This window comes from Paenibacillus sp. FSL L8-0340, assembly GCF_038593145.1.
Taxonomy (GTDB): domain Bacteria; phylum Bacillota; class Bacilli; order Paenibacillales; family Paenibacillaceae; genus Paenibacillus_AQ.
The window spans coordinates 2,132,980-2,363,665 of record NZ_CP151967.1; the positions used below are offsets into that span (position 1 = coordinate 2,132,980).

Sequence of the window (230,686 nt, forward strand, 5' to 3'; positions counted from 1 at the left end):
TCCAAAGGGGTCACCGGCGATTCAGCTGGAACACGGAAATCATTCCTGCTGAACAAAGAGCTTTCTGACCGGATCAGGGAAAAACTTGATGAGAACCGGGTTTCACTAAACGCCTGGTTTGTCTCGTTAATGCTCGCCTATGTGAATCGGACGACAGGGCAAAGCGACTTAGTCATTGGGACTCCGGTCTTAAACCGTTCCGGAGCGAAAGAAAAATCTGTAATTGGTATGTTTGCCAGTACAATGCCGCTTCGGGTTCAAGTCAACGCTATGCAGAGCTTTGACTCGTTTAGCAGGGAAGTACAGCAGGAATTGATGTCATGTTACTTTCATCAAAAATATCCATACGATAATCTGGTGCAAGAATTAGAACTGCGTAAAAGGGGAATAGATCAGCTGTTTTCTGTTGTTGTAAATAATCTTGGCACCAGACTTGTGACGAATTTGGCAAACCTGACTGTAAAAGCGAACGAGGTTTACAATGGGCATCAATTTTATCCATTTCAGCTTATGATTAAAGACTGGTCTCTGACGGGTGAACTCGAATTGGCTTTTGATTATAAAGCTGACCATTCGGATGGAATTGTAGAACAGATATTTAGCTCTTTTACTGTCATGCTTCAGGATATCCTTGGGGAGCCTAGTCGTATGATTCAAGATATCCGTCTATTGGATGAAGTGGGGACCCGTCAGCTTACAGTTGGATTCAACGATACGGCTGCGGAGTATCCGCGGGAAGCAACGATTCACGGTCTGTTCGAGGAGCAGGTGGAGAAGACGCCGGATGCGGTAGCGGTAGTGTACGGGGATCAGCAGCTGACCTACGCGGAGCTGAACGCACGGGCCAACCAGCTGGCGTGGACACTTCGCGGGCAAGGTGTAGGGCCGGAGCGTATTGTGGCGATTATGGCGGAACGCTCGCTGGAACTGATTGTAGGGATCTATGGCATCCTGAAGGCCGGCGGGGCGTACTTGCCGATTGATCCGGCTTACCCGAAAGAGCGCATCCAATACATGCTCGGGGACAGCGGCGCGGAAGCGCTGCTGATTGACGCTGGCCTTGATCCATGCGGATTTGAAGGCGCGGTCATCGAGTTGACTTCCAGAAGACAGGCACAATCCGAGGCCAACCCGCCGCTAGAGCTGGATTCCCGGCATTTGGCGTATGTGATGTATACCTCGGGGACCACAGGCAACCCGAAAGGGGTCATGATGGAGCATCGCGCGGTCATTAACCGCCTGCAGTGGATGCAGAATTGGTACCGCATCGGAGAAGAGGATGTCATTCTGCAGAAGACGCCGATAACATTCGACGTTTCGGTGTCGGAGCTGTTCTGGTGGGGTATGACCGGGTCCAAGGTCTGCATGCTTTCGCCTCAGGGAGAGAAAGATCCGGCGGTGCTGGCCGAAACCATAGAGCGTCACGGGGTCACGGTGATGCATTTTGTGCCGTCGATGCTGAGCGTCTTCCTGGAGCAAGCCGGGCAAACGTTTAGCCCGGAGAAGCTCGGCAGCTTGCGCCGGGTATTTGCCAGCGGAGAAGCGTTGAAGCCGCAGCATGTGGCCGGGTTCTACAAGTTAATGGAAGGGAGCGGAGCCACGCTTCACAACCTGTACGGGCCGACGGAAGCAGCTGAGGTTTCCTATTTTGATTGCATGCCACTCGTCGCGGAAGCGACGGTGCCGATCGGCAAGCCGCTTGCCAATACGCAGCTGTACATTGTAGGTGACGACTTGCAGCTGAAGCCGATGGGCATTGCTGGTGAGCTGTACATCGCGGGGGACGGTCTGGCGCGGGGTTACTTCAACCGGCCGGACCTGACGGCGGAAAAATTCGTGGACAACCCGTTCGAGCCGGGGACGCGGATGTACCGGACCGGGGATTTAGCAAGATGGCTGCCGGACGGCAACGTGGAGTACCTGGGCCGGATCGACCACCAAGTGAAGATCCGCGGCTACCGGATCGAATGCGGGGAGATCGAAGCACAGCTTATGGCGCATGCGCAGATCCGCGAAGCGGTGGTCATGGCCCGTGAGGATGAGCAAGGACAGGCGTACTTGTGCGCGTACCTCGTAAGTGATGAAGCGGTTCCGGTATCGGAGCTGCGGGCGCAACTGGCAACACAGCTGCCGGATTACATGATCCCGTCCTACTTTGTGGAGCTGGAGAAGCTGCCGCTGACCCCTAACGGCAAAGTCGACCGGAAGGCGCTGCCAGCGCCGGACCGGGAGGCGAACAGCGAAGGCTATGAAGCACCGCGGGATGCGCTGGAGACGCAATTGGCGGAGTTGTTCGCAGAGGTGCTGGGGGTAAACGAAGTCGGCATCGGGGACTCGTTCTTCGAGCGCGGTGGTCACTCGCTGAAAGCGATGACGCTGGTGTCGCGCATACATCAGCAGCTGGCGGTGGAGCTGCCGCTGCGGGAGCTGTTCGCGCGTCCGACGGTGAGGGCGTTGGCGGACTATGTGCGCAGCACGGAGGAAAGCGATTACGGCCGGATCGAGCCGGCGGTAGCGCAGGTTTCGTACCCGCTGTCTTCGGCGCAGCGGCGGCTATACGTGCTGCATGAGGTGGAGCCGGAGAGCACGCGCTACAACATGCCGGGGGTCATGGAGCTAACAGGGCAGGTGGATGCGGATCGGCTGGAGGAAGCGATTCGCTCGGTCATCGCCCGTCACGAATCGCTGCGCACGTCGTTCACGTGGATCGACGGCGAACCGAGACAACAGGTACATGAAGACGTGGTGTTTGAATGGGTATGCCGGGAGGCAGATGAAGCGCAGGCGCGGGAACTCACCCGGAATTTTGTGCGGCCGTTCGAGCTGGATCAGGCGCCGCTGCTGCGGGCTGGGCTGCTGCGGCTGGCAGAGGAGCACCATTGGCTGGTGTGGGACATGCACCATATCGTCTCGGACGGCGTTTCGCTGAACCTTCTGGTGTCGGACCTTATGGCGGCGTATGCCGGTGAGGAGCTGACGCCGCTGCGGATCCAGTACAAAGACTACGCGGTCTGGCAGCAGGACACGCTCGGGGTAGAGCGGATGCAAGGGCATGAGGTGTACTGGCTGTCGGCCTATGCGGAGGAAGTGCCGGTGCTGGAGCTGCCGGCCGACCGGATGCGTCCGGCGGTGCTAAGCAGCGAAGGCGGACAGGTTCATGCGCAGATCAGCGCGGACGTAGCTGAGGCCCTAAAACGAATTGCCGCAGAGACCGGAGCCACGCTGTACATGGTGCTGCTGGCGGCCTATAACGTGTGGCTGCACAAGTACACGGGGCAGAGCGACATTGTGGTCGGGACGCCGGTGTCGGGACGGACGCATGGGGATACGGAGCCGATGATCGGGATGTTCGTGAACACGCTGGCACTGCGCAACGCCCCGTCCGGGGACAAGCGGTTTATGGACTTCGTGCGCGAGGTGAAGGAGCGGACGCTGGCGGCATTCGAGCATCAGGATTACCCGTTCGAGGAACTGGTCGAGAAGCTGAACGTACGGCGCGATAGGAGCCGCAATCCCTTGTTTGACACGATGCTGGTGCTGCAGAACATGGAGCAGGCGCGCTTTGGCTTGGCAGATGTTGACGTTCGTCCGGTCGAGCTGGACCACCGGGCGACGAAGTTTGACCTGACGCTGAACGTTGCGGAGAGTGAGCAAGGACTTCAGTTGTTGCTGGAATACAGCTGCGCGCTGTTCAATGAGGAGACAGCCGGGCGGTACCTGATGCACTTCGTGCAGCTCTTGTCGCAAATGGCCGGTCAGCCGGAAGCAAGCATTGGCTCGTATGAGCTTGTGACGACGGAAGAGAGGCAACAACTGCTGCATGCGTTCAATGACACAGCGGCGGCGTATCCGCGGGAAGCGACGATCCATGAGCTGTTTGAAGCGCAGGTGGAGAAGACGCCGGATGCGGTGGCGGCCGTGTACGGGGATCAGCAGCTGACCTACGCGGAGTTGAACGGGCAGGCGAATCAGCTGGCGTGGACGCTGCGCGGGCAAGGTGTGGGGCCGGAAACGATTGTAGCAATTATGGCGGAACGCTCGCTGGAGCTGATGGTAGGGCTTTATGGCATCCTGAAGGCCGGCGGGGCGTACTTGCCGATTGATTCGGCGCTGCCGGCCGAACGCATCCGGTATATGCTCGGGGACAGCGGCGCGGCGGTACTGCTGATTCAGCCCGGCCAGGATTCATGCGGATTTGAGGGGACGGTCATCGAGCTGACGCCTGGAGGGCGGGTGGAATCCGAGGCCAATCCGGAGCTTACGCCGGATTCCCGGCGGTTGGCGTATGTGATCTATACCTCGGGGACCACAGGCAACCCGAAAGGGGTCATGATTGAGCATCGCGCGGTCATCAACCGCCTGCAATGGATGCAGAACCGCTACCCGGTGGGAGAAGGGGACGTCATTCTGCAGAAGACGCCGATAACGTTCGACGTTTCGGTGTGGGAGCTGTTCTGGTGGGGGATGACCGGGTCGAAGGTCTGCCTGCTTCCGCCGCAGGGAGAGAAAGATCCGGCGGTGCTGGCCGAAACGATGGAGCGTTACGGGGTCACGGTGATGCATTTTGTGCCGTCGATGCTGAGCGTCTTCCTGGAGCAGGCCGGGCAAGCGTTTAGCCCGGAGAAGCTCGTGAGCTTGCGCCGGGTATTTGCCAGCGGGGAAGCGCTGAAGCCGCAGCATGTGAGCGGGTTCTACAAGTTAATGGAAGTTAGCGGAGCCACGCTTCACAACCTGTATGGGCCGACGGAGGCCACGGTCGATGTCGCGTATTACGACAGCGCTCCGACCTTCGCGGAAGCGGCGGTGCCGATCGGGGGGCCGATTGCCAATACGCAGCTGTACATTGTGAGTGACAACCGGCAGCTGCAGCCGATCGGGGTCGCGGGTGAACTGTGTATCGCGGGCGACGGTCTGGCCCGGGGCTATCTGAACCGGCCGGAGCTGACGGCGGAAAAATTCGTCGACAACCCGTTCGAGCCGGGTGAGCGGATGTACCGGAGCGGGGATTTGGCGCGATGGCTGCCGGACGGCAACCTGGAGTACCTGGGCCGGATCGACCAGCAAGTGAAGATCCGCGGGTACCGGATCGAGTGCGGGGAGATTGAGGCGCGGCTCATGGCGCATGCGCAGATCCGCGAAGCGGTGGTCTTGGCCCATGAGGACGAGCAAGGGCAGGCGTACTTGTGTGCGTATCTCGTAAGTGACGCGGCTGTTCCAGTACCGGAGCTGCGTACACACCTGGCGGCACAGCTGCCGGATTACATGATTCCGTCCTACTTTGTGGAGCTGGAGAAGCTGCCGCTAACCCCTAACGGCAAGGTGGACCGTAAGGCGCTGCCGGCACCGGACCGGGAGACGTACAGCAAAGGCTATGAAGCACCGCGGACAGCCCAGGAAGCCTTGATGGTATCGGTTTGCCAGGAGGTTCTGGGCATCAAGCGGATGGGCGTCAAGGATTCCTTCTTCGAGCTGGGCGGGGATTCGATCAAAGCCGTTCAGATCGCCGCGCGGCTGCGGGGGCATGGGCTGCACTTGGGGATCCGCGATCTGTTCCGGTATCCAACGATCCTGGAGCTGTGCCCTTATGTGCAAACGTTGGCGCACAAGATCGATCAGCGTCCGGTCGAAGGCGAAGTACGATTAACTCCGATCCAGCAAGGGTTGTTTGAGCGGTCGCCGCAGTTGCCGCACCATTATAATCAGGCGGTCATGCTGCATCGCCGGGACGGATTCGACGAAGGTGTCCTGCGCCGTGTGTTTGAACGGATCGCCCAGCATCATGATGCGCTGCGGATGAGGTACCGGGAAGAAGCGGGGGGCATCGTGCAGTGGAGCTGCGGGCCTCAAGAGGCGAGTTTCGGGCTGGACGTGATCGACTTGCGCGCGGAAACCGCGGTGGATACACGGATTGCGGCGGAAGCCGAGCGGCTGCAGCGGGGGCTGCATCTGGAGCAAGGGCCGCTGCTGCGCCTAGGGCTGATGAAGACCGGCGAGGGCGACCATCTGCTGATCGTCATCCACCATCTGGTGGTGGACGGGGTGTCCTGGCGGATCCTGTTCGAAGATGTGCAGACCGGTTATGAGCAGGCGGAGCGGGGCGAGGAGATCCGCTTTCCGGAGAAAACGGACGCGTTCCAGGCGTGGTCGGAGGCCCTGGCGCGCTATGCGGACGGCGGGGAACAGCTGCGGGAAATCGCTTATTGGAAGCGAATCGAGGAGACGCCGGCTGCGGCACTGCCGGCGGACGAAGGACCCCTGGAAGCGGAGGAGACCGGCGGAGCGGTGAGCATCCGGCTGTCGCAGGAAGAGACGGCGCAGTTATTGAACCAGGCGAATCGGGCGTACTACACGGAAATCAACGACATCCTGCTGACGGGGCTGGGCCTGGCGCTGCGGGAATGGACCGGTGAGGATCGGTTTGTCGTGGACCTGGAAGGGCATGGCCGTGAAGAGATCGGGGAAGCGGTGGATGTGAGCCGAACGGTGGGGTGGTTTACGACGATCGTGCCGACACTGCTTGACCTGGGGTCATGCGAGACGTTGCCGGGCTGCATCAAGCGGGTAAAAGAGGGGCTGCACAGCGTGCCGAACAGAGGGCTGGGATATGGCGTGCTGAAGTATATGACAGCCGCGGAGCACAAACAGGAGCTGAAGTTCGACCTTCGCCCGGAGATCTGCTTCAACTACTTGGGCCAGTTCGACCGGGACGTGACGACAGATCTATTCGAATCGTCGGCGTACGGGACAGGCAGCAGCATCGACCCGAACCTCCCGGGAGAGTACAAGCTGAACCTGAACGGGATGGTGATCGGCGGGGAGCTCGTGTTTACATGCGACTATGCGGCAGACACATACCGGAAGGAAACGGTGGAGGACTGGATGGCGTGCTACGCGGAACAGCTTCGCAGACTGATCACCCACTGCACCCGGCAGGCGCACAGCGAGAAGACCGCGAGCGATTTCAGTTTGGCGGATTTGGAGCCGCAGGAAGCGAGCGGCTTGCAGCAAGCCTACGGCTATAAGGTGCAAGACATCTATCCGCTGTCTCCGATGCAGGAAGGCATGTTGTTTCACGCTGAGCTGGACCCGGAGGCTGCGACGTATTTCGAGCAGTTTACGTTCCGGGTTGAAGGAACGCTGGATATCGCGGTATTCGAGGAAAGCTTGGGCCGTTTAACGGAAAGGCACGACATGCTGCGGACGGTGATCGTGAGCGAGCAGGTAGGGCGGCCGGTGCAGCTGGTGCTGCAGGAACGGGAAGTTGATCTGCGGGTGAGGGAAGGGTCAGGTGATCTGGAGACGATCCAGCAGGAAGACCGGCAAAGGGGCTTTGACCTGAGCCGGGATGCGCTAATGCGCGCCACGATTGTGATCGGGGAGAAGGGGTGTCAGCATGTCATCTGGAGCTTTCATCACATCATCATGGACGGCTGGTGCACGAGTATTCTGATGCAGGAGCTCATGGCGATTTATCGCGGGTTGCAGACGAAGCAGCCGATAGAGCTGGGGCCCGTGGAGCCGTATAGCCGATACATGCAGTGGCTGAACATGCAGGACAGGGAGGCGGCGCGGCAGTACTGGAGCCGGTACCTGAGGGACTATGAGCAACAGGCGAGTGTGCCGCGAGTGACAGGGGCAACAGGGCGAACAGAAGCTGAGCGGCAGGAGCATGCCTTCCGTCTGGATGTGGGGATGACCCGGGAGCTGGAGCGGTTGGCCCGCCAGGCCCAGGTGACGCTGAACACAGTGATGCAGACGATCTGGGGACTGCTACTACAGAAATACAACCAGAGCGATGATGTGGTATTCGGGGCGGTCGTATCGGGGAGACCGGCGGAGGTGCCGGGGATCGAGCGGATGATCGGCCTGTTTATCAATACAACGCCGGTACGGGTCAGCAGTTCCCCCGAGCAGAGTGTAACGGCACTGCTGCAGCAGGTGCAGGAAGCAGCGCTGGTCTCGGAATCACATAGCCATTATCCGCTGTATGAGATTCAGGGAATGAGCGCGCTGAAGCAAGGGCTAATCGACCATATTTTGGTGTTCGAGAACTATCCGATCGCCGAAGCGCTTGGCCAAGCAGGCGGGACGGCCGAGGCTGCGTTTGGAATCCGTGACGTTGAAGTATATGAGCAGACGAATTATGACCTAACCGTCGTGTTATTCCCGGGCGAAGCGATGTCGATTAATTTATGCTACAACGCCAAGGTATACGAGGGGATATTCATCCGGCGAATGGAAGGGCACATCCGGGAGATCGCGCAGCAAATGCTGGCGGATGCGCAGCGGCCGGTGGCCTCGATATCGCTTGTGACGGCGGAGGAGAAACAACAGCTACTGCACGGATTCAACGACACGGCGGCAGAGTATCCGCAGGAAGCGACGATCCACGGTCTGTTCGAGGAGCAGGTGGAGAAGACGCCGGATGCGGTGGCGATCATGTACGGGGATCAGCAGCTGACCTATGCGGAGCTGAATGCGCGGGCGAATCAGCTGGCGTGGACGCTGCGCGGGCAAGGTGTGGAGCCGGAAACGATTGTAGCAATTATGGCGGAACGCTCGCTGGAACTGATGGTAGGGCTTTATGGCATCCTGAAGGCCGGCGGGGCGTACTTGCCGATTGATTCGGCGCTGCCGGCCGAACGCATCCGGTATATGCTCGGGGACAGCGGCGCGGCGGTACTGCTGATTCAGCCCGGCCAGGATTCATGCGGATTTGAGGGGATGGTCATCGAGCTGACGCCTGGAGAGCGGGTGCAATCCGAGGCCAATCCGGAGCTTACGCCGGATTCCCGGCGTTTGGCGTATGTGATCTATACCTCGGGGACCACAGGCAACCCGAAAGGGGTCATGATTGAGCATCGCGCGGTCATCAACCGCCTGCAATGGATGCAGAACCGCTACCCGGTCGGAGAAGGGGACGTCATTCTGCAGAAGACGCCGATAACGTTCGACGTTTCGGTGTGGGAGCTGTTCTGGTGGGGGATGACCGGGTCGAAGGTCTGCCTGCTTCCGCCGCAGGGAGAGAAAGATCCGGCGGTGCTGGCCGAAACGATGGAGCGTTACGGGGTCACGGTGATGCATTTTGTGCCGTCGATGCTGAGCGTCTTCCTGGAGCAGGCCGGGCAAGCGTTTAGCCCGGAGAAGCTCGTGAGCTTGCGCCGGGTATTTGCGAGCGGGGAAGCGCTGAAGCCGCAGCATGTGAGCGGGTTCTACAAGTTCATGGAAGTTAGCGGAGCCACGCTTCACAACCTGTATGGGCCGACGGAGGCCACGGTCGATGTCGCGTATTACGACAGCGCTCCGACCTTCGCGGAAGCGGCGGTGCCGATCGGGGGGCCGATTGCCAATACGCAGCTGTACATTGTGAGTGACAACCGGCAGCTGCAGCCGATCGGGGTCGCGGGTGAACTGTGTATCGCGGGCGACGGTCTGGCCCGGGGCTATCTGAACCGGCCGGAGCTGACGGCGGAAAAATTCGTCGACAACCCGTTCGAGCCGGGTGAGCGGATGTACCGGAGCGGGGATTTGGCGCGATGGCTGCCGGACGGCAACCTGGAGTACCTGGGCCGGATCGACCAGCAAGTGAAGATCCGCGGCTACCGGATCGAGTGCGGGGAGATTGAGGCGCGGCTCATGGCGCATGCGCAGATCCGCGAAGCGGTGGTCTTGGCCCATGAGGACGAGCAAGGGCAGGCGTACTTGTGCGCGTATCTTGTAAACAACGAAGCTGTTCCGGTAACGGAGCTGCGTGCGCACCTGACGGCACAGCTGCCGGATTACATGATCCCGTCCTATTTTGTGGAGCTGGAGAAGCTGCCGCTCAGCCCTAACGGCAAGGTCGACCGCAAGGCGCTGCCGGAGCCGCAAGGACAGATTCAGGCGGGAAGCGAATATGTGGCGCCGCGCAGCAAGATGGAGGCGAAGCTGGCAACGATTTGGCAGAACGTGCTCCAAGTCGGACAAGTCGGGATCCAAGACAACTTCTTCGAGCTGGGCGGGGATTCGATCAAAGCCGTTCAGATCGCCGCGCGGCTGCGGGGGCACGGGCTGCACTTGGGGATCCGTGAGCTGTTCCGGTATCCGACAATTCTGGAGCTGTGTCCGCATGTGCAGAAGTTGGCGCGGCAGATCGATCAGCGTCCGGTCGAAGGCGAAGTACGATTAACTCCGATCCAGCAAGGGTTGTTTGAGCGGTCGCCGCAGCTGCCGCACCATTATAACCAGGCGGTCATGCTGCATCGCCGGGACGGATTCAACGAAGTCATTCTGCGCCGTGTGTTTGAACGGATCGCCCAGCATCATGATGCGCTGCGGATGAGGTACCGGGAAGAAGCGGGGGGCATCGTGCAGTGGAGCTGCGGGCCTCAAGAGGCGAGTTTCGGGCTGGACGTGATCGACTTGCGCGGGGAAACCGCGGTGGATACACGGATTGCGGCGGAAGCCGAGCGGCTGCAGCGGGGGCTGCATCTGGAGCAAGGGCCGCTGCTGCGCCTAGGGCTGATGAAGACCGGCGAGGGCGACCATCTGCTGATCGTCATCCACCATCTGGTGGTGGACGGGGTGTCCTGGCGGATCCTGTTCGAAGATGTGCAGACCGGTTATGAGCAGGCGGAGAGGGGCGAGGAGATCCGCTTTCCGGAGAAAACGGACGCGTTCCAGACGTGGTCGGAGGCCCTGGCGCGCTATGCGGACAGTGAGGAACTGCTGCGTGAAATCGCTTATTGGAAGCGAGTAGAAGAGATGCCGGCTGCGGCACTGCCGGCGGACGAAGGACCCCTGGAAGCGGAGGAGACCGGCGGAGCGGTGAGCATCCGGCTGTCGCAGGAAGAGACGGCGCAGTTATTGAACCAGGCGAATCGGGCGTACTACACGGAAATTAACGACATCCTGCTGACGGGGCTGGGCCTGGCGCTGCGGGAATGGACTGGTAAGGATCGGTTTGTCGTGGACCTGGAAGGGCATGGCCGGGAAGAGATCGGGGAAGCGGTGGATGTGAGCCGAACGGTCGGCTGGTTTACGACGGTCGTGCCGACACTGCTTGACCTGGGGGCGTCGGAAACGTTGCCGGGCTGCATCAAGCGGGTGAAAGAGGGGCTGCGCAGCGTGCCGAACAAAGGGCTGGGATATGGCGTGCTGAAGTATATGACAGCTGCGGAGCACAAACAGGAGCTGACATTCGACCTTCGCCCGGAGATCTGCTTCAACTACTTGGGCCAGTTCGACCGGGACGTGACGACAGATCTATTCGAATCGTCGGCGTACGGGACAGGCAGCAGCATCGACCCGAACCTCCCGGGAGAGTACAAGCTGAGCCTGAACGGGATGGTGATCGGCGGAGAGCTCGTGTTTACATGCGACTATGCGGCAGACACATACCGGAAGGAAACGGTGGAGGGCTGGATGGCGTGCTACGCGGAACAGCTTCGCAGACTGATCACCCACTGCACCCGGCAGGCGCACAGCGAGAAGACCGCGAGCGATTTTAGTTCTAGTGGATTAGATATTGATGAAGTAGAGAACATTTACTCATTGCTTGAACAAGTAGACTAGAGCATGTCTTCAAACTGGAAGAGCTCTGGGGAAGCAAGGATTTAGAATTGAAAGTAGGGCCCAAAAGCCCGCAGCGGGTTCATTTACCCGTAACGCACAGGAGGTGCTATGGAGAGTAAAATCCCTGTTTATTCTCTTTTGCGGACCCAGGCGACCTTATCTGCTCTGCATTCTATCTAAAAACGGCCATCAGGGAGAAATAACTGCGCTGGAGTCCTTGTCCTCCTGTAACAGGCTAAAAGCCCCAAATCAAGTACAGCTCGGTCCGTTTGTACTCAGAGCCAGGAATACACTTTCCAGTCACACACACACCTTCGGAAGAAGAGCGAAGTCTTTGAAACACCGAGACGTAAGCCTCCACCGAAAAACTACCTAGTGGCGAAACGCCTTTCTCCGCATGTGATCAGAAAATGGTACTGTACCCAAGATTCCTTAGGGCATACAGCGGCAGGTTTTGGCGGAGAAGCGGTTTGAAGACACACCTTAGAAAAAAAGGGTTAACAGAAGGTGGAGAGGTAAAAACATCTTCCCTAACGTTGTTATTGAAGAGAACGAGGCACCAAGTATCTAAACTAAATGATCGGAGAAATAGCCCAGGTTTTATAATAGCGTCTCTAAACAACTTGCCGGGAGGTAAACATGAGTAGAAGAAGAGACTCGATAAAAGACATCTATTATCTTACGCCGATGCAAGAAGGTATGTTATTTCATTCTTTGCTTCACAAATCAAATGAGTATTTTGAACAATATACTTTGGAGCTTGCAGGTGATTTAAATGTAACCCTAGTTAATCAATCATTTGCGAAGCTCATTGAGCGATACGATATACTTCGAACCATCTTCGTCTGGAAAAAGGTGAAGAAATCTGTTCAAGTCGTAGTAAAAAATCAAAAGACGGACTTGATTTTCAAAGATATTTCTCAGTTGAGTGAAAATGAAAAGTCTAGGTATGTGAACGAGTACATGCAAAATGATCGAGATGAGGGCTTTGACCTATTGAGGGGGCCTTTAATTCGATTAGCTGTTCTAAAAAAGGATTCTGATTCACACATAATGATTTGGAGCTTCCACCATATTTTGATGGATGGTTGGTGTGTAAGCATTCTTATGCAGGAATTTATGCATATATATCAATGCTTGAAGACTAAACAGCCCATTCGACTTGACACGCCAATACAATTTAACAGTTACATGCAATGGCTTGAAAAGCAGGACGGGGAATCGGCGCGACAGTACTGGAGCCAGTACTTGGCAAACTATGAGCAACAGGCGAGTGTACCGCGAGCGCCTTGGACAGCAGGGCCTGCGGGAGCCAAGCCGCAGGAGCATGCCTTCCGTCTGGATGTGGGGATGACCCGGGAGCTGGAGCGGTTGGCCCGCCAGGCACAAGTGACGCTGAACACAGTGATGCAGACGATCTGGGGACTGCTTTTGCAGAAGTACAACCAGAGCGGTGATGTGGTATTCGGGACTGTCGTATCGGGGAGACCGGCGGAAGTTCCGGGAATCGAGCGGATGATCGGCCTGTTTATCAATACGACGCCGGTACGGGTCAGCAGTTCCCCCGACCAGAGCGTAATGGAGCTGCTGCAGCAGGTGCAGGAAGCGGCGCTGGCGTCGGAATCACACAGCCATTATCCGCTGTATGAGATTCAGGGACTGAGCGCGCTGAAGGAAGGATTGATCGATCATATTTTGGTGTTCGAGAACTATCCGATTGCTGAAGCGATTGGCCAAGCAGGCGGAACGGACGAGGCTGCGTTCGGGATCCGTGACGTTGAAGTATTTGAGCAGACGAATTATGACCTAACCGTCGTGCTATTCCCGGGTGAAGCGTTGTCGATTGAATTCCGGTACAACGCCAAGGTATACGATGGAACATTCATCCGGCGAATGGAGGGGCATATCCGGGAGATCGCGCAGCAAATGCTGGCGGATGCGCAGAGGCCGGTGGCCTCGATATCGCTTGTCACGGCGGAGGAGAAGCAAGAGCTGCTGCATGGGTTCAACAACACGGCGGCGGAGTATCCGCGGGAAGCGACGATCCACGGGCTGTTTGAAGCCCAGGTGGAGAAGACGCCGGATGTGGTGGCGGCCGTGTACGGGGATCAGCAGCTGACCTATGCAGAGCTGAACGCGCGGGCGAATCAGCTGGCGTGGACGCTGCGCGGGCAGGGTGTAGGGCCGGAGCGTATCGTGGCTATCCTGATGGAACGCTCTTTGGACATGATCGCCGGGATGCTCGGCATCCTGAAGGCCGGCGGGGCGTACTTGCCGATTGATCCGGCGCTGCCGGCCGAACGCATCCGGTATATGCTCGGAGACAGCGGCGCGGCGGTGCTGCTGACCCAGCCTGGCCTGGATTCCTGCGGATTTGAGGGCACGGTTATCGGGTTGACGCCTGGAGGGCCAGCAGAGTCCGAGGCCAACCTGCCGCTTGCGCCGGATTCCCGGCGGTTGGCGTATGTGATCTATACCTCGGGGACGACCGGGAACCCCAAAGGGGTGATGATTGAGCACCGCGCGGTGGTTAACTTCATCACAGGGATGACGAGAGTGATTCCCTTCGGCCCGGCGAAGTCGGTTTTATTTGCGACCACGCTGTCCTTCGACATCTCGGTGGTGGAGACGCTGCTGGCGTTGACGCAAGGCATGCGGATCGTGGCGGCGAGCGAAGAACAGCAGAAGGACCCTCAGCAGCTGGCGGCGCTGATCGAACGCCAGCGCATTGGGATGGTGCAGATGACACCGTCGCGGCTGAAGATGCTGCTGTCGGCGGGCTGCGTGGCGTGGTTTGAAGGCGTAACGGAAATACTGGTCGGCGGGGAGGCATGGACGGACGATCTGCTGGCTGAACTGCAAAGCAAATCGAAGGCTGCGCTATTCAATATGTACGGTCCGACGGAGACCACGATTTGGTCCGCGGTGCGGGAAGCGACCTCCGACCAGACAGTGAGCGTCGGGGGACCGATCGCTAATACGCGGCTGTACATTGTGGGTGACAACCGGCAGCTGCAGCCGATAGGCGTCGCGGGCGAGCTGTGTATCGCGGGTGACGGTCTGGCCCGTGGCTACCACAACCGGCCGGAGCTGACGGCGGAGAAGTTCGTAGACAACCCGTTCGAGCCGGGGATGCGGATGTACCGGACCGGAGATTTAGCAAGATGGCTGCCGGACGGCAACGTGGAGTACCTGGGCCGGATCGACCACCAAGTGAAGATCCGCGGCTACCGGATCGAATGCGGGGAGATCGAAGCACAGCTTATGGCGCATGCGCAGATCCGCGAAGCGGTGGTCATGGCCCGTGAGGATGAGCAAGGACAGGCGTACTTGTGCGCGTACCTCGTAAGTGATGAAGCGGTTCCGGTATCGGAGCTGCGGGCGCAACTGGCAACACAGCTGCCGGATTACATGATCCCGTCCTACTTTGTGGAGCTGGAGAAGCTGCCGCTGACCCCTAACGGCAAAGTCGACCGGAAGGCGCTGCCGGCGCCGGACCGGGAGGCGAACAGCGAAGGCTATGAAGCGCCGCGGGATGCGCTGGAGACGCAATTGGCGGAGTTGTTCGCAGAGGTGCTGGGGGTAAACGAAGTCGGCATCGGCGACTCGTTCTTCGAGCGCGGTGGTCACTCGCTGAAAGCGATGACGCTGGTGTCGCGCATACATCAGCAGCTGGCGGTGGAGCTGCCGCTGCGGGAGCTGTTCGCGCGTCCGACGGTGAAGGCGTTGGCGGAATATGTGCGCAGCACGGAGGAAAGCGATTACGGCCGAATCGAGCCGGCAGCGGCGCAGGCATCGTACCCGCTGTCTTCGGCGCAGCGGAGGCTATACGTGCTGCATGAGGTGGAGCCGGAGAGCACGCGCTACAACATGCCGGGGGTCATGGAGTTAACAGGGAAAATCGATGCGGATCAACTGGAACAAGCGGTTCGTACAGTTATCGCCCGTCACGAATCGCTGCGCACGTCGTTCACGTGGATCGACGGCGAACCGAGACAACAGGTACATGAAGACGTGGTGTTTGAATGGGTATGCCGGGAGGCAGATGAAGCGCAGGCGCGGGAACTCACCCGGAATTTTGTGCGGCCGTTCGAGCTGGATCAGGCGCCGCTGCTGCGGGCTGGGCTGCTGCGGCTGGCAGAGGAGCACCATTGGCTGGTGTGGGACATGCACCATATCGTCTCGGACGGCGTTTCGCTGAACCTTCTGGTGTCGGACCTTATGGCGGCGTATGCCGGTGAGGAGCTGACGCCGCTGCGGATCCAGTACAAAGACTACGCGGTCTGGCAGCAGGACACGCTCGGGGTAGAGCGGATGCAAGGGCATGAGGTGTACTGGCTGTCGGCCTATGCGGAGGAAGTGCCGGTGCTGGAGCTGCCGGCCGACCGGATGCGTCCGGCGGTGCTAAGCAGCGAAGGCGGACAGGTTCATGCGCAGATCAGCGCGGACGTAGCTGAGGCCCTAAAACGAATTGCCGCAGAGACCGGAGCCACGCTGTACATGGTGCTGCTGGCGGGCTATAACGTGTGGCTGCACAAGTACACGGGGCAGAGCGACATTGTGGTCGGGACGCCGGTGTCGGGGCGGACGCATGGGGATACGGAGCCGATGATCGGGATGTTCGTGAACACGCTCGCACTGCGCAACGCCCCGTCCGGGGACACGCGGTTTATGGACTTCGTGCGCGAGGTGAAGGAGCGGACGCTGACGGCATTCGAGCATCAGGATTACCCGTTCGAGGAACTGGTCGAGAAGCTGAACGTACGGCGCGATATGAGCCGCAATCCCTTGTTTGACACGATGCTGGTGCTGCAGAACATGGAGCAGGCGCGCTTTGGGCTGGCGGATGTTGACGTTCGGCCGGTCGAGCTGAAGCATTCGACGACGAAGTTCGATCTGACTCTAAATGTATGGGAAGCCGAGATAGATCTTCTCCTGACACTGGAATACAGCTGCGCGCTGTTCAATGAGGAGACAGCCGGGCGGTACCTGATGCACTTCGTGCAGCTCTTGTCGCAAATCGCCGGTCAGCCGGAAGCAAGCATCGGCTCGTATGAGCTTGTCACGCCGGAAGAGAAGCAACAGCTACTGCACGGATTCAACGATACGGTGGCGGCGTATCCGCGGGAAGCGACGATCCACGGTCTGTTCGAGGAGCAGGTGGAGAAGACGCCGGATGCGGTGGCGGTCGTGTACGGGGATCAGCAGCTGACCTACGCGGAGCTGAACGGGCAGGCGAACCAGCTGGCGTGGACGCTGCGCGGGCAAGGTGTGGGGCCGGAAACGATTGTAGCAATTATGGCGGAACGCTCGCTGGAACTGATGGTAGGGCTTTATGGCATCCTGAAGGCCGGCGGGGCGTACTTGCCGATTGATCCGGCGCTGCCGGCCGAACGCATCCGGTATATGCTCGGGGACAGCGGCGCGGCAGTACTGCTGATTCAGCCCGGCCAGGATTCATGCGGATTTGAGGGGATGGTCATCGAGCTGACGCCTGGAGGGCGGGTGCAATCCGAGGCCAATCCGGAGCTTGCGCCGGATTCCCGGCGTTTGGCGTATGTGATCTATACCTCGGGGACCACAGGCAACCCGAAAGGGGTCATGATTGAGCATCGCGCGGTCATCAACCGCCTGCAATGGATGCAGAACCGCTACCCGGTCGGAGAAGGGGACGTCATTCTGCAGAAGACGCCGATAACGTTCGACGTTTCGGTGTGGGAGCTGTTCTGGTGGGGGATGACCGGGTCGAAGGTCTGCCTGCTTCCGCCGCAGGGAGAGAAAGATCCGGCGGTGCTGGCCGAAACGATGGAGCGTTACGGGGTCACGGTGATGCATTTTGTGCCGTCGATGCTGAGCGTCTTCCTGGAGCAGGCCGGGCAAGCGTTTAGCCCGGAGAAGCTCGTGAGCTTGCGCCGGGTATTTGCGAGCGGGGAAGCGCTGAAGCCGCAGCATGTGAGCGGGTTCTACAAGTTCATGGAAGTTAGCGGAGCCACGCTTCACAACCTGTATGGGCCGACGGAGGCCACGGTCGATGTCGCGTATTACGACAGCGCTCCGACCTTCGCGGAAGCGGCGGTGCCGATCGGGGGGCCGATTGCCAATACGCAGCTGTACATTGTGAGTGACAACCGGCAGCTGCAGCCGATCGGGGTCGCGGGTGAACTGTGTATCGCGGGCGACGGTCTGGCCCGGGGCTATCTGAACCGGCCGGAGCTGACGGCGGAAAAATTCGTCGACAACCCGTTCGAGCCGGGTGAGCGGATGTACCGGAGCGGGGATTTGGCGCGATGGCTGCCGGACGGCAACCTGGAGTACCTGGGCCGGATCGACCAGCAAGTGAAGATCCGCGGGTACCGGATCGAGTGCGGGGAGATTGAGGCGCGGCTCATGGCGCATGCGCAGATCCGCGAAGCGGTGGTCTTGGCCCATGAGGACGAGCAAGGGCAGGCGTACTTGTGTGCGTATCTCGTAAGTGACGCGGCTGTTCCGATTACAGAACTACGGGCGCACCTGGCGGCACAGCTGCCGGATTACATGATTCCGTCCTACTTTGTGAGCATGGATGGAATCCCGTTGACTGCCAACGGCAAGGTGGACCGCAAGGCGTTGCCGGCGCCGGAAGCGGCTCATACCGGCAGCGTATACGAAGCGCCAAGCACGCCGACGCAACGGCAACTGGCAGAGATTTGGCAGGAAGTGCTGGGGGCGGAGCAGGTCGGCGTCCACGATAACTTCTTTGTGCTGGGCGGCGACTCGATCAAGGCGATCCGTCTGGTCAGCCGGATGAACCGTGACATGGAGGAGGATCTCCCGCTAAAAGAGCTCTACCTGCATCAGACCATCGGAGAGCTGGCCGGGCTTTTGGCGCAGGAGTATGAGCCGAACCGGCAGCTGGAATCGGGGCGGGAGATGCTGGAGCAGATGAAGCGGCGCATCATGGTGGACCCCGAGCAGTTGAAGCACCTGCCAGAAGATTGCGAGGATGTGTATCCGCTTAGCAAAATTCAGCAGAGCATGGTGTTCTACTCCAGATTGCGGCCGGAGGAGCCGATCTACCACGACCAGTTTGTGTATCATTTCAAAATCGTGTCAGTGGAACAGTTTGCCGAAGCACTGCAGCGGTTATCTGACAAGCATCCGATTCTGCGCACCACCTTCGATCTTAAGCATTTCGAGGAAGAGGTCCAGATCGTGCACGCCCGGATCGTGCCAGCCCTTTCGGCGGAGGATGTCTCTTCACTTGGCCGGGAAGAGCAGGAGCGCGTTATCCGCACGTATATTGAGCAGGACCAGCGCCACTTGTTCCGCTTCGACGGCGAGGTGCTGTGGCGAGTTCGGTTGTTCCGGCTGAATAGCCAGCATGATTATTGCATGGTGTTTACGTTCCACCATGCAATTCTGGACGGCTGGAGCGTGGCTTCCTTCCAGCAGGAGTTTGAAGACATTTATCATCAGCTGCTGCAGGGAAACCCTGCGGAGGTTAAGCCGCTGCAAAGCAGCTATAAGGATTATGTGGCCATCAACCGGTTCCGGGAGAGCGACGAGGAGAGCCGGCAATATTGGATCAGCGAATTGGCGGGGTATACCCGTAATAAGCTGCCGTTTAACTACGCAGGCAAGAAGAGGGAACGCGGGGCAGTCAGCAAAATTTATCGCAGGCCATTGAGCAGCACACTGCTGGGAGCCTTGAAGCGGCACGCGAAGCGGTACGGTTGTACCGTCAAGGAACTGTGCTTGAGCGCGCACGTATATTTGCTGGGTATCCTGACGACGGAGGAAGAGATTGTCACGGGCGTGGTCAGCCACGACCGGCCGCCAATCGAGGATGCAGATAAAGTGCTGGGCTGCTTCCTGAATACGGTGCCGATCCGCATGGGGATAGCACATGAAGTGTCCAAGTCGGAACTGGTGAACCGTACCAAGCAGCAGCTTGCACACATGAAGGCGCATGAACTGTTTTTGGTCGATATCGCCCATGCGATCGGCGATGTATCGAGCCCGTCGGTCAACCCGATCTTCGATACGCTGTTTAACTATACGGATTTCCATGTGCTGGAGGAGATGGGGCCGAGACAAGAGTTGGTATCGGAGACGGCGGCGCTGAGCTTGGAAGCAAACGAAATGACAAATACGTGGTTTGATCTGGAAGTATCGCAGTACTTTGACAGGCTGAACATGCAGATCAAATATACGCCGGCTTATTTTGAGGACCGGGAGATCGAAACGGCGTTTGCCTGGTACGAACGAATCCTTGAGGCCTTGTGTGACGAGGAGAACGATCTCTTGTCGATGGAGCATCTGATGACGGCTGCGGAGCGTCAAGAGATCGTATACGAATGGAACCGAACGGATACGCCGTACGCAGTAGAGAAGACGCTGCATCAACTGTTCGGGGAACAAGCAGCGAGGACGCCGGAGCGACCGGCTGTAAGCTGGAACGGCCAGCAGCTGACCTACCGGGAGCTGGACAAGCGGTCGAACCGGTTGGCGCGGCGGCTGCAGGCCCAGGGGGTGAACGTCAATGATCATGTCGGGCTGATGACTGGCCGGGGCTTTGAGATGATCATTGGCATGCTGGCGATTCTGAAAGCTGGCGCGGCGTATGTACCGATGGATCCGGACTATCCGCAAAGCCGGATCGTGCATATGATCAGCCATGCGGGAATAAGCGTCGTTGTCGCCGATCAGGCGTATGCAGAAATACCTGCGCAAATCATCGACAGCCGGGACCCTTCGCTGATCGGGCATTCCGGTGAGGCGCTTCACCTGGCCAAAGATTCGCACGAGCTGGCTTACATTATTTACACCTCGGGTTCCACCGGAGAGCCGAAGGGCGTCATGATAGAGCATCATTCGGCCGTGAACTTGGTCAGCTGGGTCAATCAGGAATTTGGCGTTCATGAGGAAGATCGGCTGCTGTTCATCACGTCGATGTGCTTTGACTTGTCGGTGTATGACATTTTCGGACCGCTGGCGGCAGGCGCCCGGATTGTGATTGCAGACCGGGAGCAGGTGCAGGATCCTAAGCAGATGCAGCAGCTGCTGGAACAGGAAGCCATTACGATTTGGGACTCGGTGCCGACGACACTGAACCATGTGCTGCATGGTCTGGAGGAACAGGAGAAGGGCATCCGTCAGCAGGCATTGCGTCTGGCGCTGGTAAGCGGGGACTGGATTCCGGTGAATTTGGCGGAGCGAGCGAAGGCAGCCTTCCCGAACGTCCAGGTGATTGGACTTGGGGGTGCGACGGAAGCCACCGTATGGTCCAACTACTATCCGATCCGGGAAGTAACGGCGGATCAAACAAGCATTCCGTACGGCAAGCCGCTGGATAACAACACCTTCTACATACTGGACGCCAATCGGCATCCGGTGCCGTACGGGGTGGCCGGCGAGCTGTATATCGGGGGAGTAGGCGTAGCCAAAGGATATATGAACGATACGGCGAAGACCAGCGCATCGTTTATGACGAATCCGTTTGTGCCGCAGGGACGGATGTACAAGACGGGAGATATGGGTCGGATGCTGCCGGACGGCAATATGGAATTTCTGGGGCGCCGGGATCATCAGGTGAAGATCCGCGGCTACCGTGTGGAGCTGGGCGAAATCGAGAGCCAGCTGCTGAAGCATGAGGCGGTCCGCGAAGCGGTGGTGATCGACCGGGAGGATGCCGCGGGCGGGAAATACTTGTGCGCTTACGTGGTGCTGCAGGAGGAGACGGCATCGGCGGACATTCGGGAGCATCTCGGGCGGACGTTGCCGTCCTATATGATACCGGGGTACATGATCCGGATGGAGCGCTTGCCGCTGACGCCTAACGGGAAGCTGGACCGCAAGGCGTTGCCGGAGCCTGAGGCAAGAATGGATTCGGAAGAACGGTATGAGGCAGCGAGTAATGAGACGCAGCGGAAGCTGCTCAGGATTTGGCAAGACGTGCTTGGCATAGAGAACATTGGGGTGAGCGACGACTTTTTTGCAATCGGAGGACACTCCTTGCGGGCGACCGCGCTGGTGACCAAGATCCAGAAGACGATGAACGCAGAACTGACGCTGCAGGATGTATTCCGCCTGCCGACAGTCAAGGAGCAGGCGCAGAAGATCGAAGGGATGTCGAAGACGGCCTACAGCGCCATCGAACCGGCGGCACCACAGGCGTCGTACCCTCTGTCTTCGTCGCAGCGGCGGCTGTACGTGCTGCATGAGATGGAGCCGGAGAGCACGCGCTATAACATGCCGGGCGTGGTGGAACTGGCCGGGAGGGTGGACCCGGACCGGCTGGAGCAATCGATTCGCTCGGTCATCGCCCGTCACGAATCGCTGCGCACGTCGTTCACGTGGATCGACGGCGAACCGAGACAACGGATACATGAAGACGTGACGCTGGAATGGGTATGCCGGGATGCGGATGAAGCGCAAGCGAGAGAACTTACCCGGAACTTCGTGCGGCCGTTCGCGCTGGACCAGGCACCGCTGCTGCGGGCCGGACTGCTGCGGCTTTCGGAGGAGCGCCATTGGCTGATGTGGGACATACACCATATCGTGTCGGACGGCGTGTCGATGAACCTACTGGTGTCGGACTTCATGGCGGCGTATGGCGGCGTGGAACTGGCGCCGCTCCGGATTCAGTACAAAGACTACGCGGTATGGCAGCAAGGTACGCTCGAGGTGGAGCAGATGAGAGCGCATGAGGCGTACTGGCTGTCGGCTTATGCGGAAGAAACGCCGGTGCTGGAACTGCCGACCGACCGGAGGCGTCCAGCGGTGCCCAGCAGTGAAGGCAGGCAGGTTCATGCGCAGATCAGCGCGGACGTAGCCGAGGGGCTGAAGCAGATTGCCGCAGAGACCGGAGCGACGCTGTACATGGTGCTGCTGGCTGCCTATAACGTGTGGCTGCACAAGTACACGAGGCAGAGCGACATTGTGGTCGGGACGCCGGTGTCGGGGCGGACGCATGGGGATACGGAGCCGATGATCGGGATGTTCGTGAACACGCTGGCGCTGCGGAATGCCCCGTCCGGAGACAAGCGGTTTATGGATTTCCTGCGTGAGGTGAAGGAGCGGACGCTGGCGGCATTCGAGCACCAGGACTATCCTTTCGAGGAACTGGTCGAGAAGCTGAACGTACGGCGCGATAGGAGCCGTAACCCCTTGTTTGACACGATGCTGGTGCTGCAGAACATGGAGCAATCGATTCTTTATTTAACTGATATTGAGGTTCGCTCCGTTGAACAAGATATTTTGACAACGAAGATGGATCTGACGATGATTGTTGCCGAAGTCGAACAAGGCCTTCAATTATCTTTGGAGTACAGAAGGGATTTATTTGAGCATGGGACGGCAGCGAGACTGCTTCAAGGATTCTGTGAACTTATCAAAGCCACGGTAACCGATCCTTCCGTTTGCATTAAAGAATTAAAGATGGAACTTTTTCCACAGGAAAAAGAAGAAGAGGAAGACGAATTATTCGATATTATTTATTTTGAATAACAGGGTCTGTTGTCTGTTGTATTACTAGGGTTAATCTTCGGTAACATCTCAATTGGTTACAGAATTCTAGTTCCAGCCACGGAAAGCTTCAGACCACTGGTTTGGCAGTTGATCTGGAAAGAAGCTGGAACTAGAATTCACAAAAATCAATTTCTAATTTTGCCATATGTATAACTTTAATAAGTGAAAAAGTAAATATATAAACTTTATTGATATTATTGGACTTCAATATAATGAGGTGTTGCATTTGTATAAAATGGCATTTATATTTCCGGGCCAAGGCTCGCAATATGTTGGGATGGGTCAAGCTTGGCATTCAGCATATCCAATTGCACGGGAATTGTTCGAAATGGCCAACGATGCTCTTGGTTTCGATCTTAAAAAAATTTGTTTCGAGGGAAATCCGCAAGAACTTAAAAAGACGGAAATTGCCCAACCCGCAATTTTAACCGTAAGTTTGATTGCTTATCGAATCATACTTCAAGAGGTTGAAATTCAGCAGCCCGTCCTTGCGGGTCATAGTCTTGGAGAGATATCGGCATTATGCGCAGCGGAAACTATATCGTTTGCCGACGCAGTCAAGCTAGTGCATGCCAGAGGGAAATATATGCAGGAAGCGGTGCCGGAAGGCCGGGGCTTGATGTATGCCGTGGTTGGACTTTCATCAGAGCAAGTGAAAGAGATATGCAGGAAGATTTCACTAAATACAGGGGCCGTCGTGCCATCTAACTATAATGCCAGCAATCAAACGGTAATATCCGGGGTAAAAGGCGCGGTGGAAGAAGCGGTGATTTCCATGAAACATGCAGGCGCGCAAGTTATACCGTTAAAAGTCAGTGCTCCCTTTCACAGTCCGCTCATGGAACCGGCCGTTGCTCCGTTTCGCGCATTTTTGAACGGACTTACATTTCAGCCTTTGCGGCACACAGTTGTGTCGAATGTTACGGGGGACTTTTACAGCAGTGAACAGGATATTATTCCATTGCTCTCTGACCAATTAATAAAACCGGTTTTGTGGACGGCTTGCATGAACAGGATGGCTGCTCTGCCCGTTCATGCATTTATCGATACGGGGCCTCGTGAAACACTTGGGCCGCTTCTGAAGGAAGCTTTTCCGGAAGCGAAGGTGTATGCAATAGACTCCGTCCATTCGGCTATGCAGGATTGTCTTGACAACCTGAGGTCAGATCGGGAAAGAAGCCGTCTAAGAGGCAGGAGGAAGGTAATAGATAAATGCTTATCTATTGCCGTATGCACCCAAAATCACAATTCAAATGCGGATGAATATCAAAAAAATGTGCTCGAGCCTTATAAGATGATTCAGAGAATGAAGGAAGAAGTAACGGTTGCCGGAAAGGAACTGACATTAAAGCAAACGGAGAACGTTCTACAGCTGCTTGAGACTATTCTTAGAGGTAAGAAGCTGCCTGCCGATGAACTGAATCTGCGTATGGAGCAGGCGATTAACGAAACAGGTATGCCCGGTTTATTTCATGGAATTGCTGAGGTTACCCAATGATTGGAGGTTCAACAATGGATTCTTTAACCGTTAGGCTTATGGCTTCCAGCGGTAAATACTCGGAGGCCGTTGATTATTGGCTGGAGCAGCTTGCGGAATCCTCCGCACCGACAACCCTCTCCCTAGGCAGAGAGAACGGTATAGCCGGCCCGTCGTTCCGGCAGGTGGAGCAGCAGCTTTCGAAGGAGACCTTACATCAAGTTGAGTTGCTATCTAAAAACTCGGAACAGGCAATGTTCATGGTCTTAATGTCCGGAACGCTGTTGTTTCTTTCCCGGTATCTGAATCTTGCAGATTTATTAGTAGGTATGCCTCCACTGAAAAAAAAAGGAAGCGAAGAAGTAGCTTCGGCTGTATTGCCGATTCGAATTCAAGTGGACTCTGAGAGTACTTTCAGGGACGTACTGCTCCAGGTGCGTAACGGCTTAACGGAAGCCGCCAAACATCAGAAATTCCCCCATCCTTACATAGCCGAGAAATTCGGGCTGCCTATGAACGGTAACGATTTATTGCGTTTCGGTACGATTGTTTCACTTAACAGCATTCACCAAACGATAGACCCTCTTCTCTCTGAATGTCTCATACACATATTTTTTCAAAAGAAGGACGACGCCCTTTCCTTTGTACTGCATTATGATGCAAGCCGCTATGCCCATGAGAGTCTGATCAGGTTAAAGCAGCAGCTTGCTTACTTCCTTGAATTAATAATGGAACAGAAGAACACGCCGCTTGCCCAGATTGATATGGTTTCGGATCAGGAGAGGAAAGAGCTCCTGCACGGGTTCAACGACACAGCGGCGGCGTATCCGCGGGAAGCGACGATCCGCGGGCTGTTCGAGGACCAGGTGAAGAAGACGCCGGATGCTGTGGCAGTTGTATACGGGGAACAGCAGCTGACCTATGCAGAGCTGAATGCGCAGGCGAATCAGCTGGCGTGGACGCTGCGCGGGCAAGGTGTGGGGCCGGAGTGTATCGTGGCCATCCTGATGGAGCGCTCTTTGGAGATGATCGTCGGGATGCTCGGCATTCTGAAGGCCGGCGGTGCGTATTTGCCGATCGATCCGACCTATCCAGCCGAGCGCATCGCCTATACACTGGCGGACAGCGGGACGCAGTGGCTGGTGACGACCCGTGCCGCCGAGCTTCGGACCCCGGAGTTACCGTTCGCGGGATGCCGGGTATATGCCGGAGAAACTTCCTTAGAAACAGAGGCGGTGCAGGCGGAGAACCCGCCGCAGGCGACGAAACCGAACGATCTGGCGTACGTGATTTACACCTCAGGAACGACGGGAAAGCCGAAAGGGACGATGATCACACACCGGAACGTAGTGCGGCTGTTGTTCAATGACCGCATGGCTTTTGATTTCAACGAACGGGACGTGTGGACGTTGTTCCACTCGTATTGCTTCGATTTCTCGGTATGGGAAATGTACGGAGCGCTGCTTTATGGGGGCAAGCTGGTTGTTGTGCCGCTGATGACGGCGAGGGACCCGGAGCAGATGGTGCGGCTGCTGCGGCAGGAGCGGGTGACGGTGCTAAACCAGACGCCGAGCGCATTCTGTGCGTTGTCAGAGCGGGAAATGGAAGAGGCGGACGCGGAGCTCTGCGTGCGGGCCGTGATCTTTGGCGGAGAAGCGCTGGCGCCGGGCCAATTGCGGGAATGGCGACGGAAGTATCCCCATACGGAATTGATCAACATGTACGGGATCACGGAAACGACCGTGCATGTGACTTACAAGAAGCTGACAGAAGCGGAAATCACAAGCGGCGGCATCAGCAACATCGGCAAGCCGCTTCCAACGCTGCGGGCCTATATTCTCGGCGAAGGGCAGCAGCTGCAGCCGATCGGGGTCGCGGGTGAATTGTGTATCGCGGGGGACGGTCTGGCCCGGGGGTATCTGAACCGGCCGGAGCTGACGGCAGAGAAATTCGTCGACAACCCGTTCGAGCCGGGTGAGCGGATGTACCGGAGCGGGGATTTGGTGCGATGGCTGCCGGACGGCAACCTGGAGTACCTGGGCCGGATCGACCAGCAAGTGAAAATCCGCGGCTACCGGATTGAGTGCGGGGAGATCGAGGGGCGGCTTCTGGCGCATACGCAGATCCGCGAAGCGGTGGTCATGGCCCGCGGGGACGAGCAAGGGCAGGCGTACTTGTGTGCGTATCTCGTAAGTAACGGGGCTGTTCCAGTACCGGAGCTGCGTACACACCTGGCGGCACAGCTGCCGGATTACATGATTCCGTCCTACTTTGTGGAGCTGGAGAAGCTGCCGCTAACGCCTAACGGCAAGGTGGACCGTAAGGCGCTGCCGGCACCGGACCGGGAGACGTACAGCAAAGGCTATGAAGCACCGCGGACAGCCCAGGAAGCCTTGATGGTATCGGTTTGGCAGGAGGTTCTGGGCATCAAGCGGATGGGCGTCAAGGATTCCTTCTTCGAGCTGGGCGGGGATTCGATCAAAGCCGTTCAGATCGCCGCGCGGCTGCGGGGGCATGGGCTGCACTTGGGGATCCGCGATCTGTTCCGGTATCCAACGATCCTGGAGCTGTGCCCTTATGTGCAAACGTTGGCGCACAAGATCGATCAGCGTCCGGTCGAAGGCGAAGTACGATTAACTCCGATCCAGCAAGGGTTGTTTGAGCGGTCGCCGCAGCTGCCGCACCATTATAATCAGGCGGTCATGCTGCATCGCCGGGACGGATTCGACGAAGGTGTCCTGCGCCGTGTGTTTGAACGGATCGCCCAGCATCATGATGCGCTGCGGATGAGGTACCGGGAAGAAGCGGGGGGCATCGTGCAGTGGAGCTGCGGGCCTCAAGAGGCGAGTTTCGGGCTGGACGTGATCGACTTGCGCGCGGAAACCGCGGTGGATACACGGATTGCGGCGGAAGCCGAGCGGCTGCAGCGGGGGCTGCATCTGGAGCAAGGGCCGCTGCTGCGCCTAGGGCTGATGAAGACCGGCGAGGGCGACCATCTGCTGATCGTCATCCACCATCTGGTGGTGGACGGGGTGTCCTGGCGGATCCTGTTCGAAGATGTGCAGACCGGTTATGAGCAGGCGGAGCGGGGCGAGGAGATCCGCTTTCCGGAGAAAACGGACGCGTTCCAGACGTGGTCGGAGGCCCTGGCGCGCTATGCGGACAGTGAGGAACAGCTGCGTGAAATCGCTTATTGGAAGCGAGTAGAAGAGATGCCGGCTGCGGCACTGCCGGCAGACGAAGGACCCCTGGAAGCGGAGGAGACCGGCGGAGCGGTGAGCATCCGGCTGTCGCAGGAAGAGACGGCGCAGTTATTGAACCAGGCAGGCCGGGCGTACTACACGGAAATCAACGACATCCTGCTGACGGGGCTGGGCCTGGCGCTGCGGGAATGGACCGGTGAGGATCGGTTTGTCGTGGACCTGGAAGGGCATGGCCGGGAAGAGATCGGGGAAGCGGTGGATGTGAGCCGAACGGTGGGGTGGTTTACGACGATCGTGCCGACACTGCTTGACCTGGGGGCGTCGGAAACGTTGCCGGGCTGCATCAAGCGGGTAAAAGAGGGGCTGCGCAGCGTGCCGAACAAAGGGCTGGGATATGGCGTGCTGAAGTATATGACAGCCGCGGAGCACAAACAGGAGATGAAGTTCGACCTTCGCCCGGAGATCTGCTTCAACTACTTGGGCCAGTTCGACCGGGACGTGACGACAGATCTATTCGAATCGTCGGCGTACGGGACAGGCAGCAGCATCGACCCGAACCTCCCGGGAGAGTACAAGCTGAGCCTGAACGGGATGGTGATCGGCGGGGAGCTCGTGTTTACATGCGACTATGCGGCAGACACATACCGGAAGGAAACGGTGGAGGACTGGATGGCGTGCTACGCGGAACAGCTTCGCAGACTGATCACCCACTGCACCCGGCAGGCGCACAGCGAGAAGACCGCGAGCGATTTCAGTTTGGCGGATTTGGAGCCGCAGGAAGCGAGCGGCTTGCAGCAAGCCTACGGCTATAAGGTGCAAGACATCTATCCGCTGTCTCCGATGCAGGAAGGCATGTTGTTTCACGCTGAGCTGGACCCGGAGGCTGCGACGTATTTCGAGCAGTTTACGTTCCGGGTTGAAGGAACGCTGGATATCGCGGTATTCGAGGAAAGCTTGGGCCGTTTAACGGAAAGGCACGACATGCTGCGGACGGTGATCGTGAGCGAGCAGGTAGGGCGGCCGGTGCAGCTGGTGCTGCAGGAACGGGAAGTCGATCTGCGGGTGAGGGAAGGGTCAGGTGATCTGGAGACGATCCAGCAGGAAGACCGGCAAAGGGGCTTTGACCTGAGCCGGGATGCGCTAATGCGCGCCACGATTGTGATCGGGGAGAAGGGGTGTCAGCATGTCATCTGGAGCTTTCATCACATCATCATGGACGGCTGGTGCACGAGTATTCTGATGCAGGAGCTCATGGCGATTTATCGCGGGTTGCAGACGAAGCAGCCGATAGAGCTGGGGCCCGTGGAGCCGTATAGCCGATACATGCAGTGGCTGAACATGCAGGACAGGGAGGCGGCGCGGCAGTACTGGAGCCGGTACCTGAGGGACTATGAGCAACAGGCGAGTGTGCCGCGAGTGACAGGGGCAACAGGGCGAACAGAAGCTGAGCGGCAGGAGCATGCCTTCCGTCTGGATGTGGGGATGACCCGGGAGCTGGAGCGGTTGGCCCGCCAGGCCCAGGTGACGCTGAACACAGTGATGCAGACGATCTGGGGACTGCTACTACAGAAATACAACCAGAGCGATGATGTGGTATTCGGGGCGGTCGTATCGGGGAGACCGGCGGAGGTGCCGGGGATCGAGCGGATGATCGGCCTGTTTATCAATACAACGCCGGTACGGGTCAGCAGTTCCCCCGAGCAGAGTGTAACGGCACTGCTGCAGCAGGTGCAGGAAGCAGCGCTGGTCTCGGAATCACATAGCCATTATCCGCTGTATGAGATTCAGGGAATGAGCGCGCTGAAGCAAGGGCTAATCGACCATATTTTGGTGTTCGAGAACTATCCGATCGCCGAAGCGCTTGGCCAAGCAGGCGGGACGGCCGAGGCTGCGTTTGGAATCCGTGACGTTGAAGTATATGAGCAGACGAATTATGACCTAACCGTCGTGTTATTCCCGGGCGAAGCGATGTCGATTAATTTATGCTACAACGCCAAGGTATACGAGGGGATATTCATCCGGCGAATGGAAGGGCACATCCGGGAGATCGCGCAGCAAATGCTGGCGGATGCGCAGCGGCCGGTGGCCTCGATATCGCTTGTGACGGCGGAGGAGAAACAACAGCTACTGCACGGATTCAACGACACGGCGGCGGAGTATCCGCGGGAAGCGACGATCCACGGGCTGTTCGAGGAGCAGGCGGAGAAGACGCCGTATGCGGTGGCGGTCATGTACGGGGATCAGCAGCTGACCTATGCGGAGCTGAACGCGCGGGCGAATCAGCTGGCGTGGACGCTACGCGGGCAGGGTGTAGGGCCGGATCAAATCGTGGCGATCCTGATGCATCGCTCAGCAGAGATGATCATCGGAGTGCTCGGCATCCTGAAGGCCGGCGGGGCGTACTTGCCGATCGATCCGGCGCTGCCGGCCGAACGCATCCAATACATGCTGGCGGACAGCGGCAGTCAGTGGTTGATAGGCGATGAGACGCTACTGGCGGAAACGGCCTTTGATGGAGTTAAGCTGGGACTGATGACAGCAATGGCCGAAACCGCTGCGGCCGGTACAATGCATGTCGGGGAGAGCAGCATTATATATGGCTGCAATTTAGGGGCAATCAGCGGACCGGAGAGCCTGGCATACGTCATCTACACTTCGGGCTCTACGGGGCGGCCAAAAGGAGTGATGGCTGAGCACCGGAGTGTGGCCAACTTGACGTCTATGTTTAAACATTATCTACAGGTTACCGGGGGTGACCGGATTCTCCAATTTGCGTCCCTCTCGTTCGATGCATCTGTCTGGGAAATCGTGATCAGCCTGTGCAGCGGGGCGCAATTGCATATAGTGCCGGTGGAAGTGATCCATCACCTTGGGGAGTTCGAGCAGTACATCCGGACAAACGGCATTACAATAATGAGCTTGCCGCCGGCGTACTTATTGCGGATGCATCCGGAGCAAGTCCGTTCGCTGAGAACGGTCGTCACGGCAGGCTCGGCATGTCCGCAGGAGGTTGTGCGGAAGTGGAGTCCTTACGTCAACTTGGTCAATGGGTACGGGCCGACGGAAACGACAGTGGGCGCCACGATGTGGCCTGCAGACGGAACAAAAGAAGAGATGATGATCGTTCCGATTGGCAAACCGATGTCCAATACTCGGGTGTATATACTGGATCAGGAAGGCCGATTACTGCCTATGGGTGTGCCGGGTGAAATCTGTATCGCGGGAGCCGGCGTGGCCCGGGGCTATCTGAACCGGCCGGAGCTGACGGCGGAGAAATTCGTCGACAACCCGTTCGAGCCGGGTGCGCGGATGTACCGGAGCGGAGACTTAGCGAGATGGCTGCCGGACGGCAACCTGGAGTACCTGGGCCGGATCGACCAGCAAGTGAAGATCCGCGGCTACCGGATCGAGTGCGGAGAGATCGAGACGCAGCTCATGGCGCATCCACAGATTCGCGAAGCCGTCGTCGTCGACCGGAAGGATGAGCAAGGGCTGGCGTACTTGTGCGCATATCTCGTAAGCGGCGAAGCCGTTCCGGCAGCTGAGCTGCGTGCGCACCTGGTGGCACAACTGCCGGATTATATGATTCCGTCCTACTTTGTAGCTATGGATGGAATCCCGTTGACTGCCAACGGCAAGGTGGACCGCAAGGCGCTGCCGGCACCGGACCGGGAGGCGCACAGCGGAAGCCATGAAGCGCCTCGGGATGCGCTGGAGACACAATTGGCGGAATTGTTCGCAGAGGTGCTGGGGATAAAGGCGTTCGGCATCGGTGATTCGTTCTTCGAGCGCGGTGGTCACTCGCTGAAAGCGATGACGCTGATGTCGCGCATACATCAGCGGCTGGCGGTGGAGCTGCCGCTGCGGGAGCTGTTCGCGCGGCCGACGGTGAAGGCGCTGGCGGACTATGTGCGCAGCACGAAAGAAAGCGGCTACGGCAAGATCGAGCCGGCGGCGGCGCAGGCGTCGTACCCGCTGTCTTCGGCGCAGCGGCGGCTATACGTGCTTCATGAGATGGAGCCGGAGAGCATGCGCTACAACATGCCGGGCGTCCTGGAACTGGCCGGGAAGGTGGATGCGGATCGGCTGGAGCAAGCGATCCGCTCGGTCATCGCCCGTCATGAATCGCTGCGCACATCGTTCACGTGGATCGGCGGCGAACCAAGACAACAGGTACACGAAGACATGGCATTTGAATGGGGGTGCCGGGAGGCGGAGGAAGCGCAGGCCCGGGAACTCATCCGGAACTTCGTGCGCCCGTTCGCGTTGGATCAGGCGCCGCTGCTGCGGGCCGGGCTGCTGCGGCTGGCGGCAGAGCGCTACTGGCTGGTCTGGGACATGCACCATATCGTGTCGGATGGCGTGTCGGTGAACCTACTGGTGTCGGACTTCATGACGGCGTATGCCGGCGGGGAGCTGGCGCCGCTGCGGATCCAGTACAAGGACTACGCGGTCTGGCAGCAGGGTACGCTTGGGGTGGAGCGGATGGAGATGCATGAGGCGTACTGGCTGTCGGCTTATGCGGAGGAAGTGCCGGTGCTGGAGCTGCCGGCCGACCGGATGCGTCCGGCGGTGCCCGGCAGTGAAGGAGGACAGGTATCCACTCAAGTGAATACCAAGACGGCAGACGCCCTGAAACGAATCGCAGCCGAAAGCGGAGCGACGCTGTACATGGTGCTGCTGGCTGCCTATAACGTGTGGCTGCACAAGTACACGGGGCAGAGCGACATTGTGGTCGGGACGCCGGTGTCGGGGCGGACACATGGGGATACGGAGCCGATAATCGGGATGTTCGTGAACACGCTGGCACTGCGCAACGCCCCGTCCGGGGACACGCGGTTTATGGACTTCGTGCGCGAGGTGAAGGAGCGGACGCTGGCGGCATTCGAGCATCAGGATTACCCGTTCGAGGAACTGGTCGAGAAGCTGAACGTACGGCGCGATAGGAGCCGTAACCCCTTGTTTGACACGATGCTGGTGCTGCAGAACATGGAACAAGCGCGTTTTGGGCTGGCAGATATTGACGTTCGTCCGGTCAAGCTTGACCAACGGACGGCGAAGTTTGACCTGACGTTAAACGTCGCGGAGAACGATCAAGGACTTCAGCTGCTGCTGGAATACAGCTGCGCGCTGTTCAATGAGGAGACAGCCGGGCGGTACCTGATGCACTTCGTGCAGCTCTTGTCGCAAATGGCCGGTCAGCCGGAAGCAAGCATTGGCTCGTATGAGCTTGTGACGATGGAAGAGAGGCAACAACTGCTGCATGCGTTCAATGACACAGCGGCGGCGTATCCGCGGGAAGCGACGATCCATGAGCTGTTTGAAGCCCAGGTGGAGAAGACGCCGGATGTGGTGGCGGCCGTGTACGGGGATCAGCAGCTGACCTATGCAGAGCTGAACGCGCGGGCGAATCAGCTGGCGTGGACGCTGCGCGGGCAGGGTGTAGGGCCGGAGCGTATCGTGGCTATCCTGATGGAACGCTCTTTGGACATGATCGCCGGGATGCTCGGCATCCTGAAGGCCGGCGGGGCGTACTTGCCGATTGATCCGGCGCTGCCGGCCGAACGCATCCGGTATATGCTCGGAGACAGCGGCGCGGCGGTGCTGCTGACCCAGCCTGGCCTGGATTCCTGCGGATTTGAGGGCACGGTTATCGGGTTGACGCCTGGAGGGCCAGCAGAGTCCGAGGCCAACCTGCCGCTTGCGCCGGATTCCCGGCGGTTGGCGTATGTGATCTATACCTCGGGGACGACCGGGAACCCCAAAGGGGTGATGATTGAGCACCGCGCGGTGGTTAACTTCATCACAGGGATGACGAGAGTGATTCCCTTCGGCCCGGCGAAGTCGGTTTTATTTGCGACCACGCTGTCCTTCGACATCTCGGTGGTGGAGACGCTGCTGGCGTTGACGCAAGGCATGCGGATCGTGGCGGCGAGCGAAGAACAGCAGAAGGACCCTCAGCAGCTGGCGGCGCTGATCGAACGCCAGCGCATTGGGATGGTGCAGATGACACCGTCGCGGCTGAAGATGCTGCTGTCGGCGGGCTGCGTGGCGTGGTTTGAAGGCGTAACGGAAATACTGGTCGGCGGGGAGGCATGGACGGACGATCTGCTGGCTGAACTGCAAAGCAAATCGAAGGCTGCGCTATTCAATATGTACGGTCCGACGGAGACCACGATTTGGTCCGCGGTGCGGGAAGCGACCTCCGACCAGACAGTGAGCGTCGGGGGACCGATCGCTAATACGCGGCTGTACATTGTGGGTGACAACCGGCAGCTGCAGCCGATAGGCGTCGCGGGCGAGCTGTGTATCGCGGGTGACGGTCTGGCCCGTGGCTACCACAACCGGCCGGAGCTGACGGCGGAGAAGTTCGTAGACAACCCGTTCGAGCCGGGGATGCGGATGTACCGGACCGGAGATTTAGCAAGATGGCTGCCGGACGGCAACGTGGAGTACCTGGGCCGGATCGACCACCAAGTGAAGATCCGCGGCTACCGGATCGAATGCGGAGAGATCGAGGCGCGCCTTCTGGCGCATGGGCATATCCGTGAAGCTGTCGTAGTCGACCGGAAGGACGAGCAAGGGCAGGCATATCTATGCGCTTATCTGGTATGCAGCATGCCGCTGACTGTAGCCCAAATACATGCTCACCTGTCCAGACATCTGCCGGACTATATGATCCCGTCCTATTTTGTGGAATTGGACTATATTCCGCTCAATAATAACGGCAAAGTGAACCGGACACTTCTGCCTGTTCCAGATGTGGTCTTGGATGATCAAGAAGAAAAACTGCCGCCTGCTACTGAGATTGAGTCTGAAATTTTGAAAGTATGGCAAGAGGTTCTTCACAAAGACGACATTGGGGTTATGGATAACTTCTTCCATGTGGGTGGAAACTCATTGCGGATTGTAGATATATATGCCAAGTTACAGCAAAAGTATCCGGGCGTACTTGTTGTAGCGGATTTGTTCGGAAACCCGAATGTGCGTCAATTGGCTCAGTATATCGAAACGGTTCATGCGCAAAAACAAGCATCTACATGGAAGCACCTCCCCCTCGCATTCCCAACGTCAGGTATGGCCGGGCAAGGAGTCTACATTCCGGGCGATGTATTGCGCTTTGAGCTCTCGGAGCATACGAGTCAAAGCTTGGAACGCATTTCGAGTCACTACAGCATTCAAAAGATGTCTGTGCTGTTGACCGCTTTTGCCTATTTAATGTCGGAATACGCACAGACAGAAACGGTTACTTTGCCTTGCTTGATAGAAGGCGGCGATGTATGCCGGGTTGAGGTTTCGTTCCGGGAAGCTGAAGAGCTGGAGGAAGTTTTTGCAATAGTAGACGGATACCTGAAAACGGAAGGGCGATTTCATTGGGAACAGGTGAAGTATGCTGCTTATGAGCCGCAAGAAGGCCAAATCCTTTGTGCATTTACAGGCGCTGACCTATTGCCGTCAGGCTTTGCAAAGCAGTTTGATCTCGTGCTCAATTGTGGAGAGGCTGGCATTGTCCAGTCCATGACATGTGAGTACAACCAGGGCAGGATTTTACAAGCGTCTGTAGAGAGGCTGCTTCGCCAGTTCGTAAGCTTATTGGCTAAAATGCTGGAACAATGCGAAAAAAAGGCCAGTCTGTAAGAGACGTGAAATGAACAGGAGAAGAGAGGAGAAGACAAGCGAATGTCCTTCTCTTCTGTTCTACGGATTGTTATACATCAGAGCAGGTTTCAAATTGGAGGGCGCAATGTGAAAAAAAAACTAGTCGACTTCGATACTTCCGAAGTGTTATTAACGAATGAGAATATCAAGTTTGAACAAATCTCAAGTAAGGATATTGCAGTAATTGGTGTGTCCTGCCAAATTGGGAGCGCCAAAAATACAAATGAGTTTTGGGATAGTATGGTTGAAGGAAAGTGTCTGGTTGAAGAAATTCCGCAAGCACGCCAAAAAGATATTACAGATGCACTGAAGCAAAGCGGCATCACTCATCAGGAATTTAAGAAAGCTTCTTACCTTGGCAGCATCGACACGTTCGATTATAAGTTTTTTTCTCTGCCGGCTATCGAGGCTCAGTTAATGGATCCGCACCAAAGGCTCTTTCTGGAGACTGTCTATGCCACCATGGAGGATGCGGGGTACGGAGGAAGGGAGCTAGCTGGCAGCGAAACCGGAGTATTTGTCGGATTATCGAGCGACGGGCCCAATGAATACAAAGCATTTGCGCAAATGTCCGCACCAGAGCTTGTGGGTCTGACAACTTCAGGTAACCTGAAATCGATTATCGCCGGCAGGGTTTCCTATATATTTGATTTTAAAGGCCCCAGCAGTGTGGTGGATACTGCATGCTCTTCCTCTTTGTCTGCACTTCACCTGGCATGCCGCTCTATCCGCGCAGGCGAATGCAATACTGCGATAGCGGGAAGCGTCAAAATTGTCATGTTACCGGCCAGTCAGTCGAATGACTACAGTATGGGAATTGAATCCTCAGTCGGGTACACCCGAACCTTCGATGCAGAATCGGATGGAACGAATGGTGCAGAGGGAGTCGCGGCTGTTCTGCTGAAGCCTCTGCATCAAGCGATGGCCGATCATGATCATATTTATGCGGTCGTGAAGGGCAGTGCATGGAATCAGGATGGCAGCTCGGTAGGACTCACAGCACCGAATCCGGCCGCTCAGGAGCGGGTTATTCTGCGGGCATGGCAGGATGCGGGAATCGATCCTGAATCCATCTCCTATCTGGAAGCCCATGGTACGGGAACAAAGCTGGGAGATCCTATCGAAATCCGAGGAATAAATAATGCTTTCCGCAAGCATACCTCCAAGATGCAATTTTGCGCCGTCGGTTCCGTCAAGACGAATATCGGCCATTTGGATCATGCAGCGGGAATCGCCGGATTTATTAAGGCGGTTCTCGCCTTAGAGCATCAAAAAATTCCGCCGATGCTGCATTTTAAAGTGCCTAATCCTAATATATCGTTTATTGATTCGCCCGTTTATGTGGCAGACCAGTTAATCCGGTGGGAGCGTTCACCAGGTGCAAAAAGAAGATGCGGGGTAAGTTCGTTCGGTTTAAGCGGAACGAATTGCCATGTGGTATTAGAGGAGGCACCTGAACGAACAGAGACTTCCCCTGACCATTTACATCATATTTTTACCTTATCTGCTATGGAACAAACGAACCTGTTAGATATGGTGAGAAGATATATAGATTTCCTATCGGGTTCTGTCAGCAAATATAGAATCGGGGATATTTGCTATACCGTTAACACGGGGAGAGGCCACTACGCTCACCGCTTGGTGCTGAGGGCTTGCAGCATAGAAGAACTACTTCAGCAATTGGAGCGATTTCTTAAAACCCCATTCGTTACGATGGAAGAGCATCATATTTATTACGGCAGCCATAACGTCAGTACTAACAAAGCCACCTGGCCGGATTCTGAAACTGCGACGGGTTCCGCTGCCGAGCAGGTCAAAGAACTTTTGACCAATATTAGCAGGGATTTGTCCGATGCGGGAAGAACGTTTCATGATTTCGCTCAGGCTTATATACAAGGAGCTGAGATGAACTGGAAACTGTTATATCCGGCCCGTTCTTATTATAAAGTCAGTTTGCCGACCTACAGCTATACGAAAAGCAGATGCTGGATCAGCATTCCGGAGAAGCACATAGAACTGGTTGAGAGACGCGAAGCTTTACCATCTTTGCAGGAAGCGGGGCACTATTATCAGCCGGAATGGGTACGCCGGGACATGGATGACAAGCGAACGGAACCCATTGACGGGAAAACGGTGTTCTTCCGGACAACAGCTCCGCTGTCCAGCCAGATCCGTACATGTCTGGAAAGACAAGACCGGGATTATATTGAAGTTTATTATGGTTCCCGGTACAGCAAAGTAACGGATCGTGAATATGTGATTTCGGGCAATGATGCTGACTATCTCCTGTTACTTGAGCAAGTAGGCAAGGTTGGGCATATCATCCATGCCTTTGAGCCCGAGGAACGGCTGCCGCACCATACCTTGGAGCTGCAGGAGCGTCTCGCTCGCAGCGTCTACAGCTTGGTTTCTTTATCGAAAGCATTATTCAAGAAGCAGCGGAGGCAAGAAGCGGTGATTACCGTGCTTACCCGATGGGCCAATGCCGTGACAGGAGAAGAGCAACAGATTCATCCGGTCGGCGCCGCAGTGCTCGGGATGGCGAAGGTGATTCACCAAGAGCATCCATACCTGTACACCCGCAGCTTTGATCTGGACGAAACGATTGAACCTCCTGTACTTGAGGTGATTTTATCCCCAATCCGAGAAGCGGCAGAATGTGCATTCCGAAACGGTGTCAGATACATCGAAAGCATTCAGGCAGCGGAGCTTAGAACAACCGAAGCCGTTGGCGTTCGGGGCAATGGCGTCTATGTTATTACAGGAGGACACGGGGGAATTGGTTTAGAGGTGGCCAAACATTGGGCGGGACAACAGCAAATCTCCATGGTCCTCATAAACCGGACGCCATTGCCAAGCCGTGAAGAATGGAGCTCCATTAAAGCGGGGAATAATCCTGAACGTAAACGCATCGTTGAGAGCATAGAGGAAATGGAGAGCCTGGGTTCTTCCATACATTCTTACAGTGCGGATGTTTCCGATTTCGCTCAAATGGACATGCTGTTCCGGCAGATTAGAGCCAGCCTCGGAAATATTAATGGCATTTTCCATGCGGCAGGCATCGCAGGAGACGGTATGCTGTTCAGAAGAACCCATGAGCAAATGGATGCGGTCCTGTCTCCTAAAATAACGGGCACATGGAACTTACACCTGCTTACGAAGGACGATGACCTGGACTTTTTTGTGCTGTGCTCGTCGCTTGCTTCACTTACCGGGGGAACGGGTCAAGGGGACTACACGGCTGCCAACCGGTTTATGGATTCCTTCGCCGCCTACCGAGCCGGCTTAGGGTTGACGGCTTGTTCTATCAATTGGCCGGCCTGGAAGGAAGTCGGCATGGCTGCTAATTACGGCGTCAAAGAAAGCGACAATCTGGTTAGCCATATCTCACCTCGTGCCGCGCTGGCTGCGCTTGACCAAATCCTGGATTCGAATCGGTCCAGAGTGATTCTGGGGGAGATGAACTCTGCACATGCAAGTCAAGTGCCTGTAAACGGACAGCTACAGGAACAACAGCCCTTCAAGACTGTACAGCTGGCAGGAAGAGAATCCGGTGAATACACCGAACTTGAGAAATTATTGGCAAGCATTTGGGGAGAACTGTTCGAACGTGATGTGATGAGGGTGGATGACAATTTTTACGACTTGGGGGGACACTCCTTATTGCTTATCCGGGTGGAGGTTGAGCTGGAAAAGCATGGTGTGGCGGTAGACCAATTAAATATTGAACGGGACCGGACGCTTGAGAAAATAGCGGAAACTCTGGAATACTCGAATTCTAAGGTTGAGGACTGAGTGCGTGCTTGAAGTGAAAGCGGGGAAAAAGGGATGCCAAAAATCATTGAACCGATAGAACCTTTTAACGAAATCTATTATCAAAGCTGCTTGTATAATTCGTTGTTTCCGGTTATACGGCATTTTCAGCTTAGTATATTGCCGTTACTGATTAACGATTGGGTTGTGTATGAAACGGCCCGGGCAGGGGAAGGCACTCTTTGCGGAATCTCTTACAGAAGCAATAAGGGTCTTATTGAAGCTCTTGCAGCGCTTGGAATCGCAGTCGAGAAGGAACAGTTTGCCGGAACGGTCGTTGACAAAATTAAGAGTGCAGTAGACATGGGGAGACCTGTCGTACTATGGGTTGATTGTTACGAATTGCCGGTTCGCAAAGACACTTTTCTGAAGAAGCATTTGCCACACACTATCTTAGTTCATGGATATAATGATTGTACCGGCCATTTTCATATTATTGAACATTTGCAGATGGAGAACCTGTCCTATGATAAAAAAACAATTCGGATGGAAGATTTGGAGCGGGCTTATATTGAATTTGATCATGAATTCAATCAAGGACAAATGAAGCTGGATTCCTACTATGAATTTTATAAGCTGAATCAAGCTGCTTCCATGATTTCCGGCGAAGCGGAACAATACCAGGAACTCATTCAGGCAAATATGAATGTAATTACAGAAGGTCTAGACCAGCTGCTGGAAGTGTCGGAGCTGTTGTATGGGAGATTGATGCAGCAAGCGCACATATCTTTAGATCATGCTGCACAGCAACTCGATAAGCTGAATTCAATCATATTGGCGAAACAAGCGGAGAGCTACAAGCTGAAGCTTTTGCAGATGGAGCAGGAGCCTTTAAGTGCCATCCTGCAGAGTATTACTAATGAGTGGAGCATGATTAGAGCGATCGTGGGCAAATATGTATACTCCAACCAGTTTAAAGTTGAACAATTCGCCGAATTGCCGGATCGAATCAGCAATATTTACGATGCCGAGTTAAAGTTTTACGAAACCTTTTTAACGAAGTGATGAAGAGTACACAGATGAACGGGATTATACAGATCGATGATAGTGTTAACACATACTAGGTCCATACAAAGGAGCGTCTACTATGCATTCTATGGATACAATTACTCAGGAATTACTTGAAATCATTAATGCTCATCTCTTGCAAAGAGCTGAAGAAGCAGGAAAACCGGGTGAAACTGGATTGCTGACCAGCTTGGAAGGTGATCTGGAGTTGTCCAATTATATTAATTCCCTTGATTTCATCATGATTCTCGTTAATATTGAAAAAAAGTTTAACGTGGTGCTGCAAGGAGACCTGAATATACTAACAGATCGGAGTTTTATCCAAATTGCTGAATTTATTGCAAAAAAACAGGAATGATTAATGGTAGCCCTGAAAAAGCTTGTATTTAGGGAAGGGATCTTCAGTTAGGGACTAGGTGCAGTATAAAAATGCAGCGCGTATCCGCTTAGGCTACGCGCTGCATTTTTAGCATCTAAATCCGGCTCCTCACGATTTGGCCAAATCTCTTTTGCCGAAGAAGGTCTTGAGCGCCTGGTATACTTCCTTCTTATCCTTAATGACATAATGCATGAACTGCTCCTGCTTCAGATGCCGGTAGGCGGACATCAGCGTGCTGCTGCGGTTGTACTGGTTCACCTCGCCGTATCCGAACATATTGCTGCGCTTCAACAGCTCCCCGATCAGCTTGACGCAACGTTCGTTATCCGAGGTGAGATTGTCGCCATCCGAGAAATGAAAAGGATAGATGTTGTATTTGGCCGGCGGATACCGGCTGTCGATAATCTCCAGCGCCTTCTGGTAGGCTGACGAGCAGATCGTGCCCCCGCTTTCACCCCGGGTGAAGAAATCATGCTCACTGACCTCTTTGGCTTCCGTATGATGAGCCAGGAACACAATCTCGACCTTTTCGTATTGCCGGCGCAGGAAGCGGGTCATCCAGAAAAAGAAGCTGCGCGCGCAGTATTTTTCGAAGGTCCCCATAGATCCGGAGGTATCCATCATAGCAATGATGACTGCATTGGAATGAGGGACGGTAATATCATCCCATGTTTTGTAACGCAGATCATCGGGACTGATGCTGTGGATGCCGGGATTTCCGTTGCTGGCGTTGCGCCGCAGATTCTCCAGTAAGGTGCGCTTCTTGTCGATGTTCGACATCATGCCTTTTTTGCGGATATCGTTGAAGACGATGGACTTGACCTCGATCTCTTCTTTATCCTTCGGGGCTAGGTGGGGCAGCTCCAGGTCCTGGAACAGAATGTCCTCCAAATCCTCGAGGTTCACTTCAGCCTCAACCGTATCCTGGCCCGGCTGATCTCCAGCTTTGTCACCTTTGCCCGGTTGGGCAGATTGCGAATCTCGGCCGAGCACATCGCCAACCTGGCTTTCCCCGTCTCCTTGGCCGACATGCTTTTGCTTCCGGAAGTTATAGATAATCCGGTACTCATCCAGACTGCGGATCGGCACCTTTACAATCTGTTTTCCGTCCGACATGATAATGTTCTCTTCGGTAACGAGGTCGGGCAGATTATCCTTAATGGCTTCCCTGACCTTCTGCTGATGACGTTCCTGATCCTGATGGCCTTTGCGGTGAAGGGACCAGTCTTCTTTTGACACGACAAACGCATATGGACCTGGTGATTGCGACAGGATGACCACCTCCCATGGAATATAAATCGGTACGGGCGCAAGCACATGCTTCCTTAAGAAAGTAACTCTGAGGCATGCTGTAACTAAAGTATATTCAGGGGTAGGGAGGATATGTGAAGATATCAATGGGTATAAACTGCGGAGCCTGGACCTTTGATCCTTTATTCACTGATCTCTTCAATAATAAGCCTATAGCTGTTGGACCGGGATTCCCCGGAATATCTCCGGCCGTCAATCGTGTTATATTAGCCTATGACGGGTAATTCCTGCTCATGGTTTCGAGCTCCTCGGGGGTGATTTCTTTCTTAATGACAGCAGAGTGATACATGATTTCATGAACTACATTAGACTGAAGCGTCTTGAGACTGCATGCTTCCGGCTCATGCCTATAAATTGAAAGAAACATGCTTTTAATATAAAAGATGTTATAACAAAGGAGCAGAAGTACATGACCGCAACCTTATTTAAAAATGGCGTTCTGCCATTTCGCAGCCAACCCGGCGATGACGCTGTATATGTGGAGGATGGCAGGATCACGGCTGTTGGAGAGGGCAGGGATTTAATTCTGCAGCTTAGCGGCAGAGAATATAACGTTGTCGATTGGGACGGAGCCCATGTGCTGCCCGGTCTGACCGATGCGCATGTGCATCTCGGCATGCACGGCATGAAGCTGGACATGCTGGATTTCACAGGTATGACCTCCAAAGAAGAGATGCTGCATGCAATTGCCAGACGTGCAGAGCTTACGCCTCCCGGGGAATGGATCCTCGGGCTGAACTGGAACGAGAATGAGTTCCGGCCTGCTGCAGCGCCGCATATATCCGAGCTGGATGCGGTGACAGAGCGGCATCCCGTATTCCTTACGCGCACTTGCTTTCATGCCTTTCTCGGCAACAGCGAGGCTTTCAGGCGGGCGGGCGTGACCGAATCCACTCCAGACTTCGCTTCCGGAGCCTACGGCCGTGATGCTGAAGGGAAGCTGAACGGCTGGATTTATGAGGATGCCTCACAGCCGTTTAATGCCGTGCAGCCGGCGCCCGATTATGCCGCCAAGAAGAATGCGGTCCGCAGGGGAATTGCTGACGCGCTCTCCCTGGGGCTTACAGCCGTGCATACCGAGGATCTGCGGCTGCTGGACAGTGTGGAGACGATGCTGCAGATTCACCGTGAGCTGCGCGAAGAAGGCCTGTTCTTCCGCACACACCAGCTGCTGTACTATGGCTATCTGCAGGAGGTGGAGGAGCTGCGGCTGCAGGCGGGCATCGGTGATGAGTGGCTGCGGCTTGGTGCGGTCAAGCTGTTCGCCGACGGTGCCATCGGCGGACGGACTGCACTGTTGGAGCAGCCTTACAGCGATGCCCCGGATACATGCGGCATCGCGATCCATACACAGGAAAAGCTGAATGAAATTGTCGGTGCGGCGAGACGGCTGTCATTCCCGGTAGCTGTGCATGCGATCGGAGATGCGGCTGCCCGGATGACGCTGGCTGCGATGGACCATCACCGGCTGTCTCCGGAAGCCGACCTGCCGGACCGCTTCATACATGCCCAGGTGCTGAATGGCGCGCTGGTGGAGCAAATGCGCGGACTTCGGCTCATTGCCGATATCCAGCCGCGTTTTGTGGCCAGTGACTTTCCCTGGGTGCTGGAACGGGTAGGCCCGGCAAGAACAGGGCATCTGTATGCCTGGAATAAGCTGATGAAGGCCGGAATTACCTGTGCCGGTGGCAGTGACGCGCCGATTGAGCCGCTGAATCCATTTCTTGGCCTGCACGCTGCCGTTACCCGGCGCAAGCCGGGGGAATCCCATGAGGGCTACTTGCCGGGTGAGAAGCTGAGCATCCCGGAGGCGGTAGGTCTGTTCACAACGGGCAGTGCGGCTGCCGCGGGAGAAGCGCGTGAACGCGGACGTATCGCACTGGGCTTGCAGGGGGACTTCACGGTAATTGACCGTGACGTGCTGAGCGATCCCGAAGAACTGCTGCAGGTGAAAGTACAGATGACTGTGGTTAATGGGGAAATTGCCTACTGTGCGCAATGAAAAAGCTGTCCGGGTACCGGATGATGAACTGAAGAAATGCCGCCGCATATACTTCTAGTGCGCTCCCCATCAATTTCGGCAAAGTTTATGCAACCCCGACTATGGGTTAAACGTTAATAAGGGTAGCAAGCAGATATTGACCATACCGCACGTCTATGAGGAGGCAGTCAACATGAAATCACAACGTTCATTACCGGCTATTGCGGCAGTCGCTGTATTGATGCTGACATTAACCGCTTGCGGAGGCAACACTCCTGCTGAGGCTCCGGGTGAGCCTTCGGCAACGGTTTCTCCTTCACCTGCGGCAAACACAGCAGCGCCTGTACCTAGTCCTACCGCTACTGCTGAAGCACAGGTCATCCAAGGAACCGGCAGCTATGTCGGTCAAATTGACAGTCATTCGATTGAAATAGAAACGGAAGAGGGCCCTACCGCTTTCGAACTGGGTGCTGGCACCGAGAGTGTGCTTGAAGGTCTTGAGATGGAGGACCCTGTAGTTTTTGAATATGTAGAAAAGCCGGTGGAGGGTGATCCTTCTGTCGTCCAGCGGATTCTTTCCAAGCTGTCTAAGGCGGAAGAAGGGGCAGCTCCGGTGACCACACTGCCGGAGACCCGAACCATGAAGCTTACGCTGGAAGGCATGGCGGAAGAGAAGACTGCCACGCTTGCGGAAGGAGAAGGTTATTCGCTTTATGTATTTGATATCTTTACCTTTGATTCGGCAAGCAACCGGTTATCTATGAAGGTGGATCCTGATTATTACGCCCAAATTGAGAAATTACCTTCTGATTTTAATCTCGATATTTTGGAGCAGAAAGCCCAAAAGGAATTGTCTGCCACTGGAAAGGTGACAGCACTCAGCAAGGAAGAGCGTGACCTCAGAATGTCTGGCCTGCGTTTATATTTGACCGCAACAGGTTCCGGCCTGACCCGGCAAACGACCGTCAAGGAAATTGATGGCCAGGGCTACATGATCAAGCTCAATATTCCACAGAGAGAGGCCTCGGAAGGCTTCGGTCCACATGTTTACGCGTCGCTGGATTCCATCGTAAGCCGTTAGCAGTGTCTGCATTTCAGCTTAAGTTGCAATATTAAATAAAAGAAGAGCCACTCCACGAACAGCTCCGGGAGTGGCTCTTCTCTATTATTGAAAGTAAATAGCGGGATAATCAGTAGGAGCCGGCATTGACCAGAATGGTAGAAATGAGCAGCATGAACAACAGAAGGATGATAGCATTGATAATGGTGCCGATGACGGCGAACACTTTGCGGCGGTTGCGGAGAGTCAGCCCGATAATTCCGACAACTGCTCCGATTACATTAACAGCTGCAAGTATCAAAACGGTCACTCCCAGAAACATGAAGGTTCCTGCAGACTCATTGATGCCGCTGTTGCTTTCACTAAGAATGGAAGAAGCCTGCTTCCCTACCACCACAAAAGTAATGGCATAACCGATAAACGTGACCAGCGCGATCACGAAAGAGGCGATACCGGGGCCGGAATGTTGGAAATCACGTTTATTCGCTTGGTAGGTGTAAGGTACTTCTGGTTTTAACAGATCATTTTGCCCTGGAAATAGGCTGTTCTGCCCGGTTTCCTGTGCGTCGGATTTTGGTGGAGAATTATAGTCCATAATAAAAATGCGCTCCTTGTAAAAGAATGGTTTCTTGATACTATCCACTTTTTCATAAGAACGCTTCAAATGCAAGTCCCACATTGAAATAATCCCGGAACTCCGCTGGAATTGCCCCCTGCCGATAAGGTAAGATAGGGGAAGTCCAATAATAAGGAGTTGTGTTCTGATTATGCAACGGAGATTTATCGCCTGGGGAGCTTTGCTGGCTATGCTGGCAGTGGGGATCGGCGCATTCGGAGCGCATATGCTGAAGGCTTCGATCAGCGAGGATTACATGAAGGTGTATGAAACCGGTGTGCATTATCATATGATTCATGCACTGGGACTGATATTGGTCGCGATTATTGCAGGACAATGGGGAGAGAGTGTCCGCCTGCGCTGGAGCGGCAGGCTGCTGATCGCAGGAATTGTTCTCTTCTCCGGCAGCTTGTACGTACTGAGTATTACCGGGATCAAAATCCTTGGAGCGGTTACCCCGCTCGGCGGCGTTTGTTTTATTGCCGGCTGGATATGTCTGGCCTGGGAAGCCCTTTCCCGCAAGAACTGACTGAAGTCAACCGGATGCATAAGCAAATAAAACAAGCACCTTTCACGGAATGCCATTCCGGTAGGGTGCTTGTTTGTGCTTCACAGGTTCGTGCTAATGAAATTCGTCAATTTCATTGAGGTTAAAGGTATAGACCTGTTTCTCATCCACGTGGTAGATGCTTATCGAGTTGGCCGCTTCATCAAAATTAAGGATACGGCAGGGCATGGACATCTGCTTGCCATGACGGTTCGTCCGGATACGGACCAGTTGATTGTTCTGAATGTACTGTCTGATCTTACCATAAGCATCCGCACGGCTTTCCACTGAGGGCTTATCCTCTGCGGTTTTTTCCGGTTGTTTGTCCGCCGGCTTCACTGGCAATTTAAATGGAACTGGAGGGGCTGACTCTTGTTGCAGAGCTATCTTCGCAGAACGTAGAAGGTTGTCAATGGTTCTTCCCAGCTCAAGACCTGAGTTAATGTTGAAATCTGTGATTTTGTCGCTGTTGTTCAACATTTCAAGTAAATATTGCAGTGCAAGCGGGTTGGTACGGGCATTAATCAGGATGTCGACGTTAAATAAATAATTTCCGTCCGTGTGTTGTAGTTTTTTGTCCATAAATCCCCCAGCTTTTTACTAAATCGATTCCTAAAGTAAATAAACTATACCATTAAATAAACAATAATCATATACTTCTTTGCTTGGAAATAAGGCTTAAAGTCTCTGTATTTTATTGGGATATAGGACCATCGTCCACACACAGCAAAAGGGCTCCGCATACACATAGAGCGTGGATGACGAAAAAAGGAGGCGCTGCTATTGGTTACCATAGAACCTATTCAGATCGGAGATCACACCTTTGTTGGAGTCGAGGTGAAACTTCCCAAAACAACGCTGCTCACCATCAGCACAAGCCGAGGGTATATTATGTGCGGAGCGCTGGATGTGGGACTGCTGAATAAGATGCTTAGTGACCGGCAGATTATTGCCGCACGGGCCGTAGGCGTACGCACATTGGCGCAGCTCCTGGCAGCTCCGCTGGAGTCTGTTACTATAGAAGCGGAAAATCTTGGGATTGTGCCGGGGATGGCAGGCAGTGAGGCATTGCTCCGCATGCTCTGAGCGGTAATGAACGTAATGATTAGGCGTGTTGCACGGGGCCCTCTGGGGGCCCTTTTGTTGAAATATAAGCATTTATATGCTTTACGCTATAAATTATCCTTCTATTTCTAGCTGAAACGGATACCGTCTTTTTGAGGACGGCGAAGCCGTTTCCACTTATGCGGGCAGTTAAAGGGCATAAGGCGGGCAATCTTGGTCATCCTACGGATAAGGAGTTGGTTAAAGCCCTCGGAGAGAGCTCGTTTTCACTGCAGGTGTGGCCACCATTTTGTTTCGGCTAACCGCTGGAAGGGTAAAGTAAGTATAGACAATTGCAAGGCCGGACCTTGGACAAGCAGCCGGCTAAACTATGGATAAGGATGGGATCATATCATGGCTAAAGCATCTAATAAAGTAAACACTGCATCATTGGAACAAGTCCTCAACCGTCAAGTTGCGAACCTGAACGTATTGTATGTTAAAGTTCATAACTTTCACTGGTATGTCAAAGGCGAACAATTTTTCGCCCTGCATGTGAAATTTGAAGAGCTTTATAATGATATTACGCTGAAAATGGACGAAGTTGCTGAACGCCTGCTGAGTATCAAAGGCAGCCCTGCAGCTACAATGAAAGAATATCTGGAGATTGCCACCATTCAGGAAGCAACGGGCAAAGAAGATGCCCGGGGCATGGTCCAATCCCTCATTGAAGATTTTGCTACGGTATCCGAAGAACTTACGGAAGGCATTGAGCTTGCGGAGAACGCCAGCGATCAGCCGACAGCCGATTTGTTCATCAAGATCCGCTCCGACCTGGAGAAGCAGCAATGGATGCTGCGCTCGTTCCTGGGCTGATTTCAGCCTGACCCGAAATTACATTTGAAATTCTGCAAAGCCTCCTGTGCGGGGGCTTTGTTTTTGTGTTACTGCGGCATGAGCGTTGGCAGTCTGCGAAATTTGTAGACTCCTGCGGCAATGGATATAATTTATAGTGAAGATAATGATTTTGAACAGGATAACTGGAAGGAAGGAGTGAATGTCCTTGAACGCCAACCCCGTAGCTTTAAAAGAATGGGCCTCAGCCATACAAGCGCTGACAGAAGGACGGATGATTATGCTGATGCGTAAAGGGGGGATAGAGGAAGAAACACGGCGTTTTGAACTTAAAAGCCCTTCGTTCTATCTCTATCCCACTTATGAACACCAGCGAGCCGAACTGCTGAAGGAGTCATACCGCCCGCTCGTCGGCCAGACACTGGAAGCAGGCGGCGCTGACTCCGCTGTGATTTCATTGAATGCATACGCTGAAGTGGCTGCTGATCTGGAGGTTCGTGATTTGAATCAGCTGGAACGGCTGTACCCCTATCACATCTGGAGCGAAGGACTTGCGTCCGAAAGATTGCGCTGGAAAGCGAAGGAACCGCTTCATGTCCTGCTGCTACGTGTATACGTGCCAGAGGCTCCTGTCATTATTCAAGTGCGGCCGGAGTATTCAGGCTGCCGCTCCTGGATTGAACTGGAGTCCCCGCCTGAAGCCGGAAACATGCGCCCGGTTCTGGGCGACGAAGAGTTCCGGATCAGGAAAGAGGAAATCATCTCTGCCCTTGGACAGTAACAGGCTGAGAAAGCGCTAAACGTGGATGACGGGGATGAAAATTGAAAATAGATATTTGTAAAAAAACTTCCTTTGTAATAAAATTAGTGAGAATCATTGATAATCATTGTGATTCACTTTATAATAATTATAATGTGATATAAAATCTAATTGTGCTGGTAAACAGGGACCCCCTGTTTTAATACAGCTTTCTGATTTTGCAAATTGATGAGTGGAGGGAATAATTATTATGGCAGCAGATTTTGTCATTGAAGGACTAAAAGCGACAATCGAAGGAAAAGAAATTCTGAAGGGCATCAATCTTCAGATGAAGGGCGGCGAAATTCACGCTATCATGGGTCCGAACGGTACAGGTAAAAGTACACTGGCTTCCGCGCTCATGGGTCATCCAAAGTATATAGTAACTGAAGGCACAGCTGTGCTGGAAGGTGAAGACCTGCTGGAGATGGCAGTAGATGAACGCGCGCGCGCCGGTTTGTTCCTGGCTATGCAATATCCAAGTGAGATCAGCGGAGTAACCAACTCCGACTTTCTGCGCAGCGCCATTAATTCGCGCCGTGAAGAAGGCAGTGAAATCTCCCTCATCCGTTTCATCCGTCAGATGGAAGCTAAGATGAAGGAACTGGATATGAATCCGGAATTCCTGCACCGTTATCTGAACGAAGGCTTCTCCGGCGGCGAGAAGAAACGCAACGAAATTCTCCAAATGATGATGCTGGATCCGAAGATCGTCATTCTTGACGAAATTGACTCCGGCCTTGATATTGATGCACTCAAAATTGTCGCTGAAGGTGTAAACTCGATGCGCAGCCCGGAACGCGGTTTCCTGGTTATTACCCACTATCAGCGTCTGCTGAACTACATCACGCCTGATTACGTGCATGTTATGATGCAGGGCCGCATTGTGAAATCCGGCGGACCTGAGCTCGCGCAGCGTCTGGAAGCAGAAGGTTATGAATGGGTTAAAGAAGAACTAGGCATTGAAGATGAAACTGTAGGACAGGAAGCTTAAAGAGACGCCAGGAAGGAGGAAACCACTTATGACGACGCAAACCATTCTTCCGGTGGATGCCGGACGTCTCAGCGAATTATCGCAGAGCAGCGGCGAGCCAAGCTGGCTGAAGGACAGCCGGCTAAAGGCGCTGGAACTGGCAGCAGGCTTGGAGCTGCCGAAACTGGAAAAGACACGGATTGAACGCTGGAACGTGAACAACTATGGAACCTACAAAGCCAGCCAGCCTTTTACAGCACTTAGTGAAGCCCCTGCTTCCATAACGGCCCTAATTCAGGGTCAGGAGGAAGGCAGTCTGATTATTCAACGCAATTCAGGCGCTGTTTATACACGGCTTGCTCCTGAGCTTGCTGCGCAAGGCGTGATTTTTACCGATTTGCAGACAGCAGTCAAAGAGCATGGAGATCTTGTGCAGCGTTATCTGCATAAGGCTGTGCTGCCAGACGAGCATTCCATTGCTGCACTTCATGCCGCCCTGTGGAACGGCGGAGTATTCCTCTATGTTCCCAAGAATGTGGTTATCGACACTCCGCTGCAAGCGGTGCTGCTGACGGACGACGCAGAAGCTGCTTTCGTTCCGCATATTCTGCTGGTTGCCGAATCGAACAGCTCAGTAACCTACGTAGATAACTATGTATCCGACAAAACGGAAGCCGGACTGCATAACGGTGCGGTTGAAGTATTTGTAGGTGCAGGCGCCAAAGTGCGCTTTGCCTCGGTACATCAGCTTGGCGTGGACACTACGGATGTGACCTACCGCCGTGCAGTGGTTGAGAACGATGGAACTATTGAGTGGATTGTCGGTGAAATGAATTACGGCGATACAGCGAGTGACACGAAGTCGGTGCTGAAGGGCAATGGCTCAAGCTCCGATGCCAAAGTGATCGCGGTAGGGTCGGGTTCACAGAAGCTGAACTATACGACTCAGGCGCAGCACTTCGGCAAGAATACGCCAAGTGACATGATTACCCGTGCTGTTATGCGGGATTCTGCGACTTCTATTATTAACGGAATTACGAAGATCGAAAAAGGCGCGACAAGAGCCGATGGACAGCAGACCGAGAAGGTTCTGATGCTGAGCCCGAAAGCACGCGGCGACGCCAACCCGATCCTTCTTATAGATGAAGATGATGTAACAGCCGGCCATGCCGCTTCCGTAGGACGGGTCAATTACGAGCAAGTGTATTACCTGATGTCCCGCGGAATTACACGGCACGATGCAGAAACACTGATCATATACGGCTTCCTGGCACCTGTAGTGTCGCAAATTCCACTGGAGGGACTGCGCAATCAGCTCCAATCTCTTGTGGAAAGGAAGTTAGGCCAATGATTAACAGTAACATCCGGGAGCAATTTCCCATCCTGAATCAAAAGATTAACGGCCATCCGCTGGTTTATCTGGACAGTGCGGCAACTTCACAGAAACCGCGCCAAGTCATCGAAGCGGTGAAATCCTATTATGAATGGGATAACGCCAATGTCCACCGCGGTGTGCATACCTTGGGCAGCCGGGCTACGGATGCTTATGAGGGAGCCCGCGAGAAGGTTGCAAAGTTCATTCATGCCCGCAGCACGAAGGAAATTATCTTTACCCGCGGCACAACGACAGCGTTAAATATAGTGGCTTCTTCTTACGGCCCTGCTGTTCTTAGTGAAGGCGACGAAATTATTATCACCCAGATGGAGCATCACAGCAACTTTATTCCATGGCAGCAGTTGGCCAAAAAGACTGGGGCAACCCTGAAATTTCTACCGCTGCAGAAGGATGGAACGATCACACTGGAGGATGCCGAGAATACGATTACGGACAAGACCAAAATCGTAGCCATCGCGTATGTATCCAATGTTATGGGGGTTACCCATCCGGTGAAAGAGCTTGCAGCTATTGCTCACCGCAAGGGTGCAGTTATCGTGGTGGACGGAGCACAGAGCACTCCGCATATGAAGGTCGATGTCCAGGAGCTGGATTGCGATTTCTATGCGTTCTCCGGTCACAAGATGCTGGCCCCGACCGGCATCGGTGCTTTGTACGGCAAGAAGGCATTGCTGGAAGCTATGGAGCCGGTTGAGTTCGGCGGCGAGATGATTGATGACGTCGGTCTTTATGAATCTACTTGGAAAGAGCTGCCTTGGAAGTTCGAAGGCGGGACACCGATTATCGCCGGTGCCGTCGGATTGGGAGCAGCAATTGATTTCCTGCAGGAGATCGGACTGGATGAAGTTCACCGTCATGAAATCCAGCTTGCCGCTTACGCGGAGCAGCGTCTTGCAGCAGTTGACGGCTTGACGCTGTATGGCCCGCGTAATCGTCAGGTGGGTGTAGTCACATTCAATCTGGGTGATGTGCATCCGCATGATGTGGCGACGGTGCTGGATGCGGAAGGTATTGCCGTCCGCGCCGGCCATCATTGCTGCCAACCGCTGATGCGCTGGCTTGAGGTCAGCTCAACGGCACGGGCCAGCTTCTACCTCTACAATACGGAACAGGATGTAGATGCGCTGGTCCAAGCTTTAATCAAGGCAAAGGAGTATTTCGCCTATGAACTTGGATGACTTGTATAGACGCGTAATTATGGATCATTATAAAAATCCCCGGAACCGTGGTTCATTTGCAGACGACGCTGTGAAGATTGAGCTGAACAACCCGACCTGTGGCGACCGCATTACGCTGCAGCTTAAGGTAGAGGACGGCATCGTCAAAGATGCCCGGTATAGCGGCGAAGGCTGTTCGATCAGCATGTCGTCGGCTTCCATGATGACGGAAGCTGTCAAAGGACAGACTATAGAGCATGCGCTTGAGCTTGCTGACAAGTTCTCCTCCCTGATGAAGGGTGAGACAGTAGATTTCGGAGACTATGAAGATATAGAAGCCCTTTCCGGTGTTAATAAATTTCCGGCGCGGATCAAATGTGCCACACTGGCATGGAACGCGCTTCGCAAAGGAATAGACGTCGAAGAAGAACACCAACAACATTAGATAACAAGGAGGCTGACACCATGGCTAAGAAAGCGCCTGATATGGAGGAATACCAGTACGGGTTCCGTGATGAGCACAAGTCGATATTTCAGTCTGGTAAAGGACTTACGGCCGAAATTGTGAAGGAAATCTCCGCAATCAAAAACGAGCCGGAATGGATGCTGAACTTCCGCCTGAAGGCTCTGGAGCAATTCCGCAAGATGCCGATGCCTCAGTGGGGCGGCAACATGGATGATCTGGATTTCGAAGACATTCAGTACTATGTAAGACCTTCCGAGAAGCAAGGAAAAACTTGGGAGGAAGTTCCTTCCGAGATTAAAGAAACCTTCGATAAGCTGGGTATTCCGGAAGCGGAGCAGAAGTTCCTCGCCGGTGTATCGGCACAATATGAATCTGAGGTTGTTTATCACAGCATGCAGAAGAGCCTTGAAGACCAAGGGGTAATCTTCACCGATACCGATACTGCGCTGCGTGAGCATCCTGAGCTGTTAAAGAAATTCTTCGGAACGATCATTCCGCCGACAGACAATAAGTTTGCTGCATTGAACAGTGCCGTGTGGTCGGGCGGCAGCTTTATCTACGTACCTAAGGGTGTGAAATGCGAAGTGCCTCTGCAGGCTTACTTCCGTATTAACTCCGAGAACATGGGTCAGTTCGAGCGTACGCTGATCCTCGCGGATGAAGACAGCTTCGTGCATTACGTAGAAGGCTGTACCGCACCAATCTACAGCACCAATTCCCTGCATAGTGCCGTTGTTGAAATTCTGTGTATGAAGAACTCCCGTGTTCGGTATACTACTATTCAGAACTGGGCACCAAATATCTACAATCTCGTAACCAAACGTGCGGTTGCCGAAGAGAATGCCACCATGGAATGGGTGGACGGCAACATTGGTTCCAAGCTGACGATGAAATATCCTGCAGTTGTGTTGAAAGGCCGCGGAGCCAAAGGTTCCGTATTGTCGATTGCCGTGGCAGGCAAAGGCCAGCACCAGGATGCAGGCGCCAAGATGATCCACTTGGCACCGGACACGACTTCGACGATCGTATCCAAATCAATCAGCAAGCACGGCGGCAAGGTAACTTACCGCGGACTCGCTTCCTTCGGCCGTCAGGCGGATGGTGCGAAATCGAATATCAAATGTGATACGCTCATTCTGGATAACCAGTCTACTTCGGACACGATTCCATACAATGAGATCATGAACGATAATATCGTGCTGGAGCATGAAGCCACGGTATCCAAAGTTTCCGAAGAGCAGCTGTTCTATCTGATGAGCCGCGGTCTCACGGAAGCCGAAGCCACACAGATGATCGTCATGGGCTTCATCGAGCCGTTCACCAAAGAACTGCCGATGGAATATGCAGTCGAAATGAACCGTCTCATCAAATTCGAGATGGAAGGAAGTATCGGATAACCTTGTTGTACTAAGGTTTTCACCTTCCCACAATTTAAATTAGTATTTATAGTTATCACCATAATGTGTGTCCGCAGCAGCCCTGATGTTCTCATTTTTCAGGGCTGCCGGGCACATGTTTTGCTTTTGCCCACTACGTATCCAGGAGGCCCACATGAGAAACTTGATTGTGTCTGAATTTTTAACTGTTGACGGTGTAATGGAGGACCCGCAGTGGACCTTTCAATACAGCTCGGATGAGCAGGATCAGTTTAAATTCGCGGAGTTAAAAGCTGCCGACGCGCTGCTGCTGGGGCGCGTAACCTATGAAGGCTTTGCGGCTGCCTGGCCTAATATGCTGGAGCAGACCGGGGAATACGGCGAGATGATGAATGGTTATGCCAAACATGTAATCTCCACAACCCTGACAGAAGCCGGGTGGAACAATTCATCTCTGATTAAGAACAATCTGGTGGAAGAAATCACGAAGCTGAAAGAGCAGCCCGGCAAAGACATTCTCGTGTTTGGCAGCTGCACGCTTGTGCAGTCCCTGATCTCGCTGGGTCTCGTGGATGAGTACCGGTTGATGGTGTTTCCGGTGGTGCTGGGCAAGGGCAAACGTCTCTTTGGAGAAGGGCTGGAGAAGCAGGGTTTTGAGTTGGTGCAGACTAAGCGTTTCTCTTCCGGTGTGGCAGTAGTCTGCTACCGGCCTGCAAAGAACTAAGAGCTGTACAGCTGAGGAAACAGCAAAATGCAATGCAAAAACGCTACCGCTGGAACATGAACCCCATGTTTTGGCTGTTGCGTTTTTTTTGTTGTAACAAGCTTCACGGAAATGGATGAAATATGCATAAAAATACACCCCGAATCTTGTGTTTGCTTAATTGAACAGTATTTGCGAGGAAATGGAAGCAATTAAAGCTATAGGTGTCCTTTTATCATCATATAAGCCACCTTTATTCGGGAAAAACGTGGAAAACGGCGTATTCTACCCTTTGCCGCATTAAAATATGGGTGATAAACTGCTTAAAGTCCCTAAAATGGAAGCGCTAAAAAAGCTGGCTTGCGATGTGAGATTTGCATCGCAAGCCAAATGTATCTTACGGGGCAGGCGCCGCCCAGTAGGAACAAGTTCATGCTTACGAAGTAAGCTTTACTTCGTAAAGCTTTAAGGAGGAGAGATATGGATGTTCTCAGGCAACTGCGGGGCTTTTATCGGGAGAAGCTGCACTATCTGATTCTGTCGATTTTATGCTTGGCTGCCGCAACTGCAGTGGGGCTTATTACCCCGAATTTGCTACGAAGGTTAATTGATGATGTGATTGTTCCCCTGAAGTTTACTGAGGTGCCCGTACTCGCTCTATCTGTACTGGCCGTGGTAATCGTCAAAGCTTGCCTGCAGTTTGCGCATGGTTTTTTTGGAGGACGGCTGGGTAATTTTCTGGCCTACCGGCTGCGCAATGCCTGCTATGAGAAGCTGCAATTTCTGTCTTTCCGCTACTATGATACGGCAAAGACTGGCGACTTGATGTCCCGGCTGACCGGGGACCTTGAAGCGATCCGGAATTTCATCGGCTTCGGCTTCGCCCAATTGCTGAATGTATTTTTTATGGTGCTGTTTGGGTCTATTATGATGTTCACGATCAACTGGCAGCTTACGCTCGTCACACTGATCACTATGCCTTTTCTGGCTGCAGTAGCACTCAGATTCGAATCGAAAATTCATCCAGCCTTTCAGGAGATGCGGCTTGCCCTCAGCTCTCTGACCACGGCTGTTCAAGAGAATATTACAGGGGTACGGACGGTCAAATCGTTTGCCAGAGAGGCTTATGAAGTTGAGAAATTTTCGCACCGTAATGAACGTTATAAGGATAACCAGATTTTTGCCGCCGAGCTGTGGAGCAAATTTTTCCCCGTCATGGAGCTTCTGGCCTCCGTCAGTATAGCCATTCTGCTCGGTGTCGGCGGAACGCTGGTCATCAAGGGCCACATGTCACTGGGTGAACTGGTCGCCTTCTTCAGTCTGATCTGGTATATTATCGGTCCGGTCTGGGGTCTTGGCTTCCATATCAACAACTATACGCAATCCAAAGCTTCGGGAGAACGTGTACTTGAAGTGCTTAACCAGCAGATTGATGTAAAGGATAAGGAGAATGCCCGCGAGCTAGTATCCTCCGAGGTACGGGGCGAGGTCATTTTCGACCATGTTACATTTGCGTACGGGAATAAAATGCCGGCTGTAAAGGACATTGATTTCGAAGCGAAGCCGGGTGCGGTTATCGGGTTCCTTGGCGGTACCGGCTCAGGCAAATCGACGATTACCCAGTTGATGATGCGCGCCTATGACGTAAATAAAGGAAGCATTACACTGGATGGCGTGGATATCCGGGAATACAATATTCGCAGCCTGCGTTCGCAGATTTCGACAGTGTTTCAGGAGACGTTCCTGTTCTCCTCTTCTATCCGTAATAATATCTCTTACGGCCTCAAAAATGTGAGCATGGAGGAAATCATCCGGGCGGCACAGCTTGCCAAAGCGCATGATTTTATCATGGAGATGCCTGATGGATATGACACGGTTGTCGGCGAGCGGGGGATGGGACTTTCGGGCGGACAGAAGCAGCGGATTGCTATCGCCCGTGCTTTGCTCAAGAATCCGCGTATCCTCATTCTGGATGATGCCACGAGTGCCGTGGATATGGAGACAGAACATGAGATCCAGACTGGCTTCCAAGAGGTTATGCGCGGACGGACCACGCTGATCATTGCCCACCGGATTTCCTCGCTGCGTCATGCCGACCAGATCATCGTGATGGATGAAGGACGGATGGTTCAAAAGGGAACGCATGCGGAGCTGATTGAAGTTCCCGGCCCGTATCAGGATGTATACCGGATTCAATACGCCGATTATCTGTCCCGGAATACGGTGAGAGGGGAGGGGATTCAGCATGAAGCTTGAAGCCAAACAAGCCACAGCGGCTAGTGCAAAGCACAATAAAACCGAGGAACAGACGCTTGAGGAACGCTTTGTATACAAGGATGACGACCAGATCGACAAATCCTTTGACTGGAAGCAGTTCACGAGATTGTTCGGATATATGAAGCCTTACGCGAAGCAGATGCTTCCGCTCGTCTCCGCACTGATGGTTCTGGGCACAGTCACGAAGCTCACGGTCCCTTTTCTGACCAGTATGGCTATTGACAAGGCAATTGCTCCGAAAGAGGGGAACCCCAGCTTAACGTTACTGTACACACTTACGGTAAGTGTAATTGTACTGTACCTGATCCAGTGGATCGCAGGGGTGTACCGGATCAAATATACTAATGTTATCGGCCAACGGGTTATTTATGATTTGCGCTCGGATCTGTTCCGGCATATCCAGAAGTTATCTTTTAACTTTTTCGATAAACGTCCGGCCGGCTCGGTACTGGTACGGGTAACGAATGATATTAACTCTTTGCAGGATCTGTTCACCAACGGAGTCGTCAATTTAATGATCGACTGTGTACAGCTGGTCGGCATTACCGTGATTCTGCTGCTGATTAACTGGAAACTTGGGCTTGCCGTGATGGTTACGGTGCCGGTTATGTTCCTGGTTTCAACCAAGCTGCGGCAGAAGATCCGGATTGCCTGGCAGGATGTGCGGATGAAGAACTCGCGGATCAATTCACATTTAAATGAATCGATCCAAGGTATCCGGGTCACTCAGGCCTACACACAGGAACAGGAAAATATGCATTACTTTGATGCCATGAATATGGACAGCCGGAAATCGTGGAACAAGGCTTCAGCGATGAACCAGGCTTTTGGCCCGATTATTGAAATAACAGGCGGGTTCGGCACCATGATCCTGTTCTGGTTGGGGGCATACTTAATCCAATCCGGAGAGCTGACCGTCGGTTACCTGGTGGCATTCAGTACGTATGTGAGCAACTTCTGGGACCCGATCAACCGCTTGGGCCAGATGTACAATCAGCTGCTGGTGGCTATGGCGTCTTCAGAACGGATCTTTGAGTATCTGGATGAGCAGCCTTCGGTTCAGGATAAACCGGGGGCAACACCGCTGCCGAAGATTCAAGGGGATATCCGCTTTAACAAGGTCATCTTCGAATATGAAAAGGGCCGTGCGGCGCTGAAAGGGATTGATCTGAACGTCAAGGCCGGCCAGTCGATCGCGCTTGTGGGCCACACGGGTTCCGGCAAAAGTACGATCATTAACCTGATCGGCCGGTTCTATGACATTAAGAGCGGCGATATTACTATCGACGGCAAGGATGTCCGTGAGGTTACCCTGCAGAGTCTCCGGGAGCAGATCGGTATCGTGCTGCAGGATACGTTTATCTTCTCAGGAACGATCCGCGACAACATCCGTTTCGGGCGGCTGGATGCCACCGACAAGGAGGTTGAGGAGGTCGCCAAGGCAGTGGATGCCCATGACTTCATCATGAAACTGCCCGGCGGTTACGAAACTGAGGTGGAGGAGCGGGGGAGTGCGCTGTCCATGGGTCAGCGTCAGCTGCTTTCCTTTGCCCGGGCACTCCTGGCCGATCCGCGTATTCTGATCCTGGATGAAGCTACGGCGAGTATTGATACCGAGACGGAGATCAAAATTCAGGAAGCGCTGAAGATTCTGCTGCAGGGCCGCACCTCCTTTATCGTGGCCCACCGTCTGTCAACGATCCGCCACGCCGATAAAATTATCGTGCTGGATCACGGGGAGATCAAGGAAGAAGGCAATCATGCCGAGCTTACCGCGAGAGATGGCATTTATAACGGTTTAATCGAAGCGCAGTTCCGCTTCTTATAGAAGTAAGAGCAGCCCATCCATGAGAATTGCTGGAGGGGCTGCTCTTTTTTTGGATTATCCTATATACAATAGCGGATAAGAAGGGATGCCTAATTGCGACGTTTCCCAACTTTACCGGAAATACGCACTTCAAACATCTGTGCGCTGATCTCCTGCTGCCATTCGGTGTCCTCCGTATGCGCAGCAAGAACAGCTTCATGGGTTAGTCTTGCCATCTCCCAGCAATACATGGTGTTCACCTGCAGGCAATGGCGCTGCTCGGCTTCTTCGGCCGCCGTTAGCGGGCGCCTGCAGCTTGCAGTATAAAGCTCTGCTAGACGCTGATGAACCGGTAGCATTGGTATTCCTCCTCTAAGGTAGTGAGCATTTCGCAAACAACTCAATTACTGCCTCTTTTTAAGCCTCGCCATGCGGTGGTTAATCCAAACCATGCAGAATCACCGGGAATAATAAAATTTTGACTAAAAGAACACAAAAATCTTGAAATCGCTTTTTTTTGTGCTACAATAACAGTAATACAGGATTGTGACCGGTAAGGCGGGCAATGCCTAAGTTGATGCGAGTATCATTTTTTAATGATATTGGGATCAGCTTAGGCTTTTTTTGTACAAACTATATGTCGGGGGGTGATCAACAGATGATTATAGAGAAGATACTTAACAACAATGTGCTCTTAACCAAGAACCAGAAAGGCAAGGAAGTCATTGTGATGGGCAGGGGAATTTCCTTCAATAAAGTAGCCGGAGACTATGTAGATCCGGAAAAGGTCGATAAAATCTTTTTGCTGAACGAAAATCAATTCACGGCCAGACTGACTGAACTTCTGAATGACATTCCGGTGGCTCATCTGGAATTAGCCAATGAAATTGTCACCTATGCAAATGGAGTTCTCGGTACAGAGCTTAGCGACAATCTCTATCTGACCCTGACAGATCATATCCATTTTGCTGTCCAACGTTTTGAAAAGGGGATTGCACTGAAAAATGCGATGCTGTTTGAAATTAAACGTTTCTATAAGAAGGAATTCTCCATTGGGATGGATGCGCTGAAGATCATTGAAAGGGCTACCGGACTTTCGCTGGGCGAGGATGAAGCCGGGTTTATCGCGCTGCATCTGGTAAATGCCAGAATGGACGGCAGTGAAATGAAGGCTACGATCAAGATGACGGAAATTGTTCAGAATATTCTGAATATCGTCACTTACCACTACAAGGTCGTTCTGGACGAGAGCTCACTGAATTATTCGCGGTTCCTTACCCATTTGCAATATTTCTCCATGCGCGTACTGAAGAAGGAGAGCAGCAGCAGCGGGGAGGATTTTTTGTACAATCAGCTTAAGCAGACTTATGTGAAGGCGTTTGAATGCGCCAACAAAATCAATGATTATCTGGAAAAGGCCTATAGCCAAAGCTTAAGCAAGGATGAATACGTATATCTGACCATCCATATCCAGCGGGTAACGGAACGCAACAATCTGGAGTAAAGCTTGGGTTGAAAGTGAAAACAAAATAGTGTTCATCTGACAGGGTGTTACTGGTAAGGCAGGCAAAACCTGAACTGATGGCAAAATGGGCGTGTGATGACGTTTCCTTTTTGCCGTGAGTTCAGGTTTTTCTTGTTTGCAGGAGTATAAGGTCAACAGCTGGCACAACCTATACTTGCTGCAACGATCTACATTCTAAAGCTGTAAAGGAGCAAACTAATATGAGCAGCAAAGACTTGTCCAAACAGATTATTACGCTTGTAGGCGGCGAAGACAATGTGAATTCCGTGTTCCACTGCGCCACAAGATTAAGATTTAAGCTGAAGGATTCGAGGAAGGCAGATAAAGCCGCATTGGAGAAAACTCCAGGTGTTATCACTGTAGTGGAGAACAGCGGCCAGTTTCAGGTAGTCATAGGCAACAATGTAAGCCAGGTGTTCGAGCAGATTATGAAGGAAACCTCACTCCAGGATGCCGAAAAATCCGGCAAAGCCGACGAGTCTTCAGAGAGTACCAGTATTCTGGGCAAAGCCGTCGATATCATTTCCAGTATCTTTTCCCCGATTCTCGGGGCACTGGCAGGGGCAGGGATCCTCAAAGGGCTGCTCGCCTTAATTTTATCTCTGGAGTGGATTAATGCAGCCAGCGGAACATATTTGGTTCTGAATGCGGCTTCGGACAGCGTATTCTACTTCCTGCCGGTATTTCTGGCAGTGACGGCTGCACGCAAGTTCAAGGCTAATCAATTTGTCTCCATTGCTGTAGCAGGCGCTTTAGTCTATCCGGCAGTGATAACCGCAGTCAGCGCACCGGACCCGCTCAGCTTCTTGGGCATACCGGTTGTACTGATCAACTATTCATCCAGTGTCATTCCGATCATTCTGGCGGTCTGGGTACAGTCCTATATAGAGAAGTGGTTCCGCTCGTTCATTCATGAATCGGTTAGAAATATTCTGGTTCCGATGTTCGCACTGCTTATCGTTATTCCGCTGACCTTCCTGGCCTTCGGTCCTGTAGGCTCATTGATCAGTGATGGGCTGGCTTCGGGCTACACCTGGCTCTACAATTTAAGTCCATTGGTTGCCGGTGCCATTGCCGGAGCGTTCTGGCAGGTGTTCGTAATCTTCGGTGTACACTGGGGTTTCGTGCCGGTTATGCTCAGCAATATTGCCACACTGGGCTATGACACTATGCTGCCTATCCTTACTGCTGCAGTCTTGTCACAAGCGGGTGCGGTATTCGGCGTGTTCCTGAGATCAAAGAATCCGCAGCTAAAAGCATTGTCCGGCTCCTCAACACTGGCTGCAGTGTTCGGGATCACCGAGCCGACGATCTACGGCGTCACCTTGAAGCTGAAGAAACCGTTCATCTATGCCTGCATCTCCGGAGCCATCGGTGGTGCGATCATCGCTATCGGCGGGGCCAAAGCCATAAGCTTCTCCTTACCGGGCCTATTGGCTCTGCCGACCTATTTTGGCGACGGATTCTCCTGGGTTATCATCGGTATCGTTGTTGCTTTTGTATTAGCGATTATTCTGGTGTATGTGTTCGGATTCGATGATCCTGCAGTACCAGCTGAGGAGGCTCCCGGGCCTGTTGCCGCATCGTCACCCTCGCGGATTGACAAGGAGATGGTGGTCAGCCCGCTGACAGGAACACTTATGCCGCTGGAAGCTTTGCCGGACGAAGCTTTTGCCTCCGGAGCCATGGGCCAGGGGATCGTCATTGAACCGGATTCAGGCCGGCTGACCTCTCCGGTGAAGGGGACCGTAACAACTGTATTCCCGACAGGGCATGCGATTGGCATTACCTCCGAGAGCGGCGCCGAGCTGCTGATTCATGTGGGGGTCAATACCGTGAAGCTCAAAGGAAAACATTTTGACAAACAGGTACAAGAGGGAGATAAGGTCGAGCAGGGCCAACTGCTGCTGGAATTCGATGTAGCAGCGATTCGAGAAGCCGGCTTTGTGACTGCAACACCAGTGATCGTGACCAACTCTGCAAATTATCTGGATGTGCTCAAGACTACTGCAGCCAAAGTACAAAATGGCGACCTGCTGTTGACCATTATCAATTAATAAAGAGGGAGATTAAATCATGACAGTGATCAAAAAAGGATTTCCGCAGAACTTCTTATGGGGTGGCGCTACAGCCGCGAATCAGCTGGAGGGGGCCTACGATGCCGACGGCAAGGGATTGTCCAGTGCGGATATGGTTGCCTACGTGCCTAAGCCCGAGCGTACAAATGACCATGCTATAGAAATCACCTCCGAGCGGATTGAACAGATTTTGTCCGGGGAATTCAGCGCACGTTTCCCGAAACGTGAAGGGGTGGACTTCTATCACCGTTATAAAGAGGACATTGCCTTGTTCGCCGAAATGGGCTTCAATGTGTTCCGTCTGTCGATCAACTGGGCGCGCATCTTCCCGAACGGCGATGATGCCGAGCCGAATGAAGCGGGACTGCAATTCTATGACAATGTCTTTGACGAGCTGCATAAATATGGCATCGAGCCGCTTGTGACACTGGCCCATTACGAAACACCACTGGGCTTGACACAGAAATATAACGGCTGGGCAGGCCGCGAGGTTATCGCTTGCTTCACCCGTTATGCGGAGACCGTATTCCGGCGCTACAAGGACAAAGTGAAATATTGGATCACATTCAACGAGATCAATATGATGACGCTAAGTCCATTCACGGGCGGCGGCGTTGTAATCGACCGGGCAGAGAACAAGCTGCAGACGATCTACCAGGCGCTGCATCACCAGTTTGTCGCCAGCTCTCTCGCCACGAAGCTGGTACATGAGATCATCCCGGGTTCGCAGATGGGCTGTATGCTGGCCCGGATGGAAAGCTATGCGAATACCTGCAATCCTGAGGATGTCTTGAAGAATCAGCAGGAGAACCAGATGAATCTCTACTTTACGGATGTGCATGCCCGCGGGGAATATCCGAAGTATATGGAGCGCTTTTTCGAGGAAAACAATGTGGTTATTCATAAAGAGCCGGGAGACGATGAAATTCTGAAACTTCACACCGTTGATTATGTGGCTTTCAGTTATTACATGACGCTGACCGTATCTGTAAGTCCGGAAGGAGAACGCGCACAGGGCAATCTGTTCGGCGGTGTGAAGAACCCTTACCTGAAGGCTTCGGAATGGGGCTGGCAGATTGATCCCATCGGCCTGCGGATTATGCTGAATACGATGTATGACCGCTATCAGAAACCTTTGTTCATCGTGGAAAATGGTCTTGGCGCGTATGATAAGGTTGAGGAAGACGGCTCAGTCCATGACAGCTACCGTATTGATTACTTAAGACAGCATATTGCTCAAATGAAGGAAGCCGTGCTGGACGGCGTTGAGCTGATCGGCTATACCAGCTGGGGGCCGATTGACCTGGTGAGCATGTCCACTTCTGAAATGTCCAAGCGTTACGGATTTATCTACGTTGATCTGGATGACGACGGCAACGGTACCTTGAATCGTTCCAGAAAGGATTCCTTCCACTGGTACAAAAAAGTCATCGCCACCAATGGTGAGGAATTGTAGGACTCAGGAGTAAAAGTGTGAGCTGCTCACAAGCACTAAACTATGGATGATAAAGAAGAGGTTCCCTCAGCCGTCTTGGTCTTGGCGAAAGGGAACCTCTTCTTGCGTGGGGATATTTAAACCAAAGTTAACTATTCCATATAGATTTCAACCACCGCGATTTTGCGCTCGCGGGACAAATCAAGGAATATGCCTTCGCTTTGCACAAGCGGGCGGAAAACATCCAGCGGATTGTTCATGACAATGACACCCATGTCTCCCGTGCTCAGCAGCACACGTTTACCGATGAAATTAGGCATTAAATGCTGGATAAAGGCTTGTACAGGTCTGCCGTTAAGCTTGCCGAAGCTGAGATTGTTGATTTCTCGCAGTACGGAGATCAGTTCTTGCTTAGATTGATAAACACGGTCAGTGGTCATTGCGCTGTAGATATCAGCTACGGCAGCAATCTGGGCATAAGGGTGGATGTCTGATTTCGTAAGGCTGTTGGGGTACCCGGAGCCGTCTTCACGCTCATGGTGCTGCAGGGCAACCAATGCGGTATGAGGATCGTTCATGGAGCTGCGGATAATTTCGTGACCGTAAATCGTATGTAATTTGACTTGATCATACTCCTCCGGGGACAGCTTGCCCGGCTTATTCAGAATGGAGGGGGAGATCCGGCATTTTCCGATATCGATCAAGTATCCGGCCCGGCCGATTTCGTAGCACTCTTTCTTGGAATACCCCAGCCATGAGGAGATATAATAAGAAAGCATGCCCACCTGAAGTGAATGGTTATAAGTGTAATTATCATCCCGGTCCAGCAGAAGCAGCAGAGAGACTACATCCTTGTGTTTATCTAAGGAGTTCAGTGACGGCTGGAGAATATCGTCCACTACGGTTTGATTAAAGCTCCCTTTGGTTAACGCTTCGGTATATACCGATTCGAAGCCTTCAATACTTGTATCAAAGTTGGCGGCTACGGCCTGAATGATGGAAGACCTGCTGATTGGGACCGGTTCTACATGCGCCTCCTCGATATCAACATAATCAACGCCATGCTGTATCAGCTTGGCTATCTCCTCGATCTGGAGAGATGATCCTTTAGGTAATACATGCAGCCCTCTTGAATTAAAGGTGTCCATCCGCAGGCAATCACCCGGTTTAAGATCCATGACGTGTACTCTCAATGAATATGCCACCTTACATTAGCTATTTTTCCCAGCATAGCAACAAAGTCGGCAATATTCAATGGTTTTGAATTACTGGTTAATCTATCTGGTATTTCTGTGCATTTAGGTCAGAACCGAGCCACTGTTCTCCAGATTCATTGATGTCCTTTTTCCACACGGGAACGGAGGCTTTCAGTTTCTCGATAGCATAGCGGCTCGCTTCGTAACAGACATCCCTATGCGCCGCTGACACCGCAATAATAACGCTGGCTTCCTTAAGCCCTACGAGTCCTATCCGGTGCGCAATGGCGCAACGGGCGTTCCAGTGTTCCTGAACCCCCCTGCCGATTTCCTGCAGCTTGCTAAGCGCCATCGGGATGTAAGCCTCATAATGGAGCGCTGTTGTCCGCTGGTCTCCGGTCATCTCACGCGTAGTTCCGACGAAGACCAAGGAAGCTCCGTGATCGCTGTCAAGCACTTTATCCAGAAGAGCTTCTGCATTCAGCGGCAGGCTGGTAATACTGAACAGACCATCTTCAGTCTCGCTCCTTGAGGGTTCGGCTTCTCCTCCGGAAACGGGAGGTATCAGGGCGACTTCGGAGGCTTCGGAGATCTCAGTATCATCAGGAGCGTATTCATGGTCAACAGCTACCAAAGAAACGCTGATCTGTGCCGCCGCATCAGGGTAGGAGGCAGAGAGAAGCTCCTTTAAACGGCCCGCAGTTACGGAGTTATCGTGAATGTGAAAGGACAGGGTGGAAGAGCCGATTACCTCGGCCAGCCCGGCAAAAAGACGTATAGTTAGATGCATGGTTTATTCACCTCGTAGGTTCTGATAATGATTCAAATATACCATATTAGCCCTGAAAATGTTATGCTAGGTCTTATAAGATGAGACACCTGCCGCTACATTCAGAACGGCTAAACAGGTGGGAGGGATAGAAGCTGATGGAATCCGCGCCGCAAAGATTGACCATATTTCATACGAATGATATACATAGCCACTTCGAAATGATGAGTCCGATTGCTGCGCAGATAGAACTTCTAAAGGCTGAGGCAGGCGAAGATCCCGTGTTGCTCGTGGATATCGGGGATCATATGGACCGGGCAGCTGTGGAAACCGAAGGGACTATGGGCCAGGCGAACATTGATATTCTTAACTTGACCGGATACGACGCTGTCACCATCGGTAACAACGAAGGACTGACCTTCTCGCAGGGAGATGCGCAAGAGACATTGTCTGCGGTATTTACCGGCCTACAGTGCCCGGTGGTGTGCTGTAATTTCCTGGATTCGTCGACAGGAGAACCTCCTCACTGGATCAAACGCCATACGATTGTGGAAAAGGAAGGCATCAGAATCGGGATTACGGGAGCTACGGCAGCTTTCACTTCCTTCTATTCCTTGATGGGCTGGGATGTCATGGACCCTGAGGAGGCGCTGCGTGAGGAGTGCCGTCTTCTGGCCCCGCAGGTCGACCTTGTCATTATTCTCTCTCACCTTGGCCTGCCTGCAGACCGGGCGCTGGCGGAGAAGCTGGAAGGTGTGCATGCGATCCTCGGCGGACACACGCATCATATGCTGGAAACGCCGCTCCTCATTAACGGGACCGCCGTATGCGGTGCGGGGAAATTCGGCCGCTATGTAGGAAGGCTTGTGTTTGAACGGACAGCTCCTGGAGATTCGTTCAAGTTCTTGAACGGCGGATGCATTGCTGTTGATCCCAATCTTAGCGAGGGTGTTATTGCTCCTGCCGTAAAGATGAATTTGCAGCGTGGTCTTGAAGTGCTTGATGAAACGGTGGCGATCAGTGACCGCGGGCTGCCGCTGGATCTGCAGGGCGAATCACCCTTTGGCAATCTGCTGGCGCAGGCGGTGCGGCGTTTCACAGGCAGTCCGATCTCATTAGTCAATACCGGACAGCTGCTCGGGCCGCTTCCGAAGGGGAATATCACTGCAGGGATGCTTCATGCGCTCTGTCCCTCACCGATTAATCCTTGTACTATCAAGCTTGCCGGCAAAGACATCCGCACGGCGCTTGAACAAAGCCTGTCAGACGAGTTCTGTAATAAGGCAATCTTTGGCTATGGTTTCCGGGGGAACGTGCTGGGAAGCCTGGCTGTGGATGGTTTAAAAATCTTGTACGATCCGGCGGTCATGCCTTATGATAACGATATTGCCGTTTTTGTCGATGGAGAACCGCTGGAGGAAAGCCGGGAATATGAAGTAGGGACTTTGGACATGTTCACTTTTCGGAGCGGATATGAGAGTATCGCTAACGGGCGTGATACAGTGTATCTGCTGCCACATTTTCTGCGCGATCTGTTGCGGATGGAGCTGCAGCGTCCGGGAAGTCTTGAGGAATGTATGCTCGTCCGCTGGGAGAGCAGAGCGACTTAATGTGGCACCACCTACATATGTAAATCTAGAGCAACAAGCTGCAACAAGTTTCATATGTTCAAGAACAGGAGGCTAAGATGGATACTATTACAGCAATTATTCTGGCTATTGTAGAGGGGATTACGGAGTTTATTCCGGTTTCATCGACAGGCCACATGATTCTTACCACGAAACTATTAGGCTATAACGAGCAAGAGCCGATAATGAAGACATACGAAATTGTCATTCAGCTCGGTGCGATTCTGGCCATTGCGCTAGTCTACCGCCAGCGGGTTCTGAATTTGCTGGGGATCGGACGCAGCCGTCAAGGCAGAGGCGGTGTGATGCCTGCTTCACGTCTCAATCTGGTGCATATCATTCTCGGAATTGCTCCGGCGCTGGCCGTGGCATTTTTTGCCCGTGACTTTATCAAGGGGCTTTTCGGGGCTACGACGGTGTTATGGGCCCTGGTCGCCGGCGGGATTCTAATGATCGTTGCAGAATGGGTGAACAAACGCAAGATCCGTGTAACTGCGCATGAGCTTGATGATCTATCTTACGGGCAGGCGCTGGCTATCGGCATGTATCAGATTATTTCCGTACTCTGGCCCGGCTTCTCCCGCTCCGGATCTACAATCTCAGGCGGTATGCTGAGCGGTGTCAGCTATAAGGCTTCGGCGGATTTTTCCTTCCTCATCGCCATTCCGATTATGTGTGCGGCTTCGGGTTATGAGCTGCTGGATTCGTACAAGTATTTTACAAGTGATACTATCTGGGATTTTGCCATTGGATTCGTAATTTCATTTATAGTCGCTTATGTGGTCGTAATTCTGTTCATGAAGCTGATTCAAAAGATCAGACCGACGCACTTTGCGATCTACCGGTTTATCCTCGCAGCTGTTTTCTGGCTGTTTATTATGCGTTAATCTCCAAAAACTTGGTACCGGCAAGGATGTAACCGTTCATCACAAATTTCTTGCCGGATCGCTCAAGGCAACGGTATAGACACAGCGTGTTGACCCTAGGATTTTGAAACAGAATAGTAATTTACCGTTAAAGGCAGGAGTGAGCCAAGGTGCGTTTAGTATCCGTGAATCGGCTTCAGGCGGGAATGAAGCTGGGTAAAAAAATTTATAATGATGATGGACTTGTTCTGTTAGCGGACGGAATAGAACTTACGGATGCCTTAATTAAGCGGCTGGCTAGGATCGACATCGGCTATATCTATATAGAGGATGCCATCACGGAAGATATCGTAATTACTGGAATGCTGCATGATGAGACGCGCAATCAGGCGCTGAAGGTCATTAGGAGCCAGTTTCAGGATATGTCCGGTGCTTCCGGCATAACTAAAGGGTTCTATCATCTCGACAAAAAATTCTCCAAGATGATGGACTCCATTCTGGAAGACATGTCATCACTAGAGGACCCGATGATTATGCTGGCGGATATGCATACAGCTGACAACTATCTGTATGTCCATTCGCTTAATGTCTGTCTGTATACGCTGGTGCTTGGAATTGCCCATGGCTACAGCAAAGAGGAGCTGCGGGTAATTGGGCTGGGCTCGCTGCTGCATGACATTGGCAAAACGCAGATTCCGGTCAAAATCATCCAGAAGCCGGGGATGCTCAGCGACGAGGAATTCCGCCATATGCAGGCTCACACTGAAATCGGATACCGCATTCTCAAGGATGAGCCGAATATCCCGCTGCTCGCGGCGCATTGTGCCCTGCAGCATCATGAACGTATTGACGGCTCCGGTTACCCCCGCGGGCTGACCGGTCCGCAAATTCATGAATACGCCAAGTGGCTGGGGATAGCTGATTCCTATGATGCCATGACCTCGAACCGGATCTATAAAAAAGCGATGCTGCCGCATCAGGCAGTAGAGGCGCTGTATGTCGGATCAGGGACATTGTATGAGCAAAACCAGCTGGAGCTGTTCAGAGACCGTGTAGCGATCTACCCGCTTGGGCTCACAGTGAAGCTGAGCACCGGTGAGAGCGGCGTCGTGGTCAAAATTGATCCCAGTATCCCTCACAGGCCGGTTGTGCGGGTATTTGCCGGCCCCGAAGGTGAGGCGGTTATTCCCTTTGAACGGGATCTTGGCAGAGCACTTTCCGTTGTGATCATCGGCGTGTCAGATGAGGATCAATCAATGGTGAAGGTGACCTAACGGATGTTGGCGGCAGGGAGCTGTCTTTTCGGCTTCCTGCCGTTTCGCAGCGAGGAAGAAAGCTGGGTACGCAGCGGTGCGGCCTGCTTTCTTCCCCGCTGTTTTTTATACTCTTCCTAAAGAAAGGTTCCCCGGGCCGCAACAAAAGGATCCGGCAATTACACCGCTTGGAGCGGCATAATTGCCGGAAAGTGCAGTTTTTTTGCTGCTCGTGGTATGATATAGGTTAAGTCAACGTTCTTTTTGATTTATTTTGGGTTAATAATAAGGAATACGCACTAAAGGAGCAATAAGAAATGAGTATATTAGAACCATCCTCCACAACTGTCCGTGAACTGTCGCCGAGCTACGATCCATGGGATCCGATTACTTCACTGCGCAAGCATGGACGGCATGTATTGACCAGTGTGGAGATGACGGTTACCAATCTATGCAACATGCGCTGTGAACATTGTGCGGTTGGCGACAGCCTGACGATGAAAGAAGGAGAAATGCTGCCGCTGAAGAATATGCTGGACCGCCTGGAGCAGGTAGAACATCTGCAAACGATCAGTATTACCGGCGGGGAGCCGATGTTCCGCGCATCGACGGTAGAGAATATCATCGTACCGCTGCTGAAATATGCCCGTGAGCGGGGCATACGTTCGCAGATCAACTCCAATCTGACTATGCCCTACGCCCGTTACGAGCAGCTGCTGCCGTATCTTGACGTGATGCATATCTCATTCAATTATGTGAACGGAGACGACTTCCATGAGGTAGGCTTCGCCAACAGCGGCCATCCGGTGTCACGTGAAGCGGCGTATCGTTTATATGACACGATGCTTGAGAATTCACGGCGGCTCAGTGAAGACGGTATGCTGATCTCAGCAGAATCTATGATTAACTACCGTACACACACCAAGCTGCCTCAAATTCATAAGCTGATTGGCGATATGGGCGCAAGACGGCATGAGGTGCATCCGATGTACGCTTCCAGCTTTGCCTCTTCGCTCCCTGTGCTGTCTCTGAAGGAGATGGGTAATGCCATTCATTCCCTGCTGGATCACCGCGATCCGGAGATGTGGATGCTGTTTGGCACTCTGCCGTTTTTTGCCTGCAGCTTCCTGGAGCAGGATCAAAAGCTGCTGCGCAGATTGCGTACCGAGAAGAATGTGACGCTGCGCAATGATCCGGACGGAAGAAACCGTGTGAATGTAAATTTATTTACAGGTGATGTGTTTGTCACGGATTTTGCCGATATTTCCGCCTTTGGCAACATCAGCACCAGCAAGCTGGATGACATTTTCGCCGAGTGGCAGACTAAGCATCCGCTTAATCAGAAAGTGAATTGCCACTGTGATGAAGCCGGCTGCTGCGGGCCTAACCTTTTGGTGGCTGATATGTATTATCCAGAGGTAGATTTTAAATCAAGGAAAGCGATCACTCTGTAGAAACGAGGCGTTGTTATAGTGGTGCATACGGAATTTGACATAGGAAGATTGCTGCTTAATCTTTTGCTGGTTCTGGTGCTTGTATTGTTGAATGGTATATTTGTAGCGGCGGAGTTCTCGCTGGTAAAGGTGAGACAGTCCCGGCTGACCCAGCTCGTTAGTGAAGGCAACAAGATGGCTGGATACGCGCTGAAGGTCAACAAAAAGCTCGATTCCTACCTGTCAGCGACCCAGTTCGGCATTACCCTCGCCTCTTTGGGTCTCGGCTGGGTTGGTGAGCCGGCCATTTCAGAGCTGCTGGTCGAACCGCTAATGTTTCAGCTCGGCGTTACCGATCATACACTGATTTCCACTGTGTCTGTCATTGTCGGGTTTTCCATTATTACATTTTTACATATTGTGCTGGGTGAGCTTGCTCCAAAGTCCCTGGCGATCCAAAAAACTGAAGGCTCCGCGCTGCTGCTCTCTGCACCGCTAATGTTCTTCTATAACCTGTTTCTGCCCTTTATCTGGGTGCTGAATGCATCCGCCAATGCTCTTCTTAGACTGGTGGGGGTTGAACCGGCCAGTGAAGCCGAGGCGGCTCACTCGGAAGAGGAAATCCGGATTCTGATGAATCAGAGCGCCAAGAGCGGTGTCATTGATAAAGACGAGATGAAGCTGATGGATAACATTTTTGAATTCTCCGATTTGCTTGCCCGTGAAGTCATGCTTCCGCGTACCGATATGGATGTGCTCTATAGCAATCTTACACTGGAAGAGAATATGCGGATCATTACGGAGACGAAACATTCGCGTTATCCGGTTGCCAACGAGGATAAGGACCGGATTATCGGCTTCATCCACATTACCGATCTGTTATTCGCACCTTTAGAGCAGCAGAATGATCTGGCTTCGCTGGTCCGCCCGATTCTGAACGTACCGGAGTCGATGGAGATCAGCCATGCACTGCGCCTGATGCAGAAGAACAAAGCCCAGCTTACATTGGTTGTCGATGAATACGGGGGTACAGCCGGACTTCTGACTGCTGAGGAGATTCTTGAAGAAATTGTCGGTGATCTGCATGATGAATTCGAGGACGAACGTCCGAGCGTCGAGCGCAATGGAGATTATATCTCAGTTGAGGGCCGGATGCTGATTGAGGATGTCAACGATCTTACGGGTGTGATTATTGAGGATGATGAGGTCGATTCCATCGGCGGCTGGCTGTTCAAAGAGCTGGAGGGCAATCCGTCCAAGGGTAAGCGGGTTGTTGTGGACGATGTCACCTTTGAAGTAGAAGAATCCACCCGATTGCGGATTACAAGAATCAATATCCACCGGGAAAAGCTACTTGTCAGTGAAGAGGACGATACCGGGACAGATGAAGAAAAGGAATAAGCTTTGATGATTTTGCCGGTTCATTGCAGCATGACATTTTAATAACCGTATCTTTGCATGGAGAAATCTTTCTCTTTGCAAAGGTGCGGTTTTTTTGCGTGGGCGTTCTGATTCCACCCCAGCCAGTCATAAATTAGTTACGAAGAGATGTGCGTTCAGAAGAAAAGTAAATCAAGTGAATGCTTTCTAAGCGTGGTTTGTACGAAGCTGAATCAAGGAAGTATTTGCTAACAAAACTTTGAGGAGGGTGTATCTATTGAACTCCCAGGAACGTGTATGGACACCGTATAGGGGACCATTTGACCCTTGTCCGCCGGTGCCGTTCAAAACGTATGTTGTGCCGCCTAACCAATTTATTGCCTTTCAGCCCCCGGGATTGCCGCAGTTTCCGTTACCTGAAGCACTAAGGGCGGGTACACTTTGGCCCGCGTTGTTCAGCCCGTATGAATCCAAAGCCGGCAAAGGAGGAATTTAGGACGATGGAAGCAAATCCTTGCGAGCCCCGTTACTATGAAATGCTGGAGCAGCTGCAGGTTCTGGATTTTGCCCTGGTGGAGCTTAACCTGTATCTGGATACCCATCCGGAGGACTTAAGAGCGATTGAACAGTTCAATCAGCTGACCCAGGAGCGCACCCGGCTGGCCAATCAATTTCAGGAGCTGTACGGCCCGCTGCAGAACTTTGGCCGCGCCTACTCCAAATGTCCGTGGGAATGGAGCCAGAGTCCTTGGCCTTGGCAGGTATAGCGGTACGCTGATCCCGGCGAAGCGGCTAGGCGAATAAAACTATAAGGAGGGTTCATTCCCGAATGTGGATATATGAAAAAAAACTGCAGTACCCGGTACGTGTCGGCAAATGCGATGTGCGGATGGCGCGGTATTTGATGGAGCAATATGGAGGGGCGGACGGGGAGCTGGCGGCAGCACTTCGTTATATGAATCAGAGATATGCGATTCCCGATAAGGTTATCGGCGTACTCACGGACATTTCAACGGAGGAGTTTGCCCATCTGGAGATGATTGCCACCATGATCTACAAGCTGACCAAGGATGCATCTGTGCAGGAGCTGGAGGCTGCGGGTCTTGGTCCTAACTACGCGCAGCGTGATCATGCGCTGTTCTATCAGAACTCCGCGGGTGTTCCGTTCACCGCGGCCTATATCCAAGCCAAAGGCGATCCGCTGGCTGACCTCTATGAAGACATTGCCGCTGAGGAGAAAGCCCGGGCTACATACCAATGGCTAATTGACATGACCGATGACGTCGACCTGCAGGACAGCCTGAAGTTCCTGCGCGAGCGGGAGATTGTGCATGCGCTAAGATTTAAGGAATCGGTGCAGATATTGATTGATGAGCGGGAGAAGAAGCGTGTGTTTTAGTAAGATGTATACATGAGGTAATTATTCAGAATGATATAGAAGAGCCCAGAGAAGTATCTGCGGCTCTTTTTCTTCTGGTAACAGTTCAATGCAGTTTCGATCAGAGCCTTAAACCGTTCATAACGTAGGAGCGGACAGTAACTACAAGTAGATCGGTTCGATCTTGTTCTCCGCTTATAAACCAGTAATGCGCAGCGCTATAGATCGCGGAACCTGTCATAGCCGAAATGAACCTGGTATGATGGTTGGCTGCCATACGCTGATGTTAAGCTTGGAAAGCAGGCTGTCAGCAAAAAAGCAGAAATAATGTTATTGGATGAGGATTTTATAGAAAACTATCTTCGACAATGACATCAGCGCCAAGGAGAAAGCACGGGCGGGACCGGTTCATGCCCAATTGAAGGGTTTAACTATGCAACAAGCCGGTATTAGGGTATTCAAAAAGAGTTTTGATAACCTCAATAATTTTTCTTGCTTACATTGCGATGATCTCACGAACATGTTCCAGCGTTATGCTGTAATAACTTATCCTTTAAAATTTTATTTAAAAAAAGGATTAGAAGTAACAAGAACAGACAACAAGGAGCGTGAAAGTTAGTGAGGTATCATCATCCATTTGTAAGGAGAGTATTGAGCGGCGTATTGGCAATGGCGGTTCTGCTCCCGCTCATCCCGCCCTCCCTTTCATTGTCATCGACCGTCTATGGGGATTCAGCGGAGCCTAGCGGTATCGTCATGGCAGAAGATTTCGAAAAGGTTAGCTTAGCTGACTTAACCTTTGACAGTGCGCGCATTTATAGCGGCAGTATGGCACTTGAAACGAATCCGAAATACGTTCGTAACGGGGTAAAGTCCTTGCGGATTGATTATGATTTCATTGGCGTAACAGATAATCCATCCCAAGTTGCGGTAGGGCCTGCAACGCAGTTGGCGTTAACAAACAGAGTTCCCAAAAAAATCGGGATGTGGGTATACGCCAATAACGAAGGACATGGTCTAACCTCTAAGTTCTACGTTTCATCCACTGGAAAATCTAAAACGTATGAGATTAGAAGTGAAGAGATAGGTATAGACTGGAGCGGCTGGAAGTATGTAGAGGCTGAAATAGGGGCTGATTTGACGCTGCCGGGCACCCTGGCGTTCTACTTCCAGATGAAAGAAAGACAAATGAGCAAAAAGAATAAAGGCTCGATTTGGATTGATGACGTTAGGCTCATATATGATGAACCGGTTGGTGAAGATATGGATGTCCCCGTATTAAGTCCAACTACACCCACTCCCAATCAAATCTTGAACGCCCCCGTCTCCGATATTATCCTGTCAGCGGATGATACTAAGTCGGGTATCGATCCAGACTCGATCCGGTTAACTGTGGATGGCCAGTCTGTTGCACCGTCGGCCTATGCATATGATCTGAATAATAAGGTGATAACCTATCACCCGGATATACCGCTGGGCGGCGGCTATCATCAAGTGCTGGCAGAGGTTAAAGATCTGGCCGGCAATCCGGCAGCAGCAGACTATGCTTTTAATATTGAGCATGGCGCCATGTTTACATTAGAAGCTCCAACGGAAGCTGTCAGCAACGAGACCTACCGGTTGAAGCTCAAGGCAAAGGATGTAGGCGAAGCCAAGCGCGTGCATGCTAAGATCAAGTTCGATCCGGAGACACTGCAAGCGAATGCTATTAACGCACGTTCCGATTTAAGCAATGTGCAGACTACCATCGATAATGCAGGCGGTTATGTTGAGTTTAGTGCAGAGGGACTGCAAGGGGACCATGCAGATGCTCTGGTAATCATCGATTTCGACGTGAGTAGATCGGCGAAGATGGAACGTGGCGAGAAGTATAAGCAGATTGCCATGGTGGGTGGCGGTTTTGGGTATGGAGGCGGCACTTCGGTGAATTCCTTTGCCTCACCGGTTAATTATAAGATCGGGTTTCCGTACACTCTAAAAGTTAAGGGATCAGGCCTGCAAACACAGAATATAATCACTGTCACAACTCACGCAGGAAATCCGGTAGAAGGAGCGGAAATTGATTTTACCGATGCAAGCGGCCCTCAGACTTATGTGACCGTAACAGCTGAGGGTTCCACTATATATACGAGCGCTGATAGTTCGTCCGCAGTGTTGCTGGCGGCAGAGAAAAACGGGCAATTTTTTGCCGCAACAGGAAATACATCCGGATTCGTAAAAGTGTATCTGCCGGATGGAACCAAGACCGGTTACATACCATCCGCTGATGTACAGCAGAAGGATCTTACCGAAGGGTTGGGCTTGACGGATGCCAAGGGGGAGATCCATACGTCACTAGCTAACCTTGCAATTGGCACCTGGAAAGTGCAAGCGGTCAAGGATGGCGGTACCAGCGAGAGTATCAGCATGACCGTTGTTTCTCAGTTTGGTGGAGACAATCCCAAATATGTACAAACCTTTGTTACTGAAGATATGCGTACGATGATGAGTGTAGGGTGGCAGACGGCACCTAGAGTTCAAGAAACATCTATCCAATATGTGAAAGATAGCGATTTGGTTAATAGTGACTTGACTAATGCACCAGAAAAAGCGATAGAGCAGCTTGCGCTTTCTGATGTGGAGGTCATTCATGAAGTCGCAGGTGGGCCTCTGGGCGAAATTAAGTTCCATAAATCATTGGTTACTGGCCTCGAGTCAGGTACGGATTATCATTACAGAGTCGGCTATGAAGGACATTGGAGCACATGGTACGATTACAAGACATTGGAGGCAGTACCGGATCATCCCGTTTCTTTTGTATTTGTAACCGATTCGCATACTAAAGGTGATAATGGGCTTGCAATTTATCAACAATTGATCAGCAATGCTTTAACTCATTATCCGGACACCCAGTTCATTATGCATGGCGGCGATATGGTTGACGATGGGTCGGTCTTGAATGAGTGGAACCAGTTCTGGGAAGCTTCATCGATCTACGCATCCTCTATTCCTTCTAGTTACACAATGGGGAATCATGATGTTAAAGGGGAAGGCAAAGATATTTTTGCCAAGGGATTAGATCTTCCAAATAATGGGCCTGATATCCAGAAGGAGTATGCCTATTCGTTCGATTCAGGTGAGGTGCATTTCATTGTGCTGAACTCCGAAGCAGACGAAGTAACCATGGACAAGCAAGCAGCATGGCTTCGTGAGGATATTCAGAAAAGCAATAAAAAATGGAAGATTGTTATGTTCCATAAACCTGCTTATCATACCGAAGATGGACGCGGCAATATGATCGAATATACACAAACATATTTTGCCCCTATTTTGGAAGAATTGAAAGTAGACTTGGTGCTGGAAGGCCACGACCACGTGTACGCGCGCACCTATCCAATGAGCGAAGGGAAGCCATTGTTGAACGGAGAGCAGGGGACTGTCTATTTGGACGGAGGCGCATCTGGCTGGAAGTTCTACGATGGAACAAAATATGAGTATCTGAATTTCATGTTTGACGATGATGTTCCGGTATACTCTGCAATTCAAGTTAGCCATGATAAAATTATAATTCAAGCCCGTACTACGGAAAGCGAAGAATTGATCGACAACTACACGATTGAGAAGAAGGATGAGCTAAAGGTGACTTCCGTAGCAGTATCACCGGCCCAACTGACGTTAAATGTCGGTGACGAGCGTGGGACTGTACTTACCGCTACCTATAGCGATAACTCCTTTGCCGATGTCACGAATCAAGCAACATGGATTTCTTCGAATGAGAGTGTAGCTACGGTAGATGCCAAAGGCATCATTCACGCTGTTGGAATTGGCGGGGCTACAATCCAGGCGGGTTACGGCAACATGTCGCCAGTCAATATTTCTGTAACCGTTCAGGCCGAAGGTACGGTTCCTGTTCTGCTTAAGCTGACAGCCGATCCAGGCACTCACACATTGCAAGCGGGTCAGACTGCTGCTTCTGTTATCACGGCAGTATATGACAATGCAGTGAATACAGTTGTAACGGATCAGGTCATTTGGACGACTTCGGACCCTGCCATTGCCACGGTATCGGGTGAGGGTGTTATTACGGGCGTTGCAGCGGGTGAAGGGGTAACGATCACGGCTTCGTTCGGCGGCAAATCAATTGGGATTCCAATTGTGGTTACTGAGGTTCCAATTCTGACCTTAGTTGATCTGGCTGTAACCCCTGCTTCGCTCTCTTTGAAAGCAGGTCAAACGCAAGCCTTGTCGGTGACGGCGAAGTATTCGGATCTTTCTACTGCCCTTAAGACCTTGGATGCGAATTATGTATCGAGTGCGACTTCTGTGGCTACTGTGAGTGAAACAGGGGTAGTGACAGCAGCTGGCACAGGAACGGCCTCAATCGTAGTATCTTTTGGGGGAATCAAGAAGGAGATTTCGGTTTCGGTAGCGGCGGCCACAGGCAACAACAATGGAGGCACGACACCGGCAGCAACACCGACACCAACATCAACATCAATGCCGACAGTAACACCGATACAGACACCGACGCCGACACCAGCTGTAACTGCCGAGCCTGCGAATCCAACCGGAGCGAAACCTGTGTTCAACGATAGAGTAAACATTGATAAGGTTAAAGCTATCGTGGCGAAAGAGCGAACAGCTTCTGTTGTTAAATTCCCGGATGTACCTGCAGCTCTGTGGAGTGCAGCGTTCGTTGAACGCGCGGCCCTGATGGGGATTGTAACTGGCTATACGGATGGTTTATACCGTCCTGAAGCCAAAATAACACGCGCTGAGTTTGCTGAAATGCTTGTAAAAGCTTTTGGTCTGACAGCTTCGGGGGGGACCGGGTTCTCCGATACGCAAGGGCATTGGGCTTCGGAAGCGATTGTTGCGCTTCAGGCTAATGGAGTGATTATGGGCTACGCCGATGGTTCGTTCCATCCCAAGCAGGAGATAACCCGTGCGGAGATTGTGACTATGCTGGCTCGTCTTACGAACTATGTTACCAGCACATCGACGCCATTTTCCGACGTCTCTACGAACTGGGCAGCAGAGCAAATCAATGCCTTTGCTAATGCAGGTATCATATCGGGTAAAGGCAACGGAGCGTTCAAACCGAACGAAGCTGCTTCCCGCGCCGAATCAGTAGTGATGATCATCCGTCTCTTGGATAAGGTCCTTGCACTATAAGAAGCAGTTCAATTTCTCATAGTAGAGTTTAACGACTAAGGCTAATGTAACAAAGCTGAACAAAACGAGCAGCCCAAGCCGGGTTGCTCGTTTTGTTGGTGGTATCAGGGCGATCCGCTGGCCGGCCTTTATGAATCCCAAACTCTCCAAGTCCATCGCAGATGCGTCCTGGGGCGAATAGGTGCGTCAACTGACGTATAAAGCATCCTGGTATGGACGAACCCTCCGGGATTTAGTTCGAACAATTAAACTGTCGGAATGGTACCGCCATTAATGACATATTCGCTTCCTGTAATGGATGCTGCACGGTCAGAAACTGTACGAGGATATTTGTCTTGATGGGTTGTACAGATATTCAGCTCTTATACGTTATAGCCGAAGCCCAGGATCGTGAAGCATTTGTCCTCATCACCAGCGGCCATTCTTATTTCTATCACATGCTCCAAGTTAAGCTCATTCTGGTACAGGATAACCGGGTTGCAATGTGTCCAGTTGTTCTCATGCGGATCAGCAGTGACCACCAGTTTGTCATCGACGAGAATGTCCGCTTTTCCAAATTCGGGACTGCCCGAATCCTTGTATACCAGGATAAGGTTTTTGCTTGTTATCGTCAGCTTGAAGCTGTCCTGTCCCGAAGCAGCCTCATGCATCCAGTTATGCGGGAATTCTGGGGTCCCGTAAGGATTCGCGTCCATTTCCACCATCTGCAATTCCGTATCGCTTCCCGAAAAACCGCCTGCTTCAATGCTGGCAGCGCCTATATGGCTCTTGCGGTCCAGCAGCCGGGTGCAGGCAAAATCATTCCCCAGAACCGGCGGTTTATCCAGAGTGATATCCCCGCTGGTCATAAGCGATTTATAGGTCTCGGAGAATAAGAAGGCGAGGCAATCCGCCATTACCCGGTGACCCTCAGTAGTGGGATGATAGATATCATAGAAAAATTGCCTTTTTGATATCACATTACCTTCAGCCTTGCTCAGACGGAACTGTTCTGTCACTGCGTTCTTTACACTGACCATAGGGAGATGATAGTGCATGCCTACTGGGGAGAGCCGTTCCTGGAGGTTCCAGTCATTCACAAAAACACTGAACAGCAGGATCACGGCCGGCTGGTTGCTCGCGGAAAGGATTTTCAGGCAGAGGCTTTCAAAGCAGTTGCCCTTTGTTTCATCGCCCTCGTCGTTTACCGCGAATTCCACCACTACGATGTCCGGTGTTACGGCACCGTCCCTGAGAATATCTCTTTCATAGCGGATGACCCCAAGCTCCGATGGCGTTCCGCCTACTCCGGCCTTCACATAATGAATGTTCTCTCCGCCGTCCTTGCCGAATAGTTCCTTAAATCTTAAATAGGACTGATAGGCATAACACCCGGTATGTATAGGCTTGGCCCCCGCACCTTGAGTGATCGAACCTCCGATATAGGCAACCGTGACGTCCTCACCTTTGACTGCCTTTGCTATCGCTGCCCTCAGTCTTGTATTATTGCCTGAATGCATCAAGGACTTTGCGATCATGTCCCCGTATTCATTCGAGTCGAACGAAACCGAGGGTTCAGCAGTAAGTTCAGGCACGGCATAACCGTCATTCAGATAGAAAATAATGCTAACCGTCGCCAATTCACCCTCCCGGCTGAATTCAAAGGCAAATTTGCCGGGAGACTCATCATCCTCGGACCATGTGTAATCCTCCAGCTTGAGCATGATTTCGGTTCCGTCGCCCGGGCAGGGAACAACCAGCCGGGTGCCTGTCTCATACTTGCTCGTTCTGCCCCAGTTCTGGAGATGGAAAGACACCTCCGTATCTGCCCTGGCTGTCTTTACGGACACCCCGATACTATGAACCAGACGGCGAAATCCAGTCCAGCTCCCCAGAAGATCCAGAATCTGCCCATCCGTGACTCCACCTATATATTTGGCCTTATCTATCAGATAGCTGCCTTCGAGATAGATTTCCTGTGATGGCCTGCCCTGAGCCCGCGCTGTCGCCTCAATAGCTGTTTCAAACAGCACGAAAAATCCGCTTCTTTTCTGAGCCGGGTCCTTGGGTGCCTTAGGACCTTCATTTCTACCGGCAGAATGGACCTTGCTATAGTCTTCCACTTTAACCAGCCTCACTTTCCAATGCCAGAGTGTAAACACTTTCATTATAGACTTGAAATCCTGGAGAGCTCAACGATATTCATAAATCTCAATAGTTATTACAATAAGTCCTTTAGTTTGTACATGTTGGTTGAAACCGCTTTAATTATATAATATGCCTAAGCAGAGTTTTATCTGAACCTACATTAATCAAGAGAAACAAGGAGCGACATGGCAATGATAACGAATCGTACAAAGCGCAGTTCCTCGCCGGTCAAGCAATTTACGCTTGTAAAAGAGGGGATCGCGGGCAAGATTTACATAGATCCAAAGGGGGAGGATTATGACGGATTGCACCGGGTGGCCAAGTCTTTTGCCGCAGATGTGCATCTCGTGACGGGTACAGAGCCTTCCATCCTTACACAAAAGGAGCACCTGGCTGGAACGGCTGTTATTGCCGGATCGATTGGCAGCAATGATGTCATTGATACGTTAATTGCAGAGGGGATTCTGGATGTATCCTCCATTCAGGGCAAGCGGGAATGCTACCGGATTCAGAGGGTGGAACATCCGGTTCCCGGAGTAGATCAGGGACTGGTTATCGCCGGGAGTGATAAGCGGGGGACGATATACGGCATCTATGCAATTTCTGAAAGGATTGGAGTCAGCCCGTGGGTATACTGGGGGGATGTTGTCCCGGACAAAAAGCCGCTGCTGGCTTTTTCTGCAGAACAGCTCAATATCACATCCAAGGAACCCTCCGTCAAATACAGAGGGATATTTCTGAATGACGACTGGCCTTCCCTGGGCTCTTGGGTGACTCAGGCGTTTGGCGGCTTCAACGAAGAGTTCTACGATAAGGTATTTGAGCTGATTCTCAGACTGAAAGGGAATTATTTATGGCCAGCCATGTGGAGTGCTGAATTCAGCCTGAACGGCAAAAGCAGCCCGATCGCCAACGCTAGGCATGCTGAAGCATACGGCATCATCATGGGAACCTCCCATCATGAACCTCTGTTCCGGGCAGGCAGCGAATGGCAGAAGGTATACAAGCAGTATGGAACAAGCAACCAGTGGGATTTTGCCCGGAATAAACAGGCGATCACCGATTTCTGGGAAGACGGAATCAAGCGCAATAAGAGCTTTCATAACCTGATCACCCTCGGCATGCGGGGGGAGGCCGATTCCGCACTGGAGGGTTCTGACCGGGAGAATATTGAACTGCTTAAGGACATTATCCTGACACAGAAAGACTTACTACGGAAATACAATCTGGACCATGCGCCGCAAATTCTCGCCGTATACAAGGAAGTAGAGAAATACTGGTATGGCAATGCAGAGGTAAAGGGACTGAAGGACTGGGAGGTCCTGAAGGATGTTACGATTCTGCTGGCTGACGACAACTTCGGCAATCTGCGGAAAATCCCTGCGGTACACGAACAGCACCGTAGTGCCGGCTGGGGCATGTATTATCATTTTGACTATCATGGTGGTCCGCATTCCTATGAATGGGTGAATACCATTCCGCTGGAGAAGGTCTGGGAGCAAATGTCCATGGCGTTCGATTACGGCATTCGCGAGGTATGGGTCGTTAATGTAGGAGACCTTAAGCCCATGGAATTGCCGATATCCTATTTTCTGGATTTGGCATATGACTTTGAAGCTTGGGGGAGCTATGCAATCAACCGGACTGGCGAATATACCAGACGGTGGGTGGAGCAGCAATTCGGCCATTTTCTGGAGGCAGGAAGTATAGAAGGAATCGGCCAGTTGTTATCGGATTACACTAGAATGAATGGCCGGCGCAAACCGGAAATTATCAATACTTCAACCTTTAGTCTTGTGAACGGTCACGAGGCGCAGAGAGTTTTGCAGCTGGCGCTTGGAATTGAAAACGCAGCCGATACCTATAAGGCGTTGATCCCTGAATCGCAGAAGGATGCCTATTATCAGCTTGTCTATTATCCTGCGGTGGCTTCAGCGAATGTGGTCAAAATGCACATCTATGCCGGACTGAGCAAGCTGTACGCTGAGCGGGGCAGTGTTCTGGCCAACACCTATGCGGAGTTGACAACGGAAGCAATTGAGCGGGATAAGGAACTGGAGCATTATTATAACACCCGGCTTTCAGGAGGGAAATGGCAGGGGATGATGAGTTCCCCTCATGTCGGGTATGTCCACTGGGATGCAGAAGGGTGGAAGTATCCTGCGGTGCACATAATTCCTGGCCAGGATTCTCAAATGATCGTTGATGTAGAGGGAACGGAGCAAGGATATGTTACGGGTACGGCTACTCTCCCGGTATTCAGCAATCTGCACCAAGAGATCTATGAGATCACGATCAGCAATGGCGGAGCGGCGGGCTTCATCTATCGGGCAGACTGCAATGCGGACTGGATCAGGCTGGATAGCACGCAGGAGTGGGTTGACACAGGGAAGACGATACAGATAAGTGTGGACTGGGAGAAAGCAAAGGGGAAGGAATCGGGTGAAATTACCCTCTCCGGTGCCGGAGGAACGGTTAGGATCGAGGTATCCTTGGACTCGTTTGACATTCGGGATGTGCCGCCGGCAACCTTTATTGAAGCTCATAATATCGTGGCAATTGAGGCGGAGCATGCTCTAAGCCGCGTTTCGAAAGCCGGAGTCGAATGGAGGATTATCGAGAACTATGGCCGTTCTTTATCCTCGGTCAAAATGTTCCCGGACGGAGCATCTTTTGCCGGGCCGGAGCATGCACCATATCTGGAGTACCGGATTCTGGTACGTCAGGACGGGGAGTACACCTTGACCGCCTATCTTGCCCCGACGAACAATCTGTCACCGGTCAGAGGATTGAAATATGCGGTAGGTTTTGATGGCGAAACTCCGGTGATTGCGGATGCCCTGCCGCCGGACTATGAAGGCGGCAACCATGACAATGAACCTTGGTGCCGCGCCGTTATGGACAATATTCATACGCCCGTCACCTGCCATACGCTGACCCAAGGTGTGCATACTCTCCGTTTTTACGGACTCGCTGCCGGACTGGTTGTGCAAAAGCTGGTGCTGTCTGCTTCCACGCTGCCCTATACCTGCCTTGGGCCGGAGGAGAGCTACAGTACGGGACGGGCGTAAGTTCAGATGCGTTTTTTGATGTGATAGACAATGAGCAGCATTAGCGGGAATACGATGGAATAAGTGAAGTCCCAGTCTACCCAGTAGGCGGGGACTTCTTTGACGTAGAAAATAATATCTTTTGCAATCAGATGGGTCAGCCCGTAAAGCAAAAATGCCACCGGAAAAATTAGGGGACGGTATGATTTCAGCTTCAGCAGCTGGGCGGTCCCTAAGACAAAGGCGTAGAAGTAAAGCGCTGTTTTGAAATAGGTGCTAATAATCCATGTGGTAGCCATTAATGCCTCAAGCCGCTGCAGAAAATTGCCGATGTTGATCCTTTGGGCAAGAATATAGGCTGCATAGAAGTTGTGCTCGGAGAAATAAGCGCCCAACACCGTCAGGGAAAGAAACAAAATAAGGTTCAGTCCAACCCCTCCGATGACCAGGGCGATGAATATATCCCGGCTTGTATTGCTTTGTTTTTTGGCATAGGGATACACCATTAAAAATACGCATAATTCCCCAAACGGATAAAATACCCCGAAAAAGACCGTGTGCAGCAAGTCAGGAAACGGTGTATTCATAATCGGATAGATCTGCTCTATACGCATATCGGGAATCAGCAGAGCGAGCAGACCGATCAGAAAAACCGTAAAGAAAGGGAGGAAAATCTGGGCCGCCCGTCCCAGGGTTTCCAGACCCAGTCTTAAGCCATACACCAGCAGAAAAATGGCCATGAAACGGATAACTCCCCCGGGGGTCGCCTCGTAAACCTGTGTGCACATAAAATCTTCAATTTCCCTGACATAGGTAGAGGCAGCAATGAGAAAAAAGATTAAATAACTCAGAGCTACCGCTCCACCCACCCATTTTCCTAAAATTTGTTGTGAAAGCTCGATAATTGTTTTATTAGGATCAATATTGGCTGTAGTTATCATCAGCTTTAGGGTTGCGAGACCCAAGGGAATACTAATGAGGCCGGCGATCCACGCATCTTCGTGAGCTCCTGCTGTCATTATCGAAGGATATACAAGCGCCATGTCCCCAATAAGAGTGAAAAGCCCGAGTACTATCATTTGAGCTGTACTGATCTGGTCCTTTTCAAGTCTCATGTGATTCCTCCGTATCTGCTGCAAGCCCTCTTAAGCGTTTCAATATTATTTTCCTTAGCATGCAATATCCTTCCATAATTATGCATCCTAAACATAATAGAGGTGGAAACGGACGGGATAATTATCAAATTCCGCATCATACTAAGGACAGTTTGTTCACGATAAACGGAGGTTACTTTATGGAAGATATCCTTAGGAGCCCATTGTCACACCGGCTAGAGGATAATCAGAAGCAGCTATCCCAATTGCTCGGGAAAAGCACCGATCTGATAATCAAAGAATTACAGCTGGATCCATGTACGCAAATTGCAGTGATCTATATAGATGGTCTTGTAGACACGCAGGTGCTGCATAACTCTATTCTTTTTTCCCTTCAGGAAGGCTGTGCCCCGGAGCTGCTGCGGGATCTTGATGCCGGACAGAAGTTTGAGCTTCTGCAGAAACGTATCCTAATCGCAGGAGATCTATCTGTTACTGATGATTTAAGTCAATTTGCGTATCAGCTGATGTCGGGCAATGTGATGGTGCTGGTGGACGGAATATCTAGTGCCCTGCGGATCGGGCTTCCCGGGTGGGATGACCGGAATGTAAGTGAACCCAGCTCGCAATCGGTTGTGAGGGGGCCGATGGAGGCGTTCACAGAGAATATGAGAACGAACACGTCATTGATCCGAAGAAAAATAAAAGACAGTCACCTGTGGCTCGAAACCTTCCAGATCGGCAAGGTGACGCAGACCAGCGTGTCCATTATGTATCTCACTAATCTCGCAAGCCCTGACTTGGTGCTGGAGGTAAAGCGCCGACTGGACCAAATAGATACAGACAGCATTCTGGAGAGCGGATATATCGAGGAATTTATTCAGGATAAGACTGCCACGCCTTTCCCGACGATCTATAACACTGACCGGCCGGATACCATCGCGGCGGGAATTCTGGAAGGGAAAGTGGCGATTCTTGTGGACGGAACGCCGTTTGTCCTGCTGGTGCCTTGCTTTTTTGTCTCCTTTTTCCAATCTGCCGAAGATTATTATCAGCGGTCCGATATTGGCACCTTGCTGCGGTTTGTTCGCTTTCTTTCTTTTTTTATTACGATGCTTGCCCCCTCTTTTTACGTGGCGGTTACTACGTATCATCAGGAGATGATCCCTACCAGTCTGGTCATAAGCCTTGCCGCACAACGGGAGAGCGTCCCGGTTCCGGCATTCGTAGAGGCGCTGCTTATGGAATTGACGTATGAGATTCTCCGGGAAGCGGGCGTGAGAATACCGAAAAATATAGGGCAGGCCATCTCTATCGTCGGTACGCTGGTCATTGGCCAGGCGGCCGTTGCGGCGGGTTTTATCTCATCGGCGATGGTTATTATTGTATCCATTACGGCCATTTCCAGCTTTGTCATACCGGAGTCGGGCATGGCTATTGCTGCAAGAATGATTCGTTTTGTATTTATCGTGCTGGCTGGTTTTATAGGATTGTACGGGATATTGTTTGGCGTGTTTTTGATTGTGCTGCATTTGGCAAGCCTTCGTTCATTCGGCATGCCTTATATGAGTCCGATCGGACCATACGAATCGAAAGATCTGAAGGATTCGATCTTCCGATTTCCTTGGCCGCTTTTAAAGACAAGGCCGGCTAACATGAAAGTACAGAATCTAAATCGTCAAGACACTTCCAAAGGGAAGGAACCGATTTATGAGCCCAATAAAAAGTAAAGTCCTTCGGCTGCTGCTTGCCCTTCTCATTCCCCTGCTGCTTAGCGGTTGCTGGGAAAGAAAGGAATTAAATGAAATAGCCTTTATTCTGGGAATGGGACTGGATAAGGCAGAATCCGGCTACAGGGTCACGATGCAGGTGGTTATTCCTTCTTCGATTTCTTCACAGACAGCTGGAGGAACAAGCGGCGGCGGGGTACCAGTGGTTGTATCCAGCTTCACAGTGCCCACGATCTATGAATCGGACCGGCAATATACTCTCATCAGTTCGAGAACCGCCTACAAAGGGCATATCCGCGTACTGGTGATCGGAGAAGAGCTAGCCCGGGCAGGTATCGCTGAGATACTTGATGTACTGAAGCGGAGCCGGGAGCCGCGAAATGATTATTACGTCATGGTCGCGAAAGGGACCACAGCGGAAGAAGCGCTGAAGGTTCTCACCCCGCTTGATAAAATACCGGCGAATAAATTGTTTAGTTCCCTGGACAAATCCTACAAGATATCAGCCAAAACAACTGCTGTCTCCCTTAACAAGTTCGTTGATGATCTGCTCTATGTAGGAATTAACCCGGTGTTGACCGGAGTGGAGGTGGTTGGCAATGCCAGCGAAGGCGACAAGATGAGCAATCTGGAACAGAGCGTACCTAAAGCCAGTTTGAAATACCGTAGCTTAGCTGTATTTAAGAAAGACAGGATGGTCGGGTGGTTAAGTGATGAAGAGACAAGCGGCTACAATTACATCACCGATAACGTTGTCAAAACCTCAGGTAATTTAATAGGGGACGACGGCCGGCCTATTGTTATTGAAGCGATACGGACAACCACTAAACGGAAAATGAAGATGGTCGGCGGCGAACCGCATATTTATATTCATGTAAAGGCGGAGTGCAATGTGCAAGAAGTCCATAGCAAGGATAACATGGAGGCAGAGAGTGTGATTAGACAACTGGAAAGGAAATCGGAAGAGCGGATAATTCTGCGGATGGAAACTGCCGTCAAGCAAATTAACGAGCGCTACAATGTGGATATCATGGGCTTTGGGCAGATGATCTACCGTGCCAATCCTAAAGCTTGGGCCAGGCTGCAGCAGACAAAGGGGGATAATTACCTGAAATCGCTGCCTGTCCATTACAAAGCCACCATGACGATTAACCGGATCGGTATTACAGACAAATCTTTTATTGACGATGTCAAGGAGTGAGCGAAATGTTGCTGCTGTTATTTCTGGCTATTGCGGCTGTCTGTATAGCTGTCGATGTGCCTTTGCTAAAGCAGGGAAGCAAGACCCGGGATTTGCTGGTCTGGGGCATGCTCTGGATCATGGGCATTGGTGCGACCGTCTGCTTCTTGTACAGAATCAAAGTACCAAGCCCGCTCCTTCTGGTCATGCTGATCTATAGGCCCGTTAACAGCCTGTTTGAATCATGGTTTTATTAGGTTGTCGGAATTGTTAAAACCTTTAGTATGCGCTTGATTAATTGACCATAGGAAACTTGCCTAAAATGGTCTGAAGCATTGAAAGAGGCGAGCCGTACTGCTTTTGACCACTCTTTTTTTATGATCATTGCGGGTGTAGCTGTATTTTTGGCGGCAGCGTCGATATTCGTGCGGTTAGCCGGAGGGCGGTCCAAGGCTCATGATCTTTTAAAGCTTTAGCGCTGGGCACCAGGAGATGAGGAGAGGAGAAAGGGAATAACGCAAAAAAGCCACTTCACGGTGTGAAGTGGCCCGATATACCGTTCCTCTATTATTGACGCAATGTCTTTAGCGCTCCGCTCCAGGCCAGCACTTGATCAAGCATCGCGTTTACATTTGCGGTATGCAGATCAGCCGGTTTGAAGACTGTACCGTTCTCGAAGTCTGTAAACAAGGACAACAGCGGGTGTACCCGGACATCCGCAACCTGCAGTTCACCGAGAATTCCACGCAGGTGTTCAGCGGCGCGTACACCGCCTGCAGAACCATAACTTACGATACCTGCAGCTTTATTATTCCATTCATCACGGGCAGAATCCAGTGCATTCTTGAGTGCTCCCGTAAGGCTGTGATTATATTCCTGGGCAATGAATACGAATCCGTCGAGTGTGGCAAGCTTTGCTCCCCAAGCCTGAGCGGGTGCGTAATCATCACTTTCACCAAGCAGCGGCAATTTGAAATCAGCAATGTCTACGATTTCATAGTTGGCATCTCCGCGAGCGTCTGCGATTCCTTTTACCCATTCACCTACTTGCGGACTTACCCGCCCTTGACGAGTGCTGCCTAGTATAATACCGATGTTCAACTTTGTCATTTGAATTACCTCCTGAGATATTTGTTAGTTTTAGTTTCTAATAACTTATGTGTGTTTATTATAGCATATTACTTTTTTAAAGCAAGTGGTTTTTAGAAACTATTAATTTCTGAATTTGCGAAAGAAATTACTAGAGTGTGTTTCAAACTGAAAGAGCTCTGGGGAAGCAGGGATAATAGTATTGAAAGTAGGGTCCCTAAAAAAGCCCGCAGCAGGTTCGTTTCTCGTGACGGACTCAGGAGACGCTATGGAGAGAAAAACCCCTGCTTATTCTCTTTTGCGGACCCAGACGACACCTTATCTGTTCTGCATTCTATCTAAAAACGGCCATCAGGGAGGAATAACTGCGCTGGAGTCCGTTGTCCTACTGTTACAGGAAAAAATGCCCAAATAGGTGCAACTCGGTCCGTTTATGCTCAGAGCCAGGAATACACTTTCCGGATACGGACGCACTCACGCCTTCGGAAGAAGAGCGGAATCACTATTATAATTCTTTTATTTTGGGATTGGCTGTGACTACAGATAATGTTTGGACTTCCCTATCTAGTAGCGAAACGGCATTCTCCGCGTGTGATCAGAAAAGGGTACCGTATCCATGATTCCTTAGGGCATACAGCAGCAGGTTTTGATGGCGGGTGAAGCGGTTTGAAGACACACTCTAGGCATAATATAAAAAAATCCGCCAAATCGGCGGATTCTGATGCTGCTTATTGATCAATCTCAATGTCTCTATAATATTCGTCTTTGAGAGTTTCCCAATGCTGTTTGTCTTCATCGGTAATGGTTCTAAGCACTTTGCAGGGGTTGCCTACAGCAATAACATTATCGGGAATATCCTTGGTGACTACGGCCCCGGAACCGATGATCACGTTGTTGCCGATGTTGACACCGGGATTTATTACTGTATTTGCGCCGACCCATACGTTGTTTCCAATAGTAATCGGTTTGCCAAATTCGAGCATAGTATTGCGGACTTCCGCATCAATGGGGTGGCCGGCAGTATATACACCTACCCTTGGACCAAATAACACATTGCTGCCTATGGTTACGGGTGCCACGTCAATGATGATGCAGTCATAATTTGCATAAAAGTTATTGCCGATTGTGATGTTGCAGCCATAATCGCAGCGGAAAGGGGGCTCAATATGCAAGGATTCCCCTGTAGAACGGAATAATTCCTTGATCAATTCCACTCTATATCCTAACTGTTCTTCTGTACTGTTGTTGAACAAACGGGTGAGCATTCTGGATTTCTTATGGTCTCGGGCTAATTCCCCGCCTCCGGCAAGGTACAGCTTGCCCGCTAGCATGTTTACTTTGTTTGTCGCCATGATTTCGGCCTCCTGAAGTGTTCTTTATTATCTTTACTGCAAGATTGCCGCCAGAATTACCGGCGTTTCTCAATAAGCTGTAAAGAGTACGTCATGCTGTCGAGTGTGATGGCAATAAGGCCGTTCATGTAATCATCATCAGGATCATCCAGCAGGATAAGCTGAGGCATATGTTCTGCGGGGATGATCTCCAGGCAGCTTTCCAGAATCTGCTGCACATCTTCTTGTCTGAATTGCTCTCCTGTAAGTGCAATGGTCCTCGGATTAATAACCGCGGTCAAGGAAGCTACAGCATGCACTGCCAAAGGGAGAAAGGTATCATCTCCACCTAAGCGGATGAACTGCTCTTCCCGGGAAATTCCAAAGGGCAAAAAAGAAACTTCGCCAGCAAACCGGGTATTTCCCTTGTGAATATGTCCGTCGATTATAATCCCCGAGCCCGGAAAGCTGCCGCGGATAAAGGTCAGCACCACGATGGTTTTGTCTTCATCATAGGACTGTTTGTTGTAGAATCCGTAGGCGGTGAGATTCATATCATTTTCTACAGTGACCTCGACGTTGTACTTCTCCTTAAGCAGTGATTCCAGCGGAACATTGATTAACGAATGGATGTCACAAATATTAATAACACCTTGATGAACAAGACCCGGAATACCGATGCCAACGGCCTTAATATTGTTATATTTCTGTGTGAGCGTTGCGACCAGATGATCAAAGCTTGCCGCGTCGATAAGCTCGGGTTCCAGCAGACCCTGTTCCACAAGTTCACCGGTTGAATTCGTTACCGCAAAAGTTAAGGATAACGAGCCGTCCTCCGTTTTGGCATAGATGCAGGCAATATAGGAGAAATCGGCATTGTACAGGAAACGCCTTGCCGGACGTCCTCCGCTGGAAGCTTCCAGCTCGGTTTCAATAACCTCGCCGGTTTCGACCAGCTCATTGAGGATGTTTCCGCAGGTCGCTATACTTAATCCTGTAACGCTGGCTACCGCAGCCTTTGTGCCTTGCTTCATCGCTTTTAAGGCTTCCTTGATCAGCTCCTGATTGATCCTTTTGACGCGAATGGAATTGTTTGCGATCTGATTCATTGGGTGCATCCTCCATACCTTTGACACTTTCGATATTGGTTATTAAAAGTATTATAAATAACATACCCTGAGTTTTTGCAATTGTCCAGTGAGCCAAAGAAAAAAGCAGCCCTCACCAGGACTGCTGTCTTAAGATCTCAACACCAAATGGACTCTAACGGCTATTCCCGCCGGTATTTATCCCGGTCTGCTTCTATAATTTCACGGATGACCCGGCAGGGATTGCCGGATGCTCCCTTAGCAAATTGGTAAAATAGACCTTTAAATTTTACCATACGATTTCTATTTTATTCAAATAGGATGGAATTTACAGGTGAACTGATCTAAAATAAAAGTTGTGTACAAAACAACCGGAGCCATTAGAGCCGGATCTATGGAGAGGAGCAGTGTGAAATGAAGTATCGCAGATTGGGTGGAACAGGGCTTAAGGTCAGTGAAATCAGCTTGGGAAGCTGGCTGACTTACGGCGGTTACGTGGAACGTGAGAATGCCGTTAAAGCCATTGAAACCGCTTACGGATTGGGTATTAATTTTTTTGATACGGCCAATGTATATGAAAAAGGAGCGGCGGAGAAAGTGCTGGGCGAAAATTTACGCGGATTTCCCCGCGAGTCCTATGTTCTGGCGACCAAGGTTTTCGGCGTTATGGGGGAGGGGCCCAATGACCGCGGATTGTCCCGCAAGCATATTACCGAGCAGTGCCATGCCAGTCTGAAACGGCTTGGGGCTGAATATGTGGACATTATGTACTGCCACCGCTATGATCCGGAAACTCCTATTGAAGAAACACTGCGGACACTGGATGATCTGGTCCGTCAGGGCAAGGTGCTCTATGTGGGTGTAAGTGAATGGACGGCAGCGCAAATGGCGGAAGCACTCGCGGTCGCCGACCGTTACCTGCTGGATCATATCGTTGTTAACCAGCCTATTTATAATATGTTCGAACGTTATATTGAGAAAGAAATCATTCCGCTAGGCCAGCGCAAAGGAATCGGACAAGTTGTCTTTTCCCCGCTTGCCCAAGGTCTGCTGACGGGTAAATACAGCTCCGTCTCTGATATTCCTGAGGACAGCCGGGCAGCTAAGCTGGACTGGATGCGCAAAGGGATAACGGATGAGAAGATTGTCAAAGTGCGTCAGCTTGAGGGTGTTGCGGCTGAACTGGACATTTCTGTCGGCAATTTGGCACTGGCCTGGATTCTGCGTCAGCCTAATGTGGCAAGCGCGCTGGTCGGTGCAAGCCGTCCGGAGCAGGTCGAGGAGAATGTTCTGGCCTCAGGCATAGAGCTCTCCGGGGATATTGTGAGCAAGATTGAAGAGATTCTGGGCTAAAGAAAGGAGCAGACAGAGATGAAGGTACTATTTATCGGAGGGACAGGATTAATCAGCGAGGCCGTCTCCAGACTGGCTGTTCAGCGCGGGATAGAGCTGTATCTGTTTAATCGCGGAGAGCGGGGCGAATTCGTGCCGGAAGGTGCGAAGGTGATCCAGGGAGATATCCGCAAGGGGGCGGAAGCCCGTGAAGTGCTGAAGGGGTATGAATTTGATGCTGTGGTAGACTGGATCGCGTTCACTCCTGAGCAGGTGCAGCTCGACATCGAACTGTTCACCGGCAGGACGAAGCAATATATCTTTATCAGCTCGGCATCAGCTTACCAGAAGCCGCAGCGGCATTACCGGATCACGGAAGAGACGCCGCTTGTCAATCCATACTGGCAGTATTCACGCGATAAAATCGCCTGTGAGGAACTGCTGCTGGAAGCCCATCGCAGCAACGGCTTCCCGGTTACGATTGTCCGTCCGTCGCATACTTATGGCGTTACAGCGATTCCTGCAGCTTTGACGAGCTGGCAGCATCCCTGGTCACTGGTAGAGCGCATCCGCAAAGGCCAGCCCCTCGTGATTCATGGGGACGGAACCTCACTTTGGACGCTGACCCACAATACCGATTTTGCCAAAGGGTTTGTCGGCCTGCTGGGACATGCTGAAGCCATTGGAGAGGCTGTCCATATCACTTCTGATGAAGTGCTGAGCTGGAATCAGATTTATGCTGCCATTGGGGAGGCTGCAGGCAGAGAGCCGAAGGTTGTGCATATCTCCACGGATTTCATCGCAGCCCATACACCGGCGGGCACAGCGGATGGCCTGATCGGGGACCAGGCGGTAAGCAGTGTGTTCGACAACAGTAAAATCAAACGGCTTGTGCCGGATTATAAGGCTACAGTTCCGTTCGCAGAAGGAGTGAAGCTCTCGGTAGCGTGGTTTGAGCGTCATCCTAAGCTGTGCTTGATGGACCAGGAATGGTCGAAGATGGTGGACAATCTGATCAGCAAACATGGCATCGATCCCAAGCTGCTTTCTTATTACGTCTAAGCTTAAGCTCATAGGCTGCACATAAGCTCAAAAAGACGGTGATTCCTAATAAGGATCACCGTCTTTTTGTGGGGAATTTTGTTGCTTATACGTGCTGATGTGAGGGCGTGGCATGAAACGGGGAATCTTGAATATACTCTCACTACCGAAATCCCCTTAAAAGGAGTCCTGGCCATGCCGACACATCCGTATGTCTCCCGTTTTTTTGTAAATTCCGATGCACGCCGTGAGAAGCTGATTTACGATCTGCCGGAATCCTGGTGGAGCCGCCCTTATGAATACGAGTGGTGTACAAACTTTATTTCGCCCCATGATGTGGTGCTGGATGCCGCTTGCGGCATTTCCCATCCGCTGAAGTTCTATCTCGCCGGATTCAGCGACGAGGTCTATGCCTGTGATCTTGATGCCCGCATCCTGTCAAGGGAAGCGATCCTCCAGAACATTGCCGGTGATATCGGAGCCGAAGCGGCACGGCAGGTGGAGGCGAGACGGACAACAAATCTACATCTGGCCCAGGCCGATCTCACCAAGCTGCCGTATGACGATGAGAGCTTTGATACGATTTTTTGCATCTCGGTACTGGAGCATCTGTCGCTGGAGGATTCTGTGCGTGCGGTGCAGGAGTTCCACAGAACGCTGAACGGAGAGGGCCTGCTGGTACTGACCTTTGATTATCCTACAGTCAATCTGCCGCTGATGAACGACGTGCTGCTGCAGTCCGGATTCCAGTATTGGGGGGAGACAGATTTCAATCTTCCTGAGGATGCTGTGCGTACAGATTTGTGGGGCGGACTGAACTGTTTCAGAGCTGTGCTCAAAAAAGCGCAAATCTAGCAGGACTTTATACCCTTCTTTTAAGAATCTGCTTTCAGTATAGTAGAACAATATCTTATAAAAAGGGGCTAGAGTATTGAAAAGATTGGCAATCATTACAGTTATATTATGCCTGCTTGTACCCTCTTCTGCTGTATTTAGCAAAGGGGCAGCGGCGCAGGAGAACATCACACTTGCTTTTGCCGGAGATATTCTGCTGGACGGTTTTGTGGGCGAGCAGATTGCAAAATACGGGGTTCATTTTCCATTCACCAAAGTGGCACCGGTCCTGCAGAAAGCTGATCTTGCGTTTGCGAATCTGGAGACACCGGTATCGGTCAGAGGGAAGGCGGCCGAGAAGACCTTTGCCTTCCGCTCCAAGCCGGAAACATTGGGTGGACTCAGCTATGCGGGAATTGATGGCGTGACCGTGGCCAACAATCATATCCTGGATTACGGGCAGAATGCCATGCTGGATACGTTGGTGCATCTGGACCGGCACAAGATTGGCCATACAGGTGCAGGCAACAATATTGAGGAAGCCTTTAAACCGTATATTAAGACTGTCAAAGGCAAACGGATAGCTGTGCTGGGCACAAGCCGCGTGTTATCCGGCACCTCCTGGTATGCCGGGAAAAACAATCCCGGAGCTGCTTCAGCCTACACTGCGGAGCCGCTGATGGGTGCGATTAAGAAGTCAGCTAAGGACAATGATTATACCATTGTGTATATCCATTGGAACCAGGAGTTCAAGGACTATCCTGAGGACTACGCCCGGACGCTGGCCAAGCAAATGATCGACTGCGGCGCGGATATTATCCTTGGTGCGCACAGCCACAACCTGATGGGGATCGAATATTACAAGCATAAGCCGATCTACTATTCGCTCGGTAATTTTGTATTCAACCGTTCTACGCGCGGCGGAGAGAAGACCCTGCATTCGATGCTGGTCAACTTCACAATCAGCGATAGTGGTGTAACCGGCAAAATTACGCCGGTTAAGATTATCGGCGGACAGCCGAATTTTATGGGCAACGCCTATAATCAGGAGACCATCAAGCGAATGAACAAGCTGTCGTTCAATGCTGTCGTAGCGGCAGATGGTACAGTTACAGAGGATCTTTGACCTCAATAATATAAAGAGCATGTGACCCTAGCCTAATGGCTAATCACATGCTCTTTTTTGTCATATGAAGTGTAACACTGTATTGAAATCAGCCCTTCACTGCCCCGGCGACAACGCCTTTAACAATATACTTCTGCAGGAAGATGAATACGACGATGGACGGCAGTACAGCCATTACCATGGCCGTCATCGCATATTGCCAGTCCGAAGTGTATTGGCCCACGAATGTATAAGCTGCAAGTGTAAGTGTCTTCGTATCCGGAGAGCCGTTGACCATAAGCAGCGGAAGCAGGAAGTCATTCCAGATCCACATGACGTCGATGATGACGATGGTCGTCGTTACCGATTTCAGCAGCGGGAAGATTACACTGAAGAACAGGCGGAAGCCGGAAGCCCCGTCGATCGTGGCGCTTTCATCGATTTCCAGCGGAATGCCTTTGACGAAGCCGTGATAGATGAATACGGCCAGCGGAGCTCCGAAGCCCCAGTACAGCAGACCCAGTCCCCAAGTGCTTTCGGACAGGTTCAGGTTCTTGGCAGTCTGCAGTACGGTCAGCATGATCGACTGGAACGGAATGAGCATCGGCATAATGCAGAGGAAGTAGATCACTCCGCTCCATTTGGATTTCGTCCGTGCAAGCTTATAAGCCGCAATGGATGAAATGAACACGATTCCCAGCAGGCCGACGCCGGTAATAATGAAATTGTTCAGGAACAATCTTGGATAATTGATGAACTCCCACACATAGGAGTAGTTGCTGAAGGTCAGCTTCTTCGGCAGGGCAATAACGTCAGTCATGACCTCACTGAAGCTTTTCAGAGAGTTGATTACGGTCAGGAACAGCGGATACAAGAACAAAAGAGATAGGAGGACCAGAACAACTTCCAGAATGATCTTGCCCGCTTTGCTGTTGTTTGTTTTCATTATGCCTCAACCTCTCTTCTCTTGAAGAACGTAAGCTGGATGATTGTCACGACAAGCACAGCCAGGAAGAGGATGAGCGCTTTTGCCGTACCATATCCGTACAGATTGTTCTGGAAGGTATCCCGGTAAATATCATAAGCGATACTGTAGGTAGTTCCGCCAGGGCCGCCGCCGGTCAGCGACAGGATAACGTCGAACACCTTGATCGAGTTGGTCAGGGCCATGAATACTGAAATGGTGATAGATGGAGCGAGCAGCGGCAGGGTGATGCTGAAGAATCTTCTCAGCGGTCCGGCACCGTCCACGGTGGCTGCTTCCTTCAGGTCTTCAGGTACAGATTGCAGACCGGCAATATAGATGACGAGATAGAAGCCGACCGATTGCCATATGGAGACTCCTAAGATCGAGATGAAGGCCAGTCCCGGCGTTCCTAGCCAGCTTAGGCCGAATATGCCCCAGCCTGTACTTTCTCCGAGGGAGTTGAAGCCTTGCATGAAGATGAATTTCCAGATGAAGCCGACGATAACAAGACTGAGGATATAAGGGATAAAGAAAGCCGCTCTCAGCCAGGAAGTCGTCTTCAGCTTCATGTCCAGAAGCACGGCAAGCAGGATGGCCAGCACGTTAACAAGTATGATGTAGAGCACCGCATATTTGATGGTGAACCACGCTGAATCGGAGAAGTTGGTATCTCCCGTGAAGATCTGCTTGAAGTTATCCAGTCCGACAAATTTGGGGTGTTTGGATATCCCGTTCCATTTGGTCATCGAATAACGGATGGTCATGGCAAAAGGAATGTAGAATGCTACAGCGATACAGATCAGAACAGGAAGCGTGAAAATTCCGAATTCTATTTTCTCACGCCATTTTCTGCCGAGTGTTTTTAACATGGAAGCACCTCTTCTTGTATTTATAGGGTGGGAGCAATGTGCCTGGCTTGCCACACATAACCATTCCGGTTAGTCTATATTGTGTATTATAGAGCAGACCCCTATTCTCAAAAATGGATTTAAGAGTACAGTTAGGGGTAAAAAGGTGAACTGAACAGAACACCGAAAAATTTCTGAAGCTGGAGAAAAGGGTCCTGGCATTTCGCGGAGGCCATCATTTCCGGGTATTGTACCTGCAAGCAAAGGAGGCCGCTGCACATCATTAGATCAATTCTGCATAAGCTGTTTGAGCCTTTACTGGAGCGGATTTCACGCCGTCTGGCGAATAAGCTGATTCTGCTGTTCACGACCATTATTATCCTGGTGGTTACTTCGCTGACGTTCATTTCATATGGAATGCTGCGCAAGGAATCAGTGAACAGCAGAATAACGAGCACAAGCAACAACCTGCTGCTGGTTGGCCGTAATCTGGAAAGTTACCTTGACGGGATCGAGCAGCTGTCCCTGCCGCAAATCTCCTATGATGAGATTACTTATGCCATCATGCATGAATCGGAGGATTACGCCTCCAAGATGTATGTGGAGGATTACCTGAAGAATCTCTATTTTTCACGCAACGACCTGGAGGCTATAACCCTCTACGTGATCAAAGAGCAGAAGTATTATTATGTCACCAAAGAGAACTATAATATTACGATCCGGGTCGCCCAGCACCCCCCGATTGAGAATCTCACCTGGTATAAGCGTGCGCTGGCAAGCCCGTTTAACCGTTCATATCAATCCTTTGTGCAGGACACTTCGGAACAGGATGACTATCCTATTAATAAAGACAAAAGTTTCATGGGCTACCACAGGCTGCTCCGTTCGATCGCGTCCAGAGAACCGCAGGCGGTATTGTCCTTGTACTTCAACTCGAGCGTCACCGATGAGATCATGAAGGATATTCCGTTCAGCAGCGGAGAGCATTTGATGTATGTCAGCCCGGATAATGAGGCGTTTGTGGTGGATGACCGTGAATTTTATGCCAAAAGTGAAGCGGCAGGCCTGCTGGACCAGCTGACCCCAGCCCAAGGCGGACGACTTACGTGGTCGGCTGATGAACAAAAATATCTGGTGATCTATGACATTAATAAAAAAGAGGGCTGGAAGCTGATCAAGCCGATTCCCTACAAAGAAATTTACGAAGCGGCGACAACGACACGTAAATTAAACTACTTCATTGGCCTGCTGTTTCTGATCGTCTCGGTGGTCCTTGTCAGCTTCATCTCCAACAGGATCACAAATCCGCTGAAAAATCTGTCGCTGCAAATGAAGCGGTTCAGCACCGGCAGCTTTGATGCCGAAGCACAGGTGGAGGGAAACGATGAGATCGCGTATCTGTCGCGCCATTTCAATAAGATGGTTGAAAAAACCAATGAACTGATCAATGAGCGGTATAAAATGAAAATCGTCGAGAAAAACGCGGTGCTCAAAGCGCTGGAGGCGGAGATTAACCCGCATTTCTTATATAATGCTCTGCAGGCGATTTCTACGAAGGCATTGAAGAACAACAATGACGATATCGTCGAGATGGTCGATAATCTGGCTTTGACGTTGCGATACTGCATCAGCGGCCGTGATGTTGTTGCTGCCAGGGAAGAGCTGAGGCATATTGAACGCTATTTGGCGCTGCAGAAGGCCCGGTTCGGGGGTCGGATGCAGGTTGTCTACGATTGGGACGAGACCTTGCTGGAGCTGAGTATTCCCAAGCTGTCCATTCAGACGCTGGTGGAGAACTGCATCAAGCATGCGCTGGAGAAGGTATCCACTACAGTCACGATCAGGATTGAGGCGCGGATTACTCCAGACTACAATGTGATTTCTGTACTGGATGACGGGCCTGGCATTAGCGGAGAACGGCTTGCGGAAGTGCTGAGCACGCTGCAGATCCAGTGGGAGGAATTTGGAGGAGACTTGTCCGAAGACGGGAATGAAAGCATCGGACTGAAAAATTTGAATACACGGTTGAAGCTTCTATATGGAGAAGAAGCGGGTCTGGCGATCAGTAGTAATGAGCACGGAACGGCAATGGAAATGCAATTACCGCGGGGAGGAATGGGACAACATGTATAAAGTACTCATCATAGATGATGAAGAGCCGCTGCGCGAAGCCATCAACATTCTGGGGGACTGGAAGGGACTAGGGGTAGATCAGGTGCTGGAGGCTACGGACGGCAACGTTGGACTGGCCATGCTGCGGCAGCACAAAATTGATATCGCACTTGTCGATATGAAGATGCCGGAGCTGAACGGCAGCCAGCTGCTACAAATCGCCGAGCATGAATTTCCGGATCTGCTGCTGATTGTCATCAGTGGTTACAATGATTTCGAATATACCCGGCAAGCCATCCGTTCCAAGGTTGTCGACTATTTGCTGAAGCCGGTTAACCGGAGTGATCTGAACAGCGCGCTGCGCAAGGCCGTCGACCTGCTGGAGGCGAAACGCAAGAAAGAAAGCGAATTTATCAGCCGGAACATCACGCTTAACATGTCCATTCCGAAGCTGAAGGAGAAGATGTATCTGTCGATTATCGAGCGCAGCTTCAAGAACCAGTCCAATGAAGCCTTTTTGCCGCTGATCGGTGCAGATAAACCCGGCCATTTTTTTGCTGTCGGGATTGTCCGGCTGCTCAATCTGGAGCAGGTCCGCAAGGGAAGATTTCATGAAGACCGGGATCTGATGCATTTTGCCGTAACGAATGTCATTAATGAGAACAGCGGCGGGGATTTTGAAGCGTTCAGCTTCGTCAGCCCCCGGGCAGAACGTGAATTTATCGCTATCTTTACCATGAAGGGCGGTTACGGGCAAGATGCGGCCTTTCTGTCCCTGCATCATATGAAAAAGGCCGCTTCGACTTTGAAGGAGCTGTTCGGAATTGCTTGTGCAGGAGGCATTGGAGAGCCTTATAGTGATTGTATGGATATCGCACAGTCGTATGACGCCGCCAAAGCGTCGCTGGACGCCATTGATCTGCTGAATCTAAAGAGCGGCATTGTTGCTGCCGGTGCAGGTGCCAAACCTCCAGTTAAGGACAGCCCTTCGCTGACTGCCCGGATGCCGCTTATCCGCAATATTCTGGAGAGCGGAAATGTGAATCATGCCAAAAGCATTCTCGGCGAATTCACCGGACAATGGCAGACCTACGGGCATTTCAGCCTCGGGGCAGCTGACCGGACGATTCAGGAGTTCATTATTCTGCTGAACGATATCGCCAAGGAACTGAATGCAGGTCCTGAACGGCTGCGAGGCGGCAAAGACAAGGGATTGCGCGGGCTGGGGATCGCCGGTGACTTCGCCTCCTTTGAGCAGTTTGAAGGCGTGCTTAATCATATTCTGGATGTCTATGCCGGTGAAATCGGCAGATCCCTTGCCGGTAACCGCGGCAATGTGCTGGAAAATATTAAAGCATACATTGATAACCACTATTTCGAGAATATTAAAATATCGTTGTTCACGGATAAATATTTCCTGAGCAGAGAATACTTGATGAAGCTGTTCAAGGCCCAATACAGTTACGGCATTCATGAGTATGTACAAAAGGTAAGAATGGACAAGGCCAAGGACCTGCTGTCTGATCCTGCCCTCAAAATCCAGGATATCTCCGAGATGCTGGGCTATAAGGACAAAAACTATTTCAGCAAGGCGTTCCGCAATTATTACGACTGTTCACCTTCTGAATTCAGGCTCCTTCTGCCCGGGGTAGAAAAGTGAAACGGTTACATTAGCCCACTTTTTTACCCTCATAAGTTCACTTATGTACATTCTTATCCTTTTTCTTTTTATTTAGAATAGCAACAAGACCACACAAGATGCATAAGAAAAAGGGGGCAACATCATGTTAAAACGATTTATGGGACTATCTGCAAGTCTGCTGCTCGTCGGCGGTCTGCTGGCCGGTTGCGGCGGGAACAACAATAATGCCGCTACTAATAATACGGCTGGTACAAACGGGACGGATAATGCTGCCACAACGGATTCCTCCAAGCCCGTAACGATTAATATGTTTACCGCATCACCGGAGTACACCGATGCGTTCAATGCCTACATTGCAGAATACAAAAAGGTTAAACCAAACGTAACCATTAACCTGGAAATTATGCAGGCTGACTACAATACGGTACTTAAATCGAAAATTGCTGCCGGCAGCACTCCGGACGTGTTCCAGACGACAGCTGGTGGAGATATTGATACCTTTGCTGAATACAGTGCCGATCTTACGAATGAGCCGCTTGCGGCAGCGATGACCGATGCGGTCCGCTCCAATATGAGCTCTACCGACGGTAAGGTGCTGGGACTTCCGGTGAAAGGCAACCTGTTCGTACTGATGTACAACAAAAAGCTGCTGTCTGATGCCGGCATTACAGAAATTCCAAAGACAACCGCCCAGCTGGATGATGCGATCACCAAGCTGGAGGCAAAAGGGATTACACCGTTCGCCAATGCCTACAAAGAGTGGTGGGTATGGAAGCATATCTTCCAACACTTTGTGGATGCGGCTGCAATTGATGCCGGTACGGATGCCAAAACGCTTGTAGCAGATTTCATCGCCGGCAAGACGACCATCAAGGATCATCCGGTGCTGTACAATAACTTCTTTAATTACATTGACACTACAGTTAAGCACGGTACGGACAAGCCGCTGGAGCGCGACAGCAATGCTCAAGTCAGCGACTTCGCTCTTGGCAAAACTGCATTTATGAACGGTAAGGGCGCATGGGATGAAGAAGCCATTAAGAAAATCACACCAGATTTTGACCTTGGCATCGCCGGCTACCCTGTCAGCGACAAAGCGGAACAGTCCCAGATTATTACTGGTGCTGACCAGGCGCTGCGTATCAACAAGGATTCTGCTGTAGTTAAAGAAACTATTGAGTTCTTCAACTGGCTGTATACTTCCGAATACGGGAAAAACTGGTTCTCCAGCGTGGCTAAGGTAATCCCGCCAATCAAGGATGCCCCAATGCCAGACCTGCAAATGCCTAAGGAAATGGAAGAAATCCTGAAGACGGAGAAATCCGGCGACCTGTCGGTCAACTACTCCCTGGATACCTTCCACCAGAAATTCGGTGAATTGATGCAGGCTTACATCGGCGGCAGCAAAACTAAGGATCAAGCGATCAACGAAATTCAGAAAGCCTGGATCCAATTTGGATCGGCTCAATAAAACATTTCGATGTGGGACGGTCTCGAAGGTAAGATTCATTTACCGGGGGGCCGTCCCTTTATTGTTGGCGGGAGGCGGTGAATGCCGTAACTGCGGTGAATGTTTGGATTTCCGGTGAAACAAATTATAATCATATAAGACACCAACATATGGCAGGAGGCTAAATTAAATATGGACAGCAAGATCATTGAAATCGCCGAAAATGGACTTTATCTTACGATTGAAATTACAGCGGAGCAGGATGTCCGGCTGCTGCACTTCGGAGCGTCACCTTTGGAAGCCGGGGCTATCGCCGACAAGAATAAACCGGGCTTCCGGCTGCTGGAGCTGCAATTGTCGGGTGAAGACCGCGCCGAATATCACGGGCGCACACACCGGGCCTCCTATCCGGGGCTCCGGATGGTATATGCCGGGCACAGCGACACGGGGAATGCGCTGGGACGCAAGCTGGAGCTGACCCTGACCGATCATCTCACCGGAATTCAGGCAGTACAGCATTTTCAGTTCTATAAGGGCGTACAGATTGTACGCAGCTGGACAGTGCTGAAGAATGCCGGGGAAGCCGAGGCGGCTGTGGAATACATCTCGTCATTTGCTCTTACAGGTGTCGACAAGGAGGGAAGCGGAGACCGCAACGACAAAATCGAGGTAACCCTCGCGCATAGCGGGTGGCAGAGTGAGCTGCAGTGGCGGACCTACCGGCTGCCTGAGCTGGGGATGTCCCATCTGGCCGACCGCGGCTCGAAACGGATTGCCGCAAGCAATACAGGCTCCTGGTCGGCGGCAGAATTGCTTCCCATGGCTGTGCTGCACAACAAGGAGAGCGGGACAAGCCTGTTCTGGCAGATTGAGCATAACGGCTCCTGGCATTGGGAGCTGACGGATCAGTATGATCAGCTTACACTGCTGGCCAGCGGGCCTACAGAGCATGACAACCACTGGTGGCTGAAGCTGGCCCCGGGTGAGGAGTTCACCTCGGTGCCTGTAGCTGTGGGTGCTGTACAGGGAGGATTCCAGGGTGCAGCGGAACAGCTTACGGCGTACCGCCGGATGATCCGCAGACCCAATGAGGATAATGAGCTGCTGCGGATTATTTTTAATGACTATATGAACTGCCTGTGGGGAAGCCCGACGACGGAGAAGCTGCTGCCCTTAATCGACGCCGCTGCCGATGTCGGCTGTGAATATTTCTGCATCGATGCCGGATGGTATGCGCCTGGAGAGTGGTGGGATGGCGTAGGACAGTGGGAGCCTTCCAGTGAGCGGTTCCCGGAAGGGATTAAATATGTGCTGGACTATATCCGCAGCAAAGGAATGATTCCCGGACTATGGCTGGAGCTGGAGGTTATGGGCATCAACAGTCCGAAGCTGGCGGAGACCGATGACAGCTGGTTTTTCATGCGGCATGGCAAACGGGTTAAGGACCGCAGCCGCTACCAGCTCGATTACCGCAGCCCGAAAGTGATTGAACATGCAAACGGTGTTATTGCCCGTCTGGTTGAGCAGTACGGCGTAGGATACATTAAGATGGATTACAACATCAATGCAGGCATTGGAACAGAGACAGCTGCGGACAGCTTCGGCGACGGGCTGCTGCAGCATAACCGTGCCTATCTGGCTTGGCTGGACAGCATCTTTGTGCGTTATCCAAATCTTGTGATCGAGAACTGTTCCAGCGGCGGCATGCGTATGGATTATGCGATGCTCAGCCGGCACAGCATCCAGTCGACCAGCGACCAGGAGGATTATGTACAGTACGCGGCCATAGCCGCAGGCTCACCGGCGGCACTGACACCGGAGCAGTCCGCGGTCTGGTCGTATCCGCTGCGCGAAGGCGATGATGAGGAAGTCATCTTCAATATGGTCAATGCGCTGCTGCTGCGTGTGCACCAGAGCGGACATTTGGCGGAGCTTGAGCCCCGCCGCAGAAAACTGGTGAAGGAAGCTCTGGATTATTACAAAACCATCCGCAGCGATATCCCGCATGCCACGCCTTTCTGGCCGCTCGGCCTGCCGGATAGCGGGGGCGAATGGGTTAGCCTCGGGCTGCGGCGCGGGGAACGCAGGTACGTGGCGGTATGGCGGATTGCCGGAGAAGCCGATAATGTCCAATTGCCGATAGAAGAGCTGAGGGGGCTTGAACCAGCCATCGCCTGTGCCTATCCGCAGCAGCATAACTTGGCCTGGAATTGGGATAAATCAGCAGGAGTATTGACAGTGGCCCTCCCACCAGGAAAAACAGCGAGATTGTTTGAGATTACTTCGTAAAGTTCGTAAAGCCTGCAGCCAGGGCCGGTCCCCTTGAACGCGATTCTTGGGGAGCGGCTACTTGTGCTTGCAAGGAAAGCCGGGACTTCTCACTATGCCTCCATTAGAAAAAGGCAGTACAATGATAGTTTCAAATTCATAGTTTTGAGCCTTGGTAACAAGATTACCTCCATATTTTTTAGCCACTCTTTGAATATTCGTTAAGCCGAATCCGTGGAAGCCGGCATTTGTTTTGCGATTACACCGCACCATGGCGCTGGATTCGCTCCGCGAGTTGGTGACTTGGATAAATAATGCAGTATCAGTCGTGAATATCAGAAGATGAATAAATCTATCTTCTTTTTTAGGAACCCTTGCAGCGGCTTCCAGAGCATTGTCCAGCACGTTCCCGATCACGGTGCACAAGTCAAGCCGTTCAATTTCAATAGCTCCGGTGTGTATCCGAATATCATTGTTCATGGCAATGCAGTGTTCACAGGCAATATTTAGTGCGTTGTCAATTAAAGCATCAATGGCCAAATTGCCTGTTGATAGCTTTGGAGCAGGTTGATGAATTTGACCGAGCATTTGATTGATGTGATGAATGGATTCCTGAATTTCATTGTTTTGAATGCAAGTCCGGACATATACCAATTGCTTGTTCGTATCATGGATAACTTGTTTGATGTTAGTAATGGAATGTACGGTTTGTTCATAGCTGCTGTGCTGGTAATCCAGCTGTTTCTGCAATAGTAAATTCTCTTCAATCAGTTTGGTGTTTCTGTTGAATTTACCGAATAGGAGAAGGGTTTCCCACATGATCAGAATAAGCAGCAACAGGATGACAATAAAATAATATAAGGTCATCATCTTTCTTTGAATTGCGCAATCATATAATAGGCGTAGGCTTCTTTAACCTCTTTTGCCAGAGTGCGTCCAATAGGAAACTGCTCTTGATTGTGCATGAATACAGAAGTAGCGGTGAACTTGTGGACATGTTCCAGATTAACAATAACGGAACGATGAATAAGCATAAACGGGCGGTTTAGCTTGCCTATATATTCAGAAAGTGTACCTGAAATGATGTAATGCTGCGTCGAGGTAATGATCTTTAGCCGGTTTTTGGCCAAGGAATGTTTGATTTTAACAATCGCAATAATGTCGGACTTTTTGATAACCACATGTCCATCTTCAGTTTTAATCAATAAGAACCGGTTTACAGAAGAAACGATATAGTTGCACAGCTTGCTCATCTTTGCCTCGAATAACTCATAGGCCACAGGTTTAATCAGATAATGGAAGGCTTGCACATCAAAGCTGTCCATTACATACTGCGGATAGTTGGTCAAGAATATGATTTGGACATCTCGATCCGGAAGCGCCCTGATTTTTTTGGCAACCTCGATTCCATTTAATCCTTTCAGCTCAACATCCAATAAGAGAATATGAAAAGGATAACTCATCTGTTCATGGTAAGAGTGAAGCAATTCCTCGCCACTACAAAAATATTGAGTCTCAAAGGAGTAAGCTGTTCTTTTCGTAAATCTTGGGAGATATTCCTTTAGTAGAATGAGTTCCTTTTTCTCGTCATCGCATACAGCCATGTGGAACAAAGCCATTCCTCCCGCTTTTATATTTGTGATTTTTTTAAGATCAGAACCTGACATGAAACGTCATTCAGCCTCGTTTTCCAGCCATTAGCTACCAAAATACCCCAAATATTCATTTATATGATATATTGATAGCGCTATCAATGTCAAACCCAAGCTGAATAGTAGAAGAGGATACATGTTATGAATGATAAGGATACCCTTAAAAAACTTATCAGATTATTCAAACCGCATAAAAAGAATTTATGCATTATTCTTCTGTTATTAATATTTTCAACTTTAGTTAGTTCGGTCTTGCCGATGTTCAACAAAATCATTATTGACGACGGTTTTATGAAATCAGACGTCAAAACCATCATCATAACGGCAATATTCATCTTTTTGTTGTCCACGTTCAGCAGCTTTTTAGATTTACTCAAAGAAAAACAAAGGATAAGAATATCTTCACACATCATCTACACCTTGCATAAAGATGCTTTTAACCGGCTCATGAAAGTGAAAGTGAAATTTTTCACCGATAAAAATTGCAGTGAACTATTAAATCGTGTTAGCTCAGATATATCGAATATCTCGCAAATTACGGATGGCAGCATGCTTTTTATTGTGAGTCAGTGCTTTAGTTTGGCGGGAGGACTAATTGGACTTTTTGTCATAAGCTGGGAACTTACAATTCTTGTGCTTATTTTAATACCTGTTGAATATTTGATTTTGAAATCGTTTGCTAAAAAAAGAAAGTCACTTACAGAACATTACATCACGAAGGATGGTGAATATTCGCATTGGTTTGAGGACAGCTTGAACGGCGTGAAGGAAACACGGCTTTTTAATTTATTCTTTTTCAAAGAAAAAGAATTTGCGGACAAGCAGAATCAGGTAATAACCTCCCAGATGGGCATTAGCTTGTTGGATAACTGGCGTATTACTGTGGAGAGATTTCTAATCGGTGGACTGGTTCTTCTTATATATGCTTCCGGATCAACAATGGTATTTGAATCAAAGCTTTCGGTAGGAAGCATATTTGCTTTCATTACCTATAGCGCGTATGTGACCACTCCTATCTCATCGATGTTAAATATCGGCTACCTGATATCGGGAATAATTCCTTCTGCTCAAAGGTATTATTTGTTGCTGCAGGAAGAAATAGAAACCTGTGATTTAGAGGCTGGCAACGTCAATGTGAAGCTGGTCAACCCGTTTGGTAGCATTCAGTTTAAAAATGTGAGTTTTTCCTATAATGCTGAACGGGTCTTGTCGGATGTGAACTTCACGATTGGCAGCCATGAGAAGGTGGCGATTGTAGGAATGAATGGGTCGGGTAAGTCGACAATCCTAAGTTTAATATTAAGATTTTACGAACCGCTTGCAGGACAAATACTATTGGATGGAATGGATATTAGGGATATTAATTTGAATGAATATCGGGAATTGATTTCGACTGTAAGTCAAGAGGTGTATCTATTTGACACAACAATCGAAAATAACATAAAACTGTACAGTGAAATCGGGAATCAGCAGTATAGACAAGCTATTGAGGTTACCCAATTAGCAGAGACGAATACAAACCTGTTTGACGATTATGTCGTAGGCCCCAACGGCAACAGACTTTCCGGAGGGCAAAAACAAAAAATCGCCATAGCCAGAGCATTAGTGAAAAACAGACCCTTGGTGATTTTTGATGAAGCGACCTCCAGCCTTGATCTTCACTCCGAACAAGCCATAAACCATCTATTAGATACAGCACTCCAGAACAATACAGTAATTATAGTCACCCACAGGCCAGACATTCTACAGCACGTGGACAAGGTGATCTTTTTAGAGCAAGGGCAGGTGACCGGTTTTGGACTTCATGAGGAGTTGTCTAACACAAATGAGAGGTACCGGCTCATCACACAACAGCATCAATTCGTTGAATAGCTTGACCCTTCAAGTGATTTAAATATCAAATATTGATATTTAGATAAATCTGATGCGAAAGGAGGAACAGGCATATGAAACAACTTGTAAAAAGAACAAATGCAAATTATGAAACTCTGGAGGCGTACGCAGCTTGCAGTGCATGCCCTTGCTATGCATGTACATGTAATTCCAGCGGATCAAACAAAACAGCCATGAAACAAGTAACCTATACTGGAAATTCCATGCAGATGACAGCGATTGGAATCGGGTAAACGCAATCTTAAGTATAACTAAGAGCAGGATGGCTTAATGGCTTTATAAAAAGGCTGTCCTGCTTCACTTTTAGAGTGGGGGGAGTTCAGGTGCCAATATTTCATTTGTTTGAAACGGTAACGGGGAAATATATGTTCGATGCCAACGCAAATACATTTCTCAAATTAAAGGGAAGATCCTATGAAGCCTTGTTGAGCTATAGAGCTTCAAACTTTGAACATGTAGAACCGGAAATTCAAACCTTAATGGATTCCGGTTTTTTGGCGGAGAAACAGGATTTTGAGATGATTCATCCCATGAGCGACTCCTTGCAGCACAATTTAACCAGAAATGTTGGCTCGATCACTCTGCAAGTCACGCAAAACTGCAATTTGAGATGTAGCTATTGCGCCTATTCCGGGAGTTATTTACACAGAGTACATACCAATAAGAGAATGAAAAAAGAGGTCGCATTAAAAGCAATTAAGTTTCTAATTGAGCACTCTGTAGACTCTCCACGCATTAATATTGGATTTTATGGCGGAGAGCCATTACTGGAAATGGACTTGATAAAAGCTTGTGTTGCCTATGCCAGAGAACAAAGTGCAGGCAAAGAACTAACGTTTAACCTCACTACAAATGCAACCCTGATTACTGATGAAACCTTGGAGTTCTTATCTTCTAATGATTTTAATTTAACCATCAGCTTGGACGGGGATGAAGTCGCACATGATAGAAACCGCGTTTTTGCGGTAAATCATAAAGGCACCTTCCAGACTATTATGAAAAATATTGAAACTATCAAAAACCAAACCCCGGACTATGTGAATAAAGTGATGTTCAATGCGGTCATTGATCCGAATTCGGATTTCAGCTGTTCCACAAACTTCTTTTCAGACTATGAGACCGTAAAAGACTTTGCTGTTATGGCAAGTGATATAGCAAGCAGCTATAAAAAGAGCGAGTCCTCTATCAATGACAGCTTTATCAAGATGTATAATTACGAAGTGTTCAAATTATTCCTCTATAAGTTTGATAGGCTTAAGAAAAAAGAGGTATCGAAGCTGGTGATGGAAAGTTTCGATCAAATCCAGGAGAATGTTCACAACAGGCTAAGAATCTCCTTTTATGATGTGAAAAAAGATCACCACTCCGGACCGTGTGTTCCAGGAGTACAACGATTATTCGTCAACGCAGACGGCGCTTTATACCCATGTGAAAGAGTTAGTGAAGCATCAAGTGTAATGAGAATTGGGCATATCGATACAGGTTTTGAATTGGATAATATCCGGAACATATTAAATATTGGAGCTATAACGGAGAAAGAATGCAAGCAATGCTGGGCATTTAGATATTGTACTTCTTGTGCAATGGCCGCGGATGATATCAGTGAGTTTTCTGCTGCCAAAAAATTAAGCATTTGCAACAGGGTTAAAGAAAACACTGAGAATTTGTTTAAGGATTATTGTGTTCTAAGAGAGCTGGGCTACGACTTTGACAAAGAAAAAGTGTAATGGGGGGACAATGGTGAAAAAAAGAGCAGTTGTTTATCCATATCATGCGGAATTCGGTCCGGTGGTCAGATTCTCCAATTTATTGGACAACTATGAACTTGTTTCTTTGATGGCACCCTTGGGCTTTGGATTGAATGGAAAAGATGCGGCGTACAGCTATTGTGGTGAGGATGTAGGGATAGAAGTTAAAGATTCTTTTTCGGATGATGAATTTGATGTGTTAATAATTTGTGAGTTTGAATGCAGTTTTGAAAAAGTTGTGTTCCCGGCAATTGTCAGTGCTGCAGGGCTGGGAAAAGACATTGTTCTGTTGAACAGATGTCCGGATCATGAAGTGGAAATGGTAAAGACGATATGTCTGGAAAACAATGTGAAGCTCACATGTTTTTTTGGAATTGACATTGACAGAACTAAAGTAGAACTTGTTGAGAAAATACTGCTCGATATCAATGTGCCGATCATCTGTGTAGCGAGTCTGATGGAAAAATCCAATAAATTTGATGTTCAGCTCAGTCTAAGGAACTATTTCTTGAATGAAGGCTACAAAGTAAGCCAGATAGGGACAAAATCTTATTGTGAGATTATGGGATTCCATTCCTTTCCCGAATTTATGTTTAATCATCAGGAAGATGAAATGGATAAAATATTTCTTTTTAATCATTTCTGTAAACATATTGAATTGAGCGAGCAACCTGATGTTATGATCATCGGAATTCCAGGCGGGACCATGGTATATAATAATCTGTTTACTAATAGATTTGGCATTACTGCATTCGAGGCGGCTAGCGCGATTCATCCGGATGTCGGCATTATGAACCTGACCTATGATGAATTTAATGGAGAGTTCCTGGATAAAATCTGTGTGTCTACAAAGCATAAATTAGGTTTTGATATTGACTGTTTTAATATGTCCAATCATAAATTCGATACGGGCCGAAGCAAACAGGATAAAGAATTGAGGTTTTTTACGGTTGATTCTAAGCTGGTCGATGAAAAAAAGGCACAAATATCGCTGGAATCCAAAGTACCTTTCTTTAATTCGTTAAATGGGACAGACACTTTGAAATTATCAGAATTCTGTGAAGCTCTTTTATTGCATGAAAACATGCAAATCGTATAAAGGAAGGGTGATATTTATGGACCTGGACCAAGTGCGTGAACAGATGAACGAAATATTATTCGGCGTAATGGGAATGGACAAGAACAAGCTTAACGAAAACTACTTTTATGAGGATTTATTGGGCGGGACGATGCAGTTTTCTCCACGGGATTTGTTGGTTCTTTTTGTTCATATTGAGGAAACCCTAAAAATACAAATTCCGGAAACCGATATATTAAATGGATGCTTCCACAGCTTAGACCGAATATATCATACGGTTTGCCGCATTATACAGGAAAAAAGAATAAAGGAGTTGGTTTAATTTGTTGAATGTAGCTTCACTCAATAGCCTGAATCGTTCGGAGGCAACAAGGGTAAGCCAGAAAAATCAGAATTCGGGGGTTTCTTTTCAAGAGGCGTTATCGACAACGAATTCGGAAGAAGTTTTGACGGGATTGGAGAAAAAATTTGGCATTAAGATCAATGTGCAAGCCATACCCAAGACCGAAGAAGCCGTAAAGCGTGTGTACTCCCATGGTGTTGGTAAAGGAAATGTTGCAATTGCTCCCAATATATTAAATCAGTCGGCAACAGATCCGCAAATGTATAAAAAGGTAGAAGCGATCATACAGGACCATTTTGCATCCAGCGCTAATGATAAACCGGGTGATGCCAGCGGGGTAATTATACATCCGGATGGAACAGCTACGTTTTGGGTTATTGGTGATTATTTGACACCTGCCGAGCGGGAAAAAATTCAAAAAGAAGTAGAGGCAGACCAAAAAAAGAAGGCGGAGCAGATGGATATGTTGAGTAAGTTAAGCAGCAGCACGCTCCTCTCACAATTCGGGTCAATTACAGAGGCCTCAAGTAGCGGTGAAGAAGCAAATAGCCTGTATATAAATAGTGTGCATCAAGCCAGTCTGGATTCAAGGCTGCGGAAAAAGGATTTGTTTAATTTAAATGATTAATACCTTCTTGGATCATGTCTACCGCCTGGGTCAAAGTGTTTGTGACCAATAAGGCGGTTTTATTTTTGCCGTATGGCAAAAGGAGACGATGAACATCAAAGCTAAAGTGAAAATTGCCGTGATTGATGACGGAGTCAATGAATATTTACTTGGTGAATCTGTTGTTCAGCAGTTGATCTTCAATGATGATTTTACGACAGAAACTTATACAATAGATAGTCCTGAAAGAATAACCCACGGCACTGTCTGTGCAGGCATAATAAAGCTCTATTATCCTGATATTCAAATATATAGCTTGAAGATATTGTCAGATACCTTAAGCGGAAACATTCAGAAGCTGTACAGCGCACTAGAATGGTGCGTCCAAAATCGTATCCAGGTTGCAAATGTCAGCTTGGGAAGCCATTCCTCAGCAGACTTATCCGCAACACAAAAAGTCATAAATAAGGTTGCCGGTCAAGGCCTGGTTATTGTAAGTGCTGCAAGTAATCATGGATATATTACGTATCCTGCCTCCTTTTCAAACGTTATAGGTGTTAAGAGAGAAGAGAGCAACACTTTGCGCGAAAGTGGGTTTTATGTTAATGATAATATCATCGACGGTATAGAATTTACGGCTTTTGCAAAACACAAATGGAATGGAAAAGTGTGCAGCAACTCAAGCAGTTTCGCTGCGCCCATGATCGCAGCCAAAGTATGCCAGCTTATTGGAGAATTCCGTCTAACTGATCTGCAGCAAATAAAAATCGGATTGCTGAAGATGGCAACTAATTATATGGACGACAAACAATGGGGATTTTACTATGCTGATCCAGATTGGATGAGTAACGTATTAATTTGCCACGTGAATAAAAAATGTAGAATAGATTATTCGCATCTGAGCGTTAACATGCACGATGAAATTGTCGTTCCTGCTGATTCGGCTTCAGAGGCTCTTGATACAGCTCTATCGGCTTATGCTGATAATATTGACACGCTCGTTGTGATAGGTAGAGATTTTTGTTCCGGTGATTATTTTGAATTACATAGAGTTGTTTCGAAATTCAATAAAAATGTAGTGTTTATTGACAATTACCAAGGAAAAGATATGAATAGGATAGTTAACAAACCGTGTACTAACATTAAGTTATGGCATAGTTTATTTAAGCTGCACAACATATGTACCCTTAACAGCAGCCCCATGCTAATCGAGGAGCCTATGGTGTCCATTTACTTCCCTGCTGACACTGGTTTTGAAGTTGTTTTATGGTTAAAAGCGCAATTCAAAAATAATAACTATAACAGTTATTTCGCAACGAATCACCCCCTCGGAGTTTTATACGGTATAGACGTTGTTCCTGAAACAAACACAACGAATATGTATTCTTATTTTTCCTTGATTCTGAACAAGAAATTCTACGATATCGCTATATATGTCTTATTTGGCTATGAAGGTCCGGAGAAGATGGCAACGGATATAGAAATAGATATTGAACGAATAAACGATTGCTTTGAAGCAACTTATTCTGCAGATGGCTCCTTTAAGGATCGTATTATCCATATCAAACAGATTGATGAAAGCTTTATAGGCAGCTTATATGATTCAATAGTTCGTTTATTGTCTTGACCCTCAGCTCCAGATCATTCCGTAACCCGATCTTCATTCTGCTAATCCCCCCATTAATTGTCACCTATAAATCTACAAAAAACTGTCAATGGCAGACGTTTTCGGCTATTATAATTTATAAACATCGAATATTTTGTCGAATTGACTCTAGATTATAACGAATATTTTGTCGATAAATATCAAAAGTTGTAGAAAATTAAATTGACAGGAAAGAAATAGCACTTTAAAATGCAATTATAGCGTGATCATTCCTACTATTTAGAAGCTATGATAGCTTTTAACACAAATGATTAAATAAAGTGTTTATTTCAAGGGAGGATGCATAATGATGAAAGCAACAGGTATTGTAAGAAAAGTAGATGAACTGGGACGTATCGTGATTCCGATTGAGCTTCGCAGAACAATGGGAATTGACATAAAAGACCCACTGGAGATCTTCGTTGATGGTGAAAAAATCATTCTCAGAAAATATGAGCCTACCTGCATCTTCTCTGGAAGTGCGGAAAACCTGATTAACTTCAAAGGTAAAATGGTAAGCAAAGATGTTCTTGATGAATTGATTTCGAGCTTTGACCATATCTAATTTCTTAACCTAACCTCACAGATTACAATGACAGCGGGGGACCGGTGGCAGACACGTTGCAGTGTCCGTCACCGGTCCCTTTTGTTAATCTCGGCTCATAGACAATACACGCTGCTTTCCTATATCATAAAGGAATGTAACTTAGAGCTGCATGTGCAGAGCAGAGATCACTCGCAGAACAATTTGGAAGGGATGAGTAACCTGATGCTAAAGAAACCGGAAGCAATTGTATTTGATATGGATGGAACATTGTTCCAGACAGAAAGCCTGTTATTGCCTGCTTACCATAAAATGTTTGACATCCTGCGGGAAGAAGGGCTTCATACCGGGCCGACTCCGCCCGAGGAACTTATTCTGGGCAGTCTTGGCATGCTGCTGGAGCAAATTTGGAAGAATGTCATGCCGGATGCCGATGAAGCTGTACACCGCCGGGCGGATGAGCTGCTGCTGCAGATGGAGGTTGAGGGATTGGAAGCAGGCGGCACCCAGCTCTATCCGATGGTTAAGGAGACCCTTACCGCACTTCATGAACGTGGAGTCAAGCTGTTCGTGGCCAGCAACGGGTTGGAGGATTACATCCATAGCATCGTTGTTGTGCATGAGCTGAAGGATTTGTTCGAGGGCTTGTACAGTGCTGGTGGACAAGGTACTGCGACCAAAACCGAGCTGCTGCGTATTCTGCTGGACAATCACGGGATCAGCAGCGCGTGGATGGTTGGGGACCGTTCCTCCGATGTGGAGGCCGGCAAAGGAAACGGACAGACCGTAATCGGCTGTGCCTATGCAGGCTTCGGACGTCAGGATGAGTTGAAGGGCTCAGACGTTATTATTACTTCTTTCGATGAATTAATCGGATTGTACGACCGGGCCGAGTAACGGATAGAAGCGGGATGCGCCAATCCTGGTACACCTGCAGTTCAAGCCTGCCTACAAACACCCCTTGCTTCGCGGTGCTGCGGACAAGGGGGGTTATTTTTATGCTCCGGAAAATAATAAGTTCTTCGGCGGTTTGCCGGACAAAACGTCTGGAAAAATAGGTTGATAACCTATCTATTTTGTGATTTAATGCAGTAGTACTGTTAAATCTTTTGGATCGGACCGGAACGCACTAACCTGCGTTTTTTTACTGTCCCGTACCCTTCGGGTGCAGCATGAATATATTAATTGGTACTGAGGTGAATCTGTTTGGTTAGATTGTCTGTGGTCGTACCGATTTATAATGAAGAAGGCAATATCCGGGAGCTTCACAAGAGCATAACGGATGCGGTGCAAGACAAGGTGGACAGCTATGAAATTGTGCTAGTCGACGATGGCAGCAAGGACCGGACCGCCTTGATTCTGGATGAGGTTGCACGGTCTGATAAGTCGGTGAAGGTCATTCATTTCGAGAAACATTGCGGTCAGACGGCTGCTGTCTGGGCGGGCATAAGGCAGTCCAGGGGAGAGCTGGTCGCGCTCATGGATGCCGATCTGCAAAGCGACCCGCGCGATATATTCAGGCTGATGCCCTTTATCGGCAGAGTGGATTTTGTAAACGGCAAACGGGAGAACCGGAAGGATATTTTTTTGAAAAGGATATCCTCATGGATCGGCAGCGGAGTAAGAAATTGGCTTACGGGCGAAAGGATCCGGGATTCGGTATCTCCCTTAAAACTTATGAGACGGGAAGTGGCGGACAGCTTCTTTTTATACAATGGCATGCACCGTTTTTTGCCTACACTGGCCAAAATGAACGGATTTACAGTCATCGAGGTTACAGTAACGCATCAGGAGCGAAAACACGGACATTCCAAATATGGTGTGCTGAGTCCGGCAATTACAGGGTTCGTAGACGCTGCTGTCATCGGTTGGCTAAAAAAAAGGGTCATCCGGTACCGCATCAGATCTATCCCTAATCTGGATTAACGAGAAGCTTTCTGAAATCGGGAGGGGGTGCGGCGGCTGGCCAAGTTTTTAAGGAAAGGGATAGAGTCATTATGAACAAATTCGATATTAAAAATAAATTATACAAGCCTATTGTATTATTTAGCTTAGTTTTGCTTATAAAGAGTGCAGTAGCCTGGTTTGTTGTCTTTAACGACGGTCCCAACTGGAGCATGGTGTTAACGGAAATCCCCTTTTTCATCATTGTGTTCAGTCTGATTGAATGGCTGGCCTCGAAGCGGAAGATATTGTACTACATGATCGCCAATCTGCTGATTACGGTTATTTATTTTTCCGTTCTGATGTATTACAAATATTACGGGGTGATCGCTACATATCATGCTTTGCAGCAAGCAGATAAAGTCACTAAGGTAGGAGAAAGCACGTATTCTCTGATCGCCCCCTATTACCTGTTTATCTTTGTGGATATTATTTTCTTCCTCTTCTTTATGTTCCGTCCCAAATATATTGCCAAATGGAAGGAACGAGGTTTGAAGCGCATGAACCGGGCAGTTCTGCTGGTCATCACGGCCGTTTCCATCGGACTCTGCTTCTTTAGCATCTGGCCAAATCATGCGAGCATGAATGAGATAAAAAAAGCGGAGAGTATGGGGATTCTCAATTACGAGCTGTATACCCTATTTGCTGATACCACTGAGGACGAGGAGCTTATTGACAGCAAGGAGATTACCCAGCAGGCGGTCAATGAGCTGAAAGGAATCCAGGAGCCGGCAGCACCGCAATTTTATGGGGCTGATAAAGGCAAAAACCTTATTGTGGTGCAAATGGAGTCGTTCCAGAGCTTCCTGCTCGGACTAACCATTGACGGCCAGGAGATCACTCCAAATCTAAATGAGCTGGTACAAGAAAATACGTATTTCAATAATTTTTATACGAATGCGGGCCAAGGGACAACTTCGGATGCGGAATTTGTGGTGAACACCTCTTTCTACGTTCCCAAGAATGAGCCGGCTACCTCTTCGGCGTATATGGAGAAATCTGTGCCGAGTTTGCCGAAGCTGCTAGCCTCGAATGGCTATGACACGGCAACATTCCACACCAATAGTGTGGATTTCTGGAACCGCAAGGAGTTATACAAAGCGGTAGGCTTCGACACCTATTATGACCAGTCCTTTTTTGGCGACGATGACCATATTGCCTTTGGCGCATCGGATGAAGTGCTGTTTGCCAAAACAGTGCCGCAGCTCTCCCGGATGGATGCCGGGGAAAAGCCGTTTTATGCGATGGTGATTTCGATGACCGCCCATCATCCATACCATATGCCGGAAGATAAATATAAGATAGAGTTGCCGGAGCGCTTTGAGGGAACGCTGCTGGGCAATTATATTCGTGCCCAGAATTATGCGGATTATGCGATGGGGCAATTTCTTGAGGAACTGAAGACAAGCGGCCTGTGGGATGACAGCCTTGTCGTCTTCTATGGCGATCACCAGGGACTGCCGATGTACACGCTTGGCAGTGATGAGAAGGAATTAATCAATGGACTGGTCGGCCATGAATATGGCTACACCGATATGTTCAACATTCCGTTCATCGTCCATTCGCCGGGTGCTAAACTGCCTGCGGTAATGGATCACACAGGCGGCCAGGTCGACATCTTGCCGACGGTGGCCAATCTGCTGGGAGTATCGGTTCAGAATCAGCTGCATTTTGGTGAAGATCTGTTTAATCAGCAGACCAACCTGCTGCCGGTCAGACATTTCCTGCCGACAGGCTCCTTCATTAATGACAAGAGCATTTATGTAACAGGGGATGCCTACGGGGACGGTACCAACTACAGCCAGCTGGATAACTCCAGTCTTGAGGGCGGATCTACAGAAGCGCAATTTGATGCTGTACAACGTCTGCTGCATCTGTCCAACAGCTATATTTTGCAGCTGCCGGACCTGGAACAATAACCAAAAGCACAAAGTATAGGTTTCCAACCTACGCTTTGTGCTTTTTTTGTACACTCTAGTCGACATCCGGCTGATTCTGTATTTGTTCAAAATAGGCATGTACCCTGTTCAGGAGTTCAATTAAAGTTTCACTTTGCTCCTGGCCCAAATAATCAACCATGCCTTTAAACATCTCACGGATCTTGGCGACGGCTTTATCTGCGAGCAGCTCGCCTTTTTCCGTCAAGACAATGCTGCTGATTCTCCGGTCCTGTGAGTCGCTGGTGCGCACAACAAAACCTTGTGCTAGCAGGCTGTTCACCATCTGTGTAATCGTAGGGGAAGTTACCTTAAGCAGCTTGCTGATCTCGGAGACTGTCAGCACCTGCTTGTCTGCTTTTGTATTGCGGAGTCTGATCGTGATCAGCACCCGTATTTCACTGGGCTTTAGCCCAAACATCGTTAGCTTTTGCCAATTCATCTTGGAGAATTGCTGAAAAGCCCCCAATAATTCATCCACATGTTCATACCTGTCTTCTTTCACTAATACACCTCATAAGCTTATTTACCTATTATTATAGCCCAAGCCGGGGATAAACTAAATGATTTGCGTATGGCGGTAAAAGAAATGTGTGTGATCTATCTCATTCCCGGTGATGTGAAGATTTGTCTGAATATTATAGCTCCTTCAGGAGATAACATAAGGGAAGGAAGGAGGCGAAACACATGCCAAAACAACAATTAGGTGTGCATGAAACGATGGAATTGCACGAGTTGCTTACATTTAAAACTAACTGTCTGACCAAAAGTCAAACCATGCTGCCGATGGTAACGGATAACAATCTAAAAGGAATTCTCCAAGAAGATATCCAGGCAGGTATAGAGGATATTCAACAAATCCGTAATTTGCTTGTATAATAAAGGAGGCATAAGATGAACCCGATTGTTGAAAATCTAACTGGAATGAATGTAATGACGGATCAGGTAATTGCTACAGATTTGCTGCTTGCATGTAAAAGCGGTTTGAAAAACTATGCTGGCGCTATCTCTGAGTCAGCGAGCCCAGAAGTTAGAAATACACTGAGCACTCAATTTTCCAAAGCAGTCACCTTGCATGAGCATGTGTTTAATTATATGAGAGATAACGGGTACTATAATGCCTACGATCCCGCTCAGCAGCTGCAAATGGATATTCAGAATGCAGACAAGGCATTGTCTCTGCCAAATGTTCGATAATATTTGGCCATCTATAGTAGAGAGAACACCGTCAAGAGATCTTGGCGGTGTTTTTGTCCAGGAAAGCTATAGGCTGTTGTATGATAAAAGGTGTGGAAAATATTACAATTTGCCCAGAGGTATAAAACGTGATATATTATTAATCCGGCCAGTTAGTTGGCTGCTTGATCTTTGAAAACTGAACAACGAGTGAGTATGGAAATCACGCAAGTGAAATCCAAAACTGATGAGTTTCACAGCGTATTTATACGCTTTAGAAATTTCATCGTGAGAATGTAAATTCTCGTCAGATGTTTCAAATTGAGCAATCGCTCTTTTCAATATCTTTTTCGGATGGTTATTTTCTCGAAGTAATTCGGGTGAAGTAACCGCTCGAAAAAACCAATTTGGAGAGTTTGATCCTGGCTCAGGACGAACGCTGGCGGCGTGCCTAATACATGCAAGTCGAGCGGAGTTATGAAGGAGCTTGCTCCGGATTAACTTAGCGGCGGACGGGTGAGTAACACGTAGGCAACCTACCTCTTTGACTGGGATAACTACCGGAAACGGTAGCTAATACCGGATAATTCCTTTGTTCACATGGACGAAGGATGAAAGGCGGAGCAATCTGCTACAAGGAGATGGGCCTGCGGCGCATTAGCTAGTTGGTGGGGTAACGGCTCACCAAGGCGACGATGCGTAGCCGACCTGAGAGGGTGAACGGCCACACTGGGACTGAGACACGGCCCAGACTCCTACGGGAGGCAGCAGTAGGGAATCTTCCGCAATGGGCGAAAGCCTGACGGAGCAACGCCGCGTGAGTGATGAAGGTTTTCGGATCGTAAAGCTCTGTTGCCAGGGAAGAACGTCCGGTAGAGTAACTGCTACCGGAGTGACGGTACCTGAGAAGAAAGCCCCGGCTAACTACGTGCCAGCAGCCGCGGTAATACGTAGGGGGCAAGCGTTGTCCGGAATTATTGGGCGTAAAGCGCGCGCAGGCGGCTATTTAAGTCTGGTGTTTAAACCTTGGGCTCAACCTGAGGTCGCACTGGAAACTGGGTGGCTTGAGTACAGAAGAGGAAAGTGGAATTCCACGTGTAGCGGTGAAATGCGTAGATATGTGGAGGAACACCAGTGGCGAAGGCGACTTTCTGGGCTGTAACTGACGCTGAGGCGCGAAAGCGTGGGGAGCAAACAGGATTAGATACCCTGGTAGTCCACGCCGTAAACGATGAGTGCTAGGTGTTAGGGGTTTCGATACCCTTGGTGCCGAAGTTAACACAGTAAGCACTCCGCCTGGGGAGTACGGTCGCAAGACTGAAACTCAAAGGAATTGACGGGGACCCGCACAAGCAGTGGAGTATGTGGTTTAATTCGAAGCAACGCGAAGAACCTTACCAGGTCTTGACATCCCTCTGAATCCACTAGAGATAGTGGCGGCCTTCGGGACAGAGGAGACAGGTGGTGCATGGTTGTCGTCAGCTCGTGTCGTGAGATGTTGGGTTAAGTCCCGCAACGAGCGCAACCCTTGACTTTAGTTGCCAGCAGGTAAGGCTGGGCACTCTAGAGTGACTGCCGGTGACAAACCGGAGGAAGGTGGGGATGACGTCAAATCATCATGCCCCTTATGACCTGGGCTACACACGTACTACAATGGCCGGTACAACGGGAAGCGAAGCCGCGAGGTGGAGCCAATCCCAGCAAAGCCGGTCTCAGTTCGGATTGCAGGCTGCAACTCGCCTGCATGAAGTCGGAATTGCTAGTAATCGCGGATCAGCATGCCGCGGTGAATACGTTCCCGGGTCTTGTACACACCGCCCGTCACACCACGAGAGTTTACAACACCCGAAGTCGGTGGGGTAACCCGCAAGGGAGCCAGCCGCCGAAGGTGGGGTAGATGATTGGGGTGAAGTCGTAACAAGGTAGCCGTATCGGAAGGTGCGGCTGGATCACCTCCTTTCTATGGAGAATCGTTTCCTGCAACGGAAACATTCAAATCGGAAGCTTAGCTTCCAAAACTCAGGTTTAGGCCTGTTACTCACTCGTTGGTCAGTTTTGAGAGTTTAAGCTCTCAAGTAGTACCTTGATCCTTGAAAACTGGATACCGAAACGAATTTGCGTTTTAGAACATCTTTTAGCTGAAACTTGTGTAAACAAGTTTTAATTATAGCGATGCTAGCGATTTTCCTAACGGAAAACGCATTGGTTAAGCTAATAAGAGCACACGGAGGATGCCTAGGCGCCAGGAGCCGACGAAGGACGTGGCGAACAACGAAACTGCCTCGGGGAGCTGTAAGCAAGCTTTGATCCGGGGGTGTCCGAATGGGGAAACCCAGCTGTGGTAATTCGCAGTTACTTCTCTCTGAATACATAGGAGAGATAGAGGCAGACCAGGGGAACTGAAACATCTAAGTACCCTGAGGAAGAGAAAACAATAGTGATTCCGTCAGTAGCGGCGAGCGAACGCGGAACAGCCTAAACCAAGGGGCAAGCCCCTTGGGGTTGTGGGACGTCTCACATGGAGTTACAAAGGAATATGGTAGGCGAAGAGGTCTGGAAAGGCCCGCGATAGAGGTAAAAGCCCTGTAGCCTAAACTGTGTTCTCTCCGAGACGGATCCCGAGTAGTGCGGGGCACGTGAAACCCCGTATGAATCCAGCAGGACCATCTGCTAAGGCTAAATACTACCTGGCGACCGATAGTGAAACAGTACCGTGAGGGAAAGGTGAAAAGCACCCCGGAAGGGGAGTGAAATAGAACCTGAAACCGTGTGCTTACAAAAAGTCAGAGCCCGATCTAGGGGTGATGGCGTGCCTTTTGTAGAATGAACCGGCGAGTTACGTTTAACATGCAAGGTTAAGGTGAGAAGCCGGAGCCGCAGCGAAAGCGAGTCTGAATAGGGCGACTTAAGTATGTGGACGTAGACCCGAAACCGTGTGATCTACCCCTGTCCAGGGTGAAGGTGCGGTAACACGCACTGGAGGCCCGAACCCACGTATGTTGAAAAATGCGGGGATGAGGTGGGGGTAGCGGAGAAATTCCAATCGAACTCGGAGATAGCTGGTTCTCCCCGAAATAGCTTTAGGGCTAGCCTCGGTGAATGGAGTGGTGGAGGTAGAGCACTGATTGGGTGCGGGGCCCGCAAGGGTTACCAAGCTCAGTCAAACTCCGAATGCCATTAACTTCTTGCCGGGAGTCAGACAGTGAGTGCTAAGATCCATTGTCAAAAGGGAAACAGCCCAGACCATCAGCTAAGGTCCCCAAGTGTGTGTTAAGTGGGAAAGGATGTGGAGTTGCACAGACAACCAGGATGTTGGCTTAGAAGCAGCCACCATTGAAAGAGTGCGTAATAGCTCACTGGTCGAGTGACTCTGCGCCGAAAATGTAACGGGGCTAAACACACCACCGAAGCTATGGCTAGATGCTTTGCATCTGGGGTAGGGGAGCGTTGTATGTGGGTTGAAGGTGTACCGTAAGGAGCGCTGGACAGCATACAAGTGAGAATGCCGGTATGAGTAACGAAAAGATCAGTGAGAATCTGATCCGCCGAAAGCCCAAGGTTTCCTGAGGAAGGCTCGTCCGCTCAGGGTAAGTCGGGACCTAAGGCGAGGCCGAAAGGCGTAGTCGAAGGACAACAGTTTGAAATTACTGTACCACCGTAATCCGCTATGAGCGATGGGGTGACGCAGGAGGGTAGTGACGCGGACTGATGGATGTCCGTCTAAGCAGTGAGGCTGGTGTGTAGGCAAATCCGCACACCGTTAAGGCTGGGCTGTGATGGGGAGCGAAAATTATAGTAGCGAAGGTCATGATCTCACACTGCCAAGAAAAGCCTCTAGCCAGGAGAAGGTGCCCGTACCGCAAACCGACACAGGTAGGCGAGAAGAGAATTCTAAGGCGCGCGGAAGAACTCTCGTTAAGGAACTCGGCAAAATGACCCCGTAACTTCGGGAGAAGGGGTGCCTCGGTAGGGTGAATAGCCCGAGGGGGCCGCAGTGAAAAGGCCCAAGCGACTGTTTAGCAAAAACACAGGTCTGTGCGAAGCCGCAAGGCGAAGTATACGGGCTGACGCCTGCCCGGTGCTGGAAGGTTAAGGGGAGCGGTTAGGAGTAATCCGAAGCTGTGAACCGAAGCCCCAGTAAACGGCGGCCGTAACTATAACGGTCCTAAGGTAGCGAAATTCCTTGTCAGGTAAATTCTGACCCGCACGAATGGCGTAACGACTTGGGCGCTGTCTCAACGAGAGATCCGGTGAAATTTTAATACCTGTGAAGATGCAGGTTACCCGCGACAAGACGGAAAGACCCCATGGAGCTTTACTGCAGCTTGATATTGAATTTGGGTACGATCTGTACAGGATAGGTGGGAGCCGTAGAGGCAGGAGCGCAAGCTTCTGCGGAGGCGCCGTTGGGATACCACCCTGATCGTATCTAGGTTCTAACCTAGTGCCCTAATCGGGTACGGGGACCGTGTCAGGCGGGCAGTTTGACTGGGGCGGTCGCCTCCTAAAGAGTAACGGAGGCGTTCAAAGGTTCCCTCAGAATGGTTGGAAATCATTCGAAGAGTGCAAAGGCATAAGGGAGCTTGACTGCGAGACCTACAAGTCGAGCAGGGACGAAAGTCGGACTTAGTGATCCGGTGGTACCGCATGGAAGGGCCATCGCTCAACGGATAAAAGCTACCCTGGGGATAACAGGCTTATCTCCCCCAAGAGTCCACATCGACGGGGAGGTTTGGCACCTCGATGTCGGCTCATCGCATCCTGGGGCTGAAGTAGGTCCCAAGGGTTGGGCTGTTCGCCCATTAAAGCGGTACGCGAGCTGGGTTCAGAACGTCGTGAGACAGTTCGGTCCCTATCTGTCGTGGGCGCAGGAAATTTGAGAGGAGCTGTCCTTAGTACGAGAGGACCGGGATGGACGTACCGCTGGTGCATCAGTTGTTCCGCCAGGAGCATGGCTGAGTAGCTACGTACGGACGGGATAAGCGCTGAAAGCATCTAAGCGTGAAGCCCCCCTCAAGATGAGATTTCCCAATCAGTAAGACCCCTTGAAGACGACGAGGTAGATAGGTTGGAGGTGGAAGTGCAGCAATGCATGGAGCTGACCAATACTAATCGGTCGAGGGCTTATCCAACAAATTAAGACGCAGATTCGTTTCGGATTCAGTTTTCAGGAATTAAGGTTCCTGAAGCATTTACGCTGTAAATGCCCGTTTGGTGGCGATAGCGGAGGGGTTCCACGCGTACCCATCCCGAACACGACCGTTAAGCCCTCCAGCGCCGATGGTACTTGGACCGAAGGGTCCTGGGAGAGTAGGACGCCGCCAAGCACATGGCATGACCGAATAGGTCATGCCTTTTTGCTATTTACAGACACAACTCAGCAATTTTAGCAAACGGTTGATCAGATATAGCACCGATTTTTTTTATTGGCCAAAAGAGAACCTCAAGACGTTTAGTAAAGGTAAGAAGTGAGGGAGTATCATCATGAGCGAGACCCAGTGCTCTCATTGAAGTATTGTGAGCAATATGAAGCTCAGCCTCCTGTAAAGGCCAAGGGAGATGGTGAATATGGCCAATATAGAGCCGGCCTTTCGAGCCAGAAGCGTACAAACAATACCGTTCTGTCAACCAGTGGAGAAGCGTTCCTGGCTGCGCATGAAAGCAAAAGGGTTGAGTAGCCCGGTAGATGCCTTTGAAAACAGCTTCTTCTTGGCGGTGAGTTTGTCTTACGCTGCTATATCGAATAGCCTTGCCTTCGGTGTGATAAGACATTTTAGCATGACTATAGGGTAGGTGGGCGAAAAGGCGTGCTGATGCAACTGCTAACAGACTGGAGGCATCCAGATTAAGAAAAAAGATCCCTGGCTTGCCGTCCCGCACAACATAAGTGCGAATGTTAAGCTCTAAGAACTGACGAACTCCTGGAGGAGGTGGCAACCCCCGCAGTCTCAGCAGATCCATAAAAAAGGAGACATACTGATCCAAGGTGTACCTTCCCATTGTTCAAGTTCTAAACCCTCTGGAAGATAGGGGAATAAATCTACTTTATTCACGGGCCAATGTGCAAACAATAAGTTTGTCCAAACTTGCTTCATAATCCAAGGGCCATCGGGCAGAGGGAAAGGACGATGTCTGATATGCAAAAGAATATCACTGTTTTTCAATGAAATCCCTCCTATGAGCAGTCTTCCTTACGATCAAGAGCTGGAAGGTATACTGATTATTACCCATATTCATTGCTTTATACATGATGTCGGTGCTGGGTACCGAAGGTGAGGCTCCTCCATCGGCTCTGAATTTACGCACGTACAAACTAATATTATGTAAAAAACCCCCTATAGGCAGAAGGAAAAAACTCTGAGGTGGGAAGCTATATTACGCATATCTATGCTGATAATCAATATGCCGGAGTCTGGACATGCAACGTTAATCGTTAACGGATGCCCGATCTAATGTAGAATAGGAAACCTGCTTCAGTAAATAATGTAATGTTAACCACATGTGAGTCACAGACTCCATGTGGTTTTTTCTTATGAGGTAGCATTCAACATTTTGAGTGATCAACAATAATATTACTTAATTTCCAACTAAATATATATTATTCAATAAAGTTTATATTAAATAAATATACTCAGAATTTATAGCAAGGTTCGACAATTTCTGGATTAATGATTTGCTATAATAAATCGATTCTAGGAATTGCAATCTAATATTTTTATCAAAAAATAACAGAATTTTGGAGGGACGTTCTTGAAGAAATCAATGATAGTGACCCTGCTAGCCAGTGTCTTTTTAACTTTTTTTATCTTTAATACTAAGACTTCAGCGGCTGCGGTATTAGAAGGTGTTGATTCCAATTATATAATCAAAGACATGAACGGCACGCCACAGCGGCAGAAGATCAGCATTTACAATCAGAGTCGGCTTGAGATGGAGATTCTTCCCGATAATTCAATGATTCAGTATACCTATGATGCGAATGGCAACCTTCTTAAGCGCAGTAAGGCCACACCCGCAGAACCGTATATCTTCAGCACTTCAGTAGTCTCCTATGATATTTACCTGAAAGGAGTTCCTGACAGTGTTAAAACCGTACGTTTTCCGACATGGACGGATTACAATCAGCAAGATGATCTCGAATGGATTGATGGTGTAAAGGTTGCTCCAAATCTCTGGAGAGGTACGGTCGTTCTGTCCAAACATGGGATGGAAACTGGCGCATATGTAACTCATGTTTATGCGGATAACAAAGCTGTAGCGGGTGTAACGACTCAAATTAAGAATACTCAAACCGTCAGAGCTCCTCAAACGGTCGGATTAGATGCTGAATACTATGAGGTAGTTATAGAAGGCGTGTCCAGAACTATACAAGAAGTGAAATTCCCGACATGGACAGAAAAGAATGACCAGGATGATATTGAGCGGCCCTATGTGATCGGTGAGCGGATAGGCAATACAACGTGGAGGATACGGATACCCTTCAGTAAGCACAATTATGAAGCTGGTAACTATTTCACACATATCTATGCCCATGACAAGTATGGCAATTCAAACTATATCGGAGGAACGTCAGTTGCTGTTAAGGGAGGTGTAGGTGTATCAGGACCGAAAACAGCCAATATCTCGGCGGGTTCATACAATGTTTTGATATACGGACTAGACCCTAATATAAAACGTGTTCAGTTCCCTACCTGGACTTCTAATAAAGAGCAGGATGACCTTGAGTGGATTGAAGGTGTGAAGGTTGCCCCTGGAGTCTGGAAAGCCACGGTACTCTTTCAAAGACATAACTCTGAGGTGGGAAGCTATATCACGCATATCTATGCTGATAATAAATATGCCGGGGCTTTAGTATGTAATGTTAACCGGTAGCTGAGGTACGAATAGCAGAGATATCGAGCGTGAAGCTGTAATTAGAATGAAGTTGGAAAAGTGGAGAGGATGATTGGAGCAAGAATGAAAACCAATAAAATTACTAGCTATGTACTGCCATTTTTAATGATTATTGTTGCATTCAGCATTTTTCAGAACAAGGCTTTTGCTGCAGAGAACGTAGTGGCTCCTAAAGAATCATTTGAAAGTGGTACTTTTAATGGCACCAGCTATCTCCCTGTGAATGGGACAATTACCAGTGATGCACAAAAGATAGTTAGTGGAAGGTACTCCGCCTATTTGAGTTCTCAAGCATCAGAGGAGTGGAAGGAATTTTCCTATACAGATCAAAGTAAAATTAAATTCGAAAAAAACACTACCTACTCGGTGACTTTTTCCTACAAATCATTGGATATGCAGCCGCTGGATGCGAACCGTTTTTTTTATTTCCTTGCTCGTAGTACTGACAACCTGGAAGACAAGCTGTTTACAACCTGGAATGATGCAAGTGGGGGAAATGGCATAAAAACGATGACGTTCACAACCGGAAATAAAGCTAACTATTACTTAATTTGGGGAATCCACGCAGGGGGTGCCCTTTCTATTGATGATATAACAATCGTGAAGAAAATTTCCGCACAGAGCGAATCTTTTGAAAAGGGTTTATTTGATCAGACTAATTTCCTTGCCGGATCTGGTGTTATTACGAGTGACCCAGCAAAAATAGTTAATGGTCAATATTCAGCTTACCTCTCTTCATTAAACACAGAGGATTGGAAAGCATTTTCCTATACGGATACTAGTAAAGTGAAGTTTGAAAAAAATACGACCTATAAAGTTACATTTTCCTATAAAACTATCGATATGGTGCCAACCGGAAGTGATCGCCGTTTTTATTTTGTAGCCAGAAGTACGGATAATACAGAGGACAAAGGCTGGACGGCCTGGAGTGACGCTAGTGGGAATAGGGGAAGAAAGTCGATAACATTCACAACGGGAAACAAAGAGAATTACTATTTGATCTGGGGAATATTTAAAGGCGGCGCCCTGTCCATTGACGACATAGAAATCACAAAAGTAAATGAATCCTTTGAGAGTGGTTCGTTTACCAATACTAATTTCAATGCTGGCTCTGGAGTCATTACTAATGAATCTTCCAAAGTGGTTACTGGACAATATTCAGCTTACCTTAAATCACTGGCGACCGAACCAACAAAGGAATTTGTAAATACAGATCTTAATAAGTATAAATTCGAACCTAGTACGACTTATTCAGTAACTTTCTCCTATAAATCAGCTGACATGGATTCCTCGAACGCCAACCGGTACTTCTATTTCCTGGCTCGAAGTTCAGACAAGCTAGAAGAGAAAGGAATGACCACCTGGCAGAATCCTAGTGGCAGCAAGGGCAGCAAAACCGTTACGTTCACGACAGGGAGCAAGGAAAATTACTATCTGGTTTGGGGCATCCGTCAAGGTGGCGCTCTTTCGCTGGATGATATAGAAATCTCGAAAGTAAGTGAATCCTTTGAGGGTGGCTCATATAGCGGGACTGGCTTTTCACCCGTATCTGGAATGATTACTAATGAATCCTCAAAAACCGTCAGCGGTTCATATTCTGCCTATTTAAGCTCCACAGCTTCCCAGCAGTGGGCGAATTTCGCAAGTACAGATTTGGATCAAGTGAAGTTTCAGAGCAATACGACATATTCAGTGACCTTTTCTTACAAATCTATTGATATGGATTCAACCAATGCCAACCGCTATTTTTACTTCTCAGCACGTGGCCTAGATGATATTGAAACCAAAGGCTGGACTACATGGAATAGTGCCGCGGGAACAAAAGGAGTAGAAACGGTCACCTTTACTACCGGAAATCAAGAAAACTACTATTTGTTCTGGGGAATTTATGGTGGAGGCGCTCTCTCCATTGATGACATTATTATTAAGCAAGCGACAACTTATCTATACGATGATAATGGAAGGCTGGTGCAGATCAAACAACCCAACAATAAGACGACTTACTATAATTATGACTCGAATGGCAATCTGAAGGGGACCCGAACGGAATAGTGCTGCAATGCGCTGACCTGCCTATGACGGAACAATCTGGAGACCGGTAATAGCTTATGTGAATGAATTAGGGGGTGGACCGCTCTTGCACTAGATTCGTGTTTTGCTATACATGACTTTAAAAATGAATGATAGGGGAGTATTTATTTGAAGAATAGAAAAAAGATGAATTCATTACTCAACGTTGCTTTATCCTTTACTATATTAGTAGGCGGTTTTCCAGTTACAAATGAACGTATAGCCGCTGCTGAGAGCAATTCGATCCTTTCCTCTGAATATGTGAAGGCCGAAACTAAGGTGGAAAGTCCTGCTCCTTCTCCAGCCCCATTGAATACAATATCCGAACAGCAAATTGAGCCTACATTTAATCCCGGAAATGTCCAGATGAAATCAGCCTTTGCTGAAAATAAAAAGCTTATAGACGAGGTTGTATCCGTAACTGGAGACGTTTACGATCCGAACATGTTAACCATTCAAATGTTAAGAGAGAAAACCTATGAAACGCGTATGAAATTAGTTCCTGGGAAAACAAAGGAAAATTTAGAGAAGCCTCTTGCCCGTGCGGCTGAACCCAGGTCCCTGGATTTAACCCAAACAGAAATTGAACCGCTTGTTCTGGCTGGAGCCTCCAAGGTTGATGTATATTGGGTAAATTATCTGAGCTTGCTACAGGAGAAGCGAACCCCGCTGGAACTTTGGAAATGGAAACTGAATGAGAAAAGATCCTGGGAGGATATCCAGCAGGAGCTTGAAAAAGAAGCAGGAATATTCAGTAAGCCCACTGTACAGGAAAATGTGTATGCAACTGAAATGTTGAACCATTTTTCTTTTAACGGAAAGCCAACAGTTTCCTCCTCAGTATATGGACAAGAAGAGGGTACCGGGAAAGGGTATAGATCAGAATTAGCCCTCTCCATGAGTACCTTTGATGCAGCCGTATCCGGTGTGATCAACAAGTTAGCCCTTGCTCAAATCAATCAAACCTATAAACCGCAGTTTAATGACCGCAACAGTTCCAGTGAAATGGTCGATCCGGTGTCAGGAAGTGTGACCCGGAAAGAAAACCTGATTCACTTGCCTGGTGTGGATGGACTGGACTTAGATATTGGCCTTATGTACAATTCCAACCAAAGTATTCCCTTTCTTATTAGTACATGGTGGGATCCCAACTTTCAGAGTTGGGAATATAGCTACAATTATCGTCTTCCGGTCTTAGGCAGCGGGTGGTCGTATCAATTCCCATACTTACAAAGAGCTGGTGATACGGGGTTCATCTACCACGATGGAACAGGCAATGCGTATAGAGTTCGTGATGACAATAGTAATGATGAGCTCTCACTTTATACAAATTTACTCAATTATAAAGGCAAAGACAAGCGACTGGTATATGAAAACTGGAACAATGGCGCATTCAGTAATGGGCAACAAAGATCAAGTTCCTACATTGAATACTTAGATCTTAAACGAGAATACTTTTCCAATGATGGGGATTTAATTGGAATCGTAGATCGCTTCGGCAATACGATTACATTTAAATACGACGAATCAAGAAGATTGTTCTCGATAACGGATACCGTTGGCCGTGTGGTGAAATTTAATTACGAGGAAGACCTGGATTCCGAGGTATTTGATGGGGAAAACGTAGATATTCGGGTCTATAACGAAGAGAACGCGACGCAAGAAGTTCAGAAGGTGGTATTGACGAAAGGGAGAGTATTGGGGGAAATTCAAAGAAATATAGGCATACCACCACTTCAAAAGTATATTCCGTACCTTGCGTCAATTACCGATCAAAACGGAGAGAAAACCTATTTCGAGTACCAAAATGGCTTTTCTTCTTATGTTGGTTCTTACGACGGATTTCTATTTAATTCGTTCCTGAAAAAAATTACGTATCCCAATTCTGTTACAGAATATGAATATGAACAAGCCGATCGTCATACCGGCCCGAATTCCACCGTCATAGAGTATCGGGCGAAATCTAGAAAGGACAAGACGGCATCCAAGACGTATCAGGAAATAAACTATTCGTACACAGGTGATTATACGGGGAACACCCCGGATCAATATCCCGCTGTTTTGCCTGCGGATTTTCGCTTTAGTACGACGTCAACTGTGGTTAGCACGACTGCCAGTAATGGGCTCCAAACCACTCATACATTTGATAAAGATGGCAGAGTGCTTCGGACGGAGACCCGTGAGGCTGGAGGCGAGCGGAAGATCACTGACAATACGGCGTTTCATGGAGTCTTTACCCGGTATCCCACAAGGACTACCCTCTCGGAGTATGCTCCTCAAGACACTGAAGCAACCGCAAATCATTTATACACCGAAACCGTGTATAACAGCTGGGGGCAGGTTGAGAATCAAACGAAGCCGTTGACCGGAGATCAGTTTAATAATCCGGCAATCAAACAGCATTATACAACCACCTACCAGTATGAACCTAAGTATCATTTGCTGGAAACGCAGTCCTGGTATAACAATGAAAATGATGCAGCACCGCAAAATGAACGTTATACCTATACTGCTGAAGGGCGGCCGGTAACGGTAACCAATGCGTTAGGAGACAGGACGGTATACAGTTATAGTTATTTTAATAGTACGGGAGGGATCTCCCAGGCAACGACGGAGAAGACTGCCCAAGGCCAACTGGTGGCCAAAAGCGTGACCCAGTACGGGCCCGAAGGCCGCCGTGCTTACCCTACCGAACAACAGCAGTGGTTCAACATTGGTACATCCAATCAGCAGATTGTGAAAACCACGATGAGCTATGAGATGGGTTACGGATTGCTGAAAAGTCAGAGCGACGAGAATGGCAAGACCACGAGGTATGAATATGATGCCGCAGGGCGTCTGAAAAAAGAGACCTATCCAAATCGCTCCAACGCCAACGGAGAAGTGTTCAGTGAGGTCGTAGAGTATAACTACTATAATACAAGTTCCGCAAACTTTGATGCTGTCAATACGGGAATGCCGGTCTTAAAAGTGGACTCTATCCGAACTGTCACTCAGTTATCGAATAAGAGCGTGGTCAAAACCTATGCGAATGTGCTTTATAACGGAATGGGTTTGGCCCTTTTAGAGGAACACTTTGATGACAACGCTGGAAAATGGGTATTCACCCAGTATCACTATGACGATATGGGCAGACCCATCTATCAAAAAGATGCACTATCCAATGAAATAACGGTGGGGTATGATGCTTGGGGCCAACAAAAAAGTTTAACGGATTCCTATCGTAATGTCTTCGTGACAAATTATAATTTGAAGCAGCGGAAAGCGGTAAGCTACCTGACTGCGGCGGGCACCTCCGAAACGATGAATTACATCGAGGAGTCGTATGATCCGTGGGGCCGGGTGATTTCGAAGCGGACGTTTAGAGATTGGCCGAATCAGTCGCAGCCCATCACTGAGCGCTACAGTTACGATATTATCGGCAATCTTACGGGATATACCGACCCGATGAACCATCTCAATGAGGCTGGCGTGACAACCCATTACAGTTACAACGCATTAAATCAGTTAACTGGTGTTAAGGATGCGCTAAATCAGACTACACGGTACAGCTATGACGGAAATGGACAAATATCTAAGGTGACCATTCAGGGCAAGGGTGAGTCGGAACAAACCTTAAACACGAAGAGTTACAACGAAATCGGACTGATGACGACGAAGCAGGACGCCGCCGCCAAAAGCGAAAGTGTTTCTTATAATAATCTGGGTCAACAGACCGGTAAAACGGACCGTATGGGCAGTGTGTTCAGTTACAACTACGACGAGAGAGGTCAACTAAAGAGTAGTTCCGTTAGTGGAGTAATCAATAATACGTCTGCGACGCAAAAAATTGATTATATCTATGGAGATGGATCGCCAAAGTATCGTACGATCAATAGTTATGTGAATGGAGCCTTAAGGGCAACGCAGAAGCGTTACCTGGATAGCATGAACCAAGTACGTAACGACTACTCCGTTGGATATTCTACTACGGGTGCGGGTGGCCATTCGTCGTACATCTTAAACGAGTTGGATGTACTGGGCCGAATGACACAAATAAACGATTCCAATCTTGGGTTTTATGTAAACTACCAATTTGACAGTCAGCGCCTGGTCAACGTCCAAACCAATGGCAGCGCGTCCCTAAGCAAAGCCGCATCCGACAATGTACAGTATAGCTACTATGCAAATGGCCGAGTCAAGACAATTACTTATCCGCCGTTGACGGATGGAAGTATCTTAAAAACAGAGTACACGTACAACAAAGCACTCGGTTGGGTAGAGAGCATGAAGAATACAAAGGGTAGCTCCGTGCTTTCGGGATACACCTACAGCTACGATAATAATGGGAATATTACAGCGGTAACTGAAGTCCTCAATAATGGAGCAGCCAAAACGACAAGTTACGGATACGATGCTTTGAATCGTCTTCTGTCAATCAAACGGCCGAATGGTCAAAGCACGCAGTACACATATGATGTACGTGGCAATCGTCTAACCTCAAGCGAGAGCGTCAGTACCAGTGTGGATCTGAGCGATACAAGCTACACCTATGATTTACAAAACACCTTGACCGGATTGACCAAAAATGGGAATACGACCATCTTTACCTACTATGCGGACGGCCTTCGGTATTTGAAGAGCACTGGAACGACCCATACTCAGGTCAATTATGATTTTAGTGGCCAAGTTATCGCAGAGGAGAAATTAAGCGGGAGCACTGTAATACAAAAGTCCTCCTTTGTCCGTGGAGACCGGGTATTGGTGAAAAAGGACAAAACGGCAGCAAAGGATTACTACTACTTGTACAATGGTCATGGCGATGTGGTGCAAATCGTCAATACCAGCGGAACACCGGTTAACACCTACAGCTATGACGAATGGGGGAATATCACCAGCCAGACGGAAGGGATACCAAACTCCTTTAAATATGCAGGTGAGATTTACGACGAAGAAACGGGCCTTTACTATCTGCGTGCACGGTATTATGATCCGAGTATCGGGCGGTTTTTAAATGAGGATACGGTTGAAGGGCAGATTGATAATCCGCTGAGTCAAAACCTTTATACTTATGTTCATAATAATCCTTTGATTAATAGTGATCCTACAGGTCATATGCCGCATAAACTTTTGAATATGTTTTTGTCTGATTTTATTGGTGGACGTTCAAATGGAACAAATTATACAAATGCAGAGTTAGCAAATGCAGTACTTAATGCTAATGGTAATAATGATAGTGGCAGGTATAAGGCATTCCATGAGATTGCTCAAATTTATGCGGCTAAACAAATACATTCAGAGTCTGGTCAAGCAGTTCAATTAGAATATCACCTTGAAGAAGAAATAAGTTATTGGCCAAATAAACATCATTATGTTGATATAGTTACTGGAGATAATAAAATGTGGGAAGTAAAGGCAATGAGGGTTACTCACCTTGGTTTAGGGGATGGTGCTTGGGAGGACGCAGAGGCTCAGCTATTGAGGTACAGGAATGTTAATAATCAGTTGAGCAGAGGATACCAGCTAAGCGATATTACTGGAATTATCATAGTAGATCAGTTAAGGATGGATATTCAATTTAATGATCTTGGGAAAATAGTTTATTCCTTTTACTTAGATATGGGGGGGAAAGGTACAATGCCTCTTACAACTCAGATGGCATCTGATTATGTTTCAAATAGTACAGTGTATCCACCTTCTATTGATATCGATATTAAAATTCCAATAAAAGGAAGGAAAAAATGACTAAACAGATCATGATGCTGTTAACTTTAATTCTTTTAGTGGGGTGCTCAATGGACAGAGGCAAAAATGGAAATGGCTCGAATTTAGGAAATGATTTTAAAGAGGAAGCCCTTTTTATCATTGATTCCCTCAATATCTGTATTGAAAATTTTGGGTTTTCTGAAAGGTTAAGAAAAGAAATAGATACTTTTTTCGAACAGGATCATACTCAACAAGAGGAGGAAATAGAAAAAAAAATAGCAAGTATTTATATGACTTTCTTAGGTAAAACAAATTTTAAGAACAAGAATGCTGCAACAAATAAAGAGTTATTTAGTCAGTTGAAAAAAGAGATTGATGAAGTTAGAAATTTACTGACAGAATGATTTAAGTAATCAATTCGCTCAAAGGGGGAATTAAATTCCGATAAACCACATGGGATATATTACATGTGGTTTATTTTTTTTGAATTTATGTGTCCCACCCAGTGCCCCCTAAATACCAAGAGTAATAATGAAATTGAATTACCCAGCGTGAAGCAAGTTGGGGCATCTCAACTGAAGGGATGTTGTATAACTGGCATCAATTTATTAACCGAAAGCAGGACAACTTTATAGTTGGTTTAGTGGGAAGATAAGTCAGCATACGTGATCCCGAATCACCTGAACAGCAAGCAAGATGATAGAAAAGGTAGTAATTGGCGCGTTATAGAGGCTTTGAAGAATTACATACATTTTTAGCACGTTCATCGAACGATTTACGTGCCTAAAGAGTGTAGGATTATATTGTAAGAAAATTGGATAGGGAGGTAGGGCATCATTGCATATTGTACTTTTAGGTATCAAACCTGAACTTAGTGATCCGCGTTTCAGATTTCATGAGTACGGAACGTGCGAGGAAGCACAAGAAGTATCATCTATTATTAAGCCCAAAATAATCCTGGTGGTTGAAGATTTGGCCCAGGAATTCCTACCGTTCGCCCTGAGTATAGCTGTGAAGATGGTGGTGATTAATGAGGCTTATCCGTTGTCACTGACAGCGGTACGGAGCTGGACTGCACTCGGAGCGGCTGATGTGTGGTCTAACCGGGAATGGCCAGCGCGGCTCCGGGATTCCATGGATGTGCAGAAGATCACCGCTGCCGGGACGACGATTAATGAACACAGCGAAATGAATAGAGCTGTGGAACGAACGGTGATTGCGGTAGGGAGTGTCCTTGAAGGTAGTAGAGTACAACTACTATAATACAAGTTCCCCAACTTTGATGCTGTCAATACGGGAATGCCGGTCTTAAAAGTGGACTCTATCCGAACTGTCACTCAGTTATCGAATAACAGTGCGGTCAACACTACCAACCATATAAATTGGATGGTCCTGTTCCTGATTTTATTAAAGACTTATTCGGATGGTGAGGATATGAATAGAGTTACAATTCACGAGAGCATTGTTAATAATAAGATTTTTGAAGAGTTTCAGACTCGCAATGGAATCAGTCTTTTCAACCACTCTGCTAATAGTTGTTCGATAGAAGACTTTCTTGCTGTTTCTTATGTTTTATGCCCTGACCTAATTGAAATCAATGGGTATATATTTATTGCTGATTTTTTCATTGAAGAGGGTGATGCCGCCATTGAAAAAGTAAAACGCCTAGAAATGCAATTTAATAATAATAAGAAAGACATACAACAATGGGTTAATAGTTGGAGTTTCGCTGACTTCTTTATCGGGAATGTCACAGAAGGACTGGATAACAGCAAAATATTAGAACAGTTCGGAGAAGTAATTGTATATCATTGGAGCAGAAGAGCTAAAGAGATTTTTCCGGAGAAAAACATAATTGTAGAAGTAGGCAATGAAATTATGGGTGAGCTTGGATTAAGTGTTACATTATATGAGGAATAATTCTCTATATAACCACATGTGAGTCTTATGCTCCATGTGGTTTTTTTCTACGGTTGATTACTTCTCTAACCATCCTGATTTTGGGTAACAAAAAGGTGAATGAGTTACTACTAGACTCGGTGTGAGTGTGGATGAATTCAATACGGATAAATGTGATAGTGTTTACACTACTATACTCAAATCTATCGTAGGAAAAACTGGTGAGGGGTGTGAAATGGATATTAACAATGTTATAGAATCACTTCAACAGAATGTGCTAAAACACGAGCCAGGTTCTTATAAGATTTTACTAAACTTATTTCAACAATTGTATGAAAATCATGATGATGAACATGAAATTGTAGGTTCATTCTTATTAGGACACATTAATGAATTGATTCCTGTTATCGCAGAAAAAATAGTTGAGTGGTTTTCAATAGATGATTCATATGGTCATATTGATTATTTATTTAATGGTTTTGCTAATAATGACTTGTTGGATTTTGAGAAGACCTTATTTAATGTCACTGCTAGTTATGAAGTTCTTAATTATGAGATATTACAACATTTCTTTGAAAGAGGGGTCTTTAATAAAGACCTTTGGAAGGGGATTATTAATCAGGCTGTTGATAAAGCGCTAAAGAGATTTATTTCAATAGTGCATAGCGAATTGAGTTTTAACGATTACATCTCTTTTTGTAATTTATCTATCATGGGCATTGAATATTATTTAAGACAACAAGGTGTTAATAACGAAAGTGATTTTCAAGAGTGGAAAAATACGCAATTCCATGATTATGAAAAGCTTTTGGTAAAATCCTCAAACAGCTATATCCAATCACTTCGAAGCTTAATAGCTCAATAAAATGAAAACTTTGATTGCTATCACAACTCCTGTGAGGGAATATTAACTCGAAACAAAGGAAAAGGGTTGATTCTTTTCCCTACTACACGGATGCGGAGAAGAAAGGGAATTAAATCCACGCTCATTCGGCAATGCACAGCTGATATTATACAACCCAAAGGCGGGAGAATATGAAAGTCTGGTTACGAATTTTAATGATACTCTCTATAATATTTAGTGCCTCGTCATTTGTTTGGTTTCTTCTAGGTTCAACAGCGTATTTTCAACGAGGTATGGATATTATAGGAACTACTTATTTATGGGGTGGAGGTATTCCAGTTTTATTGTTCGCTGTATTATTTATCGTATCACTTATAAAAGGATGGGCTCCAACGAGCCGAGTAGATTACGTTGGAATCTGTCTTGTGGTAGTGTTATCGACGGTGCTCTCTGTTGTCCTATTTCAAAGTGTCAGTACCCATGGTTGGGCAAATGAAAAGATAGAAAGTGACTCTATAAAGATTACGGCAGATGAAAAGTATGAATATCGAATTGACTTAATTAATTTATTTCAAAGAAACAGTCATGCACGGCTCTATCTAAAGGATGTTGACTCGGGAGAGGAAATGTACATTCCGATTGAGATTCAGACGCGTGAGATTGTGGGACTTAGGGTTAGTAAGGTTAATCATTGGGTGGAGCTTGAGGCAATGGGGAATGCATCTTATTATATTCTGTACACGACAAAAGATCTTGGCATCCCTGAAGAGGAGTTCAAAATCGACATCAGAGCAGGAACATCAAGTAGGGTGAATTAAAACGGAATTATTCTAATCACTGGCGAACCCTTCCGTTTGTGGTTCTTTTCTTTTAGGGCATACCATCGCAGCAGCTCAAACAATAAGTCCATACAAAGCCGTAGTGCAAGTGAGATTTACGACGTGGAAATCGACTTTCACTATCTGCGTGCACGGTATTATGCAAGTGAGATAAGGAATAATGCATGTAACTATCTTTCCAACGGTTGTATGGTAGGAACTGAGGAGTTCTTTTATAGTGGAGATGGGTTTTTGCAATTGACTATACCTCTGAGGAAGGCTTAAGTTCTACTTTAGTTTTAGATCAACAAAAAGGTATCTTTGAGAGACGCTTTATTAAGATTGATTTTTGATAGACCTAATTTTACTGCATCACTGAAATATAAAGATACGACTAAAAATAACCCCATGTGGCAAAATGTTGGTGATTTAAGAGCTTATCTGGCCAGTAATGGGGAACTCCATATAGGACAACCATTTAAAAAAATAAAATGAAGCTATTATTATCGCATATGATTGGATGGGGGATTGAAAATGTCAGTTTATTATTTGGAAAATGTTTTTCAAGACAATGAGGACGATTTAGAACTTTTGTTGGATCTTGTTTTTAGTTTTCCAGAAGTTGGCGAGTTCTTATTTTTTGAATATGGATATTATTATCCAGAACCATTTGTTGACGGGATTGAAACATTTAAAGATCATACTAATAGCTTATGGTATCGTCCAAGAGATCAAAATGAAGCGAGAAAAATGGACATGGATTTTGTTATAAATTGTGTTGTATTGACAAAGGACAAAGAGATGGATTCATGTAAATTCAAACTTAGCATTGTTGAAGCTCCAGAGTCTATTGAATTGATGGTTACAGAAATCAGACTAGGAGATTTTCAGGAATTACTTGATAACAGACTAAAAAAATTCCTGGAACAGGGAGTTAAAGTTTTAACAGAGGAACAATATAATGACATGATTGAAGAACAGTTTTCCAGAAATCAATGGGTATTTAAAAAAAATTAATATATTCTAAGATTACGAAATTATACAAATTAAGAAAAGGCATAAACCAACTCTTACAGTTCTAATACTGATATCCTACTTACCACATGTGAGCGAATGCTTCATGTGGTTTTTTTTCATGTAGAAAAGCATTTGACATCCCATTATAATCTGTTTGACGAATCAATTGTAAAATTTCTAAAAATGATTGATGTTCATTCAAGACAAATGTAGAATAAAGTAGTAAGACAAATGTCTTGGGAGGGTGATACGTTGGGCACAATTAAAAAACTGCCAGATGCAGAGTTTGACATTATGAAAGTGATATGGGCAAATAAGGCGCCAGTAACAACCAGTATCATTATGCAACAACTGGGAAGTGAAAGAAGTTGGAAGGCTCAGACAGTCGTTTCACTTATGTTGAGGTTGGCTAAACGAGGTTTTGTCAGATCGGAGAAGAACGGCAAGGAAAACCTCTACTTTCCGCTTATTGAAAAAAATGACTACCTGAATTTTGAAACTAGCAACTTTATCGAACGCTTTCATGGAAATTCTTTTACAAGTCTGGTAGCAAGATTATATGACGGAAATAAGATAAAAGACATTGACCTTGACCAACTGACAACGTGGCTGAAAGAAAAGAAGGAATAGTATGCAGGAGTTTTTTAGCACTTTATTTCTGAATTCAGTTACTATGTCGTTAGTGACACTTATTTATGCGGCAATACTACCCGTTTTATCGAAACGGTATGCAGCAAAGTGGTGTTACATAGATTGGATTATAATTGCAGTCGGGTGGGTGTTTCCACTTGGCCCTCAATTTGACTTCTTGTTGAAACGTATGCAATTTTCAGATATACCGCTAACGTCTGTACACACAATTATTAGTGCCACTCCAATGCCCGTGCAAGATGTTATAAACACTCCAGCTTCTATTTTATTTATGGTGGATATTTCTGGTGATTTGGGTTCTAGGTTCTATAAGTATCGCGGCTTATCATATTTGGCGATATAGATATTTTTTAAAGTTGGTAAGCCGTTGGAGCATTCCTATAGCTCATTTCAAATGCTTGAAAATTTTAGATGGATTAAAGTTAGAGATGAACATTAAAAAAATGTAGAGTTACGTGAGTGTCAGATTATTAAAAGCCCCATGCTGGTCGGTTTTTTTCGTCCAGTGATTTTGCTGCCATCTGAACAATTTTCTGATGATGAATTATCAATGATACTGAAGCATGAGTTGGTTCATTTAAAAAGGCATGATCTTTGGTATAAGGCATTGATTTTAATGGCAACCGTGCTTCATTGGTTCAATCCGATAGTTTATCTAATGTCAAGATCCGTAGCAGCACAGTGTGAAATCTCCTGTGACGCAATAGTTATTCAGGGAGCGGATTTACAGCGGCGAAAGCAATATGCTGAAGCAATTATTAATGTTGTAAAGAACGGGGCAAAGCTCCAAACAGCATTTTCAACAAATTTTTATGAAGGAAGAAATATGAAAAGTCGCATTCTTTCAATTATGGATACAAAGCAGAAGAAGACAGGCATTATTATTCTTTGTATGACGATGTTAGGTGTTCTAATGACTGGTGCAGCTATGGCTGCGGCAACTAACTCGCAAGAATCCATTCGTCCTGAAGTAGTTGTCGCATCTCTTAATAGTAATAAAGATACGGATAATGAAGTAACCCAACTCCTAAAGTTGTTACGCCGCCCTTACGACGACAAGACGAACGCAATTAACTCACAAGGACCGACTCGTCCTGAAGTAGTTGCCGCTTCTCCTAACAGCGATAACAATAGTGATAATGCAGTGACCCACCTTCTAGAGTTGTTAAAGCAGTCGCGATAATATTTTTCTTCTATGCAAGAAGTCGAAGCATTTGAGTTATTTGTGGGTAATCTTATTTGAAAAATCGAGATAGCCCGTATATGTAATAGTTGTTTCTTGCCCCACAAACAAACTTAGCAGTGGTCAGCACTTCTCCAGACAATTAGTGCTGGCCTCTGTTTATTTGTTTATGTCAGAATGCATTATTCAAGTTTATCTTTAAGCTGATTTTAAACTTTTTTTTGCTAGTTGAATTCGTTTTTTACACGCCTCAACTGATATTCCAAGTTCTTGCGCCGCCTCCAGCACTGAATACTTGTCCAAGGCAATTCTTTTAAGCAATTTATATTCTTTAACCTCGATTAAGTCGGAGTACAAAAAATCAACATCAAGTCTATCTTCACCCACGGATATGATATTCTCATTAAAATCGACGGAAGAAACTACAATGCTATTAAGATATGTTCGGCTGCGAATTATGTTCTTAATGACATTCTTAAGGGTAATTAATAGCCATCCTTTCCTATTTGGACTAGACAATAATATTTAGGCTTTTGTGCAGGCAATCCTGAATGTCTCCTGAACAGCATCTTCAGCTAGTGAGTAGTTATGAAGTGCATTATTTGCATAAGCCGATAAGGGATATAGCATATCTCGAAATAATTCTTCAATAGCGTGGCGCTGGTCATCATCAAGCCCCATCTCATCACCGCCTTAACTGTTTGATAGAACCTTCCTGAGAATTTGTATGTTATGAAAAAGTTGAAGCAAAGCAGCCCTCCGTTTTAAAATTGTGAGAAGAATTCTAAAATATACAGGAATTTACAATTGTCAATCCAGTATACCATCAAAAAACTTTTGTTCCCATATATTATATTATATGTATAATTTGTAATGATTCATTTAGAGATGGAGTCGGTGGCATCCTGCTTTAGTTAATATATTAAAACGTTAACAAGACATCCGACGGATGGCAATGAGATGTAAACTACCAATTTGACAGTCAGCGCCTGGTCAACGTCCAAACCAATGGCAGCGCGTCCCTAAGCAAAGCCGCATCCGACAATGTACAGTATAGCTACTATGCCAATGGCCGAGTCAAGACAATTACTTATCCGCCGTTGACGGATGGAAGTATCTTAAAAACAGAGTACACGTACAACAAAGCACTCGGTTGGGTAGAGAGCATGAAAAATGCAAAGGGTAGCTCCGTGCTTTCGGGATACAACTACAGCTATGATCATAATGGGAATATCACAGCGGTAACTGAAGTCCTCAATAATGGAGCAGCAAAAACGACAAGTTATGGATACGATGCTTTAAATCGTCTACTGTCAATCAAACGGCCGAATGGTCAAAGTACGCAGTACACGTATGATGTGCGTGGCAATCGTCTAACCTCAAGCGAGAGCGTCAGCACCAGTCTGGATCTGAGCGATACAAGCTACACCTATGATTTACAAAACACCTTGACCGGATTGACCAAAAATGGGAATACGACCATCTTCACCTACTATGCGGACGGCCTTCGGTATTTGAAGAGCACTGGAACGACCCATACTCAGGTCAATTATGATTTTAGTGGCCAAGTTATCGCAGAGGAGAAATTAAACGGGAGCACTGTAATACAGAAGTCCTCTTTTGTCCGTGGAGACCGGGTATTGGTGAAAAAGGACAAGACGGCAGCAAAGGATTACTACTATTTGTACAACGGTCATGGCGATGTGGTGCAAATCGTCAATACCAGCGGAACACCGGTCAACACCTACAGCTATGACGAATGGGGGAATATCACCAGCCAGACGGAAGGGATACCAAACTCCTTTAAATATGCAGGTGAGATTTACGACGCAGAAACGGGACTTTACTATCTGCGTGCACGGTATTATGATCCGAGTATCGGGCGGTTCTTAAATGAGGATACGGTTGAAGGGCAGATTGATAATCCGCTGAGTTTGAATCTGTATACGTATGTAAGTAATAATCCGTTGATTTATATTGATCCGACGGGACATAGACAAGAATGGGGCACAGGTGGAGCAGGAGGTAAAGATTTTGGATTCTGGCAAAAAGAGTGGAATTCTTTTAAAGAGGCAAATTCAACGTGGTATTCGGCAATAGACTTTTGGTCAATGGGGACTATGTCTCAATTAAATGACTATTATAAAATATCTCAGGAGAATCCGTGGTCTTTAGAGCATTTTCTATCTGCTGGAATGATATTTATAGAGTTAACTCCTCAAGGTAAAACAGCAAAATTAACGAATAAGGGAACCGATTTTATAAGAGGGGCACTAAAGACGTGCAATTGCTTCACTGCTGGAACGAAGGTCCAAACAGACGAAGGGGAGAAACCTATCGAGGAAATCGAGGTAGGGGATAAGGTACTTTCCAAGGATGATGAGACAGGCGAGATAGCTTATAAAGAAGTCGAATGGCTCTTCCAACGTGATGTTGAAGAAACGTATAATATAACTGTTGGGGATGAAGTCATTACAACAACCGATGAGCATCCGTTCTGGATTGTCGGCAAAGGTTGGGTTGAAGCACAGCATCTTGTGGTAGGCTATGTTCTGACAACCTCGGATGGCAAAGAATTAGCCATTGAGAAGATTGAAGTTAAGAAGGAACATGCTACGGTATATAATTTTAAGGTGAAGGACTTCCATACTTATTTTGTCTCGAATTTTGGGATTTGGACGCATAATAGTTGTTGGGGTAAATTCAGCGCAGATGATTTGAAAAAGATTGGAACGCAAGCAGACCAAAAAGATATTAGGGCTATCAAGGGGAATGCAGATGATGCTTATAATTTCTTCAAGGCTCAAGTAGACCAGTCTACCATAAAGGAAGTTTCCCCGGGGGTGTTTGTAGCTAAGGACGCAAATGGAATTACTTTCACTTATCGTCCGACATCAACCTACGGGAACCATGAACCCACAATAAATGTTAATGGAATTAGTGGAATTAGAAAAATAAAGTTTACAAATTGAGGGGAAGATACGATGATTCGAAGACCTCAAAATGAAATGGAAATGGTTCGGTTCAGGAAAGCATTTAGTTTAGTTTTTAAAAGTAGGAATCCCTTTGAAGAGATGTTTCAAAGCAGAATTTCTGAAAGACTATTACTGTACCCGACTTGTGGTACTTATCTGGATGATGCTCAGTTCAGTGCATTAATGGAAAGTGCAAAAAAAGTAGGCGATATGCAGTGCTACATTTCTGAGGTAGAGGCTGAGCCAGATAGTTTTATATTGCCTGATGACAGTGAAATCTATCATCCGGCGCATTGGGAAGGCCCGCTTTCGTCAGGATTTTATCAAGAGTACAGAGAATTGACTTTGGTTCTGAATAATGCAATTTATTCAAAAAAAGGAACTTGGGGAGTACTCATTTCTCATGAAGACCATGCCGTGTTGGGAGGGAGTGCAATTTTCGTTAATGAATTTAAAAGAAACTACCCTAGGTGGACAGACGAGCTAACGGAATTTGAATCAATGTTAAGCCATAATCACATCAAGTATGGCACAAATGTGGATTGGTATGAAGGATTAAAGAAACATTTGAATCCGAAAGCATAAAAGAAAGACCTTGAGGGCGGCAATCCTCAAGGTCTTTCTTTTATCCCCACCCAGTACTGAATGAATCGGGTGGCACACCTTGAAAGAACTTAACGCTCATCACTTCCGTATGATATTCCTCTAAATATGCCTGTACGTACATGTCCTGTACGTACATGTAATGTGTTGAAAAATATCAATAAACGATGCAGTTGTTGGTGCGGTTTCAGGCATGAGTGGAGGAGTGGGGACACTCTTAAGTCCTCTCGTAGCAGAAGAAAGAATAGTTAAAGTGGAACGAGTGGGAACTGCGTTAGCTAAATCAGATGTAGATCATCGATCCCCTAGCTATATAGAACGCTATTAATAAGCTATTGAAATCATTTTAGTGGCCAGAGAGGTCAACTAAAGAGTAGTTCCGTTAGTGGAGTAATCAATAATACATCTGCGACGCAAAAAATCGATGTTATCTATGGAGATGGATCGCCAAAGTACCGTACGATCAATAGTTATGTGAATGGAGCCTTAAGGGCAACGCAGAAGTGTTACCTGGATAGCATGAACCAAGTACGTAACGACTACTCCGTTGGATATTCTACTACGGGTGCGGGTGGCCATTCGTCGTACATCTTAAACGAGTTGGATGTACTGGGCCGAATGACACAAATAAACGATTCCAATCTTGGGTTTTATGTAAACTACCAATTTGACAGTCAGCGGCTGATCAACGTTCAAACCAATGGTAGCGCGTCCCTAAGCAAAGCCGCATCCGACAATGTACAGTATAGCTACTATGCAAATGGCCGAGTCAAGACAATTACTTATCCGCCGTTGACGGATGGAAGTATCTTAAAAACAGAGTACACGTACAACAAAGCACTCGGTTGGGTAGAGAGCATGAAGAATACAAAGGGTAGCTCCGTGCTTTCGGGATACACCTACAGCTATGATCATAATGGGAATATTACAGCGGTAACTGAAGTCCTCAATAATGGAGCAGCAAAAACGACAAGTTATGGATACGATGCTTTAAATCGTCTTCTGTCCATCAAACGGCCGAATGGTCAAAGTACGCAGTACACGTATGATGTGCGTGGCAATCGTCTAACCTCAAGCGAGAGCGTCAGCACCAGTCTGGATCTGAGCGATACAAGCTACACCTATGATTTGCAAAATACCTTGACCGGATTAACCAAAAATGGGAATAAGACCATCTTCACCTACTATGCGGACGGCCTTCGGTATTTGAAGAGCACTGGAACGACCCATACTCAGGTCAATTATGATTTTAGTGGGCAAGTTATCACAGAGGAGAAATTAAACGGCAGCACTGTAATACAAAAATCCTCCTTTGTCCGTGGAGACCGGGTATTGGTGAAAAAGGACAAGACGGCAGCAAAGGATTACTACTATTTGTACAATGGTCATGGCGATGTGGTGCAAATCGTCAATACCAGCGGAACATCGGTTAACACCTACAGCTATGACGAATGGGGGAATATCACCAGCCTGACGGAAGGGATACCAAACTCCTTTAAATATGCAGGTGAGATTTACGACGAAGAAACGGGCCTTTACTATCTGCGTGCACGGTATTATGATCCGAGTATCGGGCGGTTTTTAAATGAGGATACGGTTGAAGGGCAGATTGATAATCCGCTGAGCCAGAATCTTTATACGTATGTGAGTAATAATCCGTTGATTTATACTGATCCGACGGGACATAGACAAGAAATCGGAGGCTCAGCATTCGAAAGTAAAACAATAGGTTCTAATGGCGTTCTTTATAACAACAATGGTAGTGTGGCATGGGACTTTTATCTTGCATGGCGAAATAGTGACAGACTAGCATTTGATAAGCTTGCGAACTCAGGAAAAGGTATCACTAAAGATCAGATGATGGTCATGCGGCTTACGCTATCATTTGTAACATACGCAGATGATGGCACATTAGTATTATTAATGGAAAGTGACGGACAGTATGGGCTAGCTAAAGGAATAATGGAGAAGTATGGTGTTAAAGCGGGAGAAAAGATAGTTCTTAAGACCACAGCTAAAATTGCCAATTTTAATTCTGTTAATTTTGACAATAAACAGTTGGGGAAAAAATATGGAGAGCATAAGCTTGATTATCCGGGAATGACTCATCAACAATACAAAGACTATGCTAATAACATATTCAAGAATCCAGATAGAGTTGTTTTTGACGCAAATTATAATGAGTTTTATTATATTAGAGGAAACGATTTGTTGAGAGTTAAAGAAAATGGCGATTTTATCAGTCTTTATCCTGGTGCAGATTCCACAAGAGTTAATAGGGCAATTGAATGAGGCGAATGGAGGAAGGTGATATAAATGAGCGCTAAATTCAATATAATCATATTTACAAAAAACATAATTGATTTGAATTGGCTACTTGGAGTCGTGCAAGCCAGGAGCCTTAACGCTTCTTTTAATGAAATTGAGTCTGTGGAGAATTGGGAATACGACGATTTACAGATTCATGCGTGTGAAAGTGATATTAATGAAATTTTAGGGCTCCTTGAAGAAGGAAGAATTATTTCTGTTAGCGGGGTGGTTAACTCCAGTAAATTTGTAGTGATATTAAATAAGGTAGAAAACATCTATGAGACAAGCATTTCCCTTGACACAAAGAATATTGATTACTTAGACAGTAATATGCTTGATGAACTTAACCAGCCTATTTATGATGAAGTCTCAAATATGTTATTGTCTCCTGAGATGGTTAATGATTTACTTGTTTCTGCAATAGGCGTAGAGGTGATTGTGGACTACTACGAAGATTTTGAAAAGTTAAATCTTAATAGTTATAATGTGGTGAGATGGGTTTTAGGAACTTGTATGACAAGTCGTAATCATAGTCTTAAGGACTATAAACAGGTATCGACCAATGTTTGGGATAAAATTACTTGAGTTTTAAAAATTGATTGTGTTTTCTTATGATGAAGCTATGGGATAGCACTTGTTGTTTTGAGTAGGATTGGTGATCACTTTTTTTCGTTTAAAACTTTTTGTTTATCGTATATTACTTATAAGTTATTTTTCGACCACATGGTATATGAACTCCCATGTGGTTTCTTTTTGTCTTTTCAAGCTACCCCCCCAGTGCCGAATGATCTGAATCGGTTGGAGGCTTAAACACCAAAATTCATGCGGTGGTTGACGCTTTGGGTAATCCGCTTCGCTTTGTGTTGACCGGAGGACAGTGTCATGATTCGGTCACCGGTTACGAGATACTAAAGCAGATGGATTTAACAAGAAAACAAGTGTTGGCCGACCGTGCTTATGATACGGATCGAATTCTTCAGCTGCTGAAAGAACAATTCCGCCGTATCGGTCATTCCCAGCAAAAAAAATCGTAGAACGCAACGAAAAATAGATAAAGAAATTTACAAGGAACGTCATCTTATTGAGTGTTTTTTTTATAAAGTGAAACATTATCATCGATTGGCGGCTCGCTATGATAAGTTGGCTTGTTCCTTCATGGCTTTTTTATCTCTAGCCGCCATTATGATATGGCTTGCCTAGGTTTGCATACACGCCCTTGTACCTTGACCAAATCAAATTTCAGGATATAAATGCTTTAACTTGCCTCGTGCCTGCTCAGTGGTAAATTGCCAATCGACGGATTTCTGGATTCGGTTGCGTTCGGTTTCCCAAGCGGACACCTCGACTTGCAATTCTTCAATGGAGGCAATTCGGCGGTTCAGGCATTGAATCGTCAGAACACTGAGTTCAATTTCTGCGATATTCAACCAGCTGCCATGCTTAGGGGTGTAATGGATCTCGAGCCGTTTTGCCAAGGCTAATGCGTGTTCAGGTGCAAAGGTTTCATACAAGGACGAGATCGTATGAGTATTCAAGTTGTCCATCACTAGCCGAACCCGTTTCGCCTCTGGATAGTAGACCTCCAGTAACTCCTGGATCTGCAGAGCCCAATCGGATTTAGTCCGTCTTTCCGAAGCCTGCACGTGACGCCACCCGGCGAGCGGCTCCGTGAACAGAAACAGGCTGCAGCTTCCTTTGCGAACATATTCGTAATCTTCTCGTAGAACCTGTCCAGGCTTCATGGTTTGTGGAGGCCGTGAATGATTGAGCAGTTGGATCGGCTGTTCATCCATACAAATGAGGGGGATATCAGGGTCATACGCAAGGGCGTAGGTCTCTAGGACGTCTTCCATCCGAGCGACGAACTCACTGCTCGATTTGGCGGGAATGCACCATTGTTTTTTCAGGTGAGGTTTAAGTTTTGTTTTTTTAAAGTCGTCCGAATGGTTTCTCGTCCGACAGATTCCAAAATATTCAGTTCGATGACTCGACGCGTCAACAAACGAATGGTCCAGCGAGCGTACCCCTTTGGAGGCTCGGAACAAGCTAGCGCAATAATTCGGGCTTCCACTTCACCTGTGATCGGTGAAGGACGTGCCGGCTCATCGCGTCGACGGTAACGGAGCGTCTGATCCAACCCGCGGGTGCAATAGTCTTTTACCGTGTAATAGACTGTCACATTACTGACTCCTGAACGACTGGCAATTTCAGTCTGTTTGGGGATGACACCTTGATTTTCGTCCGAAAGCAGCAGCACGAGACAGCGGCGGCGAATGCCGGGCGACGTCGAATCGGCATGGAGAAGTTGTTCGATCCATTCGCGTTCTTTCGGTTCAAGTCGAATCTCGTATTTTTTGTTCATCTGCTAGCCCTCCCATATTTTTCTTATAGGTAGAGCATAAAACTAGAATTAAAATCGGTCAAGGTACTAGGAGCAACAAACCTTTAGCAACTCAAAAAAGGTAAGACATTGCCAATGACAAATAAACAGATATAATAGCTAAATGGTGGAACATGGAAAATGGCGAGATCAGTAAAAGAATTAAACAGTAAAGATACTCGGTCAGGAACTTTTGATGCACTTTTAACCAAGATTGGAGACTAATATGTATTATTGGAGAATTACCAAATATAGCCCGAATAACCGTATTAATGGGGACTATACAAAAGAGGAATGGACTTCTATAAGTGATGTTGGAAAATCATACTCAAATGAAGTGTTTTTAATTGAACATTATTTACAAACTGAATCGTTATATATAATGGCTTTAATTTCAATTGTGAATGAGATGAAAATAAACTCACTTCAAGTGACAAATCTTGAGAAGCATGATTTTGGATTTTTAAACGACAGATTCCATACTCTTTATTCTGATGAAATGAAAAAAATCTATAGTAATATTAACAATGGTGATTCTATTTCTGGGAATGAATTGGTGTTGTTATGTAAATTAGTGCTAAGAGAAAAGCTTTGGTGCAAACTCCAGACTAGTGGTATGTTTGTTCACTTTGGGTTTGATTATTACATGTATATTGGCAGTGCATTAAAATGTAAGAATTCTTTAAAAGCTATAGTTAATTCTGGTCTTTTTATTGAACCTTTTCAATCACCTTATCTTGAGGAAGAATAGTGGCTGGGAGGAAAGAAACAGTACTTGAACTTTCAGGGACTTCTCAATACTGCCTTGTATCCATGACAGGCATAATGTGGTGACAGCAGACAATATATCATAGTGGCTCAATGACCAATACAAATCATACACCTCGACTTAAAGATACAAAGGGATTATCCGCGTTTCTTGCGCCAGATGAATCTAAAGGTTGATTACATCAATTGAAGGGATTAACGCTACAGGAGTCTTGACTGCAAAGGTAGATAATCCTGTAACAGGTCATGTGAATATCAGAGCTGCTGATCTATACGAATATAAGTTATGGATGGAACCAAGAGTGAATGCTGATACTAATCCTTATTATTTAACTTTAGTTTTGAAAGTAATCACCTTTCAATATGATCATAGGTAGGCTGATAAAAATGGATATCAAAAGATTAATCCCGAAAGATAAAATGGATATCGATTCAGTTAATAAATTGAAAACATTGGATATTAATTTAATTAGACCTATTATACCTGATTTATTAGAGTGGACTGAAGATGCAAATTGGCCTACTACAAAAGAAATTGGGAAGTTGCTGCTACCCTTAGGGAGTGAATTAATTCCTCATCTAAGGAAAATTTTCGCTTCTGATGATGACTGTTGGAAATATTCAATGCTAGTGAAGTTGGTTAAAAATCTACCGAAATCTGTATTATCGGAAATGGAGGCTGACCTTAAAAGGTTAGCTTTAAACCCTACTGAACGTGAAAAACAAGAATTAGTCAACGAAGAGGCAGCCGAGATTTTATCGCTTTTGCAGTGAAAGGAATTGAATAGTAATTCTCTTCTTTATGGAATGAAGAGCAGGCCCCTTCTTCTTTTGATTCAAGAGCTAAATTAGGCCAACAGTATGGTCTATATTATTCCTATTCCATGATATAAGTCGATGAATAGCTCATAAATATCAATTATTGATTTATTAAAAGTGAGGTAACCTATGAGCAATTATGATAAGTTATTTGAGGATGCAGAAAATAATAATTATGAAAAAAGAGAATATCAAACTGCCCTAGAGTTTTTTGAGAAGGCTCTAGCCATTAGATATTCTAAAGACTGTATTAATTATATAGCATGTTGTTATTTGAAATTAGGCAAACTAACCAAAGCTCAAAGTATATTGCAAGGCTTAGTTCTGAATAATCCTAATTGGGAGAAACCACTGATAAATCTTGGAAGAGTGAATTTGGCGATGGGAGATCGTGATAAAGCATTAGAGTTCTTTGAGAGCGCAGCAAAAGTTGAACCTAATAGTGAGGATGATTACTATTATTTGGGAGTATACTATTTTCAACAAAATAACATTATGAAGGCAAAAGAATATTATGAAAAATCTTTGTCTATTGATAATAACCAATCAGAAACTCATTTAAATCTGGGTCTCTGTTATCTTAGGTTAGATGTAATAGATAAAGCTATAATAGAATTTAAACAAGCCTACCTATTGGACTCAGATTGTATTAATGCAATTTATAATCAAGGAATAGCTTATTATGCAATAGGAAATTATAAAGATGCATTGAATTATTATCTTGAAGCCCACAAACATCTAAAGGATGATACAGATATACTGTATGATATTGCCCATTGTTATTACAAACTTAAAGATCTTGATAACTCTATTTACTGGGGGAATGAAGTACTGAAAATCGACGCGGAGCATGGAAATGCAATCAAGTTGGTGAAAAATGTTTCAATTTTGAATAATAGAAGCCGGAGTAAGGACTCGCAATAGGATAAAATTATACCGACCACATAAGAGTGTAACAACTCCATGTGGTTTATTTTTGTATTATTTTACATAGCCTCCACCCAGTGCCGAGTAAAACTAAACTAGAAATCAACTTCTAGGTGAATGGGTTAGCATTAGACCCGGTGTGGAATGATGAATTCAATTCGGATGTATATGATAGTGTTTACACTACTATACTCAAATATATAGTGGGAAATAAGGGAAGAACATAACCGATGAGGATGTGAAATGGATATTAACAATGTTATAGAATCACTTCAACAGAATGCATTAAAAGACGATCCAGATTACATAAGTTATGGATGGAATCAAGAGAGAATGCGAGGTTAGTCCTTTTATCTAACTTTAGTTTATTTTAAGTAGGGGGAATAGTAATGGATATCAAAAGATTAATCCCAAAGGATAAATTCGATTTCAATTCAGTTAATACTTTGAAAATATTGGATATAAACATAATTAAACCTATTATTTCTGATCTACTAGAGTGGACTAAAGATTCAAATTGGCCAATTACACAGGAAATCGGAGATATACTCGTTCCCTTAGGCTCTGAATTAATACCTTATCTAAGGGGGATTTTCGATTCTAATGATGATTGTTGGAAATACTCAATACTTGTGAATTTGGTGAACAAATTACCACCAACTGTATTATCGGAAATGGAGGCTGATCTTAAAAGGTTAGCTTTTAATCCTAGTGAACGAGAAAGACAAGAATACGTTGACGAAGAGGCAGCAGAGATTTTATTGCTTTTACAGTAAGTATGGATATTGTATTCTTTGAAAAAAAAGGACCTTGAAGCCACATTGGCTCAAGCAAAGAATTCCGGGGCCCGTTGACTGGAGACTGTTATTGAATTCGAAATACCGCGAGGTGTACTGAGTATTGATAGGACCGTAGCCTCAAATTTGCAACAAATAGCAAGAGCTGCGAATGGGCCGCTTAATATCACAAATATTAGGAAAGTGAGGTTTAAATAGTGGAACAAATCGCTTCTCTTGAAATGCAAGATATATCTGTAAAATGTAAACCAACTATGTGGAATTTTGTTTCTTGGACAGATCAGCTTCAGCACTTTTCCTGTCGGTTTGATTCAGGAAAAGTCTATGGTATTGTAGGCCAACCAACCAAGGGTGGCTGGGCTTTATCCTATTTACTTTCAGGTAATTGCAAGAAGTTCCAAGGCGACATCCTAATAAATGATCGGCTGGTGGAGAGGAACCTGCTTTATACAAAAGGCTGGTACGTTGGAGAGGGTCTTAAAGGAGGCTTGTTTAAAAGACAATTGACAGTACGAGAACAACTGGAGAGGGGAATATCAGTTGATTATACTGTTGATGAATTAATTGATTCTTTTGAGCTTTCACCTTCACGACTGGATCGGGAGATAAGGTATATCAGTAACGAACGATGGAATGCTTCAGCCGCTATTGGATTGGCGCATGGAAAGCAAGTTTTTTGATTTCCGTGGTTGGACGATGAGTGGAAAAATTTAATAAGAGGAAGGTTGGCCCATTGTTCGGATGTACTAAGAAGGAGTAACAGGATATTACTTATTCCCTTATTAAACTTATCGATTGTTGAAGACTTTATTGATGAGGCTGTGTATTTATCCTAGAAATAATATTGGCGTAAGATAAGTTGCGTTCAAGAACCGAGGCTTGGGTAGGTCACAAAAATTTGGGGTTCTGAAACCAAGGTAATGTTTGGTTGTAACATTTTGCAAAGGCAAGCTGGTGATCAAGCTGGTGATAATGTAGGGATTTTTGATTACCTTGGGGAGATCAACATGACGAATATATGTCGATGTTGTGGATTTCACTTTGGCTTTGATGACGACGATATGGATGATAAAAAATTGTATACAAGATATGGAACGAGAAATGGGTTAATGGAGGATGTTTATGGTTTTCCAAGGGTAGGAAATCTCATCCCAATTGGAACCCTATAGGACAACTTTAAAACTTAAACCACTAATTTCTGATGGACAACCATGCTTAGGACTATCGGTCAAGATCCCAAAAATAAACTTTGAAAAAACACCTAGGCTGCAAAGCGGCGCCGGTACTCCACTGGCGTCAGTTTGTTTAGTTTGCTTTGCACTCGTTCCTCATTTTGACAGGGTGGAATAAATGCATAAAATCACATGAATCTTCACCTGTTAGAACATCATTTTATGCGAAGAAATAAGGTTTGGCTTGGAAGTAGGTGCTTCACTAGATACAGAAATTGATTTTTGAAAAAACCAATTGCAAAAGCTTCGAAAAAAGTACTTAAAGAAGTGCATGCTAAAAACTACAGATGATATTGAAGAGTTAAAAAGGCAGATACAATAATAGATTTTCGGTGTATGACCTTGAGGATATAATAGTCCTCAAGGTCTTTTTTTTGCCCCCCGGTGCCCTCCCAGTATCACGCTGGACGCACAACAAACAAAATATTTTTTCTGGTTGTAATACCTCCGCTTAAATTACCCTATAAGTGAAGGCACAAATAAAGGAGAACGAAATGGGTTTAGGAGGGAGCTTGATAAGAATGAAAAATGTACTGTACGTACCGTTGGATGATAGACCGGTCAATCTGGATGATGTTATTGTCCAAGGGAGATCGGCGGGGATCAATGTGATCACGCCAAGTGTGGGCGATCTTAGAAACCGGCTGGATTCACAAAAGACAGCATCGGGAACAACCTTACTGGCGACCTCTTCACCCGCCTATGGGAATACCGCAAACATCCGGCAGTTTATCCTTGATAATGCAGCCTCTGTAGATGGCTTTATCATCTCAACAGATATGCTAGCTTATGGGGGATTGATCGGAAGTCGCCGTCTTCGGACGAGTGCAGGCGGAGCTTACCCGGATTATGATGCGACTATCACGAATTTGCTCGACGTGATTCGTTTAGTTAAACAATCTTATCCTAAGAAGCCGGTCTATGTACTGGATACCATTTTGAGGCTGGCCACAACGATTTTTGCAGAAGGTTTAACCTTTGAAGCCTATACAGAATCACGCAGTTTCATGTTACAGCCACGGAAAAGTTTTTCACGGTTTGCTGATATTCTCACCGGATATAACTTGTCGCCAACCGGTTCTTATGGCAGTACGGCCCATTTTAATAAAGACCAGTATTACAATACCAGACAGCACAAGTTCAAGAGTAATCGTTACATTCTAGAGAAGCTGGTCCAAGCGGGATACATTGATTTTCTTGCGGTGGGTGTCGATGATGCCAATACGCAGGGGGTACAGATCAATGAGATTAACTTTCTGGAAGGGCGCATCAATGCTTGTCTTGGCGGAAAGAATGGTCAAAATCCAGAGCGGGCTATTATTCTTCCGGATGCAGACGGATTGGGGCAGGCGCTAGTGGCACGTATGGCGAATCAGCTCTACCGCTGCGGAATAAAGCCAAGGTATGCTGTGCAATACTTTGGACCACATGGCTCCACCATCACCAGTCCATATGAATATATGGATGTGCATCAAAATATTTTGCGTCATGTGGATATTGTTGGCGGAAAGTCTGTGAGCACTTCACCTACCGTGGAAATTATCGCGATAACTGCTGCGAATCAGGTAACGGCTGCGGTCAGCCGGATTGCTGCCAACAGTACCCAACACGTTCCAACTGTAGTCATTGATTTCGTGGGTGGTGGCGCAGCGAATGCCACTGTAACCGAAGCATTGTTGGGTAGCGAGCATACCGGGAGTATTTTAGGATACAGTGGCTGGAACACGCCAGGTAACAAGATCGGGATTGCGCTGGGTATGGGCCAGGCACGGTATACGTACTTGGTTACGGAAAAAGATGCTGAGGCACTCAGTTCAGCAGTCAACGCTCACGGTACGCTTTTGTTTAAGCGATTCTTGAAAGACTATTATTACAAAACGTTGGCCATTGGTGAAATCCGGGAGTACTCGAGAGCCAATTCTTTGTATACAAATATCGCTACGATTGCAGACCAGAATATGATTTTGTTCATTAGTCCAGCAGACTATTTGCATTTACAAGACGTGCTGAGGGAGCGGATGCAGACGCATACAGACTCACTCTCAGGGAAAAGTGCATTTCTTAACGGCGGTTCTGGAACGGCTTATAACGTCCGCCAGATTTGTGGAACCACTTGGTCATTTTCGGAATATGTCAGTGCAGAACTCCTTCATGATGATCCGGATTTTATTTGGGGCCGTGCTTTTGAGATTACTTTGAATCCTAACGTGTCTTTAGAATAAGTGTTAAGACAAATAAGACAGGAATAACTAAGATAACGCCAAAAAGAAATAAAATTACTGGAAGGGTATTAGAGGTAGCCTCAGGTTCAGTGAAATTAACTTGTCCTGACCCCATTTCAAGGACTCCGTTTTTAGTAGGAGAAGCAGCCCGTTTTTCCTTAATACTTTTTATGTTTTCATCAAAAACGGATTTGGATATTGTTTTCTCTGCGTGGAGGCTACCTGATGTAGCGTTGTTGCTGTTAAGATCTATTACTCGTTCCCCTGCTATCCCATGAATGTATAAAGCATCTATACCATATCTAACGTCACTAACAAGTTTTACGTCTTCTCCTTCTTTAAGGGATGATTTTGTTGCTACAAATGATTGCTCATTATTTATATCACTAGTAATGTTGAATATCTCCCACGAACCGGAGTCATTGTTTGAATAAATTGTTCCAACATCTATATTATTCAACTTTATTGAAAAGATATAACCTGCAAAAACTAACTCACTACTATTTGCTTTATCAGATATTTTGTAGTAAGCAGTTCCTGAACTTAATTGTGCATTTTCAAAACTTGCTTTTCCATCGAGGCCGTATTCTGATTTCACTGAACTCAACGAACCAAGATACTTTAATTTGAATTCATTTTGTATAGTTGCTTTAATCTGTTCATTCGGAGCCGGCTCAAAAGAATCAGCAAAGATGAAGTTATTAAAGTTAAATAACAAGAGATTAAATATGAGGAAAGAAGAAAAAAACCATTTCTTTTTCATTAAATAAAGTCTCCTTGATTAATCTTATTTGATCATGATTTGATAAGACTCAACCATTATTAACTCTAAATCATTCACCGAAACTCGCTTTGAGTTCATCTAATCTTGCGGTGGCTGCTACCACTTCTTCAAGCTCTGCACCTGTCAAAGATAAACTGTCGATTTTTTCAATAAAACTACTCATAAGTTCGATTTCATCCATGGATGCAGCAATATCGGCTCGTAATACAAAAGCTTTGTACTGTAGTGTTAATGTTGCTTCTTCATCTTTCGAGAACACAAGGTCAAGCACTTTCGCTGCGTCAGCGGGTTTATCTTTGGCATAGGCCAATTGGTAGGCAGTTTCGAAGGCAGTGGCAAATCTTGACGGAGGGTCTTGTTCAGTTGGCATGGATAAGGCATGCTTTTGTCCAATTATCAATCGATTTCCGGCAGGGTCGATGAGGTTGAATCTCCGATCCTCTGCAAGATTATTGACCTTGGTGATCCTAGGCAAACCTTTGGAAGGGACCTTGTGATAGGCTTTTTTAGATTCCCGCAAAATTCGTTGTACACAGCATCCACGTCTGGAACATTTACATAGCACATACTGTAAGAGTTTGCGGGTTCCAGTTTTTTGAGTACAAAAAAATGTAATTCCGCAATCCGGTGACGGACACAAGCGTAAAGGTTGGGTTTGGCTTGCCGATAAGTTATTTCAAAACCTAATGCTTGGTAGAAATTCAACTGTTCGTCTATGGAGCTGCAAGGAAATATAGGGATTGTTGTCCCGCCGTTACTGATTGTTGACAAGTTTCGAACCTCCCGAGAGTTTACTGTATTTCAAGAAATCAGCTTACCCTCTAATAGTACAACATTCGTGCAAATGATAAGGTTTACCCGAATATCTCCTTATTTTTCAAATGAATAACATAATGAACCCGTCAACAACTTTAAGGATTATTTGAAGGTTACAAAGTCTGTTTAGTTTAATGGAGATCGTGTTATCTGAGTCATTCATATGAATTACACTAACTTTTTAAATTGAGAAGTACAGGATTATCATCAGGTAGCTAAAATTGTATGAACCGTTTGAGTTGAGATGTAGTTCTTGTTGAGAATCTTAATGTTTGTTCAAAATACCGTTCTAATCTTGACTCGTAAGACAGGGTTACTATTCATTTTTTTCTTTATTGTTCCGATAATTACATTAAAAGGATGAACTGTCTGTCAATTTACCTAATACAATGTTAAGCATAGGAGTTATGGGTTCAAATGTAGGAAAATAAATTCGACGAGGGGAGAATTTATTGAGTAAAAGAGTAAAAAGGGGAGACGAATGGAGAAATTGATAAAGACATTACTCCAAGCCATTCTTTATGTACTAATAGTTATTGGATTACATCTAATTTTAATCTATTTACTTGAGATAAGAATAGAAGTGTGGGGGACAGGATTATTAAAATTCTCATTTAAGGTATACTTTGTGCCGCTATTTTTATGTTTTATTAATTCCTTTTTGTTTATAAGGACTCAGAGGATAAAGTACCATGTCATCTGGTTTCTGTTAACTACGCTCCCAAATTTTTTACTTTTGTTATTTTTCAAAGCAATACAAACTAGTGGAGATAGTGAGGATGCAGTTGTCGTTTCTATTGAATTATTCCCAAAATATCAGGTGGAAATGCTCATTCTGCTTCCTGGGAGTATTTTAGTAATCCAATTTATTATGGCTTTATATTATCTCATCAAAATTAGAAAAGAAGTTAAATCATAATTCAAGCATCATGGTGTTTAGTATGTGGTTGCGTTGCGGGAGTATATGGGGCTCTAAAATCAACCATAAAAGTCCAATCTATACAGTGGAATGTTCTTTTAAGATGTTAAAAATCTATCAGATTCTTACTGTATACCTGTGAGGTGTAGATAATTGAAAAACAAATTAATTACTAGGATAAGAGCAATTTCACAAGTGGTATTTATTGTGATTTTGCATTTATTTGTTATCCATATTACGGATTTAACAGTAGGAAAGTGGGAGAAAGAAGAGATAAGGCAAATATTTATAGTTTATTCTGTTCTAATAATTCTAATGTACGTAACTTGCATGATGTCATTAGTAACAAAAAAGTTAAAATATAATTTAATTTGGTTTTGCATAAGTACTATTCCTAGTTTTAGTATTCTGTTTTTTCTTAATAAAATTCAAGGGAATAAGGCCACTGGATCTGGTTTTATTGATTTTAAATTTGACGAAGGTTTTGTTGAGTTGATGATTTTATTTCCTTTTTCGTACTTGTTAATACAATTAGGTCTAGTTGTAGCGCTATGGATATTGAAATTCCCAAAAAACAACTTCCCAAAAAACAACTAATGCATTTCTTGGTATATGTTTGCATTATCATACTTTATAAATTTAAAGGAGGTTAAGTGTGTGAAAAAAACATGGAAAATCTGGTTGTGTTTAATAATGATTATTTCCTTATTTAATGGATCTGGATTTGGTCGTAATAGTGTTATTTATGCTGAAGAATTTACACAGCCAGATGTGCTTGATGATAAAATTCAACTTGATTCTAATGGTAGTTCAATCGGAATATTGAGCACGTCAGTCTATCCAGATAATGCTGAGGTAAAGTTCGGGGAAAAAATATACATAAACTATAGTTTTAATGACAGAGCACACCCAGTATTAGTAAACATCTATAAGGATAATGAATTATTGTCAGATTATATTTACAGGAGTTCAAGTTGGGGGGAGAGATTTTCTTATGAACCAAGAGATGAAGGAGAATATAGATTTGTAGTTCAACCTACTGATTCAAGTAGTTACACAAGAGATTGTACAGTTACTGTTTACAAAGATAGAATAATATTCATTCCAGGGATTATGGGAAGTGAATTGTTTTTAGGTCAGGATAAGAAATGGATGCCAAGAGAAAATGCTAATGCTATTTCTGACATTCTCAATTTGAAAATGAAACCTTCTGGAGAAAGTGTTCAAAATATTAGTGTTGGTCACAGTATAGATGATTATTATAGTGGTATACGATCATTTTTTGATAACGAAGGTTTTAAAGTTATTGATTTTGCATATGATTGGAGGACTCGTACAAGCGATAGTGCGGAAAAGTTGAAAGAAGTTATAGATTCTGAGCAGGCTAGGCACCCTTATAGTAATTACTATGTAATAGCTCATAGTATGGGGGGAGTCGTTGCCACTGAATTTATAAGGCAGGGTAATGGACATTTGATAAAAAAATTGATTACTTTAGGAACTCCTTTTCTTGGTGCGCCACAAGCAGCTTATATGATGGAAACAGGAAATATTTCAGAAGATGACTTGCAAAACCTGGCTATCCACGTTCCCGTACAAGAAATTGTACGAAATATCCCTTCAATATTTGAGTTACTTCCCACAAAAGAATACTTTAATTTTCAAACAAATGGATATATAGAGTTAAGAAGAATTCTGGGTCCCGATAAGACAAGGAGGGAGGTAATAAAGAAATATGATTTTAATGATACTGTTCAATTTTTAAAAAACAATTCAGCACAATTTTATAATAGATCATTGTTTGATCAAGCTATTAATTTCCACTCATCTTTAGATGTAGTCAATAATCTAAACAGTGTGGATTCATACTATTTTGTGGGGGATCAAAAACCAACATTTGGTAAAATGGTTTACCGTATTTATTCTGAATATAATCCTTATTTTATTCTTGATGATGTTAGAAATGTACAGGGTGATGGTGTTGTGCCTGTTTCTAGCGCTACAGCTGGTTTTCAACTTGATTCAACCCGGACTTACTACGTAAAAGCCTCACACATTGGCCTTGCAAAGAATGTTAATGTACAGAAAAAAATTCTGAACATATTAAAGGGACAACCTAATGTTCTTGTTCCTAATATACGAACCACAACAACTGGGACAAGTACTCTAAAGTTTAAAGCTGAATGTCCTGTAGAACTGCATGTCTATGATTCTTCAGGAAACCATACTGGACCAAGTGGTCCTGACAACTTTGATTCTAGTATCCCTGATGCTAAGTATTTTACAGATGGCGAAACAAAGATTGTTTTAGTAAACAATGTTGAAAACTATAAGGTTCGTATAGTTGGCACTGGAAATGGCGAATTAACCTTTTCAATTGTTTGGGCAAGTGAGAATGATGTTGAAGATAAAACATTGCGTTTTGATAATGTTACTGTTACTCCTGGTTCAATATTTAAAGCTGATGTTAATCAGAATGGGCAAGTAGTGCTTCAAGTAGATCAGAATGGTGATGGTAACTTCGAAGGTAGCGTTAGTCCTTCTGTACAATTAGATCTAGGAGGAACTCAAGACGAAACAATACCAACATTAAGCTCACACGTTGCTGGAGTAAAAGGTGTAAATGAATGGTACGGTAAGAACGTTTATTATAATTTAGCCGGAGACGATAATGCATCTGGTGTTTATAAATATTTTTATGATCTGAATAATTCGGAGTATAAGGAGTATGTTGAACCTATAACACTACCTGATACTGGAATATATAATTTCAAATCTTATGTGAGAGATAAAAATAGAAATGATTCCGAAGTATTAACAGAAACGGTGAAGGTGGATACTACCAACCCGACCGTACCAATAATGACGGTAAATCCTACAGCATGGACGAACAAGTTTGTCACGATTACATTAGCTGGAGGAACAGATGCAGATAGCGGTTTTCAAAAATATCAATACAAGATCAACCATGAGGGAGAGTGGAAAGACTATACTGCGCCTTTTGTGATTGATACAGAAGGATTATACAATGTTTACGCCAGATCAGTGGACAATGTATTTAACCTTAGTGAAGAAGTAACTGGGGTAGCTAAAGTTGATAAAACCAATCCCCACAAACCGATTATGACAATTGAACCATCAATATGGACAAGTCAGTTAGTCACCGTTACTTTGTCAGGTGGAACTGATATGGATAAGGGTATTCCGAACAGTGAATTTCAAAAGTATCAATATAAAATAGATGATGGAGAATGGAAAGATTATACTACACCTATAATTATCGATACTGAGGGTTTATATAAGGTTGTAGCTCGATCAGTGGATAATGCTAATAACCTAAGTGATGAAGTTTCTGGAGAGGCAAAAATTGATAGGACAAACCCAATAGTACCCAAAATGACAATTGAACCATTAATATGGACAAGTCAGTTAGTCATCGTTACTTTGTCAGGTGGAACTGATATGGATAAGGGTTTTCCGAACAGTGAATTTCAAAAGTACCAATATAAAATAGATGATCGAGAATGGAAAGACTATACGACACCTATAATTATCGATACTGAGGGTTTATATAAGCTTTTAGCTCGATCAGTAGATAATGCTAATAACCTTAGTGATGAAGTATCTGGAGAGGCAAAAATTGATAGGACAAACCCAATAGTACCCAAAATGACAATTGAATCATCAAAGTGGACAAATCAGTCGGTTACCATAACATTGTCTGATGGAACAGATACGGATAAGGGTATTCCGAACAGTGAATTTCAAAAGTACCAATATAAAATAGATGATGGAGAATGGAAAGATTATACTACACCTATAATTATCGATACTGAAGGGTTATATAAGATTTTAGCTCGATCAGTGGATAATGCTAATAACCTTAGTGATGAAGTTGTTGGGGAAGCAAAGATAGATAAGACAAATCCAACCATCCCAGCAATAGTTCTGAGTGAAGATGTTTGGAGTAATGAAAATATTAGCTTTACTATACTTGATGGCGAAGATAATCTGAGTCACGTTAAGAACAGTGAATATAAAATAGGCTTAGACGGTGAGTGGATAGTTTATAAAAGCCCAGTAATAATTAGTTCCGAGGGAACAACAACTGTTTTTGCTAGAACAATCGATAATGCAGGAAATATTAGTAACAAGTCTGCGAAATCAATATATATTGATAAAACTGTACCTACCAAGCCATCCAATTTAACGATTCCTTCTGATTTAACTGGTAAGGGATTAACAAGTATACGTTTAAAATGGAATCATTCTATAGATACATTAAGTGGGATTAATCGATACGATATTTATGCTAATGCTAACTTAGTGGGAACAACCAAAGATAGTACTTATCTTGTACAAAATTTAACACCAGGTACTTCGTACAAATTCGAAATTAGAGCATTTGATAATGCAGGGAATTATAATAGCCAATATATTACGGTAAGTACCAGAGATACCATGATAGCTGCTTCTAATGCATTTAGTGTTTGGTTACGGGGTGACGGAACCGTATGGACCTGGGGACAGAACAATCAGGGGCAATTGGGAAATGGCAGCCAGCTGAATAGCAGTACGGCCTTACAGGTTGCGGGACTAGAGGACGTGGTGGCTGTATCGGCGGCCGGAGATACAACGTTGGCGTTGAAGTCGGATGGAACGGTATGGTCGTGGGGGAGTAACAGCAACGGCCAACTGGGGAATGGAAGCATCACGTCGAGTTCGGTACCGGTGAAAGTCACAGGACTCAGCGGAGTTATTGCCATAGCATCAAGCGACAGGCATAGTCTGGCCTTGAAGAGTGACGGGACCGTGTGGAGCTGGGGGTATAACTACAACTATCAGTTGGGGGATGGAACGGGAGTCCAGCGGTTAACGCCGGTCAAGGCGGTAGGTCTAAGCGGGATCACGGCGATTGCTGCTGGAAGCGGCATTAGTTTGGCCTTGAAGAATGACGGGACGGTGTGGAAAACGGTAATTTCAACGTATGCCAAGATCGACAACCTTTCTGGCATTAAGCAGATTGCATCTGGAGCAGAACACCAACTGGCCTTGAAGGGGAATGGGACACTCTGGGCATGGGGATCTAATAAATATGGAGAACTGGGAAATGGAATGACAAGTGTAAGCATTTCGGGAGTGGTGCAAGTTCCGGGAATGGATGGAGTCGTTGATATAGCAGGCGGCAAATATTACAGTCTGGCAGTCAAGAGTGACGGAAGCGTATGGGCATGGGGATACAACAACGGAGGTCAATCGTGGGATGGGACCCAGACGAACCGTTGGGCTCCGATTCAAGCACGGACTGAGTGGAATCAGAGAAGTGGCGGCAGGAATCACCCACAGTATGGCCAAGGGCAGGGACGAAAGAATATGGTCGTGGGGGAGCAACGAATATGGCCAACTGGGAGACGGAAGCCTGACCACCCGGTTGACACCTGTGTTGGCACAGAGCAACGGAGCGCCACAGGTAGTCCTGACCACGCCGTCGGGAAGCTGCAGGAAGTACCGACAGTAGTGGGGATTACAACACCAAGCATTGGTTGGAATCTCAAAACGACAGTGCGGGGACTACATTTACCGGATTCCAGGTACAGATTCTGATGAATCTGGAGAAGTAGTGCTGGATTCGGGGGAATTGACTCAGAATACGACCAGCAATACCGCGAGTTGGACGGTTCCAGATAATCTTCCCAATTACAAATTGTTAATGGTCAAGGTTAAAGTGTTTGATGGTGTATTATGGTCGGAATGGTCAGAGATTTGTTATTTAATAATTGAATAATAAAGCTTTCTTCTAGTGAAGAAACAGAACGCCTCAGAAATAAAGCATATCGGATGATATGTAGTTAATCTTGAAGGTGTTTTTGTGTTGATTCTAACTCAGCAGAATAATGATTATGTAGTGAGTTTGTAGCCGGATTTCTATTAATGGATGTGGTTACGTCCAATTTTAATAACCTAAGAGGTGTTTCAGAACATCGAGGTAGAAGCTATTGATTATTTAGCTATATAAACCGCAATTAAGTTTATAACCTAACAAGGAGACGATCTATCGTTTCCATGCTGTTTTCATTATTCGTTTCTTATAAAATTTATACCATTATTATTTTCCAATCCGTGACAATTTTTCAAATGATAAAGCACCACTGTTCATTTCTTATCAAAATCAATATCCTTCAACGGGGCGTTGAGGTTTGGACTGTATGCGGCAGGAAGACCAACTGCAGACGCGGATTTCCCTTCGCGCGTTTTAACTTCGTAGCGTGATGTATCCGACTGTTGTCCAAAATCATGGCGATTTTCCCACTTGGATAGGCAGAGAGAAGATTCCAGAGAAAATCGAATAAAAGCTGCGGTATCCGCCTTTTTCTTCTTCTTGGCGATGCACCTTGCCGGTTTCATAGTTAATCGCACCAAACAATCAGCTCCTTCGTGTTTGCCATATGTCGGCACTTTACGTTGTTTACCCCGAGGAAACCAGTTATATTGAAGGGCTTGGTAAGAGCGAATCATGGATTCGTCTTCAAACAGCAGATGACTGGACCTTTTCAGTCTCCACCTGCTTCTTGAGCTGCGAATGTGTGCTTTAAAAGAAGGCTTGGGCCTCTCATCGGCATTAGCAAAGCGCATAGGCGTTTTTGGTAAAACTGAATTCATCCGTTTCATCGCACTGATTCCACGCATTCGTGTCATGTAGACGCCAAACTCCCGCTGAATCCATTCGGTCACCAGATGGAAGAGTCCAGTGTAACGGCTTCAAACCCTACATCGGCTGGCTGTTGTTGTTCGACATCGAAGCGAATCGACGGCGTTGTTCCTCCGTAAGTTTTTTTCGGTTGTCCGGGGGAATGATCCATCTCTAAACCGGTTAGACCCTGCGCTTGGTAGGCTTGCCAATAAATACTGATGGTTTGGCGCGTACGGCTGAGTAACTCACCGATCTCGTCAAAGGTGTCCCTCGAGACGGGGAAACGAACCGCTAGATATCTTTCGTAAAGCCGTTTGTCTGAGGTTTGTTTCATTGCTGTATTCAACCGTTCAATCTCTTGGTTGTTGTTTTCATTTTCATCGCCGCCTCGGATTCATTTACAATCTATTACCCGATTTGGCGATTGGAAGACATAAGTTGGTTTCTTAATTACGTTCTATATAAATGTTAGAATCAAAGAAATTATAAGGGATTTCAGCCGAGGGAGCCCTCATTGTTTGGGACTTTCCTCAGACATATTTGGGAGAACAGAACTAGTACCTTGACCGATTTTAATTCTAGTTTTATGCTCTACCTATAAGAAAAATATGGAGGCTAGCAGATGAACAAAAAATACGAGATTCGACTTGAACCGAAAGAACGCGAATGAATCGAACAACTTCTCCATGCCGATTCGACGTCGCCCGGCATTCGCCGCCGCTGTCTCGTGCTGCTGCTTTCGGACGAAAATCAAGGTGTCATCCCCAAACAGACTGAAATTGCCAGTCGTTCAGGAGTCAGTAATGTGACAGTCTATTACACGGTAAAAGACTATTGCACCCGCGGGTTGGATCAGACGCTCCGTTACCGTCGACGCGATGAGCCGGCACGTCCTTCACCGATCACCGGTGAGGTGGAAGCCCGAATTATTGCGCTAGCTTGTTCCGAGCCTCCAAAGGGGTACGCTCGCTGGACCATTCGTTTGTTGACGCGTCGAGTCATCGAACTGAATATTTTTGGAATCTGTCGGACGAGAAACCATTCGGACGACTTTAAAAAACAAAACTTAAACCTCACCTTGAAAAACAATGGTGCATTCCCGCCAAATCGAGCAGTGAGTTCGTCGCTCGGATGGAAGACGTCCTAGAGACCTACGCCCTTGCGTATGACCCTGATATCCCCCTCATTTGGCATGAAACAGCCGATCCAACTGCTCAATCATTCACGGCCTCCACAAACCATGAAGCCTGGACAGGTTCTACGAGAAGATTACGAATATACCCGGCAGCTGCTGCAGCCTGTTTCTGTTCACGGAGCCGCTCGCCGGAGGCGTCACGTGCAGGCTTCGGAAAGACGGACTAAACTGGGATTGGGCTCTGCAGATCCAGGAGTTACCGGAGGTCTACTATCCAGAGGCGTAGCAGGTTCGGCTAGTGATGGACAACTTGAATACTCAAGGCCGATCTCGTCTCGTATGAAACCTTTGCACCTGAACACGCATTAGCCTTGGCAAAACGGCTCGAGATCCATTACACCCCCAAGCATGGCAGCTGGTTGAATATCGCAGAAATTGAACTCAGTGTTCTGACGATTCAATGCCTGAACCGCCGAATTGCCTCCATTGAAGAATTGCAAGTCGAGGTGTCCGCTTGGGAAACCGAACGCAACCGAATCCAGAAATCCGTCGATTGGCAATTTACCACTGAGCAAGCACGAGGCAAATTAAAGCATTTATATCCTGAAATTTGATCTGGTCAAGGTACTAGGATGTGTCTGAAAACTAAATAACATGGTAAGATTTTGAGAAAAACGAATGGAGCGTCAAGCATGATTCAAAGACGGTACGAAATAAGTGATGAAACAGTGATCAAATTAAGTGGTATGTTTCCACCCTACAAAACAGGGCGTCCGTCAAAATTAAGTGAAAGAAAACCATGTTTAACGCTTTTCTATGGATCGCTCGAAGTGGTGCTGCCTGGCGCGATCTACCGGAGGAACGCTATGGTTCATGGAAAAACGGTCTTACAGTCGCTTCTGCAAGTGGCGAGATACCGGACTGCTTGTCGCGATCTTCCAAGCTCTTCAGGTCGAACCTGACTTTGAAAACTTGAGCATTGATTCTACATCAGTCAAAGCCCATCAACATAGTGCCGGTGCTAAAAAACGCCCCAGGACACGAAGTGAATCAGCACATCGGCGTCAGTCGTGGCGGAAAGACAACCAAACTTCACACCGTTGTCGATGGATTAGGAAACCCCTCGCTTTTCTTCTGACGGGTGGTCAAGTCTACGATTCCGTTCCAGCGATCGATTTACTTCAGAAGCTTGATATTACAGGAAGTCATATTCTTGGCGACAAAGCTTATGGCTCAGAAGTATTGAATTGATTACAGCTACAGGCATCCTACACCATCCCACCTAAAACGAATAGTCAAAACCCATGGAAAGTCGATTGGTATCGCTACAAAGAACGCCACTTAGTGGAGTGCTTTTCAATAAAATCAAACACTTTCGCCGTGTGGCTACTCGTTACGACAAGTTGGCCAAGTCATTCCTGGCGTTTGTATACGTAGCTGCCATTTTCAACGACCACTTTGGGGAGTTTTCAGACACGACCTAGTATTTCGAAACGTTATCAGTAAGCAACATTCAACTCAATAACACATGCATCATAGATGTGGCAGGAACAGTTCAACTGCTCTATGGTTGTCAGTATTGAGAATATATTGCTCCTTATGGATAAGGAGCCTGGTTTTATTGAGCCTCAATATGAAAATGCTGTAATTCCCAGTCTCATCTTATTGGCAATTGTGATCTGCTATCTATTATTCATAATATAAATTTCAATAAAAAACAATAATTCAAACCCGGATGATAGTCTGTTTTATTGTTACTTATTTTTCTTCTTTGGACCTAGGTTTGGGATGGATATCTGATGTAGACGATTATTTCCATAAAGAGCATAGAGAGCAATGGGCAGTTCATAAACAAAATCCAAGCGATATTAACAATCAACATATTTCATATCTAATCGATTTGAAAACAAGTGAGAAAAGAGTAAAGGAGTTAAAAAACATTATTATGTTGCAGTACTAGTGAAACAAAGTGAGGTAGCCATTACTAAAGATGAGGTCGGATTTTTTGCGGAGAAGGCTAAAAAAGTAAAAATTTAAAAAAGTGAGTTTATTATTTTATGATAAATCTAAAGCGAATTCTATAGAAATATATATGAATTATGAGAAGGGTATTACACACTGCTCTCCAACCTAAGAGTGTGAGGAAATGGAAATAATAGAGAATAAATAAATGACCTGTTGTTATTTCTAAAACAGCCGCCCCTGACCCATTCAGATAAGCTATTGTTTGGCTTGAGTTCATCTAATCTTGCGGTGGCTGCTACCACTTCTTCAAGCTCTGCACCTGTCAAAGATAAACTGTCGATTTTTTCAATAAAACCACTATAAGTTCGATTTCATCCATGGATGCAGCAATATCGGCTCGTAATACAAAAGCTTTGTACTGTAGTGTTAATGTTGTTTCTTCATCTTTCGAGAACACAAGGTCAAGCACTTCGCTGCGTCAGCGGGTTTATTCCGCGCATAGGCCAATTGGTAGGCAGTTTCGAAGGCAGTGGCAAATTCTGACGGAGGGTCTTGTCTTCAGTTGGCATGGATAAGGCATGCTTTTGTCCAATTATCAATCGATTTCCGGCAGGGTCGATGAGGTTGAATCTCCGATCCTCTGCAAGATTATTGACCTTGGTGATCCTAGGCAAACCTTTGGAAGGGACCCAGTGATAGGCTTTTAGATTCCCGCAAAATTCGTTGTACACAGCATCCACGTCTGGAACATTTACATAGCACATACTGTAAGAGTTTGCGGGTTCCAGTTTTTGAGCACAAAAATGTAATTCGGCAACTGTGACGGACACAAGCGTAAAGGTTGGGTTTGGCTTGCCGATAAGTTATTTCAAAACCTAATGCTTGGTAGAAATCGGGAACCGTTCGGTTCATGGAGCTGCAAGGAAATATAGGGATTGTTGTCCCGCCGTTGATTGTTGACAAGTTTCGAACCTCCCTGAGAGTTTACTGTATTTCAAGAAATCAGCTTACCCTTTAATAGTACAACATTCGTGCAAATGATAAGGTTTACCCGAATATCTCCTTATTTTTCAAAAGAATAACATAATGAACCCGTCAACAACTTTAAGGATTATTTGAAGGTTATATAGTCTGTTAGTCTATTGCAGATTGTGATAATTGTTCCGATAATTACTTTAAAAGGATGATCTGTATGTAATTTTGTCCTGTGAGACAAATGGAGAAATTGATAAAGACCTTACTCCAGCCCATTCTTTATGTACTAATAGTTATTGGATTACATCTAATTTTGATTTATTTTCTTGAGATAAGGATAGAGGACTGGGGGAAGGTGATTATTAAAATTCTCATTTAAGGTATACTTTGTGCCGTTATTTTTATGTTTAATTTAATTCCTTTTTGTTTATAAGGACTTGGAGGATAAAGTACCATGTCATCTGGTTTCTGTTAACTACGCTCCCAAATTTTTTACTTTTGTTATTTTTCAAAGCAATACAAACTAGTGGAGATAGTGAGGATGCAGTTGTCGTTTCTATTGAATTAATCCCAAAATATCAGGTGGAAATGCTCATTCTGCTTCCTGGGAGTATTTTAGTAATCCAATTTATTATGGCTTTATATTATCTCATCAAAATTAGAAAAGAAGGTAAATCATAATTCAAGCATCATAGTGTTTTGTGTATCGTTGTGTTGCAGCAGGAGTAACTATCAGATTCTCACACCCACATTGCATATTCCTGCGGGCACAGCATCGCTTTGCGGTAAGTGCCGCTGCCCCCAGTGCGGGCAATGTATTTATACGGAGACGGGTATATAAAAACCACAAAATACCACTTACCAATTGGTTGAATTATGGTTGAATTATAAGCTGTTGTGATATACTAATTAAAGGAGGTGCTTCTGATGTCAAAGGTTAAAGATAATTTGCTTCACTTTCTGAAGAAGGTTGAGTCGGGTGATGTTACTGCTCAAGACATTCACAATGCACAGTCCATTTTAAATTCTTCTGTCATTATTCCGTCAAGTAGTGTACTGAGAAAAGGAAACACGAGAATTCGCTTAAGACATCGGTTTGGATTCACCCCAGCCTTAAAAGACATGCTCCAATCGAACGAGTACTACACGGTCCAAGAGGTTGCTCAACGCTTCAATGTGACGGATAAAGCAGTCTATAAATGGATTAAACAAAATAAAATTGAGTGGGAGCGAACCAGTCAAAATAGTAGGGACATCCGTATTCCCAAAAATCAATTTAAAAGTCCTCCTGCCAAAGCCAAGGCCTCAAATCTGGAAAAATCAATATTCAATGATGCTGTTGAAATGGAACTCGTTAAACGCCAGGATCTATACCGCGATGAAGACTAAAATTGTAATTTGGGATGGTTGTATACTCGCTGATCGGTTTATTTATCGTAACCATAGGGTTCGCAAGGAATTCGACCGGTTGTATGATTTGCACATCAACGGTCTTGTGGAATTCTGCCTGCCCAAAGCGGTTCAGGCAGAATTCTATGGATTGCTGCGCTCAGGGGGAATAGCAATTCGCATGGTAAAAGATGGACCGATGAGACCGGTTGCTTTTGAACATGACAAACTTATGCCACTCTTTAGGATGTTCGCCGGAATTTTTAATGTGGAATTTCTAGATTCATTAGCGCATATAGCTTGGCCTGAATTCTCAGACGATTATAAACTGATCGTCGATGAGATCTTGCATGAAGAGTATGGGTGGCGTAATAAGGGCCAAGATGTGATTGAGGAGTATTTGGGAAAAACAATTGCTCTGTTACAAGAGGAAGCGAGAAAGGAACGGGCGCGTAAGAAGCCACTGAAGGATGTAGATGATTATCCGGTGATGGCCGCTGCTATTATACATAATGCTGATATCATTGTGACTTATAATCTTAAAGATTTCATTGACCCGTTCGGCAGAATTCGTGTAATGAATCTGGATATGTTTCTATCCCCTGAAGTTCAGGAGGCTTTGTTTTGAGATTTGCTTCAATTCTCCATGTTCCCTTTGTTTCTTGTTTATAGTTTTCATCATCCTTCAGAAATATAATAATTCTTTTCGTATATGCATCTTCTAGCATCCATGAGTACCGAGGGGTATAAGTAAATATTGTCTCAATCCTCTGAATAGTTTTTTTTGAAATTAAACTCAACTTTCACAACAACAACCGCCCCTTCTGAATCACTCAGAGAGGCGGTTGTTTGGCTTTGAGTAACAGATTTACTCTTCAGTTGTCTTTACCGGACTCGGCGTGTTCTTGTTCTTATACACCCACATCGCATATTCCAGCGGGCGCAGCATCGCTTTGCGGTAAGTGGCGCTGTCCCCGGAGCGGGCGAAGACTTCGCGGGCAGGCTTGGGATTGACCTCCAGCACGTAAATCTTTCCCTCACGGTCGATGGCGAGGTCCAGCGCCAGCTCGCATAGGGCGCCGAAGCTGTCCTCAAGGAAGGCGGCGGCTTCAAGCCCAAGCTTTTCAGCCGTTTTCATGGTTTTGGACGCTTTTTCTTCGCTGCCGAGCCATTTCTTCAGCAGGACCTCCGCACGTACCGCATGTCCGCCGCCGTGAAGGTTAGACGTTACGCTGCGGGCTGCTCCCACCCGGCCGGCCATGCCGGTCAGCTCCCACACGCCTTGGCCGTTCTTTTGCACTAGCATGCGGTAGTCGTGGTAGCGCCCGCTGGGCAGGCGCAGCGGGATGCCCTGCTGGACCAGGAAGCGTCCGCCGAGGCACCATTGGCGCACAATGGACTCCAGACGGGTGAGCGACACCTTGCGGGGGGCAATAATTTGCCGGTTCTGGCGGCGTCCCTGGATATCGTAGAGTTGCTTGCCGTCCCGCTGCCGTTCAATCCGCAGGATGCCGCGTCCACCGGTGCCGTTGATCGGTTTGACGTAGACGACAGGGCTGAATTTCAGCATCCGGTGCAGATCGGCGGAAGACTGATATAGCAAAGTTTCCGGCATATGCTGGCGGAAGCGGCTTTTCTGCGAAAAGGTCTGGTGGACCGTCCATTTGTTGCGCAGCGGCCGGTTCAGAAAGGTAAGATGACTATAGCGGGAGCGGAATCTGAGCAGCTGCTGAAAGCGGGAGCTGCGCTGGATCCGGCAGCGGTCATAGATCATGTTCGGGAATGGCCGCCATTTGCGTGACCATTTGCCGCTTTTAACATCGTAGACAAGCGCGTGAATCTGTTCTTTGCTGACATGCACATCGGAAGGAGTAAACACAAAGACATCCAATCCAATGCGGCTGCCTTCAATAATCATCCTCCTGTATACACTCTTCTCTTCAAGCTGTTTGGCGTCGTTCAGGTATAGTGTAAGGATGCCTAAGACGGGTTCTGGCACAGGAGCTCACCTTCTTGTGGGTAAATTTCCACGCTGCCTCTGCTCTGGGGCGACCGCAGCAGCAGCGTGGGCTTGCCGGTAGGTCCGCTCTTCAATGCCACAGCGGCAAGCCCGCTGTTAAAGCACATCTTCAGGCTTGCCGTATTGTCGGTAGCGACGTTGCATTCCAGGCGGCCGAGCCGCTCCAGCTGCCCGGACAGCAGGGCTGTACCGGTATGTCTATTCCGGTATAGAGGATGGACGGCAACAAGACAGGCTTCTTTGCCGTAGCCGGATACGAAGCTCACGCCTGCCAGCTGACGGCCGCTTTGACCGCGTACGGTGGCGACAAGCAGGGAGACGCCCGGCTCGGCAAGCTGCTCCGGAGTCAGACGGGCCAGCATCCTGCATGCACGAAGCGTAATCCGCTGCTCCCCGTACTCCCTCAAAAATTCCAGCAGCCCGGCCAACCTGGAATTCCACTGGCCCGGACTGCTGTCATAGATAGAGGATATCTGCATGGCGTGTCACTTCCTTTACAGGTTTCTACTTATTCATGCGGGCCAAATGCTGGCTGTACTGAAAAATCCGCTCCAGGGACAGCTTGCGGATGGCCGGTTCGTCGAATTTCATCGGCCGCGAGTTGGCCTCGAAGAACCACAGGTCGCCGGCCTCATCGACACCAAGATCCATAGACATCTCACCCAGCAACATTTCGGAGGCCCGTTCAATCTGGCGGGCAATCAGCAGCGCGGTGGTGGGGACATTCTTGAGAATAGCTGCGGCTCTTTCTGGACCGAAGGTTCCTTCCAGCATGGTTGCCGGTTCTTCAATACTGCCGCCGCGCGGCACATGGGTTGTTATGCTCCGGGCACCAGCCAGTCTTGCACCGACTCCGGTCACTGCCCAGGCTCCCCGGCTATTCTTTTGCAGGAGCACCCGCAAATCAAAAGGCCGCCCGTGGTGTGTTGCGAGCTGAATGGCCTGCTGCACAATATAACGGGATTGTTTTTTCTCCTTGCTGATCCGTGCCCACAAGCGGTCCATGGAGGCCGCTTTGTAGGTCGCGTTCTTTTTGCCGCTCTGTATCTGCAGCCTATAGGGCAGGCTTACATCCTCACGGTATTTTAGCCGCATAATTCCCTTGCCGGCTTTGCCGCTTTCCGGCTTCAGGTAGAGACTGTCATGAGTACTCAGCATGGCGATAAGGGTGTTTGCGCTGCGCAGCCGTCTCGTTTTGGGCACATGCTTCGAGGTTGCGCGCGATGCCTTCAGCCATTCAAACAAATCCCATTTATTAAAAAAACTCGGGTTGTAGAGCTTGATATGGTCATGCCCCAGGCACTCGGCAATTTTGCGGGCGACTGGTGCTTTTTCTTCTTCTTCACGATTGGATATCCGGTTATAAATGACTTGCGGCAGCGGGACAGGAATGCTGTACCACAGCTTGCCGCTGGGGGAAGGGACGTAGCCGTTCACCGTCCGCTCCTCCAGCTTTAAATCACGCGTAGTCACAACGTACACAAGAAAGCCCATTTCTCTGCCGGTGCGGATAATGTCGCGGAAGTTATTGCGGTTGCCGCGAAATTGCTTTACTCTGTCACTGGTCGTTAGTATAGCTATTACGGGTTTGCTGGGGTCAGGGATTCGGCTGTTCACAGATCATCCCTCCTGCGGAATTTGCTGAGATAGAGACAATGCTCCAGGATGTGCTCAATGGAAGCTTTGCCCTCAGCGCGCAGGGAAGGATGGCGGAAGATCGAGCGTCCCGGTTTGGCATTAGCCTCGAACATCCAGATATCTTCATCCTGGTCAATTCCAAGGTCAAAGCCGATTTCGCCAAGCAGATGGTGATGCTGGGTCTCCAGCGACTCGGCCAGCCTGACGGCGGTTGTTTTCGCCCGCTGCAGCACTTCATCCGCTCTGGCGCCGAATACGCGGCCCAGGGCCTGTTGCGGTGTGAGCAGGGCCCCCCCGTTCTTCAAATGGGTGGTCACACTGCCCCTGCCGGCTTTTTTGGCTCCGATGCCTACAACCACCCATTGATTGCTGCCGTTCTTATGCATATGGAAGCGGAAATCAATGGGGCAGGAGTCAATTTCGATCAGGCGGATGCCCTGCTGCACTACATAATTACTGAGGCTTTGGCCATGGCGGGCGCGCAGCATGCGCATTAGGCTTTCGAAGTTGGTAAACCGCAGCAGCACATTTTTACCGCTCTTGCGGTACCGGGCGAAGTAGCCTTTCTTCGGCAGGTAGGTGAGCCGGTAGATTCCGTGGCCAAGACTGCCTGCGGAAGGTTTGTAGTAGACAAAGTGATGCCGTTCGAGCATCTCCCGCATTTTATCCGGATTTGGATTGCTGTGCGTTTCCGGTACATAGCGGTTTGCCGCCCCGTCATTTTCCAGCAGCCGGTAGATATCTGATTTATTGAAAAAGCTCCAGTTGAAATACGGGATTCTCTTGCGAGCAAACCGTTCACGCAGCTGGTTGATATAGGGGGACACCTCGGCTCTGCGGCTGGGCAGACGGTTATACACGACATCCGGAAGCGGTACTACTTTGCGTTCGAATTTGCCGTTTGCATTCAGGAAGAAGCCGTTCACCTGCTCCTGCTGCCAGTCGATGTCACGCGGCATGAAGGCGAAAATATAACATCTGTTGCTGCCTTCCCGCAGGAGCTGCTTAATAAAGCCGGTGCGGGACCCGAAGGGGCTCGTCGAGGACCCGGGGCCGTCGGACAATACACCGACCAGCGGTCCAAGCTGTACTTCATCCTGCAGGTTGCGCAAATAGACGCCGCCTGATTTGGGGACCTTGATTGCACTCTTTACTCCAGTGGCGAGGAACAGATGCTTGCCGGCACGTTTGATCGGTTTGATCGTTGCCGGGATGGCATCTTTTCCGAGCCGCAGGCGGATATTTTTCTTGCCGGTTAGTTTCAGGCTTTTCATCAGTTCACCCGAGACGTAGACAACTCTTTGGGGCTGCTTGGTGAAATGCACATTGCAAAAAGTGAGACCCATTTATGAATCCTCCTTAGGAACCGTTGATATCATTCTCCCGTTTGTAACGGAACTGCCGCGTAGATGGCTTGCGGTTTGCTGCTGAATTCAGCAGCAGATGACGCGCATAGCGCAGGGGGTTCTCGGCGGCGAGCTTAGCAGCCCGGCGGTCGCCCGTCAACCGGAACACCGTGCGCCCTGGTTTGGAATTGGCTTCAAGCAGATAGATCCTGCCGCCTTCATCAATACCGTAGTCTAGGCCGAGTTCTCCCAGCCTGCCGCATGATTCCTCCAGCAGCGGCGGCAGTAAAGCCGATGCTGCTGCAAGCTCCTCCATAAGCCCGATTCCCGTCTTGCCGTATTCTGCAAGCAGGAAGGGCTTGGCGGGAACCGCTGTTCCCCCGCCATGGAGGTTCGAGGTCAGCGAACCGCGGCTGCCCAACCGGACGGCCATGCCGGTAAGCGTCCAGACGCCTCTGCCGTTCTTCTGCATGAGTACACGCACGTCGAACGGCTGTCCTCCGCTGCCGGTCAGATGAAGGTAAGGTTGTATAATATAGCGGCGCGGGCCGATAAAGTCATGGATCCAGCTCAGACCTTCGTCCAGCGTTCGGAAACCTTTCTCAAAGGGGACATTTGCCTCATCACGACCTCTTAAGCTTATGCGCCCGCCCTCGTTATTGCTTAGGCGCTTCGCATGGATTGTGCGTTTGCCATGGGTGCCGGACCTTGGCTTCAGAAAAACGCCGTCCTCTCTTTCTGCAAGCATCGTGTCCAAATCACCGGTACCGGTGTAAAGTCTGGTCTCGGGCAGCCATGCTGAAGCTCTGCGGCTGCGCCGTAAAATTTCATAGACGCTCCATTTATCAGGCAAACCACGCGACCACGGAAGCGACCGGGATAAGGCAGCCAGGGCGGAAGCGGCGGATCTTTTTTCCTGCAGGCTTGAGTATAGACAACGGTTATACAGAATGTCGGGCGGAGCTGCCAGGGTAGGCTGCCACTGTCCGTCATTCCAGATATAGCCGCGTATGGATTGGCCGTCTCTTGCAACTCCCTCCGGGTGAAAGATAAGCACCTGCAGATCATACAGCGGGGCTACCCGGCATAACTGACTGCAGAACTCCGGTTCCGCGATGGGAGGATTCCCGCGGCGGCGGCCCGTCATGATGCCAAGGAACCCCATTGCTGTCTCTGTCATAATGCCCTCCTTATAACCCGGCCAAGTAGCGGCAATATAGAATCATCTGTTTGACGGACGGTCTGATTTTCACATCACTGAGGGGCGTGTTGTCGTTTTTGGACGGTTTGGAGTTGACCTCCAGCAGCCAGATTTTCCCCGACTGATCCAGGGCAAGGTCAATACCGAGCTCCCCGAAATGCGCGGGAATATAGGTTTCCACACCCCTGGCTATCGCCAGGGCTGCCCGTGGAAGCTGCAGCTGTGTGCTTTCTTTGGTCCCGGACGAGAGGCTGCTCTTGCCGATGGCCTCGCGGACAGTGCTGAGCGTGCCGCCCCGCGCCAGATTGGAGACAAAATGGTTGCTTCCGGCGGTACGGGCAACTATAGAGGTGACGCCCCACTTGCCGGTGCCGTTCTTCTGCACAAGTGCCCGGAAATCTACCGGACGCCGTCCAAGCTCTAGTAGAGGGAGTCCCTGCTGAATCTGGTAGCGGGTGGTTTTCATCTTGGGCGCAATGGATTGAAATAGCTTCGCCAGGGTCGGATAGACTTGTTTACGCGTGCCAAGCGGTGTTGTGGATAACAGCCGGTAGCCGCCCCCCTCATCTTTGGAAATGCGGAGAATGCCTTTTCCAAGGCTACCGCGTACCGGCTTCAGGAAGACGCTGGGATAGCTGCTGCACATTCTTTTTAATACGGCGAAGCCGGTTAAGGCATGCGATTCCGGCAAATACCGCTGCAGGGCGGCATCCTGTGCCAGTGCTTCGAACACCTCTGTCTTGTCAAGGAACTTTTCATTGAAGAAATGAGTTCCGTAGCGGGATTTTACATCCGCCAAAAAATGCTGTACGCTAGGTTTATTCTCCACCTTTCGAGTCGTAAGCCGATTGTTAATGACATCGGCAATGGGCAGACTCAGCTTCCGCCATCCCTCGTCGTATACCCAGCCCTCAATGGAGGAGCTGCGTGTTTCCAGCCCTTCCGGGGTAAAGAAATATACATAGGCGCCTTGTGCATGGCAGGCATTGGTAAGCTCCCGGCAGAACAGGGTGATCGGGCCGAATACCCTTTCGGGATGGTCCGGATGGTCCCGGCTCACCAGAACTCCAATCAACGGTCCGAGCCGCAAGGTGCGGCTGCCGGAGCTGTATGAAGCATTCAGTGAGAGCCGTTGCCGCAGTCCGAGTTTCCGTGCCAGCGCTTCATTTACGCGCAGACTGTCGGCTTTGGGAACCGGAATGACGGTGACCTCCTGCCGGAAAGAGCCGAACGTGAGCCGGATCGTTCCGTGTGCGGGTATTTTGAGCTTTTTCATGGATTTTTCGCCCAGCATTACAGCGTTTTCCTGCAGGATGCCCGAGTGGACCGAGTGGACCGGGATCTTGAATTTGGACATCGTGGATCTCCTTCCAGTAGGCAGCATGATGCCGGCAATATGAATCTTAAGGGTTACATATCATTCATCATATGGAGACATCTGACCCTTGGTGATTGACCTATTCTTTAAAAAGCCGTGCCGGATTTGAACGAGGCAAATCAGGATGCGATGCTTACAAAACTTAAGCAGATGCTTCCGAAGCGAGTTTTGAACGAAGCTGAATCAGGAAGCGATGCTTACAAAACTTTTAGGAGGAATTATAATGAACGTAATTGACAAGGCGCATGAACTGGCGAGAGCCATTAAGGAAAGTACGGAGTTTTCGGATATTTCCAGTGCTATGAAGGTAATTGAGGCCGATCCGGAAAGCAAACGGATGCTCGACAGCTTCCGTCAGAACCAGATTGAGCTGCAGCAGCGCATGATGAGCGGGGAGATGCCTCCACAGGAAGAAATGGAGAAGATGGAGAAGCTGTTCGAGGTGCTGAATCTGAATCTGGGCATCCGTCGCCTATTTGATGCGGAACGCCGTCTCAGTGTCGTTATCGAGGACGTGAACAAAATCATCACCGACAGCCTGTCGCAAATGTACGGCGGTCAATAATTCTGTATCTAATCACACTGCTGCCAGGGGTGGCTGCAATGTATGAACAACAGGAGGGTGTCTCCTAGCCTAATGGCTAGAGGACACCCTCCTGTTGGTTATATATAGCGGTGAAGCTTACTCCTGCTTGCCTTCCACTGCACAGAGCAGAATCCCGGCAGCCAGGCCGAGACGGCGGTCCAGCTGGCTGCTGCGGTCCTCGGAGAAGTCGGCGATGATTTTGGTAACGAAGGGGTTGAAATTTTGCCGGAAGGCGGGAATGACGGTGTTCCCAAGCTCAATGTTATATTTTTGCGGAATGAGTGTGATAAAGCGCCGCAGGAGAGCCATAAGTGTGCTGTTTTCTTTGATTAGCCCGATTTCGGTATCCCGCTGATCCAGGATGATCCATTCATCCTTCAGGATCGATTTGAGCCCCTTGCGGCGGAGCGCCCCGATATGTTCGCCGGTCTCCGAGTCATGCACATCGTAGGTCGCGCTGAAGTCGATTACACTGCGGGCTTTAATGCGCAGCAGCTCCTTTTCCATACTCTCGTCCGTAAACAGTGCAATGTCCTCTTTCAGTTTGAAGGCTTTCATTTGCGAATAGAGCACAAGCTCTTCCGAACTGTTGTAGATGTGCAGCTTAGCGCCCATAATGGAAAAAACCTTTTTGCGGATTATGTACTCGGTATGATTGAATGCGTTATTCAATGTAGAATCGCCTCCCTGTAATGCTAACATCATCTCATATCGGAACGGTGCAGGCTATAGTGTAGATTACTTCCCGGAAGTTTTTTGCAACTTGTCTCATAATTCCGGCTGCATGTTCATAGAGTAGAGATATAGATTCCATGGAATAACCTTTTAAGAGAGAAGGAGCTGTCTGTAATGAAGAAAAGAAACAAGTTCAAGCATGGTGTGTATATGCTGGCGGCACTGGCTATGCTGCTCTATGCACTGCCGAAGCTGTCCTTTCAGAACGGGCCTGGCTGGGTGCTGGGGTTCGGTGTGGTCTGGTGCATTTTTGCCTTTCTGGTGATAGCGTCACATTTGCATTTTATCATCGGTGTGGATGAAGAGAAACAGAAGCGCGTGGAGTCTGTCCGCAAGCATAAGCTGGAGCAGTGGCAGGGCAAATGGAATGAGGAGTCCCGTGTGGCAGAAAGATGATGTAATTCCACCGAAAGTAGTCCCGTTCCCGAATTTCTTCCGCAGTCAGGACAACCCCTGCATCCGCCGCTTTGGTGGGGGCAGGGGTTGTTGTGCAGTTGCTTAAGCCTGAGGTGCAGTGTGTTTCATACTTGCTCCGGTATAGCAATATGTTCACAGATATAGCCAAATCTAAGCTTCCGTTACTGTTGTACTCCACTGTTGCCTCCGTGTATAATAGGTACAGAATAGTACAGATCGGGCTATGGGGGTGTAACAGTTGGAGGGTCAAGGCGATAACATTACAAAACATGAACAGCTGCTCCAGCACATTGAAGGCCTTAAGGTTGGCACCAAAATTTCCGTCCGTAAGCTGGCTAAGGAGATGGCGGTCAGTGAAGGTACCGCTTACCGTGCAGTGAAAGAGGCCGAGAATCTCGGAATTGTCATTACGAAGGAGCGCATCGGTACTGTCCGCGTTGAGAAGAAGCCGCGGAATATTTCCGATCAGCTTACCTTCGGGGATGTAGTGGATATTGTGGAAGGACATGTGCTCGGCGGAGTGAACGGCCTGAATAAGCATCTCCATAAATATGTCATCGGCGCGATGAAGGTCGATGCTATGATCCGTTATATCGATGCTGACAGCCTGCTGATCGTGGGTAACCGTGATGATGTGCATTCGCTTGCGCTGGAGCAGGGTGCAGGCGTGCTTGTGACGGGGGGCTTCGGGACGAGCCGTGAGGTCAAAGCGCTTGCTGATGAGCTGGACCTGCCGGTGATCTCTTCAAGGCATGATACGTTTACTGTGGCCTCCATGATTAACCGGGCCATATTTGACAGGCTGATTAAGAAAAAGATCATGCTGGTTGAAGATATCGTGGATAACAAGCCGCGGCTGAACACCCTGAAAGTCACAAGCACCGTCGGGGAGTTGCGGATGTTGTCACAGACCAGCGGCGAACTGCGTTTCCCGGTTACGGATGAATGGAACCGGGTTATCGGCATCATCGGCCGCAGGGATGTAGAGGAGTTCAGCGAGGAGCAGAGCATCGAGAAGGCGATGATCCGCAGCCCTGTCACAGCTGCCCTGCAGACGTCGCTGGCCTCGGCGGCGCAAATCATGATGTGGGAGGGCATTGACTTCCTGCCCATCGTGGACCGCAACCGCAAGCTTGTGGGCTCGCTGACCCGCCGGGAGGTACTGCAGAGCCTGCGTGATGTCAGCAATCAGCCGCAGCTCGGGGAGACTTTCGACCACTTGATTTGGAACGGCTTTGCCGAAGAGCGGGACGAGGAAGGAAAGCTGTTCTTCCACGGCTTCATCACACCGCAAATGGCGACCGATCTGGGTACCATCTCCGAAGGTGTGTTATCCACGCTGATGACGCTTTCCGCATTCAAGGCGGCTAAGGACATTACCGGGAACGACTACGTGCTGGACAATATGTCAACATATTTTATCCGCCCGGTGCAGATTGAGCATTCGGTTATCGTCTTGCCGAGGCTGCTGGAGATCAGCCGCCGGACCTGCAAGCTGGAAATTGAGATCTCCCACAATGACACAATAGTTGCCAAAGCGGTGCTGATGCTGCAGTCGATCGACCACGGCTGAACCTTCATATTCTACCAAAAAGACTATCCCGCCGGGATAGTCTTTTACGCATATACGATACAGCGGTTGTCTTCTGATAGCACCGGTTTCACTTAAGGATGCTGAGGATGCCGGTAATGCAGCCAGACTACTGGCGGGTAAAATGATTTTCATTCCTGTTCCGGCTGTAGTATCCGTGGCTGCGCAGTCCGGAGAAGATGTTGAAGGCGCCGATCACCAGGAAAACCGCCTCCACAATGACATTGACCGTGGAACCGCGGAAGAGGAACATCGACATCAGCGACAGCGTCACCAGCATGGCGCCGAGCAGCACATTCATAATAGCGCGCTTGCGGCCTTTCTCCATCGGATCTGGCGCTCTGCGCGAGGATAAGCTGTATAAGGCGGCACCGGTCATACAAATCACCAGCAGGACAAACAGCACGTACTTGATGAGCAGAATCATGGATAGGCAGCTCCTTTATCAACGTAGTGGAAAATGATAGTTTTGCCCTATGATGTATCCGTATATCACCTGTCCACTATTGTAGCATGATTGGCCTCAGCTGCGCTTATACGGATTAATTTCCACCCAGATTTGCAGTACTCCCTCCATGACGAGCATGGTGCGGATTTTAACCGCATATTCCTTTTCGCGCACGATGTATATTTTACCGTCCAGAAGCAGCCGGGCCAGCTTGCCGTCCGTGTCGATTTCGAACATGCTGCGTCCGCGCATCGGTTCAAGGTCGGAGACCATTTTGCTGATAATTTCTTTGGTAGTTACTGGGTCCAGAGCCGCAGCGCCGTCCTTGACCTTGCTATCCTCTGTGCGCAGCTTGATCTCCCGGATGACGGTAGAGGTGTTGTTGTATTTTTTGAGTGTCTGGATATCCTTCCGGTATTGCTCGATCTGCACACGAAGATCCTGATTGTTCAGCCAGAGCACATTATACCCCATGTGAAAAATAGCGTTGTACGCGACAGCTCCTGCGACCATACCGAGTACAAAGACGGCGGAAATCTGCGAGAAGCGGCGGTAGCGGTGGAACGGGGGGATTCTCATTCCGGCATCACCCCTTGCCGCACACCCATTTGACCAGCTCGCTGCCCATATGAGCGCCCAGGAAGGCAAATACTAGATAGAGAATTTGCTTGATGGCTGGGGAGAGGTTGCCTCCCAGCATGTTGCTCTCAATGACCCGCATCGGGTCAATCGTTCCGCCGACAGCGGCGGCAAGCGCCCAGATTTTAATCCGGTCCGCGATATCCAGCATAGTCTGTGTAGGCGGCTGCAGGGAGACTACCGCACCGATCCCGCCCAGCATGGCTCCACCCAGTACGATGCCGCAGGCAATAAAGAAGTCTAGGACGGCTTTGCTCAAAAACACGTTCATACAAGGCCCCTTTCCGGACCAGGCCTGTTCGTCAGCTCAGCCTGTCCTTGTGCTCTTACTCCATTCTATGGGCGGTTCCCCCTCTAATATGATAAAATAGTTTCATCTTATGTTTTGATTGTTGACTGAAGGGAAGTGGGGATATGAGCCCTTACGTGCATTTGCATGTGCACAGCGAATACAGTTTACTGGACGGGGCGGCGCGCATTACCGATCTCGTGCGCCGGGCCGGCGAATACGGCATGAAATCGCTGGCGCTGACCGATCATGGCGTGATGTACGGGGCAATCCCCTTCTATAAAGCTTGCAAGGCTAATGGCATTAAGCCGATCATCGGCTGTGAAGCTTATTTGACTGCGGGCTCGCGGCGTGAGCGGGGCAGCCGCAAGGATCAGCCGATCTACCACCTGATCCTGCTTGCCAAGGATGAAACCGGCTACAAAAATTTGATGAAGCTGATCTCGATCGGCCATCTGGAAGGCCAGCATTACAAGCCCCGCATTGATATGGAATCCCTTGCCGCGCATGCTGAAGGCATCATCTGCCTCAGCGCCTGCCTGGGGGGCGAGGTGCCGCAGCATCTGCTGCATGGGCGGGATGACGAAGCGCGCCGGGCGGCGCTGAGATATAAAGAGATTTTTGGCGGGGACTTCTATCTGGAGCTGCAGGATCATGGCATTCCGGAGCAAAAGCGGGTGAACCCGAAGCTGATCGCCCTTGCCGCCGAATGTGATATTCCGCTGGTCGCCACGAACGATGTGCACTATCTGGCCAAGGAGGATGCCGAGGTACAGGATGTGCTGATCTGTATCGGCACCGGCAAGACGGTGGATGATGAGGAACGGCTCAAGATCGGGACAGACCAGCTCTTTTTCAAAAGCGGCGAGCAAATGGCGGCACTGTTCCCGCATGTGCCGGAAGCCATCCTCAACACCGAGGCCATTGCCGGGAAATGCAATCTGGAGCTGACGTTCGGGGGTCATATTCTGCCGGAATATTCCCCGCTGCCGGAAGGGCTGGATGCGGCAGCTTACTTGCGTGAGCTGTGCCGCAGCGGGCTGGAGGAGCGTTATGCGGATACACCGCTGTGGGCTTCGCCGGAGCAAAAGGCAACAGCCGAGAACCGGCTTGACTATGAGCTGGGAGTCATTGAGAGCATGGGCTTCAGCGATTACTTTCTGATCGTCTGGGACTTTATCGCTTATTGCCACCGGCAGGGCATTGCCACCGGACCGGGCCGCGGATCTTCCGCAGGAAGCCTGACCGCGTACAGTCTGCGGATTACCGATGTTGATCCGCTGAAGTACAATCTGCTCTTCGAGCGTTTCCTGAATCCCGAGCGGATCACGATGCCGGATATTGATATCGACTTCAGCGACGAGCGGCGCGATGAGGTCATCGCTTATGTCGTTGATAAATACGGCCAGGAGCATGTGGCGCAGATCATCACCTTCGGAACGATGGCGGCGCGGGCGGCGGTGCGTGACGTAGGCCGGGCACTGAACCTGCCCTATAACGAGGTGGACAAGGCTGCGAAGCTGATTCCCGGCCAGCTCGGCATTAGCATTGCCCGGGCGCTGGAGAGCAGCCCTGATCTTAAGGCGCTGTATGAAGGCAATCCGAAGACCAGAGGTCTGCTGGACATGGCGATGAAGGTCGAGGGAATGCCCCGGCATGCTTCCACGCATGCTGCAGGGGTCGTCATCTCCAAAGGTCCGCTGACCGATGCGGTGCCGCTTCAGGCCGGCAACGAGAGCACCGCGCTCACCCAGTACTCCATGGAGCATCTGGAAAGTGTCGGACTGCTCAAGATGGACTTTCTGGGGCTGCGGACCTTGTCGATTATTGAACGCTGCATGAACTGGATCAAGGAAATGAGCAGCAGTACACCCGATTTCCGCAGCATTCCCGACGATGATCCGCTAACCTATGAGATGCTTGGTGCAGGTGAAACGACCGGCGTCTTTCAATTGGAGTCGGCGGGGGTAAGACGCGTGTTGAAGGATCTGAAGCCTTCAGGGTTCGAGGACATTGTCTCCGTGGTGGCGCTGTACCGCCCGGGTCCGATGGAGTTTATTCCTAAGTTTATTGCCGGTAAGCACGGCGAAATTGAAGTGGAGTATCCGCATGCCGACCTGACGCCGATCCTTGCCGATACTTACGGGATCATCGTATATCAGGAACAGATTATGCAAATCGCTTCACGGATGGCCGGGTTCTCGCTCGGTGAAGCCGATCTGCTGCGCCGCGCGGTGTCGAAGAAGAAACGCGAGACACTGGATAAAGAGCGGAGTCACTTCGTAGAGGGCAGCTTGAAACTGGGCTATCTGGAGACCGATGCCAACGCTGTCTATGATATGATTGTGCGGTTTGCCGATTACGGCTTCCCGCGCGCCCATGCCGCAGCTTACGGCGTGCTGGCCTTCCAGACAGCCTATCTGAAGGCACATTATCCTGTGCAGTTTATGTCGGCGATGCTGACAGCAGTAATGGGTACACACCGCAAGGTGGCTGAATATGTACTGGAATGCCGCCGCACGGGCATCGGCGTATTGCCGCCGGATGTCAACGAGAGCGGCGTGTTGTTTACGCCTGTGCCGGGAGAAGGCAGCGGCCATATCCGTTTTGGCCTGGCTGCGGTCAAGAATGTCGGCACACTGGCTGTGGAGAACATCATCGCCGTCCGCAAGGAGCGGCCGTTCGACAGCCTGCTGGATTTCTGCCGCCGCGTTGATCTCCGGGTCTGCAACAAGCGCGTGATAGAATCGCTGCTGCAGGCCGGCGCTTTCGACCGTCTGCAAGGCCACCGGGCGCAGCTGCTTGCGATGCTGGATGAGACAGTCGATGCCGCGCTGAAATGGCGAAAGGAGCGTGACGAGCTGCAGATCCAGCTGTTCGACGACCTGATAGAAATGCCGAACTGGGAAATCCGCTATCCGGATATCCCGAAATTTACCATCGGCCAGCAGCTGGAGCTGGAACGCGAGCTGCTCGGGCTGTATCTGTCCGGCCATCCGCTGGACGACAGCGCGGAGCTGCTGGAGGAGCCGGGCATGCAGCGGCTGATGGATCTCGGCGAGGCTGAGGATGAGAGCCAGATCGTGACGGCAGGCATGGTGGTGTCGCTCAAGGAAATTACGACAAAATCCGGCAAAGCGATGGCTTTTGTCGAATGGGAGGACCAGATCGAGCGCTGCGAGGTCGTGCTGTTTCCTGAGGTGTGGAAGCGGAGCCGCAGCCTGATCGAGAAGGGTGCGCTCTTGGCCCTGCGCGCCAAGGTGCAGCAGGAGGACGAGGGCTTCAAGCTGCTGGCCGAAGAGGTCGCGCCGCTTGGCGCCGACACGATTCGCAGCCTGCTGCAGCGCCGCAGCGCAGCTGCCGCCCGCGCGTCCGCCGCGGGCCGCACCCAGACGGCAGGCGCGCCCGGAGGTGCGTCTGCCTCCCGGGCGGGCGCAGGCGGCCCTGGCGCCGCCCGCAGCACCGCAGGCGGCGTTACCGCGCCTGCGCCCGCAAGGCCCGCTGCCGCGCAAGCAGCGGCGCGACAGGAAGCCCCGCGCTCCGCAGCGCCGGGACCGGCAGGCCAGCGTCCTGCAGCCGCAGACGCTGTGGAGTCCGCTGGCCGGAGTTCCGGCGCAGCGGGGAGCGGCCAGCGTGTCTTTATCAAGATCACGCCGGACTCCGAGAACCCGGCGCTGCTCTCGCGCCTGCAGGCGCTGCTGCAGACCCATCCCGGCCCTGCAGCCACCCTGCTGTTCTACGAGCGTGACCAGAGGCTGCTCGCGCTCAGCGACGGCTACCGGATCAAGCCGTCTGAGGAGCTGTTCGCAGCGATCGAGGGGATGCTTGGAGCAGGTACAGTTCGAATAAAATAAGAACATTTCCGCCTTTTTCCGCATACATTAGGAAACCACAGGGAACTGTCCCGTGCGGAAAGGGGAATCACATCATGTCCTATCAAATGGCAAAAGAGCTGCTGGAGCGCAGGGGAGTCACGCTAACGTCCATCGCTGAGATCGTATATATTTTGCAGTCGGCGTATTATCCGGATTTAACCAAAGAAGAGTGTTTATCGAGCGTTAAATCGGTGCTGGGTAAAAGAGAGGTGCAGTACACGCTGATGACAGGCGTTGCGCTGGATGAATTGGCTGAAAAAGGCCTGCTGCCGCAGCCTCTGCAGGCGGTGATGGAGGCGGATGAATCACTCTACGGAGCGGACGAAACTCTGGCGCTTGGCATCACCGGTGTATACGGAATGATCGGGCTGACAGGTTTCGGCTATCTGGATAAAATAAAGCTCGGCATTATCGGCAAGCTGAATGATGATGAGCAGGGGATTCATGTATTTCTGGACGATCTTGTCGCGGGAATTGCGGCGGCGGCATCCGCCAGAATTGCGCACCGGCATGAAGGGGCCAAGGTGTATCCCCATGTCAGCGGTACGGAATAATTAACCCCCATTATTTGGTGAATAATGCTCCCTGGTCTTGCTTTCTGCGCCTTACTCCTGTTGCGGGAAAAAAGAAAACTGTGTTATCATGATTCCATTATACGGGATACGGCTGGGAATTGAGATTAGGGAGGCTTTGCAGGGCATGTGGACGGTAATCTATATTGCGCCAACCGCCAGAGTGGCGGATATGATTCAGAGCAAGCTTACGGAAGAAGGATTTATGGTAAAGTGCCGTCCGGTCAATATGTCCAAGCAGCAGTTCGAGATTCTGGTTCCTTCGGGAGAACTGGAGGAAGTGCAGGAAGTCCTTAATCTAATTTTACATCCCTGAATAGACATCAAGATGGCATTCATGACAGCGGCAAGCTGCTATATGCGCAAATAAACGGCTGAAGAGGTGCGACCCTTGTTCAAAGATTTATTTCAGAAAAAACGGAAGTACGCGACTATTCCTTCAGAACGTCTGGAGCGGAGCGGCGGACCGGTAGAAGGCGAACGCCCCAAACGGGAGATTCCCGAGGGCTTAATGAGCAAATGCAGCAAATGCGGAACGATCCAGTACAGCAAGGAGCTGGAGAAGAATCTGAAAGTATGCCCTTCGTGTGGTTATCATATGCGGCTAAACGCGTCGGAACGGATTGCAATGATCCTTGATCCGGAAGGCTTTATCGAGTTCGACAGTGAAATGGCATCCGTAGACCCGCTGCAGTTTCCGGGCTATGCCTCCAAGCTGGAACAACAGCAGTCCAAAACTGGACAGGTTGAAGCCGTGCTTACAGGCCAGGGAACCATTGGCGGTCATCCGGTGATTGTTGCCGTGATGAATTTTGAGTTCTTCACCGGCAGTATGGGCTCGGTTGTAGGAGAGAAGATTACCCGGGCTGTAGAAGAAGCTACGGAGAAGAAGCTTCCGATGCTGATCTTTTCGACTTCGGGCGGAGCACGGATGCAGGAGAGTATCCTCAGTCTGATGCAGATGGCGAAGACGAGCGCAGCGCTGGCCCGGTTTGGCGAAGCAGGAGGGCTCTATATCTCTGTCATAACAGACCCGACAACGGGCGGAGTATCCGCCAGTTTTGCCAGTCTTGGCGATATTATTATTGCCGAGCCTGGAGCAGTATTCGGTTTTGCCGGAAGAATCGTCATTGAGCAGACCATCCGGCAGAAGCTTCCGGATGATTTTCAGACTGCTGAATTCAACCTTCAGCATGGTCAGCTTGATCTGGTCGTACACCGCAAGGAATTACGGTCCACGCTAACCAAGCTTTTGGATTTGCACGACGTGAAAGGGGGCTTATAGGTTGGCGGGAGAGTTGCCTTTTGAAATGCCTCTGGTAGAAATGCGTAAGAAGATTGCCGAACTGAAGCAGTTCGGTGAAGAGAAGGGTATTGATTTCAGCGATGAGATTGCCCGGCTTGAGGAACGTTACCGCGTACTTGAGGAAGAAATTTATACCGATATTTCTGCTTCACAGAAGATGCATCTGGCCCGGCATCATGGACGTCCAACTTCGCTTGATCTTATAGGGCTGATCTTTACTGATTTTATTGAGCTGCACGGTGACCGTCTGTACGGCGACGATCTGGCTGTAGTAGGCGGAATCGGCAAGCTCAACGGCGTCCCGGTTACCGTGATCGGCCAGCAGCGCGGCAAGGATACGAAGGAGAACATTCTGCGTTTCTTCGGCAGCGCGCATCCCGAAGGCTTCCGCAAGGCGATACGCCTGATGAAGCAGGCGGAGAAGTTTGGCCGTCCGATCGTTACCTTTGTCGATACCAAAGGGGCTTACCCTGGCAATACGGCGGAGGAGAGAGGCCAGTCCGAAGCGATTGCCAGCAGCCTGTATGAGATGTCTCAGCTTGGCGTGCCGGTTATCTGCATCATCATTGGTGAAGGCGGAAGCGGCGGAGCGTTGGCGATGGCTGTAGGTAACCGTGTTCTGATGCTGGAGCATGCCATCTATTCAGCGATCTCCCCGAACGGCGCGGCGTCCATACTCTGGAAGGATGCCTCGAAGGCGGAACAAGCCGCAGAAGCGATGAAGATCACAGCCGCCGATCTGCTGGAGATGGAAGTGATTGAGGAAATTGTTCCTGAACCGCGGGGCGGCGCACACCGTGATTACGAGTCTACTGCCGCTGCGCTCAAGGATGCCATATGGCGCCATTTGCAGGAGCTGTCGAGCTTTGATTTTGCGGAACTTAAAGAAGACCGCTACCGAAAATTCCGCAAAATCGGCGAATTTTCCGAAGCCCAGCAGGAAGCCGTTAACCCGGAAGAAGAAGTGCAGAACGTGGAGTAAAACTCCCGGTTTCATTTGCACTTTCAGACATATAGTACTATCAGCAGGTCCAAAATATGGACTGGCCTAAATAAACATTTATTACCATTGAAATAATCCTGCGGCATTCGCAGGGTTATTTTTATTTTGCCCTGAAACTTCATGTATTCGACTTAAATTTACAGCAAAAGAAGGCTATAACATTGATTTTGTGTCCAAGTTGCAGTAATATTCATTAGGGCGCAGTAAAAGGTACATGTGATAAAGTTCCTATACAAACAGAGAGCCTTATAGTAGATTTTGTAGTTGGAAAAAGTGAGACAGAGAGAACGAAAAAACGGAGGAAAACCTAATGCGGAAAAGTAAAATTGTATGTACGATCGGTCCTGCTAGTGAATCGTTGGAGAATATCAAAAAATTGATCTTGGCTGGTATGAATGTGGCCCGTCTGAACTTCTCCCACGGCGATTTTGAAGAGCACGGCAACCGGATCAAGACGATCCGTCAGGCATCTAAAGAACTGGGCAAAACTGTTGCCATCCTGCTCGACACCAAAGGACCGGAGATTCGCACAGGCAAGCTGGAAGTAGAACCGATTGAACTGGTTCAGGACGAGTATCTGACATTGACTACGGAAGAGATCCTTGGCGACCAAAACCGTATCTCCATCACTTACAGCGACCTGCCTAATGATGTTCAAGTAGGCTCGACCATCCTGATCGATGACGGCCTTATCGGACTTACCGTTGTCGACATTCAAGGCACAGAAATCAAGACCCGTATTGTTAACGGCGGTACGATCAAGAGCAAGAAAGGCGTTAACGTACCAGGAGTTGCCATCTCCCTGCCGGGTATTACGGAAAAAGACACCAACGATATCGTTTTTGGGATCGGACAGGACATCGATTTTATCGCCGCTTCCTTCGTTCGCAAAGCTAGCGACGTTCTGGAAATCCGTGCACTGCTTGAGAAGCACAATGCTTCCCATATTCAAATCATCTCCAAAATCGAAAACCAACAAGGTGTTGACAACCTTGATGAAATTTTGGCAGCTTCCGACGGCCTGATGGTTGCCCGCGGCGACCTTGGTGTGGAAATCCCTGCTGAAGATGTGCCTTTGGCTCAAAAGCTGATGATCGAAAAATGTAACATTGCTGGCAAACCGGTAATCACAGCTACCCAAATGCTGGATTCTATGCAGCGCAACCCGCGTCCTACCCGCGCTGAAGCAAGTGACGTTGCGAACGCTATCTTCGACGGAACAGATGCAATCATGCTGTCCGGTGAAACTGCTGCCGGGAAATATCCGGTAGAGTCCGTTCTCACAATGTCCCGCATTGCTGAGAAAGCTGAATCTGCCCTGAACCACCGTGAAATTTTCATGAAGCAACAAATTGCTCAAGAAACAACGGTTACTGAAGCGATCAGCCAATCCGTAGCGATTTCCGCTCTGGACCTGAACGCTAAAGCTATCATTTCTTCGACTGTAACTGGCCACACTGCACGCGTGGTTTCCAAATACCGTCCTAAATCGCAAATTATTGCCGTGACTACTCAAGAAAGAACTATGCGTCAATTGGCACTCGTATGGGGCGTAACTCCTGTATTCGGTAAAGAAGCTACGTCGACAGACGAATTGCTGCAAACTGCCCTTAAAGGCGGTAAAGATTCCGGTCTGGTTAAAGCAGGCGATCTTGTTGTAATTACAGCGGGTATCCCACTGGGACGTTCCGGTTCTACAAACCTTGTGAAAGTAGACACCATTCCAGCTGACTAAGCTTAGGAGTCTTCTATAACGCAGATCGTTCTATTCATAAAAAGCAATGGTGGATTCCACCATTGCTTTTTTTGCTTGATATACGAGGGTCAAATGTATATATTGGATTGAGAGTTTCGGGCAAAATGAACACTAGGAACGTATGAGAATAGGGTTTCTTGTGTTAACGAGAGGCGAGCCCTTATGATATACACGTTTAACTACAAAAGTATCTCCGGCGGAATTGGGGCTTGAAGGGACGGCAACTGCGGTTTTGTTCTGCACCATAATACCTCCATCGGCTGGAGTGAGCTTAGGGCTTTTGCCGTTGATCGTGCAGCGGCTGAACCCTGTGGGTGTTACCCGGGCTAGCGCGCCTATAGTTCCGCCGACTTGAGGGGCTTCCATGATCCATTCAGCGGAGGACTCCGGGCCGGTGTAATGCTGTATGGTGCGGAAAATCCAGTTCTTGCTGAGATTCCGCAGGGTTATACGCCATTTTCCGCGGCTGATCTTGGCGATCGTTGCCCGCATGCGGTCTCCGGGAGAGACCGGGAGATGTATAACCGTCTCCATTGCCGGCAGTATTTCCCACCAGGGATAGTAGCGGACGACTCCATTTATAGATTCATGTGCGGTGCCGGTCTGAATCAGATTGCTGTTTTTGAAGCCGTCGATTCCAATCCAGGCCGAGGAATAGCTAGCTTTGGAAGAGGGTTTGACATAAGGGACAACCCACTCGCCGGAGATTCTCCGGAAGGCTCCTTTTTTACCTGTGATGGCATATCCGCTCCAGTTGCTGGAGGTCCAGCCGAAGCCTGTGCTTTGAGCTCTTCCTTTGTTGGTTTTGTCCGTGAGACAAGGCCGACCGCGCTTTAATTTATAAACTGTGCTCACTTGTTCACCGCCTCTATTAGGTTCTGCTCTATTTAATGCGGCGTAGTCTTGTAAAGGTTGGGTATTCTGTTAAAAAGGATTGGAGAGGAAATATAGCACAAATGGAAAAACTACTGAAGCTGCGCGGCTTTTATCTCTTCCTGGGACTTGCCGGCGGCTCGTTTGGTTCCTATCTGACGCTGTTGCTGAAGTATAACGGAATGGATGTCAGTCAAATTGGTATGATGATGGCGGTAGGAACACTTATTGCCATATGTATTCAGCCTGTATGGGGTCTTATCTCCGACAGGTATAACCAGGCGCGCCTTGTACTTATTCTAAGTGTGGCTGTACCGGCGGTGCTGGCCGTATTCTACCGTTCGGAATATTTCATTGTTCTTCTGCTGGTATACACGGTGTCCACGATCTTCTCGTCCACACAGGCCCCTATCGCCGATTCTTACGCCATTGCGGCGGCGAACAGAGCCGGATCCACCTATGGCAGCATCCGGCTGATGATGAGCATAGGAGCGGCTGTAGGGGCCTATGCCGGTGGCCAGTATGTTGAGAGATTTTCAGTCTCTACGATATGGCTTCCGTTCCTGCTCTTAAATTCAGTTGCCGTTGTTTTTGCCTTGACCTTGCCCAGACAGGCGGAAGAGAATCATATGATGAGCCAATCGCTGGCTCAAGGGGTCAAAAAATTGCTCGGCAACCGCATCTTCCTGGCCTTTCTGGGCGGCAGCTTCCTGGTGAACCAGACGATGACAGCTTTCGGCACTTATTTTGTAGTGGCCTTTCAATCTGTCGGCGGCTCCACAGGGTATGCCGGAATTGCGCTTTTTCTTGCCTCTGTGACGAACGTCCCCTCCATGCTGTATGCCTCAAAAGTTATCCGTAAGCTGGGACGGGAGCGCACGCTGCTGCTGGGTGCGCTGATCTATGTGCTGCGCTGGGGGATTCAGGTGGCCTTTCCCCATCCTTCGGTGATGATCGGCGTGCAGGTGCTGCACGGTCTGTCATTCGGGCTCTTTTATATTGCTGCTGTTGAATACGTGTCGCAGATTACTTCATCCGAGATGCAGGCAACAGGCCAAAGTGTCTTCAATATCGTATTTTCCGGTTTTGCGGGAATTCTGGGCAATTTGCTGAATGGATTTCTGCTTAGTCAGGGCGGTGTCGGGCTGATGAATGTGTCTTGCATGATAAGTTCTGCCGTAGGGGCGGTACTGCTCTTCTATGTAGCCAAAAGCTCAAGGAGCAGCGTTCCGAAGACGATGTCCTCGGGCGGAATTGGCGTATAGCTGCCGCTTCCTCAAGTAAATACAGAAAGGAGCATAAGTTATGGAATCACGTAATCGGGTGCTTTCCAGCTGCTGGCACAGCACGGCTTTCCGCGTGCGTTACCAGGAAACCGATCAAATGGGTGTGGTGTACCACGCCAATTATTTAAGCTGGTTCGAGAGCGGGCGCACCGAGATGTTCCGCGAGCTCGGCTTCGCCTACCGTTCACTGGAGAACATGGGAGTGCTTCTTCCTGTGACTGCGGCAGATTTGCAATTTAAAAGTCCGGCGCGATATGATGATCTTATCGCCGTGTATGCGCGGCTTAAGGTTTTTTCAGCTTTGAGAGTTGTATATGAATATGAGGTGCGCCGGATTGAGAAGGATGGGGAACGTGGCGGCGAAGGTTCTGCGGAACATGGAGCGCTTTCAGCGCTGACTGCTGCCCAGACTCTTCCGGGTGAGCTTCTGGTTAGCGGTTCTACCAGTCATGTCTGGCTGAACAAGGACTGGAAGCCGGTAAGGCTGGACCGGGCGCTGCCGGAGCTGTATCAAGCGATAACCGGGGCGCTCAGGGAAGAAGAAGGAGGAGCAGTATGATCAGGAACAAATGGCTGTGGGCTGCCTTGTTTATTATCCCGGCCGTGGAATTATTCGGGTTCATCTATGTCGCTGGTTATCTTGGAGCGCCCAAAACGCTGCTGCTCATTCTGGCAACTTCAGTGATCGGACTGCTCATGATGCGGTTCGAAGGCAAAAAGGTACTGCAGGACAGCAAAATACAAATGCAGGAAGGCAAAGTGCCCGGACGGACGATGCTGGACGGCTTGTGCATTTTTTTCGGCGGTCTGCTGCTGATTCTGCCCGGCTTTGTAACGGATTTAATCGGCTTTTCTTTGGTGTTTCCGCTGACCCGGCCGCTGTACCGGGTTTTTCTGCTTAGATGGATTGAGAAGAAAATGAAAAATGGCACCTTCACCTTTTACCGGAGGTAACAGAAACCTGTCTATGCGCTGCTATGTGTACCAGACGAATAGCATGAACCTAGGAAACGAAAACAGAGCGGAAGCTGTCTACTTAGACGGATTCCGCTCTGTTTCGTTATAAGGGGCTGCTTTACATTTCCCGCTGTATTTCATACACCTAGTTGGACTAATGCAGGCGTCCGCTCACAATATAGCTGTGCAGCGCCCGGAACACGCCGGCACGGTGGAAGGCGTCAAGGATGACCAGAATAACAGGACCCAGTAGAAGACCGAGCATGCCGAACAGCTGCAGGCCGGCGAACATGCCAACCAGCAGGGTAAGCGGGTCCAGCCCGATGCTGCTGGCGAGCACCTTGGGCTCAAGCACCTGGCGGGTCACGAGAATGATCCCATAGAGCACCAGCAATCCGATGGCCAAAGCCAGGTTGCCGGTCATATAGGAATACAGCGCCCAAGGGAGCAATATAACACCGACGCCAAGGTAAGGGACCAAATCAACGATGCCGACCGTCAGACCGATGGCAAAGGCGGAGTCTACGCCCAGCAGCAGGAGACCGATAATGACGATAACCCCGGTAACAGAAATCAGCACTAACTGGGCCCGCAAATAGCCGGACAGCGCTTTGCGCAAATCACTCCAAATCTCGGAGACCGGTCTAAGCAGAGGCGCCGGCAGCAATGAAGTTAATTTTGCATTATGGTGATCCCAGCCGGTGCTGAGGAAAAAGGCGGCCAGCACGATCACAATGAGGATGGTTCCCATGCTTGGCAGCGCGGAAATCAGCTTCAGAATCATATTAAAAAAACCGGTGATGAGTTGGGTCATGGCGTGGCCCACGGTTTCGGTAGTCCGGCTGATGTTGCTGTCGATAGTGGCATGATAGTCCGGGTTGTCGTGGTAAAACTGGTTGATTTGGTTAATAATATTCTGAATGCTGGCATTGCGGCCCAGTGACAGCAGCAGTTCGCGCCATTGGTCGGTATGGAGATCTAAGGTCTGCAGCAGCACAATCAGCTCTTTCACCAGCCGGGTAATCAGCGCAGTCAGTACAAGGGCCGTACCTCCGATATAGAACAGCAGCGAGAGCGAGACGGCGAGCCAGCCCGGAAGCTTAAAGCCTTTCAGGATCACCACCAGCGGATGAATGATATAGGCGAGCAGCCAGGCCAGGAGGAGCGGATAGAGCAGCGGAAGCAATACATAGATGGCGAACATCAGCCCCGCAGCGGCGAGAACAACCCAAAGGCCGCGCAGCACTCTTTTTAACACTAGCGTGTCCATCGTTCATCCCCCCACTATTGCTGCTCCCGCAAGAAAATAACTGCTCGTCTTATGTATATTCATAGATTGATTTTACAGACTATCAAAAGTCATAAAGCATAAAACATGGCAGACTCTATAACCTGAAAGCGCAATCATGAAACAGGAAGATCGGAAGTTTTTTTCTATCTCTCCGATAAAATCATTTGATGCGTGTCAAAGCTTCCACGTTGTTCACATAACCGTCAAAATCCGGTATGATTATTAAAGGTTCTACCCTGAAAGTTGGTTGCAATCTTTAAGGATGTCTTATCGCCCTTCTTTTTATGTTTTTAAACCTTTAAAATGTAAATGTTTTCACGATGTTAGAAATGGCTTTTAAACCCTTGTTCGCAAAGGAGAGAGATACTATGACAGCTACTAAAGGCCTGGAAGGCATCGTCGCCACGACTTCCTCAATCAGCTCGATTGTGGATGGCGTCCTCACTTACCGCGGATTTGATATTGACGATCTTGCGGAAAATGCCACCTTTGAAGAAACCGCTTATTTGCTGTGGTTTGGCAATCTGCCTACTACGCCTGAGCTGCAAGCTCTGCGACGTGATCTCAGCGCATTTGCACCGATTCCGGAGCAGGTCATTGCACAAATGAAGCTGTATCCCAAAGAAGCGAACACGATGGCTGCCCTGCGCTCCGCCGTATCAAGTCTCGCGCTCTATGATGAAGCGGCGGATGATATGAGCCGTGAAGCTAATGAAATCAAGGCAGTAAAGCTTCAGGCGCAGATTCCGACCATAGTCGCTGCGCTGGCGCGTATCCGCAAAGGTCTGGAGCCCATTGCACCCAAAGAAGGCTTGTCCATCGCGGAAAATTTTCTCTATATGCTATGGGGCAAACAGCCGGATGTCGTATCCGTCAAGGCGCTGGATGCTGCACTGGTGCTGCATGCGGACCATGAGCTGAATGCCTCCACATTTGCCAGCCGCGTGACTGTGGCTACGCTCTCCGATATGTATTCCGGTGTGACGTCTGCGATTGGTGCCCTTAAGGGTCCGCTGCATGGCGGAGCGAATGAGGCCGTAATGAAGATGCTGGAGGAGATCGGCAGTCTGGATGCAGTGGAGCCCTATATACGCGGGAAGCTGGAGCGCCGTGAGAAAATTATGGGCTTCGGACACCGTGTCTATAAGAATGGGGATCCGCGTGCCAAACATCTGATGAAGATGTCCCGTGAGTTGGGCACCATGAAGAATGACACCACACTCTACGAGATGTCCGTCAAGATTGAGGAGCTGATCACCGGGCAGAAGGGACTGAAGCCAAACGTGGATTTCTACTCGGCTTCGGTATACACGCAGCTTGGTATTGAGCGGGAGCTGTTCACGCCTATTTTTGCCATCAGCCGCGCTTCGGGATGGACAGCGCATATTCTGGAGCAATATGTAGACAACCGCATCATCCGCCCGCGTGCAGAATACACTGGGATGTCCGAACAGAAATACGTTCCCGTTGACGAGAGATAAAGGCGGCCCTTGCGGGCCGCTCCACCCCTCTAGTAGAATGAATGTACGCATGTGCTAACCAAACCAAACTAAACTTTTTAGGAGGATTCCCCACAAATGTTGAAACTAGAAAAATACGATCTGCCGACAGAAGGCGAACAAATCACGATTGAAGACGGCAAACTGGTGGTTCCGAATCATCCGATTATTCCTTTTATTGAGGGTGACGGCACTGGCCGCGACATTTGGAAAGCCTCTAAACGGGTGCTTGATGAAGCTGTAGCCAAAGCTTACGGCGGTGCAAAAAAAATTGCCTGGTATGAAGTATTTGCCGGCGAAAAGGCCTTCAATACATATGGTGAATGGCTGCCTAATGATACGCTGGAAGCCATTCGTGAATATATTGTAGCTATTAAAGGCCCGCTTACTACTCCAATCGGCGGCGGAATCCGTTCTTTGAATGTGGCGTTGCGCCAGGAACTGGACCTGTATGTATGTTTGCGTCCAGTGCGTTATTTCGATGGAGTGCCTTCACCGGTGAAACATCCGGAGCTGGTGGACATGGTTATCTTCCGTGAGAATACAGAAGACATTTATGCGGGTATCGAGTACCAGGAAGGCTCCGAGGCTGTCAAGAAAGTAATTGAATTCCTGCAGAAGGAAATGGGTGTGAACAAAATCCGCTTCCCGGAAACCTCCGGAATCGGCATCAAGCCAGTATCTTCCGAAGGCTCGAAGCGCCTGGTGCGCGCTGCAGTTGAATATGCGATCAAGCATGGACGGAAGAGCGTAACGCTTGTGCATAAGGGCAATATCATGAAATTTACCGAAGGTGCGTTTAAGAACTGGGGTTACGAAGTGGCTGAGCAGGAGTTCGGCGACCAAGTATTCACCTGGAACCAATATGATGTCATCAAGGAACGTGATGGTGAAGCTGCGGCCAATGCTGCCCAGAAGGAAGCGGAAGCTGCCGGAAAAATCATCATCAAGGATGCAATTGCCGACATCGCTCTGCAGCAGGTATTGACCCGTCCGACCGATTTCGACGTGATTGCTACGCTGAACTTGAACGGTGACTACTTGTCCGACGCGCTTGCTGCTCAAATCGGCGGCATCGGCATCGCTCCGGGAGCGAACATTAACTATTTAACAGGGCATGCTATCTTTGAAGCAACACATGGTACGGCTCCGAAATATGCCGATAAGGACGTTGTGAACCCGGGTTCGGTCATTCTTTCCGGAGTAATGCTGCTGGAGCATTTGGGCTGGCAGGAAGCGGCTGACCTTATCTACAAAGGAATGAGTACCGCCATTAACAACAAAACAGTGACTTATGATTTTGCCCGTCAAATGGAAGGCGCAACAGAGCTGAAATGCTCCGCGTTTGCCGACGAAATTATCAATAATCTGTAGTCTTGTAGGAGGGTATCTCTTGGCCATCAAACGTTATAAAATTACAGTCGTGGGTGCCGGCTTCACTGGCGCTACCACGGCGCTTATGCTTGCCCAGAAGGAACTCGGCAACGTGGTGCTGCTGGATATTCCGCAGCTCGAGAACCCGACCAAAGGCAAGGCGCTTGACATGCTGGAAGCCGGTCCTGTGCAGAAGTTCGACAGCCAGATTACGGGAACCTCAAGCTATGAGGATGCTGCGGATTCGGATATCGTGATTATTACGGCAGGCATCGCCCGCAAGCCTGGCATGAGCCGCGATGATCTGGTGAATACCAATGCGGGAATTGTGAAATCGGTCTGCGAAAATGTGAAACGTGTCGCTCCGGAATCCATCGTAATTATATTGAGCAATCCGGTAGATGCGATGACTTATGTGGCTTACAATGCACTAGGCTTCCCCAAAAACCGGGTAATCGGACAATCCGGTGTGCTGGATACGGCCCGCTACTGTACTTTTATCGCCCAAGAGCTTAACGTTTCGGTTGAAGATGTACGCGGCTTTGTGCTGGGTGGACATGGCGATGATATGGTACCGCTCGTACGCTATTCCAGCGTAGGCGGCATTCCGATTGATACGCTGATTTCCGCAGAGCGAATTGCGGAGATTGTACAGCGTACACGAGCCGGCGGCGGCGAGATTGTCAGCCTGCTCGGCAACGGCAGCGCTTATTACGCGCCAGCGGCTTCCTTGGTCCAGATGACTGAAGCGATCCTGAAGGACAAGAAGCGGATTATCCCGGTAATCGCCCTGCTTGAAGGTGAATACGGTTATGATGGGCTGTTCATGGGCATTCCGGCGCTGCTGGGTGCGGACGGCATTGAGAAGGTATATGAACTGGAGCTTACGGCAGAGGAGAAAGCGGCTTTGGATAAGTCGGCAGATTCGGTACGTGCCGTTACTTCGGTAGTTAGGATTTAAGCAGTAACCTGCGGGAGCCCCCATTTTAGAAATTATAATGGGGGTTTTCTTTTCTTCTATTTGTTGGTTAGGTATAATTGAAGTGTAACTAAAATCACTGAAAACATTAGAGGAGGTATGTTATGGGTCACTTTTTGTTTTTTCTACATATGATCGGTACATTGGCGCTGGGCTTTTATCTGGTGCTGCCGTTTGTTCTCGGGCGTGTCCAGAAGCTGAGCGTCCCTGCGAGAGAAGGAACGCTTAGCGCTATCGGCGGCTTCAACCGCTTCGCCCAGTACGGTCTGGTCATCCAACTGCTGACTGGCGGCTATATGATGACGAAGGGTGAATATTCGGTACCGTGGATGATCGTGGTGGTTGTTCTGCTGCTTGCTATGTTTGCACTCGGCGGCATCATCAGCAAACCATTGCGTCTTGCCGCAGCCGGCATGCGCGAGAACCGTGACGTATCCGCAGAGACAGGCAAAATCCGTACCTTGAGCCTGCTGCTCATGGTGGCGCTGGTGCTGATGGTGTTTTTTATGGTGTACAACAGCATTATTTAAGACTTCCTTCATAGAAAGACTACAGAAAGCCCGCCTCCGGATTGACATGGAGAGCGGGCTTTTGGGTGCAGACATTACTTCAGGGCAAGTCTATCGGGTACCACCCAGCCATGCCGCAGTCACAGTCTGCATATATCTGCAACTCCATTGCTGGATTAGTGCTTTCTCTGTAAAGTATATCGCCTTCCCCGGCAAAAACAACTGACATTTTAGTTTGACCGCGCCCAAGGTGTGGTAAGTAACATAACGTAAAGCAAATAAAGAGATGATCTGCAGGTGCATAAACCAGGCACCCTGAGCCAACCCTAAAACGATGAGTAACCAACAGGTACACAGCGAAAGGAGAATGGATCATGCCAGACAACACGCAAACCAAAAAAACATTACCTCCGCAGGTGCAGGACCGCCAGCCCGGAATTGAAAGTGAAATGAATCCGCTGCCGGAATTCGAGACCTCAGCCTATAAGGCGGCGGGCAAGCTGCTGGGCAAGGCGGCTCTGATTACAGGAGGAGACAGCGGTATTGGCCGGGCGGTTGCCGTTCATTTTGCGAAGGAGGGTGCGGATGTCGTTATTTCCTACCTCAATGAGCATTCCGATGCCGAAGAGACTAAACGCCAGGTAGAGCAAGAGGGAAGGAAGTGCATTCTGATCGCCGGCGATATCGGCGTGGAGGCGTTCTGCCAGGATCTGATCAATAAGACAGTGGAAGGACTCGGCAAGCTGGACATCCTGATTAATAATGCGGCCGAGCAGCATCCGCAGGAGAAAATTGAGGATATTACCTCTGAGCAGTTAGAGCGGACATTCCGCACGAATATTTTTTCGATGTTCTATTTGACCAAGGCAGCCATGCCCCACCTGAAAAAAGGGTCCACGATCATCAACACGACTTCGATCACAGCCTACCGGGGCAGCCCGCAGCTGCTGGACTATTCGTCCACAAAAGGGGCGATTCTCAGCTTTACCCGTTCTCTGTCGATGAACCTGGCGGACAAAGGCATCCGGGTTAATGCCGTAGCGCCGGGTCCAATCTGGACACCGCTTATTCCGTCGACCTTTGACGCGAAGAAAGTCAGTGAATTCGGCGGCACGCAGCCAATGAAACGCCCGGGACAACCGGAGGAGCTGGCTCCAGCCTATGTATATCTGGCTTCCGACGATTCATCTTATGTAAGCGGACAGGTAATGCATGTGAACGGCGGCGAGGTCGTAAACGGCTAAATGCGGTTGCTGATTCCATTGCTATGCATAATTAGAGTCTGGAGCGGAATCTTGGGTTCCGCTCTTTTTGATGCAGGCCTCTTTTAAAGGATGGCTCTTCAAGGAATAATATGTTAGTATATGAAACGTTAAGCGTAATTGAATATGGATTTGTCACTAGGGGTGCCGCAAGGCTGAGACGAACATACCCGTTCGGACCCTTTGAACCTGATCTGGTTTATACCAGCGTAGGGAAGTGGAGAACGAATAACTGCAGCGGGGCTGAATGGCCCGGTATTCCTGTATATATTCCAGACTGCCTCCTTTACGGGGGTGGTCTTTTTTGTGTTTGCCGGTAATGCAAAAGAACAGGAGAAGGTGAACATGTTGAAAGAGATACATTTGATCTCGGATGGAAAGCAAAATCCGGCGCAGTTTGTTCAACTGGCTGCGGCTGTGCATTTCATAGTGGATTATATCCATCTCCGGGAAAAGGCAATGTCTGTACGGGAGCTCATGGCTCTGACGGAGCAGCTGATCATAGCAGGGGTTCCGCCTTCCAAGCTGGTGATCAACGACCGGGTAGACGTTGCGCTGGCCGCAGGGACGGGCGGGGTCCAATTGGCTTGGCACAGCCTGCCGCCTGCCGCAGCACGCGGCATAGCACCGGGCCTGCGATTGGGAAGGTCGGTGCATTCCCCGGAGGAGGCGGCCGAATCCGGCCGGCAGGGAGCGGACTTCTGCCTGTTCGGGCATGTGTTTCCCTCGGCCTGCAAGCCGGGGCAGCGGGAACGCGGATTGCAGCAGCTGGCTGCGGCTGTCCGCTGCAGCAGCATTCCGCTGATCGCCATAGGCGGAATTGAGCCGGGTAATGCCGGTAAGGTTCTGGCAACGGGTGCTGCCGGAATTGCCGTAATGTCCGGAATATGCAGTGCGGGAGATCCTGTGGCCGCCGCTACAGCCTACAGATCAGCAGTTCAGGCCGTACCCTAAGCCTGAAGCCATGAATAATGCTCCTGCACCAGTTAAAGGAGGTGAGCAAGCATGAATTTGATCGTGAATGGAAAAGGCGGGGCCTATGAAGAGAGCTGCCGGACTGTAGCTGATCTGCTAAGCCGGTCAGAGTGGGCCGGGAGACTGGTTATCGTGGAGCTGAATGGTGAGATCGTCGGCAAGGACGTTTACGAAGATACGCTGCTGAGCGAAGGTGACCGCGTAGAGCTGGTCCATTTTGTCGGCGGGGGCTGAAGCCGGTGCGTGTTGCCGGATGAAAGCAGTAAGAGGCAAGAGGCAAGAAGCAAGAGGTAAGACGTAAGACGTAGGAAGTAAGACGTAAGACGTAAGACGTAAGACGTAAGAATCAAGAGTTAAAGGTAAGACATAAGAGGTAAGATCAAAACTCAGTGTATCAGCAACAGAAGCTCCGCATTTAAGCGGAGCCACTATCTCAGGAGGCGATTGTATGCAAGATTCTTTCGTTATCGGCGGAATTCCTTTATCCAGCAGGCTGTTTATCGGAACCGGGAAATACAGCCGCAATACCCTTATTCCCGAAGTGATTGCACGCTCGGGTTCACAGGTCATTACTGTGGCTCTGCGCCGGGTTGATACGGAGAGCAACGACAACATTGTTACTCATATTCCCTCCCATATGACGCTGCTGCCCAATACCTCCGGTGCGCGCACAGCCGAAGAAGCGGTGCGTATTGCCAGACTGGCCAGGGCGGCAGGGCTGGGCAATTGGGTGAAGATCGAGGTGATTAATGATCAGAAATATTTGCTGCCTGACAATATGGAGACGGTTAAAGCCACGGAAATATTGGCTGCAGAGGGTTTCGTTGTACTGCCGTATATGAGCCCCGATCTTTCGGCAGCTATCCGGCTCAAGGCAGCCGGAGCTGCCGCTGTTATGCCGCTGGGTGCGCCCATCGGCTCGAACCGCGGCCTGCAGACCAAGGAGCTGCTGCGGATTCTGATCGCAGAAGTGGATCTTCCGGTGATTGTTGACGCCGGTATTGGCAGACCTTCCGAGGCTGCTGAGGCGATGGAAATGGGCGCATCCGCCGTGCTGCTGAATACGGCAATTGCTACTGCGCGTGATCCGCTTCTAATGGCGGAGGCATTCCGTGAGGCGGTATCGGCAGGGCGCAAGGCTTATCTGGCCGGACTGGGGCCGGTGGAGGAGGCGGCAACGGCCTCTTCGCCGCTGACCGGCTTTTTGTTCTAGCCAATGGAGAGAAGGAGGGAGGAAGAGCATGAGCTTTTATGATACGCTGACCCGGCTGGAGCAGCTTCCTTACGAGACATTATGGAAGCAGTATACTGCCGTGGATGTGAAGCGGGCGCTTCGTTTGGAGCATCTGGACGAAGACGGGCTGATGGCACTGCTGTCTCCGGCGGCGGAGCCTTACCTGGAGGAAATGGCGCAGAAAGCGCAAAGATTGACACGTACGCACTTCGGGCATGTGATGCAGCTGTTTACGCCGATGTATTTGGCCGATTTTTGCGTGAATCATTGCACTTATTGCAGCTTTAGCTCGATTTATGACTTTCCGCGCAAAAAATTGACACTGGAGGAGGTCAGGCAGGAAGCAGAAACCATCGCCGATACAGGCCTGCGCCACATTCTTATTTTGACTGGCGAATCCCGGAGTGAAAGTCCGGCCGCTTATGTGAGGGAGTGCGTGAAGGTGCTCCGTGACTATTTTTCTTCTGTCAGCATTGAGGTTAATCCGCTCTCTACGGAAGAATACAATGAACTGAGGCTGGCAGGGGTAGACGGTCTTACCTTGTATCAGGAGGTCTACCATCAGGAGACCTATGGGAAGCTGCATGTGAAGGGTCCGAAGAGAGTCTACCGCAACCGTCTGGATGCGCCCGAACGCGGCTGCCGCGCCGGGTTTCGATCTGTGAATATTGGTGCCCTGCTGGGGATGTACGATTGGCGCCAGGAAGCTCTGGCCACTGCCCTGCATGCGAGATACTTGCAGGATAAGTACCCGGAGTGCGAAATCGGCTTGTCGATTCCCCGCTTTCGCCCGTATCTCGGAGAATTCAATCCGGCAAGTGATGTAACCGACCGTGCGCTGGTGCAGATCATACTGGCTTACCGACTGTTTTTGCCCCGTGCGGGCATTTCATTGTCCACGCGGGAACCGGCAGCTTTGCGCGATCATCTGGTCCATCTCGGCATCACTAAAATGTCCGCAGGAGTATCCACCGAGGTAGGCGGGCATACCCTTGAAGGCGGAACCCCGCAGTTTGAAATCTCGGATGGCCGCAAAGTGCATGAAATTACAGAAATGCTGTATGCCAAGGGACTGCAGCCGGTATTCAAAGACTGGGATATCCTGACAGAGCCGCTCCATTCACCAAAGATTACACCGCCCCATCAGGTGGACTCGCTGCATTAATAAAAAGCGATCAAATTGCTGCATTCAATCTGCCGAATCTGCCCCGGTCTCACTGCTCATGCCAGCGGACAGCTCGTCCAGCGACATTTCAAACCCTGGAGCCATATGGGCCAGGAAATAATCCATCTCCGGCAGTTCCAGTACGCGCAGCTTCGTCGCGGTCTGCTCTTTGGCAGCAGCGAACTCGCGGTTGCCTGCAGCGACCTCCCAGACGCATTTCAGGTAGGCGTCCAGCACGTCCGCTGCTTTGACATAGCGCAGCAGCCCGGCATCCTCTGAGCCGGGCGGGCTGTCCTGCGGCTGCAGGAGCGGCGCGTAGACCGCACTTAGCTCCGGCGGAATCATCGCCGCCAGACGTTCGGCGGCGACCCGCTCCATGTCGCGGAAGCTGGACAGCAGCCGCGGGTTGTTATGTTTCACCGGCGTAGCGATATCGCCGGTGAATACCTCGGAGGCGTCGTGGAACAGCGCCATCACGGCAGCACGGTCGGCATTTAGCGACCGCCCGAAATGAGCGTTGCCGATTGAGCACAGCATATGGGCCAGCAAAGCTACCTGGAATGAATGCTGCGCCACGTTCTCCGGGGCGGTGCTGCGCATCAGGCTCCAGCGCTGAATATATTGAAGACGATACAAATAGGCTGAAAAATGGTAGTTCAATTTTTAAGTAACCCCTTTCATGAGCCGATTAATATGATATTATAATAACTAATTGTAACAGAGTTTAGACAACCTGGAACTGATGGAGAGGAGTCCTGAATGAAGATGCAGCATTTTGAAGACAGCATTTATAATCTGATCGTAGAGACCTCCACAAATTTGCCGGGCGATGTGCGCAGGGCAGTAGCGAAGGGGCGCTCGCTGGAAGACAGGGCGACCCGCTCGGGACTTGCTTTGACCACGATTGCACAGAATATCGGAATGGCTGAGCTTCAGGTATCACCGATCTGTCAGGATACGGGGATGCCGACGTTTATTATTCATACACCTGTAGGCGTTAACCAGATAGAAATGAAAAAAGATATACACAGCGCCATTGTCCGGGCGACCCAAAACGGCAAGCTGCGTCCCAATTCGGTAGATTCGCTTACCGGTGAAAACAGCGGAGACAATCTCGGCGCCGGGACACCGGTAATCCATTTCGAACAATGGGAAGAAGAGGGCGTAGATGTCCGGCTCATCCTGAAGGGCGGCGGCTGCGAGAACAAGAATATCCAATACAGCCTTCCGGCAGAGCTGGAAGGACTGGGCAAAGCTGGCCGTGACCTCGACGGCATCCGCAAATGTATTCTCCATGCCGTCTATCAGGCACAGGGACAGGGCTGCAGCGCGGGCTTCATCGGTGTGGGCATCGGAGGAGACCGCACGACAGGCTATGAGCTGGCCAAGAAGCAGCTGTTCCGTAAGGTGGAGGATATCAACCCGGTAGAGGATCTGGGCAAGCTGGAAAATTATATTATGGAGAATGCCAACAAGCTGGGCATCGGCACGATGGGTTTCGGCGGCGAAGTCACGCTGCTGGGCTGCAAGGTGGGAGTAATGAACCGGCTTCCGGCCAGCTTCTTTGTCTCGGTGGCCTATAATTGCTGGGCCTTTCGCCGCCAGGGCGTGTTGGTTGATCCTGCGACCGGCAAGATCAGGGAATGGCTGTATGAGAGCGGCACGGGGATTTCCGTTGATGATGCTGGAGTATCTTCGCCCGAGCCGGTAGCTGTACATGCCGCAGGAGCTGCCGGGTCCGGTGTCGTTCCCGAGGATGCCACGATTCCAGGGGCTCCGGCTGTTTTGCCGGCCGCTGAAGCTGCTGAAGGAGCAGGGCAACCTGCAACGGCCGGCGGATCGCGCGAGGTCCGGCTGACGACGCCGATCAGCGAGGAGGATATCCGCAGCCTGCGGGTTGGCGATGTGGTAATCCTGTCCGGGGAAATGCACACCGGCCGCGATGCGCTGCATAAATACCTGATGGACCACGAAACGCCGGTTGATCTGAACGGTGCAGTCATTTATCACTGCGGTCCGGTCATGCTGAAGGATGAGGAAGGCTGGCATGTAAAAGCGGCAGGGCCGACTACAAGCATTCGCGAAGAACCGTACCAAGGGGATATTATTAAGAAATTCGGCATCCGCGCCGTGATCGGCAAAGGCGGAATGGGCCCCAAAACGCTGAAGGCTCTGCAGGAGCATGGCGGCGTATATCTCAACGCTATCGGCGGAGCCGCGCAATATTATGCCGAATGTATCAAGAAGGTAAGTGCAGTTGACTTTATGGAATTCGGAATCCCTGAGGCGATGTGGCATTTGCAGGTAGACGGCTTTGCGGCAATCGTAACGATGGATTCGCACGGCAACAGCCTGCATGCTGATGTGGAGAAGGATTCTGCAGCCAAGCTGGCCCAGTTCCGCGAACCTGTGTTCAAATAAGTCATCAGGAGATAAAGGCCACAATAACAGAAGCCGACCTTCATTTTCACTCTGGAGCGAGGCTTCTTTTTTTGCCGATGTTCAGAAGAATTAAGGAGAAAAAACGAAGAAATTTAAAGTTCTTGACAACGCATGCGTTTGCATGGTAATTTCTTCTAGGAGGAAACCGGTTTCCCAAACTGCATTGCAGTGAGGCAAGTGATGGAAATGCAATTACAGTCTAACACAGGTATGTAAACGCTTTTATGAGAGGGAGATGAGAATGAAACGTAAACCATGGCTTATTCCCGTTCTAATCACGTCCATTGTTCTTTCGATCACGATGAATTTATTTGTGGTCCCGCCGTCGAAGGTTGAAGCAGCAAGCATAGGCACCGTCACCGAGAATGATACGATTTATCAGATTATGGTTGACCGCTTTAATGATGGGGATACATCCAATAATGCCACCGGTGCAGCAATCCGTTACGGGGAGAACTCGGATGAAGATTTCCGATACATGAAGGGCGGCGACTGGCAGGGGGTTATCGACAAGCTTCCCTATATTCATAACATGGGATATACGGCAATCTGGATTTCTCCGGTCGCTGAACCACAAATGACGAACCGCGAGAACAACGGCACCGGGAAAAACACGGCCTACCATGGATACAACGTGAAAAACCCGAATGCTGCCAACCCGTATTTCGGGACTAAAGAAAAACTTAAGGAGCTGGTGGACAGTGCCCATGCTCTGGGAATAAAAGTGATTATTGATGTTGTGCCGAACCATATTGGGGACTACATGCTTGGCAGTCAGGCGTATTATGATATACCGGCATTGCAGCCGGCCGCCCCTTTTAATAATACATCCTGGTATCATCATAACGGGGATATCAACTGGTCGCTGGCCGACGGAAGATATGATCAGTGGGCTCAGGACTACCTGGAGAATCATGATCTCGGCGGGCTGGATGATATCGATTTCGATGTTCCGGCGGCCAAGCAGGCTGTGTTCAATTCTATCAAGGGCTGGTTTGATTATACCGGAGCGGATGGCGCCCGTGTCGATGCAGCCAAGCTGATAAAGCCTACGGACATTGGAGAGCTGGAGGATTTGCTTGGCGTCAATACCTTCGGCGAGAACTTTGACGGCAATGCCGAATTTGTCTCCCGCTGGGTAGGCAGCAGCAAGGAATGGGGGATGCTCGACTTCCCGTTATTTTTCTCCGTGCTGAACAGCTTCGCCTACGGTCAGTCTTTCGAGTCCAACATCAAAAGCACGCTGGCGCTCGATTCCCTTTACAATGGAAATGCCAACCATATGGTCACCTTTATAGATAATCATGACCGCAACCGTTTCCTGACGGAAGCCGGAGGAAACGTCGAGAAGCTGCAAAATGCATTGTCCTTTATTTTCACTGTTCGCGGAACCCCGGTGGTCTTCCAGGGCACAGAGCAGAATAAGGGCAACGGCAACGGCCAGATTATGACCGGGGGAATCGCCGATACCTGGAACCGCTGGTCGATGGTGAAGCGGGATGCAGGCGGCAATGTGATTCAGAACTATTTTAATGAAGACGCGAGTACCTTCAAGCATATCGCCAAGCTGAATGAAATCCGCAAAAATAACCCGGCCCTGCGCACCGGCACCCAGCGTGAAATGTGGTCTGCCCAGAACCTGTACGCGTTCTCGCGCCGCATTGACACCGGAGCCAATGTCGGCCAGGAGGTCATCTCTGTATTCAGCAATGCCTCGAACGGTTCGCAGACCATCACTATCCCGCTGCGCGCTGAAAGCACATTGACTGCTGGAACGGTTCTGCTGAACCAGTTCAATACGGCTGACAAAGTGACAGTGCAAGCGGGAGGAGTAACGGGCAAGCAAATCACAGTAACTGTGGGCGCAAATACAGCCAAAGTCTACTCCAAAACACAGCCTGTTTCAGAAAACGAACCTCCGTCTGTGCCAACCAATGTGACAGCGACTGTGCAAAATGCTTCCAGTGTACTGGTAAGCTGGACAGCGTCCACGGACAATGTTGGGGTAGCCGGATATGAGGTTTACCGCAATGGGGTCAAGGTTGGGACTACTACTACCCCTTCTTATACGGATAACGGGTTAGCGGGTAATACCAGCTATTCTTATACAATAAAAGCTTTTGATGCCGCATCCAACCTTTCGGGATTCAGCTTAGCCGCTCTTGTTGTTACACCTGCGGGGAACAATGTGACGATCTACTATAAGCAGGGCTATGCCACACCGTATATCCATTACCGTCCGGTCGGAGGGACCTGGACGACGGCACCTGGTGTAGCCATACCAGCAGCCGAGGTGGCAGGCTACAACAAAATAACGGTCAATATCGGCGCTGCCACCCAGCTTGAGGCTGTCTTCAACAACGGAAGCGGCACATGGGACAGCAACGGTGGCAGCAATTATTTCTTCGGCACCGGCACCTGGACCTATACGCCGACCGGAAATATCCAATCCGGCGGACCAGTGACGCCAACAGCAACACCAACAGGAACGCCAACAGCAACACCAACAGCCACACCAACAGCAACACCAACAGCCACACCAACAGCCACACCGACGGTGACGCCAACACCAACGCCGACTGCAACAGCAACAGCAACGCCAACAGCAACGGTGACACCAACAGCGACACCTGTGGGCAATACGGCAACGATCTATTACAAGAATGCAGCTTTCAGCAATTCCTATATCCATTACAAGCTGGACGGTTCAACGACCTGGACGACCACGCCAGGCGTGCAGATGGAGTCATCCTCCTATGCGGGTTATAAAGTACTAGAGGTTCCGCTGGGCAATGCGGCGGGTCTGACCGCTGCTTTTAATAATGGCAGCGGCACATGGGACAGCAACGGCGGCAACAATTATCACTTTGGTGCGGGTAGCTCGAGTCTGGTGAACGGCAGCCTGACGGCCGGAGAACCGCAGGCCGACAGCGTGACGTTCCGGGTCAGTGTTCCGGGTACTACGCCTGCAAGCGGACCGGTGTATCTGACCGGCTCCTTTAACAGCTGGAACGCAGCGGACCCTGCTTTCCAGCTGACCAAGGGAAGCGACGGCGTATATTCGATTACGCTCAGCCTGCCTGCAGGAACTGCTGTGCAGTATAAGCTGACCCGCGGAAGCTGGGCGGCCGTAGAAACCGCCTCAGGCGGTACGGACATCGCCAACCGGACACTGACACCGGCAGGCGGAGCGCAGACAGTCACGCTGACTGTGCAGCGCTGGAAGGATCAATAGCAGCCATTAAATTTGTGCCACACTAATCGGTTTCCAAATGGATGTTTATAAACAAGGAGCGGCTCCCCGGGAGGCCGCTCCTTGTTTTAAGTTCCGCAAACTTAAGCTCAGAACAGTTCATGGCTAAGCTAATTCCGGACAACATGTCTTAACGTGGATTCCCGGGCAATAAGCTCCGGCTCCAGCAGCAGCTGCCGTGATCCCGTATTTTTGCCCTGGATAAGATCCATCAGCCATTGGCCGGAGGTTACCCCAAGCTTGAAGGTATCTATATTCAATGAGGTCAGGGGAGGTGTAGTGTATCGGGAGAAAGGATATTCATCAAAAGCGGCCACACCGAGCTGTGCGGGGATTTCGATGTCCAGCTCGCGGGCGGCTCTTAGCACGCCGAAGGCAACATAATTGGTCATACATACGATGCAGTCGGGCCGGTCACTACCCTGCAGAAGCTGCATGGCGGCGCGGTAGCCTTCATACTCGTCGGCTTGCCCATTCACAATTAATCTTTCCGGGGCGGACCCGCCTGCCTGGTTCAAAGCCTTAAGATAGCCGTTTAAGCGGGAAGTGAAGATTCGCTCATGCGGCTCTCCGCCAATGAAAGCGGGCTGGGAGTAACCCTGCTCCAGCAGGTGGCGTGTCAGTATTCTGCCGCCGGCTTCATTATCGAAATCGACCCAGCTGGCCGGATCGTTGCTTTCGCCTATGGAGATGTAGGGAAATTCAAGCTGATCGAGCTGCGCGGACAGTTCTTCCGTCAGCACTGAATTGTTGGCGATAATTCCGTCGACGCGCTGATTGTAAACCAGTCTGTTCAGGAAATCTCCCTCTTCATCATTATGCTGCACATTGCAGAGAGTCAGCTCATATTTCAGCGGACCGATCACGCTCTCTATTCCACCTATAATGTTATAGAAGAATTGATTCAGAAATTCACTTCCTTTGGACATGTCAACCAGCAGCCCCACGGTATTACTGCTTTGTCTGGCAAGTCCGGTGGCGATACTGCTCGGGGTATAGTTCATTTGCTTCATAATTTCACGGACTCTGCGTTTGGTGTCCTGCGAAATTTTGGGAGAATCGTTCAGTACCTTGGAGACAGTGGACTTGGCAACATTGGCGGCTTTTGCAACATCCGAAATCGTTACTTTCATTAGATTTCCCTTTCGAATTTAACAGGTTTTGTAATGATAATACCATAAATCGGGTGGAGCCTTAATGTTTTACGTCTCTGCTGGCAGCACATGCTGTCCTATTTTTACACTGCGTTGATAATTGCCTGGAGAACTGGTGTTTTAGCGAAAATGGAGGTAGGATGTTCTCAATGACATAATGATAAGGAAGAGGATTTTTACATGAAACCGTTTCGTATCCGGCTTACCTTTATACTGATGACTATGATCGGGATTTCCATGATCGGTGCCGGACTTACCATGGCCCAATTGTTTAAGGATTCCCATATTGCGGCCCTGGAGGAAAACATGTCCCGGGAAATAAAACTGCTCTCCGGAACACTTCAGTTTACCGATATGAACAGCTCCGGCGCATTGAATTTCTATACGGACCAGGCCAAGCATATCTCTAAGCTGACCAATTCCCGGATCACCTTCATTACCAAGGACGGCAAGGTTATCGGCGATTCGGAGAAGGATCCGCTGCAAATGGATAATCACTCCACTCGCGAGGAGGAAGTGCTGGCCGCCAAGGAAGGAATCGGACGGGCGATCCGTTACAGTGATACACTCGACCGGCAAATGCTGTATGTAGCCGGAGCTGTGGTCTCTGATCAGGGGTTCGACGGTTATATCCGGCTCTCTATGGAGCTGAACGCTGTGACGGAAGGACTCAGCCGGGCTTGGCTGATTATGGCAGGGGGGCTGGTTCTGCTGTTTATTGCAGCAACCCTAGTGAGCTATAAGGTGGCTTCAAGTATGACCTCTCCGCTGGAGCAGATTACGCGAGTGGCCCGGCGTATTACCGACCTGGATTATGATGCCCGGGTGCCGATGAAGCGCAAGGATGAGATCGGTCAGCTTGCTACAGCAATCAATGCGATGGCTGACAGCCTGCAGACCCAGCTGAAGACGATCCGTGATAACGAGGATTTGCTGCAGAGCGTGCTGGATAATATGACCGGCGGCATTGTGATGATCAATGCGGAGGGCGAGATCGCGCTGCTGAACCGGGCATCGGAACATCTGCTGGATGTGAAGAACAGTGAAATGGCCGGTTATTCCTACAAGGAAATTAAGCATCATTATGAGCTTACCCGATTGATTGACGAGGGAGTTACCCGTAAGGAGGCGATCCACGAGGAGCGGAGCATTTATAACCCGGCTGAGCGGATCGTCCGGCTTGACGGTGTGCCGATGATGCAGGATGGCTCTTACCGGGGCATGCTGTTCCTGCTGCAGGAGGTGACGGAAATCCGCCGTCTGGAGAAGATGCGCAGTGAGTTCGTGGCCAACGTCTCACATGAGCTGAAGACACCTGTTGCTGCGGTAAAAGGGTTTGCCGAGACCCTGCTTGGAGGCGGCGTTACGGATGAGAAGACGGCACGTTCTTTCCTGCAGATTATTTATGATGAGAATGAACGGTTGAACCGGTTAATCGGAGATATTCTGGAATTGTCCAAAATCGAATCAAAGCGCGTGCAGCTCGAATGCTCTCCTGTCCATTTAATTGAATTTTTTGATTCCGTACTGGGGACGCTCAGCAAAGTGGCAGAGAAGAAAAAAATCAGCCTCAGTGCAAATGTGCCGAATGAGCTGTTCGTGGAGGGTGACGAAGACAAGCTGCGCCAGATCTTTATGAATCTGCTCTCCAATGCGATCAATTACACGCATGATGGGGGAAGTGTGAAAGTAACCGTCGTCAACGGCCATAAGGCAGACGGCACGGAAACGGTTGTCTTTACCGTCAGCGATACCGGCATGGGCATTCCCCGCAAGGATTTGCCGCGGATTTTTGAACGCTTTTACCGGGTGGATAAGGCAAGATCGAGAAGCTCCGGCGGAACCGGCCTCGGATTGTCAATCGTGAAGCATCTGGTGGAGCTGCATCGCGGTTCGATTACGGTGGAGAGTGATCTCGGCATCGGCAGCTCGTTTATTCTGGAATTGCCGTTACTGCAGGAGCAGGCAGAATAGGATAAGGCCCCGTTTACAGCTGGACACACTCCCGGAAGTGCGTTTTCAAATTTGCTAGTGAGCCCTTCAAGGTTTACTATGGAATTGAATTCTTTTTAATAATTCAGAAGTCTTTGAGATTTTACACCGAGTTAACATTCCGGTGATATGATGGGCTTGCGAACTGATTTGTAAATTTAAAAACATATGAAGACGGGGGAACCTATGGCACAACGATTGCTTGTCATTGAAGACGAACCGACGCTGGCACGGCTGCTGTCCTATAATTTGACGCAGGAAGGTTATGAAGTGACGGTGGAGGATCATGGAACGGCAGGATATGACCGTGCGACTAGAGAACCTTTTGACCTGATCGTACTGGACCTCATGCTTCCGGGAATGAACGGGATTGATATTCTTGATAAACTGCGCGGACAAGGCATCCGTACGCCTGTTATCGTGCTGACTGCCAAAAATGCCGAAGAGGATGTAGTCCGCGGCCTGAAATCCGGTGCTGATGATTATATAACCAAACCTTTTGGTGTATCGGAATTGCTTGCCCGGGTCAGCGCAGTACTCCGGCGGATCTCCGGACTTGCCGAAGAAGTCCAGCCGGAAGCTGTTGTATCGGCATCGACGATTATTCTGGGACAGCTGGAGATTTACCCTGAACGGTATGAGGTTTCTCTGGGCGGAGTCAGTATTAATCTGCGGCCGAAGGAATTTGAAGTGCTGCTGTATCTAGCTCGCAAGCCGGGTGTGGTACTGACGCGCGACGATTTGATGAATGCCGTATGGGGCTTTGATTATATCGGCGGACAGCGGACGGTGGATGTCCACGTCAGCTCACTGCGCAAGAAACTGGAGCTTGATCCGGAATCGGTCCATATTGATTCGATTCGCGGTGTAGGTTACAAACTGGTAGTTAGCAAGAAAAGAGCGCCTGTCATTTGAAATGACGGTGTTCTTTTTTTAAAATACACAAAGAATTGAAATAATAAGCTCATCGGCATTTCGTGAACACGGGACGATCGCCACCGATTTTACACTGCGTTAACAATTCTCTTCAACTGTATTTACACTGAAAGCTTATCATGGGGAACGAAGATGATGAGAAGGAGACGCAAAAACTAATGAAATCCATCATTGACATAGAGAAACTTGATCTCTACTATGAGTCTTTTCATGCACTGAAGGCTGTGGATCTGCAGATTCCGGAGAAACAGGTGACAGCTTTTATCGGTCCCTCCGGCTGTGGTAAATCTACACTACTGCGCACACTAAACCGTATGAACGACATGATTCCCGGAACACGTATTGAAGGTAAAGTGAACATCAGCGGCAAAAATATTTACAGCGACGAGGTTGAGGTGGAGAGCCTGCGAAAGCAGGTCGGCATGGTATTCCAGCAGCCTAATCCATTTCCCAAGTCGATCTACGACAATGTGGCCTACGGCCCCCGTCTCCATGGTGTCCGCGCCAAAGCGGAGCTGGACGAACTCGTAGAACAAAGTCTGCGGCAATCCGCGCTTTGGGAGGAAGTTAAGGATTTTCTGAAGAAATCTGCACTTAGCCTGTCCGGTGGACAGCAGCAGCGTCTTTGCATTGCCAGAGCGCTTGCGGTACAACCGGATATTCTGCTGATGGATGAGGCAACCTCCGCGCTTGACCCGGTATCCACACTGAAGATTGAGGAACTGGTGCAGGAGCTGCGCGATAAGTACACCATTGTTATGGTCACACATAATATGCATCAGGCGGCCCGGGTTTCGGGCAAAACCGTGTTTTTCCTGAATGGTGTAATTGTAGAAGCTGCAGATACGGAACTGTTGTTCTCCAATCCAAAGGACTCCCGCACAGAAGACTATATATCCGGCCGCTTCGGCTAATCCCCCGCAGGGACCCGTTTCTTGGAACTGACTAGCAGACCATACGTTTTGAGGAGGAACGCTTTTATTATGATTCGCAGAAAAGAATTCGATAAAGATCTGGAAGAGCTGCGCAGTCTGCTGCAGCAGATGGGCGAGCATGTAACGGATGCTCTGGAAGGTGCAATTGTAGCTTTGCAGACTCTTGACATCGTACGTGCACAAGAAATCGTCAAAGCCGATTTACGGCTGAATGCCATGGAAGACAGAATAATGGAAATCGGTTCGCGGCTGATTATCACCCAGCAGCCCGTAGCCAAGGACCTGCGCCGAATTATTGTTGCGTTCAAAATATCCAGCGATCTGGAGCGTATGGGCGATTTGGCACTGGATGTAGCGAAGGTTACGCTGCGCATTCAGGGCCAGCAATTGATCAAACCGCTGGTGGATATCCCGCGGATGGCTGAAATTGTGGCCGTCATGATCGACGAGGCGATTCAATCCTATCTGGATGAGAACACCGATCTGGCATACAAGATGGCTCAGGATGATGACCAGGTCGATCATTTGTACAGCGCAACGATTAATGAGCTGTACACTTATATGGTCGAAAAGCCGGAATCGCTGAATCAGGCGATGCTGTTGACGCTGGTTGGACGCTATATCGAGCGGATTGCCGATCACGCCACCAACATCGGCGAAAGCGTGGTATATCTCGTAACAGGCAAGCGCCCGGATCTGAATCAATAACGATGGCACGATATATCCGGTGCTGGCTGACCTTGTACATCAGCCCCGGATGAAATTCGCGTGTACCTACTAAGCAGCAAGCTCCTGTACTGGAGGCTTGCTGCTTTTTTTCATTTTTATTTAGAAGCTAAGCGGTTTTAGCAAGGGGAAGAATGGAAATCCTACATTAAATACATTAATACGGCGCTTCCGCTAATTAGCGGGCAGGAACTTGCTTTACTGTTAGAATCCGCAGTTCATTTCAGATGTCCTGGTTCTTTTTTGAGCGGGGCATATGTTACTATGTAGGGAGTAAGCAAGATAAAGGCGAGGTGCTATAGTGGACAAGTTGATACTAATCGATGGAAATAACATCATTTATCGCGCATTTTTCGCCATGCCGCCGCTGACGAATACGGCGGGGCAGCAGACAAATGCGGTATACGGATTTACGACGATGCTGCTGCGTCTAATAGAGGAGCATAAGCCTAGTCATCTGATCGTTGCATTCGATGCCGGGAAGATTACATTCCGGCATGAAGGGTATGAAGATTATAAGGGCGGCCGTCAAAAGACACCGCCGGAGCTCTCCGAGCAGTTTCCGATGCTGAAGGACCTGCTGCGTGATATGGGGGTGCCGCAGTTTGAGATTTCCGGTTACGAAGCTGACGATATTATCGGCAGCATCTCGCGTGAGGCTGATGAAGCCGGACGCCAGGTAATGATCGTGTCCGGGGACAAGGACATGCTGCAGCTGGCCTCGGAGTATACGACGGTGGCACTGGTCCGTAAGGGAGTTACAGAAGTCGAGCTGTACGGACCGCAGCAAATCCGCGAGAAATACGATCTGACGCCGGAGCAGATCATTGACCTTAAGGGGCTGATGGGCGATGCCAGTGATAACATCCCCGGAGTGCCTGGCGTAGGCGAGAAGACTGCACTTAAGCTGCTGCACCAGTTCGGTTCGGTCGAAGGTGTGTTGGCCGGAACCGGCGAGCTGAAGGGCAAGATGAAAGAGAAGCTGGAGGAACATGCGGACAGTGCCGTGATGAGCAAGAAGCTGGCGACGATTTACCGCGAGGTTCCGCTGGAGCATGCCTGGGAGGATATGGAGTTCGCCGGAATTAAAGGGGATACTGCCGGCCCGGCACTCGCCAAGCTGGAATTCAAATCCCTGCTTGAGCGTCTGTCGCTGAGCGCTTATTCGTCCAGCAGTGATGGAGCTGTAGAAGCGGTTGAAGCTGCCGTCCTGGATATTACCATCGTCGGTGAAAGTGAACTGGAGGACTTGATCTCCGCTCTCCCGGGTATTTCCGCGCTGCATGTGGAATCAAACGGTGAGAACCCGCACCGTGCAGAAGTGATTGGCCTTGGGTTGTCTTCGCCGGAGCGGCATTACTTCGTGCCGTTTGCACTGCTGCAGAGCCATGCCGCAGCTCCGCTGCGGGCCTGGCTGGGAGACAGCAAGGCACCGAAGAGCGGTTACGATCTGCACCGCGCCGATCTGGCGCTGCATTGGCAGGGGATTCCTTTTGCAGGAGCAGCCAATGATGTGCAGCTTGCTGCTTATCTGCTGGACCCGACAGAAGCGAATCAGAACTTGAATGATCTTACCGCCAAATACGGCCTGCCCCGCTTATCACCAGATGAAGAGGTGTTCGGCAAAGGCGCCAAATATAAAATACCGGAGCTTGAAATCCTCGGCAATCATGTGGCGCGCAAAAGCGCTACCGTGCTTGGTATCGTCGAGAAGCAGCAGCAGGAGCTGACCGAGACAGCAATGACCGGACTGTTCGAAGATCTCGAGATGCCGCTGTCGCGCATTCTTGCCGATATGGAAAAACAGGGAATTGCCGTCAATAAAGAAGATCTTAAAGAGCTGGGGAAAGAATTCGAAGCCCAGATTTCCAAGCTGGTTGCTGAAATCTACGAGATATGCGGAACCGAGTTCAACCTCAATTCGCCTAAGCAGCTCGGGGAAATTCTGTTTGTGAAGCTGGGCCTGCCTGTCGTCAAGAAGACCAAAACAGGATATTCCACCGATGCCGAGGTGCTGGAGAAACTGGCCCCATATCATGATGTGGTGCGTCTGATCCTGCAATACCGCTCGATCGCCAAGCTCCAGTCCACCTATGTTGAGGGGCTGCTCAAGGAAGTCTCCGAGGTGACCGGCAAGGTGCATACCTTTTACCGGCAGACCATTGCCGCAACTGGAAGGCTTAGCAGCCAATTTCCGAACCTGCAGAACATTCCGATCCGGCTGGAGGAAGGCCGCAAGATCCGCAAGGTCTTTGTACCGTCCGAACCGGGCTGGTCCATTCTGGCGGCAGATTACTCGCAGATCGAACTCCGCGTGCTGGCACATATTTCCGGTGACGAGCGGATGAAGGAAGCTTTTCTGCATGATATGGATATTCACACCAAGACAGCGATGGATGTGTTCGGAGTCACGGCCGACCAGGTCGACAGCAACATGCGCCGGTCCGCCAAGGCGGTTAACTTCGGCATTGTGTACGGCATCAGTGACTACGGACTGTCGCAGAACCTGGGGATTTCCCGCAAGGAAGCATCACATTTTATTGAGCAGTACTTTGAAGTATATGAGGGTGTACGCCGCTACATGGACGATATCGTGCTTGATGCCCGCAAGCAGGGTTATGTAACCACGCTGCTGGAACGCCGCCGCTATCTGCCGGAGATCAATGCGAAGAACTTTAATCTGCGCTCCTTTGCCGAACGTACGGCGATGAATACCCCAATTCAAGGGACGGCTGCGGACATTATCAAGCTGGCCATGGTCCATATGGATAAGGCGCTGTATGAGCGCGGGCTGAAGAGCCGCATGCTGCTGCAGGTGCACGATGAACTTGTCTTCGAGGTGCCGGAAGATGAGCTTGAGCTGATGAAGGAACTGCTGCCCGAGGTTATGGCCGGCGCGCTCACGCTCTCTGTGCCGCTGAAGGCAGAGGTAAGTTATGGAAGTAACTGGTATGAGGCGAAATAGACTCCCCGCAGCCCCGGCAATTCCGGTATAATGGAGGAGAGGTGAGCTATTATGCCGGAATTGCCGGAAGTAGAAACAGTCAAGAGAACACTTAATGAATTAATTAAAGGCAAGCAGATACAGAATGTCACCGTCCGGTTGCCGCGGATTATCCAGCGTCCGGACGATACTCAGGCTTTTGCCCATATGCTGGCAGGCCATAGCGTGGTTCATGTGGAGCGCAGAGGCAAGTTTCTGCGTTTTGTATTTGACGGTTTGGTAATGGTCTCCCATCTGCGGATGGAGGGCCGGTACGGTCTTTTCCAGGGTGATGAGCCGCTGGACAAGCATACACATGTCATCTTCCATTTCACCGACGGCACCGAGCTGCGTTACACGGATGTGCGTCAATTTGGTACCATGCATTTGTTCCAGCCGGGTGAGGATCTTCTCCTTAAGCCGCTGAGTAAGCTGGGGCAGGAGCCGCTTGATCCTTCCTTTACAGTGGAGAGGTTCAAGGAAATTGTCTCCGGCAGAAACACCAAAATCAAGCCGCTGCTGCTGAATCAGGAATATGTGGTCGGCATCGGTAATATTTATGTAGATGAGGCGCTGCACCGCGCCGGAATTCACCCTGAGGTGAGCGCGAAGGCGCTTACGGAAGAGCAGTTGAACAAGCTGCATCATGCGATTGTGGCAACGCTGACTGAGGCGGTGAATGCCGGAGGCTCCTCTGTGAAGTCGTATGTCAACGGCCAGGGAGAAAGCGGCAACTACCAGCAGCAATTGCTCATTTACGGACGTAAGGACCAGCCCTGCGCGACCTGCGGCACTCTTATCGAGAAGAGTGTTGTAGGCGGCCGGGGCACTCATATTTGCCCAAGCTGCCAGCCTTTTGGCTGCGGCAGTTAAGTAGGGCATTGCACTAGAGCAAGAGATGATTTACAGGCATTATACACCTCTGCTGTTCATGCTGCTGCAAAACTAAGGCACCGACAGTCTGTCCCGCCCATATACTGTGTGAAGAATGCTCAATAAAGCGAACGGAGCCCGCGGAACGTTCCGCACGGGCTGCCGGTTCTTCACGGGAGGGATTGCGGGTGCTCAGCCCCTTGTTTTCATTGCTGCTGCTGGCTTTTGCCCTGAGCTTGGACGGTTTTGGTGTAGGCATTACATATGGACTCCGCAAAATGAAAATACCGCTGCTCTCCATTATGATTATCTCGCTCTGCTCGGGGGTAGTCATTTGTGTCTCTATGCAGGTCGGTGTGCTGCTGGCGAAGGTGATTTCACCGCAGGCCGCTTCAAGCATCGGCGCAATTATTCTGGTCCTGATGGGCTGCTGGTCCCTCGTCCAGATGTTGATCCAGAAGGAGAAGGAGCACAATCCGCGAGGGCGGGAGACAGGAGCGGTACTGCTGCCGGGTGTGGCTTCCATGGGGAAGGCTGCAACTGCTGACCTTGCAGATACGACTGCGGATTGTGTGAGTGAGATCGAAAAAGATGCGCAGAAGTTGGCAGTCTTTTCACTGGAGCTCCGCCATCTCGGGGTGGTCATCCAGATTCTCCGTACGCCGTCTTCGGCCGATATGGACGCCTCCGGGAGCATTTCCTCCATGGAAGCGATGCTGCTCGGAATAGCACTGTCGCTGGATGCTTTCGGAGCAGGTCTCGGGGCTGCACTGCTGGGATTCAGTCCGGTATCCACCTCGCTTATGATCGCCCTGTTCAGCGGAACCTTTCTGCTGCTGGGCATGAGAACAGGCCTTAAGCTGTCTGGTCGTTACTGGATGAAGCATGCTGCTGTACTGCCTGCGTTAATGTTAATTGCAATGGGAATAATGAAGCTATTATGAGGTGAGTACATGATTATGGGCTTAACCGGAGGCATTGCTTCCGGAAAAAGCACCGTGTCCGCACTGTTTGTGGAAAAGGGAGCAAGACTCGTGGACGCTGATGCCATCGCCAGAGAAGTCATGCTCCCGGGACATCCGGTGCTGGCTGCAGCTGTGCTGCATTTTGGGGAAGGAATCTTGCTGCCGGATGGAACACTGAACCGCACCAAGCTGGGGGAGATCGTTTTTCATGATCCGGAAGCCCTGCAGGTACTGAATCAGTTGACGCATCCGGCGATTCGCCAGGAAATCAAAAAACGTATGAACACAATGGAACAAGAAGACCCGCAGCGATTGACTATTGTAGATATCCCTCTGCTGTATGAATCGGAGCTGGACAACCTTTTCGGGCAAATTGTGGTCGTCTATGTTCCCCGGGAGGTCCAGTTGGACCGGCTGATGGAGCGCAACGGGCTGTCTCTGGAGCAGGCCCAAGGAAGACTGGATGCCCAGTTGGATATTGAACTGAAGCGCCGCAGAGCGGACTACATCATCGACAACAGCGGTACTCTTGCCCAGACTGAGCAGCAGGTTGCCGTATTGTGGGACAGGCTGGGCCTATGATGAAATGGCTGCGTAAAAAAAGAGTGCTGCTCCTGTTATTCGTTGGATTCACTGCAATCCTGTTCTTGAGTACCAACTGGATGTCCTGGTTTTATCCGATTTATTATAAAGCAGAAATTCGTGAGCACAGTATTACCTACGATATGGACCCGTTCCTTGTGGCAGCCATCATCCGGGTGGAAACGAACTATAAGACCGGCCGGGAGTCCAAAAAAGGCGCATTGGGACTCATGCAGCTGATGCCGGATACGGCGAAGTGGGCACTTGAAAAGGCCAAGCTTCCGGATGTCTCGCTGCAACAATTGAAGAGGGAGCCATCGGCCAACATTGAGCTTGGAACCTGGTATTTGTCATCACTTTCCCGCCAGTTTGATGGCAACCGTACCGCTGTGATCGCAGCCTATAACGCAGGCCCCGGGAAAGTGAAGAGCTGGCTGGAAAAAGGCAATTGGGACGGTACAGCGGCTTCCGTGAAGGATATCCCGTTTGGCGAGACCCGGCATTATGTGCAGCGAGTCATTTATTACTACGACCAGTACACGGAGATTTACAGCGAGTTCTAAGGGAGAAGACTGAGACTGTATTTGTACGAAAAAGAAGCATTAAACAGCCTTGAGGGCCGTTTAATACTTCTTTAGGCAAGCTTATGGGGACAGGTTATTTGTATTGACCTGCCAGTGATTGCTCAGCCAGGGTTACAAGACGTTTAGTGATGTAACCACCGATCGAACCGTTTTCGTAAGAAGTTTTATTGCCTTGGTATCCATCTGGGGAGAGCGTGATACCTAGTTCTTGGGCAACTTCATATTTCAGTTGTTCCAAGGCACCGCGTGAATTTGGAGCTACCAGGTTATTGGAGCTGTTGTTTTGGCTCATTGCTGTTCACCTCCTATCGGTTGGTAACAGTATTATGTGCTGGACATGGCATATTCATAACAACAAATAAACGGTGTTTTCTGGAAAAAAGAGCTACTGGTAGCCGGCGTATTGCCGGACCGGAAAGCGACCATTAATACAAAAGGAAGTGACTTGAGGCTTATGAAATGCCCTTACTGCGATCACACGAATACGAAAGTGCTTGACTCGCGTCCGGCCAACGAGAATAAGTCCATCCGGCGCAGGCGGGAATGTGAGCGCTGCAGCAAGCGGTTTACAACCTTTGAGATGATTGAAGAAACTCCGCTGATCGTGATCAAAAAAGACGGCAGCCGCGAAGAATTCAGCCGCGACAAAATCCTGCGCGGCCTTATCCGTGCCTGCGAGAAACGTCCCGTCTCCGTAGAGCGTCTGGAGTCTATTGTCTCCGAGGTGGAGAAGTCATTGCGTGGCATCGCCTTAGCCGAAGTGGAGAGCCGCCAGATTGGCGAGCTGGTCATGGAGCAGCTCTACCCTGTCGATGAGGTCGCTTACGTCCGCTTCGCCTCCGTGTACCGCCAGTTCAAGGATATCAACATGTTTATGAAGGAACTGAAGGGACTGCTCTCTAAAAACACCGAGGAGTTTGAGGGGTTGTAGAAGCAATTTGCACCCCCAAAAACTTTTTTTGAAAAAGTGTTGACACCGAAGGCGATTTTTTATATTATATAGAAGTCGCCTACGGAACTTAAACATGACGAAGCGATGGGAGCTAACAGCTCACTCCGGATTTTAGAATACATAGTTGTAGTTCTAAATCAGCCACATGGGGCCATAGCTCAGCTGGGAGAGCGCATCGCTGGCAGCGATGAGGTCAGGGGTTCGATCCCCCTTGGCTCCACCAAATTTCATATGGACTCTTAGCTCAGTTGGTAGAGCAGTAGACTCTTAATCTATTTGTCCAGGGTTCGAGCCCCTGAGAGTCCATCCTAAAGAAACGGCAGAAATGCCGTTTCTTTGCTGTTTCGGGAAGCGGGAGGATGAAGCAGAAGCGGGGAACACAGATCTGTTTAAAACCACTGGTTCATTTCTTCTTAGAATTTCACAAAACGTTTGTTTAATGAACAGTTGGGACAATCCATTTTTCATACCACTTGTGTCTTTCAACTTTCATATGTGAGGATTCCAAATTATATTTTCTTCACCCTCTTTAATAGCTTGTTGATAATAATTAACTTTTTTTCGTAGCAACATAATTTGTTGTGTGACTTCTTGAAGGTAATCTTCTGCCAATAATTGTTGATCTCTTATGATGTTATAGCGTTCTTCCACGGTATCTGAACCCTGTTCGCATAAATCGATGTATTGTTTGATATTCTCAAGCGACATACCTGTCATGCGCAGTGCTTTGACGATTTCAACATATTCCACGTCCTTTGAGGAAAAAAGACGTACATTCTGATGATTTCTGATTATATTTGGAAATAGCTCTTTTTTAGCATAGAACCTTACAGTATGGGGAGATAACCCTGTGAAATTTGCTACCTCATTAATGGTGTACATGATATGCTTCCTTTCTCTTGACTGAGAGTAACTCTCAGGTTGTATATTTATCATAACTTATAAATGCTTGATAGAGAAAGGATAATGATTGGTGGAAAATAAGGTATGGTTTGTTACGGGAGCTTCGACTGGACTAGGGAAAGCCATAGTTTTAGAGCTAATAGCTAAAAAGTGCAAAGTAGTAGCAACATCGCGTAATCCGCTAGACATAGAACTTTACCTGCCTGGCGCTCAGGAGAATGACAATCTTTTGGTTTTACCGTTAGACGTCACAAACAGTCAGCACATTAAAAGTGTTGTTGAAGCAACCAAGCAAAAGTTTGGCGGAATTGATGTTCTTGTTAATAACGCAGGTTATGCCTACTTCTCACCTGTTGAAAATGCTGATGATGAGCAAATTGAAAATATGTTTGCTGTTAATTTCTGGGGAGTCAAGCACATGATAGATCATGTGCTACCAATTATGAGAGAGCAAAAGAGCGGAACTATTTTAAATATATCTTCTCTAGGCGGTTTACGTGCATTTGCAGGTTTCGGATACTATCATGCCACTAAGTTCGCTTTAGAAGGCTTTTCCGAAAGTTTAAGTCAAGAAGTTAAGCCTCTAGGAATTAATATTTCCTTGGTAGAACCAGGGGATTTTAACACGGATTTTGCAAGCAGATCTGCAACTGAAAATGAAAATATTATTGAAGCATATCAAGCAACGGCAGGTGAAAATATCAAAAACCTTAGAGAATTATCTGGACACCAGCCGGGAGACCCTAACAAAGCTGCCAAGGTAATATATGATCTGGTGAATCGTGGTGATGTTCCTTTGCGAATTCTTTTAGGGAGTGATGCCTATCAGCGGGCAATGGAAAAGTTAACGGGTATGCAAAAGTTATTTTCGACCTACCATGATATAACAATTAGCACCGATTATTAAAAGTAATGGGGGGAGTTCCTAAAGCCATGAATGGCTGGTTGGGATGCCCTCGTTTTTTACACAGGTCGACGTGAGCGCTTGGTGTGGACATTCCGCGAACGGGACCGGTGTTCCAATCGCTGACATGAACGAGACTGTCAAACGCAATTGTAGATAATTAGAAGATACTGCAACGGGTTCTGGGAACCTACAGACCGCCTTGTGATGGAAAGCATGTAATCCATAAGGCGGTCTTTGTCCTGTCTTCAGATTGTTTCGGGTTCGCTCTGAGGAAGGATAATTAGTCACCAGAAGCGGCTTTGAAGGCGGCATCCAAGACGACGGTCTGCTCTTGTGCAGAGAAGTTAGTGACTACAATCAGCATTTCATCATTTAGCGTCTGCTGATAGTCGAAAACATCGGGATGCTCCTCAAGCAGTAGTCTGTAATCACTGTACTGTAAAAAATAACTTCGTACCGTTTACGCAACCGGAAATTCACAGTAGTAGTACCATGAACATTACAACAGCTTGGCTTAAAAACAGCCTCCATCTTTCAAAATGACGCCGTGGAGCGAATTCCAGAATATAGGGACATCGGATTCGGTGTGAATTAGTCCTTGTTCTTGCGCGTTGCTGATCATGGTTAATCATTGCCTCATGGCGTTTACAGTACGGCGCATGCTTCCTCGTCGAGCTTGTGGAGATTTTCAGTATTTTGCATGCGACCTTCTCGGTAGGTTTTCAACTTTCGTCACCAGGAATTGTATACAGTTGTCCTTCCTTCACTTGTCAATAAACGATGGAGCTCAAAGATCATATTGACTTTCTGAAATGGAGTGGATACAATGATACCTAAAGGAAACACTGTTACCGTGAATACACGGTACTTAACATTGAAAAAACAAGAATTACTTTCGAGTAATGGTAACGGTGTTTCTATATTATAACATAGTATCAAAAAGGAGAGCACCACTATGACAAATAAGGGGGAATAGGCGCTCGTCACGGGAACTTCTTCCGGTATTCGAGAGCAATTCGCGTGTACAGAATTATCTGGGGGCGCAGTTATCACGTTTTATTACACCAAAGCAAAGTCTTCGGCTTGTTGGAAGCATGCTTCGTCTGCGTGAAGGATACAGCAGCAATAATAAGAATCCGGGTAATCAATCTGATCTTACAGGGAGGACAATACAATGAAAGCTATACAACTGACAAACGGCTTCGGCTTTGAGGAATTAACCATGGCGGAACTTGGCAAACCAGTGCCAGGCCCTAAGGAGGTGCTAATCCGCATGAGGGCAGCTTCTCTCAATTATCGGGATTTAGTGGTCCTCGGCGGATTAATGCCGATCCAAGTCAAATTCCCCTTCATTCCATTATCAGACGGAGCGGGAGAAATTGTAGCCATTGGCCCAGGAGTAACTAGATTTCAGGCCGGACAACGAGTAGCAGGTAATTTTCAACAGCGCTTCATTAGCGGCAGCCCAAGACCAGGGGTGTTAGAAGAAAGTCTGGGAGGTCCGTTGAATGGAGTAGCGGCCGAGTATGTTGTTCTTCATGAAGACGGAGTCGTCGCTATTCCCGATCACCTCACTTATGAGGAGGCCTCCACTTTGCCGATCGCGGCATTAACCGCATGGAGCATGCTAATCGAATACGGTGGTTTGCAGGCGGGTGATACTGTGCTGCTGCAAGGAACAGGCGGTGTCTCCATCTTCGGGCTTCAATTCTCGCTTATGACCGGAGCACGAGTCATCATCACGTCGAGCAGCAACGATAAGCTGGAACGGGCAAAAACTCTTGGCGCATGGCAAACAATCAACTATTCGGAGGTTCCTGATTGGGATAAGGCAGTATTAGAGCTGACTGGCGGCGTCGACCATGTTCTGGATGTTGGAGGTGCGGCAACGATGGGGAAATCCATAAATGCACTTCGTACTGGAGGGACGGTGAGTATGGTCGGGTTCTTATCAGGCTTGACCATTCCGGAATACGATGTCTCCAGCATCTTGCACAAAGCCGCAACAGTTCGCGGCAGTCAAGTCGGCAACCGGGATCACTTTGAAAAGATGAATCGGGCGATTGCCCATCATCGTTTACATCCCGTCATCGACCGTGTATTCCCTCTAGAGCGAATTGCAGAAGCATTCGCGCTCTTGGCTGAAGGAAAGCAATATTTTGGTAAAATCGTAGTCCAAATCTAAAATCACTCAAAAATGATACAGGAGGCACTCTAATGCCCAATAAACCAGTAAACTCCGTTAAACTTACTGAAGGTGTGAATCGTCCTAAACGCTCACTGCGTGCTAGGATATCCAGATGGGTTCTATCACTGCTCGCGGTGCTCGTTGTAGGATTACTCGTTTTCTTACTTTATCCTTCACCGGTCAAACCGTTAAAATGGTCCGCACCGACGGCTCCCTCTTTTGAGGAAGCGGGTCCGTGGCAACAGAACAACAAACTCAGTTCGGCTCAGCTAGTTACTGATGCCCCTCAATTCCCGGAATTCATTACATTCGATAAAGAAGGCCAGCTATATACAGGAGATTCAGACGGGAAAATTTACAGGGTTCCTTTCGATGCAGAGGGCAATCCGCAAAAAGCACAACTGTTTGCAGACACCCAGGGAACGCCTAATGGACTTATATTCGATGCCAAAGGCGATTTGATCGTTACGGATGTCCAGAGGGGACTGCTGTCTATAAACCCATCCGGGAGCATAGAGGTATTGGCCGATCAAGTGGACGGCAAGCCGATCTATTTAGCTAATGAGCTTGATATTGCCAAGGACGGCTCCATTTATTTCTCCGATACTTCTAATTATGGTAGAGTGACCTTCAAAGAAATGGCCGAGAACAAGCCGCATGGACGTTTGCTGAAGTACGATCCAATGACCAAGAAGACGACCGTTCTGTTAGAAGGTCTCTATTTTGCAAACGGGGTTGCCTTGTCTGCGGATGAAGATTTTGTGCTTGTGGCAGAATCGTATCATTATCAGTTGACCAGATACTGGATCAAAGGACCGAAGAAGGGTACATCGGATATTTTCGCAGACAATCTCGCAGGCTTTCCAGACAACATTACGCGTGATGACCAAGGTCATTTCTGGGTCGGTATCTTCACGACTCGCCTTTCTTTTGTAGATCAGATGCATAGCAACCCTTGGCTGGCCAGTACCATGGCTAAAGTGCCGCAGTCGCTGCTTAACGGCGCAAGTGCACCGGCGAAGCATGGGCTTGCTGCGGAGTTCAGTCCGCAGGGAGAGCTAATCGGAAGCTGGCATGATCCGGAAGGCAAACTGTATGGTGTAACTACGGCTGCAAGCCATAATGGTTATTTATATATTGGAACGGCACCTGGAGGCAGCAAGGGTGTCCATCGTGTGCTTTTAACAAAATAAGATTGGAATCTGGGAGGGTGCAAAATGAATCTGGATGATTTGGAGCTATCTTGGAATGAGAAGGAGAGTCTGACCGGTAAAGTGGCCTTGGTGACAGGCGCCAGCAGCGGAATCGGGGCATCGATCGCCAGGAAACTGGTAAAACGCGGCGCCCATGTGACTGTAGTGGCACGCCGGCAGGATCGATTGGATGAGCTGGTTCAGGAATTGCATAAAGAGGGATTATACGAGGTTATGGCGGTACCTGCTGATATTCAAAAGGCTGAAGAAGTACAGCATGTGGTCAATGAAACGATTAACCGCTGGGGCCGTCTCGATATTATAGTTGCCAATGCCGGATTCGGGTATCGAAGTCCATTGGTAGAAGTGGATCTGGAAAGATGGGAGGAGCTGTACAAGACGAATGTACACGGTCTAATGTTAACGCTGCACTACGGGCTTCCGCCAATGCTGGGTCAGGGTAAGGGAGATGTCATCATCATCTCCTCCATTGCAGGCAAGGAAGTGATTGCCGGAGGAGGTCCATACAGCGCTACCAAATACGGCGTTAACGCCATAGCGTCTGCATTACGTTTGGAGACAATCGATCAGGGGATTCGCGTTACGACGATTCTGCCCGGGGCGGTGGCAACGGAATTTTCTCAGGTGGCCGGGTATTCCGAGGATGAGATAAGGGCATTTGCTTCGAAAGTTCTGCCGTTACATCCCGATGATGTTGCAGAGGCAGCACTTTATGCATTGGAGCAGCCTGAGCATGTCAGCATTCCGGAACTAACCATTATGCCTTCAAGGCAAGCCCAGCGGTTCAAATAAAACGATGTCCAAATAGTAATAAAAGATCCGTGCCAAATTTGGCAACGGGTCTTTTGTTTTTTTCGCCGAAGGAGATTTGGCTGCCGAATATCCTAGTATCCCGGTAACGACAATTGAGATGATGGCTTATGGCATGATGGACGGGGATAAAGTGCTGGATACCGCAATTGAACTTATGGAGAAGGGGGCTTAGTTCATGGCAAGCGGCGCAGAATGGAGGGGCAAAATCCAGAAAGCCAGTACCAAGATTCAAAAAAACAATTATATCAGTGCTATTTCCAACGGGCTGATGGCTTTGATGCCGATATTGATCCTGGGTGCGATATTTTCCCTGATTAATGCTTTGAAGCTGGAGCCTTACCAGAACTTCCTGGAAAGTTCCGGCCTGAAGACGTACACTGCGATTCCGGCTTCGA

General features: G+C 49.1%; 168 protein-coding genes, 2 tRNA genes, 3 rRNA genes, 2 pseudogenes and 1 riboswitch (2 of these 176 running past the window's edge). Of the genes and pseudogenes, 133 read left to right on the forward strand and 42 right to left on the reverse strand.

Annotated features, from left to right (window positions below):
• The 7 genes from NST07_RS09485 to NST07_RS09515 form a co-directional block, all read left to right on the forward strand.
• Positions 1-11,553 carry the 3' portion of an amino acid adenylation domain-containing protein gene (locus NST07_RS09485; RefSeq protein WP_342481431.1) on the forward strand. Its footprint begins 651 nt before the window's first position, so only the last 11,553 of its 12,204 coding nucleotides appear in the window; its start codon lies beyond the left edge, outside the window; the stop codon is at positions 11,551-11,553.
• 639 nt (positions 11,554-12,192) lie between these two features.
• Entirely contained in the window at positions 12,193-23,040 is a 10,848-nt protein-coding gene (locus NST07_RS09490; RefSeq protein ID WP_342481432.1) for an amino acid adenylation domain-containing protein, read from the forward strand.
• A 256-nt stretch (positions 23,041-23,296) separates the two neighbouring features.
• Entirely contained in the window at positions 23,297-24,559 is a 1,263-nt protein-coding gene (gene fabD, locus NST07_RS09495; RefSeq protein ID WP_341091323.1) for an ACP S-malonyltransferase, read from the forward strand.
• 14 nt (positions 24,560-24,573) lie between these two features.
• On the forward strand, positions 24,574-35,379 hold the full coding sequence (locus tag NST07_RS09500) for an amino acid adenylation domain-containing protein (RefSeq protein WP_342481433.1): 10,806 nt from the start codon (positions 24,574-24,576) through the stop codon (positions 35,377-35,379).
• Between the two features lie 108 nt (positions 35,380-35,487).
• The gene (locus NST07_RS09505; RefSeq protein ID WP_341091337.1) at positions 35,488-39,195 is read left to right on the forward strand and encodes an SDR family NAD(P)-dependent oxidoreductase; all 3,708 of its coding nucleotides are present in this window, start codon (positions 35,488-35,490) and stop codon (positions 39,193-39,195) included.
• Between the two features lie 33 nt (positions 39,196-39,228).
• Positions 39,229-40,218: a BtrH N-terminal domain-containing protein gene (locus tag NST07_RS09510; RefSeq protein WP_341091339.1), complete on the forward strand. Its 990-nt coding sequence runs from the start codon at positions 39,229-39,231 to the stop codon at positions 40,216-40,218.
• 82 nt (positions 40,219-40,300) lie between these two features.
• Positions 40,301-40,579 carry a hypothetical protein gene (locus NST07_RS09515; protein ID WP_341377859.1) on the forward strand — a complete coding sequence of 93 codons (279 nt, stop codon included), beginning with the start codon at positions 40,301-40,303 and terminating at the stop codon, positions 40,577-40,579.
• Positions 40,580-40,708: 129 nt separating this feature from the next.
• Here NST07_RS09515 and yhbH read toward each other — a convergent pair whose 3' ends face one another.
• The gene (gene yhbH, locus NST07_RS09520; RefSeq protein ID WP_341097605.1) at positions 40,709-41,872 is read right to left on the reverse strand and encodes a sporulation protein YhbH; all 1,164 of its coding nucleotides are present in this window, start codon (positions 41,870-41,872) and stop codon (positions 40,709-40,711) included.
• A 448-nt stretch (positions 41,873-42,320) separates the two neighbouring features.
• Here yhbH and NST07_RS09525 point away from each other — a divergent pair, with 448 nt between their 5' ends.
• Positions 42,321-43,913, forward strand: coding sequence for an amidohydrolase (locus tag NST07_RS09525; RefSeq protein ID WP_342481434.1), 1,593 nt, complete (start codon positions 42,321-42,323; stop codon positions 43,911-43,913).
• Positions 43,914-44,085: 172 nt separating this feature from the next.
• Positions 44,086-44,973, forward strand: coding sequence for a hypothetical protein (locus tag NST07_RS09530; protein WP_341377865.1), 888 nt, complete (start codon positions 44,086-44,088; stop codon positions 44,971-44,973).
• Positions 44,974-45,082: 109 nt separating this feature from the next.
• Here NST07_RS09530 and NST07_RS09535 read toward each other — a convergent pair whose 3' ends face one another.
• Complete coding sequence (locus NST07_RS09535; protein ID WP_341377867.1) at positions 45,083-45,547, reverse strand: hypothetical protein; 465 nt, start codon at positions 45,545-45,547, stop codon at positions 45,083-45,085.
• 172 nt (positions 45,548-45,719) lie between these two features.
• Here NST07_RS09535 and NST07_RS09540 point away from each other — a divergent pair, with 172 nt between their 5' ends.
• Complete coding sequence (locus tag NST07_RS09540) at positions 45,720-46,097, forward strand: DUF423 domain-containing protein (protein ID WP_038588519.1); 378 nt, start codon at positions 45,720-45,722, stop codon at positions 46,095-46,097.
• A 93-nt stretch (positions 46,098-46,190) separates the two neighbouring features.
• On the opposite strand, the gene NST07_RS09545 is transcribed toward NST07_RS09540, so the two are convergent.
• Positions 46,191-46,697, reverse strand: a complete 507-nt coding sequence (locus NST07_RS09545) for a hypothetical protein (protein WP_341091352.1) — start codon at positions 46,695-46,697, stop codon at positions 46,191-46,193.
• A 201-nt stretch (positions 46,698-46,898) separates the two neighbouring features.
• Here NST07_RS09545 and NST07_RS09550 point away from each other — a divergent pair, with 201 nt between their 5' ends.
• The 11 genes from NST07_RS09550 (at position 46,899) to NST07_RS09600 (ending at position 58,989) form a co-directional block, all read left to right on the forward strand.
• On the forward strand, positions 46,899-47,201 hold the full coding sequence (locus NST07_RS09550; protein WP_341091353.1) for a DUF1805 domain-containing protein: 303 nt from the start codon (positions 46,899-46,901) through the stop codon (positions 47,199-47,201).
• Between the two features lie 372 nt (positions 47,202-47,573).
• Positions 47,574-48,035, forward strand: coding sequence for a Dps family protein (locus tag NST07_RS09555; protein WP_341091354.1), 462 nt, complete (start codon positions 47,574-47,576; stop codon positions 48,033-48,035).
• Between the two features lie 181 nt (positions 48,036-48,216).
• Positions 48,217-48,795: a DUF1802 family protein gene (locus NST07_RS09560; RefSeq protein ID WP_341091355.1), complete on the forward strand. Its 579-nt coding sequence runs from the start codon at positions 48,217-48,219 to the stop codon at positions 48,793-48,795.
• Between the two features lie 229 nt (positions 48,796-49,024).
• A complete protein-coding gene (gene sufC, locus NST07_RS09565; RefSeq protein ID WP_341091356.1) occupies positions 49,025-49,807 on the forward strand; it encodes a Fe-S cluster assembly ATPase SufC in 783 nt (260 codons plus the stop codon).
• Between the two features lie 28 nt (positions 49,808-49,835).
• Complete coding sequence (gene sufD, locus NST07_RS09570; RefSeq protein WP_341091357.1) at positions 49,836-51,137, forward strand: Fe-S cluster assembly protein SufD; 1,302 nt, start codon at positions 49,836-49,838, stop codon at positions 51,135-51,137.
• Positions 51,134-52,360, forward strand: coding sequence for a cysteine desulfurase (locus NST07_RS09575; protein ID WP_342481435.1), 1,227 nt, complete (start codon positions 51,134-51,136; stop codon positions 52,358-52,360). Before sufD ends, NST07_RS09575 begins: the two co-directional genes overlap by 4 nt.
• Entirely contained in the window at positions 52,347-52,784 is a 438-nt protein-coding gene (sufU, locus tag NST07_RS09580; RefSeq protein ID WP_038588542.1) for a Fe-S cluster assembly sulfur transfer protein SufU, read from the forward strand. Before NST07_RS09575 ends, sufU begins: the two co-directional genes overlap by 14 nt.
• 20 nt (positions 52,785-52,804) lie before the next feature.
• Entirely contained in the window at positions 52,805-54,202 is a 1,398-nt protein-coding gene (gene sufB, locus NST07_RS09585; protein ID WP_341091360.1) for a Fe-S cluster assembly protein SufB, read from the forward strand.
• Positions 54,203-54,356: 154 nt separating this feature from the next.
• Complete coding sequence (locus NST07_RS09590; protein ID WP_341091361.1) at positions 54,357-54,905, forward strand: dihydrofolate reductase family protein; 549 nt, start codon at positions 54,357-54,359, stop codon at positions 54,903-54,905.
• A 459-nt stretch (positions 54,906-55,364) separates the two neighbouring features.
• The gene (locus tag NST07_RS09595; protein ID WP_341091362.1) at positions 55,365-57,140 is read left to right on the forward strand and encodes an ABC transporter ATP-binding protein; all 1,776 of its coding nucleotides are present in this window, start codon (positions 55,365-55,367) and stop codon (positions 57,138-57,140) included.
• Positions 57,130-58,989, forward strand: coding sequence for an ABC transporter ATP-binding protein (locus NST07_RS09600; RefSeq protein ID WP_341377869.1), 1,860 nt, complete (start codon positions 57,130-57,132; stop codon positions 58,987-58,989). The genes NST07_RS09595 and NST07_RS09600 overlap by 11 nt, the downstream gene beginning before the upstream one ends.
• Positions 58,990-59,078: 89 nt before the next feature.
• On the opposite strand, the gene NST07_RS09605 is transcribed toward NST07_RS09600, so the two are convergent.
• Positions 59,079-59,327 (reverse strand): hypothetical protein, encoded by a 249-nt coding sequence (locus tag NST07_RS09605; RefSeq protein WP_341377870.1) that lies wholly within the window; start codon positions 59,325-59,327, stop codon positions 59,079-59,081.
• A 299-nt stretch (positions 59,328-59,626) separates the two neighbouring features.
• Between NST07_RS09605 and NST07_RS09610 the strand changes: the two genes are divergently transcribed.
• From NST07_RS09610 to NST07_RS09620, 3 genes are all read left to right on the forward strand, one after another.
• Positions 59,627-60,472 carry a PRD domain-containing protein gene (locus NST07_RS09610; protein ID WP_341091366.1) on the forward strand — a complete coding sequence of 282 codons (846 nt, stop codon included), beginning with the start codon at positions 59,627-59,629 and terminating at the stop codon, positions 60,470-60,472.
• A gap of 221 nt (positions 60,473-60,693) precedes the next feature.
• Complete coding sequence (locus NST07_RS09615) at positions 60,694-62,550, forward strand: beta-glucoside-specific PTS transporter subunit IIABC (RefSeq protein WP_341091367.1); 1,857 nt, start codon at positions 60,694-60,696, stop codon at positions 62,548-62,550.
• Positions 62,551-62,569: 19 nt separating this feature from the next.
• On the forward strand, positions 62,570-64,027 hold the full coding sequence (locus tag NST07_RS09620) for a 6-phospho-beta-glucosidase (RefSeq protein WP_341091368.1): 1,458 nt from the start codon (positions 62,570-62,572) through the stop codon (positions 64,025-64,027).
• Between the two features lie 131 nt (positions 64,028-64,158).
• Here NST07_RS09620 and NST07_RS09625 read toward each other — a convergent pair whose 3' ends face one another.
• Together NST07_RS09625 and NST07_RS09630 are read right to left on the reverse strand one after the other, a co-directional pair.
• The gene (locus NST07_RS09625) at positions 64,159-65,199 is read right to left on the reverse strand and encodes an HD-GYP domain-containing protein (RefSeq protein ID WP_342481436.1); all 1,041 of its coding nucleotides are present in this window, start codon (positions 65,197-65,199) and stop codon (positions 64,159-64,161) included.
• A gap of 79 nt (positions 65,200-65,278) precedes the next feature.
• Entirely contained in the window at positions 65,279-65,992 is a 714-nt protein-coding gene (locus tag NST07_RS09630) for a molybdenum cofactor biosynthesis protein MoaE (protein ID WP_341091370.1), read from the reverse strand.
• Positions 65,993-66,129: 137 nt separating this feature from the next.
• On the opposite strand from NST07_RS09630, the gene NST07_RS09635 reads away from it, so the two are divergent.
• The 9 genes from NST07_RS09635 (at position 66,130) to NST07_RS09675 (ending at position 79,063) form a co-directional block, all read left to right on the forward strand.
• Positions 66,130-67,581 carry a bifunctional UDP-sugar hydrolase/5'-nucleotidase gene (locus tag NST07_RS09635; protein WP_342481437.1) on the forward strand — a complete coding sequence of 484 codons (1,452 nt, stop codon included), beginning with the start codon at positions 66,130-66,132 and terminating at the stop codon, positions 67,579-67,581.
• Positions 67,582-67,658: 77 nt separating this feature from the next.
• Positions 67,659-68,486 (forward strand): undecaprenyl-diphosphate phosphatase, encoded by an 828-nt coding sequence (locus NST07_RS09640; protein ID WP_038588572.1) that lies wholly within the window; start codon positions 67,659-67,661, stop codon positions 68,484-68,486.
• A 149-nt stretch (positions 68,487-68,635) separates the two neighbouring features.
• Positions 68,636-69,739, forward strand: coding sequence for an HD-GYP domain-containing protein (locus NST07_RS09645; protein WP_341091372.1), 1,104 nt, complete (start codon positions 68,636-68,638; stop codon positions 69,737-69,739).
• Positions 69,740-70,035: 296 nt separating this feature from the next.
• A complete protein-coding gene (yfkAB, locus tag NST07_RS09650; protein WP_341091373.1) occupies positions 70,036-71,172 on the forward strand; it encodes a radical SAM/CxCxxxxC motif protein YfkAB in 1,137 nt (378 codons plus the stop codon).
• A gap of 15 nt (positions 71,173-71,187) precedes the next feature.
• Positions 71,188-72,552: a hemolysin family protein gene (locus NST07_RS09655; protein ID WP_341097606.1), complete on the forward strand. Its 1,365-nt coding sequence runs from the start codon at positions 71,188-71,190 to the stop codon at positions 72,550-72,552.
• Between the two features lie 256 nt (positions 72,553-72,808).
• Positions 72,809-73,027 (forward strand): spore coat associated protein CotJA, encoded by a 219-nt coding sequence (locus NST07_RS09660; RefSeq protein ID WP_341377872.1) that lies wholly within the window; start codon positions 72,809-72,811, stop codon positions 73,025-73,027.
• 4 nt (positions 73,028-73,031) lie between these two features.
• The gene (locus NST07_RS09665; protein WP_038588588.1) at positions 73,032-73,298 is read left to right on the forward strand and encodes a spore coat protein CotJB; all 267 of its coding nucleotides are present in this window, start codon (positions 73,032-73,034) and stop codon (positions 73,296-73,298) included.
• 62 nt (positions 73,299-73,360) lie between these two features.
• On the forward strand, positions 73,361-73,930 hold the full coding sequence (locus tag NST07_RS09670) for a manganese catalase family protein (protein WP_341091374.1): 570 nt from the start codon (positions 73,361-73,363) through the stop codon (positions 73,928-73,930).
• 597 nt (positions 73,931-74,527) lie between these two features.
• Entirely contained in the window at positions 74,528-79,063 is a 4,536-nt protein-coding gene (locus NST07_RS09675; RefSeq protein WP_342481438.1) for an S-layer homology domain-containing protein, read from the forward strand.
• Positions 79,064-79,425: 362 nt separating this feature from the next.
• Here NST07_RS09675 and NST07_RS09680 read toward each other — a convergent pair whose 3' ends face one another.
• Positions 79,426-81,210 carry an SGNH/GDSL hydrolase family protein gene (locus tag NST07_RS09680; protein ID WP_342481439.1) on the reverse strand — a complete coding sequence of 595 codons (1,785 nt, stop codon included), beginning with the start codon at positions 81,208-81,210 and terminating at the stop codon, positions 79,426-79,428.
• A 171-nt stretch (positions 81,211-81,381) separates the two neighbouring features.
• Here NST07_RS09680 and NST07_RS09685 point away from each other — a divergent pair, with 171 nt between their 5' ends.
• On the forward strand, positions 81,382-84,261 hold the full coding sequence (locus tag NST07_RS09685; RefSeq protein ID WP_342481440.1) for a glycosyl hydrolase 115 family protein: 2,880 nt from the start codon (positions 81,382-81,384) through the stop codon (positions 84,259-84,261).
• Positions 84,262-84,263: 2 nt separating this feature from the next.
• On the opposite strand, the gene NST07_RS09690 is transcribed toward NST07_RS09685, so the two are convergent.
• Positions 84,264-85,355, reverse strand: a complete 1,092-nt coding sequence (locus NST07_RS09690) for an endospore germination permease (RefSeq protein ID WP_341091381.1) — start codon at positions 85,353-85,355, stop codon at positions 84,264-84,266.
• Positions 85,356-85,534: 179 nt separating this feature from the next.
• Here NST07_RS09690 and NST07_RS09695 point away from each other — a divergent pair, with 179 nt between their 5' ends.
• The 3 genes from NST07_RS09695 to NST07_RS09705 are packed head-to-tail and all read left to right on the forward strand — an operon-like array spanning position 85,535 to position 88,501.
• Positions 85,535-87,064, forward strand: coding sequence for a spore germination protein (locus tag NST07_RS09695; RefSeq protein WP_341091382.1), 1,530 nt, complete (start codon positions 85,535-85,537; stop codon positions 87,062-87,064).
• On the forward strand, positions 87,045-88,265 hold the full coding sequence (locus NST07_RS09700; protein ID WP_341091383.1) for a Ger(x)C family spore germination protein: 1,221 nt from the start codon (positions 87,045-87,047) through the stop codon (positions 88,263-88,265). The genes NST07_RS09695 and NST07_RS09700 overlap by 20 nt, the downstream gene beginning before the upstream one ends.
• Before the next feature lie 5 nt (positions 88,266-88,270).
• Positions 88,271-88,501 (forward strand): hypothetical protein, encoded by a 231-nt coding sequence (locus tag NST07_RS09705; protein ID WP_341091384.1) that lies wholly within the window; start codon positions 88,271-88,273, stop codon positions 88,499-88,501.
• Positions 88,502-88,811: 310 nt separating this feature from the next.
• Here the strand turns inward: NST07_RS09705 and NST07_RS09710 are convergent, their stop codons facing one another.
• The 3 genes from NST07_RS09710 to NST07_RS09720 all read right to left on the reverse strand — a co-directional run bounded on the left by NST07_RS09710 (position 88,812) and on the right by NST07_RS09720 (position 91,773).
• The gene (locus tag NST07_RS09710; RefSeq protein WP_076113308.1) at positions 88,812-89,354 is read right to left on the reverse strand and encodes an NADPH-dependent FMN reductase; all 543 of its coding nucleotides are present in this window, start codon (positions 89,352-89,354) and stop codon (positions 88,812-88,814) included.
• A gap of 707 nt (positions 89,355-90,061) precedes the next feature.
• Entirely contained in the window at positions 90,062-90,685 is a 624-nt protein-coding gene (locus tag NST07_RS09715; RefSeq protein WP_341377876.1) for a sugar O-acetyltransferase, read from the reverse strand.
• Between the two features lie 56 nt (positions 90,686-90,741).
• Entirely contained in the window at positions 90,742-91,773 is a 1,032-nt protein-coding gene (locus NST07_RS09720; RefSeq protein ID WP_341091386.1) for an ROK family protein, read from the reverse strand.
• Between the two features lie 393 nt (positions 91,774-92,166).
• Between NST07_RS09720 and NST07_RS09725 the strand changes: the two genes are divergently transcribed.
• The 4 genes from NST07_RS09725 to NST07_RS09740 all read left to right on the forward strand — a co-directional run bounded on the left by NST07_RS09725 (position 92,167) and on the right by NST07_RS09740 (position 96,085).
• Positions 92,167-93,105, forward strand: a complete 939-nt coding sequence (locus tag NST07_RS09725) for an aldo/keto reductase family protein (protein ID WP_342481441.1) — start codon at positions 92,167-92,169, stop codon at positions 93,103-93,105.
• Positions 93,106-93,123: 18 nt separating this feature from the next.
• Positions 93,124-94,146, forward strand: a complete 1,023-nt coding sequence (locus NST07_RS09730) for an SDR family oxidoreductase (RefSeq protein WP_341091388.1) — start codon at positions 93,124-93,126, stop codon at positions 94,144-94,146.
• Between the two features lie 174 nt (positions 94,147-94,320).
• Positions 94,321-94,980, forward strand: a complete 660-nt coding sequence (locus tag NST07_RS09735) for a class I SAM-dependent methyltransferase (protein ID WP_341091390.1) — start codon at positions 94,321-94,323, stop codon at positions 94,978-94,980.
• Between the two features lie 76 nt (positions 94,981-95,056).
• Positions 95,057-96,085, forward strand: a complete 1,029-nt coding sequence (locus NST07_RS09740) for a CapA family protein (RefSeq protein ID WP_341091391.1) — start codon at positions 95,057-95,059, stop codon at positions 96,083-96,085.
• An 88-nt stretch (positions 96,086-96,173) separates the two neighbouring features.
• Here the strand turns inward: NST07_RS09740 and NST07_RS09745 are convergent, their stop codons facing one another.
• Both NST07_RS09745 and NST07_RS09750 read right to left on the reverse strand, forming a co-directional pair.
• The gene (locus tag NST07_RS09745) at positions 96,174-97,010 is read right to left on the reverse strand and encodes a carbohydrate ABC transporter permease (RefSeq protein WP_341091392.1); all 837 of its coding nucleotides are present in this window, start codon (positions 97,008-97,010) and stop codon (positions 96,174-96,176) included.
• The gene (locus tag NST07_RS09750; RefSeq protein WP_038588766.1) at positions 97,010-97,900 is read right to left on the reverse strand and encodes a sugar ABC transporter permease; all 891 of its coding nucleotides are present in this window, start codon (positions 97,898-97,900) and stop codon (positions 97,010-97,012) included. Before NST07_RS09750 ends, NST07_RS09745 begins: the two co-directional genes overlap by 1 nt.
• Before the next feature lie 363 nt (positions 97,901-98,263).
• On the opposite strand from NST07_RS09750, the gene NST07_RS09755 reads away from it, so the two are divergent.
• From NST07_RS09755 to NST07_RS09770, 4 genes are all read left to right on the forward strand, one after another.
• The gene (locus tag NST07_RS09755) at positions 98,264-100,012 is read left to right on the forward strand and encodes a sensor histidine kinase (protein ID WP_341091394.1); all 1,749 of its coding nucleotides are present in this window, start codon (positions 98,264-98,266) and stop codon (positions 100,010-100,012) included.
• Positions 100,005-101,651, forward strand: coding sequence for a response regulator (locus tag NST07_RS09760; RefSeq protein WP_342481442.1), 1,647 nt, complete (start codon positions 100,005-100,007; stop codon positions 101,649-101,651). Before NST07_RS09755 ends, NST07_RS09760 begins: the two co-directional genes overlap by 8 nt.
• 124 nt (positions 101,652-101,775) lie before the next feature.
• Complete coding sequence (locus NST07_RS09765) at positions 101,776-103,104, forward strand: sugar ABC transporter substrate-binding protein (RefSeq protein ID WP_341091396.1); 1,329 nt, start codon at positions 101,776-101,778, stop codon at positions 103,102-103,104.
• Between the two features lie 171 nt (positions 103,105-103,275).
• Positions 103,276-105,372: a glycoside hydrolase family 36 protein gene (locus tag NST07_RS09770; RefSeq protein WP_341091397.1), complete on the forward strand. Its 2,097-nt coding sequence runs from the start codon at positions 103,276-103,278 to the stop codon at positions 105,370-105,372.
• A 57-nt stretch (positions 105,373-105,429) separates the two neighbouring features.
• Here the strand turns inward: NST07_RS09770 and NST07_RS09775 are convergent, their stop codons facing one another.
• Entirely contained in the window at positions 105,430-106,188 is a 759-nt protein-coding gene (locus NST07_RS09775; RefSeq protein ID WP_342481443.1) for an ATP-binding protein, read from the reverse strand.
• A 29-nt stretch (positions 106,189-106,217) separates the two neighbouring features.
• Positions 106,218-107,018 carry a response regulator transcription factor gene (locus NST07_RS09780; RefSeq protein WP_341091400.1) on the reverse strand — a complete coding sequence of 267 codons (801 nt, stop codon included), beginning with the start codon at positions 107,016-107,018 and terminating at the stop codon, positions 106,218-106,220.
• Between the two features lie 126 nt (positions 107,019-107,144).
• On the opposite strand from NST07_RS09780, the gene NST07_RS09785 reads away from it, so the two are divergent.
• The 11 genes from NST07_RS09785 (at position 107,145) to NST07_RS09835 (ending at position 118,724) form a co-directional block, all read left to right on the forward strand.
• A complete protein-coding gene (locus NST07_RS09785; protein WP_341091401.1) occupies positions 107,145-108,875 on the forward strand; it encodes an ABC transporter ATP-binding protein in 1,731 nt (576 codons plus the stop codon).
• Between the two features lie 74 nt (positions 108,876-108,949).
• Positions 108,950-109,129 (forward strand): CLI_3235 family bacteriocin precursor, encoded by a 180-nt coding sequence (locus tag NST07_RS09790; RefSeq protein ID WP_342481444.1) that lies wholly within the window; start codon positions 108,950-108,952, stop codon positions 109,127-109,129.
• A 75-nt stretch (positions 109,130-109,204) separates the two neighbouring features.
• On the forward strand, positions 109,205-110,623 hold the full coding sequence (gene ccpM / locus NST07_RS09795; protein WP_342481445.1) for a Cys-rich peptide radical SAM maturase CcpM: 1,419 nt from the start codon (positions 109,205-109,207) through the stop codon (positions 110,621-110,623).
• Between the two features lie 13 nt (positions 110,624-110,636).
• A complete protein-coding gene (locus tag NST07_RS09800) occupies positions 110,637-111,743 on the forward strand; it encodes a TIGR04066 family peptide maturation system protein (RefSeq protein WP_341091404.1) in 1,107 nt (368 codons plus the stop codon).
• Between the two features lie 16 nt (positions 111,744-111,759).
• Positions 111,760-112,044 carry a peptide maturation system acyl carrier-related protein gene (locus tag NST07_RS09805; RefSeq protein ID WP_341091405.1) on the forward strand — a complete coding sequence of 95 codons (285 nt, stop codon included), beginning with the start codon at positions 111,760-111,762 and terminating at the stop codon, positions 112,042-112,044.
• A gap of 1 nt (position 112,045) precedes the next feature.
• Positions 112,046-112,693, forward strand: a complete 648-nt coding sequence (locus tag NST07_RS09810; RefSeq protein WP_341377884.1) for a DUF6033 family protein — start codon at positions 112,046-112,048, stop codon at positions 112,691-112,693.
• Between the two features lie 88 nt (positions 112,694-112,781).
• Complete coding sequence (locus tag NST07_RS09815; protein WP_342481446.1) at positions 112,782-114,299, forward strand: S8 family serine peptidase; 1,518 nt, start codon at positions 112,782-112,784, stop codon at positions 114,297-114,299.
• 325 nt (positions 114,300-114,624) lie between these two features.
• Entirely contained in the window at positions 114,625-114,882 is a 258-nt protein-coding gene (locus tag NST07_RS09820) for an AbrB/MazE/SpoVT family DNA-binding domain-containing protein (RefSeq protein WP_038588784.1), read from the forward strand.
• A 192-nt stretch (positions 114,883-115,074) separates the two neighbouring features.
• Positions 115,075-115,758, forward strand: coding sequence for an HAD hydrolase-like protein (locus NST07_RS09825; protein WP_341091408.1), 684 nt, complete (start codon positions 115,075-115,077; stop codon positions 115,756-115,758).
• Between the two features lie 309 nt (positions 115,759-116,067).
• Positions 116,068-116,787, forward strand: a complete 720-nt coding sequence (locus tag NST07_RS09830) for a glycosyltransferase family 2 protein (protein WP_341091409.1) — start codon at positions 116,068-116,070, stop codon at positions 116,785-116,787.
• 71 nt (positions 116,788-116,858) lie between these two features.
• Entirely contained in the window at positions 116,859-118,724 is a 1,866-nt protein-coding gene (locus NST07_RS09835; RefSeq protein WP_342481447.1) for an LTA synthase family protein, read from the forward strand.
• A 55-nt stretch (positions 118,725-118,779) separates the two neighbouring features.
• Here the strand turns inward: NST07_RS09835 and NST07_RS09840 are convergent, their stop codons facing one another.
• Positions 118,780-119,247, reverse strand: coding sequence for a MarR family transcriptional regulator (locus tag NST07_RS09840; RefSeq protein ID WP_341091411.1), 468 nt, complete (start codon positions 119,245-119,247; stop codon positions 118,780-118,782).
• Positions 119,248-119,429: 182 nt separating this feature from the next.
• Here NST07_RS09840 and NST07_RS09845 point away from each other — a divergent pair, with 182 nt between their 5' ends.
• The 5 genes from NST07_RS09845 to rrf all read left to right on the forward strand — a co-directional run bounded on the left by NST07_RS09845 (position 119,430) and on the right by rrf (position 125,245).
• On the forward strand, positions 119,430-119,621 hold the full coding sequence (locus NST07_RS09845) for a hypothetical protein (protein WP_341091412.1): 192 nt from the start codon (positions 119,430-119,432) through the stop codon (positions 119,619-119,621).
• A 15-nt stretch (positions 119,622-119,636) separates the two neighbouring features.
• Positions 119,637-119,939, forward strand: a complete 303-nt coding sequence (locus NST07_RS09850) for a spore coat protein (protein WP_341091413.1) — start codon at positions 119,637-119,639, stop codon at positions 119,937-119,939.
• A 383-nt stretch (positions 119,940-120,322) separates the two neighbouring features.
• A 16S ribosomal RNA gene (locus NST07_RS09855) occupies positions 120,323-121,878 on the forward strand.
• Positions 121,879-122,122: 244 nt separating this feature from the next.
• A 23S ribosomal RNA gene (locus NST07_RS09860) occupies positions 122,123-125,050 on the forward strand.
• A 78-nt stretch (positions 125,051-125,128) separates the two neighbouring features.
• Positions 125,129-125,245, forward strand: a 5S ribosomal RNA gene (gene rrf / locus NST07_RS09865).
• The 16S, 23S and 5S rRNA genes sit together here, the layout of an rRNA operon.
• A gap of 37 nt (positions 125,246-125,282) precedes the next feature.
• Here rrf and NST07_RS09870 read toward each other — a convergent pair.
• Complete coding sequence (locus NST07_RS09870) at positions 125,283-125,903, reverse strand: DUF2071 domain-containing protein (protein ID WP_342481448.1); 621 nt, start codon at positions 125,901-125,903, stop codon at positions 125,283-125,285.
• Positions 125,867-126,082: a DUF2071 domain-containing protein gene (locus NST07_RS09875; RefSeq protein WP_342481449.1), complete on the reverse strand. Its 216-nt coding sequence runs from the start codon at positions 126,080-126,082 to the stop codon at positions 125,867-125,869. Before NST07_RS09875 ends, NST07_RS09870 begins: the two co-directional genes overlap by 37 nt.
• A 586-nt stretch (positions 126,083-126,668) precedes the next feature.
• Here NST07_RS09875 and NST07_RS09880 point away from each other — a divergent pair.
• From NST07_RS09880 to NST07_RS09935, 12 genes and pseudogenes are all read left to right on the forward strand, one after another.
• Positions 126,669-127,790, forward strand: coding sequence for a GBS Bsp-like repeat-containing protein (locus tag NST07_RS09880; protein WP_342481450.1), 1,122 nt, complete (start codon positions 126,669-126,671; stop codon positions 127,788-127,790).
• 84 nt (positions 127,791-127,874) lie between these two features.
• The gene (locus NST07_RS09885) at positions 127,875-129,863 is read left to right on the forward strand and encodes an RHS repeat domain-containing protein (protein ID WP_342481451.1); all 1,989 of its coding nucleotides are present in this window, start codon (positions 127,875-127,877) and stop codon (positions 129,861-129,863) included.
• A 147-nt stretch (positions 129,864-130,010) separates the two neighbouring features.
• The gene (locus tag NST07_RS09890; RefSeq protein WP_342481452.1) at positions 130,011-135,605 is read left to right on the forward strand and encodes an RHS repeat-associated core domain-containing protein; all 5,595 of its coding nucleotides are present in this window, start codon (positions 130,011-130,013) and stop codon (positions 135,603-135,605) included.
• Entirely contained in the window at positions 135,602-135,970 is a 369-nt protein-coding gene (locus tag NST07_RS09895) for a hypothetical protein (RefSeq protein ID WP_341377898.1), read from the forward strand. Before NST07_RS09890 ends, NST07_RS09895 begins: the two co-directional genes overlap by 4 nt.
• 433 nt (positions 135,971-136,403) lie before the next feature.
• Entirely contained in the window at positions 136,404-136,829 is a 426-nt protein-coding gene (locus NST07_RS09900) for a hypothetical protein (protein ID WP_342481453.1), read from the forward strand.
• A gap of 171 nt (positions 136,830-137,000) precedes the next feature.
• Positions 137,001-137,486, forward strand: coding sequence for a hypothetical protein (locus NST07_RS09905; RefSeq protein WP_341377900.1), 486 nt, complete (start codon positions 137,001-137,003; stop codon positions 137,484-137,486).
• 127 nt (positions 137,487-137,613) lie between these two features.
• Positions 137,614-138,330, forward strand: coding sequence for a hypothetical protein (locus NST07_RS09910; RefSeq protein ID WP_342481454.1), 717 nt, complete (start codon positions 137,614-137,616; stop codon positions 138,328-138,330).
• 170 nt (positions 138,331-138,500) lie between these two features.
• Positions 138,501-139,127 (forward strand): hypothetical protein, encoded by a 627-nt coding sequence (locus NST07_RS09915; protein WP_342481455.1) that lies wholly within the window; start codon positions 138,501-138,503, stop codon positions 139,125-139,127.
• Positions 139,128-139,448: 321 nt separating this feature from the next.
• Positions 139,449-139,622, forward strand: a complete 174-nt coding sequence (locus NST07_RS09920; RefSeq protein WP_342481456.1) for a hypothetical protein — start codon at positions 139,449-139,451, stop codon at positions 139,620-139,622.
• 39 nt (positions 139,623-139,661) lie between these two features.
• A complete protein-coding gene (locus NST07_RS09925; protein ID WP_342481457.1) occupies positions 139,662-140,144 on the forward strand; it encodes a hypothetical protein in 483 nt (160 codons plus the stop codon).
• A 252-nt stretch (positions 140,145-140,396) separates the two neighbouring features.
• Complete coding sequence (locus NST07_RS09930; RefSeq protein ID WP_342481458.1) at positions 140,397-140,774, forward strand: BlaI/MecI/CopY family transcriptional regulator; 378 nt, start codon at positions 140,397-140,399, stop codon at positions 140,772-140,774.
• A gap of 472 nt (positions 140,775-141,246) precedes the next feature.
• Positions 141,247-141,978, forward strand: a pseudogene (locus tag NST07_RS09935) (M56 family metallopeptidase); the annotation flags it as partial.
• A 198-nt stretch (positions 141,979-142,176) separates the two neighbouring features.
• Here NST07_RS09935 and NST07_RS09940 read toward each other — a convergent pair.
• Together NST07_RS09940 and NST07_RS09945 are read right to left on the reverse strand one after the other, a co-directional pair.
• Positions 142,177-142,365: a sigma factor-like helix-turn-helix DNA-binding protein gene (locus NST07_RS09940; RefSeq protein WP_342481459.1), complete on the reverse strand. Its 189-nt coding sequence runs from the start codon at positions 142,363-142,365 to the stop codon at positions 142,177-142,179.
• Positions 142,366-142,503: 138 nt separating this feature from the next.
• Positions 142,504-142,659, reverse strand: a complete 156-nt coding sequence (locus NST07_RS09945) for a hypothetical protein (RefSeq protein ID WP_342481460.1) — start codon at positions 142,657-142,659, stop codon at positions 142,504-142,506.
• A 485-nt stretch (positions 142,660-143,144) separates the two neighbouring features.
• Between NST07_RS09945 and NST07_RS09950 the strand changes: the two genes are divergently transcribed.
• From NST07_RS09950 to NST07_RS09970, 5 genes are all read left to right on the forward strand, one after another.
• Positions 143,145-144,950 carry a polymorphic toxin-type HINT domain-containing protein gene (locus NST07_RS09950; RefSeq protein WP_342481461.1) on the forward strand — a complete coding sequence of 602 codons (1,806 nt, stop codon included), beginning with the start codon at positions 143,145-143,147 and terminating at the stop codon, positions 144,948-144,950.
• Between the two features lie 12 nt (positions 144,951-144,962).
• Entirely contained in the window at positions 144,963-145,538 is a 576-nt protein-coding gene (locus NST07_RS09955) for a hypothetical protein (RefSeq protein ID WP_341091422.1), read from the forward strand.
• 537 nt (positions 145,539-146,075) lie between these two features.
• Complete coding sequence (locus tag NST07_RS09960) at positions 146,076-147,848, forward strand: RHS repeat-associated core domain-containing protein (protein ID WP_342481462.1); 1,773 nt, start codon at positions 146,076-146,078, stop codon at positions 147,846-147,848.
• 24 nt (positions 147,849-147,872) lie between these two features.
• Entirely contained in the window at positions 147,873-148,451 is a 579-nt protein-coding gene (locus tag NST07_RS09965) for a hypothetical protein (protein ID WP_342481463.1), read from the forward strand.
• Between the two features lie 233 nt (positions 148,452-148,684).
• Complete coding sequence (locus NST07_RS09970) at positions 148,685-148,900, forward strand: transposase (protein ID WP_341097609.1); 216 nt, start codon at positions 148,685-148,687, stop codon at positions 148,898-148,900.
• Positions 148,901-149,098: 198 nt separating this feature from the next.
• Here the strand turns inward: NST07_RS09970 and NST07_RS09975 are convergent, their stop codons facing one another.
• A complete protein-coding gene (locus tag NST07_RS09975; protein ID WP_342481933.1) occupies positions 149,099-149,881 on the reverse strand; it encodes an IS630 family transposase in 783 nt (260 codons plus the stop codon).
• On the reverse strand, positions 149,770-150,228 hold the full coding sequence (locus NST07_RS09980) for a helix-turn-helix domain-containing protein (RefSeq protein WP_342479840.1): 459 nt from the start codon (positions 150,226-150,228) through the stop codon (positions 149,770-149,772). Before NST07_RS09980 ends, NST07_RS09975 begins: the two co-directional genes overlap by 112 nt.
• Before the next feature lie 141 nt (positions 150,229-150,369).
• Between NST07_RS09980 and NST07_RS09985 the strand changes: the two are divergent.
• The 7 genes and pseudogenes from NST07_RS09985 to NST07_RS10015 all read left to right on the forward strand — a co-directional run.
• Positions 150,370-150,471, forward strand: a pseudogene (locus NST07_RS09985) (toxin C-terminal domain-containing protein); the annotation flags it as partial.
• On the forward strand, positions 150,461-150,997 hold the full coding sequence (locus NST07_RS09990; protein WP_341091427.1) for a hypothetical protein: 537 nt from the start codon (positions 150,461-150,463) through the stop codon (positions 150,995-150,997). The pseudogene NST07_RS09985 and the gene NST07_RS09990, both read left to right, overlap by 11 nt.
• A gap of 404 nt (positions 150,998-151,401) precedes the next feature.
• Positions 151,402-151,788: a DUF5071 domain-containing protein gene (locus NST07_RS09995; RefSeq protein WP_341091429.1), complete on the forward strand. Its 387-nt coding sequence runs from the start codon at positions 151,402-151,404 to the stop codon at positions 151,786-151,788.
• Positions 151,789-151,962: 174 nt separating this feature from the next.
• Positions 151,963-152,757, forward strand: coding sequence for a tetratricopeptide repeat protein (locus tag NST07_RS10000; protein WP_342481464.1), 795 nt, complete (start codon positions 151,963-151,965; stop codon positions 152,755-152,757).
• Between the two features lie 392 nt (positions 152,758-153,149).
• On the forward strand, positions 153,150-153,536 hold the full coding sequence (locus NST07_RS10005) for a DUF5071 domain-containing protein (protein WP_341091431.1): 387 nt from the start codon (positions 153,150-153,152) through the stop codon (positions 153,534-153,536).
• A 218-nt stretch (positions 153,537-153,754) separates the two neighbouring features.
• Positions 153,755-154,237, forward strand: a complete 483-nt coding sequence (locus tag NST07_RS10010) for a hypothetical protein (RefSeq protein WP_341091432.1) — start codon at positions 153,755-153,757, stop codon at positions 154,235-154,237.
• A 1,073-nt stretch (positions 154,238-155,310) separates the two neighbouring features.
• Entirely contained in the window at positions 155,311-157,011 is a 1,701-nt protein-coding gene (locus NST07_RS10015; RefSeq protein WP_342481465.1) for a DUF4127 family protein, read from the forward strand.
• On the opposite strand, the gene NST07_RS10020 is transcribed toward NST07_RS10015, so the two are convergent.
• Together NST07_RS10020 and NST07_RS10025 are read right to left on the reverse strand one after the other, a co-directional pair.
• Positions 156,992-157,774, reverse strand: a complete 783-nt coding sequence (locus tag NST07_RS10020) for a hypothetical protein (RefSeq protein ID WP_342481466.1) — start codon at positions 157,772-157,774, stop codon at positions 156,992-156,994. The two genes, NST07_RS10015 and NST07_RS10020, sit on opposite strands and share 20 nt — an antisense overlap.
• A gap of 70 nt (positions 157,775-157,844) precedes the next feature.
• Positions 157,845-158,315 carry a hypothetical protein gene (locus NST07_RS10025; RefSeq protein WP_342481467.1) on the reverse strand — a complete coding sequence of 157 codons (471 nt, stop codon included), beginning with the start codon at positions 158,313-158,315 and terminating at the stop codon, positions 157,845-157,847.
• A 777-nt stretch (positions 158,316-159,092) separates the two neighbouring features.
• Here NST07_RS10025 and NST07_RS10030 point away from each other — a divergent pair.
• The 3 genes from NST07_RS10030 (at position 159,093) to NST07_RS10040 (ending at position 165,134) form a co-directional block, all read left to right on the forward strand.
• Entirely contained in the window at positions 159,093-159,530 is a 438-nt protein-coding gene (locus NST07_RS10030; protein ID WP_342481468.1) for a hypothetical protein, read from the forward strand.
• A 153-nt stretch (positions 159,531-159,683) separates the two neighbouring features.
• Positions 159,684-160,127, forward strand: coding sequence for a hypothetical protein (locus NST07_RS10035; protein ID WP_342481469.1), 444 nt, complete (start codon positions 159,684-159,686; stop codon positions 160,125-160,127).
• Positions 160,128-160,187: 60 nt separating this feature from the next.
• Positions 160,188-165,134, forward strand: coding sequence for a hypothetical protein (locus NST07_RS10040; protein WP_342481470.1), 4,947 nt, complete (start codon positions 160,188-160,190; stop codon positions 165,132-165,134).
• Positions 165,135-165,683: 549 nt separating this feature from the next.
• On the opposite strand, the gene NST07_RS10045 is transcribed toward NST07_RS10040, so the two are convergent.
• Positions 165,684-166,226 (reverse strand): hypothetical protein, encoded by a 543-nt coding sequence (locus NST07_RS10045; RefSeq protein ID WP_342481471.1) that lies wholly within the window; start codon positions 166,224-166,226, stop codon positions 165,684-165,686.
• A gap of 32 nt (positions 166,227-166,258) precedes the next feature.
• On the reverse strand, positions 166,259-166,567 hold the full coding sequence (locus tag NST07_RS10050) for a helix-turn-helix domain-containing protein (protein ID WP_342481472.1): 309 nt from the start codon (positions 166,565-166,567) through the stop codon (positions 166,259-166,261).
• Between the two features lie 459 nt (positions 166,568-167,026).
• On the opposite strand from NST07_RS10050, the gene NST07_RS10055 reads away from it, so the two are divergent.
• The 5 genes from NST07_RS10055 (at position 167,027) to NST07_RS10075 (ending at position 172,313) form a co-directional block, all read left to right on the forward strand.
• Positions 167,027-167,368, forward strand: a complete 342-nt coding sequence (locus tag NST07_RS10055; RefSeq protein WP_342481934.1) for a helix-turn-helix domain-containing protein — start codon at positions 167,027-167,029, stop codon at positions 167,366-167,368.
• A gap of 359 nt (positions 167,369-167,727) precedes the next feature.
• Complete coding sequence (locus NST07_RS10060) at positions 167,728-167,970, forward strand: transposase (RefSeq protein WP_342481473.1); 243 nt, start codon at positions 167,728-167,730, stop codon at positions 167,968-167,970.
• 259 nt (positions 167,971-168,229) lie between these two features.
• Entirely contained in the window at positions 168,230-168,607 is a 378-nt protein-coding gene (locus NST07_RS10065) for a transposase (RefSeq protein WP_342481474.1), read from the forward strand.
• 2,616 nt (positions 168,608-171,223) lie between these two features.
• Positions 171,224-171,685, forward strand: a complete 462-nt coding sequence (locus NST07_RS10070; protein WP_342481475.1) for a helix-turn-helix domain-containing protein — start codon at positions 171,224-171,226, stop codon at positions 171,683-171,685.
• Positions 171,675-172,313 (forward strand): hypothetical protein, encoded by a 639-nt coding sequence (locus NST07_RS10075; RefSeq protein WP_342481476.1) that lies wholly within the window; start codon positions 171,675-171,677, stop codon positions 172,311-172,313. Before NST07_RS10070 ends, NST07_RS10075 begins: the two co-directional genes overlap by 11 nt.
• A gap of 240 nt (positions 172,314-172,553) precedes the next feature.
• Here NST07_RS10075 and NST07_RS10080 read toward each other — a convergent pair whose 3' ends face one another.
• The 6 genes from NST07_RS10080 to NST07_RS10105 are packed head-to-tail and all read right to left on the reverse strand — an operon-like array spanning position 172,554 to position 179,247.
• Positions 172,554-173,684, reverse strand: a complete 1,131-nt coding sequence (locus NST07_RS10080; protein ID WP_341091443.1) for a YheC/YheD family protein — start codon at positions 173,682-173,684, stop codon at positions 172,554-172,556.
• Positions 173,666-174,184, reverse strand: a complete 519-nt coding sequence (locus NST07_RS10085; protein WP_038588879.1) for a hypothetical protein — start codon at positions 174,182-174,184, stop codon at positions 173,666-173,668. The genes NST07_RS10080 and NST07_RS10085 overlap by 19 nt, the downstream gene beginning before the upstream one ends.
• A gap of 25 nt (positions 174,185-174,209) precedes the next feature.
• Positions 174,210-175,322: a YheC/YheD family protein gene (locus tag NST07_RS10090; RefSeq protein WP_341378015.1), complete on the reverse strand. Its 1,113-nt coding sequence runs from the start codon at positions 175,320-175,322 to the stop codon at positions 174,210-174,212.
• Positions 175,319-176,689, reverse strand: coding sequence for a YheC/YheD family protein (locus NST07_RS10095; protein ID WP_341091448.1), 1,371 nt, complete (start codon positions 176,687-176,689; stop codon positions 175,319-175,321). Before NST07_RS10095 ends, NST07_RS10090 begins: the two co-directional genes overlap by 4 nt.
• 13 nt (positions 176,690-176,702) lie before the next feature.
• Complete coding sequence (locus tag NST07_RS10100; protein ID WP_341091449.1) at positions 176,703-177,869, reverse strand: YheC/YheD family protein; 1,167 nt, start codon at positions 177,867-177,869, stop codon at positions 176,703-176,705.
• A 10-nt stretch (positions 177,870-177,879) separates the two neighbouring features.
• A complete protein-coding gene (locus NST07_RS10105) occupies positions 177,880-179,247 on the reverse strand; it encodes a YheC/YheD family protein (protein ID WP_341091450.1) in 1,368 nt (455 codons plus the stop codon).
• Positions 179,248-179,491: 244 nt separating this feature from the next.
• Between NST07_RS10105 and NST07_RS10110 the strand changes: the two genes are divergently transcribed.
• The gene (locus tag NST07_RS10110; RefSeq protein ID WP_340899474.1) at positions 179,492-179,833 is read left to right on the forward strand and encodes a YlbF family regulator; all 342 of its coding nucleotides are present in this window, start codon (positions 179,492-179,494) and stop codon (positions 179,831-179,833) included.
• Between the two features lie 117 nt (positions 179,834-179,950).
• On the opposite strand, the gene NST07_RS10115 is transcribed toward NST07_RS10110, so the two are convergent.
• A complete protein-coding gene (locus NST07_RS10115; protein WP_341091451.1) occupies positions 179,951-180,526 on the reverse strand; it encodes a hypothetical protein in 576 nt (191 codons plus the stop codon).
• A 177-nt stretch (positions 180,527-180,703) separates the two neighbouring features.
• Here NST07_RS10115 and NST07_RS10120 point away from each other — a divergent pair, with 177 nt between their 5' ends.
• Both NST07_RS10120 and NST07_RS10125 read left to right on the forward strand, forming a co-directional pair.
• Positions 180,704-180,985, forward strand: coding sequence for a hypothetical protein (locus tag NST07_RS10120; protein ID WP_342481477.1), 282 nt, complete (start codon positions 180,704-180,706; stop codon positions 180,983-180,985).
• Positions 180,986-181,244: 259 nt separating this feature from the next.
• On the forward strand, positions 181,245-182,579 hold the full coding sequence (locus NST07_RS10125) for a DRTGG domain-containing protein (protein ID WP_341091452.1): 1,335 nt from the start codon (positions 181,245-181,247) through the stop codon (positions 182,577-182,579).
• A gap of 127 nt (positions 182,580-182,706) precedes the next feature.
• Here NST07_RS10125 and NST07_RS10130 read toward each other — a convergent pair whose 3' ends face one another.
• From NST07_RS10130 to NST07_RS10140, 3 genes are all read right to left on the reverse strand, one after another.
• Complete coding sequence (locus NST07_RS10130) at positions 182,707-183,024, reverse strand: YtpI family protein (protein WP_341091454.1); 318 nt, start codon at positions 183,022-183,024, stop codon at positions 182,707-182,709.
• 96 nt (positions 183,025-183,120) lie between these two features.
• Positions 183,121-183,624: a hypothetical protein gene (locus NST07_RS10135; protein ID WP_038588905.1), complete on the reverse strand. Its 504-nt coding sequence runs from the start codon at positions 183,622-183,624 to the stop codon at positions 183,121-183,123.
• 7 nt (positions 183,625-183,631) lie between these two features.
• Positions 183,632-183,955 (reverse strand): YtrH family sporulation protein, encoded by a 324-nt coding sequence (locus tag NST07_RS10140; protein WP_038588909.1) that lies wholly within the window; start codon positions 183,953-183,955, stop codon positions 183,632-183,634.
• A gap of 143 nt (positions 183,956-184,098) precedes the next feature.
• Here NST07_RS10140 and NST07_RS10145 point away from each other — a divergent pair, with 143 nt between their 5' ends.
• The 6 genes from NST07_RS10145 (at position 184,099) to pyk (ending at position 192,464) form a co-directional block, all read left to right on the forward strand.
• Complete coding sequence (locus tag NST07_RS10145) at positions 184,099-187,827, forward strand: DNA polymerase III subunit alpha (RefSeq protein ID WP_342481478.1); 3,729 nt, start codon at positions 184,099-184,101, stop codon at positions 187,825-187,827.
• A gap of 74 nt (positions 187,828-187,901) precedes the next feature.
• Positions 187,902-188,402, forward strand: coding sequence for a phosphatidylglycerophosphatase A (locus tag NST07_RS10150; protein WP_341091457.1), 501 nt, complete (start codon positions 187,902-187,904; stop codon positions 188,400-188,402).
• Positions 188,403-188,547: 145 nt separating this feature from the next.
• The gene (locus tag NST07_RS10155) at positions 188,548-188,736 is read left to right on the forward strand and encodes a hypothetical protein (protein ID WP_038588919.1); all 189 of its coding nucleotides are present in this window, start codon (positions 188,548-188,550) and stop codon (positions 188,734-188,736) included.
• 75 nt (positions 188,737-188,811) lie between these two features.
• The gene (gene accD / locus NST07_RS10160; protein WP_076110665.1) at positions 188,812-189,705 is read left to right on the forward strand and encodes an acetyl-CoA carboxylase, carboxyltransferase subunit beta; all 894 of its coding nucleotides are present in this window, start codon (positions 188,812-188,814) and stop codon (positions 189,703-189,705) included.
• 1 nt (position 189,706) lies between these two features.
• Complete coding sequence (locus tag NST07_RS10165; RefSeq protein ID WP_341091458.1) at positions 189,707-190,708, forward strand: acetyl-CoA carboxylase carboxyltransferase subunit alpha; 1,002 nt, start codon at positions 189,707-189,709, stop codon at positions 190,706-190,708.
• 331 nt (positions 190,709-191,039) lie between these two features.
• On the forward strand, positions 191,040-192,464 hold the full coding sequence (gene pyk / locus NST07_RS10170) for a pyruvate kinase (RefSeq protein ID WP_038588922.1): 1,425 nt from the start codon (positions 191,040-191,042) through the stop codon (positions 192,462-192,464).
• A gap of 132 nt (positions 192,465-192,596) precedes the next feature.
• Here pyk and NST07_RS10175 read toward each other — a convergent pair whose 3' ends face one another.
• Positions 192,597-193,340, reverse strand: coding sequence for a G1 family glutamic endopeptidase (locus tag NST07_RS10175; RefSeq protein WP_342481479.1), 744 nt, complete (start codon positions 193,338-193,340; stop codon positions 192,597-192,599).
• A 101-nt stretch (positions 193,341-193,441) separates the two neighbouring features.
• Between NST07_RS10175 and NST07_RS10180 the strand changes: the two genes are divergently transcribed.
• From NST07_RS10180 to NST07_RS10190, 3 genes are read left to right on the forward strand one after another with little or no spacing between them, the layout of a single operon-like run.
• On the forward strand, positions 193,442-194,623 hold the full coding sequence (locus tag NST07_RS10180) for an MFS transporter (RefSeq protein WP_342481480.1): 1,182 nt from the start codon (positions 193,442-193,444) through the stop codon (positions 194,621-194,623).
• 40 nt (positions 194,624-194,663) lie between these two features.
• On the forward strand, positions 194,664-195,203 hold the full coding sequence (locus NST07_RS10185; RefSeq protein WP_341091461.1) for a thioesterase family protein: 540 nt from the start codon (positions 194,664-194,666) through the stop codon (positions 195,201-195,203).
• Positions 195,200-195,598 carry an FxsA family protein gene (locus NST07_RS10190; RefSeq protein ID WP_341091462.1) on the forward strand — a complete coding sequence of 133 codons (399 nt, stop codon included), beginning with the start codon at positions 195,200-195,202 and terminating at the stop codon, positions 195,596-195,598. Before NST07_RS10185 ends, NST07_RS10190 begins: the two co-directional genes overlap by 4 nt.
• Positions 195,599-195,755: 157 nt before the next feature.
• On the opposite strand, the gene ytvI is transcribed toward NST07_RS10190, so the two are convergent.
• On the reverse strand, positions 195,756-196,871 hold the full coding sequence (gene ytvI, locus NST07_RS10195; RefSeq protein WP_341378020.1) for a sporulation integral membrane protein YtvI: 1,116 nt from the start codon (positions 196,869-196,871) through the stop codon (positions 195,756-195,758).
• Positions 196,872-197,260: 389 nt separating this feature from the next.
• Between ytvI and NST07_RS10200 the strand changes: the two genes are divergently transcribed.
• The 9 genes from NST07_RS10200 to thiH all read left to right on the forward strand — a co-directional run bounded on the left by NST07_RS10200 (position 197,261) and on the right by thiH (position 205,889).
• On the forward strand, positions 197,261-198,373 hold the full coding sequence (locus NST07_RS10200; RefSeq protein WP_341091464.1) for a citrate/2-methylcitrate synthase: 1,113 nt from the start codon (positions 197,261-197,263) through the stop codon (positions 198,371-198,373).
• Positions 198,374-198,469: 96 nt separating this feature from the next.
• On the forward strand, positions 198,470-199,765 hold the full coding sequence (gene icd, locus NST07_RS10205) for an NADP-dependent isocitrate dehydrogenase (protein WP_341091465.1): 1,296 nt from the start codon (positions 198,470-198,472) through the stop codon (positions 199,763-199,765).
• A 19-nt stretch (positions 199,766-199,784) separates the two neighbouring features.
• The gene (gene mdh / locus NST07_RS10210) at positions 199,785-200,726 is read left to right on the forward strand and encodes a malate dehydrogenase (RefSeq protein ID WP_341091466.1); all 942 of its coding nucleotides are present in this window, start codon (positions 199,785-199,787) and stop codon (positions 200,724-200,726) included.
• A 122-nt stretch (positions 200,727-200,848) separates the two neighbouring features.
• The gene (locus tag NST07_RS10215) at positions 200,849-201,274 is read left to right on the forward strand and encodes a hypothetical protein (RefSeq protein WP_038588945.1); all 426 of its coding nucleotides are present in this window, start codon (positions 200,849-200,851) and stop codon (positions 201,272-201,274) included.
• Between the two features lie 353 nt (positions 201,275-201,627).
• The gene (locus tag NST07_RS10220; protein WP_076110654.1) at positions 201,628-202,497 is read left to right on the forward strand and encodes an SDR family oxidoreductase; all 870 of its coding nucleotides are present in this window, start codon (positions 201,628-201,630) and stop codon (positions 202,495-202,497) included.
• 148 nt (positions 202,498-202,645) lie between these two features.
• A riboswitch (TPP riboswitch) is annotated at positions 202,646-202,748 on the forward strand.
• Between the two features lie 112 nt (positions 202,749-202,860).
• Positions 202,861-203,469 carry a thiamine phosphate synthase gene (locus NST07_RS10225; RefSeq protein ID WP_341091467.1) on the forward strand — a complete coding sequence of 203 codons (609 nt, stop codon included), beginning with the start codon at positions 202,861-202,863 and terminating at the stop codon, positions 203,467-203,469.
• A gap of 51 nt (positions 203,470-203,520) precedes the next feature.
• The gene (gene thiS / locus NST07_RS10230) at positions 203,521-203,724 is read left to right on the forward strand and encodes a sulfur carrier protein ThiS (RefSeq protein ID WP_341091468.1); all 204 of its coding nucleotides are present in this window, start codon (positions 203,521-203,523) and stop codon (positions 203,722-203,724) included.
• 214 nt (positions 203,725-203,938) lie between these two features.
• On the forward strand, positions 203,939-204,703 hold the full coding sequence (locus NST07_RS10235) for a thiazole synthase (RefSeq protein ID WP_341091469.1): 765 nt from the start codon (positions 203,939-203,941) through the stop codon (positions 204,701-204,703).
• Positions 204,704-204,731: 28 nt separating this feature from the next.
• On the forward strand, positions 204,732-205,889 hold the full coding sequence (thiH, locus tag NST07_RS10240) for a 2-iminoacetate synthase ThiH (protein WP_342481481.1): 1,158 nt from the start codon (positions 204,732-204,734) through the stop codon (positions 205,887-205,889).
• A gap of 24 nt (positions 205,890-205,913) precedes the next feature.
• Here thiH and yfbR read toward each other — a convergent pair whose 3' ends face one another.
• A complete protein-coding gene (gene yfbR, locus NST07_RS10245) occupies positions 205,914-206,549 on the reverse strand; it encodes a 5'-deoxynucleotidase (protein WP_341091471.1) in 636 nt (211 codons plus the stop codon).
• A gap of 105 nt (positions 206,550-206,654) precedes the next feature.
• Here yfbR and NST07_RS10250 point away from each other — a divergent pair, with 105 nt between their 5' ends.
• On the forward strand, positions 206,655-208,310 hold the full coding sequence (locus tag NST07_RS10250) for a fumarate hydratase (RefSeq protein ID WP_342481935.1): 1,656 nt from the start codon (positions 206,655-206,657) through the stop codon (positions 208,308-208,310).
• A gap of 262 nt (positions 208,311-208,572) precedes the next feature.
• Positions 208,573-211,566 (forward strand): carbohydrate binding domain-containing protein, encoded by a 2,994-nt coding sequence (locus NST07_RS10255; RefSeq protein ID WP_342481482.1) that lies wholly within the window; start codon positions 208,573-208,575, stop codon positions 211,564-211,566.
• A gap of 128 nt (positions 211,567-211,694) precedes the next feature.
• Here the strand turns inward: NST07_RS10255 and NST07_RS10260 are convergent, their stop codons facing one another.
• Positions 211,695-212,717 carry a LacI family DNA-binding transcriptional regulator gene (locus NST07_RS10260; RefSeq protein WP_341091475.1) on the reverse strand — a complete coding sequence of 341 codons (1,023 nt, stop codon included), beginning with the start codon at positions 212,715-212,717 and terminating at the stop codon, positions 211,695-211,697.
• Positions 212,718-212,918: 201 nt separating this feature from the next.
• Here NST07_RS10260 and NST07_RS10265 point away from each other — a divergent pair, with 201 nt between their 5' ends.
• From NST07_RS10265 to NST07_RS10305, 9 genes are all read left to right on the forward strand, one after another.
• Entirely contained in the window at positions 212,919-214,712 is a 1,794-nt protein-coding gene (locus NST07_RS10265; protein WP_341378024.1) for an ATP-binding protein, read from the forward strand.
• A gap of 204 nt (positions 214,713-214,916) precedes the next feature.
• Positions 214,917-215,645: a response regulator transcription factor gene (locus NST07_RS10270; protein ID WP_038588964.1), complete on the forward strand. Its 729-nt coding sequence runs from the start codon at positions 214,917-214,919 to the stop codon at positions 215,643-215,645.
• A 179-nt stretch (positions 215,646-215,824) separates the two neighbouring features.
• The gene (gene pstB, locus NST07_RS10275; protein WP_038588967.1) at positions 215,825-216,580 is read left to right on the forward strand and encodes a phosphate ABC transporter ATP-binding protein PstB; all 756 of its coding nucleotides are present in this window, start codon (positions 215,825-215,827) and stop codon (positions 216,578-216,580) included.
• A 69-nt stretch (positions 216,581-216,649) separates the two neighbouring features.
• A complete protein-coding gene (gene phoU, locus NST07_RS10280) occupies positions 216,650-217,309 on the forward strand; it encodes a phosphate signaling complex protein PhoU (protein WP_341091477.1) in 660 nt (219 codons plus the stop codon).
• A gap of 319 nt (positions 217,310-217,628) precedes the next feature.
• Positions 217,629-220,292, forward strand: coding sequence for a DNA polymerase I (gene polA / locus NST07_RS10285; RefSeq protein ID WP_341091478.1), 2,664 nt, complete (start codon positions 217,629-217,631; stop codon positions 220,290-220,292).
• A 51-nt stretch (positions 220,293-220,343) separates the two neighbouring features.
• On the forward strand, positions 220,344-221,183 hold the full coding sequence (gene mutM / locus NST07_RS10290) for a DNA-formamidopyrimidine glycosylase (protein WP_342481483.1): 840 nt from the start codon (positions 220,344-220,346) through the stop codon (positions 221,181-221,183).
• A 188-nt stretch (positions 221,184-221,371) separates the two neighbouring features.
• The gene (locus NST07_RS10295) at positions 221,372-222,127 is read left to right on the forward strand and encodes a manganese efflux pump (protein WP_341091480.1); all 756 of its coding nucleotides are present in this window, start codon (positions 221,372-221,374) and stop codon (positions 222,125-222,127) included.
• Between the two features lie 9 nt (positions 222,128-222,136).
• Positions 222,137-222,730 (forward strand): dephospho-CoA kinase, encoded by a 594-nt coding sequence (gene coaE / locus NST07_RS10300; protein WP_342481484.1) that lies wholly within the window; start codon positions 222,137-222,139, stop codon positions 222,728-222,730.
• Positions 222,730-223,293 carry a lytic transglycosylase domain-containing protein gene (locus NST07_RS10305; protein ID WP_340899886.1) on the forward strand — a complete coding sequence of 188 codons (564 nt, stop codon included), beginning with the start codon at positions 222,730-222,732 and terminating at the stop codon, positions 223,291-223,293. Before coaE ends, NST07_RS10305 begins: the two co-directional genes overlap by 1 nt.
• Positions 223,294-223,387: 94 nt before the next feature.
• Here the strand turns inward: NST07_RS10305 and NST07_RS10310 are convergent, their stop codons facing one another.
• Positions 223,388-223,606: an alpha/beta-type small acid-soluble spore protein gene (locus NST07_RS10310; RefSeq protein ID WP_038588982.1), complete on the reverse strand. Its 219-nt coding sequence runs from the start codon at positions 223,604-223,606 to the stop codon at positions 223,388-223,390.
• Positions 223,607-223,768: 162 nt separating this feature from the next.
• Between NST07_RS10310 and nrdR the strand changes: the two genes are divergently transcribed.
• From nrdR to NST07_RS10325, 3 genes are all read left to right on the forward strand, one after another.
• Entirely contained in the window at positions 223,769-224,245 is a 477-nt protein-coding gene (gene nrdR / locus NST07_RS10315) for a transcriptional regulator NrdR (protein WP_038599232.1), read from the forward strand.
• A gap of 168 nt (positions 224,246-224,413) precedes the next feature.
• A tRNA-Ala gene (locus NST07_RS10320) sits at positions 224,414-224,489 on the forward strand.
• A 10-nt stretch (positions 224,490-224,499) separates the two neighbouring features.
• Positions 224,500-224,572 (forward strand) — tRNA-Lys (locus tag NST07_RS10325).
• A gap of 183 nt (positions 224,573-224,755) precedes the next feature.
• On the opposite strand, the gene NST07_RS10330 is transcribed toward NST07_RS10325, so the two are convergent.
• Positions 224,756-225,148: a MerR family transcriptional regulator gene (locus tag NST07_RS10330; protein WP_074107374.1), complete on the reverse strand. Its 393-nt coding sequence runs from the start codon at positions 225,146-225,148 to the stop codon at positions 224,756-224,758.
• 91 nt (positions 225,149-225,239) lie between these two features.
• On the opposite strand from NST07_RS10330, the gene NST07_RS10335 reads away from it, so the two are divergent.
• From NST07_RS10335 to NST07_RS10355, 5 genes are all read left to right on the forward strand, one after another.
• Complete coding sequence (locus NST07_RS10335) at positions 225,240-226,076, forward strand: oxidoreductase (RefSeq protein WP_341091484.1); 837 nt, start codon at positions 225,240-225,242, stop codon at positions 226,074-226,076.
• A gap of 1,174 nt (positions 226,077-227,250) precedes the next feature.
• A complete protein-coding gene (locus tag NST07_RS10340; RefSeq protein ID WP_341091485.1) occupies positions 227,251-228,261 on the forward strand; it encodes an NAD(P)-dependent alcohol dehydrogenase in 1,011 nt (336 codons plus the stop codon).
• Positions 228,262-228,293: 32 nt separating this feature from the next.
• Positions 228,294-229,457 carry an SMP-30/gluconolactonase/LRE family protein gene (locus tag NST07_RS10345; RefSeq protein WP_341091486.1) on the forward strand — a complete coding sequence of 388 codons (1,164 nt, stop codon included), beginning with the start codon at positions 228,294-228,296 and terminating at the stop codon, positions 229,455-229,457.
• A 24-nt stretch (positions 229,458-229,481) separates the two neighbouring features.
• The gene (locus NST07_RS10350; protein ID WP_341091487.1) at positions 229,482-230,270 is read left to right on the forward strand and encodes an SDR family oxidoreductase; all 789 of its coding nucleotides are present in this window, start codon (positions 229,482-229,484) and stop codon (positions 230,268-230,270) included.
• A gap of 196 nt (positions 230,271-230,466) precedes the next feature.
• Positions 230,467-230,686 carry the 5' portion of a PTS transporter subunit EIIC gene (locus NST07_RS10355; RefSeq protein WP_342481485.1) on the forward strand. The gene runs 1,073 nt beyond the window's last position, so the window shows 220 of its 1,293 coding nt (coding positions 1-220); the start codon lies at positions 230,467-230,469; the stop codon falls past the right edge of the window.

Coding starts and splice junctions, on each gene's coding strand:
- NST07_RS09575 (WP_342481435.1), top strand. CDS start 51,134: ATGATTAACAGTAACATCCGGGAGCAATTTCCCATCCTGAATCAAAAG.
- NST07_RS10105 (WP_341091450.1), bottom strand. CDS start 179,247: ATGTCCAAATTCAAGATCCCGGTCCACTCGGTCCACTCGGGCATCCTG.
- NST07_RS10185 (WP_341091461.1), top strand. CDS start 194,664: ATGGAATCACGTAATCGGGTGCTTTCCAGCTGCTGGCACAGCACGGCT.
- sufB (WP_341091360.1), top strand. CDS start 52,805: ATGGCTAAGAAAGCGCCTGATATGGAGGAATACCAGTACGGGTTCCGT.
- NST07_RS09850 (WP_341091413.1), top strand. CDS start 119,637: ATGAACCCGATTGTTGAAAATCTAACTGGAATGAATGTAATGACGGAT.
- NST07_RS09555 (WP_341091354.1), top strand. CDS start 47,574: ATGGCTAAAGCATCTAATAAAGTAAACACTGCATCATTGGAACAAGTC.
- NST07_RS09685 (WP_342481440.1), top strand. CDS start 81,382: ATGATAACGAATCGTACAAAGCGCAGTTCCTCGCCGGTCAAGCAATTT.
- NST07_RS10110 (WP_340899474.1), top strand. CDS start 179,492: ATGAACGTAATTGACAAGGCGCATGAACTGGCGAGAGCCATTAAGGAA.
- NST07_RS10250 (WP_342481935.1), top strand. CDS start 206,655: ATGCAGCATTTTGAAGACAGCATTTATAATCTGATCGTAGAGACCTCC.
- NST07_RS09680 (WP_342481439.1), bottom strand. CDS start 81,210: ATGAAAGTGTTTACACTCTGGCATTGGAAAGTGAGGCTGGTTAAAGTG.
- NST07_RS09780 (WP_341091400.1), bottom strand. CDS start 107,018: ATGTCAGGTTCTGATCTTAAAAAAATCACAAATATAAAAGCGGGAGGA.
- NST07_RS09620 (WP_341091368.1), top strand. CDS start 62,570: ATGACAGTGATCAAAAAAGGATTTCCGCAGAACTTCTTATGGGGTGGC.
- NST07_RS09895 (WP_341377898.1), top strand. CDS start 135,602: ATGACTAAACAGATCATGATGCTGTTAACTTTAATTCTTTTAGTGGGG.
- NST07_RS09700 (WP_341091383.1), top strand. CDS start 87,045: ATGAGCCCAATAAAAAGTAAAGTCCTTCGGCTGCTGCTTGCCCTTCTC.
- NST07_RS10140 (WP_038588909.1), bottom strand. CDS start 183,955: ATGAACGTGTTTTTGAGCAAAGCCGTCCTAGACTTCTTTATTGCCTGC.
- NST07_RS09980 (WP_342479840.1), bottom strand. CDS start 150,228: ATGAACAAAAAATACGAGATTCGACTTGAACCGAAAGAACGCGAATGG.
- NST07_RS10030 (WP_342481468.1), top strand. CDS start 159,093: ATGGAGAAATTGATAAAGACATTACTCCAAGCCATTCTTTATGTACTA.
- sufU (WP_038588542.1), top strand. CDS start 52,347: ATGAACTTGGATGACTTGTATAGACGCGTAATTATGGATCATTATAAA.
- NST07_RS09710 (WP_076113308.1), bottom strand. CDS start 89,354: ATGACAAAGTTGAACATCGGTATTATACTAGGCAGCACTCGTCAAGGG.
- sufD (WP_341091357.1), top strand. CDS start 49,836: ATGACGACGCAAACCATTCTTCCGGTGGATGCCGGACGTCTCAGCGAA.
- NST07_RS09530 (WP_341377865.1), top strand. CDS start 44,086: ATGAAATCACAACGTTCATTACCGGCTATTGCGGCAGTCGCTGTATTG.
- NST07_RS10225 (WP_341091467.1), top strand. CDS start 202,861: ATGTTGAAAGAGATACATTTGATCTCGGATGGAAAGCAAAATCCGGCG.
- NST07_RS09950 (WP_342481461.1), top strand. CDS start 143,145: ATGAAAAATGCAAAGGGTAGCTCCGTGCTTTCGGGATACAACTACAGC.
- NST07_RS09735 (WP_341091390.1), top strand. CDS start 94,321: ATGCCGACACATCCGTATGTCTCCCGTTTTTTTGTAAATTCCGATGCA.
- NST07_RS10190 (WP_341091462.1), top strand. CDS start 195,200: ATGATCAGGAACAAATGGCTGTGGGCTGCCTTGTTTATTATCCCGGCC.
- NST07_RS09670 (WP_341091374.1), top strand. CDS start 73,361: ATGTGGATATATGAAAAAAAACTGCAGTACCCGGTACGTGTCGGCAAA.
- NST07_RS09905 (WP_341377900.1), top strand. CDS start 137,001: ATGAATAGAGTTACAATTCACGAGAGCATTGTTAATAATAAGATTTTT.
- nrdR (WP_038599232.1), top strand. CDS start 223,769: ATGAAATGCCCTTACTGCGATCACACGAATACGAAAGTGCTTGACTCG.
- fabD (WP_341091323.1), top strand. CDS start 23,297: ATGGCATTTATATTTCCGGGCCAAGGCTCGCAATATGTTGGGATGGGT.
- NST07_RS09640 (WP_038588572.1), top strand. CDS start 67,659: ATGGATACTATTACAGCAATTATTCTGGCTATTGTAGAGGGGATTACG.
- NST07_RS09760 (WP_342481442.1), top strand. CDS start 100,005: ATGTATAAAGTACTCATCATAGATGATGAAGAGCCGCTGCGCGAAGCC.
- NST07_RS09815 (WP_342481446.1), top strand. CDS start 112,782: ATGAACATCAAAGCTAAAGTGAAAATTGCCGTGATTGATGACGGAGTC.
- NST07_RS09560 (WP_341091355.1), top strand. CDS start 48,217: ATGTCCTTGAACGCCAACCCCGTAGCTTTAAAAGAATGGGCCTCAGCC.
- NST07_RS10120 (WP_342481477.1), top strand. CDS start 180,704: ATGAAGAAAAGAAACAAGTTCAAGCATGGTGTGTATATGCTGGCGGCA.
- NST07_RS09745 (WP_341091392.1), bottom strand. CDS start 97,010: ATGAAAACAAACAACAGCAAAGCGGGCAAGATCATTCTGGAAGTTGTT.
- NST07_RS10020 (WP_342481466.1), bottom strand. CDS start 157,774: ATGAAAAAGAAATGGTTTTTTTCTTCTTTCCTCATATTTAATCTCTTG.
- NST07_RS09725 (WP_342481441.1), top strand. CDS start 92,167: ATGAAGTATCGCAGATTGGGTGGAACAGGGCTTAAGGTCAGTGAAATC.
- NST07_RS09715 (WP_341377876.1), bottom strand. CDS start 90,685: ATGGCGACAAACAAAGTAAACATGCTAGCGGGCAAGCTGTACCTTGCC.
- NST07_RS10045 (WP_342481471.1), bottom strand. CDS start 166,226: ATGACACGAATGCGTGGAATCAGTGCGATGAAACGGATGAATTCAGTT.
- NST07_RS09925 (WP_342481457.1), top strand. CDS start 139,662: ATGTCAGTTTATTATTTGGAAAATGTTTTTCAAGACAATGAGGACGAT.
- pstB (WP_038588967.1), top strand. CDS start 215,825: ATGAAATCCATCATTGACATAGAGAAACTTGATCTCTACTATGAGTCT.
- NST07_RS10340 (WP_341091485.1), top strand. CDS start 227,251: ATGAAAGCTATACAACTGACAAACGGCTTCGGCTTTGAGGAATTAACC.
- NST07_RS10305 (WP_340899886.1), top strand. CDS start 222,730: ATGAAATGGCTGCGTAAAAAAAGAGTGCTGCTCCTGTTATTCGTTGGA.
- mutM (WP_342481483.1), top strand. CDS start 220,344: ATGCCGGAATTGCCGGAAGTAGAAACAGTCAAGAGAACACTTAATGAA.
- NST07_RS10070 (WP_342481475.1), top strand. CDS start 171,224: ATGTCAAAGGTTAAAGATAATTTGCTTCACTTTCTGAAGAAGGTTGAG.
- NST07_RS09510 (WP_341091339.1), top strand. CDS start 39,229: ATGCCAAAAATCATTGAACCGATAGAACCTTTTAACGAAATCTATTAT.
- NST07_RS10095 (WP_341091448.1), bottom strand. CDS start 176,689: ATGGGTCTCACTTTTTGCAATGTGCATTTCACCAAGCAGCCCCAAAGA.
- NST07_RS10075 (WP_342481476.1), top strand. CDS start 171,675: ATGAAGACTAAAATTGTAATTTGGGATGGTTGTATACTCGCTGATCGG.
- NST07_RS10260 (WP_341091475.1), bottom strand. CDS start 212,717: ATGAAAGTAACGATTTCGGATGTTGCAAAAGCCGCCAATGTTGCCAAG.
- NST07_RS10215 (WP_038588945.1), top strand. CDS start 200,849: ATGGGTCACTTTTTGTTTTTTCTACATATGATCGGTACATTGGCGCTG.
- NST07_RS10180 (WP_342481480.1), top strand. CDS start 193,442: ATGGAAAAACTACTGAAGCTGCGCGGCTTTTATCTCTTCCTGGGACTT.
- NST07_RS09770 (WP_341091397.1), top strand. CDS start 103,276: ATGGACAGCAAGATCATTGAAATCGCCGAAAATGGACTTTATCTTACG.
- NST07_RS09820 (WP_038588784.1), top strand. CDS start 114,625: ATGATGAAAGCAACAGGTATTGTAAGAAAAGTAGATGAACTGGGACGT.
- NST07_RS09545 (WP_341091352.1), bottom strand. CDS start 46,697: ATGGACAAAAAACTACAACACACGGACGGAAATTATTTATTTAACGTC.
- NST07_RS09995 (WP_341091429.1), top strand. CDS start 151,402: ATGGATATCAAAAGATTAATCCCGAAAGATAAAATGGATATCGATTCA.
- NST07_RS09945 (WP_342481460.1), bottom strand. CDS start 142,659: ATGGGGCTTGATGATGACCAGCGCCACGCTATTGAAGAATTATTTCGA.
- NST07_RS09630 (WP_341091370.1), bottom strand. CDS start 65,992: ATGCATCTAACTATACGTCTTTTTGCCGGGCTGGCCGAGGTAATCGGC.
- NST07_RS09615 (WP_341091367.1), top strand. CDS start 60,694: ATGAGCAGCAAAGACTTGTCCAAACAGATTATTACGCTTGTAGGCGGC.
- NST07_RS10220 (WP_076110654.1), top strand. CDS start 201,628: ATGCCAGACAACACGCAAACCAAAAAAACATTACCTCCGCAGGTGCAG.
- NST07_RS10200 (WP_341091464.1), top strand. CDS start 197,261: ATGACAGCTACTAAAGGCCTGGAAGGCATCGTCGCCACGACTTCCTCA.
- NST07_RS10255 (WP_342481482.1), top strand. CDS start 208,573: ATGAAACGTAAACCATGGCTTATTCCCGTTCTAATCACGTCCATTGTT.
- NST07_RS09705 (WP_341091384.1), top strand. CDS start 88,271: ATGTTGCTGCTGTTATTTCTGGCTATTGCGGCTGTCTGTATAGCTGTC.
- NST07_RS09885 (WP_342481451.1), top strand. CDS start 127,875: ATGAAAACCAATAAAATTACTAGCTATGTACTGCCATTTTTAATGATT.
- NST07_RS09805 (WP_341091405.1), top strand. CDS start 111,760: ATGGACCTGGACCAAGTGCGTGAACAGATGAACGAAATATTATTCGGC.
- NST07_RS09785 (WP_341091401.1), top strand. CDS start 107,145: ATGAATGATAAGGATACCCTTAAAAAACTTATCAGATTATTCAAACCG.
- NST07_RS09695 (WP_341091382.1), top strand. CDS start 85,535: ATGGAAGATATCCTTAGGAGCCCATTGTCACACCGGCTAGAGGATAAT.
- NST07_RS09690 (WP_341091381.1), bottom strand. CDS start 85,355: ATGAGACTTGAAAAGGACCAGATCAGTACAGCTCAAATGATAGTACTC.
- NST07_RS09535 (WP_341377867.1), bottom strand. CDS start 45,547: ATGGACTATAATTCTCCACCAAAATCCGACGCACAGGAAACCGGGCAG.
- NST07_RS09750 (WP_038588766.1), bottom strand. CDS start 97,900: ATGTTAAAAACACTCGGCAGAAAATGGCGTGAGAAAATAGAATTCGGA.
- NST07_RS09525 (WP_342481434.1), top strand. CDS start 42,321: ATGACCGCAACCTTATTTAAAAATGGCGTTCTGCCATTTCGCAGCCAA.
- sufC (WP_341091356.1), top strand. CDS start 49,025: ATGGCAGCAGATTTTGTCATTGAAGGACTAAAAGCGACAATCGAAGGA.
- NST07_RS10085 (WP_038588879.1), bottom strand. CDS start 174,184: ATGCAGATATCCTCTATCTATGACAGCAGTCCGGGCCAGTGGAATTCC.
- icd (WP_341091465.1), top strand. CDS start 198,470: ATGTTGAAACTAGAAAAATACGATCTGCCGACAGAAGGCGAACAAATC.
- NST07_RS10015 (WP_342481465.1), top strand. CDS start 155,311: ATGAAAAATGTACTGTACGTACCGTTGGATGATAGACCGGTCAATCTG.
- NST07_RS09540 (WP_038588519.1), top strand. CDS start 45,720: ATGCAACGGAGATTTATCGCCTGGGGAGCTTTGCTGGCTATGCTGGCA.
- NST07_RS10145 (WP_342481478.1), top strand. CDS start 184,099: ATGAGCCCTTACGTGCATTTGCATGTGCACAGCGAATACAGTTTACTG.
- NST07_RS10100 (WP_341091449.1), bottom strand. CDS start 177,869: ATGACAGAGACAGCAATGGGGTTCCTTGGCATCATGACGGGCCGCCGC.
- NST07_RS10065 (WP_342481474.1), top strand. CDS start 168,230: ATGGAAAAACGGTCTTACAGTCGCTTCTGCAAGTGGCGAGATACCGGA.
- NST07_RS10265 (WP_341378024.1), top strand. CDS start 212,919: ATGAAACCGTTTCGTATCCGGCTTACCTTTATACTGATGACTATGATC.
- NST07_RS10000 (WP_342481464.1), top strand. CDS start 151,963: ATGAGCAATTATGATAAGTTATTTGAGGATGCAGAAAATAATAATTAT.
- thiS (WP_341091468.1), top strand. CDS start 203,521: ATGAATTTGATCGTGAATGGAAAAGGCGGGGCCTATGAAGAGAGCTGC.
- NST07_RS09635 (WP_342481437.1), top strand. CDS start 66,130: ATGGAATCCGCGCCGCAAAGATTGACCATATTTCATACGAATGATATA.
- NST07_RS10310 (WP_038588982.1), bottom strand. CDS start 223,606: ATGAGCCAAAACAACAGCTCCAATAACCTGGTAGCTCCAAATTCACGC.
- NST07_RS09915 (WP_342481455.1), top strand. CDS start 138,501: ATGAAAGTCTGGTTACGAATTTTAATGATACTCTCTATAATATTTAGT.
- NST07_RS10235 (WP_341091469.1), top strand. CDS start 203,939: ATGCAAGATTCTTTCGTTATCGGCGGAATTCCTTTATCCAGCAGGCTG.
- coaE (WP_342481484.1), top strand. CDS start 222,137: ATGATTATGGGCTTAACCGGAGGCATTGCTTCCGGAAAAAGCACCGTG.
- thiH (WP_342481481.1), top strand. CDS start 204,732: ATGAGCTTTTATGATACGCTGACCCGGCTGGAGCAGCTTCCTTACGAG.
- NST07_RS09960 (WP_342481462.1), top strand. CDS start 146,076: ATGAACCAAGTACGTAACGACTACTCCGTTGGATATTCTACTACGGGT.
- NST07_RS09955 (WP_341091422.1), top strand. CDS start 144,963: ATGATTCGAAGACCTCAAAATGAAATGGAAATGGTTCGGTTCAGGAAA.
- NST07_RS09600 (WP_341377869.1), top strand. CDS start 57,130: ATGAAGCTTGAAGCCAAACAAGCCACAGCGGCTAGTGCAAAGCACAAT.
- NST07_RS10150 (WP_341091457.1), top strand. CDS start 187,902: ATGTCCTATCAAATGGCAAAAGAGCTGCTGGAGCGCAGGGGAGTCACG.
- NST07_RS09825 (WP_341091408.1), top strand. CDS start 115,075: ATGAGTAACCTGATGCTAAAGAAACCGGAAGCAATTGTATTTGATATG.
- NST07_RS10130 (WP_341091454.1), bottom strand. CDS start 183,024: ATGATTCTGCTCATCAAGTACGTGCTGTTTGTCCTGCTGGTGATTTGT.
- ytvI (WP_341378020.1), bottom strand. CDS start 196,871: ATGGACACGCTAGTGTTAAAAAGAGTGCTGCGCGGCCTTTGGGTTGTT.
- NST07_RS09835 (WP_342481447.1), top strand. CDS start 116,859: ATGAACAAATTCGATATTAAAAATAAATTATACAAGCCTATTGTATTA.
- NST07_RS09765 (WP_341091396.1), top strand. CDS start 101,776: ATGTTAAAACGATTTATGGGACTATCTGCAAGTCTGCTGCTCGTCGGC.
- NST07_RS09610 (WP_341091366.1), top strand. CDS start 59,627: ATGATTATAGAGAAGATACTTAACAACAATGTGCTCTTAACCAAGAAC.
- NST07_RS10005 (WP_341091431.1), top strand. CDS start 153,150: ATGGATATCAAAAGATTAATCCCAAAGGATAAATTCGATTTCAATTCA.
- NST07_RS09515 (WP_341377859.1), top strand. CDS start 40,301: ATGCATTCTATGGATACAATTACTCAGGAATTACTTGAAATCATTAAT.
- NST07_RS09590 (WP_341091361.1), top strand. CDS start 54,357: ATGAGAAACTTGATTGTGTCTGAATTTTTAACTGTTGACGGTGTAATG.
- NST07_RS09845 (WP_341091412.1), top strand. CDS start 119,430: ATGCCAAAACAACAATTAGGTGTGCATGAAACGATGGAATTGCACGAG.
- NST07_RS10345 (WP_341091486.1), top strand. CDS start 228,294: ATGCCCAATAAACCAGTAAACTCCGTTAAACTTACTGAAGGTGTGAAT.
- NST07_RS09595 (WP_341091362.1), top strand. CDS start 55,365: ATGGATGTTCTCAGGCAACTGCGGGGCTTTTATCGGGAGAAGCTGCAC.
- yfkAB (WP_341091373.1), top strand. CDS start 70,036: ATGAGTATATTAGAACCATCCTCCACAACTGTCCGTGAACTGTCGCCG.
- NST07_RS10330 (WP_074107374.1), bottom strand. CDS start 225,148: ATGTACACCATTAATGAGGTAGCAAATTTCACAGGGTTATCTCCCCAT.
- NST07_RS09790 (WP_342481444.1), top strand. CDS start 108,950: ATGAAACAACTTGTAAAAAGAACAAATGCAAATTATGAAACTCTGGAG.
- NST07_RS10350 (WP_341091487.1), top strand. CDS start 229,482: ATGAATCTGGATGATTTGGAGCTATCTTGGAATGAGAAGGAGAGTCTG.
- pyk (WP_038588922.1), top strand. CDS start 191,040: ATGCGGAAAAGTAAAATTGTATGTACGATCGGTCCTGCTAGTGAATCG.
- NST07_RS09720 (WP_341091386.1), bottom strand. CDS start 91,773: ATGAATCAGATCGCAAACAATTCCATTCGCGTCAAAAGGATCAATCAG.
- phoU (WP_341091477.1), top strand. CDS start 216,650: ATGATTCGCAGAAAAGAATTCGATAAAGATCTGGAAGAGCTGCGCAGT.
- NST07_RS09605 (WP_341377870.1), bottom strand. CDS start 59,327: ATGCTACCGGTTCATCAGCGTCTAGCAGAGCTTTATACTGCAAGCTGC.
- NST07_RS09490 (WP_342481432.1), top strand. CDS start 12,193: ATGAGTAGAAGAAGAGACTCGATAAAAGACATCTATTATCTTACGCCG.
- NST07_RS10155 (WP_038588919.1), top strand. CDS start 188,548: ATGTGGACGGTAATCTATATTGCGCCAACCGCCAGAGTGGCGGATATG.
- NST07_RS09730 (WP_341091388.1), top strand. CDS start 93,124: ATGAAGGTACTATTTATCGGAGGGACAGGATTAATCAGCGAGGCCGTC.
- NST07_RS09965 (WP_342481463.1), top strand. CDS start 147,873: ATGAGCGCTAAATTCAATATAATCATATTTACAAAAAACATAATTGAT.
- NST07_RS09500 (WP_342481433.1), top strand. CDS start 24,574: ATGGATTCTTTAACCGTTAGGCTTATGGCTTCCAGCGGTAAATACTCG.
- NST07_RS10135 (WP_038588905.1), bottom strand. CDS start 183,624: ATGAGAATCCCCCCGTTCCACCGCTACCGCCGCTTCTCGCAGATTTCC.
- NST07_RS10270 (WP_038588964.1), top strand. CDS start 214,917: ATGGCACAACGATTGCTTGTCATTGAAGACGAACCGACGCTGGCACGG.
- NST07_RS09665 (WP_038588588.1), top strand. CDS start 73,032: ATGGAAGCAAATCCTTGCGAGCCCCGTTACTATGAAATGCTGGAGCAG.